At 62.3% G+C, this 227,156-nt stretch carries 210 protein-coding genes (2 of these 210 running past the window's edge); 129 read left to right on the top strand and 81 right to left on the bottom strand.

Features of this window, described 5'->3' with window-relative positions:
- Positions 1-1,423, bottom strand: partial view of a leucyl aminopeptidase gene (locus IWW33_RS16235; RefSeq protein WP_046784433.1) — the 5' portion only. 71 nt of this gene lie to the left of the window's left edge; 1,423 of the gene's 1,494 nt are visible here — the first part of the coding sequence; the start codon lies at positions 1,421-1,423; its stop codon lies off the left edge, out of view.
- Positions 1,424-1,712: 289 nt separating this feature from the next.
- On the opposite strand from IWW33_RS16235, the gene lptF reads away from it, so the two are divergent.
- Both lptF and lptG read left to right on the top strand, forming a co-directional pair.
- On the top strand, positions 1,713-2,828 hold the full coding sequence (gene lptF / locus IWW33_RS16240) for an LPS export ABC transporter permease LptF (protein ID WP_012316049.1): 1,116 nt from the start codon (positions 1,713-1,715) through the stop codon (positions 2,826-2,828).
- Complete coding sequence (lptG, locus tag IWW33_RS16245) at positions 2,821-3,882, top strand: LPS export ABC transporter permease LptG (protein WP_039602199.1); 1,062 nt, start codon at positions 2,821-2,823, stop codon at positions 3,880-3,882. Before lptF ends, lptG begins: the two co-directional genes overlap by 8 nt.
- Positions 3,883-4,067: 185 nt before the next feature.
- Here the strand turns inward: lptG and IWW33_RS16250 are convergent, their stop codons facing one another.
- From IWW33_RS16250 to arcD (IWW33_RS16305), 12 genes are all read right to left on the bottom strand, one after another.
- Positions 4,068-4,556 (bottom strand): RDD family protein, encoded by a 489-nt coding sequence (locus IWW33_RS16250; RefSeq protein ID WP_012316047.1) that lies wholly within the window; start codon positions 4,554-4,556, stop codon positions 4,068-4,070.
- 91 nt (positions 4,557-4,647) lie between these two features.
- Positions 4,648-4,860: a cold-shock protein gene (locus IWW33_RS16255; RefSeq protein WP_012316046.1), complete on the bottom strand. Its 213-nt coding sequence runs from the start codon at positions 4,858-4,860 to the stop codon at positions 4,648-4,650.
- A 355-nt stretch (positions 4,861-5,215) separates the two neighbouring features.
- On the bottom strand, positions 5,216-6,337 hold the full coding sequence (gene gcvT, locus IWW33_RS16260) for a glycine cleavage system aminomethyltransferase GcvT (protein ID WP_046784431.1): 1,122 nt from the start codon (positions 6,335-6,337) through the stop codon (positions 5,216-5,218).
- Positions 6,338-6,363: 26 nt separating this feature from the next.
- Positions 6,364-7,740: an L-serine ammonia-lyase gene (locus IWW33_RS16265; RefSeq protein WP_196914298.1), complete on the bottom strand. Its 1,377-nt coding sequence runs from the start codon at positions 7,738-7,740 to the stop codon at positions 6,364-6,366.
- Positions 7,741-7,898: 158 nt separating this feature from the next.
- Entirely contained in the window at positions 7,899-10,754 is a 2,856-nt protein-coding gene (gene gcvP / locus IWW33_RS16270) for an aminomethyl-transferring glycine dehydrogenase (RefSeq protein ID WP_119687725.1), read from the bottom strand.
- Positions 10,755-10,765: 11 nt separating this feature from the next.
- A complete protein-coding gene (gene gcvH / locus IWW33_RS16275) occupies positions 10,766-11,149 on the bottom strand; it encodes a glycine cleavage system protein GcvH (protein WP_039603903.1) in 384 nt (127 codons plus the stop codon).
- A gap of 294 nt (positions 11,150-11,443) precedes the next feature.
- Positions 11,444-12,952, bottom strand: coding sequence for a sigma-54-dependent transcriptional regulator (locus IWW33_RS16280; protein ID WP_174141549.1), 1,509 nt, complete (start codon positions 12,950-12,952; stop codon positions 11,444-11,446).
- A 149-nt stretch (positions 12,953-13,101) separates the two neighbouring features.
- The gene (locus IWW33_RS16285) at positions 13,102-13,470 is read right to left on the bottom strand and encodes a DUF5064 family protein (RefSeq protein ID WP_012316039.1); all 369 of its coding nucleotides are present in this window, start codon (positions 13,468-13,470) and stop codon (positions 13,102-13,104) included.
- A 56-nt stretch (positions 13,471-13,526) separates the two neighbouring features.
- Entirely contained in the window at positions 13,527-14,456 is a 930-nt protein-coding gene (arcC, locus tag IWW33_RS16290) for a carbamate kinase (RefSeq protein WP_115273960.1), read from the bottom strand.
- A 141-nt stretch (positions 14,457-14,597) separates the two neighbouring features.
- Complete coding sequence (locus IWW33_RS16295; protein WP_012316037.1) at positions 14,598-15,608, bottom strand: ornithine carbamoyltransferase; 1,011 nt, start codon at positions 15,606-15,608, stop codon at positions 14,598-14,600.
- Positions 15,609-15,676: 68 nt separating this feature from the next.
- The gene (gene arcA / locus IWW33_RS16300) at positions 15,677-16,930 is read right to left on the bottom strand and encodes an arginine deiminase (RefSeq protein ID WP_039604147.1); all 1,254 of its coding nucleotides are present in this window, start codon (positions 16,928-16,930) and stop codon (positions 15,677-15,679) included.
- Between the two features lie 32 nt (positions 16,931-16,962).
- Positions 16,963-18,390 carry an arginine-ornithine antiporter gene (arcD, locus tag IWW33_RS16305; protein WP_046784424.1) on the bottom strand — a complete coding sequence of 476 codons (1,428 nt, stop codon included), beginning with the start codon at positions 18,388-18,390 and terminating at the stop codon, positions 16,963-16,965.
- Positions 18,391-18,827: 437 nt separating this feature from the next.
- On the opposite strand from arcD (IWW33_RS16305), the gene arcD (IWW33_RS16310) reads away from it, so the two are divergent.
- On the top strand, positions 18,828-20,255 hold the full coding sequence (gene arcD / locus IWW33_RS16310) for an arginine-ornithine antiporter (protein ID WP_046784423.1): 1,428 nt from the start codon (positions 18,828-18,830) through the stop codon (positions 20,253-20,255).
- Here arcD (IWW33_RS16310) and IWW33_RS16315 read toward each other — a convergent pair.
- The 6 genes from IWW33_RS16315 to gap all read right to left on the bottom strand — a co-directional run bounded on the left by IWW33_RS16315 (position 20,241) and on the right by gap (position 27,004).
- Positions 20,241-20,648, bottom strand: coding sequence for a YbaN family protein (locus IWW33_RS16315; RefSeq protein WP_174141548.1), 408 nt, complete (start codon positions 20,646-20,648; stop codon positions 20,241-20,243). The genes arcD (IWW33_RS16310) and IWW33_RS16315 overlap by 15 nt on opposite strands.
- A 54-nt stretch (positions 20,649-20,702) precedes the next feature.
- Positions 20,703-21,296, bottom strand: coding sequence for a biliverdin-producing heme oxygenase (locus IWW33_RS16320; RefSeq protein ID WP_046784421.1), 594 nt, complete (start codon positions 21,294-21,296; stop codon positions 20,703-20,705).
- 199 nt (positions 21,297-21,495) lie between these two features.
- The gene (locus IWW33_RS16325) at positions 21,496-24,084 is read right to left on the bottom strand and encodes a TonB-dependent receptor (protein WP_174141547.1); all 2,589 of its coding nucleotides are present in this window, start codon (positions 24,082-24,084) and stop codon (positions 21,496-21,498) included.
- A 126-nt stretch (positions 24,085-24,210) separates the two neighbouring features.
- On the bottom strand, positions 24,211-25,173 hold the full coding sequence (locus IWW33_RS16330; protein WP_174141546.1) for a FecR domain-containing protein: 963 nt from the start codon (positions 25,171-25,173) through the stop codon (positions 24,211-24,213).
- 90 nt (positions 25,174-25,263) lie between these two features.
- Positions 25,264-25,776 (bottom strand): RNA polymerase sigma factor, encoded by a 513-nt coding sequence (locus tag IWW33_RS16335; protein ID WP_125924447.1) that lies wholly within the window; start codon positions 25,774-25,776, stop codon positions 25,264-25,266.
- 226 nt (positions 25,777-26,002) lie between these two features.
- The gene (gap, locus tag IWW33_RS16340; RefSeq protein ID WP_119687719.1) at positions 26,003-27,004 is read right to left on the bottom strand and encodes a type I glyceraldehyde-3-phosphate dehydrogenase; all 1,002 of its coding nucleotides are present in this window, start codon (positions 27,002-27,004) and stop codon (positions 26,003-26,005) included.
- Between the two features lie 265 nt (positions 27,005-27,269).
- Here gap and edd point away from each other — a divergent pair, with 265 nt between their 5' ends.
- The 11 genes from edd (at position 27,270) to IWW33_RS16395 (ending at position 40,452) form a co-directional block, all read left to right on the top strand.
- A complete protein-coding gene (gene edd / locus IWW33_RS16345) occupies positions 27,270-29,096 on the top strand; it encodes a phosphogluconate dehydratase (protein ID WP_046784416.1) in 1,827 nt (608 codons plus the stop codon).
- The gene (locus IWW33_RS16350) at positions 29,093-30,052 is read left to right on the top strand and encodes a glucokinase (RefSeq protein ID WP_161871658.1); all 960 of its coding nucleotides are present in this window, start codon (positions 29,093-29,095) and stop codon (positions 30,050-30,052) included. The genes edd and IWW33_RS16350 overlap by 4 nt, the downstream gene beginning before the upstream one ends.
- A gap of 65 nt (positions 30,053-30,117) precedes the next feature.
- The gene (gene gltR, locus IWW33_RS16355; RefSeq protein ID WP_119687716.1) at positions 30,118-30,843 is read left to right on the top strand and encodes a two-component system response regulator GltR; all 726 of its coding nucleotides are present in this window, start codon (positions 30,118-30,120) and stop codon (positions 30,841-30,843) included.
- Positions 30,824-32,278 (top strand): ATP-binding protein, encoded by a 1,455-nt coding sequence (locus IWW33_RS16360; protein WP_046784413.1) that lies wholly within the window; start codon positions 30,824-30,826, stop codon positions 32,276-32,278. The genes gltR and IWW33_RS16360 overlap by 20 nt, the downstream gene beginning before the upstream one ends.
- Before the next feature lie 102 nt (positions 32,279-32,380).
- Positions 32,381-33,607 (top strand): AGE family epimerase/isomerase, encoded by a 1,227-nt coding sequence (locus tag IWW33_RS16365; RefSeq protein WP_115273969.1) that lies wholly within the window; start codon positions 32,381-32,383, stop codon positions 33,605-33,607.
- Between the two features lie 104 nt (positions 33,608-33,711).
- Positions 33,712-34,998 carry an ABC transporter substrate-binding protein gene (locus IWW33_RS16370; RefSeq protein WP_046784411.1) on the top strand — a complete coding sequence of 429 codons (1,287 nt, stop codon included), beginning with the start codon at positions 33,712-33,714 and terminating at the stop codon, positions 34,996-34,998.
- 193 nt (positions 34,999-35,191) lie between these two features.
- Entirely contained in the window at positions 35,192-36,100 is a 909-nt protein-coding gene (locus IWW33_RS16375; RefSeq protein WP_012316021.1) for a sugar ABC transporter permease, read from the top strand.
- The gene (locus IWW33_RS16380) at positions 36,093-36,938 is read left to right on the top strand and encodes a carbohydrate ABC transporter permease (RefSeq protein WP_115273970.1); all 846 of its coding nucleotides are present in this window, start codon (positions 36,093-36,095) and stop codon (positions 36,936-36,938) included. Before IWW33_RS16375 ends, IWW33_RS16380 begins: the two co-directional genes overlap by 8 nt.
- Before the next feature lie 3 nt (positions 36,939-36,941).
- A complete protein-coding gene (gene ugpC / locus IWW33_RS16385) occupies positions 36,942-38,096 on the top strand; it encodes a sn-glycerol-3-phosphate ABC transporter ATP-binding protein UgpC (RefSeq protein ID WP_119687713.1) in 1,155 nt (384 codons plus the stop codon).
- A gap of 91 nt (positions 38,097-38,187) precedes the next feature.
- Positions 38,188-39,480 carry a carbohydrate porin gene (locus IWW33_RS16390; RefSeq protein WP_231386443.1) on the top strand — a complete coding sequence of 431 codons (1,293 nt, stop codon included), beginning with the start codon at positions 38,188-38,190 and terminating at the stop codon, positions 39,478-39,480.
- A 117-nt stretch (positions 39,481-39,597) separates the two neighbouring features.
- The gene (locus IWW33_RS16395; protein WP_115273973.1) at positions 39,598-40,452 is read left to right on the top strand and encodes a D-hexose-6-phosphate mutarotase; all 855 of its coding nucleotides are present in this window, start codon (positions 39,598-39,600) and stop codon (positions 40,450-40,452) included.
- Here the strand turns inward: IWW33_RS16395 and hexR are convergent.
- Entirely contained in the window at positions 40,445-41,308 is an 864-nt protein-coding gene (gene hexR / locus IWW33_RS16400) for a DNA-binding transcriptional regulator HexR (RefSeq protein WP_174141604.1), read from the bottom strand. The two genes, IWW33_RS16395 and hexR, sit on opposite strands and share 8 nt — an antisense overlap.
- A 211-nt stretch (positions 41,309-41,519) precedes the next feature.
- Between hexR and zwf the strand changes: the two genes are divergently transcribed.
- Genes zwf through IWW33_RS16415 form a run of 3 tightly spaced genes read left to right on the top strand, consistent with a single transcriptional unit; the run spans position 41,520 to position 44,381 of the window.
- Entirely contained in the window at positions 41,520-42,989 is a 1,470-nt protein-coding gene (gene zwf, locus IWW33_RS16405) for a glucose-6-phosphate dehydrogenase (RefSeq protein ID WP_119687711.1), read from the top strand.
- On the top strand, positions 42,976-43,689 hold the full coding sequence (pgl, locus tag IWW33_RS16410; RefSeq protein WP_174141545.1) for a 6-phosphogluconolactonase: 714 nt from the start codon (positions 42,976-42,978) through the stop codon (positions 43,687-43,689). Before zwf ends, pgl begins: the two co-directional genes overlap by 14 nt.
- Positions 43,690-43,706: 17 nt before the next feature.
- Complete coding sequence (locus IWW33_RS16415) at positions 43,707-44,381, top strand: bifunctional 4-hydroxy-2-oxoglutarate aldolase/2-dehydro-3-deoxy-phosphogluconate aldolase (protein WP_174141544.1); 675 nt, start codon at positions 43,707-43,709, stop codon at positions 44,379-44,381.
- Between the two features lie 284 nt (positions 44,382-44,665).
- On the opposite strand, the gene IWW33_RS16420 is transcribed toward IWW33_RS16415, so the two are convergent.
- The 7 genes from IWW33_RS16420 to aepX form a co-directional block, all read right to left on the bottom strand.
- Positions 44,666-45,226: a cupin domain-containing protein gene (locus IWW33_RS16420; protein ID WP_161871655.1), complete on the bottom strand. Its 561-nt coding sequence runs from the start codon at positions 45,224-45,226 to the stop codon at positions 44,666-44,668.
- Entirely contained in the window at positions 45,216-46,367 is a 1,152-nt protein-coding gene (locus IWW33_RS16425) for a hypothetical protein (RefSeq protein ID WP_125924459.1), read from the bottom strand. Before IWW33_RS16425 ends, IWW33_RS16420 begins: the two co-directional genes overlap by 11 nt.
- On the bottom strand, positions 46,364-47,248 hold the full coding sequence (locus tag IWW33_RS16430) for an NAD(P)-dependent oxidoreductase (protein ID WP_174141543.1): 885 nt from the start codon (positions 47,246-47,248) through the stop codon (positions 46,364-46,366). The genes IWW33_RS16425 and IWW33_RS16430 overlap by 4 nt, the downstream gene beginning before the upstream one ends.
- Before the next feature lie 172 nt (positions 47,249-47,420).
- A complete protein-coding gene (locus tag IWW33_RS16435) occupies positions 47,421-47,990 on the bottom strand; it encodes a cupin domain-containing protein (RefSeq protein ID WP_125924461.1) in 570 nt (189 codons plus the stop codon).
- On the bottom strand, positions 47,987-48,736 hold the full coding sequence (locus IWW33_RS16440) for a PHP-associated domain-containing protein (RefSeq protein ID WP_125924462.1): 750 nt from the start codon (positions 48,734-48,736) through the stop codon (positions 47,987-47,989). The genes IWW33_RS16435 and IWW33_RS16440 overlap by 4 nt, the downstream gene beginning before the upstream one ends.
- A 3-nt stretch (positions 48,737-48,739) precedes the next feature.
- On the bottom strand, positions 48,740-49,300 hold the full coding sequence (locus IWW33_RS16445; protein ID WP_125924463.1) for an HD domain-containing protein: 561 nt from the start codon (positions 49,298-49,300) through the stop codon (positions 48,740-48,742).
- Positions 49,281-50,165: a phosphoenolpyruvate mutase gene (gene aepX, locus IWW33_RS16450; RefSeq protein ID WP_161872947.1), complete on the bottom strand. Its 885-nt coding sequence runs from the start codon at positions 50,163-50,165 to the stop codon at positions 49,281-49,283. Before aepX ends, IWW33_RS16445 begins: the two co-directional genes overlap by 20 nt.
- A gap of 210 nt (positions 50,166-50,375) precedes the next feature.
- Between aepX and IWW33_RS16455 the strand changes: the two genes are divergently transcribed.
- Positions 50,376-51,569, top strand: a complete 1,194-nt coding sequence (locus IWW33_RS16455) for an MFS transporter (protein WP_174141542.1) — start codon at positions 50,376-50,378, stop codon at positions 51,567-51,569.
- Positions 51,570-51,679: 110 nt separating this feature from the next.
- Here the strand turns inward: IWW33_RS16455 and leuA are convergent, their stop codons facing one another.
- The 3 genes from leuA to xseA all read right to left on the bottom strand — a co-directional run bounded on the left by leuA (position 51,680) and on the right by xseA (position 55,964).
- Positions 51,680-53,353, bottom strand: a complete 1,674-nt coding sequence (gene leuA, locus IWW33_RS16460) for a 2-isopropylmalate synthase (RefSeq protein WP_115273975.1) — start codon at positions 53,351-53,353, stop codon at positions 51,680-51,682.
- A 400-nt stretch (positions 53,354-53,753) separates the two neighbouring features.
- Complete coding sequence (locus IWW33_RS16465) at positions 53,754-54,581, bottom strand: peptidoglycan DD-metalloendopeptidase family protein (RefSeq protein ID WP_174141541.1); 828 nt, start codon at positions 54,579-54,581, stop codon at positions 53,754-53,756.
- Between the two features lie 3 nt (positions 54,582-54,584).
- Positions 54,585-55,964 (bottom strand): exodeoxyribonuclease VII large subunit, encoded by a 1,380-nt coding sequence (gene xseA / locus IWW33_RS16470; RefSeq protein WP_046784402.1) that lies wholly within the window; start codon positions 55,962-55,964, stop codon positions 54,585-54,587.
- A gap of 216 nt (positions 55,965-56,180) precedes the next feature.
- On the opposite strand from xseA, the gene IWW33_RS16475 reads away from it, so the two are divergent.
- The 3 genes from IWW33_RS16475 (at position 56,181) to guaA (ending at position 59,998) form a co-directional block, all read left to right on the top strand.
- Positions 56,181-56,738, top strand: coding sequence for a hypothetical protein (locus IWW33_RS16475; RefSeq protein WP_046784400.1), 558 nt, complete (start codon positions 56,181-56,183; stop codon positions 56,736-56,738).
- 86 nt (positions 56,739-56,824) lie between these two features.
- Positions 56,825-58,294: an IMP dehydrogenase gene (guaB, locus tag IWW33_RS16480; RefSeq protein WP_008094438.1), complete on the top strand. Its 1,470-nt coding sequence runs from the start codon at positions 56,825-56,827 to the stop codon at positions 58,292-58,294.
- A gap of 126 nt (positions 58,295-58,420) precedes the next feature.
- Positions 58,421-59,998: a glutamine-hydrolyzing GMP synthase gene (gene guaA, locus IWW33_RS16485; RefSeq protein WP_012316007.1), complete on the top strand. Its 1,578-nt coding sequence runs from the start codon at positions 58,421-58,423 to the stop codon at positions 59,996-59,998.
- A gap of 65 nt (positions 59,999-60,063) precedes the next feature.
- Here guaA and IWW33_RS16490 read toward each other — a convergent pair whose 3' ends face one another.
- Positions 60,064-63,012: a membrane-targeted effector domain-containing toxin gene (locus IWW33_RS16490; RefSeq protein WP_174142346.1), complete on the bottom strand. Its 2,949-nt coding sequence runs from the start codon at positions 63,010-63,012 to the stop codon at positions 60,064-60,066.
- A gap of 204 nt (positions 63,013-63,216) precedes the next feature.
- On the opposite strand from IWW33_RS16490, the gene IWW33_RS16495 reads away from it, so the two are divergent.
- Positions 63,217-64,602: a multicopper oxidase family protein gene (locus IWW33_RS16495; RefSeq protein ID WP_115273980.1), complete on the top strand. Its 1,386-nt coding sequence runs from the start codon at positions 63,217-63,219 to the stop codon at positions 64,600-64,602.
- Positions 64,602-65,081 carry a tRNA adenosine(34) deaminase TadA gene (gene tadA / locus IWW33_RS16500; protein ID WP_115273981.1) on the top strand — a complete coding sequence of 160 codons (480 nt, stop codon included), beginning with the start codon at positions 64,602-64,604 and terminating at the stop codon, positions 65,079-65,081. The genes IWW33_RS16495 and tadA overlap by 1 nt, the downstream gene beginning before the upstream one ends.
- A gap of 104 nt (positions 65,082-65,185) precedes the next feature.
- Here the strand turns inward: tadA and mltF are convergent, their stop codons facing one another.
- Positions 65,186-66,643 carry a membrane-bound lytic murein transglycosylase MltF gene (gene mltF, locus IWW33_RS16505; protein ID WP_174142347.1) on the bottom strand — a complete coding sequence of 486 codons (1,458 nt, stop codon included), beginning with the start codon at positions 66,641-66,643 and terminating at the stop codon, positions 65,186-65,188.
- 282 nt (positions 66,644-66,925) lie between these two features.
- On the opposite strand from mltF, the gene purL reads away from it, so the two are divergent.
- Both purL and IWW33_RS16515 read left to right on the top strand, forming a co-directional pair.
- Positions 66,926-70,825, top strand: coding sequence for a phosphoribosylformylglycinamidine synthase (gene purL / locus IWW33_RS16510; protein ID WP_115273983.1), 3,900 nt, complete (start codon positions 66,926-66,928; stop codon positions 70,823-70,825).
- Positions 70,826-70,828: 3 nt separating this feature from the next.
- Positions 70,829-71,140, top strand: a complete 312-nt coding sequence (locus tag IWW33_RS16515; protein ID WP_174142348.1) for an NGG1p interacting factor NIF3 — start codon at positions 70,829-70,831, stop codon at positions 71,138-71,140.
- Positions 71,141-71,183: 43 nt separating this feature from the next.
- Here IWW33_RS16515 and tatC read toward each other — a convergent pair whose 3' ends face one another.
- The 3 genes from tatC to tatA are packed head-to-tail and all read right to left on the bottom strand — an operon-like array spanning position 71,184 to position 72,462.
- The gene (tatC, locus tag IWW33_RS16520; protein WP_115273984.1) at positions 71,184-71,942 is read right to left on the bottom strand and encodes a twin-arginine translocase subunit TatC; all 759 of its coding nucleotides are present in this window, start codon (positions 71,940-71,942) and stop codon (positions 71,184-71,186) included.
- Complete coding sequence (gene tatB / locus IWW33_RS16525; RefSeq protein WP_046784393.1) at positions 71,939-72,229, bottom strand: Sec-independent protein translocase protein TatB; 291 nt, start codon at positions 72,227-72,229, stop codon at positions 71,939-71,941. Before tatB ends, tatC begins: the two co-directional genes overlap by 4 nt.
- On the bottom strand, positions 72,229-72,462 hold the full coding sequence (gene tatA / locus IWW33_RS16530; protein WP_046784392.1) for a twin-arginine translocase TatA/TatE family subunit: 234 nt from the start codon (positions 72,460-72,462) through the stop codon (positions 72,229-72,231). Before tatA ends, tatB begins: the two co-directional genes overlap by 1 nt.
- A 145-nt stretch (positions 72,463-72,607) precedes the next feature.
- On the opposite strand from tatA, the gene gspK reads away from it, so the two are divergent.
- On the top strand, positions 72,608-73,573 hold the full coding sequence (gene gspK / locus IWW33_RS16535; RefSeq protein ID WP_115273985.1) for a type II secretion system minor pseudopilin GspK: 966 nt from the start codon (positions 72,608-72,610) through the stop codon (positions 73,571-73,573).
- A 111-nt stretch (positions 73,574-73,684) separates the two neighbouring features.
- On the opposite strand, the gene IWW33_RS16540 is transcribed toward gspK, so the two are convergent.
- Positions 73,685-75,748 carry a PhoX family phosphatase gene (locus IWW33_RS16540; protein WP_125924471.1) on the bottom strand — a complete coding sequence of 688 codons (2,064 nt, stop codon included), beginning with the start codon at positions 75,746-75,748 and terminating at the stop codon, positions 73,685-73,687.
- A 224-nt stretch (positions 75,749-75,972) separates the two neighbouring features.
- Here IWW33_RS16540 and IWW33_RS16545 point away from each other — a divergent pair, with 224 nt between their 5' ends.
- Genes IWW33_RS16545 through gspN form a run of 12 tightly spaced genes read left to right on the top strand, consistent with a single transcriptional unit; the run spans position 75,973 to position 86,615 of the window.
- The gene (locus tag IWW33_RS16545) at positions 75,973-77,613 is read left to right on the top strand and encodes a lipoprotein UxpA (protein WP_174142349.1); all 1,641 of its coding nucleotides are present in this window, start codon (positions 75,973-75,975) and stop codon (positions 77,611-77,613) included.
- Complete coding sequence (locus IWW33_RS16550) at positions 77,610-78,035, top strand: pilus assembly protein PilZ (protein WP_115273988.1); 426 nt, start codon at positions 77,610-77,612, stop codon at positions 78,033-78,035. Before IWW33_RS16545 ends, IWW33_RS16550 begins: the two co-directional genes overlap by 4 nt.
- A 3-nt stretch (positions 78,036-78,038) precedes the next feature.
- On the top strand, positions 78,039-79,991 hold the full coding sequence (gene gspD, locus IWW33_RS16555; RefSeq protein WP_115273989.1) for a type II secretion system secretin GspD: 1,953 nt from the start codon (positions 78,039-78,041) through the stop codon (positions 79,989-79,991).
- Positions 79,991-81,439 carry an ATPase, T2SS/T4P/T4SS family gene (locus IWW33_RS16560; RefSeq protein WP_119687698.1) on the top strand — a complete coding sequence of 483 codons (1,449 nt, stop codon included), beginning with the start codon at positions 79,991-79,993 and terminating at the stop codon, positions 81,437-81,439. Before gspD ends, IWW33_RS16560 begins: the two co-directional genes overlap by 1 nt.
- A gap of 3 nt (positions 81,440-81,442) precedes the next feature.
- Positions 81,443-82,645 (top strand): type II secretion system inner membrane protein GspF, encoded by a 1,203-nt coding sequence (gspF, locus tag IWW33_RS16565; RefSeq protein WP_012315992.1) that lies wholly within the window; start codon positions 81,443-81,445, stop codon positions 82,643-82,645.
- 18 nt (positions 82,646-82,663) lie between these two features.
- Positions 82,664-83,098, top strand: coding sequence for a type II secretion system major pseudopilin GspG (gene gspG, locus IWW33_RS16570; protein WP_046784384.1), 435 nt, complete (start codon positions 82,664-82,666; stop codon positions 83,096-83,098).
- Positions 83,099-83,101: 3 nt separating this feature from the next.
- On the top strand, positions 83,102-83,539 hold the full coding sequence (gene gspH / locus IWW33_RS16575) for a type II secretion system minor pseudopilin GspH (RefSeq protein WP_046784383.1): 438 nt from the start codon (positions 83,102-83,104) through the stop codon (positions 83,537-83,539).
- On the top strand, positions 83,536-83,904 hold the full coding sequence (locus IWW33_RS16580) for a type II secretion system protein GspI (RefSeq protein WP_046784382.1): 369 nt from the start codon (positions 83,536-83,538) through the stop codon (positions 83,902-83,904). The genes gspH and IWW33_RS16580 overlap by 4 nt, the downstream gene beginning before the upstream one ends.
- Complete coding sequence (locus tag IWW33_RS16585) at positions 83,901-84,491, top strand: prepilin-type N-terminal cleavage/methylation domain-containing protein (RefSeq protein ID WP_046784381.1); 591 nt, start codon at positions 83,901-83,903, stop codon at positions 84,489-84,491. The genes IWW33_RS16580 and IWW33_RS16585 overlap by 4 nt, the downstream gene beginning before the upstream one ends.
- The gene (locus tag IWW33_RS16590) at positions 84,488-85,576 is read left to right on the top strand and encodes a GspL/Epsl periplasmic domain-containing protein (protein ID WP_174142350.1); all 1,089 of its coding nucleotides are present in this window, start codon (positions 84,488-84,490) and stop codon (positions 85,574-85,576) included. Before IWW33_RS16585 ends, IWW33_RS16590 begins: the two co-directional genes overlap by 4 nt.
- Positions 85,573-85,959 carry a type II secretion system protein GspM gene (gspM, locus tag IWW33_RS16595; RefSeq protein WP_174142351.1) on the top strand — a complete coding sequence of 129 codons (387 nt, stop codon included), beginning with the start codon at positions 85,573-85,575 and terminating at the stop codon, positions 85,957-85,959. Before IWW33_RS16590 ends, gspM begins: the two co-directional genes overlap by 4 nt.
- Complete coding sequence (gene gspN / locus IWW33_RS16600) at positions 85,956-86,615, top strand: type II secretion system protein N (protein ID WP_119687696.1); 660 nt, start codon at positions 85,956-85,958, stop codon at positions 86,613-86,615. The genes gspM and gspN overlap by 4 nt, the downstream gene beginning before the upstream one ends.
- A 61-nt stretch (positions 86,616-86,676) precedes the next feature.
- Here the strand turns inward: gspN and IWW33_RS16605 are convergent, their stop codons facing one another.
- The 4 genes from IWW33_RS16605 to IWW33_RS16620 form a co-directional block, all read right to left on the bottom strand.
- Positions 86,677-91,203: a hemagglutinin repeat-containing protein gene (locus IWW33_RS16605; protein WP_174142352.1), complete on the bottom strand. Its 4,527-nt coding sequence runs from the start codon at positions 91,201-91,203 to the stop codon at positions 86,677-86,679.
- Positions 91,204-91,230: 27 nt separating this feature from the next.
- On the bottom strand, positions 91,231-92,910 hold the full coding sequence (locus tag IWW33_RS16610) for a ShlB/FhaC/HecB family hemolysin secretion/activation protein (RefSeq protein ID WP_174142353.1): 1,680 nt from the start codon (positions 92,908-92,910) through the stop codon (positions 91,231-91,233).
- Between the two features lie 160 nt (positions 92,911-93,070).
- Entirely contained in the window at positions 93,071-93,625 is a 555-nt protein-coding gene (locus IWW33_RS16615) for a L,D-transpeptidase family protein (protein ID WP_012315982.1), read from the bottom strand.
- 18 nt (positions 93,626-93,643) lie between these two features.
- The gene (locus tag IWW33_RS16620) at positions 93,644-94,195 is read right to left on the bottom strand and encodes an NUDIX hydrolase (protein WP_046784376.1); all 552 of its coding nucleotides are present in this window, start codon (positions 94,193-94,195) and stop codon (positions 93,644-93,646) included.
- A 126-nt stretch (positions 94,196-94,321) separates the two neighbouring features.
- Here IWW33_RS16620 and IWW33_RS16625 point away from each other — a divergent pair, with 126 nt between their 5' ends.
- From IWW33_RS16625 to purT, 5 genes are all read left to right on the top strand, one after another.
- Positions 94,322-94,921, top strand: a complete 600-nt coding sequence (locus IWW33_RS16625) for a CoA pyrophosphatase (protein ID WP_046784375.1) — start codon at positions 94,322-94,324, stop codon at positions 94,919-94,921.
- Between the two features lie 41 nt (positions 94,922-94,962).
- Positions 94,963-95,487, top strand: coding sequence for a gamma carbonic anhydrase family protein (locus IWW33_RS16630; RefSeq protein WP_039602029.1), 525 nt, complete (start codon positions 94,963-94,965; stop codon positions 95,485-95,487).
- Entirely contained in the window at positions 95,480-95,680 is a 201-nt protein-coding gene (locus IWW33_RS16635) for a DUF1289 domain-containing protein (protein ID WP_039602028.1), read from the top strand. The genes IWW33_RS16630 and IWW33_RS16635 overlap by 8 nt, the downstream gene beginning before the upstream one ends.
- A 59-nt stretch (positions 95,681-95,739) precedes the next feature.
- A complete protein-coding gene (locus IWW33_RS16640) occupies positions 95,740-96,207 on the top strand; it encodes a VUT family protein (protein ID WP_174142354.1) in 468 nt (155 codons plus the stop codon).
- Between the two features lie 76 nt (positions 96,208-96,283).
- Entirely contained in the window at positions 96,284-97,465 is a 1,182-nt protein-coding gene (gene purT, locus IWW33_RS16645) for a formate-dependent phosphoribosylglycinamide formyltransferase (RefSeq protein WP_174142355.1), read from the top strand.
- An 83-nt stretch (positions 97,466-97,548) separates the two neighbouring features.
- On the opposite strand, the gene IWW33_RS16650 is transcribed toward purT, so the two are convergent.
- From IWW33_RS16650 to IWW33_RS16660, 3 genes are all read right to left on the bottom strand, one after another.
- Positions 97,549-98,850 carry an MFS transporter gene (locus IWW33_RS16650; RefSeq protein ID WP_046784372.1) on the bottom strand — a complete coding sequence of 434 codons (1,302 nt, stop codon included), beginning with the start codon at positions 98,848-98,850 and terminating at the stop codon, positions 97,549-97,551.
- Between the two features lie 279 nt (positions 98,851-99,129).
- Positions 99,130-100,335: a transporter associated domain-containing protein gene (locus IWW33_RS16655; RefSeq protein WP_046784371.1), complete on the bottom strand. Its 1,206-nt coding sequence runs from the start codon at positions 100,333-100,335 to the stop codon at positions 99,130-99,132.
- Positions 100,336-100,344: 9 nt separating this feature from the next.
- Entirely contained in the window at positions 100,345-101,154 is an 810-nt protein-coding gene (locus IWW33_RS16660; RefSeq protein WP_174142356.1) for an inner membrane protein YpjD, read from the bottom strand.
- 296 nt (positions 101,155-101,450) lie between these two features.
- Here IWW33_RS16660 and ffh point away from each other — a divergent pair, with 296 nt between their 5' ends.
- From ffh to IWW33_RS16690, 6 genes are all read left to right on the top strand, one after another.
- Positions 101,451-102,827, top strand: a complete 1,377-nt coding sequence (ffh, locus tag IWW33_RS16665; RefSeq protein ID WP_046784370.1) for a signal recognition particle protein — start codon at positions 101,451-101,453, stop codon at positions 102,825-102,827.
- Between the two features lie 235 nt (positions 102,828-103,062).
- Positions 103,063-103,314, top strand: a complete 252-nt coding sequence (gene rpsP, locus IWW33_RS16670; protein WP_012315971.1) for a 30S ribosomal protein S16 — start codon at positions 103,063-103,065, stop codon at positions 103,312-103,314.
- 5 nt (positions 103,315-103,319) lie between these two features.
- Positions 103,320-103,856, top strand: coding sequence for a ribosome maturation factor RimM (gene rimM, locus IWW33_RS16675; protein ID WP_012315970.1), 537 nt, complete (start codon positions 103,320-103,322; stop codon positions 103,854-103,856).
- A 3-nt stretch (positions 103,857-103,859) separates the two neighbouring features.
- The gene (gene trmD, locus IWW33_RS16680; protein ID WP_008094486.1) at positions 103,860-104,612 is read left to right on the top strand and encodes a tRNA (guanosine(37)-N1)-methyltransferase TrmD; all 753 of its coding nucleotides are present in this window, start codon (positions 103,860-103,862) and stop codon (positions 104,610-104,612) included.
- Between the two features lie 42 nt (positions 104,613-104,654).
- Positions 104,655-105,005 (top strand): 50S ribosomal protein L19, encoded by a 351-nt coding sequence (gene rplS, locus IWW33_RS16685; protein WP_008094487.1) that lies wholly within the window; start codon positions 104,655-104,657, stop codon positions 105,003-105,005.
- Between the two features lie 94 nt (positions 105,006-105,099).
- Positions 105,100-105,507 carry an acyl-CoA thioesterase gene (locus tag IWW33_RS16690; protein ID WP_012315969.1) on the top strand — a complete coding sequence of 136 codons (408 nt, stop codon included), beginning with the start codon at positions 105,100-105,102 and terminating at the stop codon, positions 105,505-105,507.
- A gap of 4 nt (positions 105,508-105,511) precedes the next feature.
- Here the strand turns inward: IWW33_RS16690 and IWW33_RS16695 are convergent, their stop codons facing one another.
- Positions 105,512-107,338 carry a sodium:proton antiporter gene (locus tag IWW33_RS16695; protein WP_119687691.1) on the bottom strand — a complete coding sequence of 609 codons (1,827 nt, stop codon included), beginning with the start codon at positions 107,336-107,338 and terminating at the stop codon, positions 105,512-105,514.
- 68 nt (positions 107,339-107,406) lie between these two features.
- On the opposite strand from IWW33_RS16695, the gene xerD reads away from it, so the two are divergent.
- The 6 genes from xerD (at position 107,407) to IWW33_RS16725 (ending at position 113,065) form a co-directional block, all read left to right on the top strand.
- A complete protein-coding gene (gene xerD, locus IWW33_RS16700) occupies positions 107,407-108,303 on the top strand; it encodes a site-specific tyrosine recombinase XerD (RefSeq protein ID WP_039603504.1) in 897 nt (298 codons plus the stop codon).
- A gap of 152 nt (positions 108,304-108,455) precedes the next feature.
- Entirely contained in the window at positions 108,456-109,217 is a 762-nt protein-coding gene (gene dsbC, locus IWW33_RS16705) for a bifunctional protein-disulfide isomerase/oxidoreductase DsbC (protein WP_012315966.1), read from the top strand.
- An 82-nt stretch (positions 109,218-109,299) separates the two neighbouring features.
- Positions 109,300-110,604, top strand: coding sequence for a homoserine dehydrogenase (locus IWW33_RS16710; RefSeq protein ID WP_046784366.1), 1,305 nt, complete (start codon positions 109,300-109,302; stop codon positions 110,602-110,604).
- Positions 110,605-110,769: 165 nt separating this feature from the next.
- The gene (gene thrC / locus IWW33_RS16715) at positions 110,770-112,179 is read left to right on the top strand and encodes a threonine synthase (RefSeq protein ID WP_046784365.1); all 1,410 of its coding nucleotides are present in this window, start codon (positions 110,770-110,772) and stop codon (positions 112,177-112,179) included.
- A 126-nt stretch (positions 112,180-112,305) separates the two neighbouring features.
- Positions 112,306-112,704 (top strand): histidine kinase, encoded by a 399-nt coding sequence (locus IWW33_RS16720; protein ID WP_012315963.1) that lies wholly within the window; start codon positions 112,306-112,308, stop codon positions 112,702-112,704.
- Positions 112,705-112,783: 79 nt separating this feature from the next.
- Entirely contained in the window at positions 112,784-113,065 is a 282-nt protein-coding gene (locus IWW33_RS16725; protein WP_080765825.1) for a DUF3509 domain-containing protein, read from the top strand.
- Positions 113,066-113,192: 127 nt separating this feature from the next.
- On the opposite strand, the gene IWW33_RS16730 is transcribed toward IWW33_RS16725, so the two are convergent.
- A complete protein-coding gene (locus IWW33_RS16730) occupies positions 113,193-114,053 on the bottom strand; it encodes a TIGR02285 family protein (RefSeq protein ID WP_196996955.1) in 861 nt (286 codons plus the stop codon).
- A gap of 14 nt (positions 114,054-114,067) precedes the next feature.
- Positions 114,068-115,267 carry a CaiB/BaiF CoA-transferase family protein gene (locus IWW33_RS16735; RefSeq protein WP_046784362.1) on the bottom strand — a complete coding sequence of 400 codons (1,200 nt, stop codon included), beginning with the start codon at positions 115,265-115,267 and terminating at the stop codon, positions 114,068-114,070.
- Between the two features lie 132 nt (positions 115,268-115,399).
- On the opposite strand from IWW33_RS16735, the gene IWW33_RS16740 reads away from it, so the two are divergent.
- Together IWW33_RS16740 and recJ are read left to right on the top strand one after the other, a co-directional pair.
- Positions 115,400-115,942, top strand: coding sequence for a YaeQ family protein (locus IWW33_RS16740; RefSeq protein ID WP_046784361.1), 543 nt, complete (start codon positions 115,400-115,402; stop codon positions 115,940-115,942).
- A 12-nt stretch (positions 115,943-115,954) separates the two neighbouring features.
- Positions 115,955-117,664 (top strand): single-stranded-DNA-specific exonuclease RecJ, encoded by a 1,710-nt coding sequence (gene recJ, locus IWW33_RS16745; RefSeq protein WP_174142357.1) that lies wholly within the window; start codon positions 115,955-115,957, stop codon positions 117,662-117,664.
- Positions 117,665-117,778: 114 nt separating this feature from the next.
- On the opposite strand, the gene IWW33_RS16750 is transcribed toward recJ, so the two are convergent.
- Both IWW33_RS16750 and IWW33_RS16755 read right to left on the bottom strand, forming a co-directional pair.
- Positions 117,779-118,042 (bottom strand): DUF3077 domain-containing protein, encoded by a 264-nt coding sequence (locus IWW33_RS16750; protein WP_115274004.1) that lies wholly within the window; start codon positions 118,040-118,042, stop codon positions 117,779-117,781.
- A 143-nt stretch (positions 118,043-118,185) separates the two neighbouring features.
- On the bottom strand, positions 118,186-118,467 hold the full coding sequence (locus IWW33_RS16755) for a hypothetical protein (protein ID WP_115274005.1): 282 nt from the start codon (positions 118,465-118,467) through the stop codon (positions 118,186-118,188).
- Positions 118,468-118,918: 451 nt separating this feature from the next.
- Between IWW33_RS16755 and IWW33_RS16760 the strand changes: the two genes are divergently transcribed.
- Complete coding sequence (locus IWW33_RS16760; protein ID WP_012315955.1) at positions 118,919-120,025, top strand: NADH:flavin oxidoreductase/NADH oxidase; 1,107 nt, start codon at positions 118,919-118,921, stop codon at positions 120,023-120,025.
- A gap of 9 nt (positions 120,026-120,034) precedes the next feature.
- Here the strand turns inward: IWW33_RS16760 and IWW33_RS16765 are convergent, their stop codons facing one another.
- From IWW33_RS16765 to IWW33_RS16775, 3 genes are all read right to left on the bottom strand, one after another.
- The gene (locus IWW33_RS16765) at positions 120,035-120,367 is read right to left on the bottom strand and encodes a type II toxin-antitoxin system HicB family antitoxin (protein ID WP_012315954.1); all 333 of its coding nucleotides are present in this window, start codon (positions 120,365-120,367) and stop codon (positions 120,035-120,037) included.
- Positions 120,364-120,618: a type II toxin-antitoxin system HicA family toxin gene (locus IWW33_RS16770; RefSeq protein ID WP_115274007.1), complete on the bottom strand. Its 255-nt coding sequence runs from the start codon at positions 120,616-120,618 to the stop codon at positions 120,364-120,366. The genes IWW33_RS16765 and IWW33_RS16770 overlap by 4 nt, the downstream gene beginning before the upstream one ends.
- A gap of 168 nt (positions 120,619-120,786) precedes the next feature.
- The gene (locus tag IWW33_RS16775; RefSeq protein WP_174142358.1) at positions 120,787-122,211 is read right to left on the bottom strand and encodes a gamma-aminobutyraldehyde dehydrogenase; all 1,425 of its coding nucleotides are present in this window, start codon (positions 122,209-122,211) and stop codon (positions 120,787-120,789) included.
- Between the two features lie 236 nt (positions 122,212-122,447).
- Between IWW33_RS16775 and IWW33_RS16780 the strand changes: the two genes are divergently transcribed.
- From IWW33_RS16780 to IWW33_RS16850, 15 genes are all read left to right on the top strand, one after another.
- A complete protein-coding gene (locus tag IWW33_RS16780) occupies positions 122,448-123,134 on the top strand; it encodes a tellurite resistance TerB family protein (RefSeq protein WP_115274009.1) in 687 nt (228 codons plus the stop codon).
- Positions 123,135-123,263: 129 nt separating this feature from the next.
- On the top strand, positions 123,264-124,886 hold the full coding sequence (locus IWW33_RS16785; protein ID WP_046784354.1) for a methyl-accepting chemotaxis protein: 1,623 nt from the start codon (positions 123,264-123,266) through the stop codon (positions 124,884-124,886).
- A gap of 5 nt (positions 124,887-124,891) precedes the next feature.
- Positions 124,892-125,398: a chemotaxis protein CheW gene (locus tag IWW33_RS16790; protein WP_115274010.1), complete on the top strand. Its 507-nt coding sequence runs from the start codon at positions 124,892-124,894 to the stop codon at positions 125,396-125,398.
- Positions 125,395-126,639 (top strand): protein-glutamate O-methyltransferase CheR, encoded by a 1,245-nt coding sequence (locus IWW33_RS16795; RefSeq protein WP_115274011.1) that lies wholly within the window; start codon positions 125,395-125,397, stop codon positions 126,637-126,639. Before IWW33_RS16790 ends, IWW33_RS16795 begins: the two co-directional genes overlap by 4 nt.
- Entirely contained in the window at positions 126,636-127,301 is a 666-nt protein-coding gene (locus IWW33_RS16800; protein WP_119687685.1) for a chemotaxis protein CheW, read from the top strand. Before IWW33_RS16795 ends, IWW33_RS16800 begins: the two co-directional genes overlap by 4 nt.
- The gene (locus IWW33_RS16805) at positions 127,298-129,565 is read left to right on the top strand and encodes a hybrid sensor histidine kinase/response regulator (RefSeq protein WP_174142359.1); all 2,268 of its coding nucleotides are present in this window, start codon (positions 127,298-127,300) and stop codon (positions 129,563-129,565) included. The genes IWW33_RS16800 and IWW33_RS16805 overlap by 4 nt, the downstream gene beginning before the upstream one ends.
- Complete coding sequence (locus IWW33_RS16810; RefSeq protein WP_119687683.1) at positions 129,562-130,575, top strand: chemotaxis response regulator protein-glutamate methylesterase; 1,014 nt, start codon at positions 129,562-129,564, stop codon at positions 130,573-130,575. The genes IWW33_RS16805 and IWW33_RS16810 overlap by 4 nt, the downstream gene beginning before the upstream one ends.
- A 51-nt stretch (positions 130,576-130,626) precedes the next feature.
- A complete protein-coding gene (gene wspR, locus IWW33_RS16815) occupies positions 130,627-131,631 on the top strand; it encodes a Wsp signal transduction system regulator diguanylate cyclase WspR (protein WP_174142360.1) in 1,005 nt (334 codons plus the stop codon).
- A 91-nt stretch (positions 131,632-131,722) separates the two neighbouring features.
- Positions 131,723-132,818 (top strand): peptide chain release factor 2 gene (gene prfB, locus IWW33_RS16820; protein WP_115274014.1). Its coding sequence is split into 2 segments (ribosomal slippage): positions 131,723-131,794 and positions 131,796-132,818, totalling 1,095 coding nucleotides; the frame shifts between segments, so codons are not numbered across the junction.
- Positions 132,819-132,907: 89 nt separating this feature from the next.
- Complete coding sequence (gene lysS / locus IWW33_RS16825) at positions 132,908-134,410, top strand: lysine--tRNA ligase (RefSeq protein ID WP_046784347.1); 1,503 nt, start codon at positions 132,908-132,910, stop codon at positions 134,408-134,410.
- A gap of 143 nt (positions 134,411-134,553) precedes the next feature.
- The gene (locus IWW33_RS16830; protein ID WP_046784346.1) at positions 134,554-135,258 is read left to right on the top strand and encodes a TetR family transcriptional regulator; all 705 of its coding nucleotides are present in this window, start codon (positions 134,554-134,556) and stop codon (positions 135,256-135,258) included.
- 29 nt (positions 135,259-135,287) lie between these two features.
- Entirely contained in the window at positions 135,288-135,836 is a 549-nt protein-coding gene (locus IWW33_RS16835) for a hypothetical protein (RefSeq protein WP_115274015.1), read from the top strand.
- Between the two features lie 71 nt (positions 135,837-135,907).
- Positions 135,908-137,185, top strand: coding sequence for a flavohemoglobin expression-modulating QEGLA motif protein (locus IWW33_RS16840; RefSeq protein ID WP_039602209.1), 1,278 nt, complete (start codon positions 135,908-135,910; stop codon positions 137,183-137,185).
- Positions 137,157-138,080 (top strand): alpha/beta hydrolase, encoded by a 924-nt coding sequence (locus IWW33_RS16845; protein ID WP_115274016.1) that lies wholly within the window; start codon positions 137,157-137,159, stop codon positions 138,078-138,080. The genes IWW33_RS16840 and IWW33_RS16845 overlap by 29 nt, the downstream gene beginning before the upstream one ends.
- On the top strand, positions 138,077-138,403 hold the full coding sequence (locus IWW33_RS16850) for a hypothetical protein (protein ID WP_012315932.1): 327 nt from the start codon (positions 138,077-138,079) through the stop codon (positions 138,401-138,403). The genes IWW33_RS16845 and IWW33_RS16850 overlap by 4 nt, the downstream gene beginning before the upstream one ends.
- A gap of 71 nt (positions 138,404-138,474) precedes the next feature.
- Here the strand turns inward: IWW33_RS16850 and IWW33_RS16855 are convergent, their stop codons facing one another.
- The 3 genes from IWW33_RS16855 to IWW33_RS16865 form a co-directional block, all read right to left on the bottom strand.
- The gene (locus tag IWW33_RS16855) at positions 138,475-139,263 is read right to left on the bottom strand and encodes an OmpA family protein (protein ID WP_115274017.1); all 789 of its coding nucleotides are present in this window, start codon (positions 139,261-139,263) and stop codon (positions 138,475-138,477) included.
- 50 nt (positions 139,264-139,313) lie between these two features.
- Positions 139,314-139,727 carry a DUF4398 domain-containing protein gene (locus IWW33_RS16860; RefSeq protein ID WP_012315930.1) on the bottom strand — a complete coding sequence of 138 codons (414 nt, stop codon included), beginning with the start codon at positions 139,725-139,727 and terminating at the stop codon, positions 139,314-139,316.
- Between the two features lie 271 nt (positions 139,728-139,998).
- Positions 139,999-140,343 (bottom strand): pilin assembly protein, encoded by a 345-nt coding sequence (locus IWW33_RS16865; RefSeq protein WP_115274018.1) that lies wholly within the window; start codon positions 140,341-140,343, stop codon positions 139,999-140,001.
- A gap of 170 nt (positions 140,344-140,513) precedes the next feature.
- On the opposite strand from IWW33_RS16865, the gene ppc reads away from it, so the two are divergent.
- The 7 genes from ppc to IWW33_RS16900 all read left to right on the top strand — a co-directional run bounded on the left by ppc (position 140,514) and on the right by IWW33_RS16900 (position 147,654).
- Entirely contained in the window at positions 140,514-143,141 is a 2,628-nt protein-coding gene (gene ppc, locus IWW33_RS16870; RefSeq protein WP_174142361.1) for a phosphoenolpyruvate carboxylase, read from the top strand.
- A 257-nt stretch (positions 143,142-143,398) separates the two neighbouring features.
- Positions 143,399-144,049: an adenylate kinase gene (gene adk, locus IWW33_RS16875; RefSeq protein ID WP_012270800.1), complete on the top strand. Its 651-nt coding sequence runs from the start codon at positions 143,399-143,401 to the stop codon at positions 144,047-144,049.
- An 87-nt stretch (positions 144,050-144,136) separates the two neighbouring features.
- Entirely contained in the window at positions 144,137-144,811 is a 675-nt protein-coding gene (gene tsaB, locus IWW33_RS16880; protein ID WP_046784340.1) for a tRNA (adenosine(37)-N6)-threonylcarbamoyltransferase complex dimerization subunit type 1 TsaB, read from the top strand.
- Between the two features lie 129 nt (positions 144,812-144,940).
- Positions 144,941-145,228: a hypothetical protein gene (locus tag IWW33_RS16885; RefSeq protein ID WP_115274020.1), complete on the top strand. Its 288-nt coding sequence runs from the start codon at positions 144,941-144,943 to the stop codon at positions 145,226-145,228.
- A gap of 3 nt (positions 145,229-145,231) precedes the next feature.
- On the top strand, positions 145,232-146,101 hold the full coding sequence (locus IWW33_RS16890) for a DUF72 domain-containing protein (RefSeq protein WP_174142362.1): 870 nt from the start codon (positions 145,232-145,234) through the stop codon (positions 146,099-146,101).
- A 29-nt stretch (positions 146,102-146,130) separates the two neighbouring features.
- The gene (locus IWW33_RS16895; RefSeq protein WP_174142363.1) at positions 146,131-146,961 is read left to right on the top strand and encodes an isocitrate lyase/phosphoenolpyruvate mutase family protein; all 831 of its coding nucleotides are present in this window, start codon (positions 146,131-146,133) and stop codon (positions 146,959-146,961) included.
- A gap of 6 nt (positions 146,962-146,967) precedes the next feature.
- The gene (locus tag IWW33_RS16900; RefSeq protein WP_046784336.1) at positions 146,968-147,654 is read left to right on the top strand and encodes an extensin family protein; all 687 of its coding nucleotides are present in this window, start codon (positions 146,968-146,970) and stop codon (positions 147,652-147,654) included.
- A 2-nt stretch (positions 147,655-147,656) separates the two neighbouring features.
- Here IWW33_RS16900 and IWW33_RS16905 read toward each other — a convergent pair whose 3' ends face one another.
- Entirely contained in the window at positions 147,657-148,277 is a 621-nt protein-coding gene (locus IWW33_RS16905) for a hypothetical protein (protein ID WP_046784335.1), read from the bottom strand.
- 104 nt (positions 148,278-148,381) lie between these two features.
- Between IWW33_RS16905 and IWW33_RS16910 the strand changes: the two genes are divergently transcribed.
- A complete protein-coding gene (locus IWW33_RS16910) occupies positions 148,382-149,158 on the top strand; it encodes a class I SAM-dependent methyltransferase (protein WP_119687679.1) in 777 nt (258 codons plus the stop codon).
- A gap of 274 nt (positions 149,159-149,432) precedes the next feature.
- On the top strand, positions 149,433-150,395 hold the full coding sequence (locus IWW33_RS16915) for an RHS repeat-associated core domain-containing protein (RefSeq protein WP_158621140.1): 963 nt from the start codon (positions 149,433-149,435) through the stop codon (positions 150,393-150,395).
- Positions 150,396-150,473: 78 nt separating this feature from the next.
- On the opposite strand, the gene IWW33_RS16920 is transcribed toward IWW33_RS16915, so the two are convergent.
- On the bottom strand, positions 150,474-151,103 hold the full coding sequence (locus tag IWW33_RS16920) for a TetR/AcrR family transcriptional regulator (protein WP_174142364.1): 630 nt from the start codon (positions 151,101-151,103) through the stop codon (positions 150,474-150,476).
- A 181-nt stretch (positions 151,104-151,284) separates the two neighbouring features.
- On the opposite strand from IWW33_RS16920, the gene IWW33_RS16925 reads away from it, so the two are divergent.
- Complete coding sequence (locus IWW33_RS16925; protein ID WP_012315919.1) at positions 151,285-152,385, top strand: efflux RND transporter periplasmic adaptor subunit; 1,101 nt, start codon at positions 151,285-151,287, stop codon at positions 152,383-152,385.
- 6 nt (positions 152,386-152,391) lie between these two features.
- The gene (locus tag IWW33_RS16930) at positions 152,392-155,457 is read left to right on the top strand and encodes an efflux RND transporter permease subunit (protein ID WP_174142365.1); all 3,066 of its coding nucleotides are present in this window, start codon (positions 152,392-152,394) and stop codon (positions 155,455-155,457) included.
- 36 nt (positions 155,458-155,493) lie between these two features.
- Here IWW33_RS16930 and IWW33_RS16935 read toward each other — a convergent pair whose 3' ends face one another.
- The 3 genes from IWW33_RS16935 to plsB all read right to left on the bottom strand — a co-directional run bounded on the left by IWW33_RS16935 (position 155,494) and on the right by plsB (position 159,177).
- On the bottom strand, positions 155,494-156,183 hold the full coding sequence (locus tag IWW33_RS16935; RefSeq protein WP_046784330.1) for a DUF4197 domain-containing protein: 690 nt from the start codon (positions 156,181-156,183) through the stop codon (positions 155,494-155,496).
- A gap of 33 nt (positions 156,184-156,216) precedes the next feature.
- A complete protein-coding gene (locus IWW33_RS16940) occupies positions 156,217-156,615 on the bottom strand; it encodes a YbaY family lipoprotein (protein ID WP_046784329.1) in 399 nt (132 codons plus the stop codon).
- Positions 156,616-156,690: 75 nt separating this feature from the next.
- Positions 156,691-159,177 carry a glycerol-3-phosphate 1-O-acyltransferase PlsB gene (plsB, locus tag IWW33_RS16945; protein WP_174142366.1) on the bottom strand — a complete coding sequence of 829 codons (2,487 nt, stop codon included), beginning with the start codon at positions 159,175-159,177 and terminating at the stop codon, positions 156,691-156,693.
- Between the two features lie 231 nt (positions 159,178-159,408).
- Here plsB and IWW33_RS16950 point away from each other — a divergent pair, with 231 nt between their 5' ends.
- Positions 159,409-159,618, top strand: coding sequence for a cold-shock protein (locus IWW33_RS16950; protein WP_012315914.1), 210 nt, complete (start codon positions 159,409-159,411; stop codon positions 159,616-159,618).
- Positions 159,619-159,717: 99 nt separating this feature from the next.
- On the opposite strand, the gene IWW33_RS16955 is transcribed toward IWW33_RS16950, so the two are convergent.
- The 4 genes from IWW33_RS16955 to IWW33_RS16970 form a co-directional block, all read right to left on the bottom strand.
- Positions 159,718-160,095: a hypothetical protein gene (locus tag IWW33_RS16955; protein WP_115274029.1), complete on the bottom strand. Its 378-nt coding sequence runs from the start codon at positions 160,093-160,095 to the stop codon at positions 159,718-159,720.
- A gap of 17 nt (positions 160,096-160,112) precedes the next feature.
- A complete protein-coding gene (locus tag IWW33_RS16960; protein ID WP_115274030.1) occupies positions 160,113-160,925 on the bottom strand; it encodes a putative RNA methyltransferase in 813 nt (270 codons plus the stop codon).
- Entirely contained in the window at positions 160,925-162,076 is a 1,152-nt protein-coding gene (dapE, locus tag IWW33_RS16965; RefSeq protein WP_115274031.1) for a succinyl-diaminopimelate desuccinylase, read from the bottom strand. The genes IWW33_RS16960 and dapE overlap by 1 nt, the downstream gene beginning before the upstream one ends.
- Positions 162,077-162,181: 105 nt before the next feature.
- Positions 162,182-164,773 carry a glycosyltransferase gene (locus IWW33_RS16970; RefSeq protein WP_174142367.1) on the bottom strand — a complete coding sequence of 864 codons (2,592 nt, stop codon included), beginning with the start codon at positions 164,771-164,773 and terminating at the stop codon, positions 162,182-162,184.
- 132 nt (positions 164,774-164,905) lie between these two features.
- On the opposite strand from IWW33_RS16970, the gene tcdA reads away from it, so the two are divergent.
- Complete coding sequence (tcdA, locus tag IWW33_RS16975) at positions 164,906-165,715, top strand: tRNA cyclic N6-threonylcarbamoyladenosine(37) synthase TcdA (RefSeq protein ID WP_039601802.1); 810 nt, start codon at positions 164,906-164,908, stop codon at positions 165,713-165,715.
- Between the two features lie 21 nt (positions 165,716-165,736).
- Here the strand turns inward: tcdA and IWW33_RS16980 are convergent, their stop codons facing one another.
- The 4 genes from IWW33_RS16980 to IWW33_RS16995 form a co-directional block, all read right to left on the bottom strand.
- Positions 165,737-166,147 carry a SufE family protein gene (locus IWW33_RS16980; protein ID WP_119687672.1) on the bottom strand — a complete coding sequence of 137 codons (411 nt, stop codon included), beginning with the start codon at positions 166,145-166,147 and terminating at the stop codon, positions 165,737-165,739.
- Positions 166,144-167,349 carry a cysteine desulfurase gene (locus IWW33_RS16985; RefSeq protein WP_174142368.1) on the bottom strand — a complete coding sequence of 402 codons (1,206 nt, stop codon included), beginning with the start codon at positions 167,347-167,349 and terminating at the stop codon, positions 166,144-166,146. Before IWW33_RS16985 ends, IWW33_RS16980 begins: the two co-directional genes overlap by 4 nt.
- 82 nt (positions 167,350-167,431) lie before the next feature.
- A complete protein-coding gene (gene dapD, locus IWW33_RS16990; RefSeq protein ID WP_046784321.1) occupies positions 167,432-168,466 on the bottom strand; it encodes a 2,3,4,5-tetrahydropyridine-2,6-dicarboxylate N-succinyltransferase in 1,035 nt (344 codons plus the stop codon).
- A gap of 42 nt (positions 168,467-168,508) precedes the next feature.
- A complete protein-coding gene (locus IWW33_RS16995) occupies positions 168,509-168,856 on the bottom strand; it encodes an ArsC family reductase (RefSeq protein WP_174142371.1) in 348 nt (115 codons plus the stop codon).
- Positions 168,857-169,172: 316 nt separating this feature from the next.
- Here IWW33_RS16995 and IWW33_RS17000 point away from each other — a divergent pair, with 316 nt between their 5' ends.
- A complete protein-coding gene (locus tag IWW33_RS17000) occupies positions 169,173-170,819 on the top strand; it encodes a Na+/H+ antiporter (protein WP_115274034.1) in 1,647 nt (548 codons plus the stop codon).
- 60 nt (positions 170,820-170,879) lie between these two features.
- On the opposite strand, the gene dapC is transcribed toward IWW33_RS17000, so the two are convergent.
- The 3 genes from dapC to map are packed head-to-tail and all read right to left on the bottom strand — an operon-like array spanning position 170,880 to position 175,628.
- On the bottom strand, positions 170,880-172,076 hold the full coding sequence (gene dapC / locus IWW33_RS17005; protein ID WP_115274035.1) for a succinyldiaminopimelate transaminase: 1,197 nt from the start codon (positions 172,074-172,076) through the stop codon (positions 170,880-170,882).
- A 30-nt stretch (positions 172,077-172,106) separates the two neighbouring features.
- Positions 172,107-174,809, bottom strand: coding sequence for a [protein-PII] uridylyltransferase (locus IWW33_RS17010; RefSeq protein WP_039601208.1), 2,703 nt, complete (start codon positions 174,807-174,809; stop codon positions 172,107-172,109).
- Between the two features lie 36 nt (positions 174,810-174,845).
- Positions 174,846-175,628 (bottom strand): type I methionyl aminopeptidase, encoded by a 783-nt coding sequence (gene map / locus IWW33_RS17015; protein WP_004375406.1) that lies wholly within the window; start codon positions 175,626-175,628, stop codon positions 174,846-174,848.
- Between the two features lie 304 nt (positions 175,629-175,932).
- Between map and rpsB the strand changes: the two genes are divergently transcribed.
- The 22 genes from rpsB to ispD all read left to right on the top strand — a co-directional run bounded on the left by rpsB (position 175,933) and on the right by ispD (position 201,019).
- Complete coding sequence (gene rpsB / locus IWW33_RS17020) at positions 175,933-176,670, top strand: 30S ribosomal protein S2 (protein ID WP_012315900.1); 738 nt, start codon at positions 175,933-175,935, stop codon at positions 176,668-176,670.
- A gap of 185 nt (positions 176,671-176,855) precedes the next feature.
- Entirely contained in the window at positions 176,856-177,719 is an 864-nt protein-coding gene (tsf, locus tag IWW33_RS17025; RefSeq protein WP_008094914.1) for a translation elongation factor Ts, read from the top strand.
- A 176-nt stretch (positions 177,720-177,895) separates the two neighbouring features.
- The gene (gene pyrH / locus IWW33_RS17030; protein ID WP_008094912.1) at positions 177,896-178,639 is read left to right on the top strand and encodes a UMP kinase; all 744 of its coding nucleotides are present in this window, start codon (positions 177,896-177,898) and stop codon (positions 178,637-178,639) included.
- The gene (gene frr, locus IWW33_RS17035) at positions 178,636-179,193 is read left to right on the top strand and encodes a ribosome recycling factor (RefSeq protein ID WP_008094910.1); all 558 of its coding nucleotides are present in this window, start codon (positions 178,636-178,638) and stop codon (positions 179,191-179,193) included. Before pyrH ends, frr begins: the two co-directional genes overlap by 4 nt.
- A gap of 15 nt (positions 179,194-179,208) precedes the next feature.
- Positions 179,209-179,964, top strand: coding sequence for a polyprenyl diphosphate synthase (gene uppS / locus IWW33_RS17040; RefSeq protein ID WP_046784287.1), 756 nt, complete (start codon positions 179,209-179,211; stop codon positions 179,962-179,964).
- A complete protein-coding gene (locus tag IWW33_RS17045; protein WP_046784286.1) occupies positions 179,964-180,779 on the top strand; it encodes a phosphatidate cytidylyltransferase in 816 nt (271 codons plus the stop codon). The genes uppS and IWW33_RS17045 overlap by 1 nt, the downstream gene beginning before the upstream one ends.
- Positions 180,776-181,966, top strand: coding sequence for a 1-deoxy-D-xylulose-5-phosphate reductoisomerase (gene ispC, locus IWW33_RS17050; RefSeq protein ID WP_174142369.1), 1,191 nt, complete (start codon positions 180,776-180,778; stop codon positions 181,964-181,966). The genes IWW33_RS17045 and ispC overlap by 4 nt, the downstream gene beginning before the upstream one ends.
- Before the next feature lie 61 nt (positions 181,967-182,027).
- Positions 182,028-183,380 carry an RIP metalloprotease RseP gene (gene rseP / locus IWW33_RS17055; protein ID WP_115274038.1) on the top strand — a complete coding sequence of 451 codons (1,353 nt, stop codon included), beginning with the start codon at positions 182,028-182,030 and terminating at the stop codon, positions 183,378-183,380.
- Positions 183,381-183,450: 70 nt separating this feature from the next.
- Complete coding sequence (bamA, locus tag IWW33_RS17060) at positions 183,451-185,799, top strand: outer membrane protein assembly factor BamA (protein ID WP_196914299.1); 2,349 nt, start codon at positions 183,451-183,453, stop codon at positions 185,797-185,799.
- A gap of 44 nt (positions 185,800-185,843) precedes the next feature.
- The gene (locus IWW33_RS17065; RefSeq protein ID WP_012315893.1) at positions 185,844-186,347 is read left to right on the top strand and encodes an OmpH family outer membrane protein; all 504 of its coding nucleotides are present in this window, start codon (positions 185,844-185,846) and stop codon (positions 186,345-186,347) included.
- Between the two features lies 1 nt (position 186,348).
- Positions 186,349-187,404: a UDP-3-O-(3-hydroxymyristoyl)glucosamine N-acyltransferase gene (gene lpxD / locus IWW33_RS17070; RefSeq protein WP_012315892.1), complete on the top strand. Its 1,056-nt coding sequence runs from the start codon at positions 186,349-186,351 to the stop codon at positions 187,402-187,404.
- 113 nt (positions 187,405-187,517) lie between these two features.
- Entirely contained in the window at positions 187,518-187,958 is a 441-nt protein-coding gene (gene fabZ, locus IWW33_RS17075) for a 3-hydroxyacyl-ACP dehydratase FabZ (RefSeq protein WP_012315891.1), read from the top strand.
- Positions 187,955-188,731 (top strand): acyl-ACP--UDP-N-acetylglucosamine O-acyltransferase, encoded by a 777-nt coding sequence (gene lpxA, locus IWW33_RS17080; RefSeq protein WP_012315890.1) that lies wholly within the window; start codon positions 187,955-187,957, stop codon positions 188,729-188,731. Before fabZ ends, lpxA begins: the two co-directional genes overlap by 4 nt.
- A 1-nt stretch (position 188,732) precedes the next feature.
- On the top strand, positions 188,733-189,860 hold the full coding sequence (gene lpxB, locus IWW33_RS17085; protein WP_174142343.1) for a lipid-A-disaccharide synthase: 1,128 nt from the start codon (positions 188,733-188,735) through the stop codon (positions 189,858-189,860).
- A gap of 1 nt (position 189,861) precedes the next feature.
- On the top strand, positions 189,862-190,485 hold the full coding sequence (gene rnhB, locus IWW33_RS17090; RefSeq protein ID WP_046788313.1) for a ribonuclease HII: 624 nt from the start codon (positions 189,862-189,864) through the stop codon (positions 190,483-190,485).
- An 89-nt stretch (positions 190,486-190,574) separates the two neighbouring features.
- Positions 190,575-194,099 carry a DNA polymerase III subunit alpha gene (gene dnaE / locus IWW33_RS17095; RefSeq protein ID WP_174142342.1) on the top strand — a complete coding sequence of 1,175 codons (3,525 nt, stop codon included), beginning with the start codon at positions 190,575-190,577 and terminating at the stop codon, positions 194,097-194,099.
- A 105-nt stretch (positions 194,100-194,204) separates the two neighbouring features.
- The gene (gene accA, locus IWW33_RS17100) at positions 194,205-195,152 is read left to right on the top strand and encodes an acetyl-CoA carboxylase carboxyl transferase subunit alpha (RefSeq protein ID WP_042111686.1); all 948 of its coding nucleotides are present in this window, start codon (positions 194,205-194,207) and stop codon (positions 195,150-195,152) included.
- Between the two features lie 55 nt (positions 195,153-195,207).
- Complete coding sequence (gene tilS / locus IWW33_RS17105) at positions 195,208-196,488, top strand: tRNA lysidine(34) synthetase TilS (RefSeq protein ID WP_174142341.1); 1,281 nt, start codon at positions 195,208-195,210, stop codon at positions 196,486-196,488.
- Between the two features lie 269 nt (positions 196,489-196,757).
- Complete coding sequence (locus IWW33_RS17110; RefSeq protein WP_115274042.1) at positions 196,758-198,386, top strand: CTP synthase; 1,629 nt, start codon at positions 196,758-196,760, stop codon at positions 198,384-198,386.
- A gap of 195 nt (positions 198,387-198,581) precedes the next feature.
- Entirely contained in the window at positions 198,582-199,871 is a 1,290-nt protein-coding gene (gene eno / locus IWW33_RS17115; protein ID WP_012315883.1) for a phosphopyruvate hydratase, read from the top strand.
- Between the two features lie 162 nt (positions 199,872-200,033).
- Complete coding sequence (gene ftsB, locus IWW33_RS17120; RefSeq protein WP_012315882.1) at positions 200,034-200,315, top strand: cell division protein FtsB; 282 nt, start codon at positions 200,034-200,036, stop codon at positions 200,313-200,315.
- Positions 200,312-201,019 (top strand): 2-C-methyl-D-erythritol 4-phosphate cytidylyltransferase, encoded by a 708-nt coding sequence (gene ispD / locus IWW33_RS17125; RefSeq protein ID WP_174142340.1) that lies wholly within the window; start codon positions 200,312-200,314, stop codon positions 201,017-201,019. Before ftsB ends, ispD begins: the two co-directional genes overlap by 4 nt.
- A gap of 130 nt (positions 201,020-201,149) precedes the next feature.
- On the opposite strand, the gene IWW33_RS17130 is transcribed toward ispD, so the two are convergent.
- Positions 201,150-202,046 carry a LysR substrate-binding domain-containing protein gene (locus IWW33_RS17130; protein ID WP_115274044.1) on the bottom strand — a complete coding sequence of 299 codons (897 nt, stop codon included), beginning with the start codon at positions 202,044-202,046 and terminating at the stop codon, positions 201,150-201,152.
- Between the two features lie 107 nt (positions 202,047-202,153).
- Between IWW33_RS17130 and IWW33_RS17135 the strand changes: the two genes are divergently transcribed.
- The 8 genes from IWW33_RS17135 to rpoS all read left to right on the top strand — a co-directional run bounded on the left by IWW33_RS17135 (position 202,154) and on the right by rpoS (position 209,376).
- Complete coding sequence (locus tag IWW33_RS17135) at positions 202,154-203,266, top strand: S-(hydroxymethyl)glutathione dehydrogenase/class III alcohol dehydrogenase (RefSeq protein WP_046788319.1); 1,113 nt, start codon at positions 202,154-202,156, stop codon at positions 203,264-203,266.
- A gap of 8 nt (positions 203,267-203,274) precedes the next feature.
- Positions 203,275-204,129 (top strand): S-formylglutathione hydrolase, encoded by an 855-nt coding sequence (gene fghA, locus IWW33_RS17140; RefSeq protein WP_115274045.1) that lies wholly within the window; start codon positions 203,275-203,277, stop codon positions 204,127-204,129.
- Positions 204,130-204,273: 144 nt separating this feature from the next.
- On the top strand, positions 204,274-204,747 hold the full coding sequence (gene ispF, locus IWW33_RS17145) for a 2-C-methyl-D-erythritol 2,4-cyclodiphosphate synthase (RefSeq protein ID WP_119687645.1): 474 nt from the start codon (positions 204,274-204,276) through the stop codon (positions 204,745-204,747).
- On the top strand, positions 204,744-205,802 hold the full coding sequence (truD, locus tag IWW33_RS17150) for a tRNA pseudouridine(13) synthase TruD (RefSeq protein WP_115274047.1): 1,059 nt from the start codon (positions 204,744-204,746) through the stop codon (positions 205,800-205,802). Before ispF ends, truD begins: the two co-directional genes overlap by 4 nt.
- Positions 205,790-206,539 carry a 5'/3'-nucleotidase SurE gene (gene surE, locus IWW33_RS17155; RefSeq protein ID WP_039601868.1) on the top strand — a complete coding sequence of 250 codons (750 nt, stop codon included), beginning with the start codon at positions 205,790-205,792 and terminating at the stop codon, positions 206,537-206,539. Before truD ends, surE begins: the two co-directional genes overlap by 13 nt.
- A 38-nt stretch (positions 206,540-206,577) precedes the next feature.
- Positions 206,578-207,216: a protein-L-isoaspartate(D-aspartate) O-methyltransferase gene (locus tag IWW33_RS17160; RefSeq protein WP_161872020.1), complete on the top strand. Its 639-nt coding sequence runs from the start codon at positions 206,578-206,580 to the stop codon at positions 207,214-207,216.
- Positions 207,217-207,402: 186 nt separating this feature from the next.
- Positions 207,403-208,260, top strand: coding sequence for a peptidoglycan DD-metalloendopeptidase family protein (locus IWW33_RS17165; protein ID WP_046788323.1), 858 nt, complete (start codon positions 207,403-207,405; stop codon positions 208,258-208,260).
- A 108-nt stretch (positions 208,261-208,368) separates the two neighbouring features.
- Entirely contained in the window at positions 208,369-209,376 is a 1,008-nt protein-coding gene (rpoS, locus tag IWW33_RS17170; RefSeq protein WP_012315872.1) for an RNA polymerase sigma factor RpoS, read from the top strand.
- 499 nt (positions 209,377-209,875) lie between these two features.
- On the opposite strand, the gene fdxA is transcribed toward rpoS, so the two are convergent.
- Both fdxA and mutS read right to left on the bottom strand, forming a co-directional pair.
- Positions 209,876-210,199, bottom strand: coding sequence for a ferredoxin FdxA (gene fdxA, locus IWW33_RS17175; RefSeq protein ID WP_012315871.1), 324 nt, complete (start codon positions 210,197-210,199; stop codon positions 209,876-209,878).
- A 140-nt stretch (positions 210,200-210,339) separates the two neighbouring features.
- Positions 210,340-212,913: a DNA mismatch repair protein MutS gene (gene mutS, locus IWW33_RS17180; protein WP_174142339.1), complete on the bottom strand. Its 2,574-nt coding sequence runs from the start codon at positions 212,911-212,913 to the stop codon at positions 210,340-210,342.
- A 139-nt stretch (positions 212,914-213,052) separates the two neighbouring features.
- Here mutS and IWW33_RS17185 point away from each other — a divergent pair, with 139 nt between their 5' ends.
- The 5 genes from IWW33_RS17185 to recX all read left to right on the top strand — a co-directional run bounded on the left by IWW33_RS17185 (position 213,053) and on the right by recX (position 216,585).
- Positions 213,053-213,799, top strand: coding sequence for a S24 family peptidase (locus IWW33_RS17185; RefSeq protein ID WP_046788325.1), 747 nt, complete (start codon positions 213,053-213,055; stop codon positions 213,797-213,799).
- A 202-nt stretch (positions 213,800-214,001) separates the two neighbouring features.
- A complete protein-coding gene (locus IWW33_RS17190) occupies positions 214,002-214,337 on the top strand; it encodes a phage holin family protein (protein WP_115274050.1) in 336 nt (111 codons plus the stop codon).
- 106 nt (positions 214,338-214,443) lie between these two features.
- Positions 214,444-214,926 (top strand): nicotinamide-nucleotide amidohydrolase family protein, encoded by a 483-nt coding sequence (locus IWW33_RS17195; RefSeq protein ID WP_174142338.1) that lies wholly within the window; start codon positions 214,444-214,446, stop codon positions 214,924-214,926.
- Between the two features lie 103 nt (positions 214,927-215,029).
- Positions 215,030-216,097 (top strand): recombinase RecA, encoded by a 1,068-nt coding sequence (gene recA, locus IWW33_RS17200; RefSeq protein ID WP_046788327.1) that lies wholly within the window; start codon positions 215,030-215,032, stop codon positions 216,095-216,097.
- Positions 216,098-216,114: 17 nt separating this feature from the next.
- Positions 216,115-216,585, top strand: a complete 471-nt coding sequence (gene recX, locus IWW33_RS17205; protein WP_046788328.1) for a recombination regulator RecX — start codon at positions 216,115-216,117, stop codon at positions 216,583-216,585.
- 25 nt (positions 216,586-216,610) lie between these two features.
- On the opposite strand, the gene IWW33_RS17210 is transcribed toward recX, so the two are convergent.
- Positions 216,611-217,729: an LOG family protein gene (locus IWW33_RS17210; protein WP_115274051.1), complete on the bottom strand. Its 1,119-nt coding sequence runs from the start codon at positions 217,727-217,729 to the stop codon at positions 216,611-216,613.
- A gap of 302 nt (positions 217,730-218,031) precedes the next feature.
- On the opposite strand from IWW33_RS17210, the gene IWW33_RS17215 reads away from it, so the two are divergent.
- Positions 218,032-218,235 (top strand): hypothetical protein, encoded by a 204-nt coding sequence (locus IWW33_RS17215; protein ID WP_046787958.1) that lies wholly within the window; start codon positions 218,032-218,034, stop codon positions 218,233-218,235.
- Here IWW33_RS17215 and IWW33_RS17220 read toward each other — a convergent pair whose 3' ends face one another.
- A complete protein-coding gene (locus tag IWW33_RS17220) occupies positions 218,236-218,655 on the bottom strand; it encodes a quorum-sensing-regulated virulence factor family protein (RefSeq protein WP_012315846.1) in 420 nt (139 codons plus the stop codon).
- Between IWW33_RS17220 and IWW33_RS17225 the strand changes: the two genes are divergently transcribed.
- The 4 genes from IWW33_RS17225 to IWW33_RS17240 all read left to right on the top strand — a co-directional run bounded on the left by IWW33_RS17225 (position 218,654) and on the right by IWW33_RS17240 (position 220,854).
- Entirely contained in the window at positions 218,654-218,797 is a 144-nt protein-coding gene (locus tag IWW33_RS17225) for a hypothetical protein (protein WP_158621143.1), read from the top strand. The two genes, IWW33_RS17220 and IWW33_RS17225, sit on opposite strands and share 2 nt — an antisense overlap.
- Positions 218,798-218,878: 81 nt before the next feature.
- Positions 218,879-219,589 (top strand): tRNA-uridine aminocarboxypropyltransferase, encoded by a 711-nt coding sequence (locus IWW33_RS17230; protein ID WP_115274052.1) that lies wholly within the window; start codon positions 218,879-218,881, stop codon positions 219,587-219,589.
- Between the two features lie 178 nt (positions 219,590-219,767).
- Positions 219,768-220,418, top strand: a complete 651-nt coding sequence (gene erdR, locus IWW33_RS17235; protein WP_012315844.1) for a response regulator transcription factor ErdR — start codon at positions 219,768-219,770, stop codon at positions 220,416-220,418.
- Between the two features lie 73 nt (positions 220,419-220,491).
- Entirely contained in the window at positions 220,492-220,854 is a 363-nt protein-coding gene (locus IWW33_RS17240; RefSeq protein WP_046787960.1) for a diacylglycerol kinase, read from the top strand.
- Here the strand turns inward: IWW33_RS17240 and finR are convergent.
- Complete coding sequence (gene finR, locus IWW33_RS17245; protein ID WP_046787961.1) at positions 220,851-221,777, bottom strand: LysR family transcriptional regulator FinR; 927 nt, start codon at positions 221,775-221,777, stop codon at positions 220,851-220,853. The genes IWW33_RS17240 and finR overlap by 4 nt on opposite strands.
- A gap of 117 nt (positions 221,778-221,894) precedes the next feature.
- On the opposite strand from finR, the gene fpr reads away from it, so the two are divergent.
- Positions 221,895-222,674, top strand: coding sequence for a ferredoxin-NADP reductase (gene fpr / locus IWW33_RS17250; RefSeq protein WP_012315841.1), 780 nt, complete (start codon positions 221,895-221,897; stop codon positions 222,672-222,674).
- Between the two features lie 246 nt (positions 222,675-222,920).
- Here fpr and tsaA read toward each other — a convergent pair whose 3' ends face one another.
- The 5 genes from tsaA to rimO form a co-directional block, all read right to left on the bottom strand.
- The gene (gene tsaA, locus IWW33_RS17255) at positions 222,921-223,616 is read right to left on the bottom strand and encodes a tRNA (N6-threonylcarbamoyladenosine(37)-N6)-methyltransferase TrmO (RefSeq protein ID WP_046787962.1); all 696 of its coding nucleotides are present in this window, start codon (positions 223,614-223,616) and stop codon (positions 222,921-222,923) included.
- Positions 223,617-223,622: 6 nt separating this feature from the next.
- A complete protein-coding gene (locus IWW33_RS17260) occupies positions 223,623-224,084 on the bottom strand; it encodes a DUF1456 family protein (RefSeq protein WP_115274053.1) in 462 nt (153 codons plus the stop codon).
- Positions 224,085-224,131: 47 nt separating this feature from the next.
- Positions 224,132-224,842 (bottom strand): rRNA pseudouridine synthase, encoded by a 711-nt coding sequence (locus IWW33_RS17265; protein WP_046787964.1) that lies wholly within the window; start codon positions 224,840-224,842, stop codon positions 224,132-224,134.
- Positions 224,843-224,963: 121 nt separating this feature from the next.
- Positions 224,964-225,419, bottom strand: a complete 456-nt coding sequence (locus IWW33_RS17270; protein ID WP_174142337.1) for a GNAT family N-acetyltransferase — start codon at positions 225,417-225,419, stop codon at positions 224,964-224,966.
- An 85-nt stretch (positions 225,420-225,504) separates the two neighbouring features.
- Positions 225,505-226,836, bottom strand: coding sequence for a 30S ribosomal protein S12 methylthiotransferase RimO (rimO, locus tag IWW33_RS17275; RefSeq protein ID WP_046787966.1), 1,332 nt, complete (start codon positions 226,834-226,836; stop codon positions 225,505-225,507).
- 236 nt (positions 226,837-227,072) lie between these two features.
- Between rimO and IWW33_RS17280 the strand changes: the two genes are divergently transcribed.
- Positions 227,073-227,156: the beginning of a potassium transporter Kup gene (locus tag IWW33_RS17280; protein ID WP_174142336.1), read on the top strand. The gene runs 1,815 nt beyond the window's last position; only the first 84 of its 1,899 coding nucleotides appear in the window; the start codon lies at positions 227,073-227,075; its stop codon lies beyond the right edge, outside the window.

Below are 227,156 nucleotides of genomic sequence, written 5' to 3' on the forward strand. Positions count from 1 at the left end.
TGCCCCCGCTGACCCAGGCGGTGCCGGCGATGTCCAGGTGCGCCCAGTTGTAGGCTTTGGCGAACCGCGACAGGAAGCAGGCGGCGGTGATGGTGCCGGCCTTCGGCCCACCGATGTTGGCGATGTCGGCGAACGGGCTGTCCAGCTGCTCCTGGTACTCATCGAACAGCGGCAGCTGCCAGGCGCGGTCGTCGGCGCGCTTGCCGGCGTCGAGCAACTGGCCGATCAGCTCGTCGTTGTTGCCCAGCAGGCCTGCGGTGTGGCTGCCCAGGGCAACGATGCAAGCGCCGGTCAGGGTCGCGATGTCGATCACCGCTTGTGGCTTGAAACGTTCGGCGTAGGTCAGTGCATCGCACAGCACCAGGCGGCCTTCGGCGTCGGTGTTGAGGATTTCAACGGTCTGCCCGCTCATGGTGGTGACGATGTCGCCCGGCCGGGTGGCGTTGCCGCTCGGCATGTTCTCGGCGCAGGCCAGGATGCATACCAGGTTGATCGGCAGCTTCAGTTCAAGTACGGCGCGCAGGGTGCCGAACACGCTGGCGGCGCCGCACATGTCGTACTTCATCTCGTCCATGCCGGCACCGGGCTTGAGGCTGATGCCGCCGGTGTCGAAGGTGATGCCTTTACCGACCAGCACGAACGGTTTGTCGCTCTTCTTGGCGCCCTGGTATTGCAGGACGATCAGGCGTGGCGGCTGTTCGCTGCCCTGGCCGACCGCGTAGAACGCGCCCATGCCCAGGTCCTTGATCTTCTTCTCGTCGAACACTTCGACCTTGAGGCCTTTGTGAGCCTTGCCCAGCTCCTTGGCCTGCTCGGCCAGGTAGCTCGGGTGGCAGAGGTTCGGCGGCAGGTTGCCCAGGTCGCGGGTGAAGGCCATGCCGGTGGCGATGGCGGTGGCGTGGTGTGCCGCGCGCTCCACTTCGGCCAGGCCGGCCTTGTCGGCCAGCAGGGTGATCTTTTTCAGCGCGCGTGGCTCGGCTTTCTGGCTCTTGAAACGGTCGAACACGTATTCGCCATCGAGCAGGGTTTCGGCCAGCAGGCGGTATTTGCCGTAGTGGGCATCACGGTTGCTGACGGCGATGTCGTCCAGTGCCAGTACCGCGTCGCTGCCGTTGAGGCCTTTCAGCACGCCGGCAACGCTGGTGACCAGTTTGCGCCAGGCGCGGTCACCGAGGGCTTCGTCCTTGCCGCTGCCCACCAGCAGTACGCGCTCGGCCTTGAGGCCAGGCAGGTTTTGCAGCAGCAGCGTCTGGCCTGGCTTGCCGGCCAGGTCGCCACGCTTGAGCACGGCACTGATGGCACCGTCGGTGGCCAGGTCGACAGCTTTGGCAACGGCGCCGAGCTTGCGCCCTTCGCCGACCGGTACGACCAGGGTGGCGGTTTTTACGGATGCAGCAGCTACGCTTTTTACAACCAGTTCCATGTCAGGGTCCCCGAATGATCTGTGCAGTTGGCGCTTTGAGTTCTTGCGCTCTGGGCGGGCCTGGCCGCGTGGTCGCGGGCCAGTGGAAAAGCTGCCAGTTTGAGCCTGCGGCAAGCGTGCTGACAACCCCGTTGTCAGCCTTGATGCGCGGCCAAGTGACAGGCGCGGCCAATCACAGGATAATGCGCGCACTTTACAAGGAGGTTCGCCCCCGGCGAACCGGCATTGGTCTTGGCTGTCGTAAGCCTTTGTTTGGCAGTCCGCCCCTGACAACCCAGGAGTGTCTGGTTTGATCGTCTTTCGTTATCTCTCCCGCGAGGTCCTGGTGACCTTGAGCGCCGTCAGCGCAGTGCTGCTGGTGATCATCATGAGCGGGCGTTTCATCAAGTACCTGGCCCAGGCGGCCCAGGGCGTGCTCGACCCGAGCGTGCTGTTCCTGATCATGGGCTTCCGCCTGCCCGGTTTCTTGCAACTGATCCTGCCATTGGGGCTGTTCCTCGGCATCCTTCTGGCCTATGGCCGGCTGTATCTGGAAAGCGAGATGACCGTGCTGTCGGCCACCGGCATGAGCCAGCAACGCCTGCTCGGCCTGACCATGGCACCTGCAGCGCTGGTCGCCTTGCTGGTGGCCTGGCTGAGCCTGAGCCTGGCGCCACTGGGCGTTGCCCAGGTGCAGCAGATCATTGGCCAGCAGGATGCCCTGACCGAGTTCGATACCTTGGTGCCGGGCCGCTTCCAGACCCTGCGCGACGGTTCGCGGGTGACCTACACCGAGGAGCTGACCGATGATCGCAGCAACCTCACCGGTGTGTTCATCTCCGAGAAGCGCTTCAACCAGGACAAGACCAAGGACCGTGCACCGTCCGTGCTGGTAGCCGAAAAGGGCCATCAGGAAGTGCAGGCCGACGGCAATCGCTATCTGGTGTTGCAGAATGGCTACCGCTATGACGGCAACCCTGGCCAGGCCGATTACCGGGCCATCAAGTACGACACCTACGGGGTGCTGTTGCCCAAGCCTGAAGTCAGCGAGGAAGTGACCGAGCGTGAAGCCATTCCTACCTCCCAACTGATCGGCAATGCCGGGCTACGCGAACGTGCCGAGCTGCAATGGCGCATCTCCTTGCCGATCCTGGTATTCATCGTGACCCTGCTGGCAGTGCCGCTGTCCCGGGTCAATCCACGCCAGGGCCGCTTCCTCAAGCTGCTGCCGGCGATTCTTCTGTACATGGCCTACCTGACGATGCTGATTTCCGTACGTGGCGCTCTGGAGAAAGGCAAGCTGCCGATCGCCCTGGGCATGTGGTGGGTGCATGGCCTGTTCCTGCTCATCGGCCTGGGCCTGATGTACTGGGAGCCGCTACGGCTCAAGCGTGCCGCCCGTCGTGCGGAGGTGGCCCATGGTTAAACTCGACCGCTACATCGGCCAGAGCGTGCTGATGGCCATCCTGGCCGTACTGGGCATCATTCTGGGCCTGGCTTCGTTGTTCGCCTTCATCGACGAAATGAGCGACCTGAGCGATACCTATACCGTCATGGATGCTGGCTGGTTCACGCTTCTTACAGCGCCCCGCCGGCTCTACGACATGTTGCCGATGGCGGCACTGATCGGCTGCCTGATCGGCCTGGGCAGCCTGGCCAGCAGCAGCGAACTGACCATCATGCGTGCCGCCGGGGTTTCCATCGGGCGCATCGTCTGGGCGGTGATGAAGCCGATGCTGGTGCTGATGCTGGTCGGCCTGCTGATTGGCGAGTACGTGGCGCCAATCAGCGAGAACAAGGCCCAGGCCGACCGTTCCCTGGCCCAGGGCGGCGGTGAGGCGCAGAGCTCCAAGCGCGGCATGTGGCACCGCCAGGGTGATGAGTTCGTGCATATCAACTCGGTACAGCCCAATGGCCTGTTGCTGGGTGTGACCCGCTACCGCTTCGACGACGAGCGCAAGATCGTCACGTCGAGTTTCGCGCGCCGGGCGCGTTATGAGAGCGATCATTGGGTACTCAGCGATGTCAGCACCACCTACTTCCGTGGCGATCACACCGAAGTGGTGAAGAGCTCGGAAGAACGCTGGGATGTCTCGGTGACCCCACAACTGCTCAATACCGTGGTGCTGGCCCCGGAGTCGCTGTCGATCACCGGGCTGTGGGACTACATCCATTACCTGTCCGACCAGGGCCTGAACAATGCCCGTTACTGGCTGGCATTCTGGACCAAGGTGCTGCAGCCGGCGGTGACCGCGGCGTTGGTCCTGATGGCGATTTCGTTCATCTTCGGGCCGCTGCGTTCGGTGACCCTCGGCCAGCGCGTGTTCACTGGCGTGCTGGTGGGCTTTGTATTCCGTATTGCCGGCGACCTGCTTGGCCCTTCGAGCCAGGTGTTCGGCTTCCCGCCGCTGTTGGCGGTGGTGATCCCGGCCGGTGTGTGTGCACTGGCGGGCTTATGGTTGCTGCGCCGGGCGGGATGATGGCCTGATGACACGAGAAACCCGACCTCAGGGTTAATACCAGTCAGGTAATCGTTTTGCGGCCCATCGCCGGCAAACAGGCTCCCACAGGTACAGCGCAGACCTCAGCAATTGCGCGGCCCCAGTGGGAGCTGGCTTGCAGGCGATGGGCTGCAAAGCAGCCCTGACAACGCCAACTGACTGGCTTATTTCTTCTGTTTCGGTACCCGCACCAGCTGTGTCTGCGAATAAATGTCATGCCAGCCGCGCTTGCGCTTGTCGATCAGCGACCAGAAGAACCCCAGCCCCAGGCACAGCCATGAGGCGATCGACACGATAAAGCGCAGCAGCGCCTGCCACAGGCTGATTGCGCTGCCATCAAGGTTTTGCACGCGCACGCCCCATACCTGCATGCCCAGGGTCTGCCCGCCGTGGGTCCAGAACTTGGCAAAGAAACCGAACAGCGCAAACAGCAGGATCGTCGACAGCAGCGGGTCGCCGTCCAGCGCACCAGCCTCGGTCAGCTCGCGCATGCGTGCCTCGCCGATGATCGCCATCTGGATCATCTTGTAGGCCCCTGCGGTGACGATCAGCAGGGCCGTACACAACAGGAAGTCGTAGAACATCGCCGCCAGGCGCCGGCCCAGGCCGACCGGCGGAAAGTCACCTTGGGGTGAGAGCAGAGGCTTGGGCATGCAGGACAGCTCCGAATGGCGAAGCCGCCATTCTACGGGCAAAAAAAAACCCCTGCACTGGGCAGGGGCTTTCTTCGAAGTCGCGACCGGCTTAGCCGAGGACTTGAACCTTGTCAGCTTGCAGGCCTTTTTGGCCCTGAACTGCTTCGAAGGTAACCTTCTGGCCTTCTTTCAGGCTCTTGAAGCCGTTGCCCTCGATGGCACGGAAGTGCACGAACAGATCAGCACCGCTTTCTGGGGTGATGAAGCCGTAACCTTTCTCGTCATTGAACCACTTGACGGTACCGTTCTGACGCTCAGCCATTGTCTTATTTCCTATGAAGCTTAAATTTTAATGACAGTTACTTTCACGTTATCAAGAGTGAAAGAGTACTGGGCTGGGTTGCAGGAAAGTAAGTCACGTCCAACGGGTTGTAGCAGATTGCGGCTACTGGCCCAGGTCACGAACTGTTGCGACCCATGCAAACACAGTGCAATGACTCTACGCCAACTCCCGAGAAAAAAACAAGCCCTTGGTCAGCTGGAAAATCGGGCTTTTTTCGATAACTGAACAATTCATCGCAAACGGCATGGCGCCTGGCCTGGCGCCATGTTCATAAGTTATGGGGCAGGTTCGAAAACGAATAAGTCGACCTGCTCGCAAACCTCATGTACCGCGTTCAACCGCGATAGTAACGTTGCGCCACAAAAGGCGTTTTGCTGACTTTCAGGGCAACCTTCTTGCCGCGCACCAGGGCAAACAGCGGAGTGTCCAGCGCGCCATGTTCGATATCGACATAACCCATAGCAACCGGTGCGCCAAGTGTCGGGCCGAAGCCACCACTGCTGACTTTACCCACGGGCTTGTCAGCTGCATCGACAATCTCTGCGCCTTCACGCACGGGCGTACGTTCCTGTGGCAGCAGGCCAACACGCTTGCGGGCCACGCCGGCTTGCTGCTGGGCAAAGATCACCTCGGCCCCGGGGAAGCCGCCAGCGCGCGCACCGTCGGCGCGGCGGACCTTGGACACGGCCCAGAGCAGGCTGGCCTCGACCGGCGTGGTGGCGGTGTCCATGTCGTGGCCATACAGGCACAGGCCAGCTTCCAGGCGCAGAGAGTCGCGTGCGCCCAGGCCGATCGGCTGCACTTCAGGCTCGGCCAGCAGGCGTCTGGCCAGGGCTTCGGCAGCCTTGGCCGGTACCGAGATCTCATAACCGTCTTCGCCGGTGTACCCCGAACGGCTGACGAAGCAGTCTTCGCCCAGCAGGGTGACTGGGCGCAACTGCATGAAGGTCATGCCGGCCACTTCCGGGGCCAGGCGCGCGAGCACGGTGACTGCGGCCGGGCCTTGCAGGGCGAGCAGGGCACGTTCCTCGAACAGTGGCTGAATCTGGCAACGGTCACCGATATGCTGCTGCAGGTGGGCCAGATCCTGCTCCTTGCAGGCGGCGTTGACCACCAGGAACAGCGTGTCGTCGCCCAGGTTGGCAACCATCAGGTCGTCGAGGATGCCACCTTGCTCGTTGGTGAACATGGCATAGCGCTGCATGCCCACCGGCAGGTCGATGATATCCACTGGCACCAGGCTTTCCAGGGCTTGGGCGGCATCCTTGCCGCGCAGGATGATCTGGCCCATGTGCGAGACATCGAACAGGCCGGCCTGCTCACGGGTGTGCAGGTGCTCCTTGAGCACGCCCAGCGGGTACTGTACCGGCATGTCGAAGCCGGCGAATGGCACCATGCGCGCGCCCAGTTCCAGGTGCAGGGCGTGCAGCGGGGTCTTGTGCAGTGTTTCGGACATCGATGACTCCTTGGTTTGTTGTCGGGTCAACATTCAATGATGTTGACGGCCAGACCGCCGCGGGCGGTCTCCTTGTATTTGCTTTTCATGTCGGCGCCGGTCTGGCGCATGGTGCGGATGACCTTGTCGAGCGACACGTAGTGCTGCCCGTCGCCACGCAGGGCCATGCGCACCGCATTGATGGCCTTGACCGAGCCCATGGCGTTGCGCTCGATGCAGGGCACCTGTACCAGCCCACCGATCGGGTCGCAGGTCAGCCCCAGGTTGTGCTCCATGCCGATTTCGGCGGCGTTTTCCACCTGTTGCACGCTGCCGCCCATCACTTCGCACAAGGCGCCGGCTGCCATCGAGCAGGCCACCCCGACTTCGCCCTGGCAGCCGACCTCGGCCCCGGAGATCGAGGCGTTTTCCTTGTACAGGATGCCAATGGCTGCGGCAGTCAGTAGAAAGCGCACGACGCCGTCTTCACTGGCGCCGGGGACGAAGCGCATGTAGTAGTGCAGTACTGCCGGCACGATGCCTGCCGCACCGTTGGTCGGTGCAGTGACCACGCGCCCGCCGTAGGCATTTTCCTCGTTGACCGCCAAGGCATACAGGTTGACCCAGTCAAGTACCGACAACGCGTCGCGCAGGTTGGTCTCCGGGTGCTGGCTGAGTTGGCGGTACAGTGCCGGTGCCCGGCGTTTGACCTTGAGCCCGCCCGGCAGGATGCCCTCGTGCCGGTAGCCGGCTGCGACGCAATCCTGCATCACCTGCCAGATCCGCAGCAGACCCGCTCGGGTTTCGGCCTCGGGGCGCCAGGCCGCCTCGTTGGCCAGCATCACCTGGCTCACCGACAGCTGCTGCGCGGTGCAATGCCCGAGCAGTTGCTTGGCAGTCTTGAACGGGTAGGCGAGTACGGTGCTGTCCTCGACGATGCGGTCTTGCCCGGCGGCCTCTTCGTCGACCACGAAACCGCCGCCCACCGAGTAGTACTCCCGGCTGCGGATTTGCAGGCCGGCGGCATCGAAGGCGCGGAAGATCATGCCGTTGGGGTGGTATGCCAAAGGCTTGCGGATCATCGCCAGGTGCTGCTTCTCGACGAAGGCGATGGTGTGTTCACCGAGCAGGTGCAGGTGGCCGCTTTCACGGATTGCCTGCAGGCGGGCGGGAATGGCTTCGGTGTCGACGGTATCGGGGTGCTCGCCTTCCAGGCCAAGCAGTACCGCCTTGTCGCTGCCATGGCCTTTGCCCGTGGCACCCAGTGAGCCGTACAGCTCGGCCTTGACGCTGGCGGTGCTGACCAGCAGGCCGTCACGGCGCAAGCCTTCGGCGAAACGCGCGGCAGCGCGCATCGGGCCGACCGTGTGGGAGCTGGAAGGGCCGATGCCGATCTTGAACAGGTCGAAGACGCTCAGTGACATGGTGCTTGCTCCTGACATATCCGGTTAACCCATTGGGGCTGCTGCGCAGCCCATCGCCGGCAAGCCGGCTCCTACAGGTACAGTGCTGGCCTCCAGAGCTGTGCGGTCCCGGTTGGAGCCGGCTTGCCGGCGATGGGCCGCGAAGCGGCCCCACGCGGTCAGGCGTCCTGATAGCTCTCGATCGACGGGCAGGCGCACACCAGGTTGCGGTCGCCGAACACGTTGTCGACCCGGCCCACAGGTGGCCAGTACTTGCCTTCCACCAGGCTTGGCAGCGGGTACACCGCCTGTTCGCGGCTGTAGCCGTGGGCCCACTCGCCAGCCAGCTCGGCAGCGGTGTGTGGAGCGTTCTTCAGCGGGTTGTCGTCCTTGTCCAGGCTACCGTTCTCCACGGCGCGAATCTCTTCGCGGATCTGGATCATCGCATCGCAGAAGCGGTCCAGTTCTTCCTTGGCCTCGCTTTCGGTCGGCTCGATCATCAGCGTGCCGGCTACCGGGAAGGACATGGTCGGGGCGTGGAAGCCGAAGTCGATCAGGCGCTTGGCCACGTCGTCGACGCTGATGCCGCTGGTGTCCTTGAGCGGGCGCAGGTCGAGGATGCACTCGTGGGCGACCAGGCCATTGCCGCCGGTATACAGAACAGGATAGTGCTCTTCCAGGCGGCGGGCGATGTAGTTGGCATTGAGGATCGCCATCTGCGAGGCACGCTTGAGGCCGGCACCACCCATCATGCGGATGTACATCCAGGTGATCGGCAGAATGCTGGCGCTGCCGAACGGTGCGGCGCATACCGCCCCGTCACGGTTCTGCAACTGAGCGTGGCCGGGCATGAACGGCGCCAGGTGCGACTTGACGCCGATCGGGCCGACGCCTGGGCCGCCACCGCCGTGCGGAATGCAGAAGGTCTTGTGCAGGTTCAGGTGCGAGACGTCGCCGCCGAACTTGCCCGGTGCGCACAGGCCGACCATGGCATTCATGTTGGCGCCGTCGATGTACACCTGGCCGCCGTTGTCGTGAATGATCGCGCAGATCTCGCCGATCGCTTCTTCGAACACGCCGTGGGTCGACGGGTAGGTGATCATGATCGCGGCCAGGCGCTCGCGGTGCTCGATGGCCTTGGCGCGCAGGTCCTCGACATCGACGTTGCCACGCGCGTCACACGCGGTGACCACGACGCGCATACCGGCCATGTGTGCGGTTGCCGGGTTGGTGCCATGAGCCGAGGAGGGGATCAGGCAGATGTCGCGATGGCTTTCGCCGCGGCTGCGGTGGTAGGCGCGGATGGCCAGGAGGCCCGCGTATTCGCCCTGGGAGCCGGCGTTGGGTTGCAGCGACACGGCGTCGTAGCCGGTGGCGGCGCAGAGCATGGCTTCCAGCTCGGTGGTCATCTGCAGGTAACCCTGGCTTTGCTCGGCCGGGGCGAACGGGTGCAGGTTGCCGAACTCGGCCCAGGTCACCGGGATCATTTCACTGGCGGCGTTGAGCTTCATGGTGCACGAGCCCAGCGGGATCATGCTGCGGTCCAGCGCCAGGTCCTTGTCGGCCAGGCGGCGCAGATAGCGCATCAGCTCGGTTTCGCTGTGGTAGCGGTTGAACACCGGGTGTTCGAGGATGGCCGACTGGCGTAGCAGGGCGGCAGGCAGGCGCGAGCCGGTGCTGGCGGCCAGGGCGGCGAAGTCCGGTTGTGCCTGTTGGCCACCGAACAGCTGCCACAGCGCCTCGACGTCAGCCTGGGTACTGGTTTCGTCGAGCGACAGGCCCAGGTGGGCGGCGTCGATCTGGCGCAGGTTGATGCGCTGGGCGCGTGCTTTGTCGTGCAGGCTTGCGGTAGCGCTGCCGGTGGCCAGGGTCAGGGTGTCGAACGCGGTTTTTCCGACCACTTGCACGCCGAGGGTTTTCAGGCCGGCAGCGAGGATCGCGGTCAGCGCGTGGGTGCGTTCGGCGATGCGCTTGAGGCCCGCAGGGCCGTGGTACACCGCGAACATGCTGGCAATGTTGGCCAGCAGCACCTGGGCGGTACAGATGTTGCTGGTGGCCTTCTCGCGGCGGATATGCTGCTCGCGGGTTTGCATGGCCAGGCGCAGGGCAGTCTTGCCGAAACGGTCGATCGACACACCGACCAGGCGGCCCGGCATGTCACGCTTGAATGCGTCGCGGGTGGCGAAGTAGGCCGCGTGCGGGCCGCCAAAGCCCAGTGGCACGCCAAAGCGCTGGGCGCTGCCGATGGCAACGTCTGCTTCGAACTCGCCCGGAGGGGTCAGCAGCGTCAGGGCCAGCAGGTCGGCGGCCACGGCGACAAGGGCGTTGGCGCCGTGCAAGCGTTGCACCAGCTCGCGGTAGTCGAACACCTCGCCATTGCTGGCCGGGTATTGCAGCAGCGCACCGAAGAAGGCGCTGACGTCATCGAGTTCACGCTCGTCGCCCACCACGATCTCGATACCCAGTGGTTCGGCACGGGTACGCAGGACGTCGAGGGTCTGCGGGTGGCAATGCACCGAGGCGAAGAAGGCATGGCTGGCCTTGTTCTTCGACAGGCGCTTGCAGAAGGTCATGGCCTCGGCTGCCGCGGTGGCTTCGTCGAGCAGGGAGGCGTTGGCGATCGGCAGGCCGGTCAGGTCGCTGATCAAGGTCTGGAAATTGAGCAAGGCTTCCAGGCGGCCTTGGGAGATTTCTGGCTGGTAAGGGGTGTAGGCGGTGTACCAGGCCGGGTTTTCCAGCAGGTTGCGCAGGATTGGCGCCGGGGTGTGGGTGTTGTAATAACCCTGCCCGATATAGTTCTTGAACAGCTGGTTTTTACCGGCGATAGCTTTCAGCGCGGCGAGGGCATCGGCCTCGCTCTGGCCGTCTTCGGCGCCCAGTACGCTGGTGCCCTTGATGGTGTCGGGGATGACTGCGGCGGTCATGGCCTCCAGCGAGTCGAAGCCCAGGGTGGCCAGCATGGCCTGCTCGTCTGCGGCGCGTGGGCCGATGTGGCGGGCGATGAATTCGTTGGCGGTGCCGAGGTTGATGGTCATCTTCGGGTTCCTCAGGCGTCGTCGTTGGCTTTGATCAGTCGGTCGTAGGCGTCCTGGTCGAGCAGGGCAGCCACTTCATTCATGTCGGCCGGAATGAAACGGAAGAACCAGCCTTCGCCCAGCGGGTCTTCGTTGACCAGCTCAGGGCTGTCGTTCAGGCCGTCATTGACGGCGACCACTTCACCGCTCAGAGGCATGTACACGCCGCTGGCGGCTTTGACCGACTCAACGGTGGAGGCTTCGGCACCTTTGTCGTATTGCTGCAGCTCCGGCAGTTGCACGTAGACCACATCGCCAAGGGCGTTCTGGGCGTAGGCGGTGATGCCTACGGTGACGCTACCGTCAGCTTCGACGCGCAGCCATTCGTGATCTTCGGTGAAACGCAACTCGCTCATGGGGAATCCTCGGGAAGCAGGGCGTTGGGCGCGGTGGGTTCGCGCTCTTGGGTTGGATTTCCCTAAGCAAAAATGCGGCCATAAGATAAAAATGCATTTAAATCAGTAAGTTACGTTTTTTGCGTAACAATGCACTCTCTTTCTTGGAATGAAAACGCTACAGATGTATGCGCTGGCAAAAGGTTTGGAGGATCAAACCCTTGCAAGCGGGGGCGGGAATGGCACTGTATCTTATTCGATACACTGTATTTAAATCGTTACGGTTCCTTGCGAGGAATGGCAATGCCAGGCAATTCAGGACTTGCCTGCAATTCCGTACTTGCGCAACCGCTGTGCAATTGCGGTATGCGATGTTTGTAGCCTGCCTGCCAGCTGCCGGGTCGAGGGATAACTGGCGTACAGCCGTTGCAGCAGTTCACGCTCGAAATCCCCCACCGCCTGTTCCAGGCTCGCAACCTCGCCATCCTGCCCACGCGCCACTGAGGTGCCGGCGATGTCCAGGTCGCCGATATCCACCAGGTTGCTTTCACAGATGGCCGCCGCGCGGAATATCACGTTTTGCAGCTGGCGTACGTTGCCCGGCCATGGGTTGGCCAATAGTGCCGAGTGCGTGGCCGGGGTCAGTCGGCAGGCCGGGCGCTGGATCTGCGTGCAGGCCTGCTGCATGAAGTAGTGCGCGAGCATCAGAATGTCCTGGCCACGGTCGCGCAAGGGCGGTACTTGCAGGTTGAGCACGTTGAGGCGGTAGAACAGGTCTTCCCGGAAGGTGCCTTCGGCGACCATGCGTTCCAGGTCGCGGTGGGTGGCGCTGATGATGCGCACATCCACCTTCACCTCGCGGTCGCCGCCCACCCGGCGGAAGCTGCCGTCACTGAGAAAACGCAACAGCTTGGCTTGCAAGTACGGCGACATTTCGCCGATCTCGTCGAGAAATACCGTGCCCTGGTTGGCCAGCTCCATCAGCCCGGGTTTGCCACCGCGCTGGGCGCCGGTGAAGGCGCCTGGGGCGTAGCCGAACAGTTCGCTCTCGGCCAGGCTCTCGGGCAGCGCGGCGCAGTTGAGGGCCAGGAAAGGCGCCGCTTGCCGGCTGCTGATGGCATGGCAGGCGCGGGCCACCAGTTCCTTGCCGGTGCCGGTCTCGCCATGTACCAGCAGGGGCGCATCCAGGGCCGCCACGCGCAGGGCGCGGGCCTTGAGGGTGCGGATGGCCGGGGACTCGCCGAGCAGCCCATCGAAGCCTTCGGCATGGTCGTGGTGCAGGGCCGAAAGACGCTCGCCCATGCGGTTGGGCGGGTACAGGGTCAACAGGCCGCCGGCGTTGGTGATGGGCGTGGCGTCCAGCAGCAGGCTCTGGCCGTTGAGTTGCATCTCGCGCATCGGCAGGTGGAAGTTGTTGTCCAGCAGGGCCTGCAGCAGGGCGGGGTCACCGAACAGTTCGCCAACAGACCGCCCCGCTGACTCACGACCGCACAGGGCGATCAGCGCGGGGTTGGCCAGCAGCACCAGGCCTGCACTGTCGACGGCCAGCACCGGGTCGCTCATGGCGGCCAGCAGGGCATCGAGCTGCAGGTGGCGGCGCTGGCCAGGGAGGATATCGACCACGTCCACCGACTGTACCCCATGTACTTCGAACAGCGCGTCGTGCAGTTCTTCGAGAACGGCGGGGCTGAGGGTCGGAGCGTCGATGTAGACGTTCGGCGGTACCATTTCTACGGCGTCCAGGTTGAGGTTGCGGGCACCGAGCAGGGCGAGGACTTCCTGGGTGATGCCGACGCGGTCGATGAAGCTGACGTGGATGCGCATGGGGAGGCGGGGGGTTATGGCCGGGGAGGGCAGTAGTATGCCTTGGGAGCAGTGTTAAACCCAATCGCCGGCAAGCCGGCTGCCACAGGTACTCCGCAGAACCTGAGGCAGCGGGGTACCTGTGGCAGCCGGCTTGCCGGCGATTGGGTTCACTCTAAATGTTCAGGCTTGATCGAGTCGCCGGACTTCACATCCAGCTTGGCGCGGATGTCCTCGAACATCTGGTCGTAGATCTTGTGCGGTGAACCGAGCGTTTCGAATTTCTTGTGCGGTGGCAGGTGTGACTGGGCCTTGCGGCTTAGCACCATCAAAAAGCTCGGCAAGACCTGATCTTTGGGCAGGTAAAACTTTTCATCCACCGGCTTGCCTTCGATGCTGCCATGCAAGCGGAACTGGATACCTCGGCCTTCCCTGGGATCCTGAGTCGCTTCGTACTCGATGTTGAGGTCGTAGCTGTGGTCATTGGCGTTCAGCGCAGTGCGCTCGATATGCACGTGACCAGGTTGGTACTGGGCCATGGCGGAATCCTCCGGAGGGTCGAAAATGGCGGGCGGCCTGCGCCCGCCTACTGCATTCAACGGTAGCTGATGCCTGGCTTGGCCGTTGAAACACGGGTGCCGGCGGTGCCTTTGACGATGTCCTCGATATTCTCCAGCGAGCTGATCACTGCGACCTTGCCGGTGGCGCGGGCGAAATCGCTGGCGGCCTGCACCTTCGGCCCCATGGAGCCGGCGGCGAAGCCCAGGCGTTCGAGCTCGTCGGGGTGGGCCTGGGCAATGGCTTTTTGCGTAGGCTTGCCCCAGTCAATGTAAGCCGCATCGACGTCAGTGGCGATTATCAGAAGGTCGGCTTCCAGTTGCTCGGCCAGCAGCGCCGAGCACAGGTCCTTGTCGATGACCGCTTCGATACCTTTGAGCTTGCGGTTTTCATCGTACATGGTGGGGATGCCGCCACCGCCTGCGCAGATCACGATGCTGTTTTTTTCCAGCAGCCACTTGATCGGGCGGATCTCGAAGATGCGCTTGGGTTTGGGGCTGGCCACCACACGGCGGTATTTGTCGCCGTCGGCTTTGACCACCCAGCCTTTTTCCTTGGCCAGGCGTTCGGCTTCTTCCTTGCTGTAGACCGGGCCGATGAACTTGGTCGGGTCCTTGAAGGCCGGATCGTTGGCATCGACTTCGACCTGGGTCAGCAGGGTGGCGAACGGCACTTCGAACGCCAGCAGGTTACCCAGCTCCTGTTCGATCATGTAACCGATCATGCCTTCGGTTTCGGCACCGAGCACGTCCAGCGGATAGGCTTCGTCGGGTTTGTACGACAGCGCCTGTAATGACAGCAAGCCAACCTGGGGACCGTTACCGTGGGCGATGACCAGTTCGTTGCCGGGGTGAATCTTGGCGATCTGCTCGGTGGCGGTGCGGATATTGGCGCGCTGGTTGTCAGCGGTCATGGGCTCGCCGCGGCGCAGCAGGGCGTTGCCGCCCAATGCAACAACGATTCGCATGGGAATGTCCTTTGCGAAGATGGGGGGAGCGCCTCGTTTCTGTGTGGGAGCCGGCTTGCCGGCGATCACCGGCGAAGCCGGTGCCATGCACCGTGTTGCCTGCATCGCCGGCAAGCGGCTCCCACACTACCGAGGTGCTTATCAGAGATCAGCCAGGGTCGACACCAGGATCGCCTTGATCGTGTGCATGCGGTTTTCCGCCTGTTCGAAGGCGATGCAGGCGGGCGACTCGAACACGTCGTCGGTCACTTCGATGCCATTGGCCAGGTCCGGATACTGTTCGGCGATCTGCTTGCCGACCTTGGTCTCGGAGTTGTGGAACGCCGGCAGGCAGTGCATGAATTTGGTCCGCGGATTGCCGGTGGACTTCATCAGTTCCGTGTTCACCTGATAGGGTTTGAGCTGCTTGATGCGCTCGCCCCAGGCTTCGATCGGCTCACCCATCGACACCCAGACGTCGGTGTGCACGAAGTCCACGCCTTTGACCGCAGCTTTCGGGTCTTCGGTAAGGGTGATGCGTGCACCGCTTTCCTCAGCGTACTGCTTGCAGCGCTCGACCAGGTCGTCATGCGGCCACAGCGCCTTGGGCGCAGCGATCCGCACGTCCATACCGAGCTTGGCGCCGATCAGCAGCAGCGAGTTGCCCATGTTGTTGCGGGCGTCGCCCAGGTAGGCATAGCTGATGTCGTGCAGCGGCTTGTCGCTGTGCTCACGCATGGTCAGCACGTCGGCGATCATCTGGGTCGGGTGGTACTCGTCGGTCAGGCCGTTGAACACCGGCACCCCGGCGAACTTGGCCAGCTCTTCGACGATTTCCTGCTTGAAGCCGCGATACTCGATGGCATCGTACATGCGCCCGAGTACGCGGGCGGTGTCTTTCATGCTTTCTTTGTGGCCGATCTGCGAAGAGTTGGGATCGATGTAGGTGACATTGGCGCCTTGGTCATAGGCGGCCACTTCGAAGGCGCAGCGGGTGCGGGTCGAGGTTTTCTCGAAGATCAGGGCGATGTTGTTGCCCTTCAGGTGCTGCTGTTCGGTACCGGTGTATTTGGCACGCTTGAGGTCGCGGGACAGGTCCAGCAGGTACTTCAGCTCGCGGGTGCTGTGGTGTTCGAGGCTGAGCAGGTTGCGGTTATGGATGTTGAACGCCATGGTGATTCTCCTTGAGTTCGGTAATCGGCCCGGCCACCGCCTTGTGGGGGCAGCCGGGAAAATGGTCGTTAGTAATCGATGGGGTCACGCACGATCGGGCAGGTCATGCAGTGGCCGCCGCCACGGCCCCGGCCAAGCTCGCCGGCGCTGATGGTGATGACCTCGATGCCGGCCTTGCGCAGCAGGGTGTTGGTGTAGGTGTTGCGGTCGTAGCCGATGACCACGCCAGGCTCCACCGCCACCACGTTGTTGCCGTCATCCCACTGTTCGCGCTCGGCGGCGAAGCTGTTGCCGCCGGTCTCGACCACGCGCAGCTTGACGCCCAGTTGCTCGCCCACCACTTCGATGAACGACTTGTTCTCGCGGCGCACGTCCATGCCGTAGGGCTTGCTTTCGTCCGGGCGGATGATGAACGGCACGATTTCTTTCACCACTTCGGGGAAGATCGTGACCAGGTCGCGGTCGCAGAAGCTGAATACCGTGTCCAGGTGCATCGCCGCGCGGGACTTCGGCAGGCCGGCGACGATGACCTTTTCCACTGCACCCTTGGCGAACAGGTTTTGCGCCAGCTGCCCGATGGCCTGGCGTGAAGTGCGCTCGCCCATGCCGATGAGCACGATGCCTTTGCCGATCGGCATCACGTCACCGCCTTCAAGGGTGGCGTTGCCGTGGTCTTTGTCCGGGTCGCCGTACCAGACCTGGAAGTCGGCACCGGTGAATTGCGGGTGGAATTTGTAGATGGCAGTGGTCAGCAGCGTTTCCTGGCGTCGCGCCGGCCAGTACATCGGGTTCAGCGTGACGCCGCCATAGATCCAGCAGGTGGTGTCGCGGGTGAACTGGGTGTTCGGCAGCGGTGGCAGAATGAAACTTGAGTGGCCCAGGTAATCGTTGTACATCTTGACCACGTCGGCGCCTTCGCTCTGCGGCAGGTCCTGGCCGGCCACACCGCCGATCAGGAACTCGGCCAGGTGGCGCGGCTCGAGGCCTTCGAGCCAGCTGCGCACTTCGTTGGTCAGGCCGACACCTACGGTGTCAGGGGTGATCTTGCGGTCAAGGATCCACTTCAGCGCGTCTTTGTTCTGCACGATGTCGGTCAGCAGGTTGTGCATCTCAAGCACATCCACGCCGCGCTCGCGCATCTTGGTGACGAAGTCGAAATGGTCGCGTTTGGCCTGGTCGACCCAGATCACATCATCGAACAGCAGTTCGTCGCAGTTGCTCGGGGTCAGGCGCTTGTGCGCAAGCCCTGGGGCGCAAACCATTACCTTGCGCAGCTTGCCGGCTTCGGAGTGCACACCGTACTTCTGTTTTTCAGCGGACATGGTTCTTTCCTCCAATTGAGCGAAGACGTGGGTCACAGGGTCAGGAAGCCGTCATACAGGCCATAGGCCGCCACCAGGGCGCCGATGACCACAGCTGCGAAGATCAGTTTTTCCACGTTGGTGAAGATCGGTTGGCCAATTTCACGCTTGGCCTTGGCAAACAGGATGACGCCAGGGGCATACAGCAGGGCGGAGAGCAGCAGGTACTTCATGCCGCCTGCATACAGCAGCCAGATGGCGTAGATCAGTGCGATGGCGCCGATGAGCAGGTCTTTGCTGCGTTCGCTGGCAGCCTGCTCGTAGGTTTCACCGCGCATGGCCAGCAGGAAGCCATAGGCTGCCGACCACAGGTAGGGCACCAGGATCATCGAGGTGGCGAGGTAGATCAGTGACAGGTAGGTGCTCGCGGAGAACAGCGTGATCACCAGGAAGATCTGCACCATGGCGTTGGTAAGCCACAGGGCGTTGGCCGGCACCTGGTTGGCATTCTCGCGGCGCAGGAACTCCGGCATGGTGTGATCCTTCGCAGCGGCGAACATGATCTCGGCGCACAGCAGCACCCACGACAGCAATGCGCCGAGCAGCGAGATGATCAGGCCGACGCTGATCAGCACCGCGCCCCAGTGGCCGACCACATGCTCCAGCACGGCAGCCATCGACGGGTTTTGCAGTTTGGCCAGTTCCGGTTGAGTCATCACGCCCAGCGAGAGCACGTTGACCAGCACCAGGAACAGCAACACGGTGATGAAGCCAATGACTGTGGCCTTGCCCACGTCGGCGCGTTTTTCCGCCCGTGAGGAGAAGATGCTCGCACCCTCGATGCCGATGAACACCCAGACGGTGACCAGCATCATGTTGCGCACCTGGTTCATCACGCTGCCCAGCTCCGGCGTGCCGGTGGCCCAGATGTCGGCGGTGAAGATGTCGAGGCGGAAGGCGAACACGCAGATCAGCGCGAACAGCACCAGCGGTACCACCTTGGCAACGGTGGTGACCAGGTTGATGAACGCCGCTTCCTTGATGCCGCGCAGTACCAGGAAGTGCACCGCCCACAGCAACACCGAGGCGCCGATGACGGCAGCGGGGGTGTTGCCTTCACCGAAGATGGGGAAGAAGTAGCCCAGGGTACTGAACAGCAGCACGAAGTAACCGACGTTGCCCAGCCAGGCGCTGATCCAGTAGCCCCACGCCGAGGAGAAGCCCATGTAGTCGCCGAAGCCGGCCTTGGCGTAGGCGTATACCCCGCCGTCCAGATCAGGTTTGCGGTTGGCCAGGGTCTGGAACACGAAAGCCAGGGTCAGCATGCCGACTGCGGTGATCGCCCAGCCGATCAGTACGGCGCCAACCCCTGCGCTGGCGGCCATGTTTTGCGGCAGCGAGAAAATACCGCCGCCAATCATCGAACCGACGACGAGTGCAACGAGTGCGCCGAGTTTTAGTTTTCCGGAAGAATCAGACATTTAACAACTCCGTACCAGGAGAAAGTTGACCACAGAATAAATCCGTCGCCTGGGCCATGATCTGACTTGGATCAGTTCATGGCGTTGTGAAGTAGGAAATTTCCTTCACTTGACTCCTGGAGAGTGCCGACAGCCCTGTTGCAGGCCCCGTGCGCTGGCACCTCCATGTACAACCAGAGCAAACGCTCTGTTCAGCCTGCGAACTCTGAAGCTAGCCGCTTTTGCCGTTTTCGCAAACTTTTCTCAATAAATTCCATGGGTAATCGAGGTTGATAAAGTTGCACGTCGGACAAGCGTTTATCTGGGGCGACCGGTATAGACAAAAGAGTTATTAGTGCTATAGCTTTAATGGCTTTGTCTATTATAAGTAGCCGTATCTATATGCAGATAAAGCTGTTTCAGCGATGTGACAGCACGCACAAAAGACGAGGAATCGCATGAGCGAACCAGGACAGAAACTGCGCCTCGGCGCGTTGATCGCACTGGTGGTCGGTTCGATGATTGGTGGCGGCATCTTCTCGTTGCCGCAGAACATGGCGGCGCGCGCGGATGTTGGTGCTGTGCTGATTGGCTGGGGTATCACCGCAGTGGGCATGCTGGCGCTGGCCTTCGTGTTCCAGACTTTGGCCAACCGCAAGCCTGAGCTGGATTCAGGGGTGTATGCCTATGCCAAGGCAGGTTTTGGCGATTACATGGGCTTTTCCTCGGCCTGGGGCTACTGGATCAGCGCCTGGCTGGGCAACGTCGGCTACTTCGTGCTGCTGTTCAGTACACTGGGCTTTTATTTCCCGGTGTTCGGTGAGGGCAATACGCCCATTGCCATCGGCTGTGCCTCATTGCTGTTGTGGTCGGTGCACTTTCTGGTGCTGCGTGGCATCAAGGAAGCGGCGTTCATCAACCAGGTAACCACCGTGGCCAAGGTGGTGCCGCTGCTGATCTTCATCGTCATCGCCGCCTTCGCCTTCCGCGCCGACATCTTTACCCGGGATATCTGGGGCGTTAGCAACCCGCAGTTCGGTAATGTGCTGGACCAGGTGCGCAACATGATGCTGGTCACCGTATTCGTGTTCATCGGCATCGAAGGCGCCAGTGTCTATTCGGGGCGGGCGCTGCGCCGCACGGATGTGGGCAAGGCCACGGTGATCGGTTTTCTCGGCGTACTGGCGCTGCTGGTGCTGGTCAACGTGCTGTCGCTGGGGGTGATGACCCAGCCGGAACTGGCCGGGCTGCAGAACCCCTCACTGGCATCGGTGCTTGAGCACATCGTCGGGCCCTGGGGCGCGTTGCTGATCAGCATCGGCCTGGCAGTTTCGCTGCTCGGCGCCTTGCTCTCGTGGGCACTGCTGTGCGCCGAAATCCTCTTCGCCACGGCACGGGACAAGACCATGCCGCGCTTTTTGGCCAAGGAAAATGCCAACCATGTGCCGGCCAATGCCCTGTGGCTGACCAACTGCATGATCCAGGGGTTCTTGCTGATCACCTTGGTTTCGGCGGGTACCTACACCAGCCTGATCTACCTGGCGTCGTCGATGATCCTGGTGCCGTACCTGTGGTCGGCCGCCTACGCGGTGCTCTTGGCGCTGCGCGGGGAGAGTTATGCCGGGCAAGAGGGGCTGCGCCGCAAGGACCTGTTGGTGGCGTTGGTGGCGCTGGTGTATGCGCTTTGGCTGTTGTATGCCGGTGGGCTCAAGTACCTGCTGCTGTCGGCATTGCTGTATGCGCCAGGGGTGATCCTGTTCGCCCGGGCCAAGCGTGAACAAGGCCAGGTGCTGTTCACCACGTGGGAGAAGTTGATCTTCGCGGCGGTGCTGATTGGCGCTGCCCTGGCAGCGTATGCGCTGTATTCAGGGCTACTGAGCCTGTGACGCAGGCGGGCATGCCTGCTCTGGCCGTGACCAGATCCACAGGTTGCCCAGGGCCATGCCGGTGATGGCCAGAAATACCGGCCAGCGATGGTCAAAGAAGGCCAGCATCAGGCCTGCGCACACCAGCATGCTGAGGGTTGCACTGACCTTTGCCCGGCGCTTGATCACCTTGCCATTGCGCCAGTTGAACAGGATAGGCCCGAACAGCCGGTGGTTCTCCAGCCATGCCGACAGGCGCGGCGAGCTGCGTGTCGCTGCCCAGGCAGCCAGGAGGATGAACTCGGTGGTCGGCAGGCCAGGAATGACGATGGCGACCAGGCCGATACCCAAGCTTACGTAAGCCAGGATGCCATACAGCAGGCGCGACAGTTTCGAGCGGGCAGGTCGGGTCATGGTCTCACTGCACAAAACGGTCCGGCCACCGGAAGGGTGGCCGGGTTAAGCGTATCAGGCCAGCGCGCTGTCGGCGGCGTAAGCATGCTTGAGCAGTTCGGTGAAGCGCTCGAAGGCGGCCACTGCGCCGCGCTCGGCAGCAGCGTCTTCTTCGGCAGACAGCGCCAGGCCATCGAGGGTTCGGGTGAACTGCTTCCAGCCCTCGGCGCGGCCACCGGCCGGTTCGCCCAGGTGGCGGGCGCCAAAGCTGTCGGACAGCTCCAGGGCCACGGCCCGCTTGATCAGAAACGCGGCGCCCAGTTTGGAGCCTTCGGAGACGAAGATCCAGCCCAACGCTTCTGCCAGGCTTGGGTCGTGCAAGGCGCCGGGTACTGCAGCCGGTACTTCGGTATCGAGGTCGGCGAGGTCCAGGCGGGCTTGATCGGCGCGGCAGCGCTGGGCCAGGTCAGGCACGATGGCGATCAGTTTCGGGTCGTTGTACAGGGCCTGCAGTTCGGACTGGAATAGGTACTGGGCGACGACGAAACGGGCGAAACTCTCGCGGCTGTCGAACGGTGCGTGGGATTTGACCAGGGCGTCGAGCTCGGTGTGCGGGGCGTGGGTGACCTGGTTGAGGCGTTGCGAGCGCAGGGCTGGGCGGTCGGTCATGGGGTGTCCTTGGGAATTTGGGGCGTCTAGTGACAAGACGAAACAGAGGGGTGGGGAGAGTAAAAAAACCAGTTTTTTGTGTTGTCGGTTCCGGCCCTGTCGCCAGCAAGGTGGCCCCCACAGGGTACCCACTGCCCTCAGGTTCAGTGGCGTAGCCGTGGGGGCTTGCCGGCGATAGGGCCAGTACCGATCAGCTCAGTCAGATATCCCACACCACATTGATGGCGAAGTTGCGCCCTGGCATGGTCAGGCGGTCAAGGTTGGCCGGCTGGGTCACGCCCGCCTCACCCTGGCCGTCGTAGCCGCGCACCGAATCCCACTGCCAGTATTTCTTGTCGGTCAGGTTGTACAGCCCAGCGTTGACCGTTACGTCGTCGGTCACCTTGTAGAAACCGCTCAGGTCCAGCACGCCGTAGCCAGGGGTACGGAACTGCGAGCTCTGGCCGTCCGGGGCGAAGAACGTGGTGTCGTCGACGCGGGTCTTGCGCTTGACAACGGTCCAGCTCAGCAGGCCGCCGTAGTTCGGTTGCTCGTAACCCAGGCCGAACACGCCGGTCAGTGGGTTGACGCTGTTCAGCGGCTGGCCGTTGTCATCGTTGCGGCCGTTGGCGTATGCGATCGAGCCTTGGGTGTAGAGGCCCTCTGGCGCACCGAAGTGGTCGAGGTTGAGGCGGCCCTTGACCTCGGCACCCTTGATGGTGGCGTGCTTGATGTTGTTGGCCTGGAAGGTGGTTTCCAGGTTGGCCGACTGCACGGCGTCTTCGTCGATGAAGTCGCGGTACTTGTTGTAGAAGACCGCAGCGCTGAAGTTACCGGCATCGAAGTTGCCGCGCAGGCCGGTCTCGTAGCTCTTGCTCTTCTCCGGCTCAAGCCCGGGGTTGCCCTGCACGCTGTAGCCCAGTGTCGGGTTCTCGAAGCGGCCGTACATCGACTTGGCTGTCGGCGTGCGGAAGCCTTCGGCGTACTGGCCGTACCAGGTGTAGTTGTCGTTGAAAGCGTAGGTCAGGCCGAACTTGGGCGACACGCGGTGCCACTTCTTGTCCGAGTCGTCGAGGGCGCCTGGCGCAGCGCCCGAGCCCTGAATGCCACGCAGGAACGCGTCGGTGAACTTGGGCTCCATGCGCGTGTAGTCGTAGCGGGCACCGGGCATGAAGGTCCAGTTGTTCCAGCGGATCTCATCCTGCACGAACAGGCTGTAGGTGTTGATGGTCGGGTCCGGGAAATCGCTGACCAGGGCCTGGCCGTCGCGCGAGCTGTCCTGGCCGATGGCGGTGCAGCTACCGCCAATGGCCACACAGGTGCCGGAGCCGCTGCGTGAGCCGGTCACTTCTTCATGCTTTATGGTGGTGCCGTAGGTCAGCAGGTGATCGGTCTGGCCGATGCTGAAGGCTTTGTCCAGCTGGGCATCGAACACCCATTGGCGGTCCTTGTAGGTGGTCTGGCGGTCGCGCAGCACCTGCCGCCCCGACGCGACATACAGCTCATCGGTGCGCTGGTCGGTCTTGGCGATCTGGTAGTTCAGGCTCCATTTCACATGGTCGGCGACCAGGCTGTCGAGGCCGAACTCGTGGTTGATGCCGAAGCGCTCGCGGGTGACGGTGTCGTTGCCCTGGCGCATGCGGTAGGAGTTCATGGCACCTAAGCCTGGAATGAACGGGCCGCCCACGGCACTGAGGATGTTCTGGTCACGGTCATCCTTGTAGCGTTCATAGGTGAAGCCCAGGCGCGCGTCGTCGGCGTAGTTCCAGCCAAGCTTGGCCAGCACGTTGGTGGTGCGCACGTCTTCCGGGTTGGCTTCGGTGCGCGACAGGCCGCTGCCGCCATGCTCGCCGTAGGATTCGGTTTCGTGGCCGTTGCGCTGGCTGACGTGCAAAAGGCCGTCGAAGTCGCCCTGGCGGCCGGCCACGGTGGCGGAGGTCAGCCAGCTGTCGTCGGCCGAGCTGTAGCCGGTCTTCAGGCGCGCGCCGACATCCTTGCCGGGCTTGATGATGTCGTCCGGGTCCAGGGTGAAGTAGCTCACCGCACCGCCGATGGCATTGCTGCCGTACAGCACCGAGGCCGGGCCGCGGAGGATTTCCACGCGCTTGACGATCTCGGGGTCGACGTAGTTGCGCTGGGTCTGGGCGTAGGGGCCGTAGAAGAAGCTGTCAGGGATCGACACACCGTCGATCTGGGTCAGCACGCGCTCACCGTCGATGCCACGGATGTTGTAACCGTTCAGGCCGCTGCGCTGGCCGGTGCCACCGACCGACACGCCTGGCTCATAGCGCACCAGTTCCTGGATGTTATTGACGTTCTGCCGGTCCAGTTGCTCGCGTGTCTGCACACTCACGGTGCTCGGCACCTGGCTGACGTCCTGGGCGCTGCGCGTGGCGCTGACGGTCATCTGCTGCAGGGCGATGGCATTGCCTGCCGATTGGCGTTCGAGCACTACATTGCCGTTGCCGATCTTGCGATAGCCCAGGCCGGTACCTTGCAGCAGTTGTTTCAGTGCCGCTTCCGGAGGCAGCGAGCCGCGGACACCTGGCGAAGCCACACCGTCGGCCAGTTCGGCGCTGAAGCCCACCTGCCAGCCGGTCACCTGGCTGAAGGCGTTGATGGCCTCGACCAAGGGCTGCTGGGCGATGCTGAAGCGGTAGTCGCCCATGCGCGGGCTTGTCGCGTGCGCAGGTTCTGCGGCCAGCGCCGGCAGGCCGCAGGCGCCACTGGCGAGCAAGGCCAGGGTCAGCAGGGACAATTGGCCGGTACGGCGGGGAAGGGGGGACGGGCGAGTTGGACCTGTGGACATCGAAAGCGCTCCCTGACGCGCGAACTGTTATAGGTGATGACCGTTCCTGTTTTGAAACAAGAATCAGTTGCATTGGCTATAACGAGACGGACGGGGAAGCGCGATCGCGTAAAAATAATTTTCAGGTCAGTTGAGAATGACCAGCGCGGGATACTCGTGCAGCCGCGTTGACGTGATGTGCGCCAGGGCGCGCAAGGTCTCCAGCGGCTGGTCGAGGCGGTAGTTGCCGGTCACCGCCATGTCGTCCAGGTGGGCATTGCGGTTGATGATCCAGCCTGGGTAATAGCGCCGCACTTCGGCCAGCACCTGGCTAAGCGGGCAGTTCTCGAACACCAGGCGCCCATCGACCCAGGCCAGGTCCTTGTGCATGTCCGGGCGCTGGCGCTGGCCGAAGCCTTGCGGGCCGACGCTGATGCTGTCGCCGGCGCTCAGGCGGATACGCTGGTCGCTGGCGGCCTGCAGGTCGACGTCGCCGCGCTGCACCCGGACCTGTGCCTCACCATCGAGGTAGCGCACGGCAAAATCGGTGTCGCGCACCTGTGCCCGCAGCGGGCCGGCCTGAACTTCCAGTGGTGGTTGGGTGCCACCGGGTACCTGGAAATACGCCTCGCCTTGTAGCAACCGCGCCACCTGACGGCCTTCGCGCACGTCGCTGGCGAAAGCCGAGTTGGTGTTGAGCAGCACCTTGGCCCCGTCATCGAGCTGCAGGCGCTGGCGTTCGCCCACCACGGTCAGGTGGTCGGCCTGCAGGCGCATCGGCAAGTTGCCCACGGTGAACAGCCCGACCAGCAGTACTGCGGCGGTCGCCAGGGGTTTCCAGTGAGCCCGCAGACGCCCGCGTACAGAGCGGCGCCGCACCTGATGCATTTGTGTGGCGGCCTGGCGCACCGGCGTGCCGTTCCACAGGGCTTCGGCTTCGACGTAGGCCACGGCGTTTTCCGGCGCGGCGCTGAGCCACTGCTCGAAGGCCAGCGTGTCCGCTTCGGTGGCGCATTGCAGGCGGACCAGCCAGTCCAGCGCCTCGTCCATCGCACGGGCGCGGGCGTCGGGCCCTGCGGTCGGCGGGCGAGGGGCGGGGCTGTCGGTCACGGTGAATCCTTGAAATGATTTTCCCGAATGATCAAGGCTAAGTCGGGGCGTGGCAAGCGCTTCGCCGAGCTCGGGTGGCCAGCGGTCGTCTTACTTCAGGCGTTCGGCCACACCCATGCAGATTGCCATGATCAGTTTCAGCTCCTTCTGGACCGTGCTGGCCGAGACATTGAGTTGCTCGGCAACTTCCACGTAGCTGGCACCGTGCAGGCGGCTGAGGATGAAAATGCGCTGCTGACGCTCACTCAACTGGTTGAGGCTGACGCTCAGGTGCTTGAGCAGTTGCTCGGCGTGTGCGGCATCCTCGCTGCTGCTCAGCGGCGCGGCGACGTTGTGCAGGATTTCTTCGGGCACATCGTCGACCAGCATGCGCGATTGCACCCGGCGCGTGCGCAGATGGTCCAGGGCCAGGTTTCGCGCGGTCTGGAAGACGAAGGGCTCGAGGTGTTCGATGGGCCGCTCCCCCAAGGCGCGGGACACTCGCAGGTAGGTTTCCTGCAGCAGGTCCTCGGCGGTGCTGGGGTTGCCGACCATGCGCTGCAAGGTTCGCAATAGGGGGAGGCGCTGAACGAGGAAGACAGAGTTGAACCGGGACTGACTCACAGGGGGACCTGGCCGACGAAAGGTGAATGATAATGCTTATCATCTTGCCTGAAGGTCAAGCCTGGAAGTGTTAGGAAAAGGTAAAGATTGTCGGTAGGAGCGGCCTTGCGTCGCGAAAGGGCTGCAGAGCAGCCCCAAGGTTTTCTGAGCGCCAGAGATATAGTTGGGGCCGCTGCGCGGCCCTTTCGCGGCGCAAGGCCGCTCCTACCGCAGCAAGTGCCTGCGCTCAGCGGGCGCTGCACAATGCCAGGCAGTTATCCAGCATGCGGTTGGAGAACCCCCACTCATTGTCATACCAGGCCAGCACCTTGAGCATCCTGCCGTTGGCGCGGGTGTGGTTGGCATCGAATATCGACGACAACGGGTTGTGGTTGAAGTCGCACGAGACCAGCGGCAGGGTGTTGTAGCCGAGCACCTTGGAATGCCGGCTGGCTTCGAGGAACAACTGGTTCACCTGCTCGGCCGTGGCCTCGCGCTTGAGGTTGACGGTGAGGTCGACCAGCGACACGTTGATCACCGGTACGCGCACCGCCATGCCGGTCAGCTTGCCGGCCAGTTCCGGCAACACCAGGCCCACGGCTTCGGCGGCGCCGGTCTTGCTCGGGATCATCGACTGGGTGGCCGAGCGCGCCCGGTACGGGTCGCTGTGGTAGACGTCGGTCAGCACCTGGTCGTTGGTGTAGGCATGGATGGTGGTCATCAGCCCCTGCTCGATGCCGAACTCGCGGTGCAGTACCTGGGCGATCGGCGCCAGGCAGTTGGTGGTGCAGGAGGCGTTGGAAATGACCTGGTGCGACGCGCGCAGAATGTCATGGTTGACGCCGTATACCACGGTGGCGTCGGCGCCCTTGGCCGGTGCCGAGACGATCACCTTGCCAGCCCCGGCCGCCAGGTGCGCCGCGGCCTTGGCGCGGTCGGTGAACAGCCCGGTGCACTCGAACACCACGTCGATCGCTTCAGCCTTCCAGGGCAGCTCGGCCGGATTGCGGATGGCGCTCACCGCGATACGGTCACCGTTGACCGTCAGGCTCTCGTGATCAGCTTCCACCGACGCATCGAAAGCACCGTGTACGCTGTCGTATTTGAGCAGGTGGGCGTTCATGGCACTGTCGCCCAGGTCGTTGATGGCGACGACCTGCAGGTCGTGGCGGTAGCCTTGGGTATACAGTGCGCGCAGGACATTGCGACCAATGCGGCCGAATCCGTTGATGGCGATACGTAGTGTCATGGCAGTACCTCTGGCAGTTCGAGTGAAACCTGTGGCACAAATGAAGCTTCACTGAAACGATTTTGTTGTTGGAATTACAAGATTATTCACTCAGCGATAGAAAACAAGCCTTTTTACTGGCAGTATTTTGTTTAAATATACAACGAGTGGTCGGGCAAGCCGCCGCCTCGATGCGCAGGGTCTCTTACACAGGAGCCTAGGCCGCAATCGTTTGGAGGGGAAATGCCCGGTAAACCGCCCTTACCGCTAGCCTGGAGTCCAGTACATGCACCCGCGCATCCTTGAGGTCACCCAACGGCTGACCGAACGCAGCCGTGCCACCCGTGAACGCTACCTGCAGCTGATTCGCGGCGCGGCCAGCGACGGACCCATGCGGGCCAGCCTGCAGTGCGCCAACTTCGCCCATGGCGTGGCCGGGTGTGGCGCCGACGACAAGCAGAGCCTGCGCCTGATGAATGCCGCGAATGTGGCCATCGTCTCGGCCTACAACGACATGCTCTCGGCGCACCAGCCGTATGTGCATTTCCCCGAGCAGATCAAGAAGGCACTGCGCGAAGTTGGCTCCGTCGGCCAGTTCGCTGGCGGTGTGCCGGCCATGTGCGATGGCGTGACCCAGGGTGAGCCTGGCATGGAGCTGGCCATCGCCAGCCGTGAAGTGATCGCCATGTCTACTGCGGTGGCGCTGTCGCACAACATGTTCGACGCTGCGCTGATGCTGGGTATCTGCGACAAGATCGTCCCCGGTTTGATGATGGGCGCGCTGCGCTTCGGTCACCTGCCCACCATTTTCGTACCGGGCGGGCCAATGGTTTCCGGCATCTCCAACAAGCAGAAAGCCGATGTGCGCCAGCGCTATGCCGAGGGCAAGGCCAGCCGTGAGGAACTGCTGGAGTCGGAGATGAAGTCCTACCACAGCCCGGGCACCTGCACCTTCTACGGCACTGCCAACACCAACCAGCTGGTGATGGAAGTGATGGGCCTGCACCTGCCGGGGGCCTCGTTCGTCAACCCATACACCCCGCTTCGCGACGCGCTGACCGCCGAGGCCGCACAGCAAGTGACACGCATGACCAAGGCCAGTGGCAGCTTCATGCCGCTGGGCGAGATCGTCGACGAGAAATCGCTGGTCAACTCCATCGTCGCCCTGCATGCCACCGGGGGGTCGACCAACCACACCCTGCACATGCCGGCGATCGCCCAGGCGGCAGGCATCCAGCTCACCTGGCAGGACATGGCCGACCTGTCCGAGGTGGTGCCGACCCTGTCCCACGTTTACCCCAATGGCAAGGCCGACATCAATCACTTCCAGGCCGCCGGTGGCATGTCCTTCCTGATCCGTGAGCTGCTCGATGCCGGCTTGCTACACGAGGATGTCAACACCGTCGCCGGCCACGGGTTGCGCCGCTACACGCAGGAACCGTTCCTCGACAACGGCAAGCTGGTCTGGCGCGAAGGCCCGCAGCAGAGCCTGGACGAGACCATCCTGCGCCCGGTGGCGCGGCCGTTCTCGGCCGAAGGCGGCTTGCGGGTGATGGAAGGCAACCTTGGGCGTGGCGTGATGAAAGTGTCCGCGGTGGCCCCTGAACATCAGGTCGTCGAGGCCCCGGCCCGGGTTTTCCAGGACCAGCAGTCGCTGGCCGATGCGTTCAAGGCCGGCGAACTGGAGCGCGACTTCGTGGCCGTGGTGCGTTTCCAGGGGCCACGTTGCAACGGCATGCCGGAGCTGCACAAGCTGACGCCGTTCCTCGGTGTGCTGCAGGACCGCGGCTATAAAGTGGCACTGGTCACCGATGGGCGCATGTCAGGTGCATCGGGCAAGATCCCGGCCGCAATCCATGTCTGCCCTGAAGCCTTTGATGGCGGACCGCTGGCGCGGGTGCGCGATGGTGATATCGTGCGGGTCGATGGTGTCGAAGGCACGCTGCAGCTCAAGGTGTCGGCCGAGGAACTGGCCCGCCGCGACCTGCCACCTGCGCCACAGGGCAACGACCTGGGCTGTGGGCGCGAGCTGTTCGGCTTCATGCGCATGGCGTTCAGCTCGGCCGAGCAGGGCGCCAGCGCCTTTACCTCGGCCCTGGAGAACCTCAAATGAAGGACCTGCTGGTTGGCGACATCGGTGGCACCAATGCCCGTTTTGCGTTGTGGCGTGACAACCAGCTGCATCAGGTGAAGGTCTTCGCCACCGCTGACTACACCAGCCCGGAGCAGGCCATCGAGGCCTACCTGCAGAGCCAGGGTATCGAGCGTGGCGGGCTGTCGGCGGTGTGCCTGGCAGTGGCCGGGCCGGTCGACGGTGATGAATTCCGCTTCACCAACAATCATTGGCGGCTGAGCCGCAGCGCATTCTGCAAGACGTTGCAGGTCGAACAGCTGCTGCTGATCAATGACTTCACGGCGATGGCCTTGGGTATGACCCGCCTGCAAGGGGACGAGGTGCGCCAGGTCTGCCCCGGCCAGGCCGACCCGGCGCGACCTGCACTGGTGATCGGCCCAGGTACCGGCCTTGGCGTCGGCAGCCTGCTGCGCCTCGGTGAGCAGCATTGGCTGGCGCTGCCCGGTGAGGGAGGGCATGTCGACCTGCCGGTGGGCAATGCCCGCGAAGCGGCGATCCATCAGCAGATTCATGGGCAGATTGGCCATGTCAGCGCTGAAACCGTGCTCAGCGGTGGCGGCCTCGTGCGTTTGTACCAGGCCATCTGTGCGCTGGACGGTGATACGGTACGGCACAAGACCCCCGCAGAAATTACCGATGCCGCCCTGAGTGGTGAGCCACGGGCATTGGCGGTGGTCGAACAGTTCTGCCGCTTCCTGGGGCGCGTGGCAGGCAACAATGTTCTGACCCTGGGTGCGCGCGGTGGTGTTTATATTGTTGGCGGCGTCATCCCGCGGTTTGCCGAACTGTTCATGCGTAGCGGGTTCGCTGCAAGTTTTGCCGACAAGGGCTGCATGAGCGGTTACTTCGCCGGTGTGCCGGTGTGGCTGGTGACGGCAGAGTTTTCTGGACTGCTGGGCGCCGGCGTGGCATTACAGCAGGCTCTGGATCATTGATAGGGGGCCGCTTTGCGGCCCTCACAGCAGGCAAAAGACCTGTGACAACAAGAGGGCGGGATACCTTGAGCACTGCCGGAAAATCGATCCTGATGGTCGACGACGATCAGGAAATCCGCGAGCTGTTGCAAACCTATCTGAGTCGCGCCGGCTTCCAGGTGCATGCCCAAGCCGATGGCCAGGGTTTTCGCCACGCGCTGGAAAACACTCACTGCGATCTGGTCATTCTCGATGTGATGCTGCCCGACGAGGACGGCTTCAGCCTGTGTCGCTGGGTGCGCCAGCACCCGCGTCAATCGCGGGTGCCGATCATCATGCTGACCGCCAGCTCCGACGAGGCCGACCGGGTCATCGGCCTTGAGCTTGGTGCGGACGATTATCTGGGCAAACCGTTCAGCCCGCGGGAACTGCAGGCGCGAATCAAGGCCCTGCTGCGTCGCGCGGAATTCGGCCAGGCCGCGCCAGCCACAGCGGTACTGGCCTTCGACGACTGGCGCCTGGACACGGTCAGCCATCGCCTGTTCCACCGCGATGGCGAAGAGGTGATCCTTTCCGGTGCCGATTTCGCCCTGCTCAAGCTGTTTCTCGATCACCCTCAGCAGATCCTCGACCGCGATACCATCGGCAATGCTACCCGTGGCCGCGAGCCGATGCCGCTGGACCGTATCGTCGACATGGCGGTCAGCCGCCTGCGCCAGCGTCTGCGCGACACCGACAAACCGCCACGGCTGATCCGCACTGTGCGCGGCAGTGGCTACCTGCTGGCTGCGCATGTCTGCTGTGCTTCCTGAGCGGCGCTGGCGCCTGGTGCCGCGCTCGCTGCTGGGGCGCATGCTGCTGTTGACCTTGCTGGTGGTGTTGTTGGCTCAAGGTTTGTCCAGCGTCATCTGGGTCGCGCAGTTACGTGCCAGCCAGCTTCAGGGCTTGCGCGCCAGTGCCGGCAGCCTGGCCCATTCGATGAGTGCCAGCGTCAGTTATTTCCGTTCCTTGCCGGTGGCTTATCGGCCGATGGTATTGGACCAGTTGCGCAGCATGGGTGGTACGCGTTTTTTCGTGTCGCTCAACGACAAGCCGCTGGACATGCCGGTATTGCCCATAACACCGCGCAAGCAGGCGGTGATCGATGTGTTCCAGCAGGTACTGCATGAGCGGCTGGGCGCGCAGATGGAAGTTTCCGTCGAGTTCGTCGCCCCCGATGACCTGCGCATCTTCAACAGCGGCCTGAAGCTCGATGAGCTGCCGCGTTCCTGGGCGCATTACTCGCTGACCCTGGAACCACTCAATCCGCCTGTACTGGTCACGCAGATTCGCCTGGGCCAAGACGAGTGGCTGTACATCGCCTCGTTGCTGCCTGAGCCCTACACCAGCCTTGAAGCCGAGCGCCTGCCACGCCAGCAGATCGGCTTCATCGTCCTGACCACCGCCTTGCTGCTGCTGTTCATCGGCCTGCTGGTGCACTGGCAGAGCTGGCCGCTCAAGCGCCTGGCGCGGGCCGCGCGGGACCTGTCGCTGGGCGCCGATGTGGCGCCAGTGCCCGAGGGCGGTGGCAGCGAGGTGGTCGAGGTGGGGCGTGCGTTCAATAGCATGCGTGAACGCATCAGCCGCTACCTCACCGAGCGCAGCCAGTTGTTCAGCGCCATTTCCCACGACCTGCGCACGCCCATCACCCGGCTGCGGCTGCGCGTCGAACTGCTGGAAGATGAGCGCCTGCAGGCCAAGTTCAGCCAGGATCTGGATGAGCTGGAGCTGTTGGTCAAAGGCGCCTTGCAATGCGTGAAAGACACTGACATCCACGAGAACATCGAGCCGGTCGACCTCAACCAGGTCCTGGAGATTCTCGCCGAGCCGTATCTGGGGGATGGCCGCATCACCGTCGAAGGCCAGGCCCTGGCGCCGTACCCCGGCAAGCCGCTGGCCTTGCGCCGCTGCATCGGCAACCTGATAGACAATGCCATCAAGTACGGCGAGCGGGCCCGCCTGCGCATCATCGACAGCGCACAGGGCTTTGTCCTGCAGGTGGATGACCACGGGCCGGGTGTGCCACAGCAGCAGCTTGAGCAGGTGTTCGAGCCGCACTTCAGGCTCGCCGGGCAGCAGCAAGGGTATGGCTTGGGGCTGGGGATCGCCCGCAACATTGCCCATAGCCATGGGGGTGAGGTGAGCTTGCTCAATTTGCGCGAGGGTGGGTTGCGCGTGACCCTTTATCTGCCGCGTGGCGTTGAGTGAAGGAATGTCACCGACCGGTGACATAACCGCAAGCCTTCGTGACATCCCAGCCAGGACGGCTGGCTAGAATCTGCAAACCTCATACAGGGAAGAAACGGGCGCATGGACTACATCGATTCCCCGGAACATACCGCCTGGCTCACAAGCGAGGGCCAGCGGCTGCTCTCTTTCGCCAAGGCCTCGCAAGCCGCCGAAGGTTTCGGCAATCTCGACGCCCGCGGCAAATTGCCCCCTACGGCTGTCGCCGAAACCATGAACACCGCACGCATGACCCACAGCTTCGCCCTGGCCCACCTTCAGGGCGCGCCAGGCTGCCTGGCATTGGTGCAGCACGGTGTGCAGGCCTTGTGCGGGCCTTTGCGCGACGCCGGGTACGGCGGTTGGTTCGCCCGCCCGTACGGCCAGGGCGACAACGGCAAGGCGGCTTACCTGCATGCCTTCGTCGCGCTTGCCGCCAGCTCTGCCGTCGTGGCGGGCGCTGCGGGAGCACAGGGGTTGCTGGCGCAGGCGATACGGGTCATCGAGGAGCGTTTCTGGAGTGAGCAAGAGGGTGCGATGCGCGAGTCCTTCTCCAGCGACTGGCAGCAGCCTGAAGCCTATCGTGGTGCCAACAGCAACATGCACGCCACTGAGGCCTTCCTCGCCCTGGCCGATGTGACGGGCGATGTACTTTGGCTGGAGCGCGCCCTGCGTATCGTCGAGCGCATCATTCACGGCCATGCTGGCGCCAGTGACTACCGAGTGATCGAACATTTCGATGTGCACTGGCAACCGCTGCCCGAATACAACCGGGACAATCCCGCAGATCACTTCCGCCCATACGGCACAACGCCTGGCCATGCGTTCGAGTGGTCCCGTCTGGTCCTGCACCTTGAGGCTGCGCGGCGTCAGGCCGGGCTTCCTGCCCCGGCATGGCTGCTGGCCTGCGCGCGGGGCCTGTTCGCCAATGCCTGTCAGCATGCCTGGAGCGTCGATGGTGCCGAGGGCATCGTCTACACCTTGGGCTGGGACAATCAGCCCAGGGTGCGCGAGCGCCTGCACTGGGTGCATGCCGAAGCGTGCGCCAGTGCCGCAGCGCTGCTGCGGCGAACCGGCGAGCAGCAGTACGAGCAATGGTACCGGCGCTTCTGGACGTTCATCGACACTCATTTCATCGACCGCGCAGCCGGAAGCTGGCACCACGAACTCGGCCCGGACAACCAGCCAGCGGCGACGATCTGGGCAGGCAAGCCAGACCTTTATCACGCCTACCAGGCTGTACTGCTGCCAACGCTGCCCCTGGCACCCAGCCTGGCGAGCGCACTGGCGCGCAATGTAACCAAACGATGACATTCACGCATCGCTTCGTTACCTGACGCAGCGGGCACTCTGATTAGACTCCATGCAATGCAAGCGCTCGACTTGCCCGGCATAACAACAAGAAAGGTACTCCGATGAATTCGACTCTCCGCCTCGCTGCCGCGATTTCCTTCGCCTCCCTGTTCCCGCTCAGTGCTCTCGCCGCCGACACCAAAGGCAGTGTCGAAGTGGTTCACTGGTGGACATCCGGTGGTGAAAAAGCGGCAGTCGATGTGCTCAAGGCCCAGGTCGAGAAGGATGGCTTCACCTGGAAGGATGGTGCGGTTGCCGGCGGTGGTGGCGCCACGGCCATGACCGTGCTCAAGAGCCGCGCCGTGGCCGGCAACCCGCCCGGCGTTGCCCAGATCAAGGGGCCGGACATCCAGGACTGGGCTGCCACCGGCCTGCTGGACCCGGATGTGCTCAAGGATGTGGCCAAGCAAGAAAAGTGGGACTCGCTGCTCGACAAGAAGGTCGCCGACACCGTCAAGTACGAAGGTGACTACGTGGCCGTGCCGGTGAACATCCATCGCATCAACTGGCTGTGGATCAACCCCGAAGTGTTCAAGAAGGCCGGCATCGACAAGGCGCCGACCACCCTCGACGAATTCTACGCCGCCGCCGACAAGCTCAAGGCCGCCGGCTTCATCCCGCTCGCCCATGGCGGCCAGCCATGGCAGGACAGCACGGTGTTCGAGAGTGTGGTGCTGTCGGTGATGGGGGCGGACGGTTACAAGAAAGCGCTGGTCGACCTCGATGAAGCCACGCTGACCGGGCCGCAGATGGTCAAGTCGCTGACCGAGCTGAAGAAGGTCGCCACCTACATGGACCCCGACGGCAAAGGCCAGGACTGGAACCTGGAAGCGGCCAAAGTCATCAATGGCAAGGCCGGCATGCAGATCATGGGTGACTGGGCCAAAAGCGAGTGGACCCTGGCCAAGAAGACCGCCGGCAAGGACTATCAGTGCGTCGCGTTCCCTGGTACCGACAAGGCTTTCCTGTACAACATCGACTCACTGGTGGTGTTCAAGCAGAACGACGAGGGCACGGCCGCTGGCCAGCAGGACATCGCCAAGAAGGTGCTTGGCCAGGACTTCCAGAAGGTCTTCAGCATCAACAAAGGCTCCATTCCCGTGCGTAACGACATGCTCGCGGACATGGGCACCTACGGCTTCGACGCTTGCGCCCAGACTTCTGCCAAGGACTTCATGGCCGACGCCAAAACCGGAGGCCTGCAGCCGAGCATGGCGCACAACATGGCCACCACGCTGGCCGTGCAAGGCGCCTTCTTCGATGTGGTGACCAACTACATCAACGACCCCAAGGCCGACCCTGCCGATGCTGCGAAGAAGCTGGCGGCGGCGATCAGATCGGCCAAGTAACCAAGCTCAAGGCAGGCACGATCGCTCTTGTAGGAGCGGCCTTGTGTCGCGAAAGGACCGCGAAGCGGTCCCCAGGCCTGCAAGCCAGGTTCGACGGTCTGTCTTTGTTCTCGAGCCCCTGGGGCTGCTGCGCAGCCCTTTCGCGACGCAAGGCCGCTCCTACAGCAGATGGGCAGTGCCTTCAAGGTGAATCATGACTACAGCAACCGCCCGACTGCGGGCCTCTCCCCTGGACGCTCTGCAGCGCTGGCTACCCAAGCTGGTGCTGGCACCCAGCATGTTCATCGTCCTGGTGGGTTTTTACGGCTACATCCTGTGGACGTTCGTCCTGTCTTTCACCACCTCGACCTTCCTGCCGACTTACAAGTGGGCGGGCCTTGCGCAATACGCCAGGCTGTTCGACAACGATCGCTGGTGGGTGGCCAGCAAGAACCTGCTGGTGTTCGGCGGGCTGTTCATCGGTATCAGCCTGGCCATCGGCGTACTGCTGGCGGTGCTGCTCGATCAGCGCATCCGCCGCGAAGGTTTCATCCGCACGGTCTACCTGTACCCAATGGCTTTATCGATGATCGTCACCGGTACCGCCTGGAAGTGGCTGCTCAACCCTGGCATGGGCCTGGACAAGCTGTTGCGTGACTGGGGCTGGGAAGGGTTTCGCCTGGACTGGCTGATCGACCCCGACCGGGTGGTGTACTGCCTGGTGATCGCTGCCGTGTGGCAAGCCTCGGGCTTCATCATGGCGATGTTCCTGGCCGGCCTGCGCGGGGTCGACCAGTCGATCATCCGTGCTGCGCAGATGGATGGCGCAAGCCTGCCACGCATCTACTGGACCGTCGTGCTGCCGAGCCTGCGCCCGGTGTTCTTCAGTTCGCTGATGATCCTCTCGCACATTGCGATCAAGAGCTTCGACCTGGTGGCCGCAATGACCGCCGGTGGCCCGGGCTACTCATCCGACCTGCCGGCGATGTTCATGTACTCGTTCACCTTCAGCCGCGGCCAGATGGGCATGGGCTCGGCCAGCGCCATCCTCATGCTCGGGGCGATCCTGGCGATCCTCGTGCCTTACCTGTACTCGGAGCTGCGGAGCAAACGCCATGCATAGCCCTGTCGATAAAGCGGTGCCGAGCATCAGCCGCATCGCGATTTACACTGTATTGCTGATGGCCGTGCTGCTTTACCTGGTGCCGTTGGTGGTGATGCTGCTGACCAGCTTCAAGACCCCGGAGGACATCAGTACCGGCAACCTGCTGAGCTGGCCGACCGTGGTCAGCGGCATCGGCTGGGTCAAGGCCTGGAGCACGGTCAGCGGGTACTTCTGGAACTCGATCATGATCACCGTACCGGCGGTGCTGATTTCGACCACCATCGGTGCGCTCAACGGTTATGTGCTGTCGATGTGGCGCTTCCGCGGGTCGCAGCTGTTTTTCGGCTTGCTGTTGTTCGGTTGCTTCCTGCCGTTCCAGACCGTGCTGCTGCCAGCCTCGTTCACCCTCGGCAAGTTGGGCCTGGCCAGCACCACCAGTGGCCTGGTGCTGGTGCATGTGGTCTACGGCCTGGCCTTCACCACGCTGTTCTTCCGCAACTTCTACGTGAGCATTCCCGATGCGCTGGTCAAGGCCGCACGCCTGGACGGTGCCGGGTTCTTCACCATTTTTCGCCGCATCATCCTGCCGATGTCGACACCGATCATCATGGTCTGCCTGATCTGGCAGTTCACCCAGATCTGGAACGACTTCCTGTTCGGCGTGGTGTTCTCCAGCGGCGACTCGCAACCGATCACCGTAGCCCTGAACAACCTGGTCAATACCAGTACCGGGGCCAAGGAATACAACGTCGACATGGCGGCGGCGATGATCGCCGGCCTGCCAACCCTGCTGGTCTATGTGGTGGCAGGCAAGTATTTCGTTCGCGGGCTCACAGCCGGCGCCGTCAAGGGGTAAGTCATGGCAACGCTTGAACTTCGTAATGTGAACAAGACCTACGGCAGCGGCCTGCCGGATACGCTCAAGGACATCCAGCTGTCGATCAAAGACGGCGAGTTCCTGATATTGGTCGGCCCTTCGGGGTGCGGTAAGTCGACCTTGATGAACTGCATCGCAGGCCTTGAGAACATCACCGGTGGCGCGATTCTCATCGATGACCAGGATGTCAGCGGTATGAGCCCCAAGGATCGTGATATCGCCATGGTGTTCCAGTCCTACGCGCTGTACCCGACCATGAGCGTGCGCGAGAACATCGAGTTCGGCCTGAAGATCCGCAAGATGCCGCAGGCTGCCATCGACGAGGAAGTGGCGCGTGTGGCCAAGCTGTTGCAGATCGAACACCTGCTTTCACGCAAGCCGGCGCAGTTGTCCGGTGGCCAGCAGCAGCGGGTGGCGATGGGCCGCGCCTTGGCGCGGCGGCCGAAGATCTACCTGTTCGACGAGCCGTTGTCCAACCTCGACGCCAAGCTGCGCGTCGAGATGCGCACGGAAATGAAACTGATGCACCAGCGGCTCAAGACCACCACGGTGTATGTCACCCACGACCAGATCGAGGCCATGACCCTGGGCGACAAGGTTGCGGTGATGAAGGACGGTATCATCCAGCAGTTCGGTACCCCGCAGCAGATCTACAACGACCCGGCCAATCAGTTCGTTGCCAGCTTCATCGGCTCGCCGCCGATGAACTTCATACCGGTACGCCTGGCCAGGCAGGACGGGCGCCTGCTGGCCCTGCTCGACAGCGGCCAGGCACGTTGCGAGCTGCCGTTGGGCGTGGCCGGCGACGAGCTGGACGGGCGCGAGATCATCCTCGGCATCCGCCCGGAGCAAATCAGCCTGGGTACGGGGGAGGGCAACGGCCTGCCGGGCATTCGCGCCGAGGTGCAGGTAACCGAACCTACCGGCCCTGACCTGTTGGTCTTCGTCACCCTCAACCAGACCAAAGTGTGCTGCCGCCTGGCGCCGGATGTGGCCTGCCGGGTCGGTGACAGCCTGAACCTGCAGTTCGACCCGGCACGGGTGCTGCTGTTCGACGCCGCCAGCGGCGAACGCCTGGACTTGAATACTGCCAACGCTTCACTGAAGGGCAACGTGACTCACCTCAAGAGCCGTTGAATCGTCGATACCATCAATAAGAAAAAGAGGACGCAAAGGGATGGAACAGCGCAATCGCATAAGGACCTTGGGCTCGCTGGCCCTTCTGGCCATGGTTGGGAGTAGCGGGGTGCAGGCCGCCGAGGCCTTCTCCAGCGAATCGAAATGGATGACCGGCGACTGGGGCGGTACCCGCACCGAACTGCTGGAAAAAGGCTATGACTTCACCCTCGACTATGTGGGCGAGGTCGCCGGCAACCTCAATGGCGGCTACAACGACGACAAGACCGCACGCTACAGTGACCAGTTCGCCCTCGGCGCGCACCTGGACCTGCAGAAGATCCTTGGCTGGCACGATGCCGAGTTCAAGCTGGCGATCACCGAGCGCAGTGGCCGCAACCTCTCCAATGATCGCATCAGCGACCCGCGTGCTGGCCAGTTCAGTTCGGTGCAGGAGGTGTGGGGCCGCGGCCAGACCTGGCGCCTGACCCAGATGTGGATCAAGCAGAAGTACTTCGACGGTGCCCTGGATGTGAAATTCGGCCGTTTCGGCGAGGGCGAGGACTTCAACAGCTTCCCCTGCGACTTCCAGAACCTGGCCTTCTGTGGATCGCAGGTGGGCAACTGGGTCGGCGGCATCTGGTACAACTGGCCGGTCAGCCAGTGGGCGCTGCGGGTCAAGTACAACATCACGCCGGAGTTCTTCGTGCAGGTCGGCGCGTTCGAGCAGAACCCCTCCAACCTGGAAACCGGCAACGGCTTCAAGCTCAGCGGCAGCGGCACCAAGGGTGCGATCCTGCCGGTGGAGGCCGTCTGGTCGCCCAAGGTCAACGGCCTGCCGGGCGAGTACCGCCTGGGCTATTACTACAGCACGGCTGACGCCGAAGACGTCTACGAAGACGTCAATGGCAACCCGCAAGGGATCAGCGGCGCCGGTTTCAAATCACACTCCAGCAAGCACGGCTGGTGGGTGGTTGCGCAGCAGCAGGTCACCGCCCACGGCGGCGACGTCAGCCGCGGTCTCAGCCTGTTCGCCAACTTCACCGTGCACGACAAGGCCACCAACGTGGTCGACAACTACCAGCAGGTGGGGTTGGTGTACAAAGGTGCCTTCGATTCCCGGCCCAAGGATGATATCGGCTTTGGTGTCGCCCGCATCCACGTCAACGATGATGTGAAGAAGCGCGCCGAACAGCTTAACGCCCAGAGCGGCATCAATGACTACGACAACCCGGGCTTCGTGCCGCTGCAGCGTACCGAGTACAACGCCGAGCTCTATTACGGCTTCCATGTGACCAACTGGCTGACCGTGCGCCCGAACCTTCAGTACATCAAGAGCCCGGGTGGCGTGGATGAGGTGGACAACGCGCTGGTCGCAGGGTTGAAGATTCAGTCGTCATTCTGAGCACATTTGTTGTAAATTTACGCCAATCCAAAAACGGCTCCCGGCATCCACTGGCTTGCAGTGGTTGTCGGGGATAGGCCGAGACAGCGCTATCTCAAACAACAAGAGCTTGGAACCATGCCTGAACATCCGCTACATCGCTTCTTTTCCGTACAGAGGCCGAGGCCGACATTCGAGTGGGAGCGTTACCAGCAGCGCGATGTGCTGATCATCGATCACCCCTGCTGCCAGGCGGTTTTCAGCCGCCAGGGCGCACAGTTGCTGCACTTCCAGCCGGCCGGCGAGCGGCCATGGCTATGGTGCGCCGAACAGTGGCCGCAGGTGGGGGCAATCCGTGGCGGCGTGCCGGTGTGCTGGCCGTGGTATGGCCGCCACCCCAGCGAGGACCTGTGGCCGGCCCATGGCTGGGCGCGCCTGCTGGACTGGAAGCTGGTGGACAGCCGGGAGGACGAGGAGGGCGTGAGCCTGAAGTGGCGGCTGGACTTGTGCGACTGGCAGGTCGACCTGCATGCCCGCCTGGGCAGCCGCATGGAACTGAGCCTGAGTACCGAGCACCAGGACAGCGAACCCTGCCAGTTGAGCCATGCACTGCTGGCCTACTGGCGTATCAGTGACGTTTCCGAGATAGCGCTGTCCGGGCTTGAAGATATCGAAGGCTATGACCGTCTGAGCCGGCAAGCCTGCCGCGAGGAGGGCGCATTGAAGCTCAAGGGCGGCTGCCAGAAGGTCTACCCCGGCACGCCACGCGTGCAGTTGCAGGACCCCGCCTGGCAGCGTGAACTGTGTATCGATACGGGTGACAGCGACGATACTGTGGTGTGGCACCCAGGCAACCGCCCGTTGATGGGTGTGAGCGGGCGCGAGAGCCAGGGTTTCGTCTGTGTCGAGGCGGCCAGCGGCAGTGGCGAAGGCTTGAGCCTGGCGCCGGGGCAGCGCGCTCATTTGCGGCTGCAGGCGCACCGGCTCAGCTGAGTTCGTCGTCCTCGATCGGGTAGCGGCTGGCGTTGAGGCTTTCCTTGATCTTGCGCAGGTGCGGCTGGAAGTCCACGCCGCGGCGCAGGGTCATCCCGGTGGCGAGTACGTCGAGCACGGTCAGCTGGATGATCCGCGACGTCATCGGCATGTAGATGTCGGTGTCTTCCGGCAGCGGGATGTGCAGGCTCAGGCTGCACGCTTGGGCCAGGGGTGAGCCAGCGGCGGTCAGGCCGAGCACCGAGGCGCCGTTTTCCCGGGCCAGGCGCGCCACCTCCACCAATTCGCGGGTGCGCCCGGTGTAGGAGATGATCACGAACAAGTCGCCCGTGTGGGCCACCGAAGCCAGCATGCGCTGCATCAGCACGTCGGCGTGGGCCGAGACGGCGAGGTTGAAACGGAAAAACTTGTGCTGGGCGTCCAGGGCTACCGGGGCGGATGCGCCCAGGCCGAAGAAGTGGATCTGCCGGGCCTGGATCATCATGTCCACGGCGCGGCTGACCTGCTGCGGGTCAAGCTGCTGGCAGGCGCTGTCGAGCGAGGCGATGGCACTGGCAAAGATCTTCTGGGTGTAGGCTGCGGGATCGTCATCGGCCTCGACCGCGCGGCTGACATAGGCCGCACCACTGGCGAGGCTTTGCGCCAGCTGCAGCTTGAGCTCGGGGTAACCGCTGACGCCGAACGAGCGGCAGAAGCGGTTGACGGTCGGTTCGCTGACCTTGGCCGCCTGGGCCAGTGCGGCAATGCTGAAACGGGTGGCTTGTTGCGGGTTGAGCAGGATGACTTCGGCGACTTTGCGTTCGGCCTTGTTCAGCTCGTCGAGGCGTCCCTGGATCTGCTCCAGGAGGTTTCGCACGCGGTCCATGGGTGTGTCCTTGGGTCGGGAAGACAGCCGGCTGGCGAAGCAGCAGGCTTTTTGCACGGTCGTCTATCGTACTGTCGGTACGGGTGGCGCACCACTTATCTGTAACACTTGTGTGTAATGTTGTGGTTTTTACTACATTTTCTCTTGAAAACCGTATGTGAAAGCGGTATTCCTAGGCCAACTTTAGGAAAGAACCAACATCATGGCTGCGATCAGTGTTGAACCTTGCACCTTTGCCCTGTTCGGCGCCCTGGGCGACCTGGCATTGCGCAAGCTGTTTCCTGCGCTCTACCAGCTCGACCGCGCCAATTTGCTGCACGCCGATACTCGCTTGCTGGCGCTGGCCCGCGAGCCTGGCAGCGTGCAGGAGCACCTGAATACCATCGATGCACATCTGCGCAAACATGTGGCGGAGGCCGATCTGGAACCTGCGGCGCTGGGGCGTTTTCTGGGGCGTCTGAGCTACCAGCACCTGGACTTCCTGCAGCCGGAGGGCTACCAGGCCCTGGCCGAGCAGGCACCTGCCGAGCTGCCGTTGATTGCCTATTTCGCCACCGCGGCTGCCGTGTATGGCGCGATCTGCGAAAACCTCGACAAGGCGGGCCTCGCCGCGCGCACCCGTGTGGTGCTGGAAAAGCCCATCGGGCACGATCTTGAGTCGTCGCGCCGGGTGAACGACGCCGTGGCGCGGTTCTTCCCGGAAAGCCGTGTTTACCGCATCGACCATTACCTGGGCAAGGAGACGGTGCAGAACCTGATCGCCCTGCGCTTCGCCAACAGCCTGTTCGAAACCCAGTGGAACCAGAACTCCATCTCCCACGTGGAAATCACCGTGGCCGAGAAGGTCGGCATCGAAGGCCGCTGGGGCTATTTCGACAAGGCCGGGCAGCTGCGCGACATGATTCAGAATCACCTGCTGCAGCTGTTGTGCCTGATTGCCATGGACCCGCCCAGCGAGCTGTCGGCTGACAGCATCCGCGATGAGAAGGTCAAGGTGCTCAAAGCCCTTGCGCCGATCACCGGCGAGGGCTTGAGTACCCGCGTGGTGCGCGGCCAGTACATTGCCGGCTACAGCGACGGCAAGCCGGTGCCGGGTTACCTGGAAGAAGACAACGCCAACGCCCAGAGCGACACGGAAACCTTCGTCGCCCTGCGTGCCGACATTCGTAACTGGCGCTGGTCGGGCGTACCGTTCTACCTGCGTACCGGTAAGCGCATGCCGCAGAAGCTGTCGCAGATCGTCATCCACTTCAAGGAGACGCCGCACTACATCTTCGCCCCGGAGCAACGTTTGCAGGTCGGCAACAAACTGATCATCCGCCTGCAGCCGAGTGAAGGCATCTCTCTACGTGTGATGACCAAGGAGCAGGGCCTGGACAAAGGCATGCAACTGCGCAGCGGCCCCTTGCAATTGAATTTTTCCGACACCTGGCGCACCGCGCGGATTCCGGATGCCTACGAACGCCTGCTGCTCGAGGTGATGCGCGGCAACCAGAACCTGTTCGTGCGCAAGGATGAAATCGAATATGCCTGGAAGTGGTGCGACCAGTTGATCGCGGGCTGGCAAAGCGCCGGCGATGCGCCCAAGCCGTATGCGGCTGGGTCCTGGGGGCCGATGAGCTCGATCGCACTGATTACACGGGATGGGAGGGCGTGGTATGGGGATATCTGAATTGCAACTGCCGACTACCGTCAAGGCGCATCAACTCAATGATGCCCGCGCGCTCTCGGCAACATTGGCTGCTGATGTGGCCGACCGTTTGCGCGCAGCCATTGCCGCGAAAGGGCAGGCCTGCCTGGTGTTGTCCGGTGGCCGCAGCCCGGTGCCGTTCCTCGAGAAGCTGGCGACCGAGGCGCTGGACTGGTCGAAGGTCACCGTCAGCCTGGCCGACGAGCGCTGGGTGCCGGTGGAGCACGCCGACAGCAACGCCGGTTTGCTGGCTCGCCATCTGTTCCAGGGGGGCGCTGCCAAGGCTCGTTTCGTCGGCCTGTATCAGCAGGCCGAAAACCTCGACGCAGCGGCTGCCAAGGCCGACCAGGCACTGGCCGATCTGCCGGCTATCGACGTGCTGGTACTGGGCATGGGCGACGATGGCCATACGGCTTCGCTGTTCCCCAACAGCCCGAATCTCGCCGAGGGCCTGGACCTGAACAGCAAGCGCCGTTGCCTGCCGTTGCTGGCCCCGAGCGTGCCGCACCAGCGCCTCTCGCTGACCCGTTCGCTGCTGGCCAGCGCCGCTTTCATCGCGCTGTCCGTGCAGGGCACGGGCAAACTCGCTACCCTGCGCGCCGCGCTGGCGGGCAACGACTTCAATGAAATGCCGATTCGCGCCTTTCTTCACGACCCCCTGGACATCTACTGGTGCCCATGAGCAAAGGATCCACTGTCATGACCACCCTTGAACGCCCCCAGCCTCTGCTCTCGATGGCCGAGAAAGCCGCCCGGATCGATGCGATCTGTGGGGCGGCGCGCATCCTGCCGGTGATCACTATCGCCCGTGAGGAAGATATCTTGCCGCTGGCCGATGCCCTGGCCGCTGGTGGTATCCGCACCTTGGAAGTAACCCTGCGCTCACAGTATGGCCTTAAGGCTATCCAGGTGCTGCGTGAACAGCGTCCGGAACTGTGTGTCGGTGCTGGTACGGTGCTCGATCGCGGCATGTTTGCCGCAGTCGAGGCGGCGGGCGCGCACTTTGTCGTTACCCCGGGGATTACTCAGGACATCCTCGAAGCTGGAGTCGACAGCGATATCCCATTGTTGCCGGGCATCAGCACGCCTTCGGAAATCATGATGGGTTATGCCTTGGGTTATCGCCGCTTCAAGCTGTTCCCGGCGGAAATCAGCGGTGGCGTGGCAGCGATCAAGGCCTTTGGTGGCCCGTTCGGTGATATTCGATTCTGCCCCACCGGTGGCGTCAACCCGGCCAACGTGCGCAACTACATGGCGCTGCCTAACGTGATGTGCGTGGGTGGGACCTGGATGCTCGACAGCAGCTGGATCAAGAACGGCGACTGGGCGCGGATCGAAGCGTGTAGCGCCGAGGCGATGGCTTTGCTGGACTGATACTGAATTTGTTGTGTGCTTTACGGCTTATGGGGCGCTTGGTCGGCGCCCCTTTTTTTGCCCGGCGTTTTTGAATTGCCAGTGCCGACCCTTTCGCGGGTAAACCCGCTTTCACAGGCATTGCACAGCGTTCGAATTCTGTGAAGTCTCTATGGGAGCGGGTTGACCCGCGAAAGGCCGGTATAGGTTAAAAAAGCCCGCATCAAATATGCGGACTTTCTCGTTCATCGCGGAACCGCTTAAGTCGACTTGGCTTTCTCCCGGCTCAGCGACTGTGACAGTAGTTAAAGGTAGTCAATCGCGAGAATTTGTGAATCCGGTTCAAGTTTATAGAAACAATGAGGAGTCCATTCTTCAATGAAAATGGAATCTCCCTCATTTAGTACCTCGTTGTGAAGATGTGGATGACTTCCCCATTTAACCCCTACTGTCCCAGAGAGAATGTATACGAATTCTCTAGCCTTATGTCCGGCGTTTAGTATTGCCTTCTCGGCCGATGGGAATAGAGGGGTAGTCCTGAGTACCAGCAGATTTTTATCTGAAGTTGTCTTGAGTAAGTGGCGGTAAAAATAGGCAGGCTCACCCTGCACGTGCCGTAGGCGATCGAATCGGATGAGTCCGCCGAAAACGCAGCTTTGAGATTTATCGTACTCGCCGCCTAATTCGTCAATCACATAGGCTGCTGTGACGTTAAGATGTTGGGCAATATTTTTAAGCTGCGTAGAGTTAATTGTAATGCCGTCGATGGTTCTATCATAGAGGCCTCGAATATTATCTAAAGTCATTTTTCGTTTTTGTATTAATTTCTGAAGGTCATCGAGTCTTGCTGTGATGTTAAACTCCATGTTGCCTTCCTTTCTTTATAGTGGAGCAAAGCATGGCCACATCGGTAAGAGTTATGGCACTTGATTTAATCATGGATACCTCTCTTACCAATTGTAGCAATTGCTGGACTTCATCATCTGAGCATGTGATTTGCAATTGGTCCAATGCGTATTTTATTGAGGCGCGTCCAGAATGTTTACCGACGATAATGTGACGTTCGCGCCCCATCACGCTTGGGTCGTAAGGCTCGAATGACTTGCCGTTGTTGAGAGTACCTTTTGTGTGAATACCTGACTCGTGAGAAAAAATGTTGCTGCCCACGATGGGCTGCCAAGGATTGATTTGAGAGCCAGTTGCATTGGCGACAATCTCAGAGAGTGTTTGAAGCTTTTCCGGCTTAACACCAAGGTCAATCCCGTATTGAATTTTTAGGGACATTACCATTTGCGCCAGGTCAGGCATTCCCGCTCGTTCACCAATACCGTTTACAGTGGCATGAAAATATTTTGCGCCTGCCTGCAAACCGGATAATGTATTGCTTACACCGAGGCCGAAGTCGTTATGAGCATGGCACTGGGTATCAATCTCCACTGCGGATACCACTGTACGGATGATGGAGTGGTACTGTTCAGGCGTAAGCACTCCAATCGTGTCAGAGAGCCGTAACCTATCGGCTCCCGCTTCGCAGATGTGGCCGGCATAATCAACGACAAATGACAAGTCTGAGCGGGCAACATCTTCAGCGCTGATTGAGACAAATACATCGCGTTGCTTTGCACAGTCTATTAATTCGCATGCCTGTCTGACAAGCCAGTCCTTTGATTTGTTTATGCTGTGCTTCAGGTGGACCTCTGAGGTGGGTAACCCGATATGTATGTATCGGTAGCCTGCGTCGAGTGATGCTTCTACGTCTGCACGTATCCCTCTATTCCAGCCTACCAGTCGAATATCAGTTCCCTGTGTGCGCTCTAGCATCTCACTTAATGTTCGGCTCTCAGTGCCGCCCATTGCATATATACCGCCTTCAATCCAGCGTATGCCCGCGTCGATAAGGGCATCGAATATCTTTAGTTTAGTTGCTCTTCCAAACGAAATGCCAGGTGCTTGCTCGCCATCTCGTAATGTCGTGTCTTCGACGATAATATCTTGACGTGGATTCATGATGTAACACTCCGTCGTTGAGCGAGTAGTGAAAAGTATTGGCATTGGTCAACGTCGTCGCCAAAGGCGTGTCTGGCGTCGATGAAGCATTGGATCGCCATCGCTGTTGCTGGATAAGCCTTAAGGTCTGGTAATTGAGATTGCGCCAATTCCAAATCTTTACAGCGGACGGCCAGCGTCACATGACTAGTTGTCAACCCTGAGAGAATATAGTTCAGCGATACATGCATGTAGGCAGAACGACCGCGGCAGGAAGTGAATACCTTCACCATTGATTCGAGATCCAAGCCCAACGCCTGCCCTTGATGAATAACTTCCAGGGCCCCTGCTAGATTGATAGACTCTGCCAGATTGTTGAGGATTTTAAGTTGCTGTGCCTTTCCAGGTTGTTTAACGTAGTTGATTGTTTTGCAGATTTTTATGAGTATGGGATGTGCCAATGAGTAGGCTTGTTCATTGCCTGAGACAATAGAGCATAATTTTCCCTGGAGAGCGCCCATTACTCCCCCAGAGATCGGGCATTCGATATAACTCACACCGATATTTCCGAACGCTTCATGTAGGTTGACCGCAGACTCCGCTGATAAGGTGCTGAAGTCAATTACGACTTTTCCTTCTTGGAGCGAATAAAGCAGTCCGTCAGTATCTGAGTAATAGATTGCCCGTAGTGCACTTTCTCCGCTAACACATACAAGAATAATGTTTGCGTTAGCTGCGAGCTCTCTCAAGTTGTTTTTCCAAAGTGCCCCTCGGTGTATCAGTTTTTCAGCTTTTTCGTACGTGCGGTTGTGGATTAATACCTCGACGCCAGTGTCTAGAAGTCGATGGCATATGGCATGACCCATTTGACCTAGGCCAATTAATCCGACGGTGATAGTCATGGTTTGATCCTCTATAATTCACAAGGCATGCATACCTGCAATTTCAAGTAGATAAAGGAGTGCAGCACGGCATGCTTGATGCCTGCCGGTGGAGCTTGCGTCAGTGACTAGTTTTCTAGAAGGTGGCTAGTGTGAAAATTATCCTATGCCACCTGGTCTGTTGTTTTCAATGCTAGCCATAGTTGATGGCGATAATTTCTGATTTCTCACCAGGTACATTGCTGACAAACCCGTGAGGTACATCGGGGAGAATGAAGATGGAGTCGCCCTCGTTCAATATCCCTTCTTTAAACTCATTGTCAGAGTCCAGCCACCGAACCCGTACGCTCCCTTTAGTTACGTATACAACTTCCTTTGATGAGTGTCCGTCATTCAAAGGCATGCATTGGAAGTCGTTGGCGCGTACATCCAGTCGTAGAGCCATTAATCGAGGGTCTTGATTGGTTGTAACCAAATGCTCATAAGTGTAGCAATGAGTACCATTTCTGATTTCTTCACGCTTGAAGCCAGTTCCTCGCCTAGCTATTTTTACGCCATTATCCAAGTCGGTAATAGTAAAACCTAGAAAAAGATCGCTCAGTGGCAAGGCCAAGTAGCTAGCAAGCTCTCTCAATTGCTCAATACTTTCGAAGTAAGCGAATTTGTCATCGAGCTCCACATCACAAACGTGTGACATGGTCATCTTTCTCGAGGCAAGGAGTCTCTCAAGGTTGTTTTTGCAAATAGTTATTTTGTTGTTCATGGTTCCCTTCTCTCTGTGTCGGTTTGGCGATGGATCCTAGCCAAAGCAGTTAAACGCAATGAGTCGCGATCCGGTTCGTGCGTTGTGTGATGGCTGTGCAGCCATTTTTTCAGGGTGAGTGGACTGTGCGTGTTATCTTCATTTATAAGTGTTTTACAAGCGCCTATGGATATGAATGAGTGAGAATCAGACCCTCCTGTAGTGTCGAGATTTAATGTCGATGCTAATGTCAAGTATTTATGTATGTTAGTGAGGTCTTTGGCCGGGACCTCGATCGCGTTTATGCAGCGTTTTAAAGCTTCAAGATCTGAGCATGTCTTACCTGGCCAAAAAATATGGTGCGCTACTAGTTTAAAAGGTCTGCCTCGCTTCTCTAGCAGTCCATGAAGCGTATCCAGGGTATACGCGCTCGCTCGTCGATCAAGACTCAGCAGTGTTTCCAGGTCAGCATGCACGCCAATGTTCATATTGTTCGCGAGATGTAGCTCTGCACCGGGTAACACAAGGACACCGTTACAGATAACTGAGCCATCTCCCTGCGTGCTACCACCGAGGCGATTGCTGCAGAATAGACCCAGCATCAGTTTTTCGTAAGCATCAGCTTCGATGTGTTCGGTGATGCAGATTGCATCGAGTTCATTAAAGTTTGCTACTTTCAGCGTCTGGCTCACTGAGTTCCAATCCGGCTCTGCTTGCTGCTTCCACATGAGCAGATGCACATGAGCATCCAATATTGTCCTTTTCATTCATCACCTCATTACGGCCATGATGATTTTTTCATACCTTGAATACGCATTCACGAATCCATTGTCATACGGCGTGTCATCAAATTTTCGGATGGATAGCGCGTCATGGTGGTATGGCTGGTTTTGAAACGCCAAGATTTCTTCGCTTGTCATACGTCCCCCTTGGTTAAGTAAGCTTGACAGTGATCCCGAACTCAGTTGATCGTTGTAGTTTTCATTAACGGTGATTAAGTATCGCTTTGCATCGATATGGAGTTGAATGGGGATGCAGACTGACTGAGGGAACCATCGGTTTAGCCATTGGGCACCCAGATCAGCATGCTGGCAGTCCTTTTCATATGGAGTCATTTCCGGGTCACTGTTGCATAGGAAATGGCCAATGTCGTGGAACAACGCTGCGACAATCACTTCTTCCGCACAGCCCTCAGTCAATGCTTGGTGAGCACTCCAAAGCGAGTGCTCCAAGAGTGTCTCGCCGTTGCTAAGCTTTACTTCTTTACATTCAAGCATGATTGTTTTGAGCATGTGGCAGGCAGCCCGCATGCTAGCTTTCTTGTCGAGCATAAATCAGCTCCGCATCCTTTAGTTCGTCGTAGTTCAAAAGTTGAAATACTTCGGAGAGCGAACAGATGTTATTGTCGATGTTGCAGATGCTATTGTCTGCCTGAATTTGTGCTGCTGCATTTCGCATTGCAAGCAATGAGGCCCGCATCATTTGGTTTGCACATATATACACCGAGACCCCAACTTCCTGTAGTAGCTCCGTCGACACGTTTTTATAGGTTGTTGGGGCAACTATCAAAGGGCAGCGTCCTGCCCAGCACTTACTGAATTCCAATATGTCGAATCCGTCTGTCTCTTTGGAGTGTATAAAAATTCCATCGGCACCTGCTTCGTAGTACTGCTCCGCTCGTTTCAAAGCCGCCTGGACACTCATTCCGGCTACCAATGCTTCTGTACGAGCAATAACAATAAAGTCATCGTCCCGTTTCGAATCCTGCGCAGCTTTAATCTTTCCGCAAAATTCATCCACGCTACTAAGTGCGTGCTCATGGCTGACGAACGAGTTCATTTTAGGAAACTGTTTGTCTTCTAAAGAAACTCCAGCTATCCCATAGTGCGACAGGCGCTTAACTATGTGCCTTACATTATTGAAATTCCCGAAGCCTGAATCTCCGTCGAAAAGAACAGGGATATTTACTGCGTCAGCTATGCATTGAGCGACCTCCATGACCTGACTCCATGATGCCTCATTGCAATCGCGAAGCCCCATCGCTGAGGAAATAGCGAGTCCCGACGCCCAAATAGCTGGATAGCCCGTCTCCTCGACTATTCTAGCGGAGAGCCCATTGTGGGCCTCCAGAATCAGGTCGAGCCTGCCGTTGAATAATAGTTTTCGGAAACTTCCTACAGTTTTTTTTCTTGACATCACAAACTCCGTTTTTTGTTGTTGTGGATGAGTTGCTGATTCAGTCTTAGTCGCACTTGGTGAAAAACTCAATGCCCTGTATGGTTTTTTTACATTTGCTCTTCCATAGATAAAATTGTCACTGTCAGGTGACAATTCAACCTAATCTGCTGGTTGACGGTAGATTGGCCGCGATTTACGCTTCGTTGATTGATGTGTAACTAGTTAATTATGAACAATCAATCAAAGGCAATAACATGTCTGCTTCTTGCTTTCTTTGTCGAGGCGTGTGCAGCGCAGGTGATTTTTATCTACGTACCGCTAAGCATGCTAAGTGGGTCGGGGGATGAAGTTTTCTCAGCGCTGCTAAGAGCGACCGTTTATTTAGGTCCAGTTGCCTTTGGTTATTGGGCTGGGAGACTTGTGGATGGAGTTCGCTCGCGAGCCTTAGGTTTCTTGGTCGCGCTGGGGCTATGCTGTCATGTGGCGTTGTATGCGATTCGGCGAGGGGGATGGACGTTGTTAGAGACGTTTGTTCTATTAAGTGTGATTTCCATCGGGATATATATACTCAGCAATCTTCGTGCTTGCCTGATACCCCGTATCCTCCATAAAGATTTACTCCCGCGCATGAATGCAGGATTACTTATCGTCGAGCACTGTGCGCTCATCCTATCGCCCGTCGCCGTCTCATATTTTTTGATGTTGAAAAATCCGGTGGTAGTATTTTATGGTGCTTCCATTTGTTTTTTGCTTTCAAGTTTTCTGTATCGCTACTCCTCTTTGGAACTCCCGCCTCGCATCGCCCCGGTTGTCCCCACTTCCTTTATCTCCAGCTATAGGGCGCTTGTGCAAAACAAGCCGCTGGTGCATGTTGTTTATATCGTCGTGGGCAATAATGCCTTCACAGCTATTTATCTTTTTTTCGTGCTCCTGAGTGCTGCGGACAGTGGGGTATTCAATATCAGCGAAACACCATTCCTTTTGGTTTCATATGCTTTGGGTTCCATTTTTTCCGGATTAGTCGCACCGAGGATGATGCGTGCATTAAATACCCGCATTGCTGTGTGTACATGCAGTGCTGGAATGGCTGCATCAGGGGTGTCGCCACTTGGACTAGGAACGGTTGAGTCTTACTATGTGTCAGCCTTTTTCGTGGGCTTCTTTGGGGCCTATGTGATCATTACAGCTTGGACATTGAGACAGGCGCTGGTACCCGCGGCTTTGCTTGGCAGAGTCACCGGAATTACCAGTGCACTCTTCAAAGTTTCGATGCTGCTTTCTGTCCCATTGGCAGGGTTGATAAGCAGTTCTTTTGGCAGTGCTGTAGCCATACTTGCGGGTATTGTGCCCGTAGGGTTAGGGCTCGCACCTATGGCAGTCGCTTCGTTGAAAGTGAAAATGGGTAGTCCTCATACTGACTGACGGGCCTGATTTTTCTTAAACTGTTGTTTAAGCTGGCTGACAGTCCAACTGGTGAATCCAGGGTAAAAAAAAGCCCGCATCAAAGATGCGGGCTTTTTTGGGGGGGCAAGTTACGCGGCCTTGGCCTCTTGCTGGCTCAGCGAGCGGTTCAGCGCGCTGAACAGTGCCTTGAAGCTGGCCGTGGTGATGTTCTCATCGATACCCACGCCGTGCACCGGGCGGCCACCGGCCACGCGCAGTTCGATGTAGGCCGCGGCCTTGGCATTGGTGCCGGCACCGATGGCGTGCTCGTTGTAGTCCATGATCTCCACCGCAACCGGCAGGCCGGCTACCAGGGCTTCGAGGGCGCCATTGCCCTTGCCGCGCCAGTGCAGGGTAGTTTCGCCTTCACCGGCGACTTCCACTTCCACTGCGCTGTGGCCGTTTTCTTCCTGCAGGCGGTGGCTGACCAGTGCGTACGGGCTGTTGGCCTGGAGGTATTCCTTGTGCAGCAGGCTGTAGATCTGCTGCGCGGTCATTTCCAGGCCAAGGCGGTCGGTTTCACCCTGAACCACCTGGCTGAACTCGATCTGCATGCGGCGCGGCAGGCTGATGCCGTACTCCTGCTCGAGCAGGTAGGTGATGCCGCCTTTGCCCGACTGGCTGTTGACGCGGATCACGGCCTCGTAGCTGCGGCCGATGTCGGCCGGGTCGATCGGCAGGTACGGCACTTCCCACAGCTCGCCTTCCTGCTGCTTGGCGAAGCCCTTGCGGATGGCGTCCTGGTGCGAGCCGGAGAACGCAGTGTGTACCAGGTCACCGACATACGGATGACGCGGGTGAACCGGCAGCTGGTTGCATTCTTCGACCACCTTGCGCACGCCGTCGATGTCGGAGAAGTCCAGTTGTGGGTCGATGCCCTGGGTGTAGAGGTTCAGTGCCAGGGTCACCAGGTCGACGTTGCCGGTACGCTCGCCATTGCCGAACAGGCAGCCTTCGGCACGGTCGGCACCGGCCATCAGGCCCAGTTCTGTGGCGGCGATGCCGGTGCCACGGTCGTTGTGGCAGTGCAGGCTGATGATCACGCTGTCGCGGCGGCTGATGTTGCGGCAGAACCACTCGATCTGGTCGGCGTAGATGTTCGGCGTGGCAACTTCCACGGTGGCCGGCAGGTTGAGGATGACCTTGTGCTCAGGCGTCGGGTTCCACACTTCGATGACCGCGTCGCAGACTTCCTTGGCGAAATCCAGCTCAGTGGCGCTGAAGGTTTCCGGCGAGTACTGGAACGTCCACTGGGTTTCCGGCTGCTGGGCGGCGTACTTGACGAACAGCTTGGCCGCGTTCACCGCGATGTCTTTCACGCCTTGCTTGTCCTGGTTGAAGACGATGCGGCGGAACGACGGGCTGGTGGCGTTGTACAGGTGGACGATGGCCTTCTTGGCCCCGCGCAGCGATTCGAAGGTGCGCGCGATCAGGTCTTCACGGGCCTGGGTGAGCACCTGGATGGTGGTGTCATCCGGGATGTGGCCATCTTCGATCAAGGTGCGCACGAAGTCGAAATCGGTCTGCGAGGCGGACGGGAACGAGGCTTCGATTTCCTTCACGCCAACCTGCACCAAGGTCTTCCAGAACCGCAGCTTCTTCTCCGAGTCCATCGGCTCGATCAGCGACTGGTTGCCATCACGCAGGTCCGAGCTGCACCAGATCGGCGCTTCGGTGATGGTCTTCGACGGCCAGGTACGGTCTGGCAGGTCGATGGTCGGGAAGGCGCGGTACTTCTTCGAAGGGTCTTTGAGCATGGTCATGGAAGCAATCCTTTTGTGTGCGGCCGAGATCGGGCCTGCCGAGCGATAACGAGATGAAGAGGCGAGGCGACGCGATCAGCCTGGTAGTCGGGCGCTGACCAGGCAGAGGCTGCGATGTTGTCGGAGCAGGATGAGGGTGCTGAAGGTTTTCATGCCTTCAACCCTAACCAGTGGGGTGAGGGATGGCAAGCACTGGCGAAAAATTGAGATAAATGCTTAAAAAAAGCTAAATAGCGAGATTTTATGGCTGTTATTTCTCTCGGGATTCGAGCTTATTGCGCTGTATTTTTTGATTGCGCAAATCAAGCTAACGCAGGCGAGGGTGCTGGCCTCTTCGCCGGCAAGCCAGCTCCCGGAAGGGGTTGGCAGCCGGCTTGCCGGCGATGAAGGCGCTACGGTATCAGGGCTGGAACGCACCAATGAAGATGGCCGGGTCCACCCGCGCATCATTCAGGCTGACATTCCAGTGCATGTGCGGCCCGGTCGCCCGCCCGGTCGAGCCAACCCTGCCCACCACATCGCCGCGACGCAGTTGCTGCCCCACGTTCACATCAACCTTCGACATGTGGCAGAACATGCTGATGAAGCCCTGCCCATGGTCGACGAACACCGTGCGGCCGTTGAAGAAATAATCACCCACCAGGATCACCTTGCCATTGGCCGGTGTCTTGATCGGCGTGCCCGCAGGCACCGCGAAATCGAGCCCCGCATGGGGGTTGCGCTCTTCACCGTTGAAGAAGCGGCGTACGCCGAACTTGCTCGACAGCGGGCCGCTGACCGGCTTGTCGAGGACCAGGTTGCTCGGCAGGTTCGGGCTGAAGCTGCGGTAGGCCTTGATCTGCTCGGCCAGTTCACGGTCGATGCGCTTGAGGTCGGCGGGGTGGGGGTTGACCTGGCGCTTGTTCTTCAGGGTGATGTGCTGCTCGGGGTACTTCTTGTTGCCCACGCTGAACGGCAGGCTGCGCCCGCCCTGGGTCAGCAGGGCCGGGCCGGGCTTGTGCGTCAGCGGAATGCCGACGATGGCCAGCCAGTTGTCCTGCTCTTTCACCACCAGCACCGGTTTGCCGTCGAAGCGTGCGCTCGGCGCCGTGGCCGCCGGGCCCAGATCGACCACGGCAACGCCGCCCGGGACGGGCTTGTTCAGGATGCGGGTGATGTAGCTGGCCTGGGCGCCGCCGGCCAGCAACAACAGGGATAGGGCAAGCAGAGGGGCAAACAGGCGGGGCATGTGTCAGTCCAGTAGGGAAAGGGTGACCGGAGTCAGGTGGTTGTCCTCGACCCGCACCTGCAATTCGCCCTCATTCAGGCGGGCTGTCAGGCGCTGGCCGTTGCGGGTTTGCTCGGCACTGCGGATGGCCTGGCCACGCTCATCGAGAAGGATGCTGTAGCCGCGTGCCAGGGTCGCCAGCGGGCTGACCACCTGCAGCGTCTGCAACTGCGCCTGAAAGCGCTGGCGGCGGTCCTTGAGCACCTCGCGCATGGCCCGCGGCAGCCGCTCGGCGAGGCTGTCCAGGCGTTGGCTGAGCAGTTTCAGCGTACGCCCCGGATGCTGCGCGGCCAGGCGTGTGTCGAGGCGCGCCAGGCGTTCGCGGCGCTGGTTGAGGCTCTGCAGGAAGGCGCGGCGCATGCGCATGTCCAGGTCGTCCAGGCGCTGTGCCTGCTGGCGCAAGCGCTCGCCGGGGTGGCGCAGGCGCCGGGTCAGCGATTCCAGGCGCAGGCGGTCGTGGGCCAGGCGGTTCTGCATGCGCAGCAGCAGGCGCCGCTGCAACCCTTCAAGGCGCTGCTGCAGCCCGCTGCTGTCGGGTGCCAGCAGCTCGGCGGCGGCAGAGGGCGTAGGGGCGCGCACATCGGCGACAAAGTCGCTGATCGACACGTCGGTCTCATGGCCCACGGCGCTGACGATCGGCGTGACGCAGGCCGCTATTGCACGCGCCACGGCTTCTTCGTTGAAGCACCACAGGTCTTCCAGCGACCCGCCGCCACGGGCCAGGATCAGGGCATCGAAACCGAGGCTGTCGGCCAGGCGGATGGCGCGCACGATCTGCGCAATGGCTTCGCGGCCCTGTACTGCTGTTGGGATCAGGTTCAGTTCGACCTGCGGGGCGCGGCGGCCGAACACGCTGATGATGTCGCGGATGACCGCGCCGGTGGGCGAACTGATGATGCCGATGCGCTGCGGGTGGGCGGGCAGCGGCTTTTTGCGTTCGGCGCTGAACAGGCCCTCGGCGCCGAGCTTTTCCTTCAGTGCCTCGAAGGCCAGGCGCAGAGCGCCGTCACCGGCCGGTTCGACGGTGTCGAGAATCAGCTGGTAGTCGCCACGGCCTTCGAACAGCGAGACCTTGCCGCGCACACGCACTGCCAGGCCATCGCGCAGGGCCTGGCGGACACGTGTGGCGTTCTGCCGGAACAGCGCGCAGCGCACCTGGGCGCCGCTGTCTTTGAGGGTGAAGTACATGTGGCCGGAGGCCGGGCGGGCGAGGTTGGATATCTCGCCTTCCACCCAGACGCTGCGGAACACGTCTTCCAGCAGCACACGGGCGCGGCCGTTGAGCTGGCTGACGGTGAGAACCTCGCGGTCCAGGCCGAGTCGTTCGAAGGGGTCTTTGATCATGGGGGCATGATAAGGGGGTGGGTGGGGAGCGCCAAGTGCAAGGGGCGAGATTTTGGGGGTGGATAATAGAGGAGCGGGGTGGGGGCGGGTGATGCCTTGAGTGTTGCAGCGTTGATGAATCGAGCGCCGCCCGCGGCCTTGCGCTGATCGGTCGCTACCTGAGCGCGTGAGCGGTAGAATTGCGCGATTACCGCAATCCCCAGGCCCGTTTCGCCCATGAACACCCAGAGCATCATCGTCCCGAAACTCTCCACCGTGCCGGTGCACGAGGCCCGCGCCCGGGCCATCCTGCGCTGGCTGGTACGCGAAAAAGTGGTCGAGGAGCAACTGACCACTTGCGGTCGCACCGGCAACCGCATGGGCCATGCCCTGGCCGAAGGCGCGCGCAAAATCGCCCTGCACCCGCAAAAGCTGCCGTTTGGCGCGCCGGTCAACGGCCTGGAAGTGATGCTCAAGCGCTGCATCTATACCCCCACCGAGGGTTTCCTCGAAGAAGCCGGCTGCCCCGAGTGCCGGCGCGAGGTGGGCGAACCCTTGTTCGAAAGCCTGGAAGAGTGGATGCCGGGGGTGAGTGACAACTTCACCTGCCCCTTGTGCGGCTTCGAGGACGACATCAATGGCTTCATTTACCTGCAGCCATGTGCCTTTTCCAACCTGGGGTTCATCTTCAACAACTGGGGCGAGGCCGGGTTTACCCAGGCCTTTCTCGACAGCTTCGCCGACTGGCTGGACCAGCCGGTGGCGGTGGTGCAGGTAAAACTGCCAGAACGCTGACCGAAGGCCCTTATTTTGCATTGAGCGGCGCGCCGTGGATGAGTATAATGGCGCGCTTCCATTTTTCCCGCCCGGGAGCCCCCGCGATGCTGCGTATCAGCCAAGAAGCCCTGACTTTCGACGATATCCTCCTTGTACCTGGCTACTCCGAGGTACTGCCCAATGAAGTCAGTCTCAAGACCCGTTTGACTCGTGGCATCGAGCTGAACATCCCTCTGGTTTCCGCCGCCATGGATACCGTGACCGAAGCGCGCCTGGCCATTGCCATGGCTCAGGAAGGCGGCATCGGCATCATCCACAAGAACATGACCATCGAACAGCAGGCCGGCGAAGTCCGCAAGGTCAAGAAGTTCGAGGCTGGCGTGGTCAAGGACCCGATCACCATCGAAGCCGACGCCACCGTGCGCGACCTGTTCGACCTGACCCGCCTGAACAACATCTCGGGTGTTCCGGTGCTGGAGAACGGCGACCTGGTCGGTATCGTCACTTCCCGTGACGTACGCTTCGAAACCCGCCTGGATGCCAAGGTGCGCGACGTGATGACGCCCAAAGAGCGCCTGGTCACCGTGCGCGAAGGCGCCGACAAGAACGAAGTCCGCGAGCTGCTGCACAAGCACCGCCTGGAAAAAGTCCTGATCGTCGACGACAAGTTCAGCCTCAAGGGCATGATGACCGTCAAGGACATCGAAAAAGCCAAGGCCTACCCGCTGGCCAGCAAGGACGACCAGGGTCGCCTGCGCGTCGGCGCTGCCGTCGGCACCGGCAAGGACACCGGCGAGCGTGTTGCCGCCCTGGTAGCGGCTGGCGTTGACGTGGTTGTCGTCGACACTGCCCACGGCCACTCCAAAGGTGTGATCGACCGCGTTCGCTGGGTCAAGGAAACCTACCCGCAAGTTCAGGTGATCGGCGGCAACATCGCTACCGGCGCTGCGGCCAAGGCCCTGGCAGAAGCCGGTGCTGACGCCGTCAAGGTCGGTATCGGCCCAGGGTCGATTTGCACCACCCGTATCGTCGCTGGTGTCGGCGTACCGCAAATCAGTGCCATCGCCAACGTTGCAGCGGCACTGGAAGGCACTGGCGTGCCACTGATCGCCGACGGCGGCATCCGTTTCTCGGGTGACCTGTCCAAGGCCATCGTCGCCGGTGCTTCCTGCGTGATGATGGGTTCGATGTTCGCCGGTACCGAAGAAGCCCCGGGTGAAGTCGAGCTGTTCCAGGGCCGTTCCTACAAGGCCTACCGCGGCATGGGCTCGCTGGGTGCCATGGCACAGGCGCAAGGCTCCTCTGACCGTTACTTCCAGGACTCCTCGGCCGGCGCCGAGAAGCTGGTACCGGAAGGTATCGAAGGCCGCGTACCGTACAAGGGCGCCCTGGCCGCGATCATCCACCAGCTGATGGGCGGCCTGCGTTCGTCCATGGGTTACACCGGCAGCGCAACCATCGAAGAGATGCGCACCAAGCCGGAATTCGTGCGCATCACCGGTGCCGGCATGGCCGAGTCCCACGTGCATGACGTGCAGATCACCAAAGAAGCCCCTAACTACCGGGTCGGCTGAAGCCTCCAGCGGTAAGTAGCAAGCTTCAAGCTCCAAGCGGTAGTTGCGTTGCAGCAGCTACCGCGTTTTCCCCGATCAACTTGCAGCTCGCAGCTAGACGCTTGCAGCTGCACCAGAGATTGAGTCATGGCCCTCGACATTCACGCTCACCGCATCCTGATCCTCGATTTCGGTTCCCAGTACACCCAGCTGATCGCCCGCCGCGTGCGCGAAATCGGCGTGTACTGCGAACTGCACCCGTTCGACATGGACGATGAAGCGATCCGCGAATTCAACCCGCGCGGCATCATCCTCGCCGGCGGCCCCGAGTCGGTCCACGAAGCCAACAGCCCGCGTGCACCGCAGGCCGTGTTCGACCTGAATGTACCGTTGCTGGGCATCTGCTACGGCATGCAGACCATGGCCGAGCAGCTGGGCGGCAAGGTCGAAGGTTCGGACCTGCGCGAGTTCGGTTATGCCCGCGTTGACGTGGTCGGCAAGAGCCGTCTGCTCGACGGCATCGAAGACCACGTTGATGGCGACGGCGTATTGGGCCTGGACGTGTGGATGAGCCACGGCGACAAGGTCACCCAGATGCCGGGCAACTTCAACATCCTGGCCAGCACCCCGAGCTGCCCGATCGCCGGCATGTTCGACGACGCGCGCGGCTACTACGGCGTGCAGTTCCACCCGGAAGTGACCCACACCAAGCAAGGCGGTCGCATCCTGTCCCGCTTCGTGCAGGACATCTGTGGCTGTGAAGCCCTGTGGACGCCTTCGAACATCGTCGAAGACGCCATCGCCCAGGTGCGTCAGCAAGTCGGCTCGGCCAACGTCCTGCTGGGCCTGTCTGGCGGTGTCGACTCCTCCGTGGTAGCCGCGCTGCTGCACCGCGCCATCGGCGACCAGCTGACCTGCGTCTTTGTCGACAACGGCCTGCTGCGCCTGCACGAAGGCGACCAGGTGATGGCCATGTTCAAGGAGAACATGGGCGTCAAAGTGATCCGCGCCGATGCCGAGAAGCAGTTCCTCGACAACCTGGAAGGCGAAGCCGACCCGGAGAAGAAGCGCAAGATCATCGGCCGCACTTTCATCGACGTGTTCGATGCCGAAGCCAGCAAACTGGACAACATCCAGTTCCTCGCCCAGGGCACCATCTACCCGGACGTGATCGAGTCGGCCGGCGCCAAGAGCGGCAAGGCCCACGTGATCAAGTCGCACCACAACGTGGGTGGCCTGCCGGAGGAAATGAACCTCAAGCTGGTCGAGCCGCTGCGTGAACTGTTCAAGGACGAAGTGCGCAAGATCGGCCTGGAGCTGGGCCTGCCGTACGACATGGTCTACCGCCACCCGTTCCCGGGCCCAGGCCTGGGTGTGCGTATCCTCGGTGAAGTGAAGAAGGAGTACGCCGACATCCTGCGTCGCGCCGACCACATCTTCATCGAAGAGCTGCGCAAGGCCGACTGGTACCACAAGACCAGCCAGGCCTTCGTGGTGTTCCAGCCGGTGAAATCGGTTGGTGTCGTGGGCGACGGCCGTCGCTACGCCTGGGTCGTGGCCCTGCGTGCTGTCGAGACCGTGGACTTCATGACCGCGCGCTGGGCGCACCTGCCTTACGACCTGCTGGAAACCGTCAGCGGCCGTATCATCAACGAAATCGACGGTATCTCGCGCGTGACTTACGACGTGTCGAGCAAGCCGCCGGCCACTATCGAGTGGGAATGAGTTGAGCCACGAGGGCGCCGCAAGGCGCCCTTGTTGTTTGCGGTTCGCAAAGTGGTTGATGGTCTTCAATGGGCTACATGACGCATGCCCCGCATCCTGAGGAAGATGTCCAGATCGGAAAGATGCTCTAGTCGTCGCTCATGAATGGTCGGCCAGTCTGGTCGCTCGATGTAATAGAAGCGTCCATCGCGTTTGACGGGGGTACGGCGCAGGCTAAGGTCGCGGCTGCGATTGATCAGGTACGTGTCGCTGTCGATATGTTCAAAGGTGTAGTCACCCGGCCTGATCAGCAATGTTTCAAAATCGGTCGCCGCTGTGGTGAATGGCTCAATCGAGGCGCGCAGCCGTATGTCGCTTTTCAGGTGCCAGACTTTGCCCCCCTTTTCTGGCGCGTCTACACCAGGGTCGACCGCATAGCTGTCGACGCCTCCGACCGGAGTATCCTCGACGCGCAACCCTACCACGCCTTCGGTTTCTGCCAGGCCTGTAACGCCATGGAAGTTATTGGCATGGGTGTTACCGACCAATGCGACCCATTTGCCTGGCCCGCGGGCAGCCTGGTCAGCTTCGATGATCAGGTGAGCATAGAAATTCATCATCTCCTGACGTGCCACGGGGGATGGTGGCGTTGCCCACGCCTGGCGGTAGCTTGCCATGCAGTCGATGGACTGGATACGCAAGCCGTTTTTCTGCGCCTCCAGCAATACCCGGCGGAAGGTGTATCGGCCTGCCAGGTCGGTCTGGTGTCCAAAGTCCTGTGCGGTGATATAGCGGTCCAGCGCTGTGGGCAGTTGGCCGCTGCGGTTGAAGGCGTCCAGGTCGGCCTGCTGGAAGTCGGTCGTGAAATGTTCCATGTACAACGTCTTGACCTTCAGCTTGCGTAGCACAGCCATGTTGTCGATCAAGAAGCGCTTGCTACCCAGGCTGCTATGCGCCTCGCCTACCACCAGGCCCTGGCTGTTCTCATAGATGTTTTGCAGGATCTGTTTTGGCGTTGTTCCGGGGATTATGTCTGGTAATCGAGGGCGCGCAGGCGCTTGCACAGTAGCCATGAAGTCGCGGGCATCCGTAGCCAGTTGCTCGCGAAGCGTGAGAAAGCGAGCGACGGCCGCTAGCCTGTCAGGGTCATGAATATTGATTCGCACCCCTGTTAGCTCTTCGTCTGCCACGTCTTTGAGTGAGGCGCGCAAGTCGGCAGGCACTTCGTAAGGTGTGGCGGCTAGCGCAGGCTGGCTTGTCCCGGTGGCGCGGCGCCCCCAGATTTTAAGCCTCGGGAGCATGCCACCCTTGAGCCCGCCCCGGTCGACGGGATACCAATGGCCCTCGTCATCCAGCCGGATGGGCTGGCTTTTGTAGAAAGAGAAGGGGGTCTCGGGAGGCACAATGGCCCAGGTTTTCAGCTCGGGCGCAAAGCGCACCTGATAGGGTAGCTCGTCGATCAGTACATAGAACTGCCCATCCTGCGTATAGATACCTTGGAGTGCTCCTGTGCCGGGCTCGCCGCTCAGTAGAACGTTGGTTTCGAATGGGCTAAGCAACGGCCAGCCTTCTGCGGGCTGGAACGGCGCAGGGACCCAGGCTTTCACCGCATCCGTCACGCTGGCATCCTCCTCCTCGCCCTGGACCACTTCGCCGGCCGTGGCTGGATCTTCTGCCGAACCTAGGTTTTTCCCTGTGCCTGCTTCAGTGACCTCGGCCAGTTCTGCAATGGGTTGCCCCGGCGCACTCAGGAGAAACGTGGCGTTGAACAGGGTTTCGATGGCCGAAAGAATTGCGCCTGTTACGCCTGCCTTGCGTTCGCAGGTTGTATGGCCACTGATCGCTTGATCGATATTGAGGCCAGTTTCTGCCATGCCGGCACCCACCAGGGCCAACGCAACGGGCCAGTCCACCGCAGCCATGGGGCCGAAGACTCTCAGCGACGCCCTCAGGTAGCCGATCCACAGTTGTTTGCGCAAATCGTCATTCGAGCGCAGGGAAACGTGCGCATCATCGAGCATTCGCTGATGGGCTTTGTCGCGCAGCCAGCTAAAAACATCGCCATCGATTCGCTGATCGAGCGTGTTAAGGCCGGAGTAATCATCTTTTCCCCAGCCTTGATACAGCAGGTCGACAAGGTGGTTGAGCCCGATGCTGGTATTGCCCTCGTCACGATCTTGGAGGGAGAAGTGCGCCATGAAGCGGGCCCGGTTTTCGGCCTGATTGCAGTGGTTGAGCACCCACCAGAACAGCGCCTGATCATTCTCGAACACCTGCAATGCATCGACATCGCCGGGCAAGTAGACAAGTTGCCTGCCATCTTGCATTTGTACGCGCAGGATATCCGTAGCCACATGTCCGCCGATATCGAATGTGCATGCACGAATACCCTTGCCCGTTGCAGACTGATGTTGCAGTGCTTCTATCGAAGGCGGCCAGGAGATGTCTCCCACCAAGGCTTGGGTGACTTCCCGGCAACACTTTGCAAGCCCTGACGTGGGGTCCTGTGCACAGGCGTCTAGCACTTTGCTCAGGAAGTTGGCCTTGGCCAATGTACGAAAGTTCTCGGAATGTGTTGACCAGAATGACTTCAACCGGCTTTTGAAGTGACTGGCGAAATCGACGCTCCAGAAGTGCTCCAGGACATTCCTCGCGTCGAGTCGCACTTCGTTGAGCTCGTCGTAGGCATCTTTGCCAGGGCCATCGCTGTAGAAACCGACGAGGTAGCCGAGCAAGTCGGCATTGTCCTGATCATTGGCATCGAAGCGGTGCATGACCAGCTGGGGCAATGTCAGGGACTCGTACGGTGGGTCCAGATGTTGCCATCCGTTGAAGGTTCTGGGGCTGCTGACGGCGGTGTGAAACCGGTGCAGATAGACGCTGTCGGGGTCATGTGCCTGCAAGCCATGCCGGTCAAGGATCTGCTGCGCGACCTCTCGCGCCATCTGGCGCATGTCCGGGCACGTTTCACTCACTTGCCTGGCCAGCTTGGTCAGCGAATCAAGGGTATCTGGTTGCGTTTTGCCAAGTAACATAAGGGCTCTCAAGGGTCGAGGGTGAGGGCCGGAAAGTGGCAGAAACGGTGCCGTGGTGGCGGTATATAGTGCCTGCCAGGTGTGCTCAGGGCAGCGCTATGCAACACTTCACTTAATCTTTCCCATTTGCAGGTGTATCGTATTCGCCCTTCATCGCCAGCCGTGCTGGCAGCTTGATTGTGCTTAAACGAGGTACCCGCACCGATGTCCTTCACCCGTCGACAAATGCTCAAGGGCCTGACCGGCCTGGTTGTAGTAGGCCTGGGCGCCGGAGGCGCAGCGCGGTACTGGCTGGGTAAGGTCGAGGACGAGAATGCCGGGCACGACTACGAGCTGATCGCGGCGCCCCTGGAGGTCGAGCTTGTGCCCGGCTTCAAGACCGAGGCCTGGGCGTTCGGCCCGTCGGCGCCAGGTACCGAGTTGCGGGTTCGCCAGGGCACCTGGCTGCGGGTACGGTTCATCAACCATCTGCCGGTGGAAACCACCATTCACTGGCATGGCATCCGCCTGCCGCTGGAAATGGACGGTGTGCCGTATGTGTCGCAGTTGCCGGTCAAGCCGGGCGAGTATTTCGACTACAAGTTCCGTGTGCCTGACGCCGGCAGCTACTGGTACCACCCGCACGTCAGCAGCTCTGAAGAACTCGGCCGCGGCCTGGTAGGCCCGCTGATCGTCGAGGAGCGTGAGCCAACCGGGTTTTTGCATGAGCGCACGCTGAGCCTGAAGAACTGGCACGTGGACGAGCAGGGTGCCTGGCTGCCATTCAGTATCCCCCGCGAAGCGGCGCGCAATGGTACCGCCGGTCGGCTGATCACCATCAATGGCCAGGCTGACTCGGTCACCGAATTACCGGCCGGGCAGGTGGTGCGCCTGCGTCTGCTCAACCTGGACAACACCTGGACCTATCGCCTGAACCTCAAGGGTGGCAATCACGAGGCCAGAATCTACGCCCTCGATGGCAACCCGGTCACCCCGCGTGTGCTCGATGACGAGTACTGGCTGGGGCCAGGCATGCGTATCTGCCTGGCGATCCGCATCCCCGAGGCAGGTGAAGAGATTTCCCTGCGCGACGGCTTCGTGCGCTTGGGCACCTTGCGCTCGGTAGCCAGCAACGATGCGCCCAGCGACTGGCCGCCTGCCTTGCCGCCGAACCCTGTGGCCGAGCCGGACCTGGAGAATGCCGAGAAGCTGAACTTCAATTTCGAATGGGTGGGCAAGGTTTCGGTCAACACCGAAAATGGCAGGCCGCCGAGCCTTTGGCAGATCAATGGTCAAGCCTGGGACATCACCGACAAGACCTGCGCCGACCGGCCGATCGCCACGCTGCAAAAAGGCAAGAGCTACATCTTCGAGTTGAAGAACATGACCCAGTACCAGCACCCGATCCACCTGCATGGCATGAGCTTCAAGGTCATTGCCTCCAATAGGCACAAGATCGTCGAGCCGTGGTTCACCGATACCTACCTGCTGGGCAAGAACGAGCGGGCCCAGGTGGCGCTGGTGGCCGATAATCCAGGCACCTGGATGTTCCACTGCCATGTCATCGACCACATGGAAACCGGCCTGATGGCCGCGATTGCGGTGGTCTGATGCGCCCACAGATCATCGATCGCAGCCGTGATCAGGAATTCATGCGCATGGCCCTGGACCTGGCGGCACAAGGTGCCGCGCTGGGCGAGGTGCCGGTGGGCGCGGTGCTGGTGCAGCACGGCCAGGTGATCGGGCAGGGCTTCAACCGGCCGATCATCGACAGCGACCCCAGTGCCCATGCCGAGATGGTCGCCATCCGCGCGGCGGCAAAGTCTGCGAGCAATTACCGTCTACCGGGCAGCACCCTTTATGTGACCCTGGAACCTTGCAGCATGTGTGCAGGGCTGATCGTGCATTCGCGGGTGGCCCGGGTGGTGTATGGCGCGCTGGAGCCCAAGGCCGGCATCGTGCAGAGCCAGGGGCAATTTTTCAGCCAGGGCTTCCTGAACCATCGGGTAATGTTCGAAGGTGGGGTGCTGGCCGAGGAATGTGGCGCAATCTTGAGCGAATTCTTCAAGGCGCGGCGCGCCAAGGTGTAGGAGCGGCCTCGTGTCGCGAAAGGGCTGCAAGGCAGCCCCGCCTTTAATGCCTCAATACTGAACCCTGGACAGCTGTGCGGGCCTTTCGCAACACAAGGCAGCGCCTACATCGGCGGCGACTGTTCCGCCGGTTTGTCCTTGTTGACCCCCGGTACGTGCAGGTTGCCCTCGGCCACCTGGCCCTCGAGCTGCGGCTGGGTCACCCAGGTGAGGATGTCGTAGTAGCGGCGGATGTTGGCCACGAAATGCACCGGCTCGCCACCACGGGCGTAACCGTACTTGGTCTGGCGGTACCACTGTTTCTGCGACAGGCGCGGCAGCATCTTCTTCACGTCCAGCCACTTGTTCGGGTTGAGCTTTTCTCGTTTGGCCAGCGTGCGCGCGTCTTCAAGGTGGCCGCTGCCGACGTTGTAGGCCGCCAGGGCGAACCAGGTACGGTCTGGCTCCTTGATGCTGTCGTCGAGCTGCTGCTTGACCAGCATGAAGTATTTGGCACCACCTTTGATGCTCTGCCTCGGGTCCAGGCGGTTGGAAACGCCCATTGCCTGGGCGGTGCGCTGGGTCAGCATCATCAAGCCGCGTACGCCGGTCTTGGAGGTGACTTCCGGTTGCCACAAGGATTCCTGATAACCGATCGCTGCGAGCAGGCGCCAGTCCACCTGTTCGACCTTGGCGTAGCTCTTGAAGTATTTTTCGTATTTGGGCAGGCGCTGCTGCAAATGCTGCGCAAATGTGTAGGCGCCCACGTAACCGAGCACGTCGACGTGGCCGTAATAGCGGTCTTTCAAACGCTGCAGGGTGCCGTTTTTCTGCGATTTGTCGAGGAATTCGTTGACTTCGTTCAGCAGGCTGTTGTCTTCGCCCGGGGCGACCGCCCAGCGTTGGTTGCGGGTTTCGCCAAGGTCGAAGGCCACCCGCACGTTGGGGAAGTACACCTGGTTCATCGCCAGTTCGTTAGAGTCGACCAGCGTCAGGTCGATCTGCCCTTCGTCGACCATGCGCAACAAGTCGACCACCTCGACCGCGTCGGATTCTTCGTATTCCAGGCCCGGATACCGCCTTTTCAGTTCGGCCAACTGGTCGGCGTGGCTGCTGCCTTTGAGCACCATGATCTTCTTGCCGACCAATCCCTTGGGGTCTGTGGGGCGCGAGCGTCCGTTGCGATAGATGACCTGAGGGGTCACTTCCAGGTAAGGATGGGAGAACCTGGCCTGGGTCTTGCGCCGCTCGCTGCTGACCAGGCCGGCCGCTGCCAGCACCGGACCGGACGGTTTACCCAGGTCGTCGAACAGTTCGTCGAGGTTGTCGGCGGTCTCGATCTCCAGCTTGACGCCAAGATCGTCGGCGAAACGCTTGACCAACTCGTACTCGAAGCCGGTTTCGCCGTTGCGGTCCTGGAAATAAGTGGCCGGGCTGTTGCGGGTGATCACGCGCAGCACGCCGTCCTCCTTCACGCGCTCGAGGGTGCTGGGTTTTTCAACGCAGGCACCGAGCAACAGAAAGAGACCGGTTGCGAAAAGCCATTTGGCGCAACGCTGGCGCAAAGCAGTATGGGCGAACATAGCTTGCAGTATACGCAAAGGACGGGGGGCGCCATATCTCGACAACTGCCAGGTTGTCTGGTAGCGCGTTCTGTGATGCAAGCTGCAAGCGGCAAGAAAAATGCGACCTGCGCGCCACCTGTTTTTTCTTGTAGCTTGCAGCTTGCGGCTTGTCGCTTTTTTTGACCCCGAAGTCCGGTTCCGCCGCCCGGCAGCATTGCCCTCTGGCGGGTGCCGCAAGCCGCGGAATTAGGCTAGAATGCACGGCCTCTAAGCACACCCCTTCCTGAGGCTGTCCCGACGATGTTGATCCTGCGCGGCGCTCCTGCCCTTTCTGCCTTTCGCCACGGTAAATTACTCGAGCAACTGAGCCAGAAAGTCCCCGCTGTTACTGGTTTGTATGCCGAATTTGCCCACTTCGCCGATGTCGACGGCGAGCTGACCGCCGACCAGCAGCAGGTGCTGGGCCGTCTGCTCAAGTACGGCCCGAGCGTGCCGGTGCAGGAGCCGACTGGCCGCCTGTTCCTGGTCGTGCCGCGCCTGGGCACCATCTCGCCCTGGGCCAGCAAGGCCAGCGACATCGCCCACAACTGCGGCCTGCAGTCGATCCAGCGCCTGGAGCGCGGCATCGCCTACTACGTTGCCGGTGACCTGAGCGACGCCGACGCCGCCGTTGTCGCCGCTGAACTGCACGACCGCATGACCCAGCGCGTGCTGGCCCAGCTGGAGCAGGCGAGCGACCTGTTCAGCCATGCCCAGCCCAAGCCGATGACGTCGGTCGATATCCTGGCCGGTGGCCGCGACGCGCTGGCCAAGGCCAACATCGAGCTGGGCCTGGCCCTGGCCGAAGACGAGATCGACTACCTGGTCAACGCCTTCCAGGGGCTCAAACGCAACCCGAACGACATCGAGCTGATGATGTTCGCCCAGGCCAACTCCGAACACTGCCGCCACAAGATCTTCAACGCCAGTTGGGACATCGACGGCCAGGCTCAGGAAAAGAGCCTGTTCGGCATGATCAAGAACACCTACCAGATGCACAGCGAAGGCGTGCTGTCTGCGTACAAGGACAACGCCTCGGTGATCGTCGGCAACGTTGCCGGGCGTTTCTTCCCGAACCCTGAGACCCGCCAGTACGGCGCGGTGCAGGAGCCGGTGCACATCCTGATGAAGGTCGAGACGCACAACCACCCGACCGCCATCGCTCCGTTCTCCGGTGCCTCCACCGGCTCGGGCGGCGAAATCCGTGACGAAGGTGCTACCGGCCGTGGCGCCAAGCCAAAAGCCGGCCTGACCGGCTTCACCGTGTCCAACCTGCGCATCCCGGGCTTCGAACAGCCATGGGAGCAGGCCTACGGTAAACCTGAGCGTATCGTTGACGCCCTCGACATCATGATCGAAGGCCCACTGGGTGGCGCAGCGTTCAACAACGAATTCGGTCGCCCGGCTCTGACCGGCTACTTCCGTACCTTCGAGCAGGCCATCAACACCCCGCACGGTGAAGAAGTGCGCGGCTACCACAAGCCGATCATGCTGGCCGGCGGCATGGGCAACATCCGTGAAGACCACGTACAGAAGGCCGAAATCACCGTCGGCGCCAAGCTGATCGTGCTCGGTGGCCCGGCCATGCTGATCGGCCTGGGCGGCGGCGCCGCTTCGTCGGTCGCCACCGGTGCCAGCTCGGCGGACCTGGACTTCGCCTCGGTGCAGCGCGAAAACCCGGAAATGGAGCGCCGTTGCCAGGAGGTCATCGACCGTTGCTGGCAGCTGGGCGACAAGAACCCGATCGCCTTCATCCATGACGTTGGCGCCGGCGGCATTTCCAACGCCTTCCCTGAACTGGTGAACGACGGTGGCCGCGGTGGCCGCTTCGAACTGCGCAACGTGCCCAACGACGAGCCGGGCATGGCCCCGCACGAAATCTGGAGCAACGAATCGCAGGAGCGTTATGTGCTGGCCGTCAGTGCTGTCGACTTCGAACGCTTCCAGGCCATCTGTGAGCGCGAGCGCTGCCCGTTCGCCGTCGTTGGCGAGGCGACCGAAGAGCCGCACCTGACCGTGACCGACAGCCACTTCGGCAATACGCCGGTGGACATGCCGCTTGACGTGCTGCTGGGCAAGCCGCCGCGCATGCACCGTTCGGTAACCCGCGAAGCCGAACTGGGCGATGATTTCGACCCGAGCAAGGTAGACCTGGACAGCGCCGTGCAGCGTGTCCTGAACCACCCGGCGGTTGCCAGCAAGAGCTTCCTGATCACCATCGGCGACCGCACCATCACCGGCCTGGTGGCCCGCGACCAGATGGTCGGCCCGTGGCAGGTACCGGTAGCCGACTGCGCCGTCACGGCCACCAGCTTCGACGTGTACACCGGTGAAGCCATGGCCATGGGTGAGCGCACGCCGCTGGCAGTGCTCGACGCGCCAGCGTCCGGCCGCATGGCGATCGGTGAAACCCTGACCAACCTGGCTGCCGCGCAGATTGAAAAGCTGTCCGACATCAAACTGTCGGCCAACTGGATGTCCGCTGCCGGCCACCCAGGCGAAGACGCCCGTCTGTACGACACCGTCAAGGCTGTCGGTATGGAGTTGTGCCCGGAGCTGGGCCTGACCATTCCGGTCGGCAAGGACTCCATGTCGATGAAGACCAAGTGGAGTGAAGAGGGCGTCGAGAAGAGCGTCACTTCGCCAATGTCGCTGATCATCACCGGCTTCGCCCCGGTCACCGACATCCGCAAGACCCTGACCCCGCAACTGCGCATGGACAAGGGTGAGACGGACCTGATCCTGATCGACCTGGGCCGCGGCAAGAACCGCATGGGCGCTTCGATCCTGGCGCAGACCTACGGCAAGATCGCAGCCCAGGCTCCGGACGTCGACGACGCCGAAGACCTCAAGGCGTTCTTCGCCGTGATCCAGGGCCTGAACGCCGACGGCCACCTGCTGGCCTACCACGACCGTTCCGACGGCGGCCTGCTGACTACCGTGCTGGAAATGGCCTTCGCCGGCCACTGCGGCCTCGACCTGCAACTGGACCCGCTGACCGACAACAGCAATGACGTGCCGGCCATCCTCTTCAACGAAGAGCTGGGCGCAGTCATCCAGGTTCGCCAGGATGCTACCCCGGACGTGCTGGCGCAGTTCAGCGCCGCAGGCCTGGGTGAAGGTTGCGTGGCGGTGATCGGCAAACCGGTCAACAACGCCGAGGTGTCCATCAGCCTGAACGGCCAGGTGCTGTTCGACGACGACCGTCGTATGCTGCAGCGCCAGTGGGCCGAGACCAGCTACCAGGTTCAGCGCCTGCGTGACAACGCCGACTGCGCCGACCAGGAGTTCGACGCGCTGCTCGAAGAAGACAACCCGGGCCTGTCGGTCAAGGTTGGTTACGACGTCAACGAGGACATCGCTGCGCCGTACATCAAGAAGGGCGTGCGCCCGCAAGTGGCGATCCTGCGTGAGCAGGGCGTCAACGGCCAGGTCGAGATGGCTGCCGCCTTCGACCGCGCCGGCTTCGCCGCCATCGACGTGCACATGAGCGACATCCTCGCTGGCCGCGTCGACTTCGAAGCCTTCAAGGGCCTGGTTGCCTGCGGTGGTTTCTCTTACGGTGACGTGCTCGGTGCCGGTGAAGGCTGGGCCAAGTCGGCCTTGTTCAACGCCCGTGCCCGTGATGCCTTCCAGGCCTTCTTCGAGCGTACCGACAGCTTCGCCCTGGGCGTGTGCAACGGTTGCCAGATGATGTCCAACCTTCACGAGCTGATCCCGGGCACCGAGTACTGGCCGCACTTCGTGCGCAACCGCTCGGAGCAGTTCGAAGCCCGTGTGGCCATGGTCGAGGTGCAGAAGTCCAACTCGATCTTCCTGCAGGGCATGGCCGGTTCGCGCATGCCGATCGCCATCGCCCACGGCGAAGGCCATGCCGAATTCGCCAGCGAAGAGGCACTGCTGGAAGCCGACCTGTCCGGTTGCGTGGCCCTGCGCTACGTCGACAACCACGGCAAGGTCACCGAAGCCTACCCGGCCAACCCGAACGGCTCGCCGCGTGGTATCACCGGCCTGACCAGCCGCGACGGCCGCGTGACCATCATGATGCCGCACCCGGAGCGCGTGTTCCGCGCCGTGCAGAACTCCTGGCGCCCGGATGAGTGGCAGGAAGACGCCGCGCTGATGCGTATGTTCCGTAACGCGCGCGTCTGGGTGAACTAAGGCGTGTACAAGCTCGCCTTCTTCGTCCCGGCCAGCCACGTCGACGTGGTCAAGGCCGCCGTGTTCGCCGCCGGTGGCGGGCGTATCGGCGACTACGACCACTGCGCCTGGCAAACCCTGGGCCACGGCCAGTTTCGCCCCTTGGACGGCAGCCAGCCGTTCCTTGGGCAAACCGGCCAGGTCGAGGTGGTGGAGGAGTGGAAGGTGGAGCTGGTGGTGGCCGACGACCTGATTACCCAGGTCGTCGCTGCGCTCAGGCAGAGCCATCCTTACGAAACACCGGCCTACGAAGTCTGGCGCCTCGCCGATTTCTAGGCCGAGCTGAGTTCATCGCCGGCTTGCCGGCGATGAACCCGGTTCATTCAGCGACGCTCTGCGGCGCTTGCCCCTCCCGCCGCAACCCGGCACACGCCAGCAACCCCACCTCGAACAGCACCCACATCGGCACCGCCAGCATGGTCTGTGAGAACACATCCGGCGGCGTCAGGACCATCCCCACCACAAAGCAGCCGACAACTACGTAGGGCCTGCTGCGCCGTAACGTGGCCACGTCGGCCAGCCCCACCCAGACCACGATGAACGTTGCCACCGGGATCTCGAAGGCCAGGCCGAACGCCAGGAACAGCGCCATGATGAAGTCCAGGTACTGGCTGATGTCGGTCATCATCGCCACGCCGTCCGGCGTCACGCTGGCAAAAAAGCCGAACATCATCGGGAATACCAGGTAGAAGGCGAACGCCATGCCGGCGTAGAACAGCACAATGCTCGACACCAGCAAGGGCAGGGCGATGCGCCGCTCGCGGCGGTAAAGGCCCGGCGCAAGAAAACCCCAGGCCTGATGCAGCAGCAGCGGCATGGCCACGAACAGCGCACACATCGCGGTCAGCTTGAACGGTGTGAGAAAGGGCGAGGTGACACTGGTGGCGATCATGCTGGCGCCTTCCGGAAGGAAGCGGCGCAGCGGTTCGGAAATCAGTGTGTAGAGCTGCTGGGCGAAGGGGAACAGGCCGGCGAACACCAGCGCGACCAGTAGCAGGCAGCGCACCAGGCGCTTGCGCAGGTCGCGCAGGTGACCGGTGAGCGGCATGTGTGCCGCCGGGTCCAGGGCGATACTCATGAGGTGGTCTCCCGAATGACCGTGGCCGTTGCAGCGTCAGTGGCCGGTTCCGCCTTGAGGCTGATGCCCTGGCGCAGCTCCTGCTCGAGGCGTTGCAATGGCGCGCTGTCGAGGTTGGGCATGTCGATTTCGCGTTCCATCTGCGCGCGCAAACCCTGCATTGCCCGGCGCGCCTGGCCCAGGCCACGGCCCAGCGTACGCGCCGCGACGGGCAAGCGTTCCGGGCCAAGCACCAGCAGCGCGACGATGCCCACCAGCAGCATCTCGCTGAAGCCTACCTCGAACATCAGGCCTGCCGATCCGCGTGCGGCTGTGGCGCAGGCGAACGGGTCAGTGGCTCCTGTTGTACCTGCGGTGCTGCAGTTTGGGTGCTGGCATCGCTGTCGCCCCCCATGGACTTGCGAAAGCCCTGGATCGCTTCGCCAACATCACTGCCCAGACCCTTGAGGCGTTTGGTGCCAAACAGCAGAAACACGATCATCAGTACGATCACCAGCTGCCAGATTCCGATGCCACCCATTACGACCACTCCTGTAAGGCCATGAAAAGAAAGGCCAATCCTGCCTCGCGTAGATGACGCGAACATGACTGCAAGGTATTTGCAATCTGCCTGCAACAACTCCCCTGTTGACTGGCGCCTTGTTCGATAAGAGGAGTGCTGCGCCATGGGTGGCAAGCGACAGCAGGGCGCCGCGCTGCTGATGGTGTTGGTGGTACTGGCGATGCTCGCAGCGGGGATGGCCTGGCTGGTGGAGGATGGTCGGCGTCAGGTCGATGACGTACAGCTGCTGCGCCAACGGGTACAGGTGCGGGCCATGGAGCAGGCTGGCCTGGCCTATGCCGAGCAGGCCTTGCGTGACCCCGCCTGGCGGCTTAGCCCGCTGTTCTGGCAGGCGCTGCGGGGGCAACCGTTGACTTACGATTTTGGCGCCGGCCAGGCACAACTGCGGGTGTACGACCAGCACACCTGCTTCAACGTCAATGCGCTGCTGGGGGATGACGGTGAACGTGCCGAGCGCCAGCTACGGCGTTTGCTGGGCGACAACATGGCCGCGCAACGTCTGGTCGACGCCTTGGCAGACTGGCTCGACAGCGACAGCGATGCACGCTTGCAGGGCGCCGAAAGTGCCCAGTATCTGCGCCAGCAGCCGCCTCGTCTGGCGGCCAACCAGCCGATGCTGGACACCAGTGAGTTGAACCTGCTGCTCGAAGCGGATGCCTCGCGCCAGCGCCGTTATCCGATGTTGTGTGCTTTGCCGCAGACCACCGGCTGGCGCCTGAATGCCAATGCTGTAGGCCTGGAGCATCTGCCATTGCTGGAGGCGCTTTATGAAGGGCGGTATCCCCGCTCGTTGCTCAGCCGCATCGTCAGTGGTCGGCCGGCGTCGGGCTATGTAGATGCCGCAGCGTTGCGTCAGGCGCTGGGGGCGGTGGATGACGAAACGTTTGAGCGGTTGAGCGAAGGGTTGCTGCTCAACAGTGGGCATTTTCAGTTGCAGCTTTCGTTCGAAGAACAGGGCAGGACGATACGCAGCGCGTTTGAGCTGGAGGCGTTGGGAGTGGTGCAGTGGCATGCGCGGGTGCCGGCGCAGCAGGTGCGGGTGAAGAGTCGGGCACCAATGGCCTGGTGATCATGTTCAAGGGCTGCCGTGCAGTCCAATCGCCGGCAAACCGACTCCCATACCTGTAGGAGCCGGCTTGCCGGCGATTGGGCCGCGCAGCGGCCCTGATGCAAAAACGGATCAGACGGTCCCGATCTCCCCGCCATCATCGCGCTGGATCACCACGGTCGAAGCCCTCGGCCGTACCGTGGTCCCCGCTGGGGTCACATCGGTGGCCTTGTCGGTGTAAGGCCAGTTTTCCGGGTGCTGGATATTGACGAACATCGACTTGTTGTCCGGGCTGAAGGCAATCCCGGTCACCTCGCTGCCGTTCGGCCCGACGAAGAAGCGGCGCAAGTCCACCTGGTTCTGGGCATTGACCGGTATTTGGTTGCCAGCGGCATCCACCAGGTCGGTAGGGATCACCGCCAGCAACTGATCGTTGGTGTAATCGGTGACCGTGCTCTCGCCGTTGTCAGTCTCGAACCACAACACGCCACGGCTATCGAAGCTCATACCGTCGGGGCTGGCGAACTGGTTGAGTTCGGTCAGGCCCGAGCGGTTGATGTCTGCGGTGCCGGCGGCGTTGGCACCGAACACGAAGATATCCCAGGTGAAGCTCACGTGATCGTCGCTGTCGTGCCAGCGGATGATGTGGCCGTGGCGGTTAGGGCCACGCGGGTTGGCCGCATCGACTTTTTCCGGGGTGCGCGCGCTGTTGTTGGTCAGGGTCAGGTAGACGTCGCCATTGAGCGGGTTTACCGCTGTCCATTCCGGGCGGTCCATCGGTGTTGCGCCCACTGCATCACCGGCACCGCGAGTGTTGAGGATGATGCCTGCCAGGTCACCGTACAGCGCCCCGAGGGTGCTGCCGGCAGTGGTGGCGGTGGTCACGTCGAGCAGGATCCACTCGCCCGTGCCGTCTGCATTGAAGCGGGCCACGTAGAGGTTGCCCTGGTCCATGTACTTGGCGCCGGTGGCCAGGCGGTCGGCCGGGCTTGCGTCGGCGGCATCCCACACCGCGGTGGAGACGAACTTGTACAGGTACTCGTTGTTGGAGTCGTCGCCCATGTACCAGACCAGCGGTTTACCGGCCACCGGCAGGCCCGGGCAGCAGCCTTCGTGGCGGAAGCGGCCGAGTGCGGTGCGCTTGGTGGCCAGGGTGCTGCTGTTGTACGGGTCGATCTCGACAATGTAGCCATAGGTGCTGGCTTCGTTGCGGTAGTCGTCGGTGGCGCTGGCACCTTTGATGGTCACGTCGAAGCGGGCGAATTCATCGTTTTCTTCGGTGCTGTCACCAGCAGCGGTCTCCCACTTGTACTGGCCGCTGGAGGTGCCTACGCCGATGCGTCGCTGGTCCTCCGGACGGGTGTCCTTGTTGACGAAAATGCCAGGCCAGTTCTCTTCGCAGGTCAGGTAAGTGCCCCACGGGGTGTAGCCGTTGCCGCAGTTGTTGTTGGTGCCGCGGCAGTGCGTGCCGTCAGCCGAATACTTGGTCTTGACGTGGTCGGTGCCACGCAGCGGGCCAGTGATTTCCATGCGTGAGGCGGTGGTGAAACGGCGGTTGAGCGGGTCGTTGTCGACCACCTGCCAGCGCCCGTTGAGCTTCTGCAGGCGCACCACGCCGGCACCGTGGGCGTTGATTTCCTTGCGCACTTCTTCGGCCGGGCGATTGCCGCTGGCGTCGGTGGTCGGGCCGTTGGGGTGCAGGGCGGCGGCATCGATGTATTCGAAGTTGATCGCCAGCAGGCCGTCTTCGGAACTGCCATTGATGGGGAAGAAGTGCATGCCGTCATGGTGCATGCCCATGGCATTGGCCTGGTCGCTGGAGGTATTGCTGCCGTCCGGTTTCCAGGGGTTGGCGTTGCTGTTGATCGGCGTGCCCCACGGTGCCAGCACGTAGGCACTGTAGCCGGCGGCGACGACACAGGCGTCGGTGCGTGAACCCGCGATGGACTGGAAGCCCAGCGCCAGTTTCGGTACTTCAGGTTCGGTAACCGGCGGCTCGGTGGCCGGGTCATCGTTGTCGGAACCGCCACCACTGTCGAAGCAGCCGGTCAGGCCGGTACCGGCAATCATGGCGATAGCGGCACCCAGGCTGCCGCGCATCACGCTGCGACGGCTGAGGTAGGCGTCCATGACGCTGGCCATCGGCAGGTTGCCACTGTGGTTGCGGTCCAGGTTGTCGCCGGTTTCTCGACTCATCAGGGTGTCCTTGTATTGGCTGAGTTGGAGGAAACCGCGACTTTAGTGCGCAAAGATGATGATTCTTTGGCAGAAATATTAACGTCGCTTTAAAACATTAAGTTCTTATCGCTGTGCCAGACAGAACAATCTGGAATGGTTGTCGGATTTCTGCCATCAAACTGTAATGCCAACGCCGCAACATCCGGGGCCCAAAGAGAACTCGGATAAGGATGGCGGGCCCGATGGCAAGCAGTGTGTACAGGCGCGAAATGATCAGATGGATGGGTGTCGGTGCCCTGGCACCGTTGCTCGGTGCCTGTTCTGCATTCCCGGGCCAGCGCGGCGGCAATGCCAGCCTGGACCTGTTGTACGTCGCCGACACCCTCGATGCGCGCCAGCCCGGCCAGCCCGTGGTGCCGGCGACCCGCCTGGGCCCGGTCAGCCACCTGGGCCGTGCCCCCTGGATGACCGGCGACAGCGCCAGCGTGGCTTACCCTCAACTCGCGCCTTTGCTCGATGCCAGTCAGGCGGCCGGCGTGCAACTGGGTGGCTATGCCGTGCTTGCGGCCCTGTTGGAACAGCTGCGCGCCGAGGTGGGGCCGGGCAATAGCCTGACCCTCGAGAACGGCCAGGGCTGGAACGGCAGTGGCCTGGCCTATCTGACCCAGGGCGAGAGCGGTGTGCAGGGCAGCCGGCTGTTGGGCAGCGAAGCCCGTGTGAGCAGTGATGAACGCGTGCTTTGGCCACAGCGCAGTGCCGCCCTTTACCACCAGTCTTCAGCGATGACCCTTGCTGCGGGTATTGCCGACGGACAACGCAAAACCTTGGGCCTGGAGCCTCTGCACATTTTCGAGCGCGGCGGTGCACGCATCGCCGTGGTGGGCGTCACCGACCCTTACGCCCAGGACCAGAAAGCCTCGCTCAAACAGTGGTACCAATCGCTGCTGCCGACCTTCGAGCAGGCCCGCCGCGAAGCGGACCTGGTGGTGGCGCTGGCGGATGTCGGCACCGGCCCGGGCCTGTGGCTGGCCGAGCGCGTGGCGCAGATCGACGTGCTGCTCTGCGCACGTGGCCAGGACCTGTGGCCCACACCTGTGCAGGCGACCCAGGCCAGTGGCCGGCGCATCCCGGTGTTGTTTGCCGGTTGCCGGGGCAGTGGTGCGTTTCGCCTGCGTTGCCAACAGGTTGCCGGGCAATGGCAGTTCGATGGGCGCTTCTTTCCTGCATTGGCCCAGCAACTCTCACCCGCAGCGCAGTTGCGCGCCAGCCAGTTGCAGGCCGAGTTGCGCCAGCAGCGCGCAGGCCATGCAGCGTGGCTCGACCAGCCGCTGGCGGTTGCGCCACAGGCGCTGTGGCGTCGCGACACGCGTGGCGGCAGTTGGGACCGTTTGCTGCACCAGGCCCTGGCCGATGACAGCAGCATGCCGGTGCTGTTGCCGGGCCTGCGCTATGACTACCCATTGGCCGCTGGCGAGGCCATCACGCGCGAGCACCTGATCAGCCTCACCGGCGGCTACCCGGCACCGGTGGTCGAGGCGCCCGCCCGGCAGGTCGAGCAGGTGCTGGAAAACGCCGCCGAGCAACTGTTCGGTGACCCCTTGCTGCTGGACAACAGCCAGGACCTGCCACGCTGGCAGGGCCAGGCCTGGCAGGTGAGCTACAGCCCGCAAGGCAAGCGCATCACTGGCCTGGATCCGGTGCAGGGCCTGTGCCGCACCTTTGGTCTGCAATTCGAGCCCCAAGCCGGTGAGCCGTTGTGGCAACGGGTCGAGGCCTGGCTCGGGCGGCAGCAGCCGGGTTGGCAACTGGCGGCCTTGCAAGTGCCGCAGGTGCGCTACGTGCAAGGCCACCCAGGCTGGCACCCACGGCAGCTGATGTCATGACATTCGCTGCTCGCCTGATGACCGGTGGCCTGCTGACGCTGGCCGGGTGGCTTGCCGCCCAATGCGTGCTGCAACTGGCGCGCCAGCCGCAACCGGCCAGCGCCCCGGTTACCGTCGACGCCCCGCTGCCGGGGTTGCTGGTCGGCCATTGGCAAGCGCCAGGCGACGACGGCTCGATTGCGCTCACCCGGTTGCCATTGCAGTACCTGGGCGGCCTCAAGGCCAAGCCGTTGTCGGCCAGCGTCGTGGTGCTGCGCTACGGCCAGCAGGTGCGCACCTTGGGCCGCGGCCAGCGCCTGGCACCGGGGATCGTGTTGCAGGACATCGACGCCGATGGCCTGATTTTCGACAACCAGGGGCGGCGTGAACGCTTGCCCTGGCCGCCACGCCCCGCCGTGACCGGCTTCAAGCGGCAAGGATGAACAATGCTGGTGAAATATTGCGTGGCCGCTGCCTTGACCCTGGCTCTTGCTGCGGCCTGGGCAGAAGAACCGGAAACCTTCGATGATAACGGCACCCCGCTTTACGAGGTGAACTTCGTCGACACCGAACTGGGCGAATTCATCGACAGCGTGTCGCGCATCACCGGCACCACGTTCATCGTCGACCCGCGGGTCAAAGGCAAGGTCACGGTGCGTACCGTCGACCGCCACGATGCCGATGCCATCTACGACATCTTTCTCGCCCAGCTGCGTGCCCAAGGCTATGCCGCGGTCGATCTGCCCAATGGCAGTGTGAAGATCGTCCCCGACCAGGCCGCGCGCCTGGAGCCGGTGCCAGTTGAAGCCGCCGGCAAGCACAGCGAAGGCAGTGATGGCGTGGCCACCCGCGTATTCAATGTGCGTAACGCCGCCAGCGAGCAGATGCTCGGTATTCTCAAGCCGCTGATCGACCCGCGTGTTGGTGTGATCACCCCTTATCCTGCGGCCAACCTGCTGGTGGTCACCGATTGGCGCAGCAACCTCGAACGCATCGACAGCCTGTTGCGCCAGCTTGACCAGGTCAGTGACGAACCCCTGAAGGTCATGCCCCTGCGCCATGCCAGCGCCGCCGACACCGCGCAGTTGCTGACCCGCCTGTTGGCCCGAGAGCAGGGCGCCGACAGCACCCAGGTGGTGGCTGACCCGCGCAGCAATGCCTTGCTGGTACGTGGCAGCACCGACCGTGTGCGAGCCCTGTTGGGCCAGCTCGATCAGCCCAGTGAGAACCGGCACAGCAGCAACACGCAGGTGATCTACCTGCGCCATGCCAATGCAGGCGAAGTGGTGAAGGTGCTGCGCGGGTTGAGCCAGGAAGGCGGTGTGCCCAGCGAGGGAGCAGGCGAAGGCGAGGCCAAGGACAAGCCGGTGATGGCCGCCGCCAGCGATTCGGGCATACGCCTGGAGTACGAGGAGGGCACCAACGCCGTGGTCATGGTCGGCCCCGACAGCGAGCTGGCCGCCTACCGCTCCATCGTCGAGCAGCTGGACATCCGCCGCGCCCAGGTAGTGGTCGAGGCCATCATCGCCGAAGTGTCCGACAGCCGTGCCCAGGAGCTTGGTGTGCAGTGGCTGTTCGCCGACGAAAAGTTCGGCGCCGGCATCGTCAACTTCGGCAGCAACGGGGTGAACATCGCCAACATCGCGGGCGCCGCCGCCAGCGGCGACAACGAAGCGCTGGGCGACCTGCTGTCGGCCACCACGGGCGTGACTGCCGGCATCGGCCACTTCGGCGGTGGCTTCAACTTCGCCATGCTGATCAACGCACTGAAGGGCAAGAGCGGCTTCAACCTGCTGTCCACGCCGACCCTGCTGACCCTGGACAACGCCGAGGCATCGATCCTGGTCGGCCAGGAAGTGCCCTTCGTCACCGGCTCCGTGACGCAGAACAACGCCAACCCCTACCAGACCATCGAGCGCAAGGAAGTCGGGGTGAAGCTGCGTATCAAGCCGCAAATCAACATCGACAACAGCGTACGCCTGGATATCGTTCAGGAAGTCTCGTCGATCGCCGACTCCAGCGCCGCCAGCGATGTGATCACCAACAAGCGCGAGATCAAGACCAAGGTCATGGTCGAGGACAATGGCCTGGTGATTCTTGGCGGCCTGATCAGCGATGAGCTGAGCACCAGCGATCAACGCGTACCGTTTCTGGGGGATATTCCGGGGCTGGGCCGGCTGTTCCGTTCCGAGGCCAGCAAGAACACCAAGCAGAACCTGATGGTCTTCATCCGCCCGCGCATCCTGCGTGACGGGCCGAGCCTGGCGGGTTTGAGCGAAGACAAGTACCGCACCCTGCAGCAGACCACGCCGCTCAAGCTGCCAGGCCTTGCGCAGGACGGCCAGCTGCTGCGGGTATTCCCGGCCAGCCGCGCGCGCCTGGACGGGGGCGACTGGTGATGCTGCCCTATCGCCTTGCGCGTCAGGCCGGGCTGGCCATGGCCCCGGCGGATACCGGCTGGCAGTTGTGGCTGCGCCGCGATGCCGACAGTAACCAACTGCAGGAACTGCTGCGTGTGCATGGCCAGCCCGTGGCACTGCACTACCTGGAAGCTGCGCCGTTCGACGAACGCCTCGGCCAGTTGTATCAGGCCGGGGATGCTGCCACCGAAGCACTGATCGAAGGCATCGGCGAACAGGTTGATCTGGACAGCCTGATGAGCGAAATGCCGCGCATCGAGGACCTGCTCGAAAGCGATGATGAGGCCCCGGTGATCCGCCTGATCAACGGCCTGTTCGGCCAGGCCCTGCGCCTGCGCGCTTCGGACATTCATATCGAGACCTTTGAGCAGAGCCTGGTGGTGCGCCTGCGTGTCGATGGCCACCTGCGCGAGGTGTTGCGCCCGCCGCGCGCGTTGTCGGCCATGCTGGTGTCGCGGATCAAGGTCATGGCGCGCCTGGACATCGCCGAGAAGCGTCAGCCCCAGGACGGTCGCATCACCTTGCGCGCCGCCGGGCGTGAGGTGGACGTGCGCGTCTCGACCTTGCCCGGTATCCATGGCGAGCGCGTGGTGATGCGCGTGCTCGACAAGCAGGCCAGCTTGCTGGCGTTGGGCAACCTGGGCATGCCCAACGCAGTGCTGCACGGCCTGCGCAATTGCCTGACAAGGCCCAACGGTATCGTGCTGTCGACCGGGCCGACCGGCTCGGGCAAGACCACCACCCTGTACGCCAGCCTCAACAGCCTCAATGACGGCAGCCGCAACATCCTCACCGTCGAGGACCCGGTGGAATACGCCATCGCCGGCATTGGCCAGACGGCCATCAATCCGCGCGCCGGACTGACCTTTGCCACTGGCCTGCGCGCCATCCTGCGCCAGGACCCGGACGTGATCATGCTCGGTGAAATCCGCGACCAGGAAACCGCGCAGATCGCCGTGCAGGCCAGCCTCACCGGCCACTTGGTACTGTCGACGTTGCACACCAACAGCGCAGTGGGCGCGGTCACCCGCTTGCGCGACATGGGCGTCGAGCCGTTCCTGATCGCCTCATGCCTGCGTGGCGTGCTGGCCCAGCGCCTGGTGCGGCGGCTGTGCCATTGCGCGGTGGCGCAGCCATTGCAGCCGGCCGAACGGGCGCTGTGGCCTGAGCTGGCGGCGCTGGGCAGCAGCTACCACGCGGTGGGCTGCGAGCAATGCCAGGGCACTGGCTATATCGGTCGTTTGGGGCTGTACGAATTCATCGAACTGGACGCTGGCCTGATCGGCCTGCTGTATGACGGCGCCAGTGAACTGGCCATGCACGACTACCTGGCCGAGCGCCGCCAGAGCCTGGTGGCGATGGCCAGTGATTGCCTGGCCCGCGGCGAGACCAGCCTGGCCGAAGTACTGCGTGTGGTGCAGGGCTGACCCATGCCGACCTTTCGCTACCAGGCCGTTGATCTAGCCGGCAAGACCCACAAAGCCAGCCTGCAGGCCGATACCGAACGCCACGCACGCCAGTTGCTGCGCGAGCAGGGCTTGTTCCCCCGCCAGTTGCAGCGCTTCGAAAGCGGTGCCCGGCAGCCGCGCCGACAACGCCTGAGCCGTGCCCAGCTGTGTGAGCTGACACGCCAGCTGGCGACCTTGACCGGCGCGGGCATCCCGCTGGTCGATGCCTTGGCGACGCTTGAGCGCCAGTTGCGCCAGCCAGCCCTGCACGGGGTGCTGGTGGCTCTGCGTGGCTCGCTCGCCGAGGGCCTGGGCCTGGCCCGTAGCCTGGCCCGCCAGGGCGCGCCGTTCACCGGTCTGTACTGCGCGCTGGTCGAAGCCGGTGAGCGCTCCGGGCGGTTGGCCCAGGTGCTTACCCGGCTGGCAGACCACCTGGAACAGGTGCAGCGCCAGCAGCACAAGGCGCGTACGGCACTGATCTACCCCTGCGTGCTGATGGGCGTGTCACTGGCGGTGGTGATCGGCCTGATGACCTTCGTAGTACCCAAGCTCACCGAACAGTTTGCCCATGCCGGGCAGAGCCTGCCGCTGATCACCTCATTGCTGATCGGCCTGAGCCAAGGCCTGGTGCACGCCGGCCCCTGGCTACTGGGGCTGGCCATCCTCACGTCGCTGCTGGCCAGCTGGTTGCTGCGCAAGCCGCACTGGTGCCTGCGCCGCGACGACCTGCTGCTGCGCCTGCCACGCGTGGGGGGGCTGTTACAGGTGCTGGAGAGTGCCCGCCTGGCGCGCAGCCTGGCGATCCTCACCAGCAGCGGTGTTGCCTTGCTCGAAGCCTTGCAGGTGGCCACTGAAACCGTCGGCAACCGGCGTATCCGCCTGGCCATGGAGCAGGTGCGCCAGCAGGTGCAGGGCGGCACCAGCCTGCACCGGGCGCTGGATGGTTGCCAGCAGTTCCCGCCGTTGCTGGTGAACATGGTCGGCAGTGGCGAGGCCAGCGGCACCCTGGCCGACATGCTCGAGCGCGTGGCCGACGACCAGGAGCGTGGCTTTGCCCGCCAGGTGGATACGGCCATGGCGCTTTTCGAACCCCTGATGATCCTGGTGATGGGCGCCGTAGTGCTGTTCATCGTGCTGGCGGTGCTGCTGCCGATCATGCAGCTCAACCAGGGCCTGCAACTGTAGATGACAAGGAGCAACCCCATGCAGCATCGACGCAAGCGCCAACACGGCTTCACCCTGATGGAAATCATGGTGGTGATTTTCATCATCGGCCTGCTGATCGCCGTGGTCGCGCCCAGCGTGCTCGGCAACCAGGACAAGGCCATGCGGCAGAAGGTCATGGCCGACCTGAGCACGCTCGAGCAGGCGCTGGACATGTACCGGCTGGACAACCTGCGCTTTCCCAGCAATGAGCAAGGCCTGGCTGCGCTGGTGAAAAAACCGACCCAGGAGCCGCTGCCGCGTGCCTGGCGCAGCGATGGTTATGTACGCCGCCTGCCGGAGGACCCGTGGGGCACCCCGTACCAGTACCGCATGCCTGGCGAGCATGGCCGGGTCGATGTGTATTCGTTGGGCGCCGATGGTGTACAGGGCGGCGAAGGCCAGGACGCCGACCTGGGTAACTGGGCGCTGTGAGCGATGCGCCCACAGCGCGGTTTCAGCCTGCTCGAATTGCTGGTGGTGCTGGCCATCGCCGGCCTCATGACCGGGCTTGCGGTGGCCTGGCTGGACAGCGGCAAGGCCAGCGTCGATCAGGCGTTGCAGCGGCTGGCGGCGCACGTCCACACCCAGGCTGCACTGGCCCGGCATGCCGGGCAATTGCGCGGGCTGCGCTGGACCGGCCAACACCCGGAGTTCGTGCGGCGTGAGCGCGAGGGCTGGGTGGCCGAACCGGTCAGCTTTGGGGACTGGCCCAAAGGGCTGCGCCCCGACTGGCCGGCCAGCCTGCAGCCGCATCTGCAGTTCACGCCGCAAGGGTGGGCCCAGCCGGGTTCGGTGCGCTGGCACTGGGCAGGTGGCAGCCAGCGCTGGGCGTGGGGGCGTGACGGCCAGTTGCGAGTGGGGTTGTCACCATGAAGCGCACGCAACAGGGGTTCACCCTGCTGGAGGTGACCGTGGCCCTGGCGATTGCTGCTGTGCTGGCGGTGATCACCAGCCAGGTTCTGCGCCAGCGCCTGGCAGTGCAGGACAGCGTGCAACAGCATCGCCTTGGCGTGCTGTGCGCTCGCGAGCTGCAGGCGCGCTTTGCCGTGGAACGGTACTGGCCGGCCAGCAACCAGCCCAGTGGGGTGTTGAACCAGGGCGGGCAGGCGTGCCACTGGCAGATGCAGCTGCGCCGTACCGGCGTGCGCGACCTGCGTCGCGGCGAGATGCAACTGTATGCCGACCGCGATCAGCGCCTGCCGTTGGGCCAGTACACGGTTTTTCTGGAGCGTCCATGAAGCGGCGCCAGGCAGGCTTGACCCTGATCGAACTGATGGTGGCCATGGCCTTGACCGCGCTGCTGGGGGTCATGCTCGCGGCGCTGGTCAATGGCTGGCTCAAGGTCCGCGAGCGGCTGCAGGTAACCCGCCAGGAGAACAGTGTGCTGGAGTTCTGCCTTGCGCTGGAGCGGCGCTTTGACAGCCCGGTACTGCGCCGGGTGTATGAGCAGCGCCTGCCACTGGCCAGCCGCTGGCTCGACTGGCAGCCCGATCGCCAGCAGTTGCTGTGGGTGGCAGCCACGGCTGTGCCAGAGGCCGAGGGTGGCTCACGGCTGCAGCGCCAACGCCTGCGTTTCGACCCCCGCGAACAACGCCTGATGCTGGAAACCTCGGCAGACCTGTACGCCGCCAGCGAACCCCGTTGGGTCGTGCGCGAGCAGCTGCAGCAGGTCAGTGCGCTGAATGTTCTTTATCACCAGGGAGGCCGATGGCTGCCCTGGCCTTCCGACCAACCCGCGCACCCCGGCCGTGGTGTGCGCGTGCAACTGCAGCGTGATGGAGCCCCCTATGTCTGCACCTTCACGCTCCCTTGGGGGCGTTCATGAAGCTTGAATGGCGGCGCCGTGCGCCGGCGCGGTCTTGGTTGCTGCTGCGCCCGGGCGTGATCTGGGACTGGCTGTTGGTTGAAAACGGTGTGGCCCAACGGGAAGGCCAGGGCGAGCCACCGGCGAACCTGGACGCAAAGGTAGCGCTGATCATCCCGGGCGAGCGGTGCAGCCAGTTCGAGCTGGCTGCACCGCCGGGCCTCAAGCGTGATGAGTGGCCCTTGCTGCTGGAAGACCACTTGCTGCAGAACGCCGAACAGGTGCAGTGCGCTTGCCTCGCTCGCCAGGCAGGGCAGTTGCGCCTGCTGGCGGTAGCCCGCCAGGCGCTGGACGAATGGCGTGGCCAGTGCAGCGAATGGGGGCTGCAGATCGAGCGCTGTTGGGCCGAGTTCCAATTGTTGCCCACGCCTGAGCCCGGGACGGGCTGGCAGTGGCAGCGCGCGCCTGGCCTGTGCCTGTACCTGGGGCGCAGCGAAGAGGGGAAAGCCCATTGGCTGGCCTGGCCTGACGCGCTGGGTGAGGTACCGCAGCAGCCCTGGGATAGCCTGCGCAAAGCCACCCAGGTCGGGCGCTGGCCGGGAACGCTGGCGTCGCTCGACACGCTGCCAAGCCTGTTCGAGCGAACCCGTCAGGCCCGCTCGGCGCCCCGTGTGCCGGCCCTGCCGCGCGCGCTGGTTGTCACCTGTTTGGTGCTGGCCGTGGTGTGGTGCGGGTTATGGGCGGGCCAGCAGTGGCGGCAGGTACAAACCTGGCGCACGCAGGTGCTGGCCGTGACCGGCACCCAGGCCAGCCCTCGGCAAGCGTCGCAGGCCCTCAAGCGCCTGCGCGAAAGCGAACTGCAACAGCAACTGCGGGAGCGTCAGCTTCAAGACCTGCAGGCACGCCTGCAGGCCTGGCTGCATGAGCACCCAGGCTGGCGCCTGCACGCGGTGCGCTTCGACGGCCAGCGCTGGCACCTGCGCCTGCAGGGCGAGGGGAGCGAGCCGCCCTGGCAAGAAATGGCAAGCGCCGCCGGAGCGGCGGTGCAGGTACTGAGCGCTGCGCCAGCGGCGCACGTGGTTTTCGATCTGGGAGCGCCAACATGACCCGAGCGTGGTTTCAGCGTCATCGATTGTTGCTCGCCTGGTGCCTGATCGGCTTTCTGCTGGCGTTGTTGGCACTGCGCCAAGGCGTGTCGCAATGGCGCGAGCTCAGCCAGTGGCGTGGGCTGGCAGTGCAGGCCGCCGCCTTCCCCAGCGGGCCAGGCGTGAGCCTGGAGCGGCTGCGTCAGTCTGCCCAGGCGCGGCGGGTCGAAGTTGCCGAGGTCGAGGTGCAAGGCAAGGTGTGGCAACTGCGCGGCCAGGTGGCCGATGAGCAGGTTTTGCAGCGCTGGCTGCAGGCCTTGCGCGCAGAGGGTGCCCAACCGCTGCAGTGGGGCCTGGAGCAGGATGGCAATGGCCTGCGTTTCGACCTGGTGTTGCAGCCATGAGCCGCCGTGGGCTGCTGTGGGCCGGGCTGGTGTTCAGCCTGACTTTGCTGGTGCAGTTGCCGGCGTCCTGGGTTGCACAGGGCTTTGGCCTTCCGCTGCATAGGGTCAGCGGGAGCCTGTGGCAGGGTCAGGCGCAGCAGGTCGGGCCGGTCGGGCCCGTACGCTGGGCGTTGCAGCCCTGGCGCTTGCAGGCCACCGCACAGCTGGGCTTTCAGGGCCAGGGCTGGCAGTTGCATGCCGAAGGCTGGCCATGGCACTGGCGGTTGGACGTAACCGCACAGGCTCCCCAGGCGAGTGTGCAGACGGCCTATCGGCTGGCCGGGCAGTGGCAGGGCACGCTGCGCCTGCAAGGCGCGGGGGGGCAGTGCCGAACCAGCGAAGGCCGCATCACGGTCACCGACCTCGCCTTGAGTGAACCTTGGTCGCTGGGATTGGGGCAGGGCTGGGTAGAAATGGATTGCCGCACAGGCTGGCGCCTGCACGGGCAGCTGATACAACAGCGTGAGCATCAGTTGGCGCTGGATGCAGACCTTCTGGGGCGTCACGCAGTGGTGGCGGCCGAACTGCAGCCGGACGCGGCCCTTACACCGCTGCTGCGCGCTGCTCGGTTGCTGGGGCCACAGGCATTGACGGGGCAGGGGGAGTGGCGTTGGTAAGCAGCGGTTGACGTGACGTTCATGGCCCTATCGCCGGTTTGCCGACGACAGGGCCTGTGGATCAGTTGGCTTTCCCTTCAATCCCCGATGCCCACTGCTCACTGCGGCTATGCCCACTGGTGCGTAGCAAGCCAAGGTCCAGTGCATTCTCGCCGTCTGCGGCACCTTTGCCTTTGCTGATCTGGGCAATGGCGGTACCCAGGTCTACCGGCGAATTTGACGCATCGATCGACACATCCCGGCGGTAATCATTGCCGCTCAGCGTCTCCTTGGTCACCGCGTTGGCGGTGAGTTTCACTTCACCCTTGGCCGATTGCAGGCGGGCGCCTGTCAGGTGAGCGTCACCGCCAACCGTCAGGTCTACCCCATCGCTGCCCTTGAGCGTCGTCTGCTGGGCTACGCCATCACGCTGAACATGCGACACATCGAGCCTGAAGGTTGGCGAAACGCCCGGGTCGGCCTTGGCCAGGGCGGAACCTGCTTTTTCGCTGACCTTGCTTCCCAGCGGCCCCGCGACGGCCTTGGCAGCGTTCACATAGCCTTGCGGGTTTTTCTCTTTGCTCAGCCGTGTATCACCTTTTACGGTCAGGGTATCGACGCTGTCCTTGCGGCTGGCGATGCGCAGATCGCCGTCGATTGCGCCGCTGATGCGCCCGGCTTCCAGGCTTACGCCTTCGATGCGGGTGTCGCCGCGGCTTTGCAGGTCGATACGCTCGGCGCGCAGGTTGCCGGCGTTCCAGATGAGGTTGTCGCGCTTGTCGAGGTTGACCTGAACACGGCCGTGCAGCCCAAGGGTGTCGGTGCCGCCCTTGGATGTGTTGAAGCCGGCGCCGGCGGTGATGTCCAGGTTGTCGCGCCGCTCGACGTTGGATGACGCTTCGATCAGCATGCCGCCCTTGGCGGCATTGATGCCGATGTGCTCGGCCGATGCCTGCAGGCCCTGCAGATGCACGGCGAGGTCCTCGCGAGCGCGGCTGTCGAGGGTCAGTTTGCCTGCGCTTTGGAACTGCGCATCGATTGCCTGGCGGGCGTCCTCGTTCTTCTTGCCATGGTTGAAATGGCCCCCGATGGCGCCACCTTGGGTGGTGCCGGTCTTCACGGCCAGCTCCAGGCCGCCGCCCAGGTTCCCGCCAGTGGCCTGTCGGGTATTGCTCGCAGCTTTGACCTGCAGGCGGCCATCGCTTTGCAGGAGCGTATCGCCGACCTTGGCCTCGCGGCTGCCAATACGCGTGCCTTCGAGCAGCATGTCGCCCCCGCTGGTCAGGCGCACTTGGCCTTTGGCGTCGACCTGCGCCACCTGGGCATTGGTTTGTGTAGCCTGCTGCTGGGCATGGTCGAGATAGCCTCGGCCGTCGACGCCGGTGCTGCCCGGGCGGTTGCCGACCTTGGCCCAGGCGTTGCCATCGAGCTGGCGAGCGCGCTGTTGAGCGTGGTCGGTGGCCTGGGCCAGCGACAGTGTAGTGCCACTCTGGATCACTACGTCGCCTTCACCGCCATCGATGCGCGTGCCTTCGTAGCGGCCGTCGCTACCCAACTGCACCTGAATGCCCTGTTGCCCATAAAGGCTGCCCGGCACTGCGGTGCTGGCGGTATCCTGCTTGCCCTGCGAGCCGCCCTTGCCGGAAGCGCGGACGTTCAGGTCGCTCCCCGAACTGGTATCCACGCGCAGGTCACCGCCGTAGGCCAGGCGCTGCACGTTATCTTCCCGGGTGTTTTCGGCGGCGCGCAGGTGGTGCTGCTGGGCGTCGACCTGCAGGGCGCCGGCGTTGGCACGCCAGGTGGTGCCCTGGTCATCGAGGGTATCGGCCTTGACCTTCACGTGCCCCCCTGCCAGTTCGCTCACCTGGGCAAAGCCGCGGCGCTGGTTTTCCAAGCGTTTGAGGTGGTCCAGGGTCATGTCGCCGCCAACGCTCGGTGCCACCATTGCGTCTTCGGGCGAGGCTTGCTGGAAGCGCGCCGCTTCTTCGCCCTGTACCAAGCGTTCGATCGGCCGGGTCACGTCACGGTACTCCAGGCTGGCGCCGATGCTGCCTGACCAGTCATTGCGCTGCACTTCACGTTCATGGGTGTCCTGCACGGCACGGTTCTCAATGCGCTTGGCAGTTACCTGAAGGGTGTCGCCTGCGTTGACGCGTGCAGCTTCGGTGATCAACTCGTCGGCGCTGAGCTTCAGGTCGCCGCTGGCCTGCAGCCCGGTGCGTTGCGTCTTGCTGTCGCGTTCGGTGGTGACTTCGTTGTTGCGATGGCCTTCGAACAGGCTGCCCAGCCGATCCATACCGCCGGTCACCGTCAGGCCACCACCGCTTTGGGTAGAGCTGCCGGACGACACGCGCTCGTTGCGTGTGACGCCAAGGCTCACCTGTTTGGCCTGCACGTTCAGGTCGCCCGCATTGGCCTGTACGCTGGAACCGTTGACCTGTAGCTGCGCGCCGCTGTCCAGGCCAACCGTAGCGCCCGTCAATTCGCTGGCCACCTGCGACGTTTCGCGTTGTTGGCCTGTGCTGGTGACCACCTCGTAAGCAACGCCGGCGGCGTACTGGCGCGACTCGGGCTTGCCGTCTTCGGCTTCTGCGGTCTGTTTGGCGCTGGCCGTGAAACCGCGCTGCTGGCTGCGTGTTTCGCTCTCATCGCTTGACTGTGTGCTACCGATCAACAGGTCGCCCTTGGCCTCGACCTGCAGATGCCCGCCGGCCGTCACCTTAGAACCCTGGATGCGCAATTCTTCAGCACTGGCCAGCCGCAGGTTGCTGGCAGAGCTGACGTCACTGCTCAGCACCTGCTGCTTGCGCTGCGTGCGCTCGCGATCGTTGCCGATCAGGCCGAACAGCTTGCTGCTGCTGTCGCGGTCGGTGGCCACAGTGCTGGCGTGGTCTGCCTCGATCGCCAGGGCGCCTTTTTCGCTGTACAACACCGCGTCTTGGGCGCCGTGGACGGTGCTGCCCTTGATGCTCACCTGTTCAGCCGCAACGTTCAGCTTGCCATCGGCTGTAACGGCGCTGCCGGCTACGCGCTTACCTTGGGTATCGTTGCCTTTGCGGTCACCAAAGAAGGTGCCCGATACCAGGTCGCCACGGTAGTTGCGGCGTGTGCCCTGTTCCTGCAGCGCCGTTGTGCCGATTTCGACGTTGCTGGCGTTGATGTCCAGGCCGGCGCGGCTGTGCAGCTTGCTGCCTTGGACGGTGAGCGTGTCATTGGCCTTGACCGTCATGCGTGCGGCATTGAGCGTGCTGCCTTGTGCTGATTCCTTGTACTGGCTGGTATCACTGTCGCCGCGCCACAGGTCTTTGCGGTGGCGTACCTGCTCCTCGATACGTTGGCTGTTGGTGCCTGCACTGATATCCAGGTTGGCAGCGCTGTCGAGTGTCAGGTCGCCGCCCGCATCCACATTGGCTGCCAACAGGCGCATGTCGGCGCCGGACTGCAACAGCACGCTGTCACTGGCTTGCAGCTGCGCCCCGCGCAGTTGGTCGGCGGTGGTGGTACGTTCGCGCTGGTAGGTCTCGCGGGTAACGAAGAGGAACTTTTTGTTCCAGCTTTCCTGCTCGCGGGCGATGCTCTGGCGGCTTTCGGCATCCAGAGTGAGCTTCTTTCCAGCCTTTATCTCGATACGCTCGGCTTTGCCGTCGACGGCGCCAAGGCGCAGGTCATCGGCAGCGGTGAGTTGCAATGCGCCGTGTTCGCTGAGCAGTTCCCCGGGCCGGTTTTCATGCCCGCTGACCTGCAGCGCGCCGGCAGATTGAAGGGTGATGCCCTGGTCGGCCTTGATCTGCACCGGCCCCACCCGCACACCCGCGCCCTCGGCAGTGCTGACCACACGAATGCGCCCGGCACGCATGGCGCCGAACAGGTTGGCGTCGATGCTGGACGGCGTGCCCGGCAGATGCTCGATGACCTGCCCGTCGTCGTGACGCATGCGGTTGCGGCCAACGGTCACGGTGAGATCGCCACTGGCCGAGAGCACGCCCTTGCTGTCGAGTTTCGGCGCGATCAGGTCCAGCGCGCCCTCGGCATTGTGCTGGCCGCCTGTGAGCACTTGCAGGGTGCCACTGGCATTTAGGGTGTTGAGGTATTTGAGCTGTTCGTCCTGCAGCTCCGGTGTACCTACCAGGAAACCGGCCCGGGTGGTGTTGATGAAGGTCCCGCCATTGAGGGTGATGCCGTTCGGGTTGGCCAGGATGTAGTCGGCCGGGCGGCCGAAGATTTCCTGTGGGCCTTCGATCAGCGAGGCGTTGCGGCTGATCACCTCGTTGAGGATGGTCGAGGCCGCCTGGCCCTGGAACTGGGGGTTGGCCGCCAGCGCGCCGGCCAGTTGCGACTGCCCTGCCTGGAGGGCGTTGTTCAGTACCACGCCGGGGCGGGCGACGTTGTAGTCCAGGAACTGGTTGTGCGACAGGCCGCTGGCGTTGGGCGCGACGATGTCGATAACAGGTACGCCATGATTGTTGCTGATGAGCGGCGTACCTCCAGGGCCGGTGGCCGCCTCCAGGCCGTGTTCGGCCAGCGCGCTGGTGGAGGCGAGCAGGGCGAGGAAAATGGCCCAGCGCAAGGTATCGGGGCGGATTGCGGGTATCTGCGAGAGTGTGTGCATGTTCTCGTTCTCTTTGTTGTGGGTGAATCAGATGTTCAGGGCCCATTCAAGTACCCAGAATCCGGGTTCGAGCAGCGGGCGCTGCAGGTCGCTGGCATAGAGGGCGCGCTGATAGTCCAGGCGCAGGCGGCTGTGCGGCAGGTTCACTTCGATACCCGCCGTGGCACCTGCCAGCCGGCGCGGCGAAGCGCCTTGCGCCAGCCGCTCCCAGCCCAGGTCCAGGCCCAGGTAGGGGCGCACCGTAGCCGGTGTGGTCCAGGGCAATGCCAGCGGTTGGCTGAAGGTATTGCGCCAGGTGGCGGCGCTGGCGCCACTGTAGGTACGCAGGCGAAAGCCACGCACCGCCGAATCGTCGCTCAACAACATTTGCTCGACGGCCGGCAAGACATCGGTGCTGTACTGCAGGCCAAGTTCGCTTTGCCAGCGCCACGGCCAGTTCGCTGGCCCTTGGCGCAGGTGCAGCAGGCTGGCGCGGTACTTTCTAAAGTCGAGCTGCGGCGCAGCTGCGTGCTGGGCGGGTTGCTCGGCGCCCAGCCAGTGAGTGCCCTGGGCGACGCCGATGTAGGCGTTCCACAGGCCGTGGTCCAGCCAGAGCAGGTTGAGCCCGGCCTCCACGCTGGTCAGGGTGGGGCTCTGCAGGCCGATGACTGCAGAGCCGGTGCGGTTGATCAGTTGTTTGCGGTCCAGCCGGGCGCTGGCGCTGAGCATGCCGTACTGGTTGCGCCAGAGCATGCGCTCGGCGCTGACGCTCTGGTAGCTACTGTTGCCGTTGCTGTCGTACCGCCCTTGCGGAATCGGCGCGTTGTAGCGCAGTTGGCCGACATTGAGCGTGAAACTCCATGGGCCGTAGGGGATGCTGTAGTACAGGGTGACGCCCTGGCTGCGCCCCGGAGCATCGATGACCGTTGTCGACAGTGACAGGCGCAGGTCGTCGTTCAGGCCCAAGGGGCTGTCCAGGCCGATGCCGAGGTTCAGGCGGTGACGCCCGGTCAGCGGGCTGCCTCGGTTATCGAAGCGGCTGTCCAGGTGCCAGCGTGAAGCCACTTGGCGAGGCTGCAGCAGCACCCGGGTGCCGCCCTGCAGTTCGCCTGGCAACAGGTCGGCACTGAGCTCGAAGGCCCGCAGGCGGTTGAGCTGGTCCAGCCCCTGCTCAAGGTCTGGCAGGTACAGGGGGTTGCCCAGCAGATGGGGGAATGCGCTGTTCAGGGAGAGCGGCAGCTCGGCAGCCAGCTCGATCGACTCGACGAAGCCTTCGATGATGACGATGTCCAGCGGCGCGTCATGCGCTGGCGCTTGGCGCAGATAGGGGCGGCTGGCCGGGTAACCGGCGTGCACGTAGCGCTGGGTGATGGCCTTGAGCAGGTGGTTGATGTCGGCGATGCCCATGCAGGGCTTTATCAGCGCCTGGATGGCCGGCTCAAGCGCCTGTGCCGAAAGCTGCCGGTTGCCGGCCAGGCGAACGCCGGCTATCTCCCAGCAGCGGCTGTCGCTGGGTGGGTTCGGTGCGAGGGCGTCGCTGTGTTGCGCCGCTGGAGGGCGCTGCCAGCGCTGCAGCCGCTGTTGCTGCTCGAGCTGGCGCAAGGTTCGCTGTTGATCACGCAGTTGCTGGCTGGCAGGGTCGTCCGCCCATGCCTGCGGCATGGCCAGCAAGGTCGTCATGCAGCAGGCAAGCAGCCTGCTGGCGATGTGGCGGTATCGGGCTGGCATGGAAGAACCCCGCAAATGGCGTACGGCCTGCGTACTCGTTTGCGTGGATGCTAAAAACTTTGCCAGTCGATTGGATGCAGTCTGCTGCCTACACGGCAGTAGGGCAGATGTTTAATTGAAGTGGGAAGGTTCCTACAGCCTCAATTGGAATGCCGGACTATCAGGGCCGAATCTCGATCAATGTGCCGTCCGGCACCAGGTCCCAGACCTCGCGCATGTCCGAGTTGCGCATGGCGATACAGCCGTCGGTCCAGTCAAGCGTATGGAAATACCATTCGGGATACTCGTCGTTGATCGGGGTGCCGTGGATCATGATCATGCTGCCGGCACTCCAGCCCTCGCGTGTGGCCCGGGCTGCATCGCTGATGTTCGGGTAGGTGATGTGCATGGACAGGTTGAAACGGTCGCTTTGCTTGCGCCAGTCCAGCCAGTACAGGCCCTCGGGGGTCTTCTTGTCGCCTTCGCGCTGCTTGGCGCCCTTGGGCTGCTTGCCCAGCGAGATGCGGTAGGTTTTCAGCGGTTCGCCACGGCTGATCAACTGTAGGCGGCGCTCGGACTTGATCACCAGCACCTTGTCGATCAGTGGCTGCATGGCCGCCTGCGATTGCGATTGTGCCGGCAAAGGCGGCTGTGGCTTGCGAATGATGGTCTCGGTGAAGGCCGCCTGGGACACCGAGGTAACGCAAAGGCAGAAAAGGGCGAACAACCAGCGCATGAAGCGGTACCTGCAAACTTAAGTGGTGGGCGAAACGCTCATCGGTGGCAGGTACTCATGGCCTATGGGGTAATGCTGCCCGATGCGGTCGCGATAATAGCATTCTAGTGTGCGTGTGACGGTCCGGAAAGCCAGCTCGCCCCACGGTATCTCGTGTTCGTCGAACAGCCGCACCTCCAGGCTCTCGACGCCGATGTCGAAGTCCAGGTCGGCCAGTTCGGCGCGGAAGAACACATGCACCTGGTTGATGTGCGGCAGGTCGAACAACTGGTACAGGGCCATCGTGCCGACCCGGGCGCAGGCTTCTTCGACAGTTTCACGGCGGGCGGCCTGGTCCAGTGTTTCGCCGTTCTCCATGAAGCCGGCGGGCAAGGTCCAGAAGCCGCGGCGAGGCTCAATGGCTCGCCGGCAAAGCAGCACCTGGCTGCCCCAGACCGGCAGCACCCCGGCAACGATGTTCGGGTTCTGGTAGTGAATGGTCTGGCAATGATTGCAGACATACCGCAGGCGGCTGTCGCCTTCGGGTATCCGCTGAATGACCGGCTGGCCGCACGCGCTGCAGAATTTCATGCTGTTCTTCCCTTGAGCCCACGCTATCTTGGCGTGCCAGGCAGGCCTGCCGCAAGCGTACAGGGCTTGGGTGCTTCGCGGCTTTGGTGCATCATGCAGGGCAGGCCTTGGAAACGAGAGTGCGCAATGCTGGACGAGCTACTTCGCCGAATGAGCAACCACCAACCAGCTTCACTGGAAACCGACCGACGGTTCCCCGAGGCGGCGGTACTTTTGCCCATTACTCGCAGCGAAGCGCCCGAACTGGTCTTGACCCTGCGTGCCAAAGGGCTTTCCACCCATGGCGGTGAAGTCGCCTTCCCCGGTGGCAGGCGCGACCCGGAAGACCCCGACCTGATATTCACCGCGCTGCGCGAGGCCGAAGAAGAAATCGGCCTGCCGCCAGGCCTGGTGGAAGTGCTCGGCCCGCTGAGCCCGCTGATTTCCCTGCATGGGCTGAAAGTGACGCCATTCGTCGGGGTGATCCCTGATTTCGTCGAATACCGCGCCAATGATGCGGAGATCGCGGCAGTATTCAGCGTGCCGCTCGAATTTTTCCGCCAGGACCCGCGCGACCACACCCACCGTATCGATTACCAGGGTCGCAGTTGGTATGTGCCCAGCTATCGTTATGGCGAATACAAGATCTGGGGGCTGTCGGCGATCATGATCGTCGAACTGGTCAACTTGCTGTACGACGCAGGCATCAGCCTGCATCAGCCCCCCGAGCGTTATATAGAGATCTGAACGGGGCACACCCCGTCGCCGCTGATACCTGAGGAGCGAGAATGAAATACCGCTTGGGCGACCTGCGGGTCGAGAGCCATGCCACCAGTTGGGCCGCACCCAATGCCATGCTGATTGGCAAGGTACGCCTGCAGGCGCGCGCCAGTGTGTGGTTCGGCGCGGTGCTGCGCGGCGACAACGAGCTGATCGATATCGGCGAGGACAGCAATGTCCAGGACGGTACCGTGATGCATACCGACATGGGTTCGCCACTGACCTTGGGCAAGGGCGTGACCGTGGGCCACAACGCCATGCTGCATGGTTGCACGGTTGGCGATTACAGCCTGGTCGGCATCAATGCGGTGATCCTCAACGGTGCGCGCATCGGCAAACACTGCATCATCGGCGCCAATGCACTGATCCCCGAAGGCAAGGAAATTCCCGATGGTTCGCTGGTAATGGGGTCGCCCGGCAAGGTGGTGCGTGAGCTGACCGAGCAGCAGAAGCGCATGCTCGAGGCCAGCGCCGCGCACTATGTTCACAACGCCCAGCGTTATGCGCGGGACCTGGTGGTGGACGATGAGTGAGGTGATCGCTACCGAACGCCCGGTCGCTTCACCCTGCGTGAGCATCTGCGCGCTGGACGAGCAGGATGTCTGCACCGGGTGCCAGCGCACCGTAGCGGAGATCGGCCGTTGGGGGCGGATGGACAATACCGAACGCCGGGCGGTGCTCAAGCTGTGCCATGAGCGGGCGGTGGCGGCCGGATTGATCTTGTAAGCGCTGCGGTTGACTCGAAAATCAGGTAATCTGTGCCGCTTGCCGGACGGTCACTGCCCATGTTCTTTCTAATCGCTTACATCAGCAGCGTTGTACTGATCAACTTTGCCTTTTCCAGCGCCCCGCATCTGGACGTGATCTGGTCGGCCTGGGGTGGGCTGGTGTTCATCCTGCGTGACATGGTGCAGACCCGCTACGGCCATGGCGCGCTGATCGCCATGCTGCTGGCGCTGGTGCTGTCGTATGTCACTTCCGAGCCGGCCATTGCCCTGGCCAGTGCCACCGCGTTCTTCGTTTCCGAGCTGATCGACTGGCTGGTGTTCAGCATCACCCGGCGCCCCTTGCGTGACCGCTTGTGGTTGAGCTCGGCACTGAGCATCCCGGTGGACACCTTCATTTTCTTCGGCATGATCGGTGCCCTGACCCCCGCCGTGATCGGCACCGCGATGGCCTCCAAGTTCGCAGGCGTGACTGCGGTGTGGCTGGCCATGGCATTTCGTGCGCGTCGGGCTGCTGTCGCCGGCTGATGGTGTAGAATACGGGTCCTTTTTCAGCGGGCGGCGCTAAGACTGGCGCGGCCCCGGACGCCTTCGAGGACCTGAAATGACCCGTATCGGAACCCCATTGTCGCCTACCGCGACCCGTGTACTGCTCTGCGGCTGTGGCGAGCTGGGCAAGGAAGTGGTGATCGAGCTGCAGCGCCTGGGCGTCGAAGTGATCGCCGTGGACCGCTACGCCAATGCGCCGGCCATGCAGGTCGCGCACCGCAGCCACGTGGTCAACATGCTCGATGGTGTCGCCCTGCGCGCGGTGATCGAGGCTGAAAAACCGCATTACATCGTCCCCGAAATCGAAGCCATCGCCACCGCTACGCTGGTCGAGCTGGAGAACGAAGGTTTCAACGTCGTGCCGACCGCCCGCGCCACGCAGCTGACCATGAACCGCGAGGGCATTCGCCGCCTGGCGGCCGAAGAGCTGGACCTGCCGACCTCGCCGTACCACTTCGCCGATACCTTTGAAGACTATGCCAAGGCTGTGGCCGATGTCGGTTACCCGTGTGTGGTCAAACCGGTGATGAGCTCGTCCGGCAAGGGCCAGAGCCTGCTGCGCAGCGATGCCGACCTGCAGAAGTCGTGGGACTACGCCCAGGAGGGTGGCCGCGCCGGCAAGGGCCGCGTGATCATCGAAGGCTTCATCGATTTCGACTACGAGATCACCTTGCTGACCGTGCGCCATGTTGGTGGTACCACGTATCTGGAGCCAGTCGGTCACCGCCAGGAGAAAGGCGACTACCAAGAGTCGTGGCAGCCCCAGGCGATGAGCCCGAAAGCCTTGGCCGAGTCGCAGCGTGTGGCGAAGTCGGTCACCGATGCACTGGGCGGCCGTGGTTTGTTCGGCGTCGAGTTGTTCGTCAAGGGCGATCAGGTGTGGTTCAGCGAAGTCTCGCCGCGCCCGCACGATACCGGCCTGGTCACGCTGATTTCCCAGGACCTGTCGCAGTTCGCGCTGCATGCCCGTGCCATTCTGGGCCTGCCGATCCCGGTGGTGCGCCAGTTCGGCCCGTCTGCGTCGGCGGTGATCTTGCCTGAGGGCCAGTCGCAGCAGACCAGCTTCGCCAACCTCGGCGCAGCGTTGAGCGAGCCGGATACCGCGATCCGCCTGTTCGGCAAGCCGGAAATCAACGGCCAGCGCCGCATGGGCGTGTGCCTGGCACGTGATGAATCGATCGAAGCGGCGCGGGCCAAGGCGACCCGTGCGGCGCAGGCGGTCAAGGTCGAGTTCTAAGCTCAAGCTACAAGCTACAAGCTACAAGCTGCTAAGGGATGCCTTTTCTTGCAGCTTGCAGCTTGAAGCTTGCAGCTCAAAGATCACAGCTCTGTATTGCGGGTCTCTTTCAGGCACAGCACAGCAATCAGGCTGATCACCGCCGCCACCGATACATACCCACCCACCCAGCTCAAACCGCCCATGCTCACCAGTTTCTGGGCAAAGAACGGCGCCGCCGAAGCCCCGACGATGCCGCCCAGGTTATACGCCGCAGACGCCCCGGTATAACGCACGTGAGTAGGGAACAGCTCTGGCAGCAGCGCGCCCATCGGTGCGAAAGTCACGCCCATCAAAAACAGCTCGATGGCCAGGAACAACGCAACACCCGTGGTCGAGCCGGAGGTCAGCAAAGGCTCCATGGTGAAGCCCGAGGCCACCGCCAGCAGGCCGCCGACGATCAGCACCGGCTTGCGCCCGTAACGGTCGCTGAGCCAGGCCGACAGCGGCGTGGCCAGGGCCATGAAGACCACGGCGAAGCACAGCAGGCCAAGGAAGGTTTCGCGGCTATAGCCCAACGTTGTGACGCCGTAGCTCAGCGAGAACACTGTCGAGATGTAGAACAGCGCATAGCACACCACCATGGCGGCGGCGCCCAGCAGGGTCGGCAGCCAGTACTTGCTGAACAGGTCGACCACCGGCATTTTGACCCGCTCGTGGCGGGCCACGGCCTTGGCGAACACCGGGCTTTCTTCAAGCTTCAGGCGTACGTACAGGCCTACCAGCACCAGCGCGGCACTGAGCAGGAACGGAATGCGCCAGCCCCACTCACGGAACTGCTCGTCGCTGAGCAGCAGGGCCAGGGTCAGGAACAGGCCGTTGGCCGCCAGGAAGCCGATCGAAGGGCCTAGCTGCGGGAACATCCCGAACCAGGCACGCTTGCCCGCTGGCGCGTTCTCGGTGGCCAGCAACGCCGCGCCACCCCATTCACCGCCCAGGCCAAGGCCCTGGCCGAAGCGCAGCAGGCAAAGAATGATCGGTGCCCACACGCCGATGCTGTCGTAGCCTGGCAATACACCGATCAGCGTGGTGGACACCCCCATCAGCAGCAGCGAGGCAACCAGCGTCGACTTGCGCCCGATACGGTCACCGAAGTGTCCGAACAGTGCTGAACCCAGCGGGCGGGCGAGGAAGGCGATGCCGAAGGTAAGGAAGGCCGCCAGCATCTGCGCGGTGCCTGACCCTGAAGGGAAGAATACGGGGCCGATCACCAGCGCGGCGGCAGTGGCATACACGTAGAAATCGTAGAACTCGATGGCCGTGCCGATGAAGCTGGCGGTGGCCACCCGCGCGGGTGAGTTGACCGGCGCGGCAGGCGCTTGGGCATAAGTGCTGCTGGTTGTCATTAAGTAGGTCCCTAACAGTCTGGTCGTGCTCCATGGGCTTGGCCCGCGACGGTATACACTGGCCAGCAAAGGGCAGGTACGGTTCGCGGACGCCGGAGCGTATTGTTCTTTTGTTCGCCCGACTGACGATAGCCCAAGGGGGATAGGGGCGGGAGCGGGCACTGTTCGGGGTGTTGAAGCAGGACCGCAGGGCGCGTCAGTGGAGCGCGCTGGCCGTGTGGCGCCGGGTGCGGATAGCGGGCGGGACGGCAGGGCTGGGTAAGCGTGACCGGAGTATAGCTAGCGGGTCACGGTCCACACCAGTACCTTGCTGGCGCAATTGTCTTCTGTTTCGAGGATTTCCAAGCGATAGCGGCCGATCTTCAGGCAAACAGCGCTTTCCGGGATGCTTTCAAGGGCCTCGGTGACCAGCCCGTTCAGGGTCTTCGGCCCGCCGTCGCTGGGCAGGTGCCAGCCGAGGGTGCGGTTGATTTCGCGCAGGGAAGCGGCGCCATCGATGACGAAGGTGCCGTCGGACTGGGGGTGTACATGGGGGTTGTCGAGGCTGTGCTCTTCCTCGAACTCGCCGACGATCTCCTCGAGTATGTCCTCCAGCGTAACGATGCCCAGTACCTCACCGTATTCGTCCACCACCACGCCCAGCCGGCGCTGCTGCTTGTGGAAGTTCAGCAGTTGCAATTGCAGTGGGGTGCTTTCGGGGACGAAGTAAGGCTCGTAGCAGGCGCTGTGGAGCTTCTCCAGCGTCAGCTCGGCCTTGGGCAGCAGGTGGCTGATCAGCTTGGTGTTGAGGATGGCTTCTACCTGGTTGATGTCGTTGTGGTAGACCGGCAGGCGCGTGTGGCGGCTGAGGATCAGTTGCTCGATGATGCGCTCGATCGGCTCATCCAGGTTGATGCCATCGACCTCGTTGCGCGGCACCAGAATGTCGTTGACGGTGACCTTGTCCAGCGAGTGCAGGCCATCGAGCAGGCCGTGGCGCGGCATGTCGTGGTCTTCATCCTCGGTAAAGTCGTCATCTGCCTGCGGGTGCAGGGCCACTGCGGTGGGCGGTACGCGAAACGGCCGCAACATCAGCTTGGCGCAGCCGTCCAGCAGGCAAGCCAAGGGTTGCACCAGTGCCAATGGGAGCTTCAGCAGGCTGGCGCCCAGGCTGATGAAGGCCAGCGGGTTGCGCCGAGCCAGGCGCCGCGGCAGGTATTCGGCGAACACCAGCAGGCCAGAGGTGGCGGCCAGGCCGGCCAGCCAGAAACCGTGCTCGCCGTTGAGGCGTTGGCCGATCAGGCAGGCCAGGCCCAATACCAGAAGCTTGCCCAGGCTGGCGCACAGCACCAGGGCCTGGGCTGGCAGTACCGGTTGCCCGTCATCGCCGGGGCGCAACGAGCCGTTGAGTTGCAGGCGGGCGGCATCCACCGCGGTGAACAGCGCCGACCAGAGCAGCGCCAGTGCCAAAGTGCCGAGTAGCGGAGCGTACGGCAGGGTGTCCATGGGCGACCGTCAGATATGCAGGATGAATTCGCGGACCAGCTTGCTGCCGAAATAGGCCAGCATCAGCAGGCAGAAACCGGCCAGTGTCCAGCGGATCGCCTTGTGCCCACGCCAGCCCAGGCGGGTGCGGCCCCACAGCAGTACGCTGAAGACGATCCAGGCCACGCAGGCCAGCAGGGTTTTGTGTACCAGGTGCTGGGCAAACAGGTCGTCCAGGAACAGCCAGCCAGAGATCAGCGACAGCGACAACAGGCACCAGCCCGCCCAAAGGAAGCCGAACAGCAGGCTTTCCATGGTCTGCAACGGTGGGAAGTTGCGGATCAGCCCGGAAGGGTGCTTGTTTTTCAGCTGGTGGTCCTGCAGTAGCAGGAGCAGCGACTGGAACACCGCAATGGTGAACAGCCCATAGGCCAGGATCGATAGCAGGATATGAGCGAGGATCCCCGGCTCTTCATCGATCAGCGGAACGGTGCCGGGTGGGGCGAACTGGGCCAGCAGGGCCGTGATGGCGCCGAGCGGGAACAGCAGCACCAGCAGGTTTTCCACCGGTATGCGCAGGCAGGCCAGCAGGGTCAGGGTGATCACCGCCACGGCGATCAGGCTGGCGGCGCTGAAGAAGTCCAGGCTCAGGCCCAGCGGGGTGATCAGCTGAAAGAACAGCGCGCCGCTCTGGGCGATCACGGCGAGGGCGCCGAGCAGGCCGAGCAGCCGTTTGTCGGCTTTGCTCGACTGGGCCAGGCGCGAACCCTGATAAACGGTCGCCGCTATATATAGGCCGGCGGCGATCAGGTTGGGGATGAGGCTGGGTGAGGAGACCATAAGTCCTGGTGGGCAAGCCTTAAAGAGACGGAGTTTGGCATAGATCGCGCTGGGGGGGCTAGTGAGCTGCAAGCTTCAGGCTGCAAGCTGCAAGCGAAGGCAGATTCGTACGGGGGGCGGGATTTTCTGATGGTTTGCGGCTTGAGGCTTGCAGCTTGAAAGTTGCCGCCGGGAAGCCGAGGTGTGCGCCGCCGCCGCTCTTCGCTATAATCGCCGCCTTGCTGTGCCCAGCGCGTGTGCATATTCACCTGGGCGCCTGACAAACCTCGGCTTTTACTTGGCCTGAAAGGATCACCATGTTCGAAAACCTGACCGACCGCCTGTCACAGACGCTGCGCCATGTCACCGGCAAGGCCAAGCTGACTGAAGACAACATCAAGGATACGTTGCGCGAAGTGCGCATGGCCCTGCTCGAGGCCGACGTTGCCCTGCCGGTGGTCAAGGATTTCGTCAACAGCGTCAAGGAGCGTGCAGTCGGCACCGAGGTGTCGCGCAGCCTGACCCCGGGCCAGGCGTTCGTGAAGATCGTCCAGGCCGAGCTGGAAAGCCTGATGGGTGCGGCCAACGAAGACCTCGCGCTCAATGCCGCCCCGCCTGCCGTGGTGCTGATGGCCGGTTTGCAGGGCGCGGGCAAGACCACCACCGCCGGTAAGCTGGCGCGCTTCCTCAAGGAGCGCAAGAAGAAGAGCGTGATGGTGGTTTCGGCCGACGTCTACCGCCCGGCTGCGATCAAGCAGCTGGAAACGCTGGCCAACGACATTGGCGTGACCTTCTTCCCGTCCGATATCAGCCAGAAGCCTGTGGCCATTGCCGAAGCGGCGATTCGCGAGGCCAAGCTCAAGTTCATCGACGTGGTCATTGTCGACACCGCCGGCCGTCTGCACATCGACGCCGACATGATGGACGAAATCAAGGCGCTGCATGCCGCGGTCAAGCCGGTTGAAACCCTGTTCGTGGTCGATGCCATGACCGGCCAGGACGCCGCCAATACCGCCAAGGCCTTCGGTGAAGCCCTGCCGCTGACCGGCGTGGTGCTGACCAAGGTCGACGGTGATGCCCGTGGCGGTGCCGCGCTTTCGGTACGTGCCATCACCGGCAAGCCGATCAAGTTCATCGGTATGGGTGAGAAAACCGAGGCTCTCGAGCCCTTCCACCCGGACCGTGTGGCGTCGCGCATCCTCGGCATGGGCGACGTGCTCAGCCTGATCGAGCAGGCCGAACAGACCATCGACAAGGCCAAAGCCGACAAGCTGGCCAAGAAGCTGAAGAAGGGCAAGGGCTTCGATCTCGAAGACTTCCGCGACCAGCTGCAACAGATGAAGAACATGGGTGGCCTGGGCGGCCTGATGGACAAGCTGCCGAGCATCGGCGGGGTCAACCTGTCGCAGATGGGCAATGCCCAGGGCGCAGCCGAGAAACAGTTCAAGCAGATGGAGGCGATCATCAACTCCATGACCCCGGCCGAGCGTCGCGATCCTGACCTGATCAGCGGTTCGCGCAAGCGCCGGATCGCCCTGGGTTCCGGTACCCAGGTGCAGGACATCGGGCGGCTGATCAAGCAGCACAAGCAGATGCAGAAGATGATGAAGAAATTCTCCGCCAAGGGCGGCATGGCCAAGATGATGCGCGGCCTGGGCGGGATGTTGCCTGGCGGCGGCATGCCGAAGCTGTAACCCTTATTCCGGGCGCTTGTCTTTTGAAGAATGAGCGCTCAGAACCCCCGCTGCGGCGGGGCAATGGCCACGCAATCCGTGGCTCAACCGGCAAATCTGGACGGCAGGGCGAGGCCTTGTCGAAAAAGTCATTTGCAAATGTCCGTGTATTCCCCGAGAATATGCGGCCTTTTGGGCACCCGTGTGCCTATTTGGCATTCAGATTTGCAGCACCGACTATAGGAACGATGTTCACATGGTAACCATCCGTCTTGCCCGTGGCGGCTCGAAAAAGCGCCCTTTCTACCACCTGACCGTGACCAACTCGCGTAACGCCCGTGACGGCCGTTTCGTTGAGCGCGTAGGTTTCTTCAACCCGATCGCTGCTGGCGCTGAAGTCAAGCTGTCGGTCAACCAGGAGCGCGTCAGCTACTGGCTGAGCCAAGGCGCACAGCCGTCTGAGCGTGTTGCTCAGCTGCTGAAGGACGCTGCCAAGGCCGCTGCCTGAGCAATATGAACGCGACGCCAGAAAAGGCTGACGACCTCATCGTCGTTGGCAAGATTTTTTCGGTTCACGGCGTTCGCGGCGAGGTGAAGGTGTATTCCTTTACCGATCCGATTGAAAACCTGTTGGATTATCCACGCTGGACGCTTCGGCACGAAGGCAAGGTAAAGCAGGTCGAGCTGGTCAGCGGTCGTGGCTCCCAAAAGGGCCTGGTCGTTAAACTGAAAGGCCTCGATGATCGTGATGAAGCGCGTCTTCTGAGCGGCTTCGAAATCTGCATCCCGCGGAGCCTTTTGCCCAACCTGGCCGCAGACGAGTACTACTGGTACCAACTGCAGGGCCTGAAGGTCATCAACCAGGACGAACAGCTGTTCGGCAAGGTCGATCACCTGTTGGAGACCGGTGCGAACGATGTAATGGTGGTCAAACCCTGCGCAGGCAGCCTGGATGATCGCGAGCGTCTGTTGCCCTATACGGCGCAATGTGTGCTGGCAATCGACCTGGAAGCAGGCGTGATGCGGGTTGAATGGGACGCGGACTTCTAAACGATGGGTAACCTTCGCGTAGACGTCATCACGTTGTTCCCCGAGATGTTCTCGGCCATCACTGAGTACGGCATTACCAGCCGCGCGGTAAAACAGGGGTTGCTTCAGGTGACCTGCTGGAACCCGCGGGACTACACCACAGATCGCCACCACACAGTGGATGATCGGCCGTTTGGCGGTGGCCCGGGCATGGTGATGAAAATCAAGCCTCTGGAAGACGCCCTGGTTAGCGCCAGGCAAGCGACCGGAGCATCGGCAAAGGTGATCTACCTTTCGCCGCAAGGCCGCAAGCTGACTCAGCAAGCGGTCAAAGGCCTGGCCGAACAGGAATCGCTGATCCTGATCGCCGGTCGTTATGAAGGCATCGACGAGCGCTTTATCGAGGCTCATGTCGATGAGGAGTGGTCGATTGGCGACTATGTGCTTTCCGGTGGCGAGCTGCCGGCCATGGTACTGATCGATGCGGTTACACGGCTGCTGCCCGGAGCTTTAGGGCATGTGGACTCGGCGGAGGAAGACTCCTTCACCGACGGTCTGCTCGATTGCCCGCACTACACCCGACCTGAGGTGTATGCGGATCAGCGTGTTCCCGACGTGTTGCTAAGTGGCAACCATGCACACATCCGGCGTTGGAGAATGAAGCAGTCCCTTGGTAGGACCTTCGAACGACGCGCCGATCTTCTGGAAAGTCGCTCGCTTTCTGGAGAAGAGAAGAAGCTGCTCGAGGAATATCTCCGCGAGCGGGACGATAGTTAAACGTATCGATGGTGGATCACGTATCCATCTTAGGAGCACAGCATGACCAACAAGATCATCCAGCAGCTCGAAGCCGAGCAGATGAGCAAGGAAATCCCGACCTTCGCACCAGGCGACACCATCGTCGTTCAGGTTAAAGTGAAGGAAGGTGAGCGTTCCCGTCTGCAGGCGTTCGAAGGCGTTGTTATCGCCAAGCGTAACCGCGGCCTGAACAGCGCTTTCACCGTGCGCAAAATCTCCAGCGGCGTTGGCGTTGAGCGTACCTTCCAGACCTACAGCCCGCAGATCGACAGCCTGGCCGTGAAACGTCGTGGTGACGTGCGTAAAGCCAAGCTGTACTACCTGCGCGACCTGTCCGGCAAAGCCGCTCGCATCAAGGAAAAACTGTCCTGAGTACAGTTTGCCCGGTGGCCCTGGCCGCCTAGCGAGAAAAAAGCAGCCTTCGGGCTGCTTTTTTGCGTTTTGAAACCCGAAAGAAGTGACGGACATGACCAGCCGAGACCAGGAAATTCAGCGCCGCACCGAGTTGTCGGTGACCCGCGTGACCAAAGCGGTGTTCCCCAACACCACCAACCACCACAACACCTTGTTCGGCGGCACTGCGCTGGCCTGGATGGACGAAGTGTCGTTCATCGCCGCTACGCGCTTCTGCCGGCTGCCGCTGGTGACCGTGTCCACAGACCGTATCGATTTCAAACACCCGATCCCGGCAGGCTCGATCGTCGAGCTGGTGGGAACGGTGATCAAGGTCGGCAACACCAGTTTGCAGGTTCAAGTGGACGTATTCGTCGAGAACATGTATCTGGATGGGCGCGAGCGGGCAATCCATGGTGTGTTCAGCTTTGTCGCCATCGACGAGGACAAGCGCCCGGTGCCGGTGTTGCCACAAGCTTGAAGGCTCAGCCCGGCGCGGCAGTCGTCTCGGTGACGGGGGCCGGTTCCACCAGCGCCACCAGGGTCCAGCCAGGTTGCGGCGCAAGCGGGTTCTCGGGGCTTGATACATGTACCCAGCCCTGGGCATCCCGGGCAAACAAAAGATGTGCGCGCTCGCCATGCAATGCCTGGTAATTGTCCCAGTCGAAGCCCTCGGTAAGGTTGGTGCTGTACAGTTCCGCGCCATGATGCAGCCGATTGGCCATTTGCTGGTAGGTCATCGGGCTTGAGCCCAGCAGTTGGCCACGGTGCTCTTCGCTGGCCCGGTGTTTGTCGCTGCGCTGCTTTTCCAGGCCGCTGGCCAGCACATACAAGCGGCCGTGGCCGAAGTCATGACGAAAGCGCGCACAGGCCAAGGCGTTGATCTCCCCGGCAGGCGACAGCCCCAGCAAATGGCCGAGGCCTACCAGGTCCAAGTGCGCGTCGGCATGCTGCGAAGCCGGGTTGCCAAAGTAGGTCGGCAGCCCCTCCATGCGTGCCGCACGAATGTTTTCCCAGCTCGAATCGGTCAGCAACACACGGCAACCCAGTTGCTGCAGTGCCTTGCCGATGGTGCGTGCGGGTTGGTTGGCGCCGACGATGAGAAAGCCGCTGGGCGCCGGCTCCGCCACCTTGAGCAGGCGCGCCAGGGGGCGGGCTGTAGCGCTCTGCAGCACGACAGTGCCGATGATCACGGCAAAGGTGAGCGGCACCAGTAGCAGTGCGTCCTGATGCCCGGCCTCATGCAGGCGGATGGCGAATATCGCCGACACTGCGGCGGCAACGATACCGCGTGGTGCGATCCAGGCCAGCAGGGCTCGTTCCCGCCAGTTCAACGAGGACCCCAGTGTTGACAGCAAGACATTCAGCGGCCGCGCCACCAGTTGGATCACCAACAGCAGTGCCAGTACGGCCGGGCCCAACCCCAGCAGGGCGTGCAGATCGAGCCGCGCGGCGAGCAGGATGAACAGGCCGGAGATCAGCAGTACGCTGAGGTTCTCCTTGAAGTGCAGGATCTGCCGTACATCGACGCCACGCATGTTGGCCAGCCACATGCCCATTACCGTCACCGCCAGTAGCCCGGACTCGTGAACGATCTGGTTGGCGGCGATGAAAATACCCAGAACGGCGGCCAGCGACGCCAGGTTGTGCAGGTATTCCGGCAGCCATTGCTCGCGCATGATCTGCCCCAGTAACCAGCCACCGGCGGCGCCCAAGGCGCTGCCGCAGAAGATCACCCCGGCAAAGGTCCCCAGGCTCTGGCTCAGGCCATCGCCATCGGCGCTGGCGATGATGAAGCTGTACACCACGACGGCGAGCAGGGCACCGATCGGGTCGATGACGATGCCTTCCCAGCGCAGGATGTTGGCAATGGTCGCCTTCGGCCGTACCACGCGCAGCATGGGCACGATGACCGTAGGGCCTGTCACCAGGGTCAAGGTGCCGAACAGGATCGCCAGCGGCCAGTCGAAACCCAGCAGCCAGTGTGTCGCCAGGGCGATCACCAGCCAGGTCGACAGGGCGCCGACGGTGACCAGGCGGTGCACCACGCTGCCGATGTCCCGCCATTGCGAGAGGTGCAGGGTCAGGCTGCCTTCGAACAGGATCAGTGCCACCGCCAGTGACACCAGCGGCATCAGCAGCGGGCCGAACAGCGCTTGCGGGTCGAGCCAGCCGAGCAACGGGCCGACCATTATCCCGGCCAGCAGCAGGAAGAGAATCGCTGGCAGCTTCAGGCGCCAGGCCAGCCACTGGCAGGCGAGGGCGGCGGCACCGATACCGCCCACACTGAGTAGGATCTGCTGTTCGTTCATGCGGGCTCCCTATGCCGGCGTTGTTATGAAAGACTAAGCGTCATTTCGTCGTTTGCCACCGAGTTTTCATGCCAGCCCTTGACCACCCCTTGATCGACCAGTTCCTTGATGCCCTGTGGCTGGAAAAAGGCCTTTCAGACAACACTCGCGTCTCTTATCGCAGTGACCTGGCGCTGTTCAATGGCTGGCTGCAGGATCACGGCCTGGCCTTGCCTGCCGCCGGTCGAGAGCTGATCCTCGATCACCTGGCCTGGCGTCTGGATCAAGGCTACAAACCGCGTTCCACTGCGCGTTTTCTCTCAGGTCTGCGTGGCTTTTTTCGCTACTTGCTGCGGGAAAAGCTCATTGCCGTCGATCCAACCCTGCAAATAGAGATGCCTCAGCTGGGCAAACCCTTGCCCAAGTCGTTGTCAGAAGCCGACGTCGAGGCCCTGTTGCAGGCCCCGGACCTTGGCGAAGCCATTGGCCAGCGCGACCGTGCCATGCTTGAAGTCCTGTACGCCTGTGGTCTGCGCGTTACCGAACTGGTCAGCCTTGCCCTGGACCAGGTGAACCTGCGCCAGGGCGTGCTGCGGGTGATGGGCAAGGGCAGCAAGGAGCGCTTGGTGCCGATGGGCGAAGAGGCGGTGCTGTGGCTGGAACGCTACCTGCGCGATGGCCGCGCCGAACTGCTCAGCGGGCGCCCGAGCGATGTGTTGTTCCCCAGCCTGCGCGGTGAGCAGATGACCCGCCAGACGTTCTGGCACCGCATCAAGCATCACGCGCGAGTTGCCGGCATCGACAAGCCGCTGTCACCGCACACCCTGCGGCACGCCTTCGCCACCCATCTGCTCAATCATGGTGCCGACCTGCGCGTGGTGCAGATGCTGCTGGGGCACAGCGACCTGTCGACCACACAAATCTATACCCACGTGGCCAAGGCCCGCCTGCAGCAACTGCACGCACAGCACCACCCGCGTGGATGAATGATTTTCATGTTCCGCCGGCCGGTACTCGCAGACCCCTTCACCGGTAGCGTGTTGTGGTAGGCTTGGGCGGTTTGCACCAAGGGCCGCACGGTCGCCGCGTTTTTGCGCAGGTGACGCCCTCCGGCCCCTGTCCGCCCTCAGGAGTTCCCATGCGCGTGACCCAGATTTTCGCCGCCGCCGCGTTGGCGCTGGCCAGTACCTTTGCCGTTGCCGCGGCGACCGACAGCAATGCCGCTGCCGAGCAGGCGATTCGCAAGTCGTTGCAGAACCTTGAGCTGGAAGTGCCGGTCGAGAGCGTGGCCAGCAGCCCGCTCAACGGCCTGTATGAAGTCAAGCTGCAGGGCGGCCGTGTGCTGTACGCCAGCGCCGATGGCCAGTTCGTCATGCAGGGCTACCTGTACCAGATCCAGGACGGCAAGCCGGTCAACCTGACCGAGAAGACCGAGCGCCAAGGCGTAGCCAAGCTCATCAATGGCATTCCAGCTGCCGAGATGGTGGTTTATCCTGCCAAGGGCCAGACCAAGTCGCACATCACCGTGTTCACCGACACCACCTGCCCGTATTGTCACAAGCTGCACGCCGAAGTGCCGGAGCTCAACCGTCGCGGTATCGAAGTGCGCTATGTCGCCTTCCCGCGCCAGGGCCTCGGCTCGCCGGGTGACGAGCAGTTGCAGGCCGTGTGGTGCTCCAGTGACCGCCGCGCAGCGCTGGACAAGATGATCGACGGCAAGGAAATCAAGGCTGCCAAATGCGCCAACCCGGTCGGCAAGCAGTTCCAGCTGGGCCAGTCGATCGGCGTCAACGGCACGCCGGCGATCGTGCTCGAAAACGGCCAGGTGATTCCAGGTTATCAACCGGCACCGCAAGTGGCCAAACTGGCCCTGGCCGGCCAGCAGCAGGCCGCCAAGTAAATCATTCAGTACGCCGTCGTCATGGGGTGACGGCATGTTTCACGGTCGGCGCAGGTGCCGGCCGTTCAATGGGGAGTTCACAGTGAAACCGGTCAAAGTAGGCATCTGTGGGTTGGGGACCGTCGGTGGCGGAACCTTCAATGTACTTCAGCGCAACGCCGAGGAGATTGCCCGCCGTGCCGGGCGCGGTATTGAAGTGGCACAGATCGCCATGCGCTCGCCGAACCCGAACTGCCAGATTACCGGTACCCCCATTACCGCTGATGTGTTCGACGTTGCGAGCAACCCGGAGATCGACGTTGTCATCGAGCTGATCGGTGGCTACACCATCGCCCGCGACCTGGTGCTCAAGGCCATCGAAAACGGCAAGCACGTGGTGACTGCCAACAAGGCGCTGATCGCCGTTCACGGCAACGAAATTTTCGCCAAAGCCCGTGAGAAGGGCGTGATCGTTGCGTTCGAAGCCGCAGTGGCCGGTGGCATCCCGGTGATCAAGGCGATCCGCGAAGGCCTGTCGGCCAACCGCATCAACTGGCTGGCCGGGATCATCAACGGCACCGGCAACTTCATCCTCACCGAGATGCGTGAAAAAGGCCGCGCCTTCCCCGACGTGCTGGCCGAAGCGCAGGCGCTGGGTTATGCCGAAGCCGACCCGACCTTTGACGTGGAAGGTATCGATGCTGCGCACAAGCTGACCATCCTGGCGTCCATCGCCTTTGGCATCCCGCTGCAGTTCGACAAGGCCTACACCGAAGGCATCACCCAGCTGACCACTGCCGACGTGAACTACGCCGAAGCCCTGGGCTACCGCATCAAGCACCTGGGTGTAGCCCGCCGCACTGCCGAAGGCATCGAGCTGCGCGTGCACCCGACGCTGATCCCGAGCGATCGCCTGATCGCCAACGTAAACGGCGTGATGAACGCCGTGATGGTCAATGGCGATGCGGCCGGCTCGACCTTGTATTACGGTGCCGGCGCCGGCATGGAGCCCACGGCTTCCTCGGTGGTCGCCGACCTGGTTGACGTGGTCCGCGCCATGACCTGCGACCCGGAAAACCGCGTGCCGCACCTGGCCTTCCAGCCGGACTCGCTGTCGGCGCACCCGATTCTGCCGATCGAAGCTTGCCAGAGCGCCTACTACCTGCGCATCCATGCCAAGGACCACCCGGGCGTGCTGGCTCAGGTGGCGAGCATCCTGTCGGAGCGCGGCATCAACATCGAGTCGATCATGCAGAAAGAAGTCGAGGAACAGGACGGCCTGGTGCCGATGATCCTGCTGACCCACCGTGTGGTCGAGCAGAGCATCAACGACGCCATCGTTGCTCTGGAAGCCTTGCAGGACGTGGTCGGCAAGGTCGTGCGCATCCGCGTCGAACAGCTCAACTAAGCGGCAAGCTTCAAGCTGCAAGCTGCAAGAAAAAGCAGTTCGGTGTTGGGGCTTCTAACAGTTTAAATTTGCGGCAAGGGCAGTGCAGCGCGTAAGAAAAATGCCGAGCAGCTTTTTCTTGGCGCTTGCAGCTTGCAACTTGCCGCTCGAACCGAAGGTTTGCATATGCGCTATATCAGCACCCGCGGCCAGGCACCGGCCCTGAATTTCGAAGACGTCCTGCTGGCTGGCCTGGCCAGCGATGGCGGCCTGTACGTGCCAGAGAACCTCCCACGCTTCACCCAGGAAGAAATCGCTTCCTGGGCAGGCCTGCCGTATCACGAACTGGCCTTCCGTGTGATGCGCCCGTTCGTCGAGGGCAGCATTGCCGACGCCGATTTCAAGAAGATCCTGGAAGAGACCTACGGCGAGTTCGCCCACGCTGCGGTCGCTCCGCTGCGCCAGCTGAACAGCAACGAGTGGGTTCTTGAGCTGTTCCACGGCCCGACGCTGGCCTTCAAGGACTTCGCCCTGCAGCTGCTCGGGCGTCTGCTCGACCACGTACTGGCCAAGCGCAACGAGCGCGTGGTGATCATTGGCGCCACCAGTGGCGACACCGGCTCGGCCGCCATCGAAGGCTGCCGTCGCTGCGACAACGTCGACATCTTCATCCTTCATCCGCATCAGCGTGTGTCGGAAGTTCAGCGCCGTCAGATGACCACCATCTTCGGCGACAACATCCACAACATCGCCATCGAAGGCAACTTCGATGACTGCCAGGAGATGGTCAAGGCCAGCTTCGCCGACCAGTCGTTCCTCAAAGGCACCCGCCTGGTCGCAGTCAACTCGATCAACTGGGCGCGGATCATGGCCCAGATCGTCTACTACTTCCACGCTGCCCTGCAGCTCGGTGGCCCGGCGCGTTCGGTGGCGTTCTCGGTGCCGACCGGCAACTTTGGCGACATCTTCGCCGGCTACCTGGCACGCAACATGGGCCTGCCGGTCAGCCAGCTGGTGGTTGCCACCAACCGCAACGACATCCTGCACCGCTTCATGAGCGGCAACCAGTACGTCAAGGAAACCCTGCACGCGACCTTGTCGCCGTCGATGGACATCATGGTTTCGTCCAACTTCGAGCGCTTGTTGTTCGACCTCCACGGTCGCAACGGTGCCGCTATCGGCGAACTGATGGCCAACTTCAAGCAGGGCGGCGGTTTCAGCGTCGACCAGGACCGCTGGACAGAGGCGCGCAAGCTGTTCGACTCGCTGGCAGTGAGCGACGAGCAGACTTGCGAGACCATCGCCGAGGTCTTCGCCAGCACAGGTGAAGTGCTCGACCCGCATACCGCGATTGGCGTAAAGGCCGCGCGCGAATGCCGTCGCAGCCTGGATACCCCTATGGTGGTGCTGGGCACTGCGCACCCGGTCAAGTTCCCGGAGGCTGTGGAGAAAGCGGGCGTCGGCAAGGCGCTGGAGCTGCCTGCGCACCTGAGCGACCTGTTCGGCCGTGAGGAGCGCTGCACGGTGCTGGCCAACGACCTCAAGGCAGTCCAGGCCTTCGTCAGCCAGCACGGTAATCGCGGCAAGCCGCTTTAATCGTGATGAGAGGGGCCGCTGCGCGGCCCCTTTTTTAGATTTTTCCCCGGTTTCATTCAGACTTTTCCTATGTAAAACGCGTTGAGCGCTGCATACAGTGGCCCGTCCTTCCCTCAGGAGCGGCTCATGCATCAGCCCTACGTGTTGATTCACCAGGCTCGGCCTTCCCACCAGATTCTCCTGCATCAGGCGTGCAATGCCCTGGGCGTTTTCGATGTGCGCATCACCCATGATCTGGTTGACCTCAATGCCTGCCTGGCACGCAAGCGCGGTGCCGATCTGCTTATCCTCGACCATGCGATGAAAGGCGGCCAGGCCCTGCTCGAACGCCTGGAGCGCAACCGCTGTTCACGCGCTTTGCTTTTCGTCGGCTGTGCCAGCAAGCACCGGCCCAACCTTGCCGAGCAAGCTCGCGAGCGTGGCCTCTGGGTGCTGGCCGACCTGCCCTGGCCGCTACCGGTGCGGCGTTGGCAGCAGGCCTTGCAGCGTATTCAAACGGTCACATCACCCACGCATGCTCACTGAAACAGCTGCAGCGCAACGAACTTTCCGCTGCGCTTGCTGGTCAGTTCCTTCATATACCACCACGCAGCGAGTGATCCGGATGGAAAGAATCTGCAGACTGCTTAATGACGCCCTGAGCCCCTATCAGACCCAGCTAGGCACCGCCGATGCCATTGGCAACCGGCAACTCACCGTTTTCGACAGCCTCGGTGGCATTACCTTGCGCCGAACGGTCAGCCAGCGCCAGTTGCAGGAGCAAAGCCTGCTGATCGACCTGGTCGATGGCCTTCACCGTGACCTGCAGATAGCCGAGGGGCGCCTGCAGCCCTGTGTCATCGCCGCGTTGCAGCAACGTCAGCATCCTCAAGGAACCTTTGCCTGAGTGGCGCATCAGAGACAGTAGGGCAGCCAGCCAGCACACAGCTCCGGTGATGGCGGGTTGTCGCGGGAAGTCCATGAGGACTTTCGATTGGCCCCGGGCGTCCTCCCCAGCGTCCCGGGGTTTCTTTTTACCGCCCTTCGAAAAAATGCTTGCTCTGTTCCAGGTATTCTTCTTGCAGCTCCGGATCCAGCCATTTGGCGTAAAGCGCGGGCAGGGTGTCCCGGCGTAGCGGGGGCAGCAGTTGGTCTATATGCGCGACCGCTGCGTGCCCCAAGGGGGAATCGGAGCAGCCCACATGCAGGAACTGGTAGCGGTTCACCCCTTGTATCGGGTGAAACTGGTACTCATCGAGCGAGCCGCCTTGCTGCTGGATCAGGTAGCGCACTTCCGGCCAGTAGCCGAGCACCAGTTGCAGGCGCCCCAGGCGCTGCATCTGCAGCAGATTGGCAGTGGCATCGTTACCATAGTGGCGGCTGAGGACTGCGTCGGGGAGCTGGTGCAGGATCTCGTCGATCTGTGTGTTGTAGCTGCGTCCGGCGACGATGCCAAGCTGCAGTTGCGTGTCGCTCAACAAGCGTTTGAGGTCAACCTGCGCACCATCCAGAAACGGTGCCAGCAGAGATCCGGCTTGCTTGCGTACGACCAGGCCACCGCTCATCGCCCCCAGCACCGGTTCGGAGAAATGCACGAACTTCGCACGCTCCGGTGTCCACAGCATGGTCGGATCGCAGGTGAAGCTGGTAGGGTCCTGCAGCATCTGTATGCCGCGCGCCCGAGTGACCCGTACGATGTCGTGGTCGTACTCGGGCATCTGTTCGATCAGCAGCGCCAGCATCCGGTCGATCGCACCTTGGCCCTTGGCCGCACCCTCCAGGATGGTGAAGGGCGGCAGGTCGCGGACCAGCCATATCAGGCGTTCCTTGGCCTGCACTGGCGCGATGGCCATGGCGAGCAGCAGCCCGCACAGCAGGGACAGGAACGCGCGCACGGGCGGGGGCGACCTCAGACCGTGCCTGCCTGGCGCAAGCTGGCGATGGCGGCGGCGTCATAACCCAGGGTGCCAAGCAGGGCATCGGTGTGCTCGCCCAGCGCCGGGCCTACCCACTCGGCCGAGCCGGGTGTTTCGGACAGCTTGGGTACAATGCCTGGCATCTTGAACGCTTTACCGTCTGGCAGGCGGGCCTGCAGGAACATCTCGCGGGCCAGGTACTGCGGGTCGTTGAACATGTCTTCTGCCGAGTAGATTCGGCTTGCCGGCACTTCGGCGGCTGTCAGTACCTGCATCACCTGCTCCAGGGGCAGGCTGTTGGCCCAGCGGTCGATCACCCCGTACAGTTCGTCACGCCGCGCATCGCGGCCATCATTGCTGGCCAGCGTCGGGTCGTCGGCCAGGTCGTTACGGCCGATGGCCTGCATGAAACGTTTGAATATCGCATCGCCATTGGCACCGATCTGCACGTGCTTGCCGTCGGCGCTGGTGTGGATGGAAGAGGGCGTGATGCCCGGCATGATGTTGCCGGTGCGTTCGCGAATGAAGCCAAACACATCGAACTCGGGGACCATGCTTTCCATCATGGCGAAGATTGCCTCGTACAGCGCCACGTCCACCACCTGGCCCTGGCCGCCGTTGACCTCGCGGTGGCGCAGCGCCATCAGTGCGCCGATCACGCCCCACAATGCAGCGATCGAGTCGCCGATGGAGATGCCGGTGCGCACCGGTGGGCGGTCATCGAAGCCGGTGATATAGCGCAGGCCACCCATAGACTCGCCTACGGCGCCGAAGCCTGGCTGATCCTTCATCGGCCCGGTCTGGCCGAAGCCTGACAGGCGCACCATCACCAGTTTCGGGTTGAGCTCATGCAGCACATCCCAGCCCAGGCCGAGCTTTTCCAGCACGCCCGGGCGAAAGTTCTCGATGAGAATGTCGGCCTCGGCCAGCAGCCGCTTGAGGATCTCGCGACCATCGGGATGCTTGAGGTTCAGCGTCAGTGACTGCTTGTTGCGCGCCTGCACGAACCACCACAGCGAAGTACCCTCGTACAGCTTGCGCCATTTGCGCAGCGGGTCACCGCCGTCGGGCGACTCGACCTTGATCACCTCGGCGCCGAACTCGGCGCAGATGCGCGAAGCGAACGGGCCAGCGATCAGGGTGCCAAGCTCGATGACTTTCAGGCCGGCGAGGGGTTTGCTGGGCGTAGGCATGGGGCATCCGTGGCAATTGGGCAGAACCGTGGTTTTATCATAGGTCGGTAGCGGCAGATACTGCTGCGGCGCAACGAAGATCAGGATCGGGTAGACTGTGTGACTTTTCTTTGCGCAAGTAGCCCTTCGACCATGGCCCAGCCGTCCACCACCTACAAATTCGAACTGAATCTGACCGATCTCGATCGCGGCGTGTACGAAAGCGTCAAGCAGACCATCGCCCGTCATCCTTCGGAAACCGAAGAGCGCATGGCCGTGCGGCTGTTGGCCTACGCACTCTGGTACAACGAGAATCTGTCGTTCGGCCGCGGCCTGTCGGATGTCGACGAGCCTGCCCTGTGGGAAAAGAGCCTGGACGACCGCGTACTGCACTGGATCGAAGTGGGCCAGCCGGACGCTGATCGCCTGACCTGGTGTTCGCGCCGTACCGAGCGCACCAGCCTGCTGGCCTACGGCAGCCTGCGTGTATGGGAGAGCAAGGTGGTTGGCGCGGTCAAGAACCTGAAGAACCTGAACATCGCCGCTGTGCCGCAAGAGGTGCTCGAGGTGCTTGCCACGGACATGCCGCGCAGCATTAAGTGGGACGTGATGATCAGTGAAGGCACAGTGTTCGTCACTGATGACCGTGGCCAGCACGAAGTGCAGCTGCAGTGGCTGCTCGGTGAGCGTGGCTGAGCCAACCGACCCATGCGTATCGAACCCCGCCCGCTGCCGCCGACCCTGCCGTTTCTCGGTAACCTGCCACCTTTGCTGACCCGCCTGTATGCCGCCCGCGGCGTGCAGTCCGAGGCCGAGCTGGACAAGAGCCTGGCGCGGCTGTTGCCCTACCAGCAGCTCAAGGGCATCGATGCCGCTGTAGACTTGCTGGTCGAAGCGCTCGACCAGCGCCAGCGCATCATCATCGTCGGCGATTTCGATGCCGACGGTGCCACCGCCAGTACTGTCGGCGTGCTTGGCCTGCGTCTGCTGGGCGCGGCCCATGTCGACTACCTGGTGCCCAACCGTTTCGAATATGGCTATGGCCTGACCCCGGAGATCGTCGAGGTGGCGCTGCAGCGCCAGCCGCAATTGCTGATCACGGTCGACAACGGCATTTCCAGTGTCGAGGGTGTGGCGGCAGCCAAAGCGGCCGGGCTCAAAGTGCTGGTCACCGACCACCACCTGCCGGGCCAGCAATTGCCGGACGCCGACGCTATCGTCAACCCGAACCAGCCAGGTTGCGACTTCCCAAGCAAGTCGCTGGCCGGCGTCGGGGTGATCTTCTACGTGCTGATGGCCTTGCGCGCGCGCCTGCGCAGCCTGGGGCGCTACCAGACGCAAGCACAACCGAACATCGGTGAACTGCTCGACCTGGTCGCGCTGGGCAGCGTAGCCGACGTGGTGCCGCTGGATGCCAACAACCGCATCCTCGTGCATCAGGGCCTGGAGCGCATCCGTGCCGGCCGGGCGCGGCCGGGGCTGAAGGCGATTCTGGAGGTGGCACGTCGCGATCACCGGCGTATCAGCTCCGCTGACCTGGGCTTCATTCTAGGCCCGCGGCTCAATGCCGCCGGGCGCCTGGACGACATGAGCCTGGGTATCGAGTGCCTGTTGTGCGAGGACGAGGCGCTGGCCCTGGACATGGCACAGCAGCTCGATGGCCTGAACCAGGACCGCAAGTCGATCGAGCAGGGCATGCAGCGCGAAGCGTTGGCCCAGCTCAAGGATTTGCCGGTCGAGTCCATGCCTTACGGCCTATGCCTGTTCGATGCCGAATGGCACCAAGGTGTGATCGGGATCCTCGCCTCACGCCTGAAAGAGCGTTACCACCGGCCTACCATCGCCTTCGCCGATGCTGGTGACGGCATGCTCAAGGGCTCGGCGCGGTCGGTACCGGGCTTTCACATCCGTGATGCGCTGGATGCAGTGGCAGCGCGCCATCCGCAGTTGATCAGCAAGTTTGGCGGCCATGCCATGGCCGCGGGCCTCTCGCTACCTGAAGGCAATTTCTCCGCGTTTGCCGAGGCGTTCGACGAAGAAGTACGGCGCCAGCTGCGTGAAGAAGACCTCACCGGGCGCCTGCTGTCGGATGGCAGCCTAGCGGTCGAGGAGTTCCACCTTGACCTGGCCAAGGCCTTGCGCCACGCCGGGCCCTGGGGGCAGCACTTCCCCGAACCGCTGTTCCATGGGGTGTTCCAGTTGGTCGAGCAGCGCGTGGTCGGCGAGCGCCACCTTAAAGTGGTGCTCAAGAGCGAATGTGGTTCGGTACGCCTGGATGGCATTGCCTTCGGCATCGACCGCGAGGTTTGGCCGAACCCGACCGTGCGTTGGGTGGAGCTTGCCTACAAGCTGGATGTTAACGAGTTTCGAGGTAATGAAAGTGTGCAGTTGATGATTGCGCATATGGAGCCGCGCTGAGGAGCCTACAAGTGCCTGACTTGGTCTTTGCGGGGGCGGCGCTCGGTTTCCCTGGCGCCGCAAACCTACCGGTAAAGACCTAAGCTCTCTGACACTTTAGCCATCAGGAAGAAGTTAGCCTGTCATGCCTAACTCTGCATCATCCATCAGTGCCTTGGCCATGGCACTGAGGTAATGGGATGCCCAGATCATCATCGGTTTTTCATCCATCAGGCCAATGATGGTCAGCTCTCGTACATAGCCCATCAATTCCGAGGCCTGCTCACGGGCATCGCGGCAGGGAATCCCTGGCTCGATGCGGAACAGTGGGTGAGTCTGGTGTTCACCCTGAAAGAAGGTGGTCTTCCCTACAGTAAAGTGGGTGTCGTCTGTGGTCATCGAATTCCCTCCTGAAGTTTCTCGATTGCCTGTTCTGGCCTCTTTGTGGGCAAGCCAGCTCCCACAGGTCATCTGCAAGTTTTGAGGTCTGCGATGCCCCTGTGGCCGCGGGTTTACCCGCGAAGAGGCCAGTGAATCCAGCCTCAATGCAGGGTAGTAGTACGCTCCACGGCCAATGACAGCGCATCCGCTTGGCCCCAGGCAATCTGCAGGGCACGCAGCCCATTCACAAGCGATTCCCGGGAGCTGTCATCTTCGACGGCATCGAGGACTCGATGGCAGTGGTTGTAAGCGAGCATCAGGTAATGGGTGACGTTCATCAACACGTGATCGATTGGCACGATGCCATCGCTCACGGCGTTGGTCAGGGTCTTGTCGGAGGGAAGGTCGAAATGGTGGGGCGGATCGGGGACTAGTTTTTTCATAGTGAAAGACTCGTAAGGTTACTGATTGACCGACCTGTCCGATTCCACACGGATGGGTGGCAGTTGTACGCGGTGTGGAATCCAGGCTACGAGTAAACCCGGTAGGCTTTGCGGCCTCCCGCGCACAACTGCCATGACGACAGCAACTCAGTAATTGACAGGATTCCACTCCCGGACGCCAAACATCAGCGACACGAAAAGCCTAAAGGGTGGGGTTTCCAGGGACAATCAGCCGCGAGTCGACAGGATTCGTAGGATATTTTCCTGATCTAGGTATCGCTAGCTTATATGTGTAGGAAACATCTGAAGCGCGCGTCAGAGCAGTCAACAATCCCATCGAACCTCCCTCCCACCAATCTGGTCTAGTCTGATTAATGACCGGCACCGGGCCAGGGATGTGCACTTGAATGCCCGGGCCGGATCACCATTGGAGTCCTTGGGAGGTGCCCTCATGAGCCTGCTGCTCGAGCCTTACACCCTGCGTCAGCTGACGTTGCCCAACCGCATCGCCGTCTCGCCGATGTGCCAGTATTCCGCTGTCGATGGCCTGGCCAACGACTGGCACCTTGTCCATTTGGGTAGCCGCGCCGTCGGTGGTGCCGGGCTGGTCATCACCGAAGCGGTCGCTGTGACCGCCGATGGCCGGATCACTGCCGAGGACCTTGGTCTGTGGAACGATGAACAGGTCGCCCCACTGCAACGCATCACCCGCTTCATCACCGCGCAGGGCGCCGTGCCGGGCATCCAGCTGGCCCACGCCGGGCGCAAGGCCAGCACCCATCGCCCCTGGCTGGGCAAGCATGGCAGCGTCAAGATCGAGGAAGGAGGCTGGCAGCCGGTGGGGCCGTCGAAAATTGCCTTCGACCCTGAACACACGGCACCGCGTGAGTTGAGCAAAGACGAGATCCAGGATGTTGTAGCCGAGTTTGTCAAAGCCACCGAACGGGCATTGCAAGCGGGCTTCAAGGTAGTCGAGATCCACGCCGCCCATGGCTACCTGCTGCATCAGTTCCTCTCGCCGCTAAGCAATCAGCGCCGTGACGAATATGGCAGCTGTTTCGAAAACCGCATCCGCCTTACGCTGCAGGTGACCGAGGCGGTGCGTAAGGTTTGGCCGAAGGAACTGCCGTTGTTCGTTCGCGTGTCGGCGACCGACTGGGTGGAAGACGGCTGGAACCCCGACGAAACAGTAGAACTGGCCCGTCGCCTGCGAGCGCTCGGAGTCGACTTGATCGATGTGTCCTCCGGCGGTACTTCGATGAATGCCGAAATCCCCACCGGCCCCGGCTACCAGACCCGCTTCGCCGAGCGTGTACGCAAGGAATCGGAAATCGCCACCGGTACGGTGGGCATGATCACCGAACCGGCCCAGGCTGAACACATCCTGCGCACCGGGCAGGCCGACCTGATCTTCCTCGCCCGCGAGCTGCTGCGCGACCCTTACTGGCCGTTGCATGCCGATGATGACCTGGGCGGTAACAGGGCTACGTGGCCGGCGCAGTATCAACGGGCTACCAGCCGGGCGAATCCGATACATGAGTCGGATCTGCGGGACTGATTGACCACCTCAGCTGTAAGCGGCCTTGCTCAGAATATCGCTGACCCACTGATTGATGCTTTTTTCCGCCAGCTCGGCCTTTGCGGCCACGCTGGCGTGAAGGGTGGGCTCAAGGCGCAGACTCAGCTTCCCCGAATAGGTCTTTTGCGGCTCACGGCCAAGGCGTTTACAGGTTTCGAGATAGTCATCAACGGCCTCCTCGAATGCTTGTCGCAATTCACTGATCGATTCGCCGTGAAAACCAATCACGTCACGTATGCCCGCAACGTGTCCAATCAGCAACTGGTCCTCGTCACTGTATTCGATTCTTGCGGCATAGCCGCGGTAGGTCATGACATTCATGGTGTTACTCCGGCCTGCTCAAGGAACTGGCGGGCGTCGCGCAATTGATAGGTTTTGGCATGTTTGTCCGGGTGAGGCCGATGGAAGGTGGCAACGGCCCCATTGAGCTCAAAGCGAACTCGCGAACCTCGACCTTCGATGACATTTGCGCCAGCTGATCTCAACAGTGACTCCAGCCGGACCCATTCCAAGGTCTTGGGCACTGGTTTCCTGAAAATGGCTTCAAGGGCCGATCTTTGATGATTATTCATGGTATCAGACTATGATACCAGTCGTTTTTTTCAAAACAGCCGGACTGTAGGAGATAGGGGACCGTGCTTGAAGGAAAGGTCCTAGGTATTCATGCGAGGACGATCGCCACTTTGTACCGGCCTCCTTGCTGACTTGTCTCAGGAGAGGCCGGTAGCTTCACATCACGTTCAATGCTTGATCATCACGTGCCGCACGCAGGTGTAATCCTCCAACCCATACATCGACATGTCCTTCCCATACCCTGAATGCTTCTGCCCGCCATGGGGCATTTCGCTGACCAGCATGAAGTGGGTATTGACCCAGGTGCAGCCATACTGCAACCGTGCCGCCAGGCGGTGGGCGCGGCCTGTGTCGCGGGTCCACACCGACGAAGCCAGGCCGTACTCCGAGTCGTTGGCCCATTCCAGCGCCTGTGCTTCGTCGGTGAAGCGCGTTACCGACACCACCGGGCCAAACACTTCGTGGCGCACGATCTCGTCATCCTGCAGCGCATCGGCCAGCACCGTTGGCTCGAAGAAGAAGCCATCCCCCGGTAGTGCCTTGCCCCCGGTGACCAGGCGAATGTGCGGCTGGGCGATGGCGCGCCCGACCAGGCCGGCCACCTTGTCACGGTGCTGGGCGCTGATCAGCGGGCCGAGTTCGGTGTCTTCGGCATCCTGCAGGCCGGTTTTAAGGCTGGCCACGGCTTTGCCGAGGCGTTCGACGAAGCGTTCGTAGATGCCGGCCTGCACATACAGGCGGCAGGCCGCGGTGCAGTCCTGGCCTGCGTTGTAGAAACCGAAGGTGCGGATACCGTCGATGGCGGCATCGATGTCGGCATCGTCGAACACCAGCACAGGCGCCTTGCCGCCCAGTTCCATGTGCATGCGCTTAACGCTGCCCGCCGTGGCGCCGATGATGTGCGCGCCGGTAGGGATCGAGCCAGTCAGCGAGACCATACGCACCTTGGGGTGGGTAACCAGTGGGTTGCCGACCGTCTGGCCGCGGCCGAAGAGGATGTTGAGCACGCCGGCAGGCAGTACGTCCTTGGCCAGTTCGCCGAGGCGCAGGGCGGTCAGCGGGGTCAGCTCGGACGGTTTTATGACCACGGTATTGCCAGCGGCCAAGGCTGGGGCGATCTTCCACGCCAGCATCATCAGTGGATAGTTCCAGGGTGCGATCGAGGCCACTACGCCCAGCGGGTCGCGGCGGATCATCGAGGTGTGCCCTGGCAGGTATTCACCGGCCGCCGAGCCACCGAGGCAGCGGGCGGCGCCGGCAAAATAGCGCAGCACATCGGCGATGGCCGGTATTTCGTCGTTCAGGGCCGCAGCGAAGGGTTTGCCACAATTTTGCGACTCCAGCCTGGCCAGTTCATCGGCATGCGCCTCAATCGTGTCGGCCAGCGCCAGCAGGGCCAGCGAGCGCTCTTTAGGGCTGGTCTGCGACCAGCTGTCGAAGGCATGGTCGGCGCCACGCACCGCCGTATCGACCTGGGCCTCGGTGGCTTCGTTGATCTGTGCCAAGGCACTGCCTTCAGCGGGGTTGAGCACAGTCCAGACCGGGCCATCGCCTGCGACCAGGCGACCGTTGATCAGCATGTTGGTTTGCATCGGGGGCTCCTGTTGTGTCTGCGGCCGGCGCCTGGGCGGCTGCGTTTGGGGGCGTGGTCGGGCAGTCATCCAGACCGCAGTGTTGCGATTGCTACCAGCCTGGGGTGCTTGTGACGATCTCGAGTCTAGTTGGCTTTTTGCCTGCCAATGCAACATCCGGAAGCAAATCCACGGGTGGCCCTTGGCCTTGCAAGCCTTACTCTGGACGTTACTTTCCGCTGCGTGGAGACATGCGAATGAATACTCGGGGTCTGCTCGATCAACTGCTCAAATCCGGCCAGGAACTGTTGAACAAACAGTCCGGCGCAGGCAAGCCGGCCACAGGCTCAGGAGGCTTGGGCAGCCTGCTTTCCGGCGCCGGGGGCGGGGCGCTTGGGGCTGGCGCCCTGGGCTTGCTGTTGGGCAGCAAGAAGGCGCGCAAGTACGGGGGCAAAGTGATCACCTACGGCGGCCTCGCCGCGCTCGGCGTGCTGGCCTACAAGGCCTATGGCAACTGGCAGGCCCGCCAGGGCGCAGGGCAGGGGACCGAACCGCAAACCCTCGATCGCCTGCCGCCGGCCCAGGTCGAGCAGCATAGCCAGGCGGTATTGCGGGCGTTGGTGGCGGCGGCCAAATCCGATGGCCACATCGACGAGCGCGAGCGCGCGCTGATCGAAGGCGAATTCACCCGCCTGGACAGCGACCGCGAACTGCAGCACTGGTTGCACGCCGAGCTGAACAAGCCACTGGACCCGGCCGAAGTCGCGCGCGCCGCACAAACGCCGGAAATGGCCGCCGAGATGTACCTGGCCAGCCTGATGATGGTCGATCAGGAGAACTTCATGGAGCGTGCATACCTGGACGAACTGGCCCGCCAGCTTCGCCTGGACCCGGCGTTGCGCCAGGAACTGGAGAGCCAGGCCCGACTTGCCGCAGGTCAATGACGGGTAAATGGCCTGGCCATCAGGCAGGGATGCCTGGTTAACCCCGCATATTCAGCCGCATAAGCGTAGGAAGCCTGGGCTATACTTCGGCGATTTTTCCCGCTCGTTGTGAATTCCTGAGGGCTGAATGTGAAGAACTGGACCTTGCGCCAACGGATCCTGGCAAGTTTCGCCGTGATCATCGCCATCATGTTGCTGATGGTCGTAGCTGCTTACTCGCGGCTGGTGGCGATCGAAAGTGCCGAGGAGGCAGTAGGTACCGACAGCATTCCGGGGGTCTACTACAGTTCGATGATCCGCAGTGCCTGGGTCGACAGCTACGTCACCAGCCAGCAGCTGGTGGGGTTGTCCGACCACCGCGAGATCACGGCAGCCGACATGGAGCTGTTCAAAAGCTTCGACGAACGCCTCAAGCAACACCTGGCCAGCTACCAAGGCACCATTCACGACAAGGACGACCAGGCCCATTTCGACACCTTTCTCCAGATGGAGGCAAACTACACCCATGTCATCGGCCAGGTGATGGAAGCCTATCGACGGCAGGATTATGCCGAGGCAGAGCGGTTGATCAAGGACGTTCTGACACCGGTCTGGTCGCAGGGGCGCAATCATCTCAACACGATGATCGAGTACAACCGCGAAGCCGCCGACGCCGCTAACCACGAGATTGTCGGTGCCGTGAGCACCGCCAAAGGCAGCATGATCGTTTCGCTGTTGTTGGCGATCGTCGCGGCGGGCATCTGCGGCCTGCTGCTGATGCGCGCCATCACCGCCCCCGTACAGCGCGTGGTGCATGCCCTCGACAAGCTGCGCTCGGGCGACTTGAGCATGCGCCTGAGCCTGGACCGCAAGGACGAGTTCGGCGCCATCGAAAGCGGCTTCAACGAGATGGCCGAGGCGCTGGCCAAGCTGGTGTCCCAGGCCCAGCGCTCTTCGGTACAGGTGACCACATCGGTCACTGAAATTGCGGCCACCTCCAAGCAACAGCAGGCCACCGCCACCGAAACCGCTGCGACCACCACCGAGATTGGTGCCACCTCGCGTGAGATTGCCGCGACCTCGCGCGACCTGGTGCGCACCATGACCGAAGTCACCAGTGCCGCCGACCAGGCTTCGAGCCTGGCAGGTTCCGGCCAGCAGGGCCTGGCGCGCATGGAGGACACCATGCACCAGGTCATGGGCGCAGCCGACCTGGTCAATGCCAAGCTGGCGATCCTCAACGAAAAGGCCAGCAACATCACGCAGATGGTGGTGACCATCGTCAAGGTCGCCGACCAGACCAACCTGCTTTCGCTCAATGCCGCCATCGAAGCGGAAAAGGCCGGTGAGTACGGGCGCGGCTTTGCCGTCGTGGCCACCGAGGTGCGGCGCCTGGCGGACCAGACGGCCGTGGCCACCTACGACATCGAGCAGATGGTTCGGGAAATCCAGTCGGCGGTATCGGCAGGGGTCATGGGCATGGACAAGTTTTCCGAAGAAGTGCGCCGTGGCATGTTCGAAGTGCAGCAGGTGGGCGAACAGCTGAGCCAGATCATCCATCAGGTACAGGCGCTGGCGCCGCGGGTGTTGATGGTCAACGAAGGCATGCAGGCCCAGGCTACCGGTGCCGAGCAGATCAACCAGGCACTGGCCCAGCTCAGCGATGCCAGCACGCAGACGGTGGAATCGCTGCGCCAGGCCAGCTTCGCCATCGACGAGTTGAGCCAGGTGGCCGCGGGCCTGCGCGGTGGTGTATCGCGCTTCAAAGTCTGACCGCCATGACTGACCTGCACACGCATGCGGCAGCAGCGGCCAGCGCCAAGGGCAAGCTGTACCTGCTATTTCGTCTCAATGACCAACGTTTCGCCCTGGATGTGCGCCAGGTGGTCGAAGTGCTGCCTCGCCTGCCACTCAAGCCGATCGCCCAGGCGCCGGCCTGGGTTGCCGGCATCGTTGCCCATCGTGGCGTGCTGGTGCCGGTGGTCGACCTGTCGGCCCTGAGCTTTGGTCAGCCTGCCACTGCGCGCACCAGCACACGGCTGGTGCTGGTGCGCTATCGCGGCGAGCATCAGTTGGGGCTGATCCTTGAACAGGCTACCGAGACCTTGCGCTGCCTCGCTGAGGAGTTTCAGCCGTATGGGCTGGACAACCCCGAAGCGCGTTACCTGGGCCCGGTTCGCCAGGACGCCAACGGCCTGCTACAGCGTATCGAGGTCGATGACTTGCTGTCTGATACTGTGCGCGAACTGCTGTTCCCACAACAGTCGGGGCAGGTGTCGGCATGAGCGAGCAACGGTTTTTCCGCTTTCTGCAAGAGCGCATCGGCCTGGATGTCGAATCGGTCGGCGCGCCCATGGTCGAGCGTGCCTTGCAGCAGCGCCGTGTCGCGGTCAACGCCCAAGACCTTCACGACTATTGGCTGTGCTTGCAGCAATCGGCAGATGAGCAACAGGCGCTTATCGAAGCGGTGATCGTCCCGGAAACCTGGTTCTTCCGCTACCGGGAGTCGTTTACCGCGCTGGTCGGGCTGGCCCACAAACGCCTGGCCGAACTTGCCGGCGAGCGGCCGCTACGCTTGCTGAGCCTGCCGTGCTCCACGGGTGAAGAACCTTATTCCCTGGCCATGGCACTGCTCGATTCAGGCATGAACCCGGCTGCGTTTCGCATCGACGGTATCGACATCAGCCCCAATTCGGTGGCCAAGGGCGTGCAGGCGGTCTACGGTCGCAACTCGTTCCGCGGCGTTGATCTGGCCTTTCGCGAGCGCCACTTCCACGCGCTCGCCGAAGGCCATGAGCTGAATGAGCGGGTGCGTGCACAGGTGAACCTGGCCGTGGGCAACGTGCTCGACCCGGCGCTGGGCAGCCGTGACGGTTATTACGACTTCGTGTTCTGCCGCAACTTGCTGATCTACTTCGACGTGGCGACCCAGCAGCGCGTGTTCGAGGTGCTCAAGCGCCTTACCCACGAGCACGGCGTACTGTTTATCGGGCCGGCCGAGGGCAGCCTTCTGGCAAGGCTGGGTATGCGGCCGCTGGGCATTGCCCAGTCGTTCGCCTATGTCCGCCAGCCGTTGGATGCGCCAGCACAGCCTCGGCTCATCCCGCCGGCGCCACTCGCACCGAGCCGCCCCGTGCCTGCCCCTGCGCCCATTTCGCGGCCCTTGCGCTCGGTTGCGGTTGCCCCACCCACAGTGGTGCAGCGCGAGAGCGAAAGTGAGTTGCTGGCCCTCATCGCGAGGCAGGCCAACGCGGGTGAGGGCACGCAAGCGCGTGCCAATTGCCAGCGCTACCTGCAGCAGTTCGAGCCCAAGGCTCAGGTGTATTACTGGCTGGGATTGCTCAGCGATACCGAAGGCGATGCCCGGCAAGCCCAGACGCACTACCGCAAAGCCCTGTACCTGGAGCCGCAGCACCCTGAGGCGTTGCTGCACCTGGCCATGTTGCTGGCGGCCCAAGGCGACGAAGCCGGCGCTCGCCGCTTGCACGAACGCGCGGCACGCGCTGGCAGGGGGGCTGAACGATGAGCGTCGAACACGCAATTGCGCTGCTCGCCCAGGACGATGAGCGTATCGACGATTGCTGGAACCGGATCGGCGTGCACGGCGACAAGCAATGCCCGCTGCTGCAAAGGCATATCCATTGTCGCAACTGTGAAGTCTATGCTGCGGCCGCTACCCGTCTGCTGGACCGCTATGCACTGGCTCAGGACGATCAGTTGCACGAGGCGGCGCAGGTCGAGTCCAGCGTCGGGCGCTCGCTGCTGCTGTTTCGTCTGGGTGAGGAGTGGCTGGCCTTGGCGACCGCCTGCCTGGCCGAGATCGCCCCGGTGCAGCCGGTACATTCATTGCCGCATCAGCGTTCCAGGGTGCTGCAAGGGGTAGCCAATGTGCGTGGCGCACTGGTGCCGTGCCTGTTGCTGAGCGAAATGCTGGGGCTGGCGCGCTTGCCGGAGCCTGCGCGCAGCAGCCGGGCGATGCCGCGCATGTTGATTCTGGCGGCGGCAGGCGGGCCAGTGGTGCTGGCGGTGGACGAGATCGACGGTATTCATCGCCTGGAGTTCACACTACCGGGCGCCACTGAAGATACTGCACCGTTCACCGCCGCCGTACTGCAGTGGCGCGGGCGCAGCGTGCGTGTGCTGGACGAACAACAACTACTGTCTGCCGTGCAGCGGAGCCTGTCATGACCCCTGAGCAAATGCGCGACGCATCGTTGCTCGAGCTGTTCAGCCTGGAAGCCGAAGCTCAGACCCAGGTGCTCATCACAGGGCTGATGGCGCTGGAGCGCAACCCGACCCAGGCCGCTCAATTGGAAGCCTGCATGCGTGCTGCGCACTCTTTGAAGGGTGCTGCACGCATCGTGGGCATCGACGCCGGGGTCAGCGTGGCCCATGTGATGGAAGATTGCCTGGTAGCGGCCCAGGAAGGCCGGCTGCTGCTGCGCGCTGAACATATCGATGCCTTGCTGCGCGGTACCGACCTGCTGCTGCATGTCGCAACGCCCGGGGACCCTGCCGGTGAGGGCGCGGTACCCGGTTTTCTGGCCCAGATGGCTGGCTTGCTGGCCCCTCCCGGTGCACCTGTGCCTTCCAGCGTGCCGGCCCAGACACCATTGCCCACGGTCGAGCTGGTTACCCCCGAGCTTGAGCCCGAAGCAGAGCCTCCCGTGCCGCGCAGGGCATCCAAGCGCGGCGCCCAAGGTGGCGAGCGGGTGTTGCGGGTAACTGCCGATCGGCTCAACAGCCTGCTCGACTTGTCGAGCAAGTCGCTGGTCGAGACCCAGCGCCTCAAACCCTATCTGGCCACCCTGCAGCGCCTCAAGCGCATGCACGGCCAAGGCATGCGCGCCCTCGATGGCCTGAAAGCCCAGTTGGAAGGCAGCGGCCAGAGCCTGCCGGTGTTGGAAGCACTGGCCCAGGCGCAACGGCTGCTGATGGAAACCCAGCACATCCTGCAACAGCAGACCGCCGACCTTGACGAATTCGGCTGGCAGGCCAGCCAGCGCGCGCAGTTGCTGTACGACACAGCCCTGGCCTGCCGCATGCGCCCGTTTGCCGATGTGCTTACCGGCCAGAGCCGTATGGTGCGAGACCTGGGCCGCTCGCTGGGCAAGCAGGTGCGTCTGCAGATAGACGGTGAAAAGACCCAGGTCGACCGCGATGTGCTGGAAAAGCTCGAAGCGCCGTTGACCCATTTGCTGCGCAATGCAGTCGACCATGGTATTGAACTGCCTGAGCAGCGGCTGTTGGCGGGCAAACCGGAAGAAGGTGCAATACGCCTGCGAGCCTCCCACCAGGCCGGCCTGTTGATCCTTGAACTGAGCGATGACGGCGCCGGTATCGACCTGCAACGGCTGCAGCGCAGTATCGTTCAGCGCGGCTTGTCCCCGGCGGACACCGTGGCGCAGATGAGCGAGGCGGAGCTGCTGACCTTCCTGTTCCTGCCGGGCTTCAGCATGCGCGACAAAGTGACCGAAGTCTCCGGCCGCGGTGTTGGCCTGGACGCGGTGCAGCATCTGGTGCGGGACCTGCGCGGCTCGATCGAGCTGACCCAGCAGGCCGGCCAGGGCTGCCGCTTCCATCTGGAAGTGCCGTTGACCCTTTCGGTGGTACGCAGCCTCGTGGTGGAAGTCGGCGGGGAGGCTTATGCGTTCCCGCTGGCGCATATCGAGCGCACCTTGGAGGTGACGGCCGAGCAGATCGTGCAAATCGAGGGGCGTCAGCATTTTTGGCACGAGGGCCGGCATATCGGTCTGGTGGCGGCCAGCCAGTTGCTCAACCGGCCCGCCGCGCAAGGTGATGAAAGCGCTTTGCGGGTCGTGGTGATCCGCGAACGTGAACAGCTTTACGGTGTGGCCGTGGAGCGGCTGATCGGTGAGCGGGTGCTGGTCGTGATGCCGCTCGATGCACGGCTGGGCAAGGTCCAGGACATTTCCGCGGGGGCGCTGCTGGACGACGGTTCGGTGGTGTTGATCGTCGATGTCGAAGACTTGCTGCGCTCGGTCGAGAAACTGCTCAGCACCGGCCGCCTGGAGCGCATCGAGCGCGGCGTGCAGGCAGGCCGTGGCGCCAGCCGCAAGCGCATTCTGGTTGTCGACGACTCGCTCACCGTACGCGAGCTGCAACGCAAGCTGCTGAGCAACCGCGGTTTCGAGGTGGCCGTGGCAGTCGATGGCATGGACGGTTGGAATGCACTGCGTAGCGAGGATTTCGACCTGCTGATCACCGACATCGACATGCCGCGAATGGACGGTATCGAGCTGGTCACCTTGGTGCGCCGCGACCAGCGCCTGCAGTCGCTGCCTGTGATGGTGGTGTCGTACAAGGACCGCGAAGAAGATCGACGGCGAGGCCTGGACGCTGGCGCCGACTACTATTTGGCAAAAGCCAGCTTCCACGACGATGCGTTGCTCGACGCCGTGGTTGAACTGATCGGAGGTGCTCAAGGATGAAGATCGCCATCGTCAACGATATGCCCATGGCGGTAGAGGCGTTGCGCCGGGCCCTGGCCCTGGAGCCTGCGCATGAGGTGATCTGGGTGGCCAGCAATGGCGCCGAGGCCGTGCGCCAGTGTGCCCAGGCAACGCCCGACCTGATTCTCATGGACCTCATCATGCCGGTGATGGATGGTGTGGAGGCGACCCGGCGGATCATGGCCGAGACGCCGTGTGCCATCGTCATCGTCACCGTCGACCGCAAGCAGAACGTGCACCGCGTGTTCGAGGCCATGGGCCATGGGGCCCTTGATGTGGTCGACACCCCGGCGCTGGGAGCGGGTGATGCGCGGGAAGCGGCGGCGCCGTTGCTGCGCAAGATCCTCAACATCAGCTGGTTGATCGGCCAACAGCGGCCCAGCGCGACCAAACCGGTCGCCGCGCCGTTACGCGATGCCGCCCAGCGCCGCGGCCTGGTGGCGATCGGCTCATCGGCCGGCGGGCCTGCGGCCCTCGAGGTGCTGCTAAAGGGCCTGCCCAAAGCGTTCCCGGCATCCATCGTGCTGGTCCAGCATGTTGACCAGGTGTTCGCTGCCGGCATGGCAGAATGGCTTGGCAGTGCCTGCGGCATGCCGGTGCGCCTGGCCCGTGAAGGGGAGCCGCCGCAGCCTGGGCAGGTCCTGCTGGCGGGCACCAATCACCACATACGCCTGCTGAACAACGGCCAGTTGGCCTACACTGCCGAACCTGTCAACGAAATCTACCGGCCCTCAATCGATGTGTTCTTCGAAAGTGTGGCGCGCTATTGGCGCGGGCAGGCGGTGGGCGTGCTGCTCACCGGCATGGGCCGCGATGGTGCCCAAGGCCTGAAACTGATGCGCCAGCAAGGCTTCCTGACCATTGCTCAGGACCAGTCCAGCAGCGCAGTCTACGGTATGCCCAAAGCCGCCGCGGCAATCGATGCAGCGGTGGAAATCCGTCCGCTGGAGCGAATCGCCGGGCGCCTGATGGAAATCTTTGCACAATGACGATATGTATTGAATCACACCGCCCCTGCGGCCGTGATCAGGTGAATAGGGATGATTGATCTACCGATCGAAGGGTTTGCGACCGCCAATGAAAATTCGGCGATGGTCTTGCTGGTCGACGATCAGGCGATGATCGGCGAAGCGGTGCGTCGTGGCCTGGCCCATGAGGAAAACATCGATTTCCATTTCTGCGCCGACCCCCATCAGGCGGTGGCTCAGGCCATGCGCATCAAACCTACGGTGATCCTCCAGGACCTGATCATGCCGGGCCTCGACGGCCTGACCCTGGTGCGCGAATACCGTAACAATCCGGCTACCCGGGACATCCCGATCATCGTTCTGTCGACCAAGGAAGACCCTTTGGTCAAAAGTGCGGCCTTCGCTGCCGGGGCCAACGACTACCTGGTCAAGCTGCCGGATACCATCGAACTGGTGGCTCGCATCCGCTACCACTCCCGCTCGTACCTGACCCTGCTGCAGCGTGACGAGGCCTACCGGGCGCTGCGCGTGAGCCAGCAGCAACTGCTCGACACCAACCTGATGCTGCAGCGGCTGATGAACTCCGATGGCCTCACCGGTCTGTCCAACCGCCGCCATTTCGATGAGTACCTGGAACTGGAATGGCGCAGGGCCATGCGTGAGCAGCAGCAGTTGTCGCTGCTGATGATCGATGTCGACTACTTCAAGGTCTACAACGACAGCTTCGGCCACCTGGCAGGTGATGAAGCGCTGCGCCAGGTTGCAGAGGCCATCCGCGGCTCCTGCTCACGGCCTACCGACCTGCCGGCGCGCTACGGGGGCGAGGAGTTCGCGCTGGTATTGCCCAACACCTCCCCGGGCGGTGCGCGGCTGGTCGCGGAGAAGCTGCGCCAGACCATACATGGCCTGAATATCCCGCATACGGCATCGCAAGACGATTCGCGCCTGACCGTGAGCATCGGCCTGGCGACCCAGACGCCGGCGATCGGCAGCCATTGTCGGCAATTGATCTCGGCAGCCGACAAGGGGTTGTACCAGGCCAAGAACAGCGGGCGTAACCAGGTCGGTATCGCCTGAGGTTCAAGCGGCTGCCCAACGGGCTGCCGCAGCTCCCTGGATCGGTTATACTCGCGGGCTTTTCACCGAATTCGTACGAGAGCCGCGCGCCATGGAAATCCAACCGATCCTGAACACCATCAAGGACCTCACCGAGCGTTCCCAGTCCATTCGGGGGTATCTTTGACTACGATCAAAAAGCTGACCGCCTGATCGAAGTCAACCGCGAGCTGGAAGACCCGGCCGTCTGGAACAAGCCCGAGTACGCCCAGGCCCTGGGCCGCGAACGTGCCATGCTGGCGCAGGTCGTCGAGACCCTGGACAAGATGTCCGGCGGCCTGGCCGACTGCCAGGATCTGCTCGACATGGCCGTCGAGGAAAATGACGAAAGCGCCGTGAGCGACGTCGTGACCGAGCTGCAAGGCCTGGAAGAAAAACTGGCCCAGCTTGAGTTCCGTCGCATGTTCAGCGGCGAGATGGACATGAACAACGCCTACCTGGACATCCAGGCCGGCTCTGGCGGTACCGAAGCGCAGGACTGGGCCAACATCCTGCTGCGCATGTACCTGCGCTGGGCCGACAAGCGCGGTTTCGACGCCACCATCATCGAGCTTTCCGAGGGCGAAGTCGCCGGCATCAAGGGCGCCACCGTGCACATCAAGGGCGAGTACGCCTTCGGCTGGCTGCGCACCGAAATCGGCGTGCACCGCCTGGTACGCAAGAGCCCGTTCGACTCCGGTGCCCGTCGCCACACCTCGTTCTCGGCGGTGTTCGTGTCGCCCGAGATCGACGACAAGGTCGAGATCGACATCAACCCGTCCGACCTGCGCATCGACACTTACCGTTCCTCCGGTGCCGGTGGTCAGCACGTGAACACCACCGATTCGGCGGTACGTATCACCCACGTGCCGACCAACACCGTGGTGGCGTGCCAGAACGAACGCTCCCAGCATGCCAACAAGGACACCGCCATGAAAATGCTGCGGGCCAAGTTGTACGAGCTGGAAATGCAAAAGCGCAACGCCGCCTCCCAGGCGCTGGAAGACAGCAAGTCGGACATCGGCTGGGGCCACCAGATCCGCTCCTACGTGCTGGATGACTCGCGTATCAAGGACCTGCGTACCGGCGTCGAGCGCAGCGACTGCAACAAGGTGCTGGATGGCGACATCGACCAGTATCTGGAAGCGAGCCTCAAGCAGGGGCTGTAAGCCGCACACCACCGCCGCGATGCCCGCACGCCGGCATCGCGTGCCCTGCCCGAAAAGGGCAACGAATACCTGATGGAAAGAATGACGACATGAGCGACCTCAAGACCGAATCGCAAGACCTGCAACAGGAAGAAAACACCCTGATCGCCCTGCGCAAGGAAAAGCTTGCCGCCGAGCGCGAGAAGGGTCAGGCCTTCCCCAACGACTTCCGCCGCGACAGCTACTGCAACGACCTGCAGAAGCAATACGTCGACAAGACCAAGGAAGAGCTGGAAGCTGCAGCGATCCCGGTCAAGGTAGCCGGTCGCATCATGCTCAACCGTGGCTCGTTCATGGTGATCCAGGACATGACCGGGCGCATCCAGGTCTACGTCAACCGCAAGACCCTGCCGGAAGAAACCCTGGCTGCGGTCAAGACCTGGGACCTGGGCGACATCATCGCCGCCGAAGGCACCCTGGCCCGCTCCGGCAAGGGCGACCTGTACGTTGAAATGACCAACGTACGCCTGCTGACCAAGTCGCTGCGCCCGCTGCCGGACAAGCACCACGGCCTGACCGATACCGAGCAGCGCTACCGCCAGCGTTATGTCGACCTGATGGTCAACGAAGAAACCCGCCACACCTTCCGTGTGCGTTCGCAGGTGATCTCGCATATCCGCAAGTTCCTCATCGACCGCGACTTCCTGGAAGTCGAAACGCCGATGCTGCAGACCATTCCTGGCGGTGCCGCGGCCAAACCGTTCGAAACCCACCACAACGCCCTGGACATGGCCATGTTCCTGCGTATCGCGCCGGAGCTGTACCTCAAGCGCCTGGTGGTCGGTGGTTTCGAGAAAGTGTTCGAGATCAACCGCAACTTCCGTAACGAAGGCGTTTCGACCCGGCACAACCCCGAGTTCACCATGCTCGAGTTCTACCAGGCCTACGCTGACTACCGTGACAACATGGACCTCACCGAGGAACTGTTCCGCGAGCTAGCCCAGCTGGTCCTGGGCAGCACCGATGTACCGTATGGCGACAAGGTGTTCCACTTTGGTGAGCCGTTCGTGCGCCTGTCGGTGTTCGACTCGATCCTCAAGTACAACCCTGAACTGACTGCGGCCGACCTGCAGGATGTCGAGCGTGCCCGTGACATCGCCAAGAAAGCCGGTGCCAAGGTGCTGGGCCACGAGGGCCTGGGCAAGCTGCAGGTGATGATTTTCGAAGAACTGGTCGAGCACAAGCTGGAGCAGCCGCACTTCATTACCGAATACCCGTTCGAAGTTTCGCCGCTGGCCCGCCGCAACGACGACAACCCGGCCGTGACCGACCGCTTCGAGCTGTTCATCGGTGGCCGCGAGATCGCCAACGCCTACTCCGAGCTCAACGACGCCGAAGACCAGGCAGAGCGCTTCCTGGCCCAGGTGGCCGAGAAGGACGCCGGTGACGACGAAGCCATGCACTACGATGCCGACTTCGTTCGCGCCCTGGAGTACGGCATGCCACCGACTGCTGGTGAAGGCATCGGCATCGACCGCCTGGTGATGCTGCTGACCAACTCGCCGTCGATTCGCGACGTGATCCTGTTCCCGCACATGCGCCCACAGGCCTGAGTGAATTGAACAAGCCGCCTTTCGGGGCGGCTTTTTCTTGCCTGAAGCCTTATGTTGTTTGTCAGGGCCCTATCGCCGGCAAGCCGGCGAAAGGGCCGGTGCAGTCACCCCAAGATCAATGAGGTACACCCGTGACACCCGCAATGGCCCAGCAAGGCGCCGCCGGCATTGCCACCGCCGTCGCCGAAAGCGTGCAATACCAGGGTCGCAAGACCGCCCGCCAAGGCAGCGAACAGCGCCGCCAGTTGATCCTCGACGCCGCCATGCGCATTGTCGTGCGTGATGGCGTGCGTGGCGTGCGCCACCGTGCGGTCGCCGCCGAGGCCGGTGTGCCGCTGTCGGCCACGACCTACTACTTCAAGGATATCGAGGACCTGCTCACCGATACCTTCGCCCAATACGTCGAACGCAGCGCCGCCTACATGGCCAAGCTGTGGGCCAATACCGAAGTGGTGCTGCGCCAGCTGCTTGCCCAGGGTGATGGCAGTGCGCAATCAAGGGCGCGTCTGGCTGACGAAGTGGCGCAGATGACTGCCGACTATGTTTCCCGTCAGTTGGTCAACCGCCGCGACTTCCTGATGGCCGAGCAAGCCTTCCGCCAGGAAGCGCTGCTGTGCCCGCGCCTGGCCGAACTGGTGTGCGCCCACGAGCAGATTCTGCTGCATGGCACGCGCCAGCTGTTGCAGGTGGTCGGCTCGCAGCAACCGGAACAGGACGCCCAGATGTTGACGGCGATTATCGAGCAGATGGAATATCAGGGCCTGCTCAAGGATGCCGATGCGCAAGCCGATGGGCAGATGCTCGCTATGCTTACCCGTTACCTGCACCTGGTGCTGGCATCGGCCTGAGCCGAGAACGAACTTTCAAGGAGAACCTGATGAAAGCCTGGCGTGTGGTGTTGTTGACGTTGTCATTCCTCCTGCTGGGCGGTTGTCTGGTGACCTTCCATGAGCCGTTGCCGAGCAATCAGGCGGCGCCCAAGGCCCTGCTGGGCAAGTGGAGCAGCAAGGACGCCTGGGGCGAGCCACTGAAGCTAGCCATCAGCCGCAGCGGCGCCGATGCCTACAAGGCCGTGGCCACGGCCAAGGGCAAGAAACCCGAAGAGTACGTATTCACCGTGTCACGCCACGGCAACCGCTGGTACCTCTCTGCCGGTGTACCCAAGCGCCTGGGCGGCCATTTCCTGATTGGCGGTTTCGATATCGTCGATGGCAAGGAACTGGTGATCTACAACCTTGATGTGGAACAGGTGCAGCAGGCGGTCGAGAAAAAAGAGCTGACCGGGCGCAACACGGAGGTACCGGAGGACAACGGTGAGGGCGTGCTGATCGACAGCCCGTCGGAGCGGGTGCTGGCCTATCTGGATGACCCGGCCAACTCCGACCTGTTCGTCGAGGTGGCGCGCTTCCAGCGCAGCGGCAAATGACCGTACAGGCCCCTCGCCGGCGTGCCGGCGAGGGGCCTGTACAGGTGCCTTGTTCTAGAAAGGAGTTCCCGGTGGACGAGTACCAGCAGACCATACGCGCACTGTCCGATCGCATCGTCACCGCGCAAACCCCTATACGTGTGCTCGATGCGGTCAAGTGGGATGACAACATCCGCCAGGGCTTTCTGAAGGCCAAGGGCAAAGAGCCGCCTGCAGTGGACCGCGCCTATTACCAGTCGCGGCCGCTGTCGTTCGACTCAAGTGCGGTCAAGGCCGAGTTCCAGAGCATCGAGCGCGACATCACCCGACAATTGGGGCAGTTCAACCCGGTGGGGCAGATCATGCGGCGCATGTGCAAGGAGTACCGCATGGTGGTGCGCATGCTCGAAGCACGCGGCACCGAGGATTTCGGCCTGATCTCCCAGGAACTCTATGGCGCGGCGTCCGATGCCTTCCACGCTGGCGACCCGACGCTGGCCGACCTTGGCCTGATGCTTTCCGATTACCTGAACAACATCGACGGCCGTGGTGACCTCAAGGACGAGCCGAAAAACCTGACTGCCAAGGAGGCCGTGGACATCCTCCAGCGCCGCCTGAACAAGGTGTTCGGCGAGGCCGAGGAAACCATCCGGGTGTTCGAGTCCGATGGGATCGTCGCCGATGCGGCGGCAGGGGCCGACTACATCAAGGTGCGCGCTGACGCCATGTTCAACAGCCGTGATGTGCGCGCGCTGGAAGTGCACGAGGGGCTGGTGCATGTGGGCACCACGCTCAACGGCCTGAACCAGCCGATCTGCACCTTCCTGTCGAAGGGCCCGCCTTCGTCGACGGTGACTCAGGAGGGTTTGGCGATTCTCATGGAGGTGATCGCCTTCGCCTCTTACCCCAGCCGTCTGCGCAAGCTCACCAACCGCACGCGCGCCATCCATATGGTCGAGGAGGGCGCCGATTTCCTCCAGGTGTTCGAGTTTTTCCGCGCCCAGGGCTTTGAAATGGCGCAGAGCTACAGCAATGCAAGCCGGGTGTTCCGCGGCTCGGTGCCCAATGGTCTGCCATTTACCAAGGATTTGTCCTACCTCAAGGGTTTCATCATGGTTTACAACTACATTCAGTTGGCCGTGAGAAAGGGCAAACTCGAGCAGATTCCGCTGCTGTTCTGCGGCAAGACTACCCTCGAAGACATGCGTACCTTGCGTCAGCTGGTCGAAGAAGGCCTGGTGGAACCGCCCAAGTACCTGCCGGAGCAGTTTCGCGACCTCAATGCGCTGTCGGCCTGGATGTGCTTCTCCAACTTCCTCAACCACCTGAGCCTTGATCGCATTGAAGCCGACTACGCGAACATTCTTTGAGCGCTGCCGCTGCCTGGTCCTGGGTTTGGCGCTGTTGGGCCTGGGCGGGTGCAGCAGCCTGTTGTTCTACCCGGAACCGGGCCAGCCGTTCACGCCCGAGCGTGCCAAGCTGCAGTACCGCGATGTCACCCTGACCACCGCCGACGGCGTCCGCCTGCATGGCTGGTGGCTGCCGGCCAAGGCGGGTGTCGAGGTCAAGGGCACGGTGCTGCACTTGCACGGCAATGGCGGCAATCTGGCTGGGCACCTGGGCGGTAGCTACTGGCTGCCGGAGCAGGGCTATCAGGTGCTGATGATCGATTACCGGGGCTATGGCCTGTCCCAGGGCAAGCCCGGCTTGCCACAGGTCTACAATGACATCGCAGCGGCCATGGCATGGCTCGACCAGGCCCCCGAGGTCAAGGGCAAACCCTTGGTATTGCTGGGGCAGAGCCTGGGCGGGGCAATGGCCATCCACTACCTGGCAGCCCACCCCGAGCAATGCCTGCGCTTCAGCGCACTGGTGTTCGATGGCGTGCCGGCCAGTTACCGTGATGTCGGGCGCTTTGCGCTGAGCACATCGTGGTTGACCTGGCCCTTGCAGGTGCCGTTGTCCTGGCTGGTACCCGATGGTGACAGCGCGATCCGTTCGGTCGAGCGCCTGAGCGGCCCGCCCAAGCTGTTCTTCCATAGCATCGACGACAACCTGGTACCGATGAACAACGGCATTCGCCTGTACCAGCACGCACCGCCACCACGGGTGCTGCAACTGACCCGCGGCGGCCATGTACAGACCTTTGCCGACCCGGTCTGGCGCCAGGTGATGGTGCGTTTTCTTGATGACCCCCGCCATTTCAACGGCCTGCGGCGGCTGGCCGAAGTGCCCAACTACCCTGACGAGAAGAACAAGCAATGAGTGAAGAACGCAACGCCATCCCGCTGATCCTGACCGGTGTCGGCAGCATCATCGTGACGGTGGGGGCTCTGTGGTATTACGGCTACCTGCATTTCGCCAAGCCGGAGGATGCGTTGTTGCTGCAGGATTTCACCATGCTCAAGACCGTACCTGGTGAGGACTACAAGGTTTCCCTCGACCCAGCGCCGCAGGTGGCGCAGTGTGTGGACGGTGTGCTGGTGCTGTTCGACACAGCGCAAAAGGGCCTTACCGGGGTACTGGTCGACAACCGCAAGCGTGCGGTGCGTTGCATGGGTGAGCAGACCCCGCAACAAGTGCAATGACCCGCTCGAACCAACGATGAAAAAGAAGAACCCCGCCATGAAGGCGGGGTTCTTTTATCGACCTGTGAGCCTTACTGCACCTGGCTCACCGAACGCGGCGCTACCGGCTGGTTGTCGTTGGAGATGGTCACCTCCACCCGGCGGTTTTGCGCACGGCCCGAGTTGCTGCTGTTGTCAGCAACCGGGTATTCCTTGCCGTAGCCTTGAGCGACGATGCGCGCAGGGTCCACGCCTGCACGTACCAGCGCCATGCGCACGGCACCGGCGCGACGCTCGGACAGGGTCTGGTTGTAGTTGGCCGAACCGACGCTGTCGGTGTAACCCTCGACGATGACCTTGCGCTCAGGGTTTTCCTGGAGGAACTGGGCCAGCTTGGTCACGTTGGGCAAGGCGCTGCTTTTGAGTTCGGCCTTGTTGAAGTCGAACAGTACATCGCCGAAGGTCACCAGCGTACCGCGGTCGGTCTGCTTGGCGTTCAGGCTGTCCTGAAGCTTGGCGATCTGCGCGTCACGGGCATCGAGCTTGGCCTGGGCACGTTGGGCCGAGGCGTTTTTCAGCTCGTTTTCGGCCGAGCGCAGGGCAATGGTCTGCTTGGCCACTTCAACGCGCTGGTTGGTCAGGTAGGCCAACTGGTCGACTTTCTTGCTGTCCTCACGCTCCATGTAGGCCTTGTCGGCCTTGTTCAGCCAGTCTTGTGCGTCCTTGGTTTCAAGGGCTGCGATTTTGCTCGCCTGCGGGTCGCTCTGCAGCGACGAGAAGTTGGTGCGGGCCGACTCCAGGTTGGCGTTCGGGTCGTGCGAGCAGGCAGCGAGACCGACGCTCAGGGCCAGCAGGGCGGGAATCATGACGTGTTTGCGCATAGTGTTCATCCTTTGATCGAGTGCGAAGGCTAAGGCAGGCTGGGCGGCGCTCACTGAGCGCTACGCAGGCCTTCCTGACGTACGTCCTGAACGCCCTGGCGGGCGTCCTGCACGGCCTTCTGGGCCTTGGCCGCCTGGGCCTTGCGTTCGGCGAGGCGAGCGTCCCATTCGGCCTGCTCGGCCAGACGCTTGGCGTCCTCGTAGTTCTTGTCGTGCATGGCGATTTCGGCCTGCTTGAACTTGTCCTGCGCCGCTTTCATTTCAACGGCGGCGAACTCGGTACCGCCAGCGCTGACGGCGGAGTTCACGGCGGACTGGGTGACGGCATACTGCTCGGTGGGCGGGTTGCCCGCACAGCCGGCCAGGACCAGGCTACTGCCCAGGGCCAGCGCGGCCAGCTTGAACCCGCGCACATGAGTGGAGGAAAGTTTCGAAGTGCGGGTCTTCATGGTGGTCAGCTCCATTGGATCACTCCTGATAACGACGATGTCCGTAGCAGTCCATCCCATCGCTCAATCCCTGGCATCGCCGTGTGCTTCAGCTCAACGGTGCACGACGACAGTGTGCAGGGTTTTAGCGTGATGGCTATTGGCTGTGACTGGGTCGTTTTTTGAATAGTTCAGAAAAAAATGCCAACTATTTCTGACTGATCGGTCAGTGGTGTGTGAGCGGAACTTCCACTGTCAGAAGCGGTATTCCGGGCTGGAGGGCAGCCCGGAACGGGAGGCAGGCGCGTCAGTTTCCGCTGCCGTCGCCGGGGTTGCTGAGGGTGTGCAGATGGCGCCTTGAAAGCGCCAGAAAGCGCGGTGTAGAGCCTATGTCTTCGTACAGCGGATCGCCTTCTTCATCGGTGGAAATGACCTTGTTGCCCTGCACGTAGGGGAAGCTGGCTTCAAGCTCCTCGAGCGCGGCTGCGACCAGCTCACCGAGCAGTTCCTCGGCGGTGCGCTTGGGGTACATGTCGATGAGCGCCGCCAGGCGCGCCTCCGACTCCAGGTCCAGGTGCAAGGTATGGCCGGTCGGGCTCAGGGTGCCTGCGGCGTTCTGTTCCCAGTGCTGGGCGAGTTCGCGGATTTTCATGATGACCTCTGTAAACGCCTCGGAAAGGCTGCATTGCATCGGACTGCTGGACTTTTACTTTAGTTTGCTTTACCGGTCGTGGCTTGCCATGGCGGCCCCGCTGTGGGCACTCTTGGGCCAGTGCTGTTTCCTGAGCAGAGCGCGGGCGAGCCGCGCCGAAGAGAGGGCCAATGACTGATATCGATGTGCGCTTGCGTGAAGATGTCCATGTGTTGGGGGAGTTGCTTGGCGAAACCATTCGCCAGCAGCACGGTGACGCGTTTCTGCAGAAAATCGAGGACATTCGCCATAGCGCCAAGGCGGACCGGCGCAGCGCTGGCGAACAGCTGAGTTCTACCTTGGCGAACCTGGCTGAAGAAGACTTGTTGCCGGTGGCACGTGCCTTCAACCAGTTCCTCAACCTGGCCAACATGGCCGAGCAGTACCAGTTGATCCGGCGCCGTGATGCCGAGCAGCCTGAGCCTTTCGAGGCGCGGGTGCTGCCTGAGCTGCTGGCGCGTCTGAAGCAGGCCGGGCACAAGGACGATGCCTTGGCCAGGCAATTGGCCAAGCTCGATATCCAGCTGGTGCTCACCGCGCATCCCACCGAAGTGGCACGCCGCACATTGATCCAGAAGTACGATGCCATTGCCGGCCAGTTGGCCGTGCAAGACCATCGTGATTTGACCCCGGTCGAGCGCCAGCAAGTGCGCGAGCGCCTGCGCCGGTTGATCGCTGAGGCCTGGCACACAGAAGAAATCCGGCGCACCCGGCCAACGCCTGTAGACGAAGCCAAATGGGGCTTCGCGGTGATCGAGCATTCCCTGTGGCATGCCATCCCCAGCCACCTGCGCAAGGTGGACAAGGCGCTGTTCGACGCCACTGGCCTGCGCCTGCCGCTGGAAGCGGCACCTGTGCGCTTTGCCTCGTGGATGGGCGGCGATCGTGATGGCAACCCCAACGTGACCGCCGCGGTGACACGCGAAGTGTTGCTGCTGGCACGCTGGATGGCGGCCGACCTGTTTTTGCGCGATGTCGACGCGCTGGCGGCAGAGTTGTCGATGCAGCAGGCCAACAGCGCTGTGCGCGAGCGGGTGGGGGACACCCCAGAGCCCTACCGCGCCGTGCTCAAGCAATTGCGTGACCGCTTGCGGGCGACGCGCGCCTGGGCCCATGCGTCGCTCACCGCTACCCAGCCGGCCAGTGCCGATGTGCTGGTGGACAACCGTGACCTGATCGCGCCGCTGGAGCTGTGCTACCAGTCCTTGCACGAATGTGGCATGGGCGTGATTGCCGATGGGCCATTGCTCGACAGTCTGCGCCGTGCGGTGACTTTTGGCCTGTTTCTGGGGCGCCTGGACGTGCGCCAGGATGCCGCCCGACACCGTGACGCGCTGTCGGAGATCACCGATTATCTGGGCATGGGCAGCTATGCGCACTGGGATGAAGACAAGCGTATCGCGTTCCTGCAGGCCGAATTGAAAAACCGCCGGCCATTGCTGCCGGCCCACTTCATGCCCCAGGCGGACACTGCCGAAGTGCTTGCCACCTGTCGCGAGATCGCTGCGGCGCCGGGCGCATCGCTCGGTTCGTATGTCATCTCCATGGCGGGCGCTGCATCGGATGTACTGGCTGTGCAGTTGCTGCTCAAGGAAGCCGGCCTGACCAGGCCGATGCGCGTGGTGCCGCTGTTCGAAACCCTGGCCGATCTGGACAACGCGGGCCCTGTGATGGAGCGGCTGCTCGGCCTGCCGGGCTATCGTGCGGGCTTGCGTGGGCCGCAGGAAGTGATGATCGGCTACTCCGATTCGGCCAAGGATGCCGGGACCACCGCCGCGGCCTGGGCCCAATATCGGGCGCAGGAAAATCTGGTACGCATCTGCCGTGAGCATCAGGTCGAACTGCTGCTGTTCCATGGCCGTGGCGGCACTGTCGGCCGCGGCGGTGGCCCGGCCCACGCGGCGATCCTCTCGCAACCACCGGGGTCAGTGGCAGGGCGGTTTCGCACCACCGAGCAAGGCGAGATGATCCGCTTCAAGTTTGGTTTGCCAGGTATCGCCGAGCAGAACCTCAACCTGTACCTGGCGGCGGTGCTGGAAGCCACCTTGCTGCCGCCGCCACCCCCTGAGCCGGCCTGGCGCGCCTTGATGGACCAACTGGCCGCCGATGGCGTCAAGGCTTACCGCGGCGTGGTGCGGGAGAACCCGGATTTCGTCGAGTATTTCCGCCAGTCCACACCCGAGCAGGAGCTGGGGCGCCTGCCGCTGGGCAGCCGCCCGGCCAAGCGTCGTGCCGGTGGCATCGAAAGCCTGCGTGCCATTCCATGGATCTTCGGCTGGACCCAGACGCGCCTGATGCTGCCGGCCTGGTTGGGGTGGGAGACCGCGCTGAGCAATGCACTGGCACGGGGGCAGGGTGAGTTGCTGGCGCAGATGCGTGAGCAGTGGCCGTTCTTCCGTACCCGCATCGACATGCTGGAGATGGTCCTGGCCAAAGCTGATGCGCAGATTGCCGAGGCCTACGACGAACGTCTGGTGCAACCGCAGTTGCTTCCTTTAGGTGCACATCTGCGCGACCTATTGTCGCAGTCCTGTCAGGTGATATTGGGCCTGACCGGGCAGCAGGTGCTACTGGCGCACAGCCCGGAAACGCTGGAATTCATCAGCCTGCGCAACACCTACCTGGACCCGCTGCATCAGCTTCAGGCCGAGCTGCTGGCGCGCTCCCGCAGCCGTGAAGCCGCTCTGGACAGCCCGCTGGAGCAGGCCCTGCTGGTGACAGTGGCAGGGATTGCCGCAGGCCTGCGCAACACAGGCTGAGGCCACGGCTGGCTGCCCGCGCGCAGGGCCGCCCTGCGGGCCAAACCAGGGCAGGGAAGGTGGTTGCGCTGGGCGCAACCGCCTGCAGCCTTGGCTACAGATGGCCCATTCCTGCAACTTTGGGAAGCTTGTCTGGCTGACGGGCGCTGTGTATCTTGAGCAGCCTTCTGACCGATTTATGGTCATACCCGATTTTCCGGACTTGGCCCTGGTTGCCGAATCCATTGAATTTCATAAAAAAATTTGAGGAGCACGAGATGCGCGTAATTCTGCTGGGAGCTCCCGGGGCCGGTAAAGGTACTCAGGCAAAATTCATCACCGAGAAGTTCGGTATCCCACAGATCTCCACCGGTGACATGCTGCGTGCTGCCGTCAAGGCCGGTACCCCGCTGGGCCTGGAGCTCAAGAAAGTCATGGATGCCGGCCAGCTGGTCTCCGACGAGCTGATCATCAGCCTGGTCAAGGAGCGCATCGCCCAGCCAGACTGCGCCAACGGCTGCCTGTTCGACGGTTTCCCACGCACCATTCCGCAGGCTGAAGCCATGGTCGCTGCCGGTGTCGACATCGATGCAGTGGTCGAGATCGCCGTCGACGACGAAGAGATCGTCGGCCGCATGGCGGGCCGCCGCGTGCACCTGGCCTCGGGCCGTACCTACCACATTCAGTACAACCCGCCGAAAGTGGAAGGCAAGGACGACGTTACTGGCGAAGACCTGATTCAGCGCGACGACGACAAGGAAGAAACCGTGCGTCATCGCCTGTCGGTCTACCACACCCAGACCAAGCCGCTGGTGGACTTCTACCAGAAGCTGTCGGCCGCCAACGCTGGCAAGCCGAAGTACAGCCACATCGAAGGCGTGGGTTCGGTAGATGCAATCACCGCCAAAGTGCTGGCAGCCCTGAGCTGATCCATCACCGTGTGTCACGACGGCCCGCTTGCGGGCCGTTGTCGTTTATACTGCCGCTCTTTTCACTTGCTCCTGGATACCCGTTCGATGACCACCCTGCTGGCCCTGGATACCGCCACCGAAGCCTGTTCCGTCGCGCTGCTGCATGATGGCAAGGTAACCAGCCATTACGAGGTGATCCCGCGCATGCATGCGCAGAAGCTGCTGCCGATGATCAAGCAGCTGCTGGGCGACTCCGGCGTGGCGCTCAATGCCCTCGATGCCATTGCCTTCGGCCGTGGCCCCGGCGCCTTCACCGGCGTGCGCATCGCCATCGGCGTGGTGCAAGGCCTGGCTTTCGCCCTGGAGCGCCCGGTACTGCCAGTGTCCAACCTGGCCGCGCTGGCCCAGGGTGCGTTGCGCGAGCATGGCGCGCAGCAGGTAGCGGCTGCCATCGATGCACGCATGGACGAGGTGTACTGGGGTTGCTACAAGGCGGTGGAGGGCGAAATGCGCCTGCAAGGCCTGGAAGCGGTGCTGCCACCGGAGCGCGTGGCGTTGCCTGATGGCAGCAGCGGCGATTGGTACGGGGCCGGCACCGGCTGGGGCTACGCCGAGCGTCTGGCCGTGCAGGCCAGTGCCAGCAACCCTGCGGCGCTGCCCAATGCGCTGGACATCCTCAGCTTGGCCAGCTTCGCCTGGGCACGCGGCGAGGCAATCGTTGCCGATCAGGCGCAACCGGTTTACCTGCGCGATAACGTAGCTACGCCCAAAGCCCGCTGACGGCTGTTCGTCGGTTATCGCGGCTGTCGATAAAACCTTTGTCGCAAACTGTGGTCCAGTTATCACTAGAGCATTAGCGATGGAACCCTGATGCTGCTAAATTGCCATCATTGGTCCTGAGTGCTCATCATGCGTATCGACGGTTTCTCACCGCAGTCCTATCCGGTAAAGCGCGCGCCGCGCAAAGCGGCGGTGCGCGATGAGAGCATCGACGATGCCGAGCTCGTCGAAGAGGGCGAGGCTGCTCCGGAAGCGGCGCCGCGCCGCCGTCCCGGTGGCTTGCCGGCCCGCCAGCAAGACATGGTTTTCCCACGTGCCCGTGACCGCCGCACGGCCACTGCGCTGGCCAGCTACCTCAGTACTGCCGGTTTTACCGATTGGGACATGGAAGTGCTGGGGCTGGACCTGTACATTTGAGGGATGAGTTCATCCCACCTGCCTTATTTCCTGGGTTGCCCGTCATGGAGCGAAAGCGCCTGGCGCGACTACCTGTATCCCGCTGACGCCCGCACCGGCGAATTTCTTGGCCTTTACAGCCAGGTGCTGAATGCCGTCGAGGGCAACACCACCTTCTATGCCCGCCCGGCGCCGAGCACTGTCGAGCGGTGGGCGCAGGTCATGCCTGCGCACTTTCGTTTTACTGCCAAGTTCCCCCGTGATGTCAGCCATGAAGGCGACCTGCGCGAGCGGCTGGAAGCCGCGCTGGACTTCACCCGGCTGATGGCGCCCCTTGGCCAGCGGGTGTCACCGTACTGGTTGCAATTGCCGGCTCAGTTCGGCCCGGCTCGCCTGGCTGAGCTGGGGCATTTTCTCGATGAAATCGGTGTGCCTGTGGCGGTGGAAGTGCGTAACCAGACTTTTTTCACCAAGGGTGAGGAGGAGCGCCTGCTCAACCGTTTGCTGCACGAGCGCGGTGTTGAACGTATCTGCCTGGACTCGCGTGCATTGTTCAGCTGTACCTCGCGTGAGGCCGCCGTGCTCGACGCGCAAGCCAAGAAGCCCAGGGTTGCGCCGCGCCCCGCAGCTTTCAGCCAGCACCCCCAGGTCCGTTTTATCGGCCATCCCGAGCTCGACGCCAATGAAGCGTTCCTTTCGCAGTGGGTTGAAAAGGTCGCCAGCTGGATCGAGGAAGGCCGTAGCCCGTACATCTTCCTGCACACCTCGGACAACCGCCTGGCCGCCGCGTTGGCTCAGCGTTTTCATCAGCGGCTGATGGCGCGCCTGCCGGGGTTGGCAGCTTTGCCGGAATTGCCACGCGCCCCTGAGGTCGAACAACTGGGGCTACTTTGACCCTTACCGACCAGCCGGAGGTTGTGATCATGGATGTACAAACCCTGCGTGCCGAAGCCTTCAAAGCCCTGCACGAGCGCGAAGGCGCGTTCGTCATCCCCAACCCGTGGGATGCCGGTTCCGCCAAGCTCCTGGCAAGCCTCGGCTTCGAGGCGCTGGCTACCACCAGTGCGGGCCTTGCCTTCAGCCTTGGGCGAGCGGATGCCGAAGCGGCGCTGAGCCTGGACGAGACACTCGACAACGCCGGGATGATCGTCGATGCCACTGCCTTGCCCGTTGCCGCCGACCTGGAAAATGGTTTTGGTGACCTGCCTGAAGACTGTGCCCACGCCATCCTGCGTGCCGCTGAAGCAGGGTTGGTCGGCGGCTCGATCGAAGATGCCAGTGGGCGCAGCGACGCGCCGATCTATGACCTGGGCCTGGCCGTAGAGCGGGTGAGGGCTGCAGTGCAGGCGGCGCGCAGCCTGCCATTTCCTTTCATGCTCTGCGCCCGGGCGGAAAACCTGCTGCACGGGCGAATGGACCTGGATGACACCATCCTGCGTTTGCAGGCTTATGCCGAAGCGGGCGCCGACGTGCTCTATGCGCCGGGTTTGCGCACAGTCGAAGAGATCCGCGCGGTGGTACAGGCGGTAGCGCCTAAACCTGTCAATGTGCTGATGGGGCTGGCGGGTGTGCCATTGAGCGTCAATCAGTTGCAGGACTTGGGCGTACGCCGCATCAGCGTGGGCTCTTCACTGGCCCGTGCGGCGCTCGGTGCGTTTCAGCGCGCGGCATTGGAAGTTCGTGACCAGGGTACGTTCAGCTATGGTGAGCAGGCGTTGCCGTTCGCCCAGCTCAACGACCTGTTCCGGCGCTGAAGCGCGGTGCGCGCATTGGTGCTGCTGTGCGGGCTGCTGCTGGTAGCAGGCCTTTTATGGCAGTGGGGTTGGCGCCTGCCGCAGGCCTGGGATCCGTGGGCAGCACTGGACGTTCGTCAGCCGCCGAACCTGCTGACGCCCTATAAGCTTTCGCGTCTGCGTGATGATCCGCAGTTGTGCCGCCAAGCGTTGGCGACCACCAGCCTGCGCTATCGGGCGCAGGCCGATAGCCCGGCATCGGCCAATTGCCCGTTGCAAAACGTCTGGCGTATAGAACAAGGCCAGGCGCGGTTGAGTAGCAGCTTCCTGGCCAGTTGCCCGTTGGCGGTGGCCTATGCGCTGTTCGAAAAGCATGGCTTGCAACCTGCAGCGCAGCAGGTGTTTGGCCAGCCGGTGGCGCAGGTCGATCATCTGGGCAGCTTCGCCTGCCGCAACGTCTATAACCGCAAGCAGGGCCGGCTCAGTCAGCATGCCACCGCCAATGCGCTGGATATCAGCGGCTTTCGCCTGCAGGACGGGCAGCGGATCGTGCTGGCGCGGGACTGGCAGGCAGGCGGGCAAAAGGCGGCATTCCTGCGGCAAGTGCAGCAAGCGGCCTGTAAGAGCTTCAGTACGGTGCTGGGGCCGGAATACAATGCCGCCCACCGCAATCACTTTCACCTGGACATGGGGCTGTGGCAGATCTGCCGTTAAGCTCAGGCGTGGATGCGAACGTTGTTCAGCACTACCGGGCGCGCCCAGTGGATGTCGAATTCCAGATCGTTCTGCTGCTTGGCCATGGTCGCTGCGTCGAATGGCTCCGGCGCGGGGTCGAGCAGGCCCGTCTCAAACTCGGCGATAGGCAGGTGCAACGGGCGCGGGGAGGGCGCAGGGCCTGGCTCGGCAAGCGGCTGACCCTGGCTCATGACCACTGGGCGTAGCCAACTGTTGCTGATGTCCAGTTGGCGCTGCTGCTGAATCATCTCGGCGGCGCTGAATGGCTCCGGCGCTGGCTCCAGCAGGTTGGCTTCCAGTTCAGCCTTGGGCAGGAACAGAGGCTCGGGTGGTGCAACGATGGTGTCGTGCACGGGGCAGGCGCGTTGGGCATCGATCAGGGCCAAGGCCCTGGCCCCGCCAATCGGCTCGCCGCTGATTTTGTCGTACTGCGCCAGCGCCTGATGGGTGCTGTCTGCCTCATCCCCTTGCTGCTCGGCCATGGCGCGGGCAAAGAAATCCTGCCACAGGTGGCTGACGCCCCCCAGTGCCTGGGTATTCTGCCGACCGTAGTTGCCGACGGGCGACAGGTAGGTCAAGCCGATGGGAAGAGTATCTGTCATGGCAGTCGTGCGCGTTGTGCTCTGGCAGAATAGCGGGATATTGCCTGTATCGGCCGATGGTGCCGATTCATTAAGGGCTTGGTTCGAATTTTCAGGTGTGGATGATGGAAGAGCAAGGCACGGGTATCAGAGTCGAAGCGATGTCGGCTGAATATGCGCAACAGGCTACGGCATGGGCCGAGCGCCTGGGCCTGCCGCTGCAGGACGATGCCGCCGGTTTCGCTGTGCAGGTGGGCGCCGATGGCTTGCAGATCCAGCAGTTGGGCCCGCAGGCACCCGGGCCAGTGCGGGTAGACTTCGTCGAAGGCCAGGCAGCGCATCGGCGCCAGTTTGGCGGTGGCAACGGGCAGATGATCGCCAAGGCCGTGGGCATCGCCCAAGGCGTGCGGCCACAAGTGCTAGATGCCACGGCGGGTTTGGGCAAGGACGCGTTCGTGCTGGCCAGCCTGGGTTGCCAGATGACCCTGATCGAGCGCCAGCCGCTGATAGCCGCCTTGCTGGAAGACGGCCTGACGCGAGCCCGGTCGGATGACGAGGTAGGGCCTATCGTCGGCCGCATGCGGCTGCTGACAGGCAACGCCATCGAGCGTATGCGCAACTGGGAGGGGGAGGCACCGCAGGTGATCTACCTTGACCCCATGTTCCCGCACCGGGACAAGAGCGCCCTGGTGAAAAAGGAAATGCGCGTATTCCGGCCATTGGTCGGCGATGACGTGGATGCCCCGGCTTTGCTCGAAGCCGCGCTGGCGCTGGCCAGCCACCGGGTGGTGGTGAAGCGGCCGCGCAAGGCACCGATCATTGATGGACCAAAGCCGAGCCATAGCCTGGAGGGCAAGTCGAGCCGGTATGATATTTATCCAAAGAAAGCGTTGAAGGCCTGATCTTTCTCGTGCGGTTGTTCACAGACCTTTGACCATGCGTGCGGGCGCATGCCTGGATTGCTGTGGCCTTTGAGATCATGCGCCGCCCTGATTTCAAGTGGGGGCTGAAAAAGCCCTCCGCATACACTTCCCACATACCCACCGTCCACAATGACTGTGTGTATGATCTGAAAAGATTGAGTGGGTCTGGATTGACCTGGCATTTCTGCTAGTGGTTTTTTCTTTGCTATGGCGCCAGTCTTTCGAACATCTGAAGCCACTGAGGTTAATGTTCATGCCGACCATTCCCAACGCCAAACAAAATACCCGGCAAGTTTTTTATTGCAAAGAGACGATCTCCATTGAGTTAAGTGGCAACGGACGCTGGCGTATCCTTCAGTCTGATGGACAAGTTCTGGCGCAGAAAAATCACAGTGCCGTGCACTTGCCCACCGCGTTAGCGGCCTGCGACCCGCAGCGCTCTGTGTTATCGATGCATAACGGGGAACGGCACGAGTCACAGATTTACTCTCCCTACGGTCATCACTCTCAGGGCAGCGGTTTGCTGTCGTTGCTTGCCTTCAATGGCGAGCGGCCAGACCCAGCCACGGGACATTATCATCTGGGGAGAGGCTATAGGCAGTTCAGCCCGGTCATGATGCGGTTCAGTAGCCCGGACAGTTGGAGCCCATTTGGGGCGGGCGGGTTCAATGCCTATGTATATTGCGCAGGAGATCCCACTAACCGTAGTGACCCGACTGGTCACTTCTGGGGTATCGGGACCTTTTTCAGAAGATTGTTTGGCATGAAACCCAAAGCGCAAAAAAAAAAGAGCACCAGCTTGCCGGTAACGAAAACAAACCCCACTCAAGGTAACAGGGCTGTTGGCGCCATGCCTAAAGCTGCACCCACCGGTGGCGATACTATTCCATTTGAGAAGCTATTTAATGATCGCGAAATTGCTGAGCAGTTTCAGTTATTTGAAAATTTAAATTTGCCAGAGCGCTCGGTTGTAAAAAAAGGTAACAGCCGTGTGCAGTCGCTTGGCTCTACTCCCGATAATGCCGCTGGAGAACGGTATGAAAGGTATATGGGCGTGCAGAGAGGTGAGGTGAATAACTATGCCAGAACTCTTGAACTAGACGCACTTGCCAATGAATTGGATCAGGTTAACAGTCGTATGGAGCGCGCGGGCCCATCACGAGACATCATGGTTCAGTCCGTTTTGCAGAAAGAAATCAGGAGGCGTGTTTCTTGATATGTAATTGAACCGAGTTCTGACTGCCTTTTGCGAGCCTCCGCAGAAGGCAGAAATCGGCCAGCTATCGACATTGGCTCAGCGCCGAAACGCCCGCAAGAACACCCCCACCACCTCGCGCACATGCGCCTCGGCCTCATCTCCCTCCAATGGCCCTGCACACCCCAGCAGCAACCGGTAATCGGGCGCTCCTTTGACCAGGCAGAAGAAGTGCTCGGCCGCGTGCAACGGGTTGTCGATGCGCAACAGGCCGCGCTCGGCGACTCCGCGCAACAGCCCTTCCATGCCCGCCAGCACCCGTTTCGGCCCGGCTTCGTAAAAGAACTCGCCAAAGCTTGGGTCCTGACTGCCCTGGGCCATGATCAGGCGGCTCAACTTGACCGCCTCATCACTGCTGATCAACGCCTGGAAGCCCCGGGCAATGTTCAGCAACACCTGTTCGACGGGCGCGCCCTCGGGGTACTCGAACATCAGGTCGGGTAGCTGATTCTGGCAGGTAGCCATGACCGCAGAGCCAAACAGCGTCTGTTTATCGTTGAAGTGGCTATAGACCGTGAGTTTTGAAACACCTGCCGCCGCAGCGACCGCATCCATGCTGGTGTTGGCATAGCCGAGGCTGAGGAACAGCGTCTTGGCCGCTTGGAGGATCGCCTCGCGCTTGGCCAGGTCCTTGGGGCGACCTGGGCCGATGGGTGCGTCGTTGGGCATTGGAATCCGTGTCTGGTTGAAGGGGCCCCCATCTTACCGGCTCGGTTGCCTTCCGGCTTCAGGGAATGGCCCATCGTTAACGTTGATTTTCTTTCCGACGCTGGCTTCCCGGCTTCGGTTCCCTGATTTAATATACTCGACAGTATAAATATTCGATGCGCTCGTCGCGAAAGGATTCATCATGTTGCGTCATGCCTTGTGCCTCGCTCTGCCTGCCGCTGCCGCCTTGTTGCTGGCGGCCTGCGGGCAGGAAGCCGCCCCGCCCACTGCTCCGCGCCCGGCGCTGGTGGTCCAGCCGCAACCGGCCCAAGCCTCAGCCGACAGCTACCCTGGCGAGGTGCGAGCGCGTTTCGAGCCGGAGCTGGCGTTCCGCATCGCTGGCAAGGTCAGCAAACGCCTGGTCGAGGAGGGGCAGCGGGTCCAGGCCGATCAGCCACTGGCAGAGCTCGACCCCCAGGACGTGCGCCTGCAACTCGAGGCCAACCGCGCCCAATTGGCGGCCGCCGAGGCCAACCTGGCGCTGGTGCGCGCCGAGCGTGACCGCTACCGCAAGCTGCTGGATCGGCAGATGGTCAGCCACTCTCTGTACGACAATGCCGAAAATCTCTACCGGGCCGGGCTCGCGCGCCTCAAGCAGGCCAAAGCCGAGTTCGACGTGGCTGGCAACCAGGCCGGTTACGCCGTGTTGCGTGCGCCCCAGGCCGGCGTGATCGCCAAGCGTCAGGTCGAGGTCGGCCAGGTGGTGGCTGCCGGGCAGACGGTGTTCACGCTGGCGGCCGACGGTGAACGCGAAGTCGTCATCGGCCTGCCGGAGCAGCAGTTCGCCCGCTTCGCCGTTGGCCAGCAGGTCAGTGTCGAGCTGTGGTCGCGGCGCAATGAGCGCTTCCAGGGCCGGATCCGTGAGTTGTCGCCCGCAGCCGACCCCCGTTCCCGTACCTTCGCCGCACGTATCGCGTTCAACTCGGCCAAGGTGCCCGCCGATCTTGGGCAGAGCGCTCGGGTATTCATCGCCCATGACGGGCTGATCCCGCTGGCTGTACCTCTCTCGGCGATTACCGCTGAAAACGGCCAGGCGTACGTCTGGCGAGTCAACCAGGACCGTCGACTGGAGCGTGCTGCCGTGCGCCTGGGGCCTTATGGCAGTGACACTGTCCCCGTACTTGAGGGCCTGAACCCTGGCGACTGGGTGGTTGCCGCCGGCGGCCACGTGCTGCGCGAAGGGCAGGAGGTGCGGCCGGTGGACCGTACCAACCGTGTGGTGAACCTGACGGCCAAGGAGTAAGTCCCGATGGGTTTCAACCTTTCCGCCTGGGCGCTGCGCAATCGCCAGATCGTACTGTTCCTGATGATCCTGCTGGCTGCCATTGGCGCCATGTCCTACACCAAGCTGGGGCAGAGCGAGGATCCACCCTTTACCTTCAAGGCCATGGTCATCCGTACCCTGTGGCCGGGGGCCACGGCCGAGGAAGTGTCGCGCCAGGTCACCGAGCGCATCGAGAAGAAGCTGATGGAAACCGGCGAGTACGAAAAGATCGTCTCGTTCTCGCGCCCCGGCGAATCGCAGGTGACCTTCATGGCCCGGGATTCGCTGCATTCCAAGGACATCCCCGAGCTGTGGTACCAGATCCGCAAGAAGGTCGCGGATATCCGCCACACCCTGCCCCCGGAAATCCAGGGGCCGTTCTTCAATGATGAGTTCGGCACCACCTTCGGCAACATTTATGCGCTCACCGGCACCGGCTTCGACTATGCGGTACTGAAGGACTACGCCGACCGCATCCAGATCCAGCTGCAACGGGTCAAGGACGTGGGCAAGGTCGAACTGATCGGCCTGCAGGACGAAAAAATCTGGATCGAGCTGTCCAACCTCAAGCTGGCCACCCTGGGCGTGCCGCTGGAGGCCGTGCAGCAAGCGCTGCGGGAGCAGAACGCGGTGAGTACCGCCGGCTTTTTCGAAACCCCCAGCGAGCGCTTGCAACTGCGCGTCAGCGGGCAGTTCGACAGTGTCGAGCAGATTCGTCAGTTTCCCATTCGGGTAGGGGACCGTACCTTCCGTATCGGCGATGTCGCCGAGGTGTACCGTGGCTTCAACGACCCGCCTGCGCCGCGCATGCGCTTCATGGGCGAAGACGCGATCGGCCTGGCCGTGTCGATGAAAGATGGCGGCGACATCCTGGTACTGGGCAAGGCACTGGAAGGTGAGTTCGAACGCTTGGCGCGCAACCTGCCGGCCGGCATGCAGCTGCGCAAAGTCTCCGACCAGCCGGCGGCGGTCAAGGCGGGCGTGGGTGAGTTCGTCCAGGTGCTGGTCGAGGCGCTGGTCATCGTGCTGTTGGTGAGCTTCTTCTCACTTGGCCTGCGTACCGGTTTGGTGGTGGCCCTGGCGATACCCCTGGTACTGGCGATGACCTTTGCCGCCATGCACTATTTCGGCATCGGCCTGCACAAGATCTCGCTGGGCGCGCTGGTATTGGCCTTGGGCCTGCTGGTGGACGACGCGATCATTGCCGTGGAAATGATGGCGATCAAGATGGAGCAGGGCTTCGATCGGTTCAAGGCTGCCAGTTACGCCTGGACCAGTACGGCCTTCCCGATGCTGACCGGTACGCTGATTACCGCTGCCGGCTTCCTGCCGATTGCCACGGCAGCGTCGAGTACGGGTGAGTACACCCGCTCGATCTTCCAGGTGGTGACCATCGCGCTGATCACCTCATGGGTGGTGGCCGTGGTGTTCGTACCTTACCTGGGTGAACGGTTGCTGCCGGACCTGGCCAAGCTGCATGCCGCCCGTCATGACGGTAGTGGGCATGCGCCAGACCCCTATGCCACACCGTTCTACCAGCGTGTGCGACGTGTGGTGGAGTGGTGCGTGCGGCGGCGCAAGACGGTCATCCTGCTGACCATCGCAGCTTTTGTCGGCAGCATTGCGTTGTTCCGCTTCGTGCCGCAGCAGTTCTTCCCGGCGTCTGGCCGCCCAGAGCTGATGGTCGACCTGAAACTGGCCGAGGGCGCGTCGCTGGGCAACACCACCGAACGGGTCAAGCAACTGGAGGCCCTGCTCAAGCAGCAGGATGGCATCGACAACTATGTGGCCTACGTGGGCACGGGGTCGCCGCGTTTCTATCTGCCATTGGACCAGCAACTGCCCGCCGCCAGTTTTGCCCAGTTCGTCGTGCTGGCCACGTCCATGGAGGAGCGCGAGCGCTTGCGCAGTTGGCTGATCAACACTGTGGACCAGCAATTCCCCGACCTGCGTGCCCGCGTCACCCGCCTGGAAAACGGCCCGCCCGTGGGCTACCCGGTGCAGTTCCGGGTCACGGGCGAGCATATCGAGAAGGTGCGCGCCCTGGCCCGCGAAGTCGCGGACAAGGTGCGCGAGAACCCGCATGTGGTGAACGTGCACCTTGACTGGGAAGAGCCGAGCAAGGCGGTGTTCCTGGCGATCGACCAGGACCGTGCGCGCGCACTTGGCGTAAGCACCGCGCACCTGTCGAGCTTCCTGCGAAGCTCGCTCACCGGCACCACGGTGAGCCAGTACCGGGAGGACAACGAGCTGATCGAGATTCTTTTGCGCGGCACGCAGAAAGAACGTGGCGAGCTGGGCAACCTTGGCAGCCTGGCGTTGCCCACCGACAACGGCCAGAGCGTTGCGCTATCGCAGGTAGCGACCCTGGACTATGGCTTCGAGGAAGGCATCATCTGGCACCGTAACCGCTTGCCGACGGTGACCGTACGCGCCGATATCTATGACAAGCAGCAGCCGGCGACCCTGGTCAGGCAGATTGCCCCGACCTTGCAGGAGGTCAAGGACAAGCTGCCTGATGGCTACCTGCTGGAAGTGGGCGGCACAGTCGAGGACTCCGAGCGTGGGCAGAAGTCGGTGAACGCCGGTATGCCGTTGTTCATCGTAGTGGTGCTCAGCTTGCTGATGATCCAGCTGCGCAGCTTCTCGCGCACGGTAATGGTGTTCCTCACGGCACCACTGGGGCTGATCGGCGTGACCTTGTTCCTGTTGGTGTTCCGCCAGCCGTTCGGCTTCGTCGCCATGCTTGGCACCATTGCCCTGGCGGGGATGATCATGCGCAACTCGGTGATCCTGGTGGACCAGATCGAGCAGGATATCGCCTCGGGGCTGGACCGTTGGCAGGCGATCATCGAGGCTACCGTGCGACGCTTCAGGCCGATCGTGCTGACCGCACTGGCGGCGGTGCTGGCGATGATTCCGTTGTCCAGAAGCGTGTTCTATGGGCCGATGGCGGTGGCGATCATGGGCGGGTTGATCGTTGCCACGGCGCTGACCCTGTTGTTCCTGCCGGCATTGTATGCGGCGTGGTTCAGGGTGAAGAAGGGCTGAAGGCTGCGGGGGAGGGCGTCGCCCTCCCTTCGCGGGTCACAGGGCGCCAAATACCTTCTTGGCCAGGCTGGTAGCCGCCTGTGCAGGGTTCTGACGAATGCTCTGTTCTTGTTTGGCGATCATTTCAAACAGGCCGTCGAGGGCTTTTTCGGTCACATAGCTCTCGACGTTGGCACTCTTGGCATCGCCCAGGCCCAGGGCTGACGCCTGGCCGGCAAAGCTGTTGTATTGTTGAACCACGCCAACCTTGTCGGTCGCCGCCTTGACGATGGGCAGGAACTTGGCGCGGATCTGCTCCCGGCTGCTCTTGTTCAGGTACTGGGTGGCCGAGTCGTCACCGCCGCTGAGAATGCCCTTGGCGTCGGTCACACTCATGTTCTTCACCGCGTCCACCAGGATCGCCTGGGCCTGCGGCACCGCCGCTTCAGCGGCCTTGTTCATGCTGTCTTCCAGGGCGGTAACCTCATCACCTTTGCCAAACATCTTCATGGCTTTGGCGGCTTTGCCGAGGTTGCCTGGCAACTCGATGCGTACGTCGGGGTTATTGCTGAACCCGCCTGGGGTGCTCAGTTGCTTGACGGCGAGCTGCGCCCCTTGGGTCAGGGCATCCTTCAGGCCGCCGGTGGCGTCTTTCTGGCTCAGGTCGCCAAGTGACAGGGCCAGCGCGCTGGCCGACAGCAGCAGGCCGGCGCACAGGGTGGTCAAGCGCAGGGAGGAGCGAATCATGAAGCTTTCCTTTTGAACAGAAGTAGGCGGGGATCAGCGCACCGGATCGACTTTGATCCGTACTGGCTGCTCATCGCTGCCGTCGAGTTTGACCCCATGATGCTCGGTGTTGATGAACAGCAGCTTGCCGTTCAGCTCGATGCGGGCGCTCACCGCGTAGCGGTGGCCAGGCTTGACCTGGGCTGGGTCATACGTGAGGTGGAACGGCAGCGGCACGTTGCCTTTGACCGGGCCGGCCTGGCGGGCCAGGGTCACCGCAGGGGCGTCCATCAGCGACACGTCTTGCAGTTCAACACTCAAGGTGGCGCTGGGCGGCAGGGCAATGCGCTGCAGGTAGAAGACTTCACCGTCCAGGCTGGCCTGTGGCGATGGGGTGTGGCTGGAACAGGCTGCGAGCAGGGAGGCGCAACACAGCATAACGAGCTTTTTCATGGATTCTCCGTTGTCCTTGGGCTGGCTTGTGGCCAAGCCCAAGGACTTTAACGGATTTTTCCGGTTGATGATGCCTTAGAGGATCGATGCTTCCAGCGCATGTTCACGGTGCAGCGCCACCTGCCGGATCGAAAGGCGCAGCTCTGCCGACAACACACGCTTGGCCACCCCTTCGGCGAGTTCGCCAAGTTTGTCGTGGTAGCCCAGTTTGCCGTTGCCATCCGGGCGCAGCACACCTTGCTCGACCAAGGTCTGGATGAAGTGACGGAACAGCGTCTTGTCAAAGAACTCGGGGGCGTTCAGGCCATGCAGTATCGACAGGCGCTGGGCCATCATCACGCAGAGGTCTTCCAGTGCTTCGGCGCTGAGGGTGTTCTGGCCGCTGTTGAGCAACAGCGAGGTGGCCATGTAGAAGCGCTGCAGAGCCTGGGTGATGGTGCGGGCCAGCAGCGTCAGCAAAACGAACTGGCGCGAACTGGGGGCCGGGCGCACGTACACATCGTTTTCGCGGCGCAGCAGGCCCTGTTCGACCAGTGCCGCCAGCCACTGATCGATCACCTCGTCCAGTTGCTCGGGTGCCCAGCGCAGGAACAGTTCGGCCTGCAGGTACGGGTACAACGCGTGTACATACTGCCCGAGCAGGTCACGGCTCATCCGTGAGCTGCTGTGGAAGAAGCTCGCCAGTAACGCCGGCAAGGCAAAGATGTGCAGGACGTTGTTGCGGTAATAGGTCATCAGCACTGCATTGGCTTCATCCAGGTAGAGGATGCGGCCAAGGGCGTCTTTTTGTTCCGCCAGCAGGTTCATGCCCCTGACATGTTCGATCAGCGCCTGGCCGTCACCTTCGGGCAGGGTGGTGTGCTGCGAATAGGGGACCTTGCGCAAAAGGGCCAGGTACAGGTCCAGTACCCGGGTCAGGGCACTTTCGTCCAGGGCCAGGCGGCTGGTGGAGAGCAGTGCCAGGGCTACCAGGTTGACCGGGTTGACCGCTGCGGCTTCGTTGAGGTGACGGGCTACGGTTCCACCCAGGCGGGTGGTGGTCTCGTTCAGCCAGGCCGGACGGAACTGCGGGCCAAGTGCCTGTTCGCGCCAGCCGGGTTGCTGTTGGTCGAGAAAGGCTGCCAGGCGGATCGGTTCGCCGAAGTTGACGTAGACCTGGCCGAAGCGTTGCTTCAGCGCGCCGATGACCTTGAATATGTCGAAGATCGACTCTTTCTTCTTGCTGGCGCCACGCAGTTCACCCAGGTAGGTGCGGCCTTCCAGTACCCGTTCGTAGCCGATGTACACCGGCACGAAGACGATCGGTGTGCGCGATGAGCGCAGGAAGCTGCGCAGGGTGATCGCCAGCATCCCCGTGCGCGGTTGCAGCATGCGCCCGGTGCGCGAGCGCCCGCCCTCGACGAAGTACTCGACCGGGAACCCCTTGGTGAACAGGGTGTGCAGGTATTCGTTGAACACTGCGGTGTACAGCGGGTTGCCCTTGAACGTGCGGCGCATGAAGAAAGCGCCGCCGCGGCGCAGCAGGCCGCCGATCACTGGCATGTTGAGGTTGATGCCGGCGGCAATGTGCGGTGGCGTCAGGCCGTTGCGGAACAATAGGTACGACAGCAGCAGGTAGTCGATGTGGCTGCGATGGCACGGTACGTAGATAACTTCGTGGCCCGGCGCGATGCCTTGCACCTGCTCGATGTGGTTGACCTTGATACCGTCGTAGATCTTGTTCCAGAACCAGCTGAGTACCACTTCCAGGAAGCGGATCGCGGTGTAGGTGTAGTCCGAGGCGATCTCGTTGCCGTAGCGCAGGGCCTGTGCTTCAGCCTTGGCCACGGGAATGTTTTCCCGTTGGGCTTGTTCGCCGATGGCCTGGCGAACCAGTGGTGCGTGCACCAGGCCTTTCACCAGATTGCGCCGGTGCGAGATGTCCGGGCCGATCACTGCAGTCTTGAGGTTGCGAAAGTGTACGCGCATCAGGCGTTGGGCCATGCGCACGGTGCGCTCATGGCCTTTGTTGTGCTGCACCAGGTCACGCACCTGGATCGGCGCCGAGAACTGCACGCGGGTCTTGCGCCCCAGTATCAGGATGGTCAGTAGCCGGCGCAGGCGCCCGGTTACCGCCCAGCTGTCGGCGAACAGCAATTTCCACGGGCTCGATTCGCTTGCAGGCGTCTGGCCCCAGAACACACTGACCGGGATGATCTGTGCATCTTCCTCGGCATGCTTGCTGACTGCTGCAATCACACGCTCAAGGGCAGGAGGCGCGCCGCGCTTGTCTTGGCGGCCGAGCCAGTCCGGGTCGGGGGTGAGGTAGAAGAAACCGGCCGGCTCGTGCAGTGTGCCCACAGCTACCGGCAGTACCGGGCGCGGCAGCCCCGCCTTGGTGCACTCGTGGTCGAGTACGGCCAGGTCGGTGAGCGATGGCGAGGGCAGGGCATAGAACACCGGGCGGCTGCGGTCGAGTTGCAGGCTCATGGCGGACTGATTGATGGTCTCGGAGCGCACCCACAGGTACAACAGGCGACGCAGAGCGCCGAAGATCAGGCGGCGCAGGGGAGAACGGGTCATGGGGTGTGTGCCCTGGGTGTGATTTTTAGTAAGTGTGCAATCAGTTAGTCTGCCGTATCGGCGTAAGTTCAGCAAAATCCTGCAAAGGGCGCGGCGGTCATGAAAATTATTTGTTCTGTGTCATATACTCGGCCTGCCACTTGCAGGATATTTCGGCAAGCGGCGTCGGCACGGGGAGGAAACCCTGTGTCTACAAGGCGATCTTCACAATAAAAATCCGGAGTAGTTCAGATGTCGTCTCGTGAGACTGGGAATGTAAAGTGGTTCAACGATGCCAAGGGCTTTGGCTTCATTCAGCGCGAAGGTGGTGCGGATGTGTTCGTCCATTATCGGGCGATCCGCGGTGAGGGGCATCGTACCCTGGTCGAAGGGCAGCGGGTCGAGTACTCCTGCGTGCAGGGCCAGAAAGGCCTGCAAGCCGAGGACGTGGTAGGGCTCTAAGTCCCAAACCTCAAGCCTCAAGCCTCAAGCTGCAAGTTGACCGTGTAACTTGCAGCCTGATGCGAACCCTCTTGCAGCTTGCCGCTTAAAGCTTGCCGCTCACGAGGTACGCCAGGTGATTTCCTCTTCACCGTCAGCGCTGATGCGGATCCAGCGATCGGCATCTTCCTCGCCATCTTCCTCGACCCAGCCACCCGGCGCGCAGCGCACTTCCACGCCCAGTGCGGTGAATGCGGCGCGGGCGCAGGCGACGTCATCGTCCCATGGGGTCTGGTCGCTTTCCAGGTAAAGGCTGTTCCATTTCCCTACAGCCTTGGGTAACCAGGTGACCGGAATGTTACCGGCCTTGCATTTGAAGGTCTGGCCTTTCTGCTGCCATTCGCTGCAGGGGCCGATCGCTTCGCCGAGCCATTTGGCAATCTGCTTGTGGTCGACGTCAGCGTCCTTCAGGTAGATCTCGATATCAGGTTGGCGCATAAGGGCTCCGGGTGTGCTCAGTCTTGGCGCACGAAATAGTCATAACGCATGGAAACCGTGACGTCGAAGGGCTCGGCCTGGTCGATCACCCGCGCGCGTTTCTCGGCACTGGCGCGCCAGCCGTGCGGGGTCATGGCCAGCAGGTCGGCGCGGGCTTTGGGTACAGCCAGGCTCAGCCGGAACTCCAGGGTTTCGCTGTGGGCATGGGCCATGCCCTGCGGTACCAGGGCCAGGTGTTTGTCGTCGGCATAAGGGCGAACTTCATCGTAGAGCACTTCGCGCAACTCCATCAGGTGGCCGCTGGTCGGGCCCACCCGCATCAGGCCGCCACCCGGGCTCAGCAGGCGCTGGGCCTCGGCCCAGTCCAGCGGGCTGAAGACGCTGGCGATGAACTGGCAACTGGCATCGGCCAAGGGTACGCGGGCCATGCTGGCGACCATCCAGGTGACCGAAGGCTCGCGGCGGCAGGCGCGTTTGACGGCTTCGCGCGAGATGTCCAGGGCGTAGCCGTCAGCCTGTGGCAGGGCCTGGGCGAGCTGCGCGGTGTAGTAGCCTTCGCCGCAGCCGATGTCGAGCCAGGCGCCGGGCTGGCGCTCAGTGGCCAGCTCGGCCAGGCGGCGGGCCACGGGCGCGTAATGGCCGGCATCGAGGAAATCCCGGCGTGCTTCGACCATGGCCTGATTGTCGCCAGGGTCACGGCTGTTCTTGTGCTGCACAGGCAGCAGGTTCAGGTAACCCTGGCGGGCACGGTCGAAGCGGTGGCCGGCCGGGCACACCACGCCGTTGTCGAGCCGCGTCAGGGCCGCATGGCAAATAGGGCAGGCGAGCATCAGGCGAGCAACCGCACCAGGGTCTGGTAGTAGATCTCGGTCAGCAGGTCGAGGTCGCTGGCCAGGATGCGCTCGTCGACCTGGTGGATCGTTGCATTGACCGGGCCCAGTTCAACGACCTGGGTGCCCATGGTGGCGATGAACCGGCCATCGGACGTACCACCGCTGGTGGACGGCTGGGTATCACGGCCGGTGACGCCCTTGATGCTGGCCGACACGGCATCGAGCAGTTCACCGGGTTCGGTCAGGAACGGCAGGCCCGAAAGCGCCCAGTCGATCGACCAGTCCAGTTCATGCTTGTCGAGGATTGCCGATACTCGCGCTTGCAGGCCTTCGACCGTCGACTCGGTGGAGAAGCGGAAATTGAACACCGCGGTCAGATCGCCAGGTACCACATTGGTGGCGCCAGTACCGGAGTTGAGGTTGGAAATCTGGAAGCTGGTCGGTGGGAAGAACGCGTTGCCTTCATCCCAGTGCTCGGCGGCCAGCTCTGCCAGCGCCGGCGCGGCCAGGTGGATCGGGTTGCGCGCCAGGTGCGGGTAGGCCACATGGCCTTGTTTGCCGCGCACGGTCAGTTTGGCGCCGAGCGAGCCACGGCGGCCGTTCTTGACCACGTCACCGAGCAGGGTAGTGCTCGACGGCTCGCCGACGATGCACCAGTCCAGGCGCTCGTTGCGCGCGACCAGGCGCTCGACCACAGCCTTGGTACCGTGATGGGCCGGGCCTTCTTCATCGCTGGTGATCAGGAAGGCGACCCTGCCGCGGTGGTTCGGGTAGTCCTGCACGAAACGCTCACTGGCGACCACCATGGAGGCCAGGCTGCCCTTCATGTCGGCGGCGCCGCGACCGCAGAGCATGCCGTCGGCATCGATCAGTGCCTCGAACGGCTCATGCTGCCACTGCTGCACCGGGCCGGTGGGGACCACATCGGTGTGGCCGGCGAAGCACAGCACCGGACCGTCCTGGTTGCCATGGGTGGCCCAAAAGTTGTCGACGTCCTCGATGCGCATCGGTTCGAGCTGAAAGCCCACGGCGCCCAGGCGCTTCATCATCTGCGCCTGGCAGTCGGCGTCGACAGGGGTGACCGAGGGGCGACGGATCAGGTCGCAGGCCAGTTGAAGGGTAGGCGAGAGCTCGGCTGGGGCCGTCATGGGGAACTCCGGGGCAAGGCAAGGCGGAAAAACGAGGGGCGTTATCTTATATCAAACAAGGGTTGTCGGCACGGGGCATTGGGCCGCTGCGCGGCCCTGGCATCCTCAAGCCTCCTGAGGCTCGGCCATCTTGTGTTCGGGCTTGGGCAACGACGACAACAGTGCCATGACCAGCGCCGCCAGGTATGGCAGTGACTGCACCAGCAGCATCGCGACCCAGAACCGCATGTCCGAGCTCGGCAACCCTTGCACCAGGTAGATCCCGGCTGCCGCGCCCCACAGCAGCAACATGATGAACAGTTCTTCGCGCGCTTCGGCAATCGCTACCAGCAATCCATGGCTATCGGCATTTTTCGGCGTGCGGAAGAACGGCATGCTGCTGGTGAAGAACCCGTACAGCACCGCCTTGGCGATGGTGTGCGACAGCGCAAGCCCGGCCAGCGCCGCTGCGAATGCGTCCTTGAGGTTGACCCCGACCGCTCGGCGATAAAGGAAGATGATCTTGGCTACCTTGAAGAAGAACAGCGCCAGGGGCGGGATGGCGAAGATCATCAGGGGTGGATCGACCCGGTGCGGCACGATGATCATCGCCGCCGACCAGAGCAGGGCGCCGACGGTGAAAAAGATGTTCATGCCATCGGCGACCCATGGCAGCCAGCCGGCCAGGAAATGATAGCGCTGGCCACGGGTCAGCTCACTGCCCTTACCACGTAGCAGGGCCGCAGCGTGGTGCTTGATGATCTGGATGGCGCCATAGGCCCAGCGGAAACGCTGCTTCTTGAAGTCGATGAAGGTATCGGGCATCAGGCCCTTGCCATAGCTGTTGTGGGCGTAGGCGGCCGACAGGCCTTTCTCGAACACCCGCAGGCCCAGTTCGGCGTCTTCGCAGATGCACCATTCGGCCCAGCCCAGTTCTTCGAGCACGGTGCGCCGGGTCATGGTCATGGTGCCGTGCTGAATGATCGCGTCACGGTCGTTGCGGGTGACCATGCCAATGTGAAAGAAGCCCTTGTACTCGCTGTAGCAGAGCTTCTTGAAGGCGCTCTCGTGCTGGTCGCGGTAGTCCTGCGGCGACTGCACCACGGCGATCTTCGGGTCGGCGAAGTGCGGCACCATGTGCTTGAGCCAGTTGCGGTCCACGCAGTAGTCGGAGTCGATCACTGCGATCACTTCGGCGTCCTTGGCGGTGTGCGGCAGCAGGTAGTTCAGCGCACCGCCCTTGAACCCGGCCAAAGGGTTGACGTGGAAGAACTTGAAGCGCTCGCCGAGCTTTTCGCAGTGGGCCTTGAGCGGCTCCCACACGGCTGGGTCCTTGGTGTTGTTATCGATCACCAGCACTTCGTAGTCCGGATAGTCCAGGGCGGCCAAGGCGTCGAGCGTCTGTTTGACCATCTCTGGCGGTTCGTTGTAGCACGGTACATGCACCGAGACCTTGGGCCGGTAGGCGCTGTCGCCCTGCACCGGCAGAAACTCCCGGCGGCGTTTGTGAATCCAGACCGCCTCGGCCAACTCGTGCGCCTCGGTCAGTAGCACGATGAACACGCCGAGTGCGCCCAGCGCCAGCAGTACGCCGACAGTCAGGCTGAACCAGGTGCTGTACTGCTGGCTGTAGTCGTAACCGATCCACACCAGCACCGACCCACAGAGGAAGGTAATGAAGGTGAGGAACGTCCGGCCGCGTTGGCGCAAGGCCGAGCCGTCGATCAGCAGCACGGTCAGGGCGAGCATCGCCAACACTACCGAGGCGACCGCCAGCGCGCGCCATTGCGGTATCGCCACCACCGGCCCTTCAAAATTGAATTTCTGCTGGCGTTCGGCATTGAATACGCCCCAGTAGGCGCCTACCGAGCCCTCGTCACTGGCTTTCCAGGGTTGGTCGTAGGCTTCGATGACGAAATAGTTGTAGCCACGGCGGTTGAGGGTGTTGACCAGCGTGCGCAGGTAGATGGCCTGGTCGGCCTGGGTGGCGTCGGCGCCGCCGCGCATGCGGCCGTTGCTCGGCCAGCCGACTTCCGAGAGCAGCAATGGCTTGCGCGGGAACTGCTGTTTCAGCTCACGGGCCCGATCGAGGACGAACTCCACGGAATCCTTCATGGGCACGAACTCCCAGTAGGGCAGGATGTGCGCGGCAATCAGGTCGACATGCTTGGCCAGTTCCGGGTGTTCCTTCCAGATGTGCCACTGTTCACTGGTGGTTACCGGCACCTTGACTGCGGCTCGCACCCGGTCAAGGTACTGGATCAGTGCTTCGGGCGTGACCTCTTCGCGGAACAGCGCTTCGTTGCCGACCACCACGCGAACCACGCTGCGCGAGGTGTTGGCCAGTTCGATGGCCGTGGCGATCTCACGCTCGTTGCGCTCCAGGTCCGGGCTGATCCAGATGCCCAGGGTGACGCGAAGCCCAAGCTCCTCTGCCAGCTGCGGGATATCGGCCTGGGTGCCTTCGACGGTGTAGATACGGATGCTGTCGGTCAGCTTGTTCATCTGCTCCAGGTCTTGGCGCATCTCGGCGTCGCTTGGGTATTGGCCTTTTTGCGGGCTCTCCCCCAGACGGAATGGCGAGTACGAGAAACCTGATATCTGCTCAGGCCAGGCTGGCGCGGAAACCGGCCGATTGATCAGCGCCCAGAACCCGGTGAACAGTGCGGCGATGGCCAGGACAATCACCAGGTTCAAGCCGAATTTGCGAGATGACATTGTCGTCCATATCTGTCGAAGTAGTAGGACATTAAAGCAGGATCAGTAGGTGTTTTCCTAACGATGGAGGTCATCCGCGCTGCTGGCCTATAATGCGCGCCGTTTTAGCGGTATGAGCCTCGGGGTACGAACATGAGCACAGAAGATCCACGCTTTGCAGGCGTTGCCCGGCTGTACGGCGACGAAGGGCTGCAACGCCTTAACCAGGCCCATGTGGCGGTCGTCGGTATCGGCGGGGTGGGCTCCTGGGTGGCCGAGGCGCTGGCGCGCAGTGGCGTGGGTGAGATCACCTTGTTCGACCTGGATGATGTCTGTGTCAGCAACACCAACCGCCAGGCCCATGCCTTGGAAGGGCAGGTGGGGCGCCCCAAGGTCGAGGTGATGGCCGAGCGCCTGCGGGCGATCAACCCGGCCTGTACGGTGCATGCGGTGGCTGACTTCGTCACCCGCGACACCATGGCTGAGTACATCACCGAGCAGCTCGATTGCGTTGTCGACTGCATTGACAGCGTGATGGCCAAGGCGGCGCTCATTGCCTGGTGCCGGCGGCGCAAGATCGCGATCGTTACTACCGGCGGAGCAGGTGGGCAAATCGACCCCACACAGATTCAGATCGGCGACCTTAACAAAACCTTCAACGACCCGTTGGCATCGCGGGTGCGTTCAACCCTGCGGCGCGACTACAACTTCTCGCGCAACGTCAGCCGCAATTATGGGGTGCCATGCGTGTTCTCCAGCGAACAACTGCGCTACCCCAAGGGCGATGGCAGTGTGTGCCTGCAGAAGAGCTTTGTCGGTGAGGGGGTGCGCCTGGACTGCGCCGGGGGCTTTGGCGCGGTGATGATGGTGACCGCGACCTTTGGCATGGTGGCGGCGAGCAAGGCGGTGGAAAAGCTGGTGGCTGGCGCCCGGCGGCCGTCGGAGCGGGTCAAGGCCGAGTAAGGCGCGCGGTCGGTGCTGGGTTCAGTTGGCTGAAACCAGCTCGGCCATCCGCAGTAGCACCGCATGCAAGCCATTGCTGCGCGAGGGCGACAATTGCCGCTCCAACCCCAACCGGGTAAACCACTCGCGCAGGTCAAGCGCCGCCAGCTCGCGGCTGTCGAGCCCTTGTACCCGCACCAGCAGCAATGCCAGCAGGCCACGCAACAACCGCGCATCACTGCTTGCCTTGAACTGCCATTGGCCGTCGTGCTGTTCAGCTACCAGCCATACCAGGCTTTCACAGCCGTGAACGCGGTTGTGCTCGCACTTCTGCGTATCGCTCAGCGGTTCCAGTTGCTCACCCATCTGCATCAGAAGCCGTGCACGCTGCTCCCAGCCGCGGGCGTGCCCGAAGCGCTCCAATGCTTCCTGGGCGTGTACTGGCAGGTTCATCGCAGCAGCTCCAGGCCTTGATCGAGGGCATCGAAGAAGCGTTGCAGGTCATCGCTGTCGTTATACAGGCCCAGCGATACCCGAATAGCACCTTCGAGCCCCAGCCCTTTGAGCAGTGGCATGGCGCAGTGATGGCCGGCACGTACGGCAATGCCCTGCTCTGTCAGCAGGTGGGCGATGTCGGCATTGTGCACGCCTTCGATGACAAAGCTGGCCAAGGCAGCCTGTGGTGTGCCCAGTACCCGCACCCCCTCACGGTCGGCAAGCCCGCGCAGCAGGTGATGGTGAAGGTGGGTCTCGTGGTGCTCGACGGCCTGGCCATCGAGGCTGGCCAGGTAATCGAGCGTTGCCCCCAGGCCGATCACCCCGGCGATCGGTGGTGTGCCTGCCTCGAAGCCCAGCGGTGCCGGGCGGAAGCTGGCACTCTGGTAGTCAGCCAGTTGCACCATTTCACCGCCGAACTGCCAGTGGCGCAGCAGTTCCAGCGCCTGCGCACGGCCATACAGTACGCCGACGCCTTCCGGGCCATACAGCTTGTGGCTGGAGAATACATAAAAATCACAGCCCAGCTGCTGCACATCGTGGCGGCCATGCACCACGCCCTGAGCGCCATCGACCACAGTCAGCGCCCCTTGGGCGCGGGCATGGGCGAGTAACGCTGGCAGCGGCTGCCAGGTGCCGAGCACATTGGACAACTGGCTGACCGCAAGCACGCGAGTACGTGGGCCAACCAACTGCAGCGCCTGGTCAAGGTCGATGCGGCCATGCTCATCCAGTGGCAGTACCACCAGGCGCAGGTTGCGCCGCCGCGCCAGTTGTTGCCAGGGCAGCAGGTTGGCGTGGTGCTCCAGCGCGCTCACGGCGATTTCGTCGCCTGCCTCCAAGCGGTGTTCCAGGCCATAGGCCAACAGGTTCAGGGCCGAGGTGGCGCCGTGGGTAAAGATGACCTGCCTCGATTCGGCGGCGTTGAGCCAGGCGGCGACCTTGTCGCGGCTGGTTTCAAACGCTTGTGTCGCCAGCGCGCCGGGCAGGTGCTGGGCACGGTGCACGTTGGCTGCGCCGTGGCCGTAATAGTGGCTCAGGGCATCGAGCAGGGCCTGGGGCTTCTGGGTGGTGGCGGCGCTGTCCAGGTAGGTCTGGTGCTGCCGTTGCAGGGCGGCGATGGCAGGGAAATCGGCACGCCAGGGGGAGGGCTGGAACATGATCACGGGGCCTGGAATGAAAATCGGGTCTGGCGTGAGTGCGCCAGACCCGATCTTAACACTTCGAACCCTTCGGGAGTTCTCAGTTGTGGGCGTGCAGCGCCTCGTTCAGCTCGATCGCCGATTTGTGCGTCTTGCACTCTACGGCGCCGTTGAGCGAGTTGCGGCGGAACAGCAGGTCGGTCTGGCCAGCCAGGTCGCGCGCCTTGACCACTTTGACCAGCTCATTGTTCTCGTCGAGCAGGTTGACCTTGGTGCCGGCAGTGATGTACAGGCCGGCTTCGACGGTGTTGCGGTCGCCCAGCGGGATGCCGATGCCGGCGTTGGCGCCGATCAGGCAACCTTCACCGACCTTGATGACGATATTGCCGCCGCCGGACAGGGTGCCCATGGTCGAGCAGCCGCCGCCTAGGTCCGAGCCCTTGCCGACGAATACGCCGGCCGAGACACGGCCTTCGATCATGCCCGGGCCTTCGGTGCCGGCATTAAAGTTGACGAAGCCTTCGTGCATGATGGTGGTGCCTTCGCCGATGTAGGCGCCCAGGCGCACGCGGGCGGTGTCGGCGATACGCACGCCGGCCGGGACCACGTAGTCGGTCATCTTCGGGAACTTGTCCACCGAGAACACTTCCAGCAGCTCGCCTTTGAGGCGCGCTTCCAGTTGCAGCTCGGCCAGCTCGGCCAGGTCGACGGCGCCCCGGTTGGTCCAGGCGACGTTCGGCAGCAGCGGGAAGATGCCTGCCAGGCTCACGCCGTGCGGCTTGACCAGGCGGTGCGACAGCAGGTGCAGCTTGAGGTAGGCCTCTGGGGTCGAAGCCAGGGCAGCGTCTTCGGCCAGCAGGGTGGCGACCAGCGGCTTGTGGCTTTCGGCCAGGCGGGTCAGCAGGGCAGCCTGGGCGGCATCGATGCCTTTGACGGCTTCGGCCAGTTGCGCGGCCTGGGCATTGCTGAAGGTGATGGCCTGGTTGCCACCTTCATAACCGAGGATCGGCGCGACGGCGGCGACCAGCTCGGCGCTCGGCTTGAGCAGTGGCTGTGCGTAGAACACTTCCAGCCAGGTGCCCTGGCGGTTCTGGGAGCCGACACCAAAGGCCAGGCTGAACAGGGTATTGGACATGTGATTACCTCGTGCGAAATAGGGTGCGATGCGTAGATGGACTCAGGCCAGCGCAGCGGCGTACAGGTCAGGTTTGAAACCGACCAGGGTGCGTGCGCCAAGGTCGAGCACCGGGCGTTTGATCATCGACGGCTGGGCCAGCATCAGCTCGATGGCCTTGGCCTGGTCGAGGTCGGCCTTGCTGGCATCGTCGAGCTTGCGGAACGTGGTGCCGGCACGGTTGAGGATCACTTCCCAGCCGTGCTCGTCGCACCAGCGGTTCAGGCTGTCACGGTCGATGCCTTGAGTCTTGTAGTCGTGGAATTCGTAGGCGATGGCTTGATCTTCGAGCCAGGTGCGCGCTTTTTTCATGGTGTCGCAGGCTTTGATGCCGTAGAGCGTGTAGGTCATTGTGTGCATTGGGGCCACAGGCTGCCCCAATCTCTCCATTGCCGAATGTCAGTCGCGCGATTATGCGGGAACGACTCTTTGAGCGCCACGGGTGGGGCTAAATGGGCGCACTCGGGGGGAGGGGGCGTCCCAGTGGCCCTGGTAAGGCTCACGCCATGCCCTGCCAGCCCAACTCCAGTATCATCATGTTACATATTCATCCGCCTCCTGCGACTTTGGTGCAGCGGCCCATGATTGCCCCACCCCGCTAACATAGTGCTTCTGTGGCGATTTTTCGCCCTGGATTGACTTCGGTTCACAAAGGAAGCTTTAACGGATGCAGTCAGCCTATACCGTCCTCATCCTGCTGACGCTGGTAAGCGTGTCGAAACTGGTCGGGCGGGTGATCCCCTTGCCGTTGCCGCTGGTGCAGATCGGTGCCGGTGCGCTGTTGGCCTGGCCGACCCTGGGGCTGCATGTGGCCCTGGATCCTGAGCTGTTCCTTTTCCTGTTCCTGCCGCCGTTGCTGTTTGCCGACGGCTGGCGCATCCCCAAACGCGAACTGTGGCGCATCCGCGGGCCGGTGGTGGCACTTGCCGTGGGGCTGGTGCTGTTCACGGTGGTCGGCGCCGGCTACTTCATCCATTGGCTGCTGCCGAGCATCCCACTGGCGGTGGCCTTTGCCCTGGCGGCCGTGTTGTCGCCTACCGACGCCGTGGCAGTGTCGGCCATCACCCAGGACCGCCTTCCCACTCCGCTGATGCGCATGCTTCAGGGGGAGGCGCTGATGAATGACGCCTCTGGCCTGGTGACCTTCAAGTTCGCGCTGGCAGCGGCAATCACCGGCGTATTTTCACTGGCCGATGCCAGCTTCAGCTTTGTCCTGGTTGCCATCGGCGGGCTGGCGGTCGGTGTTGCCCTGAGCTGGCTGATTGGCAGGCTGCGGGCCTGGATGATCGCTCGTGGCTGGGATGACCCGGCCACCCACGTGGTTTTCATGCTCTTGCTGCCGTTTGCCGCCTATGTGCTGGCCGAGCGCCTTGGGGTGTCGGGCATCCTCTCGGCGGTGGCCGCCGGCATGATGCAGAGCTGGCTCGACCTGCTGCCGCGCCAGACCAGCACCCGCCTGCTCAACCGTAGCGTCTGGTCGCTACTGGAATTCGCCTTCAATGGCCTGATCTTCCTGCTGTTGGGCCTGCAATTGCCGGACATCATCAAGGCGGTGGTCAGCCACGAACCTACCCTCTGGCCGACACTGGCATGGCGTTGCCTGGATGTGCTGGCGATCTTTGCGGCGCTGATCCTGCTGCGTTTCATCTGGGTACAAAGCATCTGGCGGGCGGTCGGGGTAGTGCGTCGCTGGCGCGGCAAGCCGGCACTGGTGCTGATGCCCACGGCGCGCTCATGCTGGTTGCTGACCCTTGGCGGGGTGCGGGGTGCGGTGACGCTGGCGGGTGTGATGTCGATACCGCTGCTGATCGGGGCAGGCCAGGCTTTCCCGGAGCGCGACCTGCTGATTTTCATCGCTGCCGGCGTCATCTTGCTGTCGCTGGTCAGCGCCTGCGTGGCGTTGCCCTTTCTCTTGAGAGGTGTCACCCGAAGCCCGGACGAGCGGCTGCATCAGGAGGTGCAGGAAGCCTGGCGGCGCACGGCCGAGGCTGCGATTCATGCCTTGGAGGCCGAGGACGTGGTTGATGCCAGCGCACCTCAGGATGCGGCGCAGGCGACCCTGGCCACCGAGCTCAAGGCGAGGTTGATGGCCGAATACCGCGATGAGCTGGACAGTTACAACGACACGGCCGAGGCGAGGGCCTTGGCGGAGCAGATGGACTTGCTGGAACGACGTCTGCGCCTGCGGGCGCTTCGGGCGCAGCGGTTGGAGTTATATAACCTGCATCGCCAGCATCTGGTTGGTGATGAGGTGGTGCGGCAAGTGTTGGGGGAGCTGGACTTGAGCGAGGCGAACCTGGGGGCAGTCAAATGAGCCGCTGTAGCTCAAGCGCCGGCGAGTCGGCGTTTGGGCTACAGTGCGGCACTCGGTCAATCAACGGTTTTGCACAAACGCACGAATCCGCTCAGCCGCCTCGATGCACTCGGCCAATGGTGCGACCAGTGCCATGCGTATCCGCCCGGCCCCCGGGTTCACGCCATCCACTTCGCGCGACAGGTACGAACCAGGTACCACCGTCACATGCTGGGCTTGGAACAGGTCACGCGTGAAGTCGGCATCGCACCCCGGTACCTTGGCCCACAGGTAGAAACTGCCATCGGGCCGCTGTACGTCCAGCACGGGCTGCAGGATATCCAGCACGGCATCGTATTTGGCGCGGTATAGGTCGCGGTTTTCGCGCACATGCGCTTCATCCTGCCAGGCGGCGATGCTGGCCAGCTGGGTCTGCACCGGCATGGCGCAGCCATGGTAGGTGCGGTACAGCAGGAACGGCTTGATGATGGCCGCGTCGCCGGCAACGAAGCCCGAACGCAGGCCCGGCAGGTTGGAGCGCTTGGACAGGCTGTGGAATACCACGCAACGCTTGAAATCACTGCGGCCCAGTTCGGCACAGGCACTGAGCAGGCCCGGTGGTGGCGCGTCTTCGTCGAAGTACAGCTCGCTGTAGCATTCATCGGCGGCGATCACGAAATCATGCTCGTCGGCCAGTGCGATCAGCTTCTTCAGGGTGTCCATCGGTACCAGTGCGCCGGTGGGGTTGCCCGGTGAGCACAGGAACAGGATCTGGCAGCGTTTCCATGCCTCGGCGGGTACGGCATCGAAGTCCGGGTTGAAACCGTTGTTTTCCAGGCACGGCAGGTAATGCGGGGTGGCGCCGGCGAGCAGGGCCGCGCCTTCGTAGATCTGGTAGAACGGGTTGGGGCTGACCACCAGGCCATCATCGGCGCGGTTGACCACGGCCTGGGTGAAGGCGAACAGCGCTTCACGGGTGCCGTTGACCGGCAGCACATGGCGGTCCGCGTCCAGCCAGCCGCTCGGCACGCCGAACCGGCGTTCGCACCATTGGCCGATGGCCTGGCGCAGCTCTGGCAGGCCGATGGTGCTGGGGTAGACCGCCAGCTTGTCGAGGTTGTCGGCCATGGCCTGGGCGACGAACGCCGGGGATGCGTGCTTCGGCTCACCGATCGACAGGGCGATGGCGCGCTTGTCCGCCGCGGGCTTCACGCTGCCCAGCAGGGCGCGGAGTTTCTCGAACGGGTAGGGCTGAAGCTGGGTCAAGGCATGGTTCATCGGCGCAAGGTCTCGTCAATCGTCTAATCGTTAAAAGGTCACGCGAGTCGGGCTGGCATCGCTGGCCTGGCCGGCCTGCAGCTGCTGCACGATCGCTTCCTGCAGGCGGCTGCACAGCTGCGGGTCGGACAGCGGCTGGTTGTCGGCATCGGTAATGAAGAATACGTCTTCCACGCGTTCGCCAAGGGTGGCGATCTTGGCGTTCTGCAGTGACAGGTCGAACTCCAGGAAGATCCGCCCGATCCGCGCCAGCAGCCCTGGGCGGTCCGGCGCGGTGATCTCAAGGATGGTCACCGCCCGCTGTGCATCGTTGAGGATGGTCACCTGCGGCGGGAAGTTGAAATGCTTGAGTTGGCGCGGTACCCGTCGCTGGATGATGGTCGGGTAGTCCTCGGGGTTGCGCAGCGCCTCGGTCAGGCCGTCGCGGATCTGCTTGACCCGTTGCGGGTTGTCGCCGATGGAGCCGCCGTCATTGTCGAGCACGATGTAGGTGTCGAGCGTGAACTGGCTGCTCGAGGTGATGATGCGCGCGTCATGGATGTTCAGGTTGAGCTGCGACATGGCCGCCACGGTCACGGCGAAGAAATCGTGCTGGTCGGGGGCGTAGATGAAGATCTGCGTGCCGCCCTCGAACTCCCGCTGTGTGGTTTCCTTGATCAGTACCAGCGGCCCGCCGTCGGCGGGCTGCTGCAGGATCGCATCACTGTGCCAGGCCACATCGGCGGCGTTGTGCTTGAGGAAGTAGTCGTCACCCAGTTGCGACCAGAGTTGCTCGACGTCGTCCGGGTCGGTGCCCTCGCGCACGAGGATATCCAGCGCCGCACTCTGTGTCTGGCGGATCTGCTCCTCGCGGTCCAGCGGGTTTTCCAGGCCGCGTCGCAAGGCGCGTTTGGTCTCGCTGTACAGCTGGCGCAGCAGGCTGGCGCGCCAGGAGTTCCACAGGCTGGGATTGGTGGCGTTGATGTCGGCCACGGTCAGCACGTAGAGGTAGTCCAGGCGCGTCTCGTCGCCGACATGCAGGGCGAAGTCGTTGATCACCTGCGGGTCGGACAGGTCCTTGCGTTGGGCGGTGGTGGACATCACCAGGTGGTTTTGCACCAGCCAGACGATCAGGCGGCTATCCCAGGCGGGCAATTGATGGCGCTCGCAGAACTTCTTCGCGTCCACAGCGCCCAGTTCGGAGTGGTCGCCCTGACGGCCTTTGCCGATGTCGTGGTACAGCCCGGCCAGGTAGATGAGCTCAGGCTTGGGCAGGCGGCCCATGAGCTTGCTGGCCAGCGGGAATTTTTCGGACACCGGCGTGTACTGCAGCTTGCGCAGGTGCTTGATGAGGTTGAGGGTGTGCGCATCGACCGTATAGATGTGGAACAGGTCGTGCTGCATCTGCCCGACGATCAGGCCGAACTCTGGCAGGTAGCGGCCGAGGATGCCGTAGCGGTTCATCCGCCGCAGGTTGCGATGGATGCCGATTTCGCACTTGAACAGCTCGATGAACAGGCTGGTGTTGCGGATATCGTTGCGGAAGGTGTCGTCGATCAGGTGCCGGTGCTCGCGCAGCAGGCGCACGGTGTCAGCGCGCACGCCCTTGATTTCCGGGTGCTGCGCCATCAGCACGAAGATCTCCAGCATGGCGAACGGCGTGCGCTTGAAAACGTTCGCGTTGACCGCTTCGATATAGCCGTCGTGCAGGCGGAAGCGCGCATTCAGCGGCTGGGTGGTGCCACTGTCATCGTCGGCGAGGATGACTTCCTCGAAGTGCTGGATGATCAGGTCGCACAACTGGCTGATGCTCATCACCACCCGGTAGTACTGCTGCATGAACTGTTCGATGGCGCGTTTGGGGTTTTCGTCGCTGTAGCCCAGCAGTGCGGCGATGCTGCGCTGGTGGTCGAACAGCAGGCGATCTTCGGCGCGGCCGGCGAGCATGTGCAGGGCGTAGCGCACCTTCCACAAAAAGTCCTGGGAGGAGGCCAGCAGTTCGTTTTCGCTTTCCAGCAGGAAGCCTTCGCCAGCGAGGGCGTGCAGGTTCAGGGTGCCGTACTGGCGACGGGCTACCCAAAGGACTGTCTGGATGTCGCGAAGGCCACCGGGCGAGCCTTTTACATTGGGCTCGAGGTTGTACTCGGTGTCGTTGTACTTGTGGTGGCGGGCCTTGAGCTCTGCGCGCTTGGCCAGGAAGAACTCCTTGCTCGGCCACATGTGCGCGGTGCTGGTGACTTCGAGCATGCGCTGGCGCAGGGCTTCGGGGCCGGCGATGGTGCGGCTTTCCATCATGTTGGTGATGACCGTCAGGTCGGCGCGGGCCTGTTCGGCACACTCGTCCACGGTACGCACGCTCTGGCCCACTTCAAGGCCAATGTCCCACAGCAGTGTCAGGAAGCGCTCGATGGCGTCGCGGTACTGCTCGTGTTCGGCGTCGCGCAGCAGGATCAGCAGGTCGATGTCCGAGTGCGGGTGAAGTTCACCGCGCCCATAGCCCCCGACCGCTACCAGGGCGATACCGTCAGCGTCGCCCCAGTCGAACTGCTTCCAGGCCTGTTGCAGGATGTTGTCGACGAGCCAGGCGCGGTCCTCGATCAGCCGACGGATGTCGCGGCCGTCACGGAAACGCCTGTCGAGCACCTCGCCGGCCTGGCGGATGGCCTTCTTGAAAGCGGCGATGGGGCTCGCCTTGAGGGCCAGTTCCGCCTGGAACTGGCCGCGGTCGAACAGCTCGGGATCCACCTGGGGCATGCATCGCGTTCCTGTCGTAGAGGCTTTGGCGTGAACTCAGGCCGAAGTGCGCGGGATGGTGTCGTCCTTGCGCAGGGTGAAGATCTCGTAGCCGGTGGCGGTCACCACCAGGGTGTGCTCCCACTGCGCCGAGAGCTTGCGGTCCTTGGTGATGGCGGTCCAGCCGTCGCCCAGCACCTTGGTGTCGGCCTTGCCCTGGTTGATCATCGGTTCGATGGTGAAGGTCATGCCCTCTTTGAGCTCCATGCCGGTGCCGGCGCGGCCGTAGTGGAGGATCTGCGGTTCTTCGTGGAACACCTTGCCGATGCCGTGGCCGCAGAATTCACGCACCACCGAAAAGCCGTTCTTCTCAGCGTGCTTCTGGATCACTTCACCGATATCGCCCAGGCGGCAGCCAGGCTTGACCAGCTCGATGGCCTTGTACATGCACTCCTGGGTGACTTTGGACAGGCGCTCGGCCCATACCGGCACGGTACCGACGTGGAACATGCGGCTGGTGTCGCCGTGGTAGCCGTCCTTGATCACGGTGACATCGATGTTCAGCGTGTCCCCGTCCTTGAGCGGCTTGTCGTTGGGGATGCCGTGGCACACCACGTGGTTGATCGAGGTGCAGATCGACTTGGGGTAGCCCTTGTAGTTGAGCGGTGCCGGAATGGCCTGCTGCACGTTGACGATGTAGTCGTGGCACAGGCGGTCGAGCTCTTCGGTGGTGACACCGGGCTTGACGTGTTCTTCGATCATTTCCAGCACTTCGGCGGCCAGGCGGCCGGCGATGCGCATCTTCTCGATGTCTTCTGCGGTCTTGATGGTAACGGTCATTACTGGCTCTCTACGGCGCCGCAGGCGGCGCGAACAAACGGAAAAGGCCCTTATTCTATCAGAGGGCGGCTGCGAACCCAGCATCAAGCTTGAGGCTGGATTCACAGTTCACTTCTGCGGGTTCCGTTCGTTGGCGGTCTGTGGTATAACATGCGCCGCTTTCGGGGACGACCCCGTCAGCTCAAACCCACACACGTGTCGACACGATGACCTGGGTGCCCCGCATTCTCGAAGTTCTTGTTCAGGTGCGTGGGTTGGTCATTGGGATACGTGGAGGCCCAACCCGACTTATCAAGGAACTATCATGTCCCAAGTCAACATGCGCGATATGCTGAAGGCCGGTGTGCACTTCGGCCACCAGACCCGTTACTGGAACCCGAAAATGGGCAAGTACATTTTCGGCGCGCGTAACAAGATCCACATCATCAACCTGGAAAAAACCCTGCCAATGTTCAACGACGCTCTGTCGTTCGTAGAACGCCTGGCCCAGGGCAAGAACAAGATCATGTTCGTCGGCACCAAGCGTTCCGCCGGCAAGATCGTCGCCGAGCAAGCTGCTCGTTGCGGTTCGCCATACGTTGACCACCGCTGGTTGGGCGGCATGCTGACCAACTACAAAACCATCCGCGCTTCGATCAAGCGTCTGCGCGACCTGGAAACCCAGGCCGAAGACGGCACTTTTGCCAAGCTGACCAAGAAAGAAGCCCTGATGCGTTCGCGCGATCTGGAAAAGCTGGACCGCAGCCTGGGTGGTATCAAGGACATGGGCGGCCTGCCTGATGCCCTGTTCGTGATCGACGTTGACCACGAGCGCATTGCCATCACCGAAGCCAACAAGCTGGGTATCCCGGTTATCGGCGTTGTCGATACCAACAGCAGCCCAGAAGGTGTTGACTACATCATCCCAGGTAACGATGACGCCATTCGCGCTATCGAGCTGTACATGACTTCGATGGCTGACGCCGTCATCCGCGGCCGCAACAACGTTGCTGGCGGCACCGAAGTCTACGCTGAAGAAGCGGCTGCACCTGCTGCCGAGTAATAGACGCTAGCGTCTGCTTGGCACGCAAAAAGGGGGCTTGGCCCCCTTTTTGCCACCTTGAAATCCTGCTGTCAGCAAGCGCCCCGCATTATGGGCCGGCTGAGGTTGAAACAGCGGATTTGCAGAATTGAACGCCCGTGATGAGCGGGTGGAATGGTTGAAAAACTTTCCAAGAGGATTTTGAAATGGCAGCAATTACTGCAGCGCTGGTCAAAGAACTGCGCGAGCGTACCGGCGAAGGCATGATGGATTGCAAAAAGGCCCTGGAAAAGGCCGGCGGCGACATCGAAAAAGCCATTGACGACATGCGTGCCTCGGGCGCCATCAAGGCCGCCAAAAAGGCTGGCAACGTCGCTGCCGAAGGCGCGATCGCCGTCAAGACCGACGGTAAATCCGCCGTCCTGCTGGAAGTCAACTCGCAGACCGACTTCCTGGCTCTGCAAGACGACTTCAAGAACTTCGTCGCTGAAAGCCTCGAAGAAGCTTTCGCCCAGAAGCTGACCGATGCCGCTCCGCTGATCGCCTCGCGCGAAGCTGCTCGTGAAGCCCTGGTCGCCAAGTGCGGCGAGAACGTCAACATCCGTCGCCTGGTGCGCGTTGAGGGTGACGTTGTCGGTGCTTACCTGCACGGTAACAAGATCGGTGCTGTTGTCGTCCTCAAGGGTGGCGACGTCGAGCTGGCCAAGAACATTGCCATGCACGTTGCAGCTTCGAACCCAGAGTTCCTGGATGCTTCGGAAATCTCCGCCGAGGCCATCGAGCGCGAGAAGAACGTCTTCCTGCAGCTGAACGCCGACAAGATCGCCGGCAAGCCGGAAAACATCGTTGAGAACATGATCAACGGCCGTATCACCAAGTTCAAGGCCGAAGCCTCGCTGAAAGAGCAAGCCTTCGTCATGAACCCGGAAGTCAAAGTCGGCGAGCTGGCCAAGAAGGCCGGTGCTGAAATCGTTTCCTTCACCTACTTCAAAGTAGGCGAAGGCATCGAGAAGCCGGTCGACGACTTCGCTGCTGAAGTTGCCGCTCAGGTAGCTGCCGCCAAGCAGTAAGACAGACTCGTCTGTCGCCCCAAAGAGGCTGCCCGCTCACGCGCGCAGCCTCTTTGTCAAAGCGGGAGCGGTTTTCAAGGCCGTGCTCGCTGACGCAGTCGCTGCGTCACGTTAGAGTTACACGCAGGCTCAAGCAGCCCGCCAGAATTTTACAAACGCCGCAGGAGAGATTCGCAATGGCTCAGCAGGGCAGTGGTTATCAGGCTCGCTATAAACGCATTCTACTCAAACTTAGCGGCGAGGCCCTGATGGGCTCGGAAGAGTTCGGGATCGACCCCAAGGTCCTGGATCGCATGGCCCTGGAAGTCGGCCAGTTGGTCGGCATCGGTGTCCAGGTCGGCCTGGTGATTGGCGGTGGCAACCTGTTCCGTGGCGCGGCGCTCAGTGCAGCCGGCATGGACCGTGTTACCGGCGACCACATGGGCATGCTGGCGACCGTAATGAATGGCCTGGCCATGCGCGATGCGCTGGAGCGGGCGAACATTACCGCCATCGTCATGTCGGCCATTTCCATGGTGGGCGTGACCGATCACTATGACCGCCGCAAAGCCATGCGTCACCTGAACGCCAAAGAAGTCGTAATCTTCGCTGCCGGTACTGGCAACCCGTTCTTCACCACCGACTCCGCCGCATGCCTGCGTGCCATCGAAATCGATGCCGACGTGGTATTGAAGGCAACCAAGGTCGATGGTGTATACACTGCAGATCCATTCAAGGACCCGCATGCCGAGAAGTTCGATCATCTGACCTACGATGAAGTGCTGGATCGCAAGCTGGGTGTAATGGATCTCACGGCAATCTGCCTTTGCCGCGACCACAAGATGCCGCTGCGCGTCTTCAACATGAACAAACCCGGCGCCTTGCTGAACATCGTGCATGGCGGCGCGGAAGGAACTCTGATCGAGGAAGTTCAAAAATGATCAACGACATCAAGAAAGACGCTCAGGATCGCATGGGCAAGTCCATCGAGGCTTTGGGCCGCAACCTGGCGTCAATCCGCACCGGTCGCGCCCACCCAAGCATCCTGGACAGCGTCAAGGTCCCGGCGTGGGGCAGCGAAATGCCGCTGAACCAGGTCGCTGCAGTCTCTGTTGAAGATGCGCGCACCCTGAAGATCGTCGCCCACGACAAGAACCTCAGCGCTGCCATCGAGAAGGCCATCCTGACTTCCGATCTGGGCCTGAACCCGTCCAGCGCCGGCACCACCATCCGTGTACCGATGCCGGCCCTGACCGAGGAAACCCGCAAGGGTTACACCAAGCAGGCCAGCGCCGTTGCCGAAGACGCCAAGGTTGCCGTGCGCAACGTGCGTCGTGATGCCCTGGCCGACCTGAAGAAGCTGACCAAGGACAAGGAAATCAGCGAAGACGAAGAGCGTCGTGCTGCTGACGAGATCCAGAAGCTGACCGACAAGTTCGTCGCCGAAATCGACGCTGCGTTCAAAGCCAAGGAAAAGGACCTGTTGGCCGTCTAAGGCCGAGGTTTTTTAATGGAAAAGACCAAGCTGGCGGCACCGTCTTCGGTGCCGCGACACGTCGCGATCATCATGGATGGCAATAATCGCTGGGCGAAGAAGCGCCTGTTGCCCGGCGTAGCCGGGCACAAGGCCGGCGTCGATGCCGTACGTGCGGTTATCGAGGTATGCGCCAAGTCCGGGGTCGAGGTGCTGACCCTGTTCGCCTTCTCCAGTGAGAACTGGCAGCGCCCTGCCGAGGAAGTGGGGGCGTTGATGGAGCTGTTCTTCTCGGCGCTGCGCCGTGAGGCCAAACGCCTGAACGAGAACAATATCAGCCTGCGCATCATTGGCGACCGTTCGCGTTTCCATCCAGAGCTGCAGGCCGCCATGCGTGAGGCCGAGGCGCAGACCGCCGGCAATAATCGCTTCATCCTGCAGATCGCCGCCAACTACGGTGGCCAGTGGGATATTGCCCAGGCCGCCCAGCGCCTGGCGCGTGAGGTTCAGGCCGGCCATCTGCGTCCGGACGACATCACTCCAGGGCTTTTGCAAGCCTGCTTGGCGACGGGCGAATTGCCGTTGCCGGACCTGTGCATCCGCACCGGTGGTGAGCACCGCATCAGCAACTTCCTGCTGTGGCAGTTGGCCTATGCCGAACTGTATTTCTCCGACCTGTACTGGCCGGACTTCAAACACGAGGCCATGCGCAATGCTCTGGCCGATTTCGCTTCGCGCCAGCGCCGCTTCGGTAAGACCAGCGAGCAGGTCGAGGCTGGAGCTCGTGCTTAATGCTTAAACAACGCATCATTACCGCGCTGATCCTGCTGCCGGTCGCGCTGGGTGGTTTCTTCCTGCTCAACGGCGGGGATTTCGCTCTGTTCATCGGCTTGGTGGTGACCCTGGCGGCCTGGGAGTGGGCGCGCCTGGCCGGGCTGATGGCCCAGCCGCTGCGCATTGCCTATGCCGCTGTCGTCGCCGGTGTGCTGATGCTGCTCTACCTGATGCCTGACCTGGCGCCCTGGGTGCTTGGTGCGTCGGTCATCTGGTGGGGCATGGCCACCTGGTTGGTGCTGACTTATCCGCGCAGCAGTGAGCTGTGGGCCAGTGCTGCCTGCCGTCTGCTGATCGGTCTGCTGATCCTGCTGCCTGCCTGGCAAGGGCTGGTGCTGCTCAAGCACTGGCCGCTGGGTAACTGGCTTATCCTGTCTGTCATGGTGCTGGTGTGGGCGGCCGATATCGGCGCGTACTTCTCTGGCCGTGCTTTCGGCAAGCGCAAGCTGGCTGCCCAAGTCAGCCCGGGTAAAAGCTGGGAAGGCGTCTATGGCGGCCTGGCGGTCAGCCTGGTGATTACGCTTGCGGTCGGCATCACTCGCGATTGGGGCGTCGGCCAGATTCTGCTGGGGCTCGTGGGGGCTGCGCTGGTGGTCATGTCATCGGTGATTGGTGACCTGACCGAGAGCATGTTCAAGCGCCGCTCCGGTATCAAGGACAGCAGCAACCTGCTGCCTGGCCATGGCGGGGTGCTTGACCGCATCGACAGCCTGACTGCGGCCATCCCGGTTTTCGCGGTATTGCTGTGGGCTGCTGAATGGGGTGTGATGTGACAGCGCTACAGCGCATTACGGTCCTGGGCGCCACCGGCTCCATCGGCCTCAGTACCCTGGATGTGATTGCCCGCCATCCCGAGCGCTACCAGGTATTTGCATTGAGCGGCTATTCGCGCATCGATCAACTGCTGGCGCTGTGCGTGCTGCATCGCCCGGCCTATGCCGTGGTGCCCAACGGCGAAGCAGCCGTGCGCTTGCGTGAAGGCCTGGCGGCTGCGGGCTGCGCCACCGAGGTGCTCGAAGGGGAGGCGGGCCTGTGTGAGGTTGCGGCCGCCCCTGAAGTGGATGCGGTGATGGCTGCCATCGTCGGCGCTGCTGGCTTGCGCCCGACACTGGCCGCCGTCGAGGCGGGCAAGAAGGTGCTGCTGGCCAACAAGGAGGCGCTGGTGATGTCCGGCGCGCTGTTCATGGAAGCTGTGCGCCGCAGTGGTGCGGTGCTGCTGCCGATCGACAGCGAGCACAATGCCATCTTCCAGTGCCTGCCGGGTGACTATGACCGTGGTCTGAGCCAGGTGGGCGTGCGTCGCATTCTGCTGACAGCCTCGGGCGGGCCGTTTCGCGAGACGCCTCAGGCTGACTTGGCCGATGTCACGCCAGAGCAGGCTTGTGCCCACCCGAACTGGTCCATGGGGCGCAAGATTTCGGTGGACTCGGCGAGCATGATGAACAAGGGCCTGGAACTGATCGAGGCTTGCTGGTTGTTCGATGCGGCGCCGGACAAGGTCGAAGTGGTGGTGCACCCGCAGAGCGTTATCCATTCCCTGGTGGACTACGTTGACGGTTCGGTGCTGGCCCAGTTGGGTAACCCGGATATGCGCACGCCCATTGCCAACGCCCTTGCCTGGCCGGAGCGGATCGATTCTGGTGTGGCCCCGCTGGATCTGTTCGCCATTGCTCGCCTGGATTTCCAGGCCCCCGACGAACTGCGCTTTCCGTGCCTGCGCCTGGCGCGGCAGGCTGCCGAGGCGGGCAACAGCGCGCCAGCGGTACTCAATGCGGCCAACGAAGTTGCGGTCGATGCATTTCTTGAGCGGCGTATCCGCTTCCCGGAGATCGCGGGTATGATCGAACAGGTACTGGCTCAGGAAGCCGTGGTGCCTGTGCCTTCGCTGGATGCGGTATTTGCTGCCGATCAGCGCGCCCGAGAGTTGTCCCGCGAGTGGTTGAGGCGCCACGGCCGCTGATGCTGCCCGGCCCAGAGGATGTGCGAAAAGTCGTTCCGCTGAACGTCATTCGGAGAAAGACATGACTGCGCTGTACATGATTATCGGCACCCTGGTGGCCCTGGGTGTACTGGTCACTTTCCACGAATTCGGCCACTTCTGGGTGGCCCGGCGTTGCGGGGTCAAGGTGCTGCGCTTTTCCGTGGGCTTCGGCCCCGGGCTATTGCGCTGGCATGACCGCCACGGTACCGAGTTCGTGGTGGCGGCCATTCCTTTGGGTGGGTACGTCAAGATGCTCGACGAGCGTGAAGGCGAAGTGCCGCCAGCGCTGGCCGAGCAGTCCTTCAATCGCAAATCGGTTCGCCAGCGCATCGCCATCGTCGCCGCCGGTCCGATTGCCAACTTCCTGCTGGCCATCGTTTTCTTCTGGTTGCTGGCGATGCTCGGTACCCAGCAGATCCGTCCGGTCATCGGTGCGGTAGAGCCAGGCAGCCTGGCAGCATCGGCGGGCCTGGTTGCCGGCCAGGAAATTGTGTCCATCGATGGCAAGGCGACCAGTGGCTGGTCGGCCGTCAATCTGCAGTTGGTGCGTCGCCTGGGCGAAAGCGGAACATTGCAGGTTGGCGTGCGCGATGAGGGCTCCAGTGCCGAGCGTCAGTTGCAGGTCAAGCTCGACAGCTGGCTCAAGGGCGCGGACGAGCCTGATCCGATTCAGTCGCTCGGGCTGCGGCCATGGCGCCCTGTGGTTGCGCCCGTGCTGGCCGAGATCGATCCAAAAGGGCCAGCGGCGGCTGCCGGTCTGAAAACCGGTGATCGGCTGCTGAGTCTCGATGGGGTGGCCTTGACTGACTGGCAGCAGGTTGTCGATAGCGTGCGCGCCCGCCCTGAAGCCAAGGTGGTGGTGCGTGTCGAGCGCGACGGTGCAGCGCTGGATGTGCCGGTGACACTGGCACGAAAAGGTGAGGGCGAGGCTGCCGGTGGTTATCTGGGTGCCGGGGTGAAAAGTGGCGAATGGCCTGCCGACATGCTTCGTGAGGTCAGCTACGGTCCGCTGGATGCGGTAGGCGAGGGCCTTTCCCGGACGTGGAACATGAGCGTCCTGACCCTCGAATCCCTGAAGAAAATGCTGTTCGGTGAGCTCTCGGTAAAAAACTTGAGCGGACCGATAACCATTGCTAAAGTGGCGGGCGCTTCAGCCCAGTCCGGCGTGGGGGATTTCCTGAATTTCCTCGCCTACCTGAGCATTAGCCTGGGGGTTCTTAACCTGCTGCCCATTCCAGTGCTGGATGGGGGGCATTTGCTGTTTTACCTGGTCGAGTGGGCGCGCGGTCGTCCATTGTCGGATCGGGTTCAAGGTTGGGGGGTCCAGATCGGTATCAGTTTGGTCATAGGGGTGATGTTGCTCGCCCTGATCAACGATCTGGGTCGACTATAAAAGCTTCGCATTGCAAACCTGCCGCCATTTGCGGCAGGTTGTTTATTGCCAGTTGGAATAAAAGGACTTCATGAAACGTCTGCTGCTAACTGCGGTCCTCTCCGCATTGATGATCGCTGAAGTTCACGCCGAGTCCTTCACCATCTCCGATATTCGTGTAAACGGCCTGCAGCGGGTATCCGCCGGCAGCGTTTTCGGTGCCTTGCCCCTGAACGTGGGCGATCAGGCCGATGACCGGCGCCTGGTGGAGTCGACCCGTTCGCTGTTCAAGACCGGCTTCTTCCAGGATATCCAGCTGAACCGCGACGGCGATGTCCTGATCATCAACGTGGTCGAGCGCCCGTCGGTGTCGAGCATCGAGATCGAAGGCAACAAGGCGATCAGCACCGAAGACCTGATGAAGGGCCTGAAACAGTCGGGCCTGGCCGAAGGCGAGATCTTCCAGCGTGCCACCCTCGAAGGCGTGCGTAACGAACTGCAGCGCCAGTACGTGGCCCAGGGCCGCTACTCGGCCGAGGTCGACGCCGAGGTGGTGCCGCAGCCGCGCAACCGGGTTGCCCTGAAGATCAAGATCAACGAAGGCACCGTCGCTGCCATCCAGCACATCAACGTCGTCGGCAACACCGTGTTCGACGATGAAGAACTGGCGCAGCTGTTCGAACTCAAGACCACCAACTGGCTGTCGTTCTTCAAGAACGACGACAAGTACGCCCGCGAAAAACTTTCCGGTGACCTGGAGCGCCTGCGTTCCTACTACCTGGACCGCGGCTACATCAACATGGACATCGCTTCCACCCAGGTGTCGATTACCCCGGACAAGAAGCACGTCTACATCACCGTCAACGTCAACGAAGGCGAGAAGTACACCGTTCGTGACGTGAAGCTGTCGGGCGACCTGAAAGTGCCGGAAGACCAGGTCAAGTCGCTGCTGCTGGTGCAGCCGGGCCAGGTGTTCTCGCGCAAGGTGATGACCACCACGTCCGAGCTGATCACCCGCCGCCTTGGTAACGAAGGCTATACCTTCGCCAACGTCAACGGCGTGCCACAGCCCAATGACGAAGATCACACGGTCGACATCATGTTCGTGGTCGACCCGGGCAAGCGTGCCTACGTCAACCGCATCAACTACCGCGGCAACACCAAGACCGAAGACGAAGTGCTGCGCCGCGAAATGCGCCAGATGGAAGGCGGCTGGGCTTCGACCTACCTGATCGACCAGTCCAAGACCCGCCTGGAGCGCCTGGGCTTCTTCAAGGAAGTCAACGTCGAGACCCCGCCAGTGCCGGGCACCGACGACCAGGTCGACGTCAACTACAGCGTCGAAGAGCAGGCATCCGGCTCGATCACCGCCAGCGTGGGCTTCGCCCAGAGCGCCGGCCTGATCCTGGGCGGCTCGATCAGCCAGACCAACTTCCTCGGTACTGGTAACAAGGTGTCCATCGGCCTGACCCGTTCGGAATACCAGACCCGCTACAACTTCGGTTTCGTTGACCCCTACTTCACTGCCGACGGCGTCAGCCTGGGTTACAACGCGTTCTACCGCAGCACCGACTACGACGACCTTGACGTTGACGTGGCCAGCTATGCGGTCGACAGCCTGGGTGCAGGCGTCAGCCTTGGCTACCCGATCAGTGAAACCTCGCGTCTGACCTACGGCCTCAGCGTGCAGCAGGACAAGATCAAGACCGGTCGCTATACCGTTGACGAGATCTTCGACTTCCTCGAGGAGGAAGGCGACAGCTTCCTGAACTTCAAGGCGTCCGTCGGCTGGTCCGAGTCGACCCTGAACAAAGGCGTGCTGGCAACCCGTGGTCACTCCCAGAGCCTGACCCTGGAAACCACCATTCCAGGCAGCGACCTTTCGTTCTACAAGCTCGACTACCGCGGCCAGCTGTTCAAACCGATCAACAACGACTACACCCTGCGCCTGCACACCGAATTGGGCTATGGTGATGGTTTCGGTGGCACTTCGGGCCTGCCGTTCTACGAGAACTACTATGCGGGTGGCTTCAACTCCGTTCGCGGCTTCAAGGACAGCAGCCTGGGCCCACGCAGTACGCCGAGCAATGGTTCGAATCCCGGCACCATCGCAGACCCGGACCAAGACCCACTGCCGTTCGGTGGCAACGTCCTGGTACAAGGTGGCGTAGAGCTGTTGTTCCCGCTGCCGTTCGTGAAGGACCAGCGTTCGCTGCGCACCTCCGTGTTCTGGGATGTGGGTAACGTGTTCGACACCAATTGCGGTTCCAAGCCTGACTGCGCCAAGGTCGGTTTCTCGGACATGGCCAGCTCCGTGGGCCTGGGTGTGACCTGGATCACCGCGCTGGGTCCGTTGAGCTTCAGCCTGGCAATGCCGGTGAAGAAGCCGGACGATGCCGATACCCAGGTGTTCCAATTCTCTCTGGGCCAGACCTTCTAAGGTCGGCCCTTGCTTAACGACAACGGTTTATCCAGGAGTGCATCGTGCGTAAGTTGACTCAACTGGCCTTACTGGCCGCGGCGCTGGTCGCCACCCCGGCTTTCGCCGAAATGAAGGTTGCCGTGCTGAACTATCAGATGGCGTTGCTCGAATCTGATGCCGCCAAGAAATACGCGGTGGATGCCGAGAAGAAGTTCGGCCCGCAGCTGACCAAGCTCAAGACCCTGGAAAGCAGCGCCAAAGGCATTCAGGACCGCTTGATCAAAGGCGGCGACAAGATGGCCCAGCCGGAGCGTGAGCGCCTGGAGCTTGAATTCAAGCAAAAGGCCCGTGACTTCCAGTTCCAGTCCAAGGAACTGAATGAAGCCAAGGCGGTTGCTGACCGCGACATGCTCAAGCAGCTCAAGCCCAAGCTCGACGGCGCTGTCGAGGAAGTGATCAAGAAAGGCGGTTACGACCTGGTCCTCGAGCGTGGCGCGGTCATTGATGTCAAGCCTCAGTACGACATCACCCGCCAAGTCATCGAGCGCATGAACCAAGCCCGTTGATATGACCGTGACCATGACGCTCGGCCAGTTGGCCGAGGCCCTCGGGGCCACTCTCAAAGGCTCCGAGGCGCTGCAGATCACCGGGCTGGCCACCTTGCAGGAGGCCGGCCCCGGTCAGTTGAGCTTTCTCGCCAACAAGCAGTACCGCAAATACCTGGATAACTGCCAGGCAGCAGCGGTGTTGCTGCAGGCTGCAGATGCTGAAGGCTTTGCCGGCAATGCGCTGATCGTGGCGGACCCGTACCTGGCCTACGCGCGCATTTCCCACCTGTTCGATCCCAAACCCAAGGCTGTAGCGGGAATTCATCCCAGCGCCGTGGTTGCCGAGGATGCGCAGGTGGATGCCAGTGCCAGCATCGGGCCGTTCGTGGTCATCGAGAGCGGCGCACGCATTGGCGCCAACGTCAGCATCGGTGCGCATTGCGTGATCGGTGCCCGTTGTGTGGTTGGCGAGGGTGGCTGGCTGGCACCGCGGGTCACGCTGTATCACGACGTGACCATAGGCAAGCGCGTGGTCATCCAGTCTGGCGCGGTGATCGGTGGTGAGGGCTTCGGCTTTGCCAACGAGAAGGGCGTATGGCGCAAGATCGCCCAGATCGGCGGTGTCACCATAGGTGATGACGTCGAAATCGGCGTGAACACCGCTGTCGACCGGGGCGCGTTGTCCGACACGCGGATCGCCGACGGCGTCAAGCTCGACAACCAGATCCAGATCGCTCACAACGTGCAGATCGGCGAGCACACGGCCATGGCTGCCTGCGTCGGGATTTCCGGCAGCACGCGCATTGGCAAGCACTGCACCATTGCCGGTGGCGTCGGCATGGTGGGGCACATTGATGTCTGCGACAACGTATTCGTTTCCGGGATGACCATGGTCACCCGTTCGATCACCGAACCGGGTGCGTATTCTTCCGGCACTGCCATGCAGCCACTGGCTGACTGGCGCAAGAGCGCTGCGCGTATCCGCCAGCTGGATGACATGTCCAAACGTCTCCAGCAGCTGGAAAAACGTGTCGATACCGTGACCTCAGGTGGCCAGCCGACATCAGAAGGCTGATACCATTTCCTGAGCAAGAGTGAACAGTCGCTAGCTGGCTCCTCTTTGGATTGCAAAAGGAGCGTGTGGTCAGCACCTGCGCTCCCTATTCTTATTACAGGCTTCCCCCCGAAATGATGGACATCAACGAGATTCGCGAATACCTGCCTCACCGTTACCCGTTCCTGTTGGTGGATCGTGTAACGGATCTGGACTTCGAGGCCCAGAGCATTCGTGCCTACAAGAATGTCAGCATCAACGAGCCGTTCTTCAACGGGCATTTCCCGGAACACCCGGTAATGCCAGGCGTGCTGATCATCGAGGCCATGGCACAGGCTGCAGGCATTCTCGGTTTCAAGATGCTCGACGCCAAGCCGGCCGACGGCACGCTCTATTACTTCGTCGGTTCCGACAAGCTGCGTTTCCGTCAGCCCGTCCTGCCGGGCGACCAGTTGGTGCTGGAGGCCAAGTTCATCGGCCGTAAGAAGACCATCTGGAAGTTCGAGTGCCGGGCACTGGTCGATGGCAAGCCAGTGTGCTCGGCTGAGATCACCTGTGCGGAACGTGAGCTATGAATTCGATTGATCCGCGGGCGATCATCGATCCGTCGGCCAAACTGGCCGATGGTGTCGAGGTCGGCCCGTGGTCGATCGTTGGCCCTGATGTCGAAATCGGGGAGGGTACCGTCATTGGTCCTCACGTGGTGCTCAAGGGGCCGACCCGGATCGGCAAGCACAATCGCATCTACCAGTTTTCCTCGATCGGCGAAGACACCCCGGACCTGAAGTACAAAGGGGAGCCAACGCGCCTGGTGATCGGTGATCACAACGTGATTCGCGAGGGTGTGACCATTCACCGTGGCACGGTCCAGGACCGCGCTGAAACCACGCTGGGTGACCACAACCTGATCATGGCCTATGCCCACATCGGCCATGACAGTGTGATCGGCAACCATTGCATCCTGGTCAACAACACTGCGCTGGCCGGGCATGTGCATGTGGGTGACTGGGCGATCCTGTCCGGTTTCACCCTGGTGCACCAGTACTGCCACATCGGCGCGCATGCCTTCTCCGGCATGGGCACGGCGATCGGCAAGGACGTTCCGGCTTTCGTCACGGTATTCGGCAGCCCCGCCGAAGCCCGCAGCATGAACTTCGAAGGCATGCGCCGTCGCGGGTTCAGCGACGAGGTCATCCATGCCCTGCGTCGTTCCTACAAGATCGTCTACCGCCAGGGCCTGACCGTTGAAGAAGCGGTCAAGGAACTGGATGAGCTGGCAGGCAAACACCCAGAGGTCGACTTGTTCCGTCAGTCGATCGTGAATTCTGCCCGCGGCATTACCCGCTGACATGGCGCAACTTTGCGTAGCCCTGGTTGCGGGTGAGGCCAGCGGCGATATTCTCGGTTCCGGTCTGATGCGCGCCTTGAAGGCGCGCCATCCCCAGGTGCGTTTCATCGGCGTCGGCGGCCCGCTGATGGAAGCCGAGGGCATGCAGTCGTATTTCCCCATGGAACGTCTGGCGGTCATGGGCCTGGTAGAAGTGCTGGGGCGCCTGCGTGAGCTGCTCAAGCGGCGCAAGGTACTGATCCAGACCCTGATTGCCGAAAAGCCCGATGTGTTCATTGGCATCGATGCACCTGACTTCACCCTCAATATCGAACTGAAGCTACGCCAGGCCGGTATCAAGACCGTGCACTACGTCAGCCCTTCGGTCTGGGCATGGCGGCAGAAGCGTGTGCTGAAGATTCGTGAAGGTTGCGATCTGATGCTGACGCTGCTGCCATTCGAAGCGCGCTTCTATGAAGAGCAGGGCGTGCCGGTTAGGTTCGTCGGCCATCCGTTGGCCGATACCATACCGTTGGCTGCGGATCGGCAGGCTGCGCGCATGGCGCTGGGGCTGGGTGCAGGGCCGGTGGTTGCCCTGATGCCTGGCAGCCGTGGCGGGGAAGTCGGGCGCCTGGGGGCGTTGTTCCTGGATGCGGCGCAGCGCTTGGGCGAGCTGATACCCGGCGTGCACTTTGTAGTGCCATGCGCTAATGGGGCACGGCGTGCACAGCTCGAACAGATGCTTGAAGGTCGCGACTTGCCGCTGACGCTGCTCGATGGCCAGTCGCATCAGGCCCTGGCAGCCTGTGATGCGGTGCTGATCGCGTCGGGTACCGCCACCCTGGAGGCCATGCTGTACAAGCGCCCCATGGTCGTTGCCTATCGCCTCGCGCCACTGACCTACTGGATTCTCAAGCGTCTGGTGAAAAGCCCCTACGTGTCGTTGCCCAACTTGCTCGCCCAGCGCGAGTTGGTGCCAGAGTTGCTGCAGGATGCCGCCACCAGCGAGGCCCTGGCGCAAACCCTGGCCCCCCTGGTGGCCGACGGCAGCCAGCAGACCGAGCGCTTCGACGAGATTCACCGCACCCTGCGCCGCGACGCCTCCAACCAGGCAGCCGACGCGGTGCTGGCCTTGCTCAAGGACCGCTGACATGCAGATAGGACTGGATTTCAACCTGGTCGAGGACCTGGTTGCCGGAGTCGACGAGGTCGGGCGCGGCCCGCTGTGCGGGGCGGTCGTCACAGCGGCGGTGATTCTTGACCCGGCGCGGCCGATCCTCGGCCTCAACGACTCGAAGAAACTCACCGAAGCCAAGCGCGAAGCGCTGTTCGACGAGATCTGTGCCAAAGCCCTGAGCTTTTGCATCGCGCGCGCCGAGGTCGAGGAAATCGATCGGCTGAACATTCTTCAGGCCACCATGCTGGCCATGCAGCGTGCAGTGGAGGGCTTGAGTGTCACACCCAGGCTCGCACTGATCGACGGTAACCGCTGCCCCAAACTGTCGGTGCCGGCTGCGCCGGTTATCAAGGGTGATAGCCAGGTGCCAGCCATCGCTGCAGCGTCGATCCTGGCCAAAGTGACCCGCGATCGCGAGATGAGCGCATTCGAGCTGATCTATCCGGGCTATGGGATTGGCGGGCACAAGGGGTATCCGACGCCGGTACACCTGCAAGCCTTGGCCCGGCTAGGGCCCACGCCCATTCATCGGCGCTCCTTTGCGCCGGTACGGGCCGCTTGGGAAGCCCGCGAAGGCATTACCGATTCTCTGATCTAGCCTGTTGGGGGCGTCTTGCGTCCCCAAAACCCCCTCGCTTTTACGCTACAATCCCGCCCTTGTCGTTCAGCACTGCTACAGGATCTTCCATGTCGGTTCCCTTCGTTCACCTGCGCGTCCACTCCGAATTTTCGCTGGTCGACGGTCTGGTGCGGATCAAACCGCTGGCCAAGGCGCTGGCCGGGATGAACATGCCCGCGGTGGCGATCACCGACCAGAGCAACATGTGCGCGTTGGTGAAGTTCTACAAGGCCGCCATGGGCGCGGGCATCAAGCCGATCTGCGGTGCTGACCTGTGGCTGGCCGGTGCCGACCCTGAAGCGCCGCTGTCGCGCATCTGCTTCCTGGCGATGAACCCCAAGGGTTACCGCAACCTTACCGAGCTGATCTCCCGAGGCTGGACTGACGGCCAGCGCAATGGCCTGGTCATTCTGCAGCGTGAGTGGATCGCCCCGGCCAGCGAAGGTCTGATTGCCCTGTCCGCCGGCAAAGAGGGCGATATCGGTATGGCCCTGATGGCCGGCCGTACCACTGAGGCCGAGGCGCTGCTGCACGACTGGATGGGCATGTTCCCTGAACGTTTTTACGTCGAGGTGCAGCGTACCAATCGTGCCGGTGATGAAGAATACGTGCACGCTGCCGTGGCGCTGGCCGACAAGGTCGGCGCGCCGCTGGTGGCCACCAATGATGTGCGTTTTATCAAGCAGTCGGACTTCGACGCCCACGAAAGCCGCGTGTGCATCGGTGAAGGCTGGACCCTGGACGACCCGCGTCGCCCGCGCATGTACAGCGACCAGCAGTACCTCAAAAGCGCGGATGAAATGGCCGAGCTGTTCAGCGACTTGCCCGACGCGATTGCCAACACCGTCGAAATCGCCAAACGCTGCAACATCCAGGTCCAGCTGGGCAAGTACTTCCTGCCCGACTTCCCGACGCCCAATGGCATGGGCATCGACGACTACTTGCGCCATGTTTCGCACGAAGGCCTGGAGGAGCGCCTGGCGGTGCTCTGGCCCAAGGAGACCACGCCCAATTACGAAGAGAAGCGCCAGCTCTACCTGGACCGCCTGAAGTTCGAACTGGACATCATCATCCAGATGGGTTTCCCGGGTTACTTCCTGATCGTGATGGACTTCATCAAGTGGGCCAAGAACAACGGCGTGCCGGTAGGCCCGGGCCGTGGTTCGGGTGCCGGCTCGCTGGTGGCCTACGTACTGAAGATCACCGACCTCGATCCTCTGGCCTACGACCTGCTGTTCGAACGTTTCCTCAACCCCGAACGTGTTTCCATGCCCGACTTCGACGTCGACTTCTGCATGGATGGCCGCGACCGGGTGATCGACTACGTGGCCGACGCCTACGGGCGCAATGCGGTCAGCCAGATCATCACCTTCGGTACCATGGCCGCCAAGGCGGTGGTACGCGACGTGGCGCGGGTGCAGGGCAAGTCCTATGGCCTGGCCGACCGTTTGTCGAAGATGATCCCGTTCGAAGTGGGCATGACCCTGGAGAAGGCGTATGAGCAGGAAGAAATCCTGCGCGACTTCCTCAAGGGCGACGAAGACGCCCGCGAAATCTGGGAGATGGCGCTCAAGCTCGAAGGTGTCACCCGGGGTACCGGCAAGCACGCCGGTGGTGTGGTAATCGCCCCGACCAAGCTCACCGATTTCTCGCCGATCGCCTGTGATGAAGAGGGCGGCGGCCTGGTGACCCAGTTCGACAAGGACGATGTCGAGGCCGCCGGCCTGGTCAAGTTCGACTTCCTTGGCCTGCGTACCCTGACCATCATCAAGTGGGCGATGGAGACGATCAACCGCGAGCAGGCCAAGAACAACCTGCCCGACGTCAACATCGACTTCATCCCGCTGGACGATCGCAAGACCTACGAGTTGCTGCAGAAGGCCGAAACCACGGCGGTATTCCAGCTCGAATCGCGCGGCATGAAGGAGCTGATCAAAAAGCTCAAGCCCGACTGCCTGGAAGATCTTATCGCACTGGTGGCATTGTTCCGCCCAGGCCCCCTGCAATCGGGCATGGTGGACGACTTCATCAACCGCAAGCACGGCCGCGCCGAACTCGCCTACCCGCACTCGGATTACCAGTACGAAGGCCTCAAGCCCGTTCTTGCGCCGACCTACGGCATCATCCTGTATCAGGAACAGGTGATGCAGATTGCCCAGGTCATGGCGGGGTACACCCTCGGCGGCGCCGACATGCTGCGCCGCGCCATGGGTAAGAAAAAGCCTGAGGAAATGGCCAAGCAGCGCGGTGGCTTCATCGAAGGTTGCGTCGCCAACAACATCGATGCAGACCTCGCCGGCAACATCTTCGACCTGGTGGAAAAGTTTGCCGGTTACGGCTTCAACAAGTCCCACTCGGCGGCCTACGGTCTGGTGTCTTACCAGACCGCCTGGCTCAAGACTCATTATCCGGCGCCGTTCATGGCCGCGGTCCTGTCGGCGGACATGCACAACACCGACAAGGTGGTGGTGCTGATCGAAGAAGTGCGCAGCATGAAGCTGCGCCTCGATGCGCCCGACGTGAATGCCTCGGAGTTCAAGTTCACGGTCAATGACGACGGCCGCATCATCTATGGCCTGGGGGCCATCAAAGGCGTGGGTGAAGGCCCGGTGGAGGCCATTGTCGAGGCACGCGACCAGGGTGGCCCATTCAAGGATCTTTTCGACTTCTGTGAGCGGGTCGACCTCAAGCGGGTGAACAAACGCACACTCGATGCGCTGATCCGCAGTGGCGCACTGGACCGGCTGGGCCCGCACTTTCATGATGAGATCAAGGCCTACCACGCCAGTATCGACATTAATCGCGCGACCTTGCTGTCTGCCCTCGAAGAGGCGATCAAGGCCGCTGAGCAGACCGCTCGCACCGCAGACAGCGGTCACGTCGACCTGTTCGGCGGGCTGTTCGTCGAGGAGGACTCCGATGTCTATGCCAACCACCGCAAGGTGCGTGAACTGACGCTCAAGGAGCGCCTGAAGGGCGAGAAGGATACCCTTGGCGTATACCTCACCGGCCACCCGATCGATGAATATGAAGGGGAGATCCGCCGTTTCGCCCGCCAGCGCATCATCGATCTGAAGCCCTCCCGCGAGACGCAGACTATCGCCGGCATGATCATTGCCATGCGCGTGATGAAGAACAAGAAGGGCGACAAGATGGGCTTTGTCACCCTTGATGACCGCTCCGGGCGCATCGAAGCGTCGCTGTTCGCCGATGCCTTCATGGGGGCTCAGGCGTTGTTGCAGAACGATGCCATGGTCGTGGTTGAAGGTGAGGTCAGCAATGACGACTTCTCCGGTGGCCTGCGCCTGCGCGTCAAGCAGGTGATGACCATGGAAGATGCCCGTACCAAGCTGGCCGAGAGCCTGCGCCTGAAGATCACCCACGATGCCCTCAAGGGCGACCGCCTGAACTGGCTGGGCGAGCTGATCACCCGCCATCGCGGTGGTTGCCCGATCACCCTCGAATACACCGGCAGCGACGCCAAGGCGATGCTGCAGTTCGGCGACCAGTGGTCGATCGACCCGGCCGATGGCTTGATTCAGGCGCTGCGTGACCAGTTCGGGCGTGAGAACGTCTTCCTGCAATATCGTTGAACCGACGAAATTTAATCTCGACCTGAATGCGCCTGATCCCTTAAGGTAGGGCGCCAAACGGATCAACCGGCCGGCCGCCTGGCCGTAGACCCAAGACGGATGACTATGAACCCGAATTTTCTCGATTTCGAACAGCCGATTGCCGACCTGCAAGCCAAGATCGAAGGGCTGCGTTTGGTGGGTAACGACAACTCGCTGAACATCAGCGATGAAATTGCCCGTCTGCAAGACAAGAGCAACACCCTGACCGAAAGCATCTTCGGCAACCTGACCAGCTGGCAGATCGCCCGCCTGGCCCGTCACCCGCGTCGTCCTTACACCCTGGACTACCTGGAGCACATCTTCACCGAGTTCGAAGAGCTGCACGGCGACCGTCACTTCTCAGATGATGCTGCCATCGTCGGTGGTACCGCGCGCCTGGATGGCAAGCCGGTCATGGTCATCGGCCACCAGAAGGGCCGTGAAGTGCGCGAAAAGGTTCGCCGCAACTTCGGCATGCCGCGCCCTGAAGGCTACCGCAAGGCTTGCCGCCTGATGGAAATGGCCGAGCGCTTCAAGATGCCTATCCTGACCTTCATCGACACCCCGGGTGCATACCCAGGCATCGACGCAGAAGAACGCAACCAGAGCGAGGCGATCGCCTGGAACCTGCGGGTCATGGCACGCCTGAAGACCCCGATCATCGCCACCGTCATCGGTGAAGGTGGTTCCGGCGGTGCACTGGCCATCGGTGTGTGTGACCAGCTGAACATGCTGCAATACTCCACTTACTCGGTGATCTCGCCGGAAGGTTGCGCCTCGATCCTGTGGAAGACCGCAGACAAGGCCGCGGACGCTGCCGAGGCCATGGGCATCACCGCCGAGCGCCTGAAAAGCCTGAACATCGTCGACAAGGTCATCCAGGAACCGCTGGGCGGCGCCCATCGTGACCCGGCGCAGATGTCCGAAAGCATTCGCGCTGACCTGGTTCAGCAGCTGGACATGCTCGGCAAGCTCGACAACGACACGCTGCTGGCCCGTCGTTATGAGCGCTTGATGAGCTACGGTCTCTGATGCACCGCTGGGGGCGCAAAGCGCCCCCAACGCTTTCAAGCCGCGTGAGGCTCCAATGATCAACCTCACCCCTTGGCTCAATGCCCCTGCCTGGTACATCGCCTTCTCCGGTGGCCTCGACTCCACCGTCCTCCTGCACTGGCTGGCCGACTACGCCCGCATCCACGCAACGCCGCCGCTCCATGCCATCCACATCCACCACGGCCTGCAACCTGCCGCCGATGCCTGGCCAGGCCATTGCACCGCGGTGTGTGAGCGGCTGGGCATCGAACTCACCGTCATCCACGTTCAGGTCCCTGCCGGGGCGAGCCTGGAGCAGGCTGCGCGCGATGCTCGGTATGCGGCATTCGGTACCGTTCTTGGCGCGGGCGACGTCCTTTTCACGGGGCAGCACTGTGATGATCAGGCCGAAACCTTACTGTTCCGGCTTCTGCGCGGTGCCGGCCTGCGTGGCCTGGCCGCAATGCCGCAGCAGCGCCCGCTGGGGCGCGGCCGCGTGGTCAGGCCGCTGCTCAACGTTTCTCGCGCGCAGTTGCATGAATATGCACAAACCCATGGGTTGATCTGGGCCGAAGATCCGTCCAACGCAGATACGGCCTTTGCCCGCAACTTCCTGCGCGCAGAGGTGTTCCCGCTATTGCAGCAGCGTTGGCCGAAGGCCAGCCAGGCCCTGGCTCGCGGTGCCGAGCATCTGGGTGAGGCGCTAGGGCTGCTTGATGAGCTGGCCCAGGCTGACCTGGCCGTGGCGCGGGAGGGGGCGCCTGCCATGTGGTCAGGGATCGACTCGCTTGACCTCGCGAGCCTGGTGGCGCTTTCGCCAGCCCGTCAGCGCAATGCCCTGCAATATTGGTTGAGCCTGCGCACCCGCCTGCCCGACACCCGGCATTGGGCCGGTTGGGCGGCCCTGCGTGATGCGGCAGTCGATTCCCAGCCTGCCTGGCAGCTGACCGACGGCAAGCTGGAGCGCAGCCACGGGCGGATCTGGTGGTTGTGTGGCGACTGGCTGCAGCCTGTCGGCGGGACGCTGCGCTGGGAGATGCCCGGTAGCCCGTTGCCATTGCCCGGGAACGGCAGCGTCAGCCTCCAGGGCGCCCCGCTAGGTGATTTGCGCATCGCCTACCGCCAGGGCGGGGAAGTGCTGGACATACCAGGGCGGGGCAAGCGCGACCTCAAGCGCCTGCTCAATGAGCTGCACGTCCCGCACTTCGTGCGACCGCGCCTGCCACTGCTGTATCGTGGCGAGCGCTTGCTGGCAGTGGCCAATCTGCCCCGATTGGCGCAGGCCGATTGCCAGCTCCACTGGCAGCCTCCGACGAACGCGCAAGGTTTGAGCTGAAGGGTACATTCCGGTAGACTACCCTCCCTTCTTGATACAACTTCTGTGCGTTCCTCGGAAACACGGCAGTTGCCGATTACCACGCAGTTTTTTGCTGGGCTGATTCTGGAAATGACGAGCGAGCTCCATGCCGGGGTTAACCCTGGTCTGTACAGACGCGGCAGTTTTTCGAGATGCACTGTGATTGACGCAGGTGATCGGGGGCTTCGGCCTTCCTTCGCTTTCTCCGGCGGCGCTGGCCGCCTTAACGCAGACTTCTAGGGTTTTTCATGACGCGCTACATATTCGTCACGGGCGGTGTTGTTTCTTCATTGGGGAAAGGCATTGCCTCGGCTTCCCTGGCGGCCATCCTGGAAGCGCGGGGGCTAAAGGTCACCATGCTCAAGCTGGATCCGTACATCAACGTCGATCCTGGCACCATGAGTCCGTTCCAGCACGGTGAAGTATTCGTCACCCACGACGGCGCCGAGACCGACCTCGACCTGGGCCACTACGAGCGGTTCATCCGCACGACCATGACCCAGAACAACAACTTCACCACCGGCCGCATCTACGAGCACGTGCTGCGCAAAGAGCGTCGTGGTGATTACCTGGGCGCGACCATCCAGGTCATCCCGCACATCACCGACGAGATCAAGCGTCGCATCATCAAGGGCGCCGGCGATGCCGATGTGGCCCTGGTGGAAATCGGTGGTACCGTGGGCGACATCGAGTCGCAGCCGTTCCTCGAGGCGATCCGCCAGTTGCGCTTCGAAGTCGGCGCCAAGCGCGCGATGCTGATGCACCTGACGCTGGTGCCGTACATCGCCACCGCTGGTGAGACCAAGACCAAGCCGACTCAGCACTCGGTCAAGGAACTGCGCTCCATCGGCCTGCAGCCTGACGTGCTGGTCTGCCGCTCCGACCACCCGATCGACAGCTCGTCGCGCCGCAAGATCGCCCAGTTCACCAACGTTGAAGAGCGTGCGGTGATTGCCCTTGAAGACGCCGACACCATCTACAAGATCCCGGGCATTCTGCATGCCCAGGGCCTGGACGATTTCGTCGTCGAACGCTTCGGCCTGCAGTGCAGCAGCGCCGACCTGTCCGAGTGGGACAAGGTAGTCGACGCTAAGCTCAACCCTGAGCACGAAGTGACCATCGCCATGGTCGGCAAATACATGGAGCTGCTGGACGCGTACAAGTCGCTGATCGAAGCGATGAGCCACGCCGGCATCACCAACCGCACCAAGGTCAACCTGCGTTACATCGATTCCGAAGATATCGAAAACCAGGGCACCAGCCTGCTCGAAGGCGCAGACGCCATTCTGGTACCGGGCGGTTTCGGCCTGCGTGGCGTGGAAGGCAAGATCACCGCGGTGCAGTATGCCCGTGAGAACAAGGTGCCATACCTGGGTATCTGCCTGGGCATGCAAGTTGCCGTGATCGAATTCGCCCGCAATGTGATGGGCTGGAAAGACGCCAACTCCACCGAGTTCGATCGCAACAGCGGCCACCCGGTCGTTGGCCTGATCACCGAGTGGGCCGATGCCACTGGCGCTGTCGAGACCCGTACCGAAGCCTCCGACCTGGGTGGCACCATGCGCCTGGGTGCGCAGGATTGCCAACTGGCTGCCGGCTCCAAGGTGCATGACTGCTATGGCAAGGACGTGATCACCGAGCGCCATCGCCACCGCTACGAAGTGAACAACAACCTGCTGCCGCAACTGGTCGATGCTGGCCTGGTGGTATCCGGTCGTTCCGAAGACGGTGCGCTAGTTGAAGTGGTCGAGTCCAAGGACCACCCGTGGTTCGTCGCCTGCCAGTTCCACCCTGAGTTCACCTCGACCCCGCGTGATGGCCACCCGCTGTTCAGCGGCTTCGTCAAGGCTGCTCTGGCGCAGAAGAACAAGGCCTGAGCCCAGGCTTTGTGAGTTTTCCGACGGTATAAACCGCGCAAAGCTCATTTCTCGGGTAAAGTACCGTCCGTTCTGCCCCTGACCCGCCGGTCAGGGGCTGCTTCTGCCAGGCCTGCCTGCTGCATCTACGCCTGGTGCAAGGCAAGAATTTCCTAAAGCTGCGTTGTTTTCGTCAATTCTGGAGTGCTTACAACAATGGCAAAAATCGTCGACATCAAAGGTCGTGAAGTTCTCGATTCGCGTGGCAACCCCACCGTGGAAGCCGATGTACTGCTCGACAACGGCATCATCGGCAGCGCTTGCGCGCCGTCCGGTGCTTCCACCGGCTCGCGCGAAGCGCTGGAGCTGCGTGATGGCGACAAGAGCCGTTACATGGGCAAGGGCGTGCTGAAAGCTGTTGGCAACATCAACGGCCCGATCCGTGACCTGCTGCTGGGCAAGGACCCTTCCGACCAGAAGGCTCTGGACCGCGCCATGATCGAACTGGACGGTACCGAGAACAAGGCCAAGCTGGGCGCCAACGCCATCCTGGCTGTTTCCCTGGCTGCTGCCAAGGCTGCTGCCCAGGACCAGGACCTGCCGCTGTACGCGCACATCGCCAACCTCAACGGCACCCCAGGCCAGTATTCGATGCCGGTTCCGATGATGAACATCATCAACGGTGGCGAGCACGCCGACAACAACGTCGACATCCAGGAGTTCATGGTGCAGCCGGTTGGCGCCAAGACCTTCTCCGATGGCCTGCGCATGGGCACCGAGATCTTCCATCACCTCAAGGCTGTGCTCAAGGCCCGTGGCCTGAACACCGCAGTGGGTGACGAAGGTGGCTTCGCGCCGAACCTGGCTTCCAACGAAGACGCCCTGGGCGCCATCGCTGAAGCCGTGGAAAAAGCCGGCTACAAACTGGGCACCGACGTGACCCTGGCCCTCGACTGCGCGGCCTCCGAATTCTACGAAGACGGCAAGTACAACCTGTCCGGCGAAGGCAAGTCGTTCGACGCCGAAGGCTTTGCCGACTACCTGAAAGGCCTCACCGAGCGCTTCCCGATCATCTCGATCGAAGACGGTCTGGATGAGTCCGACTGGGCTGGCTGGAAGATCCTCACCGACAAGATCGGCGAGAAGGTGCAACTGGTCGGTGACGACCTGTTCGTGACCAACACCAAGATCCTCAAGGAAGGCATCGAGAAGGGCATCGGTAACTCGATCCTGATCAAGTTCAACCAGATCGGCTCGCTGACCGAAACCCTGGAAGCCATCCAGATGGCCAAGGCCGCAGGCTACACCGCTGTGATCTCGCATCGCTCCGGTGAAACCGAAGACTCGACCATTGCCGACCTGGCTGTGGGTACCGCCGCTGGCCAGATCAAGACCGGCTCGCTGTGCCGTTCCGACCGCGTCTCCAAGTACAACCAGTTGCTGCGCATCGAAGAACAACTGGGCGCCAAAGCGGTTTACCGCGGTCGTGCCGAGTTTCGCGGCTAAGCAAGAGATGGTAAAAAGACAGCAGCCGAAGCTGTCGGAACTTTCTTACTGAAATTTCTGACACATGATGCGGGTTTCTGTCGACGAAGCCTGGCCTCGGCCAGGCTTCGTGCTATTTGAGGTCTGCCTGTTCGCGGCGGTCTTTTTAACCTGGATACCTTGATGCGCAGTCCCTATTGGTTGTTCCTTGTCCTGCTCCTGCTGCTTGGTGGCCTGCAGTACCGCCTGTGGGTGGGTAACGGCAGCCTGGCGCAAGTGGCTGAGCTCAAGCAGCAGATCGACGAGCAGCATGCCGAGAACGAGCGGCTGCTGGAGCGTAACCGCGTGCTCTATGCCGAGGTCCTGGAATTGAAAAAAGGTATGGAGACCGTTGAAGAACGGGCTCGTCACGAATTGGGGATGGTCAAAGAGGGTGAAACCCTCTTCCAGCTGCCGCAAAAATGATCGAAACCCTACCGGCCTTCTGGGCCGTGATTCCTGCTGCGGGTGTTGGTGCCCGCATGGCTGCCGACCGCCCGAAGCAGTATTTGCAATTGGGTGGGCAGACCCTTCTCGAGCATAGCCTCGACTGTTTTCTTGGCCATCCGGCGCTCAAGGGCGTGGTGGTCAGCATTGCTGCGGATGATCCTTACTGGCCTGGCTTGCGCTGCGCCAGCGACCCCCGCATCCAGCGTGCGTCAGGTGGGCGTGAGCGCGCCGACTCGGTGCTCAATGCCTTGTTGCTGTTGCATGCCCAAGGTGCGGCGGACACTGACTGGGTGTTGGTGCACGATGCGGCGCGTCCGAACCTGGCACGCGCGGATCTTGACCGTCTGTTGTCGCAGTTGGCTGATGACCCTGTAGGAGGGCTGCTGGCGGTGCCTGCGCGTGACACGCTAAAGCGCGCCGATGCCAATGGCCGGGTCAGCGCCACCGTGGATCGCAGTACCATCTGGCAGGCCTTTACGCCTCAAATGTTCCGCCTGGGGGCTTTGCATCGGGCCTTGGCCGAGTGTCTGGTGTCCGATGTGGTGGTCACCGATGAAGCTTCGGCCATCGAATGGTCCGGCCAGGCGCCGCGGCTGATCGAAGGGCGCAGCGACAACATCAAGGTGACCCGCCCGGAAGACCTGGAGTGGCTGCGCCAGCGTTGGTCAGGGCGCCGTTGAGATTTCCGGGTCCGCTTCGCGGCCCAATCGCCGGCTTGCCGGCCACAGGTTACCCCGCTGCTCTCAAGTTCAGCGCAAACCCAGTGGGGGCTTGCCGGCGATTGGGCCGCAAAGCGGACCCGGTAAACTGTCAGACCATTCGGTACTCAGGCATCCCCGCCAACCCTTCCTTCAGATAATCCACCAGCCGCCGAACCTTGGGCGACAAGTGCCGCTGCTGCGGATACAGCGCCCACACCGCCGTATTGGGCGGCTGATGCGCCTCCAGCAGCGACACCAGCGCGCCGCTGTTGAGGTGTTCCAGTACGTAGTAATCCGGCAGCTGGCACAGCCCCATTCCCAGCAAAGCGGCATCCAGCACCGCCTGGCCACTGTTGCACCGCCAGTTGCCCTGCACCCGCTGGCTGATCTCGCGCCCGTCCTGTTGCAACGCCCACAGGTCCGTGCTGCCCACCAGGCAGTTGTGCCGGGCCAGTTCCGACAGGCTGTGCGGACGGCCGTAGCGCTCAAGGTAGGCGGGTGAAGCGCACAGGTACATGCGCCGTGGCGCCAGGCGCGTCGCCACCAACCTCGAATCGGCAAGCCGCCCCAGGCGAATCGCCAGGTCCATGCCTTCGTGCAGCAGGTCCAGCGTGCGGTTGCTCAACTCCACCTCGACCCGCAACTGTGGATACAGCGCCATGAAGCGCGTCACCAGCGGCACGATGAAGCGCTCGCCATAAGCCACAGCACAGGTCATGCGCAATAGCCCCTTGGGTTCGCTGGCCAAGTCGCCCATGGCACGCAGTGCTTCTTCACGGCCATCCTGCAGGCGTTGGCAATGTTGCAGGAATGTCTGCCCGGCCTCACTCAGGGTCACGCGACGCGTGCTGCGATACAGCAGGCGGGTTTGCAAACGCTCCTCAAGGCGGGCGATCTGCCGGCTTATGTGCGACGACGATACGCCCATGCGCTCGGCAGCGGCCGTGAATTGGCCCGATTCGGCCACGGCTACGAATTCATCGATACCCTCCCAGCGGCTGCTCATTGATTGTCCCTGTACGGCAATAATGTTTTGTCTTCATCGCGATTATTCATCAAAACAAGCTGAATTACACTGCATGTCTGAACTGACCCTTTGTCTGGAGACCTTTGATGATCAAGTCCCGTGCCGCTGTAGCCTTCGAGGCCAAGAAACCTCTGGAAATCGTCGAAGTGGATGTGGCCATGCCCAAGGCCGGCGAAGTCCTGCTGCGTGTTGTGGCCAGCGGTGTTTGCCACACTGACGCCTATACCCTCTCGGGTGCCGACCCGGAAGGTATCTTCCCGTCGATTCTGGGTCATGAGGGTGGCGCGATCGTCGAGGCGGTAGGTGAGGGCGTCACCTCCGTGGCGGTCGGCGATCACGTGATCCCGCTGTATACCCCTGAGTGTGGTCAGTGCAAATTCTGCCGCTCGGGCAAGACCAACCTGTGCCAGGCCATACGTGCCACCCAGGGCAAGGGGTTGATGCCGGACGGCACCACCCGTTTCTCGTACAAGGGCCAGCAGCTGTTCCACTACATGGGCACCTCGACGTTCTCCGAGTACACCGTGCTGCCGGAAATCTCCGTCGCCAAGATCCAGAAGCAAGCGCCGCTGGAAAAGGTCTGCCTGCTCGGTTGCGGCGTGACCACCGGTATCGGTGCGGTGCTCAACACTGCCAAGGTCAAGCCGGGTGACACAGTGGCCATCTTCGGCCTGGGCGGTATCGGCCTGTCGGCGGTCATAGGCGCAGTCAAAGCCAAGGCATCGCGCATCATCGCCATCGACATCAACCCGGCCAAGTTCGAGATCGCCCGTCAACTGGGCGCCACCGACTGCATCAACCCGAAGGATTACGATCGCCCGATCCAGGAAGTGATCGTCGACCTTACCGATGGCGGCGTGGACTTTTCGTTCGAATGTATCGGCAACGTGCAACTGATGCGCGCGGCCCTGGAGTGCTGCCACAAGGGTTGGGGTGAGTCGGTGATCATCGGTGTCGCCGGTGCCGGCCAGGAAATCGCCACTCGCCCGTTCCAGCTGGTGACCGGTCGCGTCTGGCGCGGTTCTGCCTTCGGTGGCGTGCGCGGCCGTACCGAACTGCCAAGCTACGTGGAAATGTCCGAGAAGGGCGAGATTCCGCTGGACACCTTCATCACGCATACCATGGGCCTTGAAGATATCAACAAGGCGTTCGACCTGATGCATGAAGGCAAGAGCATCCGCAGCGTGATCCACTTCTGAGGTGAGCCATGAGCCTGGATAACATCTCCTGCCAGAAAAGCTTCGGCGGCTGGCACAAGCGTTACCGGCATCACTCCAAGGTGCTGGGTTGCGACATGGTGTTCGCCGTTTACCTGCCGCCGCAGGCCGAACAGGGCGAAAAGCTGCCAGTGCTGTACTGGCTCAGCGGCCTGACGTGCACCGACGAGAACTTCATGCAGAAGGCCGGCGCCCAGCGCCTGGCCGCCGAGCTTGGCCTGATCATCGTCGCGCCCGATACCAGCCCGCGTGGCGAGCAGGTGCCGGGCGACCCTGACGGCGCCTGGGACTTCGGCCTGGGCGCCGGCTTCTACCTCAATGCCACCCAGCAGCCTTGGGCGAAGCACTACCGCATGCACGACTATGTGGTCCAGGAGCTGCCAGAGCTGATCGAGGCGCACTTCCCGGCCTCGGATCAGCGCAGCATCAGTGGCCACTCCATGGGTGGGCACGGCGCGCTGGTCTGCGCCCTGCGCAACCCGGGGCGCTACCGCTCTGTGTCGGCGTTCTCGCCGATCAGCAATCCGATGGATTGCCCTTGGGGTGAAAAGGCCTTCAGCCGTTATCTGGGTGAAGACCGGGCGCGCTGGCGCGAGTGGGATGCCAGTGTGCTGCTTGCCGAGACGCCAGCGGGCGAATGCCCGCCGTTGCTGGTGGATCAGGGCGACCGTGACGACTTCCTTGCCAAGCAGCTCAAGCCTGAAGCGCTGGAGCAGGCGGCCCGCAAAGGGGGGCATGCGCTGAGCCTGCGCCTGCAACCTGGCTATGACCATAGCTATTACTTCATCGCCAGCTTCATCGATGAGCACCTGCGCCATCACGCAGTGGCACTTGGCCGGGGGTAGGGCTGCAGCTACACGCTGCAAGCTTCAAGCCGCAAGAAAGTGCGGGCAGCACAACGCCTGCTTTTTGCTTGTGGCTTGCAGCTTGCAGCTTGCAGCTCCAAATGAAGGTAGAATCACGCCCTGACTCAATCAGGGCGTTTTTCTATGCGTATTGGCCACGGCTACGATGTGCACCGTTTTTGCGACGGTGATTTCATTACCCTGGGTGGGGTGCGTATCCCCCACAAATACGGCCTCCTGGCCCACTCCGACGGTGACGTGCTGCTGCATGCCCTGAGCGATGCCTTGCTTGGCGCGGCGGGGCTTGGGGACATTGGCAAGCACTTCCCCGATACCGACCCGCAATTCAAGGGCGCCGACAGCCGCGTGCTGCTGCGCCATGTGGTCCGCATCGTCCAGGCCAAAGGCTGGAAAGTCGGTAATGTCGACGCCACCATCGTTGCCCAGGCGCCGAAAATGGCTCCGCATATCGAAACCATGCGCCAACGGATCGCCGAGGACCTGCAGGTCGAACTCGACCAGGTCAACGTCAAGGCCACTACCACCGAGAAACTCGGTTTCACCGGCCGCGAGGAGGGTATCGCCGTGCACGCGGTCGCCCTGCTGCTGCCAGCATGACCGAACTGGAACTGCTGGGCCCGCGCGCATCGGGCCAACCCCTGGGCACTGCGATACTCAAGGCTGTGGCCGAAGACTTCCAGGTCGATGAGGTGCTGGACATTCCGCTTTCGGGCCAGGGCGAGCATCTATGGTTGTGGGTTGAGAAGCGCGACCTCAACACTGAGGAAGCTGCCCGCCGCCTGGCGCGAGCCGCTGGTGTGCCGGTGCGCTCGATCAGCTACGCCGGCCTCAAGGACCGCCAGGCCCTGACGCGCCAGTGGTTCAGCCTGCACCTGCCTGGCAAGGCAGACCCCGACCTGTCGCGTGCCGAAGATGCCACCCTGCGTGTGCTCAAGCAGGTGCGTCACCAGCGCAAACTGCAGCGCGGCGCCCATTCGGCCAATGGCTTCACCCTGCGCCTAACGGCGCTGGCGGCTGATCATGCTGCCCTCGATGCCCGCCTGCAGGCGCTCAAACAGCAGGGTGTGCCAAACTACTTCGGCGGCCAGCGTTTCGGGCATGGCGGCGGCAATGTCCAGGATGCCCAGCACTGGGCTGCCCGCAAGGCCCTGCCCGAGCAGCGCAACGTGCGTTCGCGGCTGCTCTCGGCTGCCCGCAGCTACCTGTTCAACCAGGTACTGGCTGCCCGCGTTGCCGACGGCAGCTGGCAGCGGGCCCAAATCGGTGACCTGTTGGCATTCACCGATAGCCGCAGTTTTTTTTCGGCGGGTGAACAGGAATGTTCAGACCCTCGCCTGGCCATTCTGGACTTGCATCCTACCGGCCCGATGTGGGGCGAAGGCCCGTCTCCTGCTGCCGGCGCGGCCGCGACGCTGGAGACGACGATAGGCGAGCAGCATGCATTGCTGTGCCAATGGTTGGCCAATGCAGGCATGAGTCACGAACGGCGCATCCTGCGGCTCCCTATTGGCGGCCTGACGTGGCATTATCCCGAGCCTGATATCCTGCAACTGGAATTCGTCCTTCCGGCCGGATGCTTCGCCACCGTGGTGGTGCGCGAACTCGTCGATCTGGTGCCGGCAGGGCAGACGGACAGCCCATGCGTATTCTGATTTCGAATGACGACGGTGTTACGGCACCTGGCCTCGCCGCGCTCCACGGTGCGCTGGTGGATTATGCCGAGTGCGTGGTGATCGCCCCGGATCAAGACAAGAGCGGCGCCGGCAGTTCGCTGACGCTGGACCGGCCGTTGCACCCGCAAACCCTGGCCAACGGTTTCATCAGCCTCAATGGCACGCCCACCGATTGCGTGCACCTGGGGCTCAATGGCCTGTTGCCGGAAACACCGGACATGGTTGTCTCTGGGATCAACCTCGGTGCCAACCTGGGGGATGACGTGATCTATTCCGGCACGGTCGCTGCCGCGCTGGAGGGGCGCTTCCTCGGCGGTACGTCGTTGGCATTCTCGTTACTGTCGCGTCTGCCCGACAACCTGCCGACTGCAGCGTTCATCGCCCGCCGGCTGGTTGAGGCGCAGTCACGCCTGGAACTGCCGCCGCGTACGGTCCTCAACGTCAATATTCCCAACCTGCCGCTGGAGCACATCCGTGGCATACAGGTCACCCGTCTCGGTCACCGGGCGCGGGCGGCGGCACCGACCAAGGTGGTCAACCCGCGCGGCAAGGAAGGCTACTGGATCGCCGTGGCCGGTGATGCCGAGGACGGTGGGCCGGGTACCGACTTCCACGCGGTGATGCAAGGTTACGTGTCGATCACCCCGCTGCAACTGGACCGCACCTTCAACGATGCCTTCGAGCAGCTCCACGGTTGGCTGGAGGGCGTGCTCTGATGCGCGAACAGGACGATCTGCAGCGCCGAGGTATCGGCATGACCTCCCAGCGTACCCGCGAGCGCCTGATCCAGCGCTTGTGCGAAGAGGGTGTATCGAACCCCAAGGTGCTCGATGCCATCCGCCGTACGCCGCGCCATCTGTTCGTCGATGAGGCCCTGGCCCACCGCGCCTACGAAGACACCGCGCTGCCGATCGGGCACAACCAGACCATCTCCCAGCCATTCATGGTCGCACACATGAGTGAGCTGCTACTGGAGGCAGGGCCGCTGGACAAGGTGCTGGAGATCGGTACCGGCTCCGGTTACCAGACGGCCATCCTTGCCCAACTGGTGGAGCGGGTGTTCTCGGTGGAGCGCATCAAGGTCCTGCAGGACCGAGCCAAGGAACGCCTGGTCGAATTGAACCTGCGCAACGTGGTGTTCCGCTGGGGGGATGGGTGCGACGGCTGGCAGGCGCTGGCCCCCTACAACGGCATCATCGTTACCGCCGTGGCGCCGGAAGTGCCGCAGGCACTGCTCGACCAGCTGGCTCCTGGTGGGCGAATGGTCATCCCGGTAGGCCCTGCTGGTGAAGTCCAGCAGTTGATGCTTATCGTGCGTGAGGAGCAGGGCTTCTCTCGCCGTGTACTGGGCGCTGTGCGCTTTGTACCGCTGCTCAATGGCCCGGTGGCTTGAGCTGCTGGGAATATTTGAGGTGGTGACGAATTCTTGCCGCATCGCCCTGTCTATCTGGCGGGGCATCCCGGCTCTTTACTGAGCCTGTGCACCGAGCCTGCCAATGCAGTGGCGCTCGGTTATAATTGCAACATTATTGCATTTCTTTCCGTATTTTCGATTTTCGGCACCATGAGGGGAGCGCGGGTGGGGCATACAGTCATTCGGCAGCGCAAGGATTGGTTGGGTTTCAAGCTTCTGGTGATTGCACTGGCCATGGGCGCCCTGCTGACGGGTTGCTCCAGCACCGGCTCGGGCGGCGCACGCGTGGTCGACCGCAGCAATGCGGCGCCCAAGCGGCCGACCGTGACCTCCGGGCAGTATGTGGTCAAACCTGGCGATACGCTGTTCTCCATTGCGTTTCGCTACGGCTGGGACTACAAGGAGCTCGCCGCACGCAATGGCATCGCTGCCCCGTACACCATCCGGCCTGGCCAGGCGATCCGCTTCAGCAGCGGCGCTACCGGCAGTACCACGGTGGTGTCCAGCCCCTCTTCTTCGAGCAGGACGACGGTCATTCGTCGCCCCGTTGGAAAACCTATCACGGCGCCCGCCAGCGGCGGGAAAACGACGCCAACAACGCGAACCACGCCTACGCCGGTCGTTACCACGGTGCCCGCCGCAGAGCGCGCGGTGGGCGGTTGGACCTGGCCTGCAAATGGCGTGCTGATTGGAAAATTCGCTTCAAACGGTAGTTTGAATAAAGGCATTGATATCGCCGGTGATTTGGGACAGCCTGTTTTTGCTGCGTCTGATGGTGCGGTGGTCTACGCCGGGAGTGGCTTGCGGGGCTACGGCGAACTGATCATCATCAAGCACAGCGATACCTACGTCAGTGCCTACGGTCACAACCGCAGGCTGTTGGTTCGGGAGGGGCAGAAGGTCAAGGCAGGGCAGTCGATTGCTGAAATGGGGTCCACGGGCACTGATCGGGTGAAGCTGCATTTCGAGATTCGCCGCCAGGGCAAACCCGTCGATCCTCTCCAGTTCCTGCCACGGCGTTGATTGTTGTCCCCGGCCTGTTCCTCTGAAGTAGAGGGGAGAGGCTCCAGCGATGCCAGGGATGCAGGCGCCGCTCGAGTCTGAGTTCGAACTCAGCAAAGGACTATAACAATGGCTCTCAATAAAGAAGCGCCGGAGTTTGACATCGACGATGACGTTCTCCTGATGGAGACGGGCATCGTTTTGGAAACGGATGTGGTGTCAGACGAACCTGCTGTACCGTCGGTTCGGACCAGGGCCAAGTCAGGCTCTACGCTCAAGCAGCATAAATACATCGATTACAGCCGGGCGCTCGATGCCACCCAGTTGTATCTCAACGAGATCGGTTTCTCGCCTCTGCTTTCACCGGAAGAGGAAGTGCACTTCGCGCGGCTGTCGCAGAAGGGTGACCCAGCCGGGCGCAAGCGCATGATCGAAAGCAACCTGCGCCTGGTTGTGAAAATCGCCCGTCGTTACGTGAACCGCGGCCTGTCCTTGCTCGATCTCATCGAGGAGGGGAACCTGGGTTTGATTCGTGCAGTCGAGAAGTTCGACCCGGAGCGCGGTTTCCGTTTCTCGACCTATGCGACGTGGTGGATCCGCCAGACCATCGAGCGGGCGATCATGAACCAGACCCGCACCATTCGTCTGCCGATCCACGTGGTCAAGGAGCTCAACGTCTACCTGCGTGCCGCGCGGGAGTTGACCCAAAAGCTCGACCACGAACCTTCCCCTGAAGAGATCGCCACCCTGCTGGAAAAACCCGTTGCCGAGGTCAAGCGCATGCTTGGTCTTAACGAGCGGGTATCGTCGGTGGATGTTTCGCTCGGGCCAGATTCGGACAAGACCCTGCTCGATACACTCACCGACGATCGTCCTACCGACCCGTGCGAGCTGCTGCAGGATGACGACCTGTCACAGAGCATCGACCAGTGGCTGGGCGAGCTCACCGACAAGCAGCGCGAAGTGGTGGTACGCCGTTTTGGTCTGCGCGGGCATGAAAGCAGCACCTTGGAGGATGTAGGCCTGGAAATCGGCCTTACCCGCGAGCGAGTGCGGCAGATTCAGGTAGAGGGGCTCAAGCGCCTGCGTGAGATCCTGGAGAAGAATGGCCTGTCCAGTGAGTCGCTGTTCCAGTAAGCACTGCATGCCGGTATGCAAAAACGCCCTGATGACCTCGGGGCGTTTTTTTATGCGCAGGCCAGAGCGGCTGGCAATTATCTGGGGGTGATCAATGTGTAACTTGCTACCCCTGATGCACTGCGTGTAAGCCTTTGCTTACTTGTTGTGTAAGCCATACACGTAAAGGCCAGTAAATCATTGTCGTTTCCAGATCTGTTTTTTTCTCAACTAACTGAAATAATTGAACTTTTCAGATTTGTGGAAATGTGTCCCCGGTAATGTCTTGTGAGGGTTCGCGGTTGCCTGCGCTGCGGAAGTCGCTAGTATTCGAACTGTGCACACGGACATGCACAGGCGTTCAGGAAGAACGCCAAGGACATCGCAAGACGCGATTCATCAGGACGATGTTTAGGACAAGCAGGGACTACGGAAAAAATGTGGGCGGGTCAAACCGCCCCTTTTTTTGCCCGCAGAAAATGAAAAAGGCCCGTTGCGGGCCTTTTTCGTATCTGGGCGATTAACGTTCCAGATCGGCGATCTTGCCAGGCTTGCCATCCCACTCTTCGGCGTCAGGCAGGGCATCCTTACGCTCGGTGATGTTCGGCCAGATCTCCGCCAGCTCGGCATTGAGCTCAAGGAAGTTCTCCATGCCCGCAGGCACTTCGTCTTCCGAGAAGATGGCCTGGGCCGGGCATTCAGGCTCGCACAGTGCGCAGTCGATGCACTCGTCCGGGTGAATGACCAGGAAGTTCGGGCCTTCGTAGAAGCAGTCCACCGGACAGACTTCCACGCAGTCGGTGTATTTGCATTTGATGCAGTTGTCGGTGACGACGAAGGTCATTTCTAGTTCTCTCCTCAGGCAACGGCGGCGGCCCTTCCTCTCAGGGCCGCGCGGTTTACGGGCATGTGGCTGCAGGCCAGGCTAATAACCTGCAGCACCAGCAAACCGCGGCGGATTCTACCAGCTTGTAGTGCCCGCCGTTATAACAGGTTCTTTAGTTGATATAGCATTTCGATAGCTTGACGCGGGGTCATGTCGTCCAGCTCCAGCTTGCCCAGCTTCTCGAGGGCCGGGTGTGGCAGGCTGGCGAACAGGTCGCTCTGGTGCGGTGCTTGTGGCTCGCCCTTGGCTTTGTTCGACACGGGTTGTTCGTGGGGCAGGCTGCTGGTCTCCAGCCGGCCCAGGTGCTCGCGCGCCCGCTGGATGACCGGCGACGGCACGCCTGCCAGTTGCGCCACGGCCAGGCCGTAGCTCTGGCTGGCGGGGCCAGGCAGCACATGGTGCAGGAACACGATGCGCTCGTTGTGTTCGGTAGCGTTCAGGTGGACGTTGGCCACCAGTGGTTCGCTTTCCGGCAGTACGGTCAGCTCGAAGTAGTGTGTGGCGAACAGCGTGTATGCACGCAGCTGCGCCAGGCGCTCTGCAGCCGCCCAGGCCAGCGACAAGCCGTCGAAGGTGCTGGTGCCACGGCCGACTTCGTCCATCAGTACCAGGCTGCGGTCAGTGGCGTTGTGCAGAATGTTGGCGGTTTCGCTCATCTCGACCATGAACGTCGAACGACCGCCAGCCAGATCGTCGCTGGAGCCGATACGGGTGAAGATGCGATCGACCAACGACAGTTCGCAACTGGCCGCCGGAACGAAACTGCCGATGTGCGCCATCAGCACGATCAGTGCGGTCTGGCGCATGTAGGTGGATTTACCACCCATGTTCGGGCCGGTGATGATCAGCATCCGGGTGCTGTTGTCCAGGCCCAGGTCGTTGGCTACGAACGGCGTGGTCAGTACCTGTTCGACCACCGGGTGACGCCCCTGATCGATGCGCAGGCAAGGTTCGTCGACGAAACGGGGGCAGTTCAGGTCCAGGTTGAGCGCCCGCTCGGCAAGGTTGCTCAGCACGTCCAGCTCGGCCAGCGCCGCGGCGCTGTCCTGCAGCGGTGCAAGGTGGCTGATGAGGGTCTCGAGCAACGCGTCGTACAGCATTTTTTCGCGGGCCAGGGCGCGGCTCTTGGCCGACAGCGCCTTGTCCTCGAAAGCCTTGAGCTCCGGGGTGATGAAGCGCTCGGCCCCTTTGAGGGTCTGGCGACGAATGTAGTCGCCCGGGGCCTGTTCGGCTTGCTTGGTCGGCAGCTCGATGAAGTAGCCATGCACGCGGTTGTAGCCGACTTTCAGGTTGGCAAGACCGGTGCGGGCCTTCTCGCGGGCTTCAAGGTCGATCAGGAACTGGCCGGCGTTCTCGCTGATCGCCAGCAGATCGTCCAGCTCGTTGTCATAGCCGGCCTTGAGTACGCCGCCGTCGCGGATCACTGCTGGCGGGTTGTCGATGATCGCCCGCTCCAGCAGGCTGGCCAGCTCCGGGTAGGTGCCGGTGATGGCCGCCAGGCGCGCCAGGTGTGGGGCTTCCAGCTCAGCCATGGCGTTCTGCAGTTCGGGCAGGGCGACGAGGGCATCACGCAGGCGCGCCAGGTCGCGCGGGCGGGCATTGCGCAGGCCGATACGGGCGAGGATCCGCTCGATATCGCCAATTTCCTTGAGCTGCGGCTGCAGTTTCTCGAAGCGGTAGCCATCGAGCAGGCAGCGAATCGAATCCTGGCGCGCCTGCAAGACCTTGAGGTCGCGCAGCGGGCGGTTCAGCCACCGGGTCAGCAGGCGGCTGGCCATTGCGGTCTGGCAGCGATCGATCACCGACTGCAAGGTATTGTCGCGACCACCTGCCAGGTTGATGTCCAGCTCCAGGTTGCGGCGGCTGGCCCCGTCGAGGATCACGGTGTCGTCCAGGCGCTCATGGCGCAAGCTGCGCAGGTGGGGCAGGGCGGTGCGTTGGGTTTCCTTGGCGTAGGTCAGCAGGCAGCCGGCGGCGCCGATGGCCAGGGTCAGCTTGTCGCAACCAAAGCCCTTGAGGTCTTTGGTTGCGAACTGCTGGCACAGAGCCTTGCGTGCCGAGTCGCGGTCGAAGTCCCAAGGGGCTCGTCGGCGTGCGCCCGGACGCTTCTCGGCCGGCAGGTCGCGTGGCCAGTCGTCGGGGATCAGCAGCTCGACAGGGTTGATGCGTTCAAGCTCGGCCAGCAGGTTTTCCCAGCCCTTGATTTCTTGCACGCTGAAATTGCCGCTGGTGATATCCAGCACCGCCAGGCCAAACAGGCGCTCATCCCCCAGCAGTGCGGCAATCAGGTTGTCGCGGCGCTCGTCGAGCAACGCTTCGTCGCTGACCGTGCCCGGGGTGATGATGCGCACCACCTGACGCTCTACCGGGCCCTTGCTGGTGGCGGGGTCACCGATCTGCTCGCAGATCACCACCGACTCGCCGAGCTTGACCAGCTTGGCCAGGTAGCCTTCCAGCGAGTGGAACGGAATTCCGCACATGGGGATCGACTGGCCGGCTGACTGGCCACGGGCTGTCAGGGTGATATCCAGCAGTTTTGCGGCTTTTTTCGCATCTTCGTAGAAGATTTCGTAAAAGTCGCCCATGCGGTAGAACATCAGCTGGTCCGGGTGCTGGTTTTTCAGCTTCCAGTACTGCTGCATCATTGGGGTGTGTGCGGAAAGATCAGACATTCAGGGCCTTACAGCGGGGATCTGGTTGGCGATTGTAAAACCGGCAATGGTACAGGCTTTTTGGCCGAGATGCAGGCGGCGGGCAAGTGCCCTCGCGCCCCGGCTGCATGAATTGCATTTCCTGCGGCGGCGCTGCATTATGCATGCTATGCAAAAACGCAATGTAGCCACCGTACTCAGAGAGTTGCTCGCCCGCCACGGCCTGTCCCCCACAGAGCTGCACCGGCGCACGGGCGTGCCTCAATCCACCCTGTCGCGGATCCTCAGCGAGAAGATCGTCGATCCCTCGGATAGGCACGTGTCGAAAATTGCCGACTATTTCGGCGTCAACACCGAACAGCTGCGCGGCCGCGCCGAGCTTGGCGCCTCACGCGAAGCCGCATTGCCGGCCCGCGGCCATGCGGACCTCAGCGACATCAGCCTGTGGGACGATGAAACGCCCGTCGAGGACGACGAGGTGTCAGTACCCTTTCTTCGTGAGGTCGAATTGGCAGCAGGATCAGGAAGGTTCGTCATCGAGGAAAGCGAGCGTGCCCGCCTGCGCTTTGGCAAGCGCAGCCTGCGCCATAACGGCGTGCAGTTCGACCAGGCCAAATGCGTGACCGTGCGCGGTAACAGCATGCTGCCGGTACTGCGCGACGGGGCGACGGTCGGGGTCAACACCGGCAAGTGTTCGATCGGTGACATCATCGATGGTGATCTCTACGCCATCAACCACAATGGTCAATTGCGCGTGAAGCAGGTGTATCGGCTGCCCACCGGTATTCGCCTGCGCAGCTTCAATCGCGACGAACACCCTGATGAAGACTACAGCTTTCAGCAGTTGCAGGAGGAGCAGATCAGCTTGCTCGGGCATGTGTTCTGGTGGGGCATGTACGCCCGCTGACCAGGCCTTTTTCAAGAAAACCCGCTTCGGCGGTTTTTTTTCGTCTGGAGAAAAGCCCTACAGCCTGATGAGCAAAAGCACTCATGCGTATCAGCAAAGTCATGCCTACAGTTAAATGAATAAATGCATTGACTGGATATGCGCTAACGCATAGCTTGTATCTCGAGGCGGACTGAGCCTTTGTTACACAGGAGACAGGACAGTGACGAACGAGCAACAAGTGTTACTGGAGATGCCGCTCTGGCTGGTAATCGTCCTGGCATCGCTGGGCGGCCTCAGCGGCGAAATGTGGCGGGCCGACAAGGCGGGCGCCACCGGTTGGTCGCTGCTGCGGCGGCTGGCGCTGCGCTCCGGCGCCTGTATCGTCTGCGGAGTTTCGACGGTGATGTTGCTGTATGCCAGCGGCCTGTCGATCTGGGCGGCCAGCGCATTTGGTTGCCTGACTGCGGTAGGTGGAGCCGATGTAGCCATGCGCCTTTATGAGTGCTGGGCGATCAGGCGGCTGGGCTTGCGTGGCACCGCGTCGAGCGATGAATGACCAGGAGGATGTGCGTGCGAAAGTTTGAGCATGGGTAGAACAATGCCTGTCCCGATCAGCCCCCTCAAATGCTAGGGTGTCGCTCAGCCTCTTCCAGGAGTTGCCCATGGACCCGATCACCGTTCTCTCCGCCCGGCTGGGCGAACACCTGCGCCGCTTCAGCGCCCAGGTCACCACCGCCGAATCTTGCACCGGCGGCGGCATCGCCGAAGCCATCACCCGCGTACCTGGCAGCTCCGCCTGGTTCGAGGCAGGCTATGTCACCTACTCCAACGCCCAGAAGGCTCGCCAGCTTGGGGTCCCAGAACCGTTGTTCGCCCAAGTCGGTGCAGTCAGCCAGGAGGTGGTCGAAGCCATGGTTCGCGGCGCCCAGGCGGCCAGCGGTGCGCGTTTTGCCGTGGCAGTCAGTGGCGTGGCCGGGCCCGACGGTGGCTCGCCGGCCAAACCGGTCGGTACCGTGTGGCTGGCATGGGCCGATGGCAGTCACGTGAGCAGTGAGCGTCGCCACTTCGACGGCGACCGTGAAGCAGTGCGCCGACAGACGGTGATCGCCGCGTTAGACGGCTTGTTACAGCTTGGTGCCGAGTAAATCGACGACAGGGGTTTGCTCAAACGCTTCCCTGTGGAATAATACTGGCTACTTATACAGGTATTCCGGCCATCAGGGCCAAGTCGAACACGTGAGGATTTCAATGGACGACAACAAGAAGCGCGCCTTGGCTGCGGCCCTGGGTCAGATCGAACGCCAATTCGGCAAAGGCGCGGTCATGCGCATGGGCGATCACGAGCGCACCGGCATTCCGGCCATTTCCACAGGCTCCCTGGGCCTGGACATCGCCCTGGGCATCGGCGGCCTGCCAAAAGGCCGTATCGTCGAGATCTATGGCCCGGAGTCTTCGGGTAAAACCACACTGACCCTGTCGGTCATCGCCGAAGCCCAGAAAAGCGGCGCCACCTGCGCCTTCGTCGACGCCGAGCACGCTCTCGACCCTGAGTACGCCGGCAAGCTGGGTGTCAACGTCGATGACCTGCTGGTTTCGCAGCCGGATACCGGCGAGCAGGCGCTGGAAATCACCGACATGCTGGTGCGTTCCAACGCCGTTGACGTAATCATCGTCGACTCCGTGGCTGCCCTGGTGCCCAAGGCTGAAATCGAAGGCGAGATGGGTGACATGCACGTTGGCCTCCAGGCCCGTCTGATGTCCCAGGCGCTGCGCAAGATCACCGGTAACATCAAGAACGCCAACTGCCTGGTCATCTTCATCAACCAGATCCGTATGAAGATCGGTGTGATGTTCGGTAGCCCGGAAACCACCACCGGTGGTAACGCGCTGAAGTTCTACGCCTCGGTGCGCCTGGACATCCGTCGTACTGGTGCAGTCAAGGAAGGCGACGAAGTCGTCGGCAGCGAAACCCGCGTCAAAATCGTCAAGAACAAGGTCTCGCCGCCGTTCCGTCAGGCTGAGTTCCAGATTCTTTACGGTAAGGGTATCTACCGTAACGGCGAAATCATTGACCTGGGCGTTGCTCAAGGGTTGGTCGAGAAGTCGGGAGCCTGGTATGCCTACCAGGGCAACAAGATCGGCCAAGGCAAGGCTAACGCAGCCAAGTACCTGCAAGAGAACCCGGCCATTGGTGCCGAGATCGAGAAGCAGATTCGCGAGAAGCTGCTCAAGGCGGGTGTTGTTGCCGAAGCGGGCAAGGCTGCTGCAGCCGATGCCAAAGCCGACGACGTGGCTGACGCCGACGCCGGTTATTGATAGCTGCTTGGCCGATCATGTCCGTCGTACTCGACACCCCCGTCGCCGTTCGGCGGACAGCCATGGACCTGCTTGCGCGCCGCGAGCATGGTCGCGTCGAGCTGACGCGCAAACTGCGTCAGCGCGGCGCTACGGATGAGCTGATCGAGCCCGCGCTTGATCGGCTCGCCGAAGAAGGGCTGCTCAGTGAGGCCCGCTACCTTGAAAGCTTCATCAGGTACCGTTCCAATGCCGGCTATGGCCCGGCGCGTATTCGCGAGGAGCTGGGCCAGCGTGGCCTGAACCGTGGCGATATTGACCAGGCACTGCGTGACTGTGGTGTGAACTGGGCAGAGCGGCTACAGGATGCCTGGCAGCGCAAATATGCCGGGCTACGTCCGCATGACCCCCGCAGCCGTGCCCAGCAAACCCGGTTTCTCGCTTACCGTGGGTTTCCCTTGGACATGATCGGCCGCCTGCTCAGCGGCCGAGACTTGGACGACTACTGATCTAACAGCCACATCGCAGGCGCACTCAGCTGACCTTCAACGCCTCCCGCGCCCGCTGCGTGGTATGCATCGGCTGTGGCTTTGCCCAGTTCTCCGACAGGTTGATGAAATCCACCAGCTCACGCAGACGCCCTTGATTACGCCCATTGAAGGCAAAGGTCAGACGGGTCAGATGGTTGTAGTTGCCTACTTCATGCTCTACGCCACTGTCGGCATGTTGATGGTACTTCCCGCTCAGTCGTAAATCGGCAAAGGCTTCCTGAATCTCATGCAGTGCCGCGTCGCTGAGCCGATGGTGCATGCGGATCACAAACTGGTTCTTCAGCCAGCGGCTGGAGTGGTAGTTGCTGTAGAACTGGTTGATTTCCTCCACTGCCTCGTCGGCACTGTGTACCAGGCGCACCAGCTTGAGGTCACTGGGCAGGATGTAGCGGTTTTCTTCCAGTTGCCTGCTGATGAAGTCCAGGCAGTCACGCCAAAAGCTGCCACCTGGTGAGTCCAGCAGGACCACCGGCACCAGTGGGCTCTTGCCAGTCTGAATCAGCGTCAGTACTTCCAGTGCCTCATCGAGCGTGCCGAAACCTCCCGGGCAAAGGACCAGGGCGTCGGCTTCCTTGACGAAGAACAGCTTGCGAATGAAGAAAAAGTGGAAGGGCAGCAGCTTGTCAGTGCCATCCACCGTCGGGTTGGCGTGCTGTTCGAAAGGGAGGGTGATGTTGAAGCCCAGGCTATGATCGCTACCCGCGCCTTCGTGCGCTGCGGCCATGATGCCGCCGCCTGCGCCGGTAATGACCATGAGGTCGGAGCGGGCCAGTGTGGCACCCAGTTCGCGAGCCAAGGCATACATCGGGTGTTCCAGCGGTGTGCGGGCCGAGCCGAAAACAGTGACCTTGCGCCGGCCCTTGTAGCGTTGCAGGCTGCGGAAGGAGTGGTCCAGCTCGCGAAGGGCCTGCAAGGTGATCTTGGCACTCCAGCGATCGGTGTCGTCGTGGGCCATGCGCAAGATGGTCAGCATCATGTCGCGGTACAGTGGCAGGTTGGGGCTGTCCGGTGCGACCAGTTGCAGTTGTTCATCGAGTTTACTCAGGTCGATACCACTGTCCCTGAAGTGATTGAACAGATACTCATTGGGTTGGTAAGGCATTCAACGTCTCCTTCTGCAGCAAAACCTCTGACCGAGCTGATGGCTGGGCTCGGCCGCGACACTACGTGCGTCGCTGGCTGCTCTGGCTCGAGTGTGCGTCCCGAGCATTGCAGTAGGCCTTCAAGGCCCTGATGCAGGTGCGTAATTCATCTTGTCGTTTTTGTGCGCTTCGCTATCAATCTAGACCCTCGCGCCACTTCATGCAGGCACTATCACCAAGGCCACTCGTCGGTACGCGGCCATTGATGGCAAGGGTTTGGTTAACTGGAGAAGCGAAACGTGTCGATGCAGGAGGTGGCGGTATGCATCGCTTGGTCATCGAGGTAGACCGGCAGCTCTATCAGCAGCTGGAACATGCGGCACAGGTTCATCATGTGAGCCTGGAGGCGGAGTGCCTGCGGCGGTTGGCTGCGTTGGAATGCCAGTCACCTTACCTGCAGGCGCTTCTGGCAGAGATGCGCGCCGAGGAAGAGCCGCGGCGCGCGGAGGATGAGCGGGTCAGTTGATTACTTCTTCTTGTTTCCGGCAGTGCAGCTGGCAGCGTCAAAGGCCTGGTCCATGACCGGTTGATTGGTCTTGTAGACGGTGAAGCGATAGACCATCACGGCGCCTTTTGACATCAGGTTGCGGTAACCGCTGTTCCGGCAGACGCTGTCACCTAGCTGGCTGCGCACCTGCTCTGCGTTTTGCTGCATGCGTGCGGCGTGCTCGGCGCGCACGCTCAGGTGGTTCACCAGTGCCTTGCCTTCAACGGTATAACCCTGGTCGAGGATATCTTCGTTGATGGCTCGCGGGGTGCCGACGCTGCTTTCCTTGGCGACCTTTTCCAGCATCTTGTTCAGCTCGAACTCCTGCTTGGAGGCCGCCTGGGCTGCCAGTGGCAGGGTGAGCAACAGGCTCAGGGTCGGGACGATAAGACGCAGCATGAATCTCTCCTGGTTCGGTGACTGGCGCTTCGACATGCGCAGACGGCTGGTGTTCCATGAAACCCGCAGAATCGCGGGCAGGCTCGCGGCCACCAAAACGCTGATTATAAAGGACCAGCCGGTCCAGCTGCACGGCAAATGACGCCCGCTCTGGTAGACTGGCGCTTTGTTTTCATCGAGTTATCGCAGTGTCCAGTCACAACCTGTCCCGAGGCTTGCCAGCATGAGCCATGCGGTAGCGCGCCTGCGCGCCGAACGGCTGGCCCGCAGCATCAAGCCGTTCATTGCTCGTGGTTCACGTGCCGAACGCTGCCCTGACTGTCGGGTTATCGCCACCCATTGCCTGTGTGCCTGGAAGCCCAAGGTGCACGCCGACTCTGGCGTATGCCTGTTGATGCATGATACCGAGCCATTGAAGCCGACCAACACCGGCTGGCTGATCGCCGACCTCATCGAAGATACCTCTGCCTTCGGCTGGTTGCGAACGTCGGTGGACGAACGCTTGTTGACCTTGCTGGCAGACCCACAGTGGCAGCCGTACATCGTCTTCCCTGGCGAATTCGTCGCCCAGGAGCGGGTGGTCAGCGAGGTCGTGCGTGAGCCGGGCAAACGCCCGCTGTTCATCCTGCTGGATGCCACCTGGACCGAAGCCCGCAAGATGTTCCGCAAGAGCCCTTATCTTGACCGCTTCCCGGTGCTGAGCCTGCAAGCTGAGCAGATGTCGCGCTATCGCCTGCGCCGCTCCAAGCGCGATGATCATTTCTGTACTGCGGAAGTTGCTGCCATGTGCCTGGACCTTGCGGGTGACGACCAAGCCTCCCAAGCCTTGGATGCGTATCTGGATGTGTTCAGCCTGCACTACCTCAGTGGCAAGCGTCGCCTGCCTCTGGACGAGCAGGACGCGACCCACCAGCGTTTGCATACCTTCCTATAGTCCAAGGGGCACAAGCCCCACTTTGGTTCATAATGACGGGGCTGGCGGCCAGGATGAAGCGAGGCGGCAGGGCGAGTGGTTTGACCTGCCCGGCCGTGCTCGGCACCTTGGCGCCGATTCCCCGCCGGGCGCTATTCCTCCGCCGCTGCGCCTGGCACAGAACAGGATCCTTAGATCGATGGCCATGTACGAAATCCTGATTGCCGATGACCACCCGCTGTTTCGTAGCGCTCTGCGCCAGGCCGTCACCCTCGGCCTGGGCGCGGATGTGCGCCTGGTCGAGGTGGCGAGCATCGCCGAGCTGGAAAGCCGACTGAGCGAAAAAGCCGACTGGGACCTGGTCCTGCTGGACCTGAACATGCCGGGTGCCTATGGTTTCTCCGGGCTGGTCCTGCTGCGTGGCCAGTACCCTCAGATCCCGGTGGTGATGGTCTCGGCCCAGGAAGAGGCTGCCGTTGTAGTCAAGTCCCGCGAGTTTGGGGCCAGTGGTTTCATTCCAAAGTCCAGTGGGCTGGAAGTGATTCAGGATGCAGTGAGGAAGGTGCTCGATGGCGACGTCTGGTGGCCGCCTCAGGCATTTGAAAGGGTCGATGTCTCGGCCGAGGCCAAAGCCGCCAGCGAAGGCCTGGCCAGCCTCACGCCACAGCAGTTTCGCGTGTTGACCATGGTCTGTGAAGGCTTGCTGAACAAACAGATCGCCTATGAGCTGAATGTATCGGAAGCGACCATCAAGGCCCATGTGACGGCCATTTTCCGCAAGCTGGGTGTGCGCACTCGGACCCAGGCGGCCTTGTTGCTGCAACAACTTGAATCCGTTGCGAGCAGCTAAATGCTTGCCGCTTCACGCTTTTTTGACTCATTTTGAACTAGTCTGCTGGCCTTTCATCGGTGAAGTGACGCACATGTCGCCATTCAAAGGCCAGACCGGCCTCAAACGTATCTTCAACGCCGCCGGCTATTCGCTGGACGGCCTGCGCGCCGCCTTCAAAGGCGAGGCTGCTTTCCGTCAACTGGTACTGCTCAATGTGCTGCTCATCCCGATTGCCTTTTGGCTGCCGGTAAGCCGCGCCGAGCGGGCCATCATGATCGCCGTGTGCCTGCTCGGGCTGATCGTCGAACTGTTCAACTCGGCGGTGGAGGCGGCCATCGACCGCATTTCGCTGGAGCGCCATCCGCTTTCGAAAAACGCCAAAGACATGGGCAGTGCTGCGCAATTCGTAGCACTGACCATGGTGGCGTTGGTCTGGGGCGTTATCCTGCTCTAAGCGATCGGTGGCAAGACGATCTCGTCACTGCGCGTAAACCCTGCGGTGAAGTTGCGGCACAACTCGAGAAACTCGCGCATGGCCGAGGTCTGGTATTTTTGTTTGTGCCAGATGAAGTAGAACTGGCGCATCAGGTCCAGCTCCGGGGTTTCGACCGGCACCAGGCTGCCACGCCGGAAGGCATCGCGCAGGGCCAGGCGCGATATGCAGCCAATACCCAGGCCTGATTCCACGGCACGCTTGATCGCTTCGGTATGCTCCAGCTCCAGGCGTATGTTCAGGTTGGCGCGATGATGCCGCATGGCCTGATCGAATGTCAGGCGGGTGCCGGAGCCTTGCTCGCGAAGAATCCAGGCTTCCTGGGACAGGCTTTCGATATCTGCGCGGCCCACCTTGGCCAGCGGGTGTTGCGGCGCGCAGAACACTACCAGTTCGTCCTCAACCCAAGGCTGTACCTCCAGGTCCGGATGGTTGCAGTCGCCTTCGATCAGACCCAGATCAATTTCGTATTGTGCAACCTGGTGCACGATATGGGCTGTGTTCTGCACGTGCAGCTTGACCTGGCTTTCCGGGTGTACCTGCATGAAGCTACCGATCAGCAAGGTGGCCAGGTAGTTGCCAATGGTCAGTGTGGCGCCGACTGCCAGTGAGCCAAAACCGGACTTGCCGTTGAGCAGGTCTTCGATCTCCTTGGCCTGGTCGAGCAGCGCAACCGCTTGCGGCAGCAGCTGATGCCCCAAGGCGTTGAGGGCCAGACGTTTGCCTGCACGGTCGAACAACTGGCAGCTCGATTGCCGCTCCAGTTCAGTGATGGACGTGCTGGCAGCCGACTGCGACAGGGCCAGCACACTGGCGGCTCGAGAGACGCTCTGGTGCTGGGCCACGGCGACGAATACCTGTAGCTGACGAAGTGTGAATCGCATATCTATATAACCGATAACACATATCTTGATAATTCAGTTAACAGATATTGTCGCTGCCCCTAAACTATCGCGCAACTGTGCGCTGTGCGCGCTGCGTTTTCTTCAGGAGCCCCATCGATGAGCAACATGAACCACGAACGTGTCCTCAGTGTGCATCACTGGAACGACACCCTGTTCAGCTTCAAGTGCACCCGCGACCCGGGCCTGCGCTTCGAGAACGGTCAGTTCGTGATGATCGGCCTGCAGCAGGACAGCGGCCGTCCGCTCATGCGCGCCTACTCCATCGCTTCGCCCAACTGGGAAGAGCACCTGGAATTCTTCAGCATCAAGGTGCCTGACGGCCCGCTGACCTCCCAGCTGCAGCACCTGAAGGAAGGCGACGAGATCATCATCAGCAAGAAGCCTACCGGTACGCTGGTCCTCGACGACCTGAACCCGGGCAAGCACCTGTACCTGCTGAGCACCGGCACTGGCCTGGCGCCGTTCATGAGCGTCATTCAGGACCCGGAAACCTACGAGCGCTTCGAGAAAGTGATCCTGGTGCACGGTGTGCGCTACGTGAACGAAGTGGCCTATCGCGAGTTCATCACCGAACACCTGCCACAGAACGAGTTCTTTGGTGAGGCGGTGCGTGACAAGCTGATCTACTACCCGACCGTTACCCGCGAGCCGTTCGAAAACCAGGGCCGCCTGACTGACCTGATGCGCAGCGGCAAGCTGTTCAGCGATATCGGCCTGCCACCGATCAACCCGCAGGACGACCGCGCCATGATCTGTGGTAGCCCGAGCATGCTCGACGAGACCAGCGAAGTTCTCGACAGCTTCGGCCTGAAGATCTCCCCGCGCATGCGTGAGCCGGGTGACTACCTGATCGAGCGTGCTTTCGTCGAGAAGTAATCGACCGGCAATGAAGGCGCAGGCTTGGCCTGATGCCAGTCAGTTAAGCGTTTTGGGGCCGCTTTGCGGCCCATCGCCGGCAAGCCGGCTCCCACAGGTACAGCGCAGACCTCAAGAACTGTGCGGTCCCGGTAGGAGCCGGCTTGCCGGCGATGGGCTGCGTAGCAGCCCTGACAACGCTAACTGACTGGCATTAAGGTAAGGCCTGCGTTTTTTATGCCTGTGCGACTGAGGTTGCCAGTGCTTTCAGTTTTCCGGCACGACCTCAAGCACGCGAATTACATCCGGCTGCGGGTAGTGCCACCTGACCTGCACATCCCAGAACTTCACCCCATACACCCGCTCTGGCGGCGGCACCTGATAGGCCGGTCGTGGGTCCTGTGCCAGGCACTGTTCGATAAGCTCCACCAGTGGTTCGCCCAGGCGCAGGGCGTGTTCGCGGGCCTGGGGCAGGGCGCTATCGCCCCAGTGCACGGCAATCGCGGCAGGCGCATCGCTGGCCATCAGGTTGCTCGCCCCGGCGATGCTGTCGGCATAGGGAACATACGGCTTGATATCCAGCACCGGCGTGCCATCGAGCAGATCGATGCCGGACAGCAGCAGCCGACCCGGCTCCACAGCCTCCAGGCGTACCACCGACTGGCCGATGCCATTGGGCCGATGGGTCGCTCGCGTAGCGAACACGCCCATGCTTTTGTTGCCGCCCAAGCGTGGTGGGCGCACTTTAAGGCGTGGCTTGTCTTCCAGGGCCTGATGGAACAGGAACAACAGCCACACATGGCTGACCTGCTCCAGGCCCGCCACGGCCTCGCCTTGGTCGAACGGCGGCAGCAACTCAAGTACCCCGCGTGCAGCCGGCGCCAGCTGTGGCTGCCGCGGGATTGCGAACTTCTCCTTGAAACAGGAGCGCACGATGCCGACAGGCGAAACCGTATGTTGCATGGCGAGTCAGCCGCGCACGCGCAGGGTCAGGCCCTTGAGGAAGTTGCGCAGCAACTGGTCGCCGCAAGGCCGATAGTTCTCATGGCCCACCTTGCGGAACAGCGCGCTGAGTTCGGGCTTGGAAACCGGGAAGTTGACCGACTTGAGGATCACATGCAGGTCGTCTTCCTTGAGCTCAAAGGCTACGCGCAGCTTCTTGAGGATGGTGTTGTTGGTCACCGGCAGCTCTACAGGCTGTGGCGGACGGCTATCGTCCTTGCCGCGGCGGTGGAAGACCAGACCGTCGAGAAAGTGCGCCATGACCCGCTCGGGGCAGCGCACAAAACCGGGCTCGTCCTCTTTCTTCAGGTAGGTGGCGAGCACCACCGGATTAACCTCCAGGCCCGAGAGCGCGATGATCTCGGCCATCTTGGCGTCGTTCACCTTGAGCATGTAGCGCAGGCTGCGCAGTACATCGTTGTGGTTCATTGCTGCAAAATCCTGTTCAGATGCCACGCCTGGGCGTGGCGCATCGCTTAGAAACGTTCAGTGCCGGCCAGGTAACGCCAGTTGCCCACAGGCAGCTTGCCCATGGATACACCGCCCAGGCGAATACGGCGCATACTGAGTATTTCCAGGCGCAGGTAGGCGCAGATCTCGGAGATCTGCCCGGGTTGTGGGTTCTTCAGGGCCAGGCGCAGGTGGGTCTCGTTTTGCCAGCTGGCCTTGGCCTTGGGCAGTTCCCGATCATTGCGCGTCGCGCCGCGCGCCAGGCGCTCCAGCGCCTGTGGCGTGGTCTCGCCGCGCACTTCAATGATGTATTCCTGTTCCAGGCGACGCAGGTCGGCCTCGATCTTGCGGGTAACCTTCCAATCCTGGGTGAACACCTGCAGGCCACTGGCACCGCGCTCCAGGGGCGCCGAACAGGTCAGCCGGGTGAAGTGCCCGTGCAGCGGCCGCACGCCTTCGCGATGTGCTTCGCTGAGGCTGGCCATGTTCATGCTGGCGCGGGCCGTATCGATATCGACACCCGCAGGCTGGTTGAGCAGCAGGGTAACCGGGTCAAGCGCCTCGGCATTGGCGCCCGGCAACAGCTCGACAGCCTGGTGTTCGACCTTGAACTGAGGCTGCTCGACTACAACGCCATCGACCGTGACCCAGCCTCCTTCGATATACAGCTCTGCCTCTCGGCGTGAGCAGCCGAGCTGCTCGATGAGGCGTTTGGACAGGCGGACGGGTTCGGACATGGCAGGCAATTCGCAAGGCAGGGAAAGTCTTACATTGTACCTGCCCATTCGCGGTTGATGACGGGAATCTGTGCCGAATGCACCATTTCGGAAGTATTGCACGGCATCCTGCGACAAAGTCCTAGGACGCTGTACGAATCAGCTTCATATGAAGCAATGGATAGGGCTGCCCCAGGCCATCTGTTTCGGAGCGCCCGATCACTTCGAAGCCCTCGTGCAGGTAGAAGCCCAAGGCTTGGGGGTTCTGTTCGTTGACATCCAGGCATTGCGCGTTCAGTTCGCTGATGGCATAGCGCAGCAAGCGCCTGCCCACGCCTCGGCCACGGTATTGGGGTGCTACGAACAGCATGTCCACACGCCCATTGGCGACACCGGCAAAGCCGCAGATGCGCTGACGGTCCTTGCAGCAGACCAGCATGACGGCGTCCAGGTACTTGCGTAGCACATGGTCGCGCAGCAGCAGGATATAAGCGTCTGGCAGAAAGTCGTGGGTCGCGCGCACCGAGTTTTCCCAGACCTGAACCAGTTCCGGGTAATCACGCAGGTGAGGTGTTTGCAGCGTCAATGCCGAATGCATACCGGTGTTCCTCGGTGGTCATTGAGGAAACCATAGATGCAAAAAGCCCCGCCAGTGGGGCGGGGCTCTTTCTACGCACGCAGCCTCAAACAGGCTCGGCCCACATGTCGTACTCGTCGGCATCGACCACCCGGCAACGGACCTTGTCGCCCGGTTTGAAGCCATGGTCGCCATCAATGAACACGCTGCCATCGATCTCAGGTGCATCGAAGAAGCTGCGGCCAACCGAGCCTTGCTCTTCGACTTCGTCGATCAGCACTTCGATTTCCTTGCCGATGCGCAATTGCAGGCGTGCGCTGCTGATGGCCTGCTGGTGGGCCATAAAGCGATCCCAGCGCTCCTGCTTGACGTCATCCGGCACTTCTTCCAGGCCCAGGTCGTTGGCAGGCGCACCTTCGACCGGCGAGTACTGGAAGCAGCCGACACGGTCGAGCTGGGCTTCGGTCAGCCAGTCCAGCAGGTACTGGAAGTCTTCTTCGGTCTCACCCGGGAAACCGACGATGAAGGTCGAGCGGATCACCAGTTCCGGGCACTGTTCGCGCCAGTTCTTGATGCGCGCCAGTGTGCGGTCTTCGAAGGCGGGGCGCTTCATCGACTTGAGCACTTTCGGGCTGGCGTGCTGGAACGGGATGTCCAGGTACGGCAGGATCTTGCCAGCGGCCATCAGCGGGATCACGTCGTCGACGTTCGGGTATGGATAGACGTAGTGCAGCCGCACCCAGGCGCCCAGGCTGCTCAGCGCTTCGCACAGCTCGAGCATGCGGGTCTTGACCGGGCGGCCGTTCCAGAAATCGGTCTTGTACTTGACGTCGACGCCGTAGGCGCTGGTGTCCTGGGAAATCACCAGGATCTCCTTGACGCCGGCCTTGACCAAGCGTTCGGCTTCGCTCAACACTTCGCCGACCGGGCGGCTGACCAGCTTGCCGCGCATCGACGGGATGATGCAGAAGCTGCAGCTATGGTTGCAGCCTTCGGAGATCTTCAGGTAAGCGTAGTGGCGCGGGGTCAGCTTGACGCCCTGCGGTGGTACCAGGTCGATCAGCGGGTTGTGGTCCTGGCGTGGCGGTACCACTTCGTGCACGGCATTGACTACCTGCTCGTACTGCTGCGGGCCAGTGACCGACAGCACGCTGGGGTGCACGTCACGGATGCTGCCTTCCTCGACACCCATGCAGCCGGTGACGATGACCTTGCCGTTTTCCTTGATCGCTTCGCCGATCACTTCCAGCGACTCGGCCTTGGCGCTGTCGATGAAGCCGCAGGTGTTGACCACCACCACGTCGGCATCCTCGTAGGTGGGCACGACTTCATAACCTTCCATACGCAGCTGGGTCAGAATGCGCTCGGAATCTACCAGGGCTTTTGGGCAACCCAGGCTGACGAACCCTACCTTGGGGGTGGCGGGAGTGGTGGACATGACTAACCTCGGTATTGAATACAGGTCGCCCGGCCGGAAACGGCGGCGATCCTGACGGGCGCTTCTGGGCGCTTCTGATCAAAAAGTGCGCAATTCTAGCGAGCGCAAGGTCGCTTGACCAGCACAAATGCGACGAACGCTGCGCTATGCTTCGCGCCGTTGCGTCGGGGCATGTGCGATCCCCTGGCGCGAGGCAGAATTCTACCGGTCTAGATGGCCGTTTGCGGGAGTGGTCGATGGTTCAGGCAAGCAGTCACGCCGAGGGCGGGCAGGGGGCGACGCGGTCGCTGAGCCTGTTGGTGGCAGCTGTTGGGGTGGTC

It is taken from the genome of Pseudomonas sp. M2 (genome assembly GCF_015751845.1).
Taxonomy (GTDB): domain Bacteria; phylum Pseudomonadota; class Gammaproteobacteria; order Pseudomonadales; family Pseudomonadaceae; genus Aquipseudomonas; species Aquipseudomonas putida_E.

Excerpts from the sequence above, each read along its gene's own strand:
- IWW33_RS17260 (WP_115274053.1), bottom strand. The coding sequence starts at position 224,084 with ATGAACCACAACGATGTACTGCGCAGCCTGCGCTACATGCTCAAGGTG.
- IWW33_RS16415 (WP_174141544.1), top strand. The coding sequence starts at position 43,707 with ATGACCACCCTTGAACGCCCCCAGCCTCTGCTCTCGATGGCCGAGAAA.
- IWW33_RS16590 (WP_174142350.1), top strand. The coding sequence starts at position 84,488 with ATGAAGCTTGAATGGCGGCGCCGTGCGCCGGCGCGGTCTTGGTTGCTG.
- IWW33_RS16925 (WP_012315919.1), top strand. The coding sequence starts at position 151,285 with ATGTTGCGTCATGCCTTGTGCCTCGCTCTGCCTGCCGCTGCCGCCTTG.
- IWW33_RS16420 (WP_161871655.1), bottom strand. The coding sequence starts at position 45,226 with ATGGAGTTTAACATCACAGCAAGACTCGATGACCTTCAGAAATTAATA.
- IWW33_RS17210 (WP_115274051.1), bottom strand. The coding sequence starts at position 217,729 with ATGCCTTACCAACCCAATGAGTATCTGTTCAATCACTTCAGGGACAGT.
- IWW33_RS16655 (WP_046784371.1), bottom strand. The coding sequence starts at position 100,335 with ATGGACACCCTGCCGTACGCTCCGCTACTCGGCACTTTGGCACTGGCG.
- IWW33_RS16780 (WP_115274009.1), top strand. The coding sequence starts at position 122,448 with ATGAATACTCGGGGTCTGCTCGATCAACTGCTCAAATCCGGCCAGGAA.
- IWW33_RS17185 (WP_046788325.1), top strand. The coding sequence starts at position 213,053 with ATGCATGCTATGCAAAAACGCAATGTAGCCACCGTACTCAGAGAGTTG.
- IWW33_RS16660 (WP_174142356.1), bottom strand. The coding sequence starts at position 101,154 with ATGGTCTCCTCACCCAGCCTCATCCCCAACCTGATCGCCGCCGGCCTA.
- purL (WP_115273983.1), top strand. The coding sequence starts at position 66,926 with ATGTTGATCCTGCGCGGCGCTCCTGCCCTTTCTGCCTTTCGCCACGGT.
- truD (WP_115274047.1), top strand. The coding sequence starts at position 204,744 with ATGACCGAACTGGAACTGCTGGGCCCGCGCGCATCGGGCCAACCCCTG.
- IWW33_RS16320 (WP_046784421.1), bottom strand. The coding sequence starts at position 21,296 with ATGACCGACCGCCCAGCCCTGCGCTCGCAACGCCTCAACCAGGTCACC.
- rplS (WP_008094487.1), top strand. The coding sequence starts at position 104,655 with ATGACCAACAAGATCATCCAGCAGCTCGAAGCCGAGCAGATGAGCAAG.
- IWW33_RS17010 (WP_039601208.1), bottom strand. The coding sequence starts at position 174,809 with ATGCCCCAGGTGGATCCCGAGCTGTTCGACCGCGGCCAGTTCCAGGCG.
- edd (WP_046784416.1), top strand. The coding sequence starts at position 27,270 with ATGCACCCGCGCATCCTTGAGGTCACCCAACGGCTGACCGAACGCAGC.
- xseA (WP_046784402.1), bottom strand. The coding sequence starts at position 55,964 with ATGATCAAAGACCCCTTCGAACGACTCGGCCTGGACCGCGAGGTTCTC.
- IWW33_RS16735 (WP_046784362.1), bottom strand. The coding sequence starts at position 115,267 with ATGCCTACGCCCAGCAAACCCCTCGCCGGCCTGAAAGTCATCGAGCTT.
- IWW33_RS16960 (WP_115274030.1), bottom strand. The coding sequence starts at position 160,925 with ATGCTCGCCTGCCCTATTTGCCATGCGGCCCTGACGCGGCTCGACAAC.
- gspH (WP_046784383.1), top strand. The coding sequence starts at position 83,102 with ATGCGCCCACAGCGCGGTTTCAGCCTGCTCGAATTGCTGGTGGTGCTG.
- IWW33_RS16995 (WP_174142371.1), bottom strand. The coding sequence starts at position 168,856 with ATGACCTACACGCTCTACGGCATCAAAGCCTGCGACACCATGAAAAAA.
- gspM (WP_174142351.1), top strand. The coding sequence starts at position 85,573 with ATGACCCGAGCGTGGTTTCAGCGTCATCGATTGTTGCTCGCCTGGTGC.
- IWW33_RS16770 (WP_115274007.1), bottom strand. The coding sequence starts at position 120,618 with ATGAATAATCATCAAAGATCGGCCCTTGAAGCCATTTTCAGGAAACCA.
- IWW33_RS16375 (WP_012316021.1), top strand. The coding sequence starts at position 35,192 with ATGACTACAGCAACCGCCCGACTGCGGGCCTCTCCCCTGGACGCTCTG.
- IWW33_RS16760 (WP_012315955.1), top strand. The coding sequence starts at position 118,919 with ATGAGCCTGCTGCTCGAGCCTTACACCCTGCGTCAGCTGACGTTGCCC.
- IWW33_RS16560 (WP_119687698.1), top strand. The coding sequence starts at position 79,991 with ATGCTGCCCTATCGCCTTGCGCGTCAGGCCGGGCTGGCCATGGCCCCG.
- rpsP (WP_012315971.1), top strand. The coding sequence starts at position 103,063 with ATGGTAACCATCCGTCTTGCCCGTGGCGGCTCGAAAAAGCGCCCTTTC.
- gspG (WP_046784384.1), top strand. The coding sequence starts at position 82,664 with ATGCAGCATCGACGCAAGCGCCAACACGGCTTCACCCTGATGGAAATC.
- IWW33_RS16395 (WP_115273973.1), top strand. The coding sequence starts at position 39,598 with ATGCCTGAACATCCGCTACATCGCTTCTTTTCCGTACAGAGGCCGAGG.
- ppc (WP_174142361.1), top strand. The coding sequence starts at position 140,514 with ATGACTGATATCGATGTGCGCTTGCGTGAAGATGTCCATGTGTTGGGG.
- IWW33_RS17195 (WP_174142338.1), top strand. The coding sequence starts at position 214,444 with ATGGACCCGATCACCGTTCTCTCCGCCCGGCTGGGCGAACACCTGCGC.
- IWW33_RS16885 (WP_115274020.1), top strand. The coding sequence starts at position 144,941 with ATGCGTATCGACGGTTTCTCACCGCAGTCCTATCCGGTAAAGCGCGCG.
- IWW33_RS16940 (WP_046784329.1), bottom strand. The coding sequence starts at position 156,615 with ATGAAAAAGCTCGTTATGCTGTGTTGCGCCTCCCTGCTCGCAGCCTGT.
- mutS (WP_174142339.1), bottom strand. The coding sequence starts at position 212,913 with ATGTCTGATCTTTCCGCACACACCCCAATGATGCAGCAGTACTGGAAG.
- IWW33_RS16255 (WP_012316046.1), bottom strand. The coding sequence starts at position 4,860 with ATGGCTGAGCGTCAGAACGGTACCGTCAAGTGGTTCAATGACGAGAAA.
- IWW33_RS16380 (WP_115273970.1), top strand. The coding sequence starts at position 36,093 with ATGCATAGCCCTGTCGATAAAGCGGTGCCGAGCATCAGCCGCATCGCG.
- ugpC (WP_119687713.1), top strand. The coding sequence starts at position 36,942 with ATGGCAACGCTTGAACTTCGTAATGTGAACAAGACCTACGGCAGCGGC.
- lysS (WP_046784347.1), top strand. The coding sequence starts at position 132,908 with ATGAGCGACCTCAAGACCGAATCGCAAGACCTGCAACAGGAAGAAAAC.
- IWW33_RS16805 (WP_174142359.1), top strand. The coding sequence starts at position 127,298 with ATGACCCCTGAGCAAATGCGCGACGCATCGTTGCTCGAGCTGTTCAGC.
- IWW33_RS16980 (WP_119687672.1), bottom strand. The coding sequence starts at position 166,147 with ATGAACCTGCCAGTACACGCCCAGGAAGCATTGGAGCGCTTCGGGCAC.
- guaB (WP_008094438.1), top strand. The coding sequence starts at position 56,825 with ATGCTGCGTATCAGCCAAGAAGCCCTGACTTTCGACGATATCCTCCTT.
- IWW33_RS16855 (WP_115274017.1), bottom strand. The coding sequence starts at position 139,263 with ATGCGCAAACACGTCATGATTCCCGCCCTGCTGGCCCTGAGCGTCGGT.
- tilS (WP_174142341.1), top strand. The coding sequence starts at position 195,208 with ATGATCAACCTCACCCCTTGGCTCAATGCCCCTGCCTGGTACATCGCC.
- IWW33_RS16895 (WP_174142363.1), top strand. The coding sequence starts at position 146,131 with ATGGATGTACAAACCCTGCGTGCCGAAGCCTTCAAAGCCCTGCACGAG.
- gcvH (WP_039603903.1), bottom strand. The coding sequence starts at position 11,149 with ATGAGCGAGTTGCGTTTCACCGAAGATCACGAATGGCTGCGCGTCGAA.
- fghA (WP_115274045.1), top strand. The coding sequence starts at position 203,275 with ATGAGCCTGGATAACATCTCCTGCCAGAAAAGCTTCGGCGGCTGGCAC.
- IWW33_RS16890 (WP_174142362.1), top strand. The coding sequence starts at position 145,232 with ATGAGTTCATCCCACCTGCCTTATTTCCTGGGTTGCCCGTCATGGAGC.
- IWW33_RS16850 (WP_012315932.1), top strand. The coding sequence starts at position 138,077 with ATGAGTGAAGAACGCAACGCCATCCCGCTGATCCTGACCGGTGTCGGC.
- IWW33_RS16985 (WP_174142368.1), bottom strand. The coding sequence starts at position 167,349 with ATGTTCCAGCCCTCCCCCTGGCGTGCCGATTTCCCTGCCATCGCCGCC.
- arcC (WP_115273960.1), bottom strand. The coding sequence starts at position 14,456 with ATGCGAATCGTTGTTGCATTGGGCGGCAACGCCCTGCTGCGCCGCGGC.
- IWW33_RS16445 (WP_125924463.1), bottom strand. The coding sequence starts at position 49,300 with ATGCTCGACAAGAAAGCTAGCATGCGGGCTGCCTGCCACATGCTCAAA.
- IWW33_RS16280 (WP_174141549.1), bottom strand. The coding sequence starts at position 12,952 with ATGCGCATCCACGTCAGCTTCATCGACCGCGTCGGCATCACCCAGGAA.
- IWW33_RS16750 (WP_115274004.1), bottom strand. The coding sequence starts at position 118,042 with ATGACCACAGACGACACCCACTTTACTGTAGGGAAGACCACCTTCTTT.
- recA (WP_046788327.1), top strand. The coding sequence starts at position 215,030 with ATGGACGACAACAAGAAGCGCGCCTTGGCTGCGGCCCTGGGTCAGATC.
- trmD (WP_008094486.1), top strand. The coding sequence starts at position 103,860 with ATGGGTAACCTTCGCGTAGACGTCATCACGTTGTTCCCCGAGATGTTC.
- rseP (WP_115274038.1), top strand. The coding sequence starts at position 182,028 with ATGACTGCGCTGTACATGATTATCGGCACCCTGGTGGCCCTGGGTGTA.
- adk (WP_012270800.1), top strand. The coding sequence starts at position 143,399 with ATGCGCGTAATTCTGCTGGGAGCTCCCGGGGCCGGTAAAGGTACTCAG.
- IWW33_RS16765 (WP_012315954.1), bottom strand. The coding sequence starts at position 120,367 with ATGAATGTCATGACCTACCGCGGCTATGCCGCAAGAATCGAATACAGT.
- IWW33_RS16795 (WP_115274011.1), top strand. The coding sequence starts at position 125,395 with ATGAGCGAGCAACGGTTTTTCCGCTTTCTGCAAGAGCGCATCGGCCTG.
- gspK (WP_115273985.1), top strand. The coding sequence starts at position 72,608 with ATGGGTGGCAAGCGACAGCAGGGCGCCGCGCTGCTGATGGTGTTGGTG.
- IWW33_RS16435 (WP_125924461.1), bottom strand. The coding sequence starts at position 47,990 with ATGAACAACAAAATAACTATTTGCAAAAACAACCTTGAGAGACTCCTT.
- IWW33_RS16915 (WP_158621140.1), top strand. The coding sequence starts at position 149,433 with ATGCCGACCATTCCCAACGCCAAACAAAATACCCGGCAAGTTTTTTAT.
- IWW33_RS16930 (WP_174142365.1), top strand. The coding sequence starts at position 152,392 with ATGGGTTTCAACCTTTCCGCCTGGGCGCTGCGCAATCGCCAGATCGTA.
- map (WP_004375406.1), bottom strand. The coding sequence starts at position 175,628 with ATGACCGTTACCATCAAGACCGCAGAAGACATCGAGAAGATGCGCATC.
- arcD (WP_046784423.1), top strand. The coding sequence starts at position 18,828 with ATGAGCGAACCAGGACAGAAACTGCGCCTCGGCGCGTTGATCGCACTG.
- IWW33_RS16860 (WP_012315930.1), bottom strand. The coding sequence starts at position 139,727 with ATGGAGCTGACCACCATGAAGACCCGCACTTCGAAACTTTCCTCCACT.
- arcD (WP_046784424.1), bottom strand. The coding sequence starts at position 18,390 with ATGTCTGATTCTTCCGGAAAACTAAAACTCGGCGCACTCGTTGCACTC.
- recX (WP_046788328.1), top strand. The coding sequence starts at position 216,115 with ATGTCCGTCGTACTCGACACCCCCGTCGCCGTTCGGCGGACAGCCATG.
- gcvP (WP_119687725.1), bottom strand. The coding sequence starts at position 10,754 with ATGACCATCAACCTCGGCACCGCCAACGAATTCATCGCCCGCCACATC.
- IWW33_RS16905 (WP_046784335.1), bottom strand. The coding sequence starts at position 148,277 with ATGACAGATACTCTTCCCATCGGCTTGACCTACCTGTCGCCCGTCGGC.
- IWW33_RS16430 (WP_174141543.1), bottom strand. The coding sequence starts at position 47,248 with ATGACTATCACCGTCGGATTAATTGGCCTAGGTCAAATGGGTCATGCC.
- IWW33_RS17265 (WP_046787964.1), bottom strand. The coding sequence starts at position 224,842 with ATGTCCGAACCCGTCCGCCTGTCCAAACGCCTCATCGAGCAGCTCGGC.
- IWW33_RS16865 (WP_115274018.1), bottom strand. The coding sequence starts at position 140,343 with ATGAAAATCCGCGAACTCGCCCAGCACTGGGAACAGAACGCCGCAGGC.
- fpr (WP_012315841.1), top strand. The coding sequence starts at position 221,895 with ATGAGCAACATGAACCACGAACGTGTCCTCAGTGTGCATCACTGGAAC.
- IWW33_RS17230 (WP_115274052.1), top strand. The coding sequence starts at position 218,879 with ATGAGCCATGCGGTAGCGCGCCTGCGCGCCGAACGGCTGGCCCGCAGC.
- IWW33_RS16620 (WP_046784376.1), bottom strand. The coding sequence starts at position 94,195 with ATGAAATTCTGCAGCGCGTGCGGCCAGCCGGTCATTCAGCGGATACCC.
- gspN (WP_119687696.1), top strand. The coding sequence starts at position 85,956 with ATGAGCCGCCGTGGGCTGCTGTGGGCCGGGCTGGTGTTCAGCCTGACT.
- rpoS (WP_012315872.1), top strand. The coding sequence starts at position 208,369 with ATGGCTCTCAATAAAGAAGCGCCGGAGTTTGACATCGACGATGACGTT.
- IWW33_RS16775 (WP_174142358.1), bottom strand. The coding sequence starts at position 122,211 with ATGCAAACCAACATGCTGATCAACGGTCGCCTGGTCGCAGGCGATGGC.
- IWW33_RS16540 (WP_125924471.1), bottom strand. The coding sequence starts at position 75,748 with ATGAGTCGAGAAACCGGCGACAACCTGGACCGCAACCACAGTGGCAAC.
- IWW33_RS16955 (WP_115274029.1), bottom strand. The coding sequence starts at position 160,095 with ATGCGCCAACCTGATATCGAGATCTACCTGAAGGACGCTGACGTCGAC.
- mltF (WP_174142347.1), bottom strand. The coding sequence starts at position 66,643 with ATGTTCGCCCATACTGCTTTGCGCCAGCGTTGCGCCAAATGGCTTTTC.
- lpxA (WP_012315890.1), top strand. The coding sequence starts at position 187,955 with ATGAATTCGATTGATCCGCGGGCGATCATCGATCCGTCGGCCAAACTG.
- IWW33_RS16315 (WP_174141548.1), bottom strand. The coding sequence starts at position 20,648 with ATGACCCGACCTGCCCGCTCGAAACTGTCGCGCCTGCTGTATGGCATC.
- gspF (WP_012315992.1), top strand. The coding sequence starts at position 81,443 with ATGCCGACCTTTCGCTACCAGGCCGTTGATCTAGCCGGCAAGACCCAC.
- arcA (WP_039604147.1), bottom strand. The coding sequence starts at position 16,930 with ATGTCCGCTGAAAAACAGAAGTACGGTGTGCACTCCGAAGCCGGCAAG.
- IWW33_RS16650 (WP_046784372.1), bottom strand. The coding sequence starts at position 98,850 with ATGACAACCAGCAGCACTTATGCCCAAGCGCCTGCCGCGCCGGTCAAC.
- pgl (WP_174141545.1), top strand. The coding sequence starts at position 42,976 with ATGGGGATATCTGAATTGCAACTGCCGACTACCGTCAAGGCGCATCAA.
- IWW33_RS16810 (WP_119687683.1), top strand. The coding sequence starts at position 129,562 with ATGAAGATCGCCATCGTCAACGATATGCCCATGGCGGTAGAGGCGTTG.
- IWW33_RS16425 (WP_125924459.1), bottom strand. The coding sequence starts at position 46,367 with ATGAATCCACGTCAAGATATTATCGTCGAAGACACGACATTACGAGAT.
- IWW33_RS17220 (WP_012315846.1), bottom strand. The coding sequence starts at position 218,655 with ATGCTGCGTCTTATCGTCCCGACCCTGAGCCTGTTGCTCACCCTGCCA.
- gspD (WP_115273989.1), top strand. The coding sequence starts at position 78,039 with ATGCTGGTGAAATATTGCGTGGCCGCTGCCTTGACCCTGGCTCTTGCT.
- IWW33_RS16545 (WP_174142349.1), top strand. The coding sequence starts at position 75,973 with ATGGCAAGCAGTGTGTACAGGCGCGAAATGATCAGATGGATGGGTGTC.
- purT (WP_174142355.1), top strand. The coding sequence starts at position 96,284 with ATGACCCGTATCGGAACCCCATTGTCGCCTACCGCGACCCGTGTACTG.
- IWW33_RS16755 (WP_115274005.1), bottom strand. The coding sequence starts at position 118,467 with ATGAAAAAACTAGTCCCCGATCCGCCCCACCATTTCGACCTTCCCTCC.
- IWW33_RS16350 (WP_161871658.1), top strand. The coding sequence starts at position 29,093 with ATGAAGGACCTGCTGGTTGGCGACATCGGTGGCACCAATGCCCGTTTT.
- IWW33_RS16250 (WP_012316047.1), bottom strand. The coding sequence starts at position 4,556 with ATGCCCAAGCCTCTGCTCTCACCCCAAGGTGACTTTCCGCCGGTCGGC.
- pyrH (WP_008094912.1), top strand. The coding sequence starts at position 177,896 with ATGGCTCAGCAGGGCAGTGGTTATCAGGCTCGCTATAAACGCATTCTA.
- IWW33_RS16695 (WP_119687691.1), bottom strand. The coding sequence starts at position 107,338 with ATGAACGAACAGCAGATCCTACTCAGTGTGGGCGGTATCGGTGCCGCC.
- tadA (WP_115273981.1), top strand. The coding sequence starts at position 64,602 with ATGCGCCCACAGATCATCGATCGCAGCCGTGATCAGGAATTCATGCGC.
- lpxB (WP_174142343.1), top strand. The coding sequence starts at position 188,733 with ATGGCGCAACTTTGCGTAGCCCTGGTTGCGGGTGAGGCCAGCGGCGAT.
- leuA (WP_115273975.1), bottom strand. The coding sequence starts at position 53,353 with ATGACCATGCTCAAAGACCCTTCGAAGAAGTACCGCGCCTTCCCGACC.
- tatC (WP_115273984.1), bottom strand. The coding sequence starts at position 71,942 with ATGAGTATCGCCCTGGACCCGGCGGCACACATGCCGCTCACCGGTCAC.
- aepX (WP_161872947.1), bottom strand. The coding sequence starts at position 50,165 with ATGTCAAGAAAAAAAACTGTAGGAAGTTTCCGAAAACTATTATTCAAC.
- IWW33_RS17130 (WP_115274044.1), bottom strand. The coding sequence starts at position 202,046 with ATGAGCAGCCGCTGGGAGGGTATCGATGAATTCGTAGCCGTGGCCGAA.
- IWW33_RS16580 (WP_046784382.1), top strand. The coding sequence starts at position 83,536 with ATGAAGCGCACGCAACAGGGGTTCACCCTGCTGGAGGTGACCGTGGCC.
- finR (WP_046787961.1), bottom strand. The coding sequence starts at position 221,777 with ATGCGATTCACACTTCGTCAGCTACAGGTATTCGTCGCCGTGGCCCAG.
- IWW33_RS16325 (WP_174141547.1), bottom strand. The coding sequence starts at position 24,084 with ATGTCCACAGGTCCAACTCGCCCGTCCCCCCTTCCCCGCCGTACCGGC.
- IWW33_RS17000 (WP_115274034.1), top strand. The coding sequence starts at position 169,173 with ATGCAGTCAGCCTATACCGTCCTCATCCTGCTGACGCTGGTAAGCGTG.
- IWW33_RS16610 (WP_174142353.1), bottom strand. The coding sequence starts at position 92,910 with ATGCCAGCCCGATACCGCCACATCGCCAGCAGGCTGCTTGCCTGCTGC.
- IWW33_RS16630 (WP_039602029.1), top strand. The coding sequence starts at position 94,963 with ATGAAATACCGCTTGGGCGACCTGCGGGTCGAGAGCCATGCCACCAGT.
- IWW33_RS16690 (WP_012315969.1), top strand. The coding sequence starts at position 105,100 with ATGACCAGCCGAGACCAGGAAATTCAGCGCCGCACCGAGTTGTCGGTG.
- tsaB (WP_046784340.1), top strand. The coding sequence starts at position 144,137 with ATGACCACCCTGCTGGCCCTGGATACCGCCACCGAAGCCTGTTCCGTC.
- rimO (WP_046787966.1), bottom strand. The coding sequence starts at position 226,836 with ATGTCCACCACTCCCGCCACCCCCAAGGTAGGGTTCGTCAGCCTGGGT.
- IWW33_RS16390 (WP_231386443.1), top strand. The coding sequence starts at position 38,188 with ATGGTTGGGAGTAGCGGGGTGCAGGCCGCCGAGGCCTTCTCCAGCGAA.
- dnaE (WP_174142342.1), top strand. The coding sequence starts at position 190,575 with ATGTCGGTTCCCTTCGTTCACCTGCGCGTCCACTCCGAATTTTCGCTG.
- IWW33_RS16725 (WP_080765825.1), top strand. The coding sequence starts at position 112,784 with ATGGAAAGAATCTGCAGACTGCTTAATGACGCCCTGAGCCCCTATCAG.
- IWW33_RS16285 (WP_012316039.1), bottom strand. The coding sequence starts at position 13,470 with ATGGCCCAGTACCAACCTGGTCACGTGCATATCGAGCGCACTGCGCTG.
- IWW33_RS16360 (WP_046784413.1), top strand. The coding sequence starts at position 30,824 with ATGTCTGCTGTGCTTCCTGAGCGGCGCTGGCGCCTGGTGCCGCGCTCG.
- wspR (WP_174142360.1), top strand. The coding sequence starts at position 130,627 with ATGATTGATCTACCGATCGAAGGGTTTGCGACCGCCAATGAAAATTCG.
- IWW33_RS16490 (WP_174142346.1), bottom strand. The coding sequence starts at position 63,012 with ATGTTACTTGGCAAAACGCAACCAGATACCCTTGATTCGCTGACCAAG.
- recJ (WP_174142357.1), top strand. The coding sequence starts at position 115,955 with ATGCGTATCGAACCCCGCCCGCTGCCGCCGACCCTGCCGTTTCTCGGT.
- IWW33_RS16365 (WP_115273969.1), top strand. The coding sequence starts at position 32,381 with ATGGACTACATCGATTCCCCGGAACATACCGCCTGGCTCACAAGCGAG.
- IWW33_RS16495 (WP_115273980.1), top strand. The coding sequence starts at position 63,217 with ATGTCCTTCACCCGTCGACAAATGCTCAAGGGCCTGACCGGCCTGGTT.
- IWW33_RS16585 (WP_046784381.1), top strand. The coding sequence starts at position 83,901 with ATGAAGCGGCGCCAGGCAGGCTTGACCCTGATCGAACTGATGGTGGCC.
- IWW33_RS17240 (WP_046787960.1), top strand. The coding sequence starts at position 220,492 with ATGTCGCCATTCAAAGGCCAGACCGGCCTCAAACGTATCTTCAACGCC.
- thrC (WP_046784365.1), top strand. The coding sequence starts at position 110,770 with ATGCGCTATATCAGCACCCGCGGCCAGGCACCGGCCCTGAATTTCGAA.
- IWW33_RS16720 (WP_012315963.1), top strand. The coding sequence starts at position 112,306 with ATGCATCAGCCCTACGTGTTGATTCACCAGGCTCGGCCTTCCCACCAG.
- IWW33_RS16950 (WP_012315914.1), top strand. The coding sequence starts at position 159,409 with ATGTCGTCTCGTGAGACTGGGAATGTAAAGTGGTTCAACGATGCCAAG.
- dapE (WP_115274031.1), bottom strand. The coding sequence starts at position 162,076 with ATGACGGCCCCAGCCGAGCTCTCGCCTACCCTTCAACTGGCCTGCGAC.
- IWW33_RS16550 (WP_115273988.1), top strand. The coding sequence starts at position 77,610 with ATGACATTCGCTGCTCGCCTGATGACCGGTGGCCTGCTGACGCTGGCC.
- IWW33_RS16640 (WP_174142354.1), top strand. The coding sequence starts at position 95,740 with ATGTTCTTTCTAATCGCTTACATCAGCAGCGTTGTACTGATCAACTTT.
- IWW33_RS16605 (WP_174142352.1), bottom strand. The coding sequence starts at position 91,203 with ATGCACACACTCTCGCAGATACCCGCAATCCGCCCCGATACCTTGCGC.
- tsaA (WP_046787962.1), bottom strand. The coding sequence starts at position 223,616 with ATGCAACATACGGTTTCGCCTGTCGGCATCGTGCGCTCCTGTTTCAAG.
- IWW33_RS16635 (WP_039602028.1), top strand. The coding sequence starts at position 95,480 with ATGAGTGAGGTGATCGCTACCGAACGCCCGGTCGCTTCACCCTGCGTG.
- lpxD (WP_012315892.1), top strand. The coding sequence starts at position 186,349 with ATGACCGTGACCATGACGCTCGGCCAGTTGGCCGAGGCCCTCGGGGCC.
- IWW33_RS16615 (WP_012315982.1), bottom strand. The coding sequence starts at position 93,625 with ATGCGCTGGTTGTTCGCCCTTTTCTGCCTTTGCGTTACCTCGGTGTCC.
- IWW33_RS16265 (WP_196914298.1), bottom strand. The coding sequence starts at position 7,740 with ATGTCACTGAGCGTCTTCGACCTGTTCAAGATCGGCATCGGCCCTTCC.
- IWW33_RS16465 (WP_174141541.1), bottom strand. The coding sequence starts at position 54,581 with ATGCCCCGCCTGTTTGCCCCTCTGCTTGCCCTATCCCTGTTGTTGCTG.
- ftsB (WP_012315882.1), top strand. The coding sequence starts at position 200,034 with ATGCGCAGTCCCTATTGGTTGTTCCTTGTCCTGCTCCTGCTGCTTGGT.
- dapC (WP_115274035.1), bottom strand. The coding sequence starts at position 172,076 with ATGAACCATGCCTTGACCCAGCTTCAGCCCTACCCGTTCGAGAAACTC.
- eno (WP_012315883.1), top strand. The coding sequence starts at position 198,582 with ATGGCAAAAATCGTCGACATCAAAGGTCGTGAAGTTCTCGATTCGCGT.
- fabZ (WP_012315891.1), top strand. The coding sequence starts at position 187,518 with ATGATGGACATCAACGAGATTCGCGAATACCTGCCTCACCGTTACCCG.
- IWW33_RS16830 (WP_046784346.1), top strand. The coding sequence starts at position 134,554 with ATGGCCCAGCAAGGCGCCGCCGGCATTGCCACCGCCGTCGCCGAAAGC.
- IWW33_RS16800 (WP_119687685.1), top strand. The coding sequence starts at position 126,636 with ATGAGCGTCGAACACGCAATTGCGCTGCTCGCCCAGGACGATGAGCGT.
- tsf (WP_008094914.1), top strand. The coding sequence starts at position 176,856 with ATGGCAGCAATTACTGCAGCGCTGGTCAAAGAACTGCGCGAGCGTACC.
- IWW33_RS16935 (WP_046784330.1), bottom strand. The coding sequence starts at position 156,183 with ATGATTCGCTCCTCCCTGCGCTTGACCACCCTGTGCGCCGGCCTGCTG.
- IWW33_RS16910 (WP_119687679.1), top strand. The coding sequence starts at position 148,382 with ATGGAAGAGCAAGGCACGGGTATCAGAGTCGAAGCGATGTCGGCTGAA.
- ispF (WP_119687645.1), top strand. The coding sequence starts at position 204,274 with ATGCGTATTGGCCACGGCTACGATGTGCACCGTTTTTGCGACGGTGAT.
- erdR (WP_012315844.1), top strand. The coding sequence starts at position 219,768 with ATGGCCATGTACGAAATCCTGATTGCCGATGACCACCCGCTGTTTCGT.
- tcdA (WP_039601802.1), top strand. The coding sequence starts at position 164,906 with ATGAGCACAGAAGATCCACGCTTTGCAGGCGTTGCCCGGCTGTACGGC.
- IWW33_RS16740 (WP_046784361.1), top strand. The coding sequence starts at position 115,400 with ATGGCCCAGCCGTCCACCACCTACAAATTCGAACTGAATCTGACCGAT.
- rimM (WP_012315970.1), top strand. The coding sequence starts at position 103,320 with ATGAACGCGACGCCAGAAAAGGCTGACGACCTCATCGTCGTTGGCAAG.
- IWW33_RS16440 (WP_125924462.1), bottom strand. The coding sequence starts at position 48,736 with ATGAAAAGGACAATATTGGATGCTCATGTGCATCTGCTCATGTGGAAG.
- IWW33_RS17135 (WP_046788319.1), top strand. The coding sequence starts at position 202,154 with ATGATCAAGTCCCGTGCCGCTGTAGCCTTCGAGGCCAAGAAACCTCTG.
- IWW33_RS17225 (WP_158621143.1), top strand. The coding sequence starts at position 218,654 with ATGAATCTCTCCTGGTTCGGTGACTGGCGCTTCGACATGCGCAGACGG.
- bamA (WP_196914299.1), top strand. The coding sequence starts at position 183,451 with ATGAAACGTCTGCTGCTAACTGCGGTCCTCTCCGCATTGATGATCGCT.
- IWW33_RS16970 (WP_174142367.1), bottom strand. The coding sequence starts at position 164,773 with ATGTCATCTCGCAAATTCGGCTTGAACCTGGTGATTGTCCTGGCCATC.
- IWW33_RS16475 (WP_046784400.1), top strand. The coding sequence starts at position 56,181 with ATGAACACCCAGAGCATCATCGTCCCGAAACTCTCCACCGTGCCGGTG.
- IWW33_RS16295 (WP_012316037.1), bottom strand. The coding sequence starts at position 15,608 with ATGGCGTTCAACATCCATAACCGCAACCTGCTCAGCCTCGAACACCAC.
- ffh (WP_046784370.1), top strand. The coding sequence starts at position 101,451 with ATGTTCGAAAACCTGACCGACCGCCTGTCACAGACGCTGCGCCATGTC.
- ispD (WP_174142340.1), top strand. The coding sequence starts at position 200,312 with ATGATCGAAACCCTACCGGCCTTCTGGGCCGTGATTCCTGCTGCGGGT.
- rpsB (WP_012315900.1), top strand. The coding sequence starts at position 175,933 with ATGTCCCAAGTCAACATGCGCGATATGCTGAAGGCCGGTGTGCACTTC.
- IWW33_RS16370 (WP_046784411.1), top strand. The coding sequence starts at position 33,712 with ATGAATTCGACTCTCCGCCTCGCTGCCGCGATTTCCTTCGCCTCCCTG.
- lptG (WP_039602199.1), top strand. The coding sequence starts at position 2,821 with ATGGTTAAACTCGACCGCTACATCGGCCAGAGCGTGCTGATGGCCATC.
- IWW33_RS17215 (WP_046787958.1), top strand. The coding sequence starts at position 218,032 with ATGCATCGCTTGGTCATCGAGGTAGACCGGCAGCTCTATCAGCAGCTG.
- accA (WP_042111686.1), top strand. The coding sequence starts at position 194,205 with ATGAACCCGAATTTTCTCGATTTCGAACAGCCGATTGCCGACCTGCAA.
- IWW33_RS17160 (WP_161872020.1), top strand. The coding sequence starts at position 206,578 with ATGACCTCCCAGCGTACCCGCGAGCGCCTGATCCAGCGCTTGTGCGAA.
- frr (WP_008094910.1), top strand. The coding sequence starts at position 178,636 with ATGATCAACGACATCAAGAAAGACGCTCAGGATCGCATGGGCAAGTCC.
- fdxA (WP_012315871.1), bottom strand. The coding sequence starts at position 210,199 with ATGACCTTCGTCGTCACCGACAACTGCATCAAATGCAAATACACCGAC.
- tatA (WP_046784392.1), bottom strand. The coding sequence starts at position 72,462 with ATGGGTGGCATCGGAATCTGGCAGCTGGTGATCGTACTGATGATCGTG.
- guaA (WP_012316007.1), top strand. The coding sequence starts at position 58,421 with ATGGCCCTCGACATTCACGCTCACCGCATCCTGATCCTCGATTTCGGT.
- IWW33_RS16790 (WP_115274010.1), top strand. The coding sequence starts at position 124,892 with ATGACTGACCTGCACACGCATGCGGCAGCAGCGGCCAGCGCCAAGGGC.
- gap (WP_119687719.1), bottom strand. The coding sequence starts at position 27,004 with ATGACACTACGTATCGCCATCAACGGATTCGGCCGCATTGGTCGCAAT.
- uppS (WP_046784287.1), top strand. The coding sequence starts at position 179,209 with ATGGAAAAGACCAAGCTGGCGGCACCGTCTTCGGTGCCGCGACACGTC.
- IWW33_RS16835 (WP_115274015.1), top strand. The coding sequence starts at position 135,288 with ATGAAAGCCTGGCGTGTGGTGTTGTTGACGTTGTCATTCCTCCTGCTG.
- IWW33_RS17110 (WP_115274042.1), top strand. The coding sequence starts at position 196,758 with ATGACGCGCTACATATTCGTCACGGGCGGTGTTGTTTCTTCATTGGGG.
- gcvT (WP_046784431.1), bottom strand. The coding sequence starts at position 6,337 with ATGTCCGAAACACTGCACAAGACCCCGCTGCACGCCCTGCACCTGGAA.
- surE (WP_039601868.1), top strand. The coding sequence starts at position 205,790 with ATGCGTATTCTGATTTCGAATGACGACGGTGTTACGGCACCTGGCCTC.
- IWW33_RS16455 (WP_174141542.1), top strand. The coding sequence starts at position 50,376 with ATGAACAATCAATCAAAGGCAATAACATGTCTGCTTCTTGCTTTCTTT.
- IWW33_RS16625 (WP_046784375.1), top strand. The coding sequence starts at position 94,322 with ATGCTGGACGAGCTACTTCGCCGAATGAGCAACCACCAACCAGCTTCA.
- xerD (WP_039603504.1), top strand. The coding sequence starts at position 107,407 with ATGCCAGCCCTTGACCACCCCTTGATCGACCAGTTCCTTGATGCCCTG.
- zwf (WP_119687711.1), top strand. The coding sequence starts at position 41,520 with ATGGCTGCGATCAGTGTTGAACCTTGCACCTTTGCCCTGTTCGGCGCC.
- IWW33_RS17045 (WP_046784286.1), top strand. The coding sequence starts at position 179,964 with ATGCTTAAACAACGCATCATTACCGCGCTGATCCTGCTGCCGGTCGCG.
- rnhB (WP_046788313.1), top strand. The coding sequence starts at position 189,862 with ATGCAGATAGGACTGGATTTCAACCTGGTCGAGGACCTGGTTGCCGGA.
- plsB (WP_174142366.1), bottom strand. The coding sequence starts at position 159,177 with ATGACCCGTTCTCCCCTGCGCCGCCTGATCTTCGGCGCTCTGCGTCGC.
- dapD (WP_046784321.1), bottom strand. The coding sequence starts at position 168,466 with ATGTCCAATACCCTGTTCAGCCTGGCCTTTGGTGTCGGCTCCCAGAAC.
- IWW33_RS16920 (WP_174142364.1), bottom strand. The coding sequence starts at position 151,103 with ATGCCCAACGACGCACCCATCGGCCCAGGTCGCCCCAAGGACCTGGCC.
- IWW33_RS17270 (WP_174142337.1), bottom strand. The coding sequence starts at position 225,419 with ATGCATTCGGCATTGACGCTGCAAACACCTCACCTGCGTGATTACCCG.
- dsbC (WP_012315966.1), top strand. The coding sequence starts at position 108,456 with ATGCGCGTGACCCAGATTTTCGCCGCCGCCGCGTTGGCGCTGGCCAGT.
- tatB (WP_046784393.1), bottom strand. The coding sequence starts at position 72,229 with ATGTTCGAGGTAGGCTTCAGCGAGATGCTGCTGGTGGGCATCGTCGCG.